The organism is Janthinobacterium sp. GW821-FHT03C08, from assembly GCF_059420905.1.
Genome location: NZ_JBWKUP010000010.1, coordinates 1 through 230,686, shown reverse-complemented (window position 1 = coordinate 230,686; position 230,686 = coordinate 1). Strand labels below are relative to the sequence as shown.

The following is a 230,686-nucleotide window of genomic DNA, read 5'->3' as shown; positions in this document are numbered from 1 at the left end:
CCAGCTGCGCGCCGTCGAACGTGGTCACGTCCAGCGACGATACGGCGTTCAGCTTCGAGGTGCCGGTCAGGGCCAGGCCCGAACCTGCATCCTTGACTTCAAAGCTCTTCGGCGAGTCGAAAATGACGCGGCCGTTGGCAACTGCCGTACCGGCGACGCCAGCGATCGAGAAACCGCCTGCAGCCGTTGGCACGTCTTTCGTCGTTGCCGTATCGGTTTTGTACGTGCCGACGCCCAGGATCGTGTTGGCGGTGGCGGCCGTATTGTTGACCGTGATGTCGTTGCCGGTAGCGTTGGTCAGCTTGATGCCCTTGTTGACGGAATCGTACTGTGCCGTCACGCCGGTATTGGCCGTTTGCGCATTGATGGCGCTGATGCCTGCGGCAAAGTCGCTGGCCGTCGTTGCCGTGCCGCCCACCGAGAAGGAAATGGCCACGGCGTTCGCGTTATCCGATTTCAGGGACAGCGAGTACGATTCCACGCCCAGGGTCAGTGCCACGTCGGTACGGGCTTCCGCCGTCACGCCGGTCTTGGCCGTCTGGCCGTTGATGCCGGCGGCGATTGCCTTGGCGCTGTCGCCGGCGACGGTCGTGTAGGTGCCCGAACCGAGCGAACCGTTGACGACGATGTCCTTGCCGCCCACGATGGTGGTGGCGGCAGCCGCCTGCACGGAATCGTTGGCGGTACGGTTGTTACCGTAGGTGTTGGTCAGGAAGTTCGAGCCGCTGGCCGAAATCAGCTGGTTGGCATCGGCGCCGACCTGGAAGTTGGCCGTGCCCATGGTGCCGTCCAGCAGCGCCTGGCCGTTGAACGAGGTGGTTTGGGCGATACGGTTGAGTTCCGAGCTCAGCTGGCCTACCTCGGTCTGCAGCGCCTGACGGTCGCTCGACGAGTTGGTGGCGTTCGACGATTGCACGGCCAGTTCGCGGATACGTTGCAGGATGTCGCCCGAGCTCGACAGTGCACCCTCGGCCGTCTGGGCCAGCGAGACGCCGTCGTTTGCATTGCGGGTTGCTTGGGTCATGCCGCGGATTTGCGACGTCATGCGGTCGGAAATCGCCAGACCAGCAGCGTCATCCTTGGCGCTGTTAATACGCAGACCGGAGGACAGGCGTTGCAGCGAGGTGCTCAGCGCCGATTGCGAGGTCGACAGGTTGCGTTGCGAGTTCAGGGAAGCGATGTTGGTGTTAATTACTGCAGCCATGTTAATTCTCCAGACAGGTACTACATTGCGCTATGTGCTAGTCACTTTGGCCTGCCCCGCTGTTCCGGGACAATCAAGCCGCTGTTGTTTAGGGTAACGGTTGCTCTGCGGGAAAATTTATGGCGAAAAACGCTTTAAATTTTATTTTTCAGCCCTTCAGTTTGTGGTGCGCCGCGCGCTAGACGACATGTTTTTCGGAAACTTGAGGGAAAAAATAATTTTATTTTCGCCGGGCCGCAACGGGCCGGGAACGATGGCATGCGCAGACAAATTGTGTTTTTGGTATGTTTCGTGCGGCGCGCGCCGGCCTTGCCGGGCAAGGCTGCATGAAAAATGCCGTCCGGCCTGGCGGCGGGACGGCATGCGGGCGGTGCCGGAGGGAGGTCAGTCCGCCACCACCACGCGGTTTTTGCCCGTCTGTTTCGCCTGGTACATGGCGCGGTCGGCGCGCTTGACCAGTTCGGCCTGGTCTTCGTTGGGGTGGCGCAGGGCCACGCCGGCGGAGAAGGTGATCAGCACTTTCTCGTTGTCGTGCAGGAAGAAGTGGCGCGTCAGCTCGCGCTGCAGCCGGGTCATCGTCGAGGCGGCCGCGTCGACCGTCGTTTCCGGCAGCAGGATGAGGAATTCCTCGCCGCCAAAGCGGGCGATGACATCCATCGAGCGCAGGGTTTCCTTGACGATCTTCACCAGATGTTTCAGCGCCGCATCGCCGGCCAGGTGGCCATAGGTGTCGTTCAGGCGCTTGAAGTCGTCCAGGTCCAGCATGGCGATGCACAGGGGCGTGCCGCGGCGGTCCGAGCGGGCCGTTTCGCGCTCGAACACGTCGTCCAGGCCACGGCGGTTCAGGCTGCCTGTCAGCTGGTCTTCCCGCACCAGTTCGCTCATATGCTGCAGCTTGGCTTCCAGGGTGTGGATGCGCTGTTCCGCATCCTGCACTTCCTGGCGCGCCAGCACCATTTTGTCGCGTGCGCGCAACGCTTCGTTCTGCACCATGCGCGTTTCGCGCAGGACTTCGTCGAGCACGCTGTTCAGTTCGCTGATGTTTTCCGCCTGGCTGATCTTTTCCGAATAGCCGCCGATCTTTTCGTGGAAGTCGCCCGTGCTGGCCGCCACCTGGCCCAGGCGGTCGATGAAGGTCATCATCATGTTCTTGACCGTCAGCTTGACGTCGGACAGGCTGTGCTTGAGCTGGCCCTGCTTGTAGATGACTTCCTTCAGGCTGCGCGTGGCGTCTTCCAGCGCGCGCTGGTCCAGCGGGCCGGCGATCAGGTTTTGCACGGCGTCGACCTGGCCGCGCAGCCAGCTGTCGTCGTCCAGCAGCTGGCTGACGTTGTCCAGCAACAACTTGAACAGGCGCAGCAGCAGTTCCTGCTGCTCGGCCGTGTCGCCGCTCTTCAATTCGATCTGGTAGCACAGCTGCTTCAGGCGCAGGGCCGCTTCGTTCAGCGCCTCTTCCGTGTGCGCCTGCTTGATGGCGGCGCCCAGCGATTCGGCCTCTTCCACCAGCGCGGGCGTGCCCGTCAGCAGGGTGGCGACGGCAAAGCCCAGGGTGCGGCTGAGCAATTCGCGCAGGGTGCGCGTCTGTTCGCCGTCCGGCAGGGGCGGTAATTCGATGCCGCCGCCTTTCTTGACTTGCCTTTCCGCCAGCTGCGCCAGAGTGCGCGCATAGCTGTCCCAGTCGCGCGCCTTCAGGGCACGCTGGAAGCGCCGGCCAAAGTCGCCCAGCTCGCCTGCCGATTCGCTCATCTTGGCGGCAAATTGCGTCAGGACATTTTCCGCGCCGCCGTCCAGCGGGGCGCTGGCGGCCAGCACGGCGGCGGGGGCGGCCGGCGTGTCGGCGGCTTCGGTGATGCCGGCGATTTCATTGTAGATGTCGCGGTAGGCGCCCGGCGTGGGGGCGATGCGCCGCGTCGCCAGGCGGCGAAAGGCTTCGCGGGCGATATCGGCCGGATTCATCGGTGCGGCGCCGGTGGTATTCGTGGCGCCAGCGGGTGCGTTTGCTGGCGAAGATGGCAATTTACTGGACATGTAGGCAAAGCCTTTTTAGATATATTCTAATTATCCCCATGATATGCGAGTTGGCAAAGAACTTATTGTGCGAGAAGCACGGAGAAGTGCGCCCAATTCGCCAGATGCCAGCGCGCATGCCGCCTTGGCGCCTGCCGGCGCCCGCCGTGGCGTCAATCCACCAGCTGGTTGCGGATGGCGTAATGCGTCAGTTCGGCGCTGTTCTTGAGCTTCATCTTGACCAGCAGGCGGGCGCGGTATTCGCTCACGGTCTTGACGGACAATTTCAGTTCCTCGGCGATGGCGCCGACGGCCTTGCCCGAGGCAATCATCACCAGGGTCTGGTATTCCCGGTCCGACAAGGTGTCGTGCAGCGCCGTTTCATGGTCTTCGCCCACCGTATTGGCCAGTTCCTGGGCCAGCGAGGCGCTGATGTACTTCAGGCCGCCCGCGACCTGGCGGATGGCCGTGACCAGCTCGCGCGGCGCGCTCTGCTTGGTCAGGTAGCCGGCGGCACCCGCCTTGAGCGAGCGGATGGCGTACTGGTCTTCGCGGTGCATGGACAGCATCAGCACGGCCAGTTCCGGCTTTTCCTTCTTGATCTGCTTGAGTACGTCGATGCCGCTGCGGTCGGGCAGGGAGATGTCGAGCAGCAACACCTGGCATTTCGAGCCACGGAACAGCTTGATGGCGTCGTGGCCGTTTTCTGCCTCGCCGGCCACGATGATGTCTTTCGTGTCGGCGAGGATCTGCTTCAAGCCTTCGCGCACGATCGCATGATCGTCGGCGATGAATACCCGGATGGTGGCTTTTTCTTTCATGACTACGTTGTTTCCTATCTGAATCACTCGCGCCAGCCAGGGTCTTGCGGCGGTTCGCTGTGCGCTGGCGCGCTGGCTGCAGCCGCTATTATCGCCTCTCGCGGCGTGGACAGACGGATTTTTATGCTCAGGACCGTGCCGCCGTCCGGCCCGTCCATCAGGCTCAGGACGCCGCCGAGGGCACTGGCGCGCTCGGCCATGCCGCGGATGCCGAACGATTGCGGCTTGGCGCGGTCGGACAGGCGCATGCCCACGCCATCGTCGGCGATCGTCAGGCGCAGCTGCTGGCGCTGGCGGGCCAGGCGCACGCTCACCTTGCCGGCCCGCGCGTGCTTGGCGATATTCGTCAACGCCTCCTGGGCGATGCGGAACAGGCTGGTGGCCTGGTCCAGTTCCAGCTCGATGTGCTGGCGGTTCGAGATGAACTGGCATTCGATGCCGGCCTGGCGCGCGAATTCCTTCACCTGCCAGTCCAGCGCGGCGACCAGGCCCAGGTCCAGCATGGACGGGCGCAAGTCCAGCGAAATGCGGTGCACGGCGTCGATGCTGCGGTCGACCAGCGCATCGACATAGTCGGCCTTTTCCTGCAGCAGCGGGTCGTCCGGCGGCAGGCGCCGCGTCAGCATGGCCAGGGCCATCTTGATCGCCGTCAGATTGCCGCCCAGGTCATCGTGCAGTTCGCGCGCCAGGCGCGTGCGTTCGTGCTCCTTGACCTTGTCGATATGCGCCGTCAGCTCGGCCAGGCGGGCGCGCGACTGGCGCACCTCGATCTGCTCGAGCCGGCTTTCCGTGATGTTCGTCATGATGCCTTCCCACTGCACCGTGCCGTCGGCCAGCGCGCGCGGCGTGGAGCGCAGGTTGATCCATTTCACGTCTTTCCAGGCATCGACCCAGATGCGGCCTTCCCAGTTCCAGCTCCACAGGGCAGCCTTCGACGCCAGCATCGAGTCCAGGTAGGAGGCGCGGTCATCGGCGAGGATCAGCTGGAAGAACAGTTCCGGGTGGGCATGCAGCTGCGCCGGACCCAGCCCCAGCAGGGCCTGGCAGCCATCGCTCAGGTAGGCAAAGGACGCCCGTCCATCCGCATGCAGGCAGAACTGGTACACGAGGCCGGGCGTATTCGAGACGATGGCGTTGAAGCGCGACTGCACCTGCGCCAGGGCGGCGGCCGTCGCCTGCGGCGTGCGCAAGTCTTCCGCCACGGCCAGGATCAGGGCGCGGCCCTGGCGGCTGGCGCGCGACAGCTGCAGCGACAGCGAATACAGGCCGCCATCGCGGCGCTGCTGCTGCAGGTGCAGCCGGGCTTGCGCACCGATGGCGTCGTCCAGGCCCGCCAGCACGGCGGCCAGCCGGGGCGCTTCCAGTTGCGGCGCCAGGCTGAAAACCGTCATCGCCTGCAATTCGGCGCGCGCGTAGTGCAGGTTGGCGCAGGCGGCATCGTTGGCGTCCAGCAATTGCAGGCTGGCCGCGTCGTACAGGTAGATTTCTGCCGCCGCGGCGCGCATGGCGTCCGCCAGCCGGGGAGTGTCGTGCATGGGTTGGCCTTTCTTCATCAGCGGCGGGCGCGCCAGAAGGCGGCAAAACGGCGCAGCACCCTTGCCGGACGGGAATTATGGCGGCCCGGCGTGCCCTTGCGCAAGCGCTGCCACCAGGCGCGGCGGGCGCGGCCCAGGGCGGCCGACAAGCGGCTGACGCGGCGCCACGGGCGCGTGGCGCGCAGGCGGCCGATCCAGCGGTCCTTGGTTTCCATGAACAGGCCATGCCAATGGGCAAACCAAGGCAGGCTGAGGAGGGTGGGGCGCGTGAGCGAATACAGGCGCGCGACGGCGGCCGCGCCGCCCAGCTTGGCGATGACGATCACGCCGATGCCGGAAAACGCATGGCCGCGCGCGATGGCCAGCAGGGCCAGCAGCTTGACGGGGAACAGCAGCACGGCCGGCAGCACGAAGATGGCCAGCGCCCAGTAGGGCGGCAGGCGCTTGATCCATGCTTCCAGGGCATGCAGGGGCGGGAACTGCGCCACCACCTGCATGATGCGCGCGCCCGTCGCCCACAGCCATTCCTCGACGAGCAGGAAGATGGCGGCCAGGTAGACCAGCGGCGCGAACAGCCAGCGCCTGAATCGGTAGAATTTTTTCATCCGTCTCCGTGCGGCGGCGCGGGATGGCCGCCCTTGCCCCGATGATACGTCAAAAAAGCCCGCTTGCCCCTGCTTGCCGTGTGCCGGCAGGCGCCTGGCAGGGCTACAATAGACGCATGAATAAAGCCTTTGTAAAAGAATCCGACAACGACGACGATGAGGAAGCGGCCGCCCTGGCGCTGGCCATTCCCGCCGGCGCGAAGAACTACATCACGCCGGCCGGCTACCAGCGCATCAAGGAAGAGCTGCTGCAGCTGATCGACGTGGACCGTCCGGAAGTGGTGCGCATCGTCCACTGGGCGGCGTCGAATGGCGACCGCTCGGAAAATGGCGACTATATCTACGGCAAGCGGCGCCTGCGCGAAATCGACCGCCGCATCCGCTTCCTCACCAAGCGCATGGACCTGGCCGCCATCGTCGATCCCAGCGTGCACCATGGCAACGACCAGGTGTTCTTCGGCGCCACGGTTACCTACCGCACCAGCGACGGCGAAACGCACACCATCACCATCGTCGGCATCGACGAATTCGACCCGCTGAACGGCAAGATCAGCTGGATCTCGCCCATGGCCCGCACCATCACCAAGGCGCGCGAAGGCGACGTGATCACCCTCAACACGCCGCAGGGCGAGCAGGAACTGGAGTTGCTGGAAGTGACGTATCCGGCGCCGGGGGAAACTTGAGCTGATGCTCGCGGCATGAAAAAACGGCTGGGCAGAGAATCTGGCCAGCCGTTTTTTTTTAATTGCGCTCCCGGAGTATCCGGTTCACCCCGGCGACCCGGCGCACATTGCGCAGCAGGGCGGCCAGGTGGACGCGGTCCTTCACCTGCACGGTGAAGCGCAGCTGGTCGAGCACGTTGTCCTTGTCTTCGTCCATGCCCACGTAGATGATGTTGGCGTCCGATTCGCCGATTTCGGCTGCCACGCGGGCGAGGATGCCCCGCTCGCTGTTGATCAAGACCTTGATGCGGCAGTCGAAGCGACGGTTCAGTTCGGTTCCCCAGCGCACGGCGATCCAGCGGTCCGGTTCCTTGGCGCGCTGGCGCTTCGCTTGCGAGCAGTCGCTCGTGTGCACGAGCAAGCCCTGGTCGCGGCGCAGCTGGCCGATGATCTGGTCGCCGGGTATCGGCAGGCAGCACGGCGCCAGTTGCACGGAGACGCCTTCGCTGCCGCAGATGGTGACGGGGTCCAGTTCGCTGCCGCTGTTGTGTTCCACGGGCATGCTGGCCGCTTCGCCGCCGATCAGGCCGAAGATGTGGCGCGCCACCAGCGTGGCCATGCGCTTGCCGATGCCGATGTCCGCGTACAGCTCGTCCATGGAATTGGCGCTCGACTCGTTGAGCAGGCGCTCCACCAGCGGCGCCGGCAGGTCGGCGTCGATGTTCAGCGTCTGCAGCGCCTGCGACAGCAGCTGCTGGCCCAGGGCGATCGATTCGGGCAGGTTGATCGTGCGCAAATGGTGGCGGATGGCCGAGCGGGCCTTGCCGGTGCGCACGAAGGACAGCCACGTCGGGCTGGGGCGCGACGAGGAATCGGTGATGATTTCCACGATGTCACCATTGTGCAGCTCGGTGCGCAAGGGCGAGGTTTCGTTGTTGATTTTGACGGCCACGGTCTGGTCGCCGATGCCCGTGTGGATCGAGTAGGCGAAGTCGATGGCCGTGGCGCCGCGCGGCAGGGCGATGATCTTCGACTTCGGCGTAAACACGTAGACGGAATCGGGGAACAGGTCGACCTTGACGTGTTCGAGGAATTCGGCCGAGTCGCCCGTCTGCTGCTGGATGTCGAGCAGCGATTGCAGCCACGCATGCGTGCGCTGCTGCAGGTCGGACGGGTTCGATTCGCCGCTCTTGTACAGCCAGTGCGCCGCCACGCCCGATTCGGCCGTGCGGTGCATTTCCTGCGTGCGGATCTGGAATTCGACGGGCGTGCCGTAGGGACCGATGACGGTCGTGTGCAGCGACTGGTAGCCGTTCAGCTTGCGGATCGCGATGTAATCCTTGAACTTGCCCGGCATGGGCTTGTACAGGCTGTGCAGGGTGCCCAGGGTCACGTAACAGTCGGCAAAGCTGCCCACCACCACGCGGAAGCCGTACACGTCCAGCACTTGCGAGAACGACAAGTGCTTGTTGCGCATCTTTTTGTAGATGTCGTACAGGGTCTTTTCGCGGCCCGTGACTTCGGCCTCGAGCTCGGCCATGGACAGGGTGCTCTTCACCGCTTCCATGATCTTGTTGACCACTTCGCGCCGGTTGCCGCGCGCCGCCTTGACGGCTTTCGCCAGGGTGCGGTAGCGCATGGGGTACAGGTGCGAGAACGACAGGTCCTGCAGCTCGTGGTAGATATTGTTCAGGCCGAGGCGGTGCGCGATCGGCACGTACACTTCCATGGTCTCGCTGGCGATGCGGCGCTTTTTCGCGGCCGTCATGAAGTCCAGGGTGCGCATATTGTGCAGGCGGTCGGCCAGTTTGATCAGGATCACGCGCACGTCGGAGGCCATGGCCAGCAGCATCTTGCGGAAGTTTTCCGCCTGCGCCTCGATCTGGCTCTGGAATTCGATCTTTTCCAGCTTCGACAGGCCATCGACAAGGTGCGCCACGGGCGCGCCGAAGCGCTCGATCAATTCTTCCTTCTTGACGTCCTGGTCTTCCATGACGTCGTGCAGCAGGGCGGCCATGATGGCTTGCGCGTCGAGCTTCCAGTCGGCGCAGATTTCCGCGACGGCGATCGGATGCGAGATGTACGGCTCGCCCGAACGGCGCATCTGGCCCAGGTGCATTTCGTCGGAGAAGCGGTAGGCTTCCTTGACTTTTTTCAGGTCGGCGGGAGACAGGTATTCGGCCAGCTTGTCGGCCAGGTGGCTGACGGAGGCGACGCCGAGGGCGGGCGCTGGCGGTGCTGCGGAGGCGGTCCCAGCGGACGTGCCGGTGCCGGGCGCGCTAGCGCCCTGCGATTTTGCCGCCTGGCGCGGGGCCAGGGGCGGCAGTGCTGCGGAAGTCGTGTCGGCTGGGGTCAGACTCATAAAACGTCGCGTTGCTTCACAGTGTGAATAAAGGATACGGTAGAACCAGGGGTCAGCACTGTTCCGGCACGCGGGCTCCCAATTACATCGGGACCTTTTTCAGCATTTCGATGCCGACTTTACCGGCAGCGATTTCGCGCAGTGCGACAACGGTAGGCTTGTCCTTGGCTTCCACCTTGGGGGTGTGGCCTTGCAGCAACTGACGTGCGCGATAGGTCGCAGCCAGGGTCAGCTGGAAACGGTTAGGGATCTGCTTCAGGCAATCTTCGATTGTGATACGGGCCATAGTAACTCCTAAAATTTTTGCGTGGTGCTGTGTATGAACTGGCGTGCCGTTGCAGCGTTTTTACTCTGCGTGCAGGCCCAGCTGGGCGAATAGCGATGCGTTACGGGCCGCTTGTTGCGCAAACCGGCAACGGGCCGCTCTCACGATCGCGCTCAGTTCGGACAAAGCGACCGTAAACTCTTCATTGATAATAACATACTCGAACTCGGGAGCGTGTGCGATTTCGCCGCCGGCCGCCAGCAGGCGGCGCGTGATCACGTGCGGCTCGTCCTGGCCACGCTTGTTCAGGCGCTCTTCCAGCGCATCGATGGACGGCGGCAGGATGAAGATGCCGGCCGCGCGGGGGAATTGCTTGCGCACCTGGCGCGCGCCCTGCCAGTCGATTTCCAGCAGGATATCGGTGCCGGCGGCCATTTGCTGTTCCACCATGATGCGCGAAGTGCCGTAGTAATTGCCGTGCACTTCCGCCCATTCCAGGAATTCGCCCTGGTCGGCGCGCGCGACAAAGTCTTCCGCCGTCGTGAAATAGTACTCGCGGCCATGCTGCTCGCCCGGACGGGGGGCGCGCGTGGTGGTCGAGATCGACAGCTTGATGCCGGGCTCTTGCGCCAGCAATGCATTGACCAGTGTCGATTTGCCGGCGCCCGATGGCGCGGCAACCACGAACAGGCTGCCGGAGAAGGCGGTAGGGTGGCTCATGCGGATCTTTCCATAATCGTGTTGTCGGCGCGGCTGCCTGCGCAGGCGGCGCCCAATCCGGTATTTTACCAAGAGGCAAGGCACTGGGCCAGCCCCTGCCCGTGGCTTGATCAAAAACAAACCGGCCCGGCGGATTTCAGCGGGGCAGCCGTCCCAGCGCGATTTCGCCCGCATTCAGGACGATGGCGCGCCCGTTCACGTCGGTGCAGTCGCGGTTGTTGATGCGCACGACCGTGCTGTCGACGGACACTTCCGCGCCCAGGCTGCTGCGCGAGCAGATGCGGTAAGAGGCGGCGTCGGCGCCCGTGTAGATGGCGGCGCCCCGTTCCTTGAGCGCGAAGCATCCGGACGCGCAGCCCTCGATCGCGTAGGGCGACGGCAGTTGCGCCGTCTGCGCCTGCGCGCCGGCCGCCAGCAGTGCCAGGGCGGCGCAGGCGCATGTCCATGGGCGCAGGGTGGCCATGGCTTATTCCAGGTTCTGTACTTGTTCGCGCATCTGCTCGATCAGCAGCTTCAGGTCCATCGAGGCGTCGGCCAGTTCCTTGACGGAGGCCTTGGCGCCCAGGGTATTGGCTTCGCGGTTCAGTTCCTGCATCATGAAATCGAGGCGCTTGCCCACCTGTCCGCCCTTGGTCAGGATGTGGCGCGTCTCGCCCAGGTGCGCCGACAGGCGCGCCAGCTCTTCCGAGACGTCGATGCGGATGCCATACAAAATCACTTCCTGGCGGATGCGTTCCATGGCGTCCTGGCGCGACAGGGCCGAATTCGAACCCTGGCTGGCCAGGCCCAGCGCATCCTGCATGCGTTCGATGGCTTTTTGCTGGAAGGCCGCCACCACTTGCGGAATCAGGGGCGTGATGCGCTTGACGATGGCTTCCATCGCTTCGATGCGCGATACCAGCACGGCTTCGAGCGCCGCGCCTTCGCGCTTGCGGCTTTCGACGAAGGCGGCCACGGTGCGGCGGGTCAGCGCGCCCACGTCCGCCTGCAGGGATTCCTGGCCCACTTGCGCCTCTTCGATGACGCCAGGCCAGCGCAGCAGTTCAGCCACCGTCATGACGGGGGCGGAGACGAAATGCTGGCCCACTTCGTTTTGCAGGCGCGCCAGCTCCGTCAGCAGGGGCAGGTTCAGCGCCTGCGTGCCGGCGGTGGCGGCCTTGCGGCCAAAGCTCAGGCGTACCTCGACCTTGCCGCGCGTGATGGCGGACATGACGGCGGCGCGCAAGTCGGGCTCCAGCGCCCGCAGATCGTCGTTGATCCGGAATTGCAGGTCGAGAAAGCGCGAATTGACGCTCTTGATTTCAATTGTCAGTGTGCCTGCAGCACCTTCGCTGGTGGCAACCGCGTAGCCTGTCATGCTTGAAATGCTCAAAGGATTCCCCGATTTGATCTTGTATACAGTCACTTATACACTTAATCAGCCAGCGCAGGCAATACCTGCCCTTGCCGTAAAACAGGCCCGGATCGTCCGATGGCCTGAAAATTGCTGAATAGTGTGCGTTTTACGGCATTGTAAAGAAAATTGTGTATGGCGGGGCAGGATTGTAGGGATCATGTGTGCAGCGCGCGCCCTGGCGGCCTTGCGTTGTTGCATGACTGCAAATATGCGCCGGCGCGGTGGTAGAATCGCTGCCGCCACCCCAATCACACAGGATATTCCATGACATTTGAATCCCGCCCGAGCGGCCGCGCCGTCGACGCGCTGCGCGCCATCCGCATCACCCGCCAGTACACCAAGCATGCCGAAGGCTCGGTGCTGATCGAGTGCGGCGACACCAAGGTCATCTGCACCGCCAGCATCGAAGACAAGGTGCCGGGCTTCCTGAAAGGCAAGGGGCAGGGCTGGTTGACGGCCGAGTACGGCATGCTGCCCCGTTCGACGCACACGCGCATGGACCGCGAAGCGGCGCGCGGCAAGCAGTCGGGCCGCACGCAGGAAATCCAGCGCCTGATCGGCCGCTCGCTGCGCGCCGCCTTCGATTTGCAGGCCTTCGGCGAACGCACGCTGCACCTCGATTGCGACGTCATCCAGGCCGACGGCGGCACGCGCACGGCCTCCATCACGGGCGCCATGGTGGCCGCGTATGACGCGTTTTCCCAGCTGCAGGCGCGCGGCGCCATCGCCGCCATCCCCGTGAAAAGCTTCGTCGCTGCCATCTCCGTGGGTGTCTACCAGGGCATGCCGGTGCTGGACCTGGACTACGTCGAAGACTCGGGCTGCGACACGGACATGAACGTGGTGATGACGGAAGCGGGTCACTTCATCGAAGTGCAGGGCACGGCCGAAGGCGCCGCCTTCGACCGCGCCGGCATGAACCGCCTGCTGGACCTGGCGCAGGGCGGCATCGCCGACCTGATCGCCCTGCAGAAGCAGGCATTGGGCATCTGATCTTTACATAGATTTACATGCTGTCGCCCGCCCGGCGGGCAAAATTCTCCGCCGCTGCCGCTTTTTGTCGCAGCGGCGGGGCGCGGTAAGGGGAGCGCAAAAGGTTTACAATGTCGGCACTTCATACAGCCCCGCAGTTCCGCGCAGGGCTGGCCCAACCCGGATATTGTCACATGACCCAACGCCTCATTCTCGCCTCCAACAACGCCGGCAAGCTCAAGGAATTCAACGAGCTGCTCTCGACCATCGGTTTTTCCGTCCACGCCCAGGGCGAGTACGACGTGCCGGAAAGCGACGAGCCATTCCATACCTTCGTTGAAAACGCGCTGCAAAAGGCGCGCCATGCGGCTCGCCTGACAGGGCTGCCGGCGCTGGCCGACGATTCCGGCGTGTGCGTCAATGCGCTCGGCGGCGCCCCGGGCGTGTATTCGGCCCGCTATGCGGGCGAACCGAAGTCGGACGCGGCCAACAGCGCCAAGCTGATCGCCGACCTGGAGGCGCATGCCGACAAATCCGCGTATTACTATTGCGTGCTGGTCTACGTGCGCCACGCGGACGATCCGCAGCCGGTGATCGCCGACGGCCGCTGGAACGGCGAGATGATTGCCGCGCCGCGCGGCCAGGGCGGCTTCGGCTACGATCCGCATTTCTATATCCCCGCCCTGGGCAAGTGCGCGGCCGAACTGACGTCCGATGAAAAGAACGCGCTGTCGCACCGGGGCCAGGCCCTGCGCGCACTGGTGGAAAAGCTGCGATGATCCCGATCAAACTGGTGGGCGCCGCTGCCAAGTCAGCCGCCAAGCCCGGCGCGTCCCCGGCGCCGCAGGAAGGCATTTCCGGCGCGGCCGGCGCGGCGCTGCGCTATCTGCAGCCGGGCGCCCTGAACCTGGCGGCGCTGCCGCCGCTGTCGCTGTACATCCATTTCCCCTGGTGCGTGAAGAAATGCCCGTACTGCGACTTCAATTCGCACGAAGTGCGCGGCAGCTTCCCGGAAGAGGACTACCTGGCGGCCCTGCGCCTGGACCTGGAAATGGCGCTGCCGCTGATCTGGGGCCGCAAGATCCACACCATCTTCATCGGCGGCGGCACGCCCAGCCTGATGTCGGCGGCGGGGCTGGACCGCCTGATGTCGGACGTGCGCACCCTGCTGCCGCTGGAGCCCGATTGCGAAATCACCATGGAAGCCAATCCGGGCACGTTTGAAACGGAAAAGTTCAAGTCCTACCGCGCCAGCGGCATCAACCGCCTGTCGGTCGGCATCCAGAGCTTCAATGGCCGCCACCTGCAGGCGCTGGGCCGCATCCATGACGACAACGAGGCGCGCCGCGCGGTGGATATCGCGCATGCGCATTTCGACAATTTCAACCTCGACCTGATGTACGCGCTGCCCACGCAAACTCTGGCCGAGGCGCAGCAGGACCTGGAAACGGCGCTGGCGTTCGCGCCGCCGCACCTGTCGCTGTACCACCTGACCCTGGAGCCGAACACCCTGTTCGCCAAGTATCCGCCCGTGCTGCCGGACGACGACGAGAGCGCCGACATCGCCGACATGGTGGCCGCGCGCGCGGCGCAGGCGGGCTATGGCCGCTACGAAGTGTCGGCCTACGCCCAGCCGGGCCGCCAGGCCAGGCACAACCGCAACTACTGGGAATTCGGCGACTACATCGGCATCGGCGCCGGTGCCCATTCCAAAATCTCATTCCCGCACCGGGTACTGCGCCAGGCCCGCTACAAGCAGCCGAAGGCCTACATGGAGGCGGTCGCCGCCGGCCAGCCGGTGCAGGAAGAGCGCGAGCTGGCGCGCGAGGAGATGGGTTTCGAATTCATGCTCAATACGCTGCGCCTGACGCAGGGTTTTTCGCCCAATCTGTTCTCCGAGCGCACGGGCCTGGCCATCAACGCCATCGAACAGCCGCTCAATGCGGCCGAGGCAAAGGGCTTGCTGTACCGCGACCATCAGATCATCCGCCCGACGGAGCGGGGCCTGTGCTTCCTGAACGACCTGCAGCAGATGTTCCTGGAGGATTAATGGATCAATGCGGGGCGACGGCGCGCAGGCGCTGCAGCTTGGCCGCATACAGCGTGTGGTCGCTGTGCGTGGTGCTGTTGTCCATCGCCAGTTCCAGCTGCTTGTCCGCCTGCGCCAGCTGTCCCAGGCGGGCATAGGCCTGCGCCAGCCAGAAGTGGAATTCGTGGTAATAGGGATCGCGCGCGATTTCGCGTGAAAACAGGCGGATCGCCTGCACGTAATCGTTTTGCTGCATGGCCGCCTTGCCCAGGTTGAAATAGTAGAAGGGCGGCTGCGGCTGCAGCGCCAGCAGGCGCCGCCGCAGCGGCAGCGCTTCCTCGCGCAGGCCTGACGCTTCAAGGGCCTGCGCCAGGTTCGACAGCAGCACCGTGTTATCCGGCGTGCGCGCCAGCGCATGGGCCAGCGTGCGCCGCGCTTGCGCCAGGTCGCCATGGCGGAACTGGATCACCCCCAGGGTGTTGTAGGCGCCGCTGAACGAGGGGTCCTGCAGGAGGGCCGCCCTGGCCCACCAGTATGCCTGGTCCAGCCGGCCCTCGCTCATGGTTTCGGCGGCGCGGTTGTTCATGTACATGGCCAGCACCGTCGCTTCGCTGATTTCGCGCGTGCGGTAGCCCGCCACGTCGCCGGACGGCAGGAAGTCGATCACCATCATGCCCCTGGCGTCGTAGTTGTTCGGATTGTCGCCCTGGCGCTGGCCCAGCACCAGGTTGACGTGGCCGGCGACAAAATACATGTCGCCGCTGCGGCTCCAGCTTTCCTCGCCCAGCACATCCTGGTAGCGCACCTGCAAGCCCATTTCATGCGCCAGCGCCGCCGTCATGATCACCAGCGACAGGCAGTTGCCGCTGCGTGCGTCGAACGTTTCGCGCGCATTGCGGGTCATGGCCGCATCGTATTCGAGCTTCAGCCGGGATTTGTCGTACAGGGCCTCGTACAGCGCCACGCGGGGATTGCCGTCGCGCGCCGCGTGCCGCACATCCGTCTGCACGTACTGGCGCATGGCGTCGCTGAGGGCGAAGACCTGGCCGGCATCGATGGCGGCGGCCGGCGCAAAATCGCTGTCGTTGAAGATGGGGGGCAAGCTGGCGGGCGGTGCGGCGGCGCAGGCGGCCAGCGCGGCGCAGAGGAGGACGGCAAGCAGACGCCCGATGTGCCGGGCGCTGGCAACGCATACAAAATAAGGGCGCATGATTTTTCCCCGAGGGGCGTCCGCGTTCTTGGCTGCATGGTGGCGCGCCCGTCCCACCTGAAACCAGTATCGGCGCGCCGGTGGCCGCTGTCAAATACTTTCAGCGGCCCGGGGCAGGGAGGTCAAGGGCCGCGGCCGCGATGCCTAAAACTCTTCCCAGTCCTGGTCGCCGGCGATGTGGGACGGCGTTTTGTGCGCCGCAGCACCGGCCGCCCCGGACGCGGCCGGCTTGCTGGCCGTCGCCTGGGGCGGGCGCTGCGGCGCCAGGCGCGGCGTGGCGGCAGTGGCGGCCCTGGCCGGCCGCGCGGCGCGTGCCGGCGCTGCCGCCGCCGCGTGTTCGAGCTGGAAGCCGGCCGCCACCTGCGCCAGCCGGGCCGCCTGGTCCTGCATGCTTTCGGCGGCGGCCGCCGCTTCCTCCACCAGGGCGGCGTTCTGCTGCGTCACCTGGTCCATCTGCGCGATGGCCTGGTTGACCTGGTCGATGCCCACGCTTTGTTCGGCGCTGGCGGCCGTGATCTCGGCCATGATGTCGGTGACGCGGCGCACGCTGTCGACCACTTCGCCCATGGTGCTGCCGGCCTGCTGCACCAGGCGCGTGCCGTTGTTGACCTGTTCCACCGAGTCGCCGATCAGGGCCTTGATTTCCTTCGCTGCGGCAGCGGACCTTTGGGCCAGACTCCGCACTTCCGTGGCGACGACGGCAAAGCCGCGTCCCTGTTCGCCCGCGCGCGCCGCTTCCACGGCAGCGTTCAGCGCCAGGATGTTGGTCTGGAAGGCGATGCCGTCGATGACGCCGATGATGTCGACGATCTTCGTCGACGCAGTGTCGATGGCGCCCATGGTGTCGACCACCTGGCTGACGATGCTGCCGCCCCGTTCCGCTACGCCCGACGCCGCCACCGCCATCTGGTTGGCCTGGCGCGCATTGTCCGCGTTCTGCTTCACGGTGCTGGTCAATTCCTCCATCGACGATGCCGTCTCTTCCAGCGAACTGGCCTGCTGCTCCGTGCGCGCCGACAGATCCTGATTGCCGGCGGCGATCTCGCCCGACGCCGTGGCGATCGCGTTGGTGCCGCTCTGCACTTCCGACACCACCTTGCGCAGCGCTTCGTTCATGCCGTGCAGCGCGCGCATCAGGTCGCCGATTTCATCGCTGGCGGCAGGACCGAAATGCGTGCGCAAGTCGCCGTCGGCCACCGTTTCGGCCACCTTCACGGCCGACTGCAGCGGCACGGTGATGGAACGGGTGATCAGCCAGGCGCAGACGCTGCCCAGGGCCACCACCAGCGCGCACAGGGTCAGCAGCAGGGTAAAGCTGCGCTCATTGGCCGCCTCGATCGCCTGCGCCGTGGCGTCGATGGCCTTGCGCTGCTGCGCCAGCAGTGCCTTGACGTTGTTCTGGTAATTGGCGGCGGCCGGGGCGAAGCTGTCGCGGTAGGTGCTTTCCGCCTGCGCCGCGTTGCCCGCCTTGCGCGTATTCATCACCAGGGTCTTGGCATCCTGGTACTTGACGCGCTCGGCGATGGAAGCCTTGAAGATGGCTTTTTCTTCCTCGCTGTCGAGCAGGGCCTCGATTTTCTTCAGCAGCTCGCCGCCCTGTCTGGTGCTGTCGGCGATGGTCTCGGCGAAGACGCTCGACAGGGTTTGATCCGTGCTGCGGGCGATCATCGAGGTGCGCGCGATGGCCGAATAGATCAGCACGTACCAGTCCGACACGAGGCGTTCCTTGGCCAGCGGTTTTTCCATCATTTGCCGGGTCGCCTCGGCATTCACATGGGCGCTGTACAGCGCGTACGAGGTGGAAATGACGGACAGCAGCAGCACCAGCGCGAAACCCGCTGCCAGGCGCGTGCCGATACGAAGGTGGGAGAGGGCGTGCATGTCGGACTCCTGTCGCAGAGGGATTTAAATTGCCTGTGCGACATAGTATGCACCGATTAGTGACCGATAGGCGAGGGAAAACCGCGCCTGTTCTGGCCCTGTTGCAGGCGCACCCGTGCTACAGGTCGCCCGCCAGGCGCAGGTCCGGCTGCTCTGCCCAGCGGGCGAAGGCGGCGGCCATGCGCTCGCTTTCGGCGATGGCGCGGCGCCAGTCGCGCATGCGTGCCGCGTGGTCCTGGCCGTAATGGGGAAAGTCGCGCCGGTCCGGCAGTTTGCCGTTCGGCAGGCTGGCGACGAAGGCGGGCGAGGGCGAGACGAGGATCATGTTGTCGAGCGCGCTATCGCCGGCCCGCGCACGGCGCCACGGCATCGCCTTGTCCAGCCAGCCCGGCACGATGTGGTCGGCGAAATGCGGATACAGCACCAGGTCCGGTTCGCGCTGGTAGGGCAGGTGCAGATGGTAGTCGACCAGGCCGCCGTCCCAGTAGCGCCCGGGCGGCGCGCCGGCGATGCCGGTCACGGCGTCGAGCACCAGCGGGATGGAGCCGGAGGCCAGCAGCGCGTCGCGCAGGTTGTCCTGCGCCAGGGGCACGAAGTGGGAGTGAAAGGCGTCGAAGCGCGAACGCAGCCAGCTGGCGCCGTCCGCTCCCGCGTGGAAGACCACGCGTTCGAGCGAGGCGGCCAGGCGTGCCCGCGCCACGGCGTTGCTGGCCGCCGCCAGCAGGAAGCCGCGCCGGTCGCGCCAGGTGCCCGGCTGCGCCAGTGCGCCGATGCCGCGCACGGCCAGCACGCCCAGGCTGTGCTGGCCGTGCTGCAGCAACTGCGCATCCTGGCCATCGAGGACGGCGTCGAGCAGGGCGCGGCAGGTGCGGCTGACGTGCGCCGGCGCGGGCTTGTCCGGGTAGCGCTGGCCCACGTATTCGCGCACCAGGCGGCGCTGCGCGGCGACGGGGTCGGGAAACACGCCGGCGGCCATGCGCCAGGCGCCGATCGAGGCGCCGACGAAGTGGCGCGGGCGTGGCGCCTGCGGCAGGAAGTCGCCGAACAGCCAGCAGTCGAGCTGGTGCAGGATCAGGCCTTTCGGTCCGCCGGCGGCGGCAGGCACGATGGCGATGTCGCTGGCGCGCAGCCCGTGTGCGGCGATGCGGGCGCGGGCGCGGCGGCCCAGGCGGATGGTGATCGGTGATTGCATGGAATATGGCAGCGGGATGCAGTAGGGAAAACGGACTCTGGCTTTGTATTTTACTGCAGCATGGCGCTGCGCCCCAGTGGCGCGCGTCATGGTCACATTGTTACTATTAGTGATTTTCTTTTGAATAAGCATTCTCTTGAGAAATATTGCATAATGCTCCGCGTTAAGTTTTTGGCATGTGCCAAGGCTGCGTGACGCCCTTTTTTTGACTGGAGCCGTATGCAATTGAATCACGCTGTTGTTTTGACCCTCGTCGCCGCTTCGCTCGCTGCCTGCGGCGGTGGCGATGCTTCTTCTCCTGCCGACCCGGCCGTCGCCGTGAACCCGCCCGTGGCGCCTGTCACGCCGCCGGTGACGCCCGTCACACCGCCCGTGACGCCGCCGGTGGCGGTGCCGGATCTTGGCGCCGTCAGCGCGCCTTTCGCCAAGGCCAATGTCGCGCGCTACATGGTCAATTCGGTGGGTGGCCAGAACAGCGGCGTGCTGCGCAGCGTGGTGCAGGACAGTTCGGGCGCGCTCAGCGAAATTTCCGGGATCGCCTTGACGGGCGCCGATGCCGCCACGCGCAACATCAGCGGTGATGCCAGCTTTGCCCAGGGGCGCTGGATCAAGGGCGCGGTCACGTCGTCGTCCGGCAACTACACTTTCGAGGCCGTCAACGCCAGCACCCATTATGTCGTCTACAACGTGCTGGCGGCGCTGCCCGCGAGCGGCACGGTCAGCTGCGACGCGGGCGTCTTCACCGCGCCCAACTACACGGGGGGCTTGAGCGGCTGGCAGACGACCTATTTCGGCACCGCCAGCGGCAGCGGCAGCATGGCTTTCGATGCCTCCGGCGCCAAGGTGAGCGTGACCATCGATACGCAGGCGGGCGGCAGCAGCGGCCAGTTGAAGGGCAGTACCGTGTTCAGCCCGTCCATGCCGGAGGCGATGGCCGTCACCGGCATGTACCTGGCGAGCGGCAATGGCATGCAACTGATGCTGGGCGACGGCGGACCGGGACGCTATCTGCTGGTGGTCGGCTACAAGACCACGCTGGCCAATGGCGCCAATTACCAGGGCGTCGCCACCTTCCGCTGTTCCTGACGGCGCTTGACGGCACCTGCTGCGCGTCGCGATCGGCGGCCGCTCGCAATGGTGCTGCCAGCCGCCGTGAGGTCAACGAGGACGGCTCAAAATAAGAAAAGCGGCGCCGTGCATTGCACGGACGCCGCTTTTTTTTACGCCGGCGGGAATTAACGCAGGGCGGCGATCATCTGTTTCAGCTTGCCGGAATCGACGCAGAAGGCGCGGATGCCCTCGGCCAGCTTTTCCGTCGCCATCGCGTCTTCATTCATCATGAAGCGGAAGGCTTCCTCGTTCAGCGACATCTGCACGATGTTGGCGGACGGCGCCGCTTCGACGCTCAGCTTGCGCTCCACGGGCGCATCGCTGTCGGCCAGCTTTTGCAGCAGGTCGGGGCTGATGGTGAGCAGGTCGCAGCCGGCCAGTTCGAGGATTTGCGAGGTGTTGCGGAAGCTCGCGCCCATGACTTCGGTCTTGTAGCCGAACTTGCGGTAGTAGTTGTAGATGCGCTTGACGGACTGCACGCCCGGGTCTTCCGCGCCCACGTAGTCGATGCCCGTCGATTTCTTGTACCAGTCGTAGATGCGGCCGACGAAGGGCGAAATGAGCTGCGCGCCCGCTTCGGCGCAGGCAATCGCCTGGGCCAGCGAGAACAGCAGGGTCATGTTGCAGCGGATGCCTTCCTTTTCCAGGATCTGGGCGGCGCGGATGCCTTCCCAGGTGGAGGCGATCTTGATCAGCACGCGCTCGCGCGCAATGCCCGCGTTCGAATACAGGGCGATCAGGTCGCGGCCCTTGGCGACGGTCGCTTCCGTGTCGAACGACAGGCGCGCATCGACTTCGGTGGAGACGCGGCCGGGGATGGTTTGCAGGATTTCCACGCCAAAGGCGATCAGCAGGCGGTCGATGATCTCGGCGGTGGAGGCGTTCGGATGGTCGCGCACGGCCTTTTCCAGCAGCGGCTTGTATTCATCCTTCTGCACGGCCTTCAGGATCAGCGAGGGATTCGTCGTCGCGTCGCGCGGCGTATAGGCCTGGATCGATTGGAAGTCGCCGGTGTCGGCCACCACGGTAGTAAATTGCTTCAGTTGTTCGAGTTGGTTCATGGCTGCACGGGAAAGAGTGAATGGGCTTGCCGGGGTATTGTACATAATCCGGCAAGTCCGCCTGTGCTCTTTATTGCCTCAGCCGATGAAGGAATCGAACTGCATGTCGAATTCCTGCAGCGCCTTTTGCGCATTCTGCATCTTCTTGCGGAATTCGGGGCCGCGCTGCAGGGCCAGGCCCACGGCCAGCACGTCGATCACCACCAGGTAGGCCAGGCGCGCCGAAATCGGCGTGTAGGGGTCGGTGTTGAAGACCAGGTCGATCGGGATCAGCACGGTCGCCAGGTCGGCCAGCGGCGTGCCCGATGGGGCCAGCACGATGACGTCGGCGCCGCCGCGGCGCGCCAGCTTCACGGAGCGGACCAGGGCGGGGCTGTTGCCGCGCTGCGAGATGGCCACCAGGCAGTCGCCGCCGCGCAGCAGGGCCGCGGCGATGCTGTGGATGTTCGGGTCGCTGTAGGCTACCGTCGGCACGCCCGAGCGGAAGAACTTGTGCTGCGCGTCGGCCGCCACGATGCCGGACGTGCCCTGGCCATAGAATTCGATCTTGCTGGCGCGCGACAGGATGTCGAGCGCACGCTGGATGGCTTCCGGGTGCAGGTTGTTGCGCAGGTCGAGCAGGGTGTTGATCGAGCGGCTGCAGATTTTATTCACCAGGTCGGCCGCCAGGTCGTCCTGCGCCGGCTGTTCGTTCGCGCCCGGCATGGCCAGGGCCAGGCCCTGCGCCAGTTTCAGCTTGAATTCATGCCAGCCGTCATAGCCCAGGGTGCGGCAAAAGCGCACCACCGTCGGTTCCGACACCTGCGCGCTTTTCGCCAGCGCCGTGATGTTCTGGCTGACCGTCTGGTTCGGCTGGTCAAGCACGGCCAGCGCGACCTTCTTCTCCGACTTGGAGAGCGAATCGAGCTGGGTGCGGATGGAGTCAAGCAGCATTAAATTAGTCTTCTGTCTTCGGGAAGCGGTGAAGCAGGGAATTCGCGGAGCAAAGCTCCGCGCCTGCGTAACGGCCGTGCCTTGCAAGGCACGGCTCCTTGCGTTGCCAAACTAGTTTTCAGGCAGGGGTGAAGCAGGGGTTTCGTGGAGCACCGCTCCACGCCTGCGTAACGGTCTGGCCTTGCAAGGCCAGACTCCTTGCGCTTCCAAACTAGTCTTCAGGAAGCGCCTCTTCACGCCATTGCAAGCCGTCGCGGCCGATCAGGGCGCTGGCCGCGGCCGGGCCCCAGGTGCCGGCCGTGTACGGAATCGGCGCGCTGTCGTTCTGTTCCCAGTTGTCGAGAATCGGCTCGACCCATTCCCAGGCCGCTTCCAGTTCGTCGCCGCGCATGAACAGGGTCAGCTGGCCGCGCAGGACGTCGAGCAGCAGGCGCTCGTAGGCATCCATGCGCGGCGTCTTGAACGATTCGCGGAAATCGAGTTCCAGTTCCGCCGGTTTCAAGCGCATGCCATCGCCCGGGGTTTTCGCCATCAGGTTCATGCGCAGGCCTTCGTCGGGCTGCAAGCGGATCACCAGGCAGTTCGGCTGGAAGCTCGACGTCGGCTGGTTGAAGATCGAGTGCGGGATCTGCTTGAAGCGCACGACGATTTCGGCCAGGCTGTCGGCCATGCGCTTGCCTGTGCGCAGGTAGAACGGCACGCCGGCCCAGCGCCAGGTGTCGATTTCCGCCTTCAGTGCAACAAACGTCTCGGTGCGCGAATGTTCGGGCGCGTCCGGCTCGTCGCGGTAGCTCGGCACGGTGGCGCCGTCCACGTGGCCGGCGCGGTACTGGCCGCGCACGATGTTTTGCGCCAGGGTGGTGGGCGTGAATTTCTTGAGCGAGCGCAGCACTTGCAGCTTTTCATCGCGCACGGCATCCGGCGCGATCGAGGTGGGCGGTTCCATGGCGACGATGCACAGCAGTTGCAGCAAGTGGTTCTGCAGCATGTCGCGCAGCGCGCCCGAGGTGTCGTAGTAACCCATGCGGTTGCCCACGCCCAGTTTCTCGGCGATGGTGATCTGCACGTCGGAAATCCATTCGCGGCGCCACAGCGGCTCGAACAGCACGTTGCCGAAGCGCAGGGCCAGCAGGTTCTGCACGGTTTCCTTGCCCAGGTAATGGTCGATACGGTAGATCTGCGATTCCTGGAAGACCTTGCCCACTTCGGCGTTGATCTGCTTGGCGCTGGCCAGGTCGCGGCCCAGCGGTTTTTCCAGTACCACGCGCGAATTCGGCGTCACCAGGCCATTTTCTTCCAGGTTGTCGCAGATCAAGGCAAACAGGTGCGGCGGCGTCGCCAGGTAGTACACGCGCGTCAGGTCCGCGCCGTCGCGCAGCGCTTCGACGAGCGGGGCGTAGGTCGAGGCGTCGCTGGCGTTGAGCGACACATACACGATGCGCGCGCAGAAGCGGCTCCACGTGGCGGCGTTCAGGGTGCTGGCCTTGATGTGCGGGCGCGAATTGCTTTCCACCATTTTCAGGAAGGCATCCTGGCCGCTGTCCTGGCGGCCGACGCAGATGATGCGTGCCGTCGGCGGCAAGTCGTTCGCGACGTCGCGCGCATACATGGCAGGCAGCAATTTACGCATTGCTAAATCGCCGCTGCCGCCAAACAGGACCAGGTCAAAATCGGTAAGAGCCATAAGTGAGTGTCGTCGCAAAAGTAAAAGAGCCGGAGCGGGGAGGAGGCCGACCGGAAGTGCCAGTCTGTCGCTACTTGAAATCGTGGTGTAAATTTACTACGTAGAAGTGGCAATTGCAAGAAATTTTACTACATTCGTGCCGCTTGCGTGGGGCTTTTGCCATGCCTGCCTGTCAGGCGATCTTGCGCAGCCATTATAAGCGCATCGCCGGCGCGGGAGCGCGGGCATGATTTGCCGCCGGCTTTGCAAAGCAACCATGGTTGCAGGGGAAATTTTCCATGCTTTTCATCACGATTTGCGCTGTAGCAACAAGCAAGTCAAGAAATGCGGCCAGGATGGCCGTTGGCGGCGTAAAGTAGCTTTGTGGAAAGTAAAAAACCGTATAATTCAGACTCGAACCAATAGCAACTATTGGTTGTATGAACTCGCACGATCACACTGCTGCAACGTTAGCGCCGGCCATGCCCCGAATCCGCCTCCCGACGCCCATGCGGCATGCAGTCAGCCTGGTCCGCATCGCGGATAGGCAGACTTAACTTTACAAGACGGCTCAAGGGGACACAATGAATTCAATGCAGCAAGATGTCGATGAACGCACCAGCCTGACAGGCAATAACAAATTCGAACTGTTCCTGTTCAAGCTGGGCACCAGCGATCACTCGACCAGCCGCGAACTGTTCGGCATCAATGTGTTCAAGGTACGTGAAATCATGGAAATGCCGGCCATCACCGCCGTAGCCGGTTCCCACCCCCACATGCTGGGCGTGGTGAATATCCGCGGCCAGATCGTGCCCGTGATCGACTTGCCGATGGCGGTCGGCTGCAAGAGCAATGGCTTGAAGATTTTGATGGTGACGGAATTTGCCCGCTCGACGCAGGCGTTTGCCGTGGAAGAAGTCGATGAAATCGTGCGCCTGGAATGGAACCAGGTGCTGTCGGCCGAATCGAGCGTCGGTGGCGGTCTCGTCACCAGCATCGCGCGCCTCGATGGCGACACGGACAAGACGCGCCTGGCGCAGGTGCTGGACGTGGAGCAGATCCTGCGCAACGTGCTGCCGTCGGGCGACCCGGACGTGGACGAGAACAGCATCGGCCCGCAGGTACGCCTGCCGGCCGGCGCCGTGATCCTGGCGGCCGATGATTCCTCGCTGGCCCGTTCGCTGATCGAAAAGGGCCTGGACGCCATGGGCGTGCCCTTCATCATGACCAAGACGGGCAAGGAAGCGTGGGAGCGCCTGCAAGCCATTTCCAGCCAGGCGGCCGCGGAAGGCAAGACGGCGAAAGACAAGGTCGCGCTGGTGCTGACCGACCTGGAAATGCCGGAAATGGATGGCTTTACCCTGACGCGCAACATCAAGAACGACGGCCGCTTCGCCACCATTCCCGTGGTGATCCACTCGTCCCTGACGGGCTCGACCAACGAAGACCACGTCAAGGGCGTGGGCGCCGATGGCTACGTGGCCAAGTTCGTGGCGGCGGAACTGGCCGAGACGATCCGCAAGGTACTGGCCCGCTGATCTGCGCGGCCGCCTGTGAAAAAGCGCCGGTACCCGCAAGGGCCCGGCGCTTTTTTCATGCTGACAGGCGATTACGCCTGGTAAGGCGTTTCCGGCTGGCCGGCCACGTCCACGCGCACGGACAGCACGTGGCCCGTCAACGGGTAGTCGGCGAGCTCGGCGGCAGAGCGGTTGTGGCTGGCGCTGGTGATGTACAGGGTGCGCAGGTCGGGGCCGCCAAACGTCACCATGGTGGGGCAGCGCACGGGCACGGCGATTTCGCCCAGCAGGTGGCCGTCCGGCGCGAAGCGCAAAATCTTGCCGCCTTCAAACATGGCCGACCAGTAATTGCCTTCGCTGTCGACGGCCGCGCCATCGGGGCGTCCGCCGTAATCCGCCGCCTTCTTGTCCATGGAAAAACGCTGGAACGGTTGCGGTTCAGAAATGGCGCCCGTGGCCGCATCGAAGTCGAAGCGGTCGATGCGGTGCGTGGTGGTATCCGCGTGGTACATGGTGCGCTTGTCCGGGGAAAAGCCCAGGCCGTTCGACACCGTCATGCCGCCTGACCACACCTTGCGCACCTTGCCCTTTTCCAGCACGAACATTTCCGCCGCATCGGCACTGCGCGGCTCGAAAATCGTGCCGACCCAGAAACGGCCGGCCGGATCGACCTTGCCATCGTTGAAGCGCGTGGTGGCCATGTCGAACGGCGCCGGGGCGATTTCCGCCAGGCTGCCCGTCTTCGTGTCGAGGTGGGCAAAGCCGCTGCGCAGGGCCACGATCAGCCCGCCGCCCGCGTTGATGGCCAGCGCCGACGGTTCCGTCGGCATGTCCCATTGTTCATGCCTGCCGCTGGCCGGGTGCAGCTTGTGCACGGCGCGTCCATCGATGTCGACCCAGTACAGGGCCGCTTCCTTGCCATGCCATAGGGGGCATTCGCCCACCTGCATGGGCTTGTCGCTGACGACCTTGATTTCGTAAATATTCATCTATCTCTTTTAGTAAGCTGCCTTGGCCGCGCGTGCCAGCGCGATCAAGCCATTGGTCGAGCTGTCGTGGTGGTCGGGACGGGCTTCGCCCGTCAGTTCGGCCTGGATTTTCTTCGCCAGCACCTTGCCCAGTTCCACGCCCCACTGGTCGAAACTGTTGACGTTCCACAAGACGCCCTGCACGAAGGTCTTGTGTTCGTATAGCGCGATCAGGGCGCCCAGGGTGGTCGGGGTCAGCTGGTCCATCAGGATGGTGTTGCTGGGGCGGTTGCCGGGGAAAGTCTTGTGCGGCACCAGGGCCTCGATTTCGTTCTCCGGCAAGCCTTGCGCCTGCAGGTCCAGGCGCACTTCCTCGCCCGTTTTGCCCGTCATGAAGGCTTCCGACTGGGCAAAGCAGTTGGCCAGCAGGGCGTCGTGGTGGCCCGGCAAGTCATGCGTGGCGCGCAGGGCGGCGATGAAGTCGATGGGCGTGATGTCCGTGCCCTGGTGCAGCAGCTGGAAGTACGCGTGCTGCGCATTCGTGCCGCAGTCGCCCCAGATGACGGGGCCTGTGGGCACGTCGACGGGCACGCCATCCTTGGTGACGCGCTTGCCGTTGCTTTCCATGTCCAGCTGTTGCAGATAGGCGGCAAAGCGGCTCAGGTCCTGGTGATACGGGGCAATGGAAACGGAGCCGCAGTCGAGGAACTGGCGGTTCCAGAAACCCACCATGGCCAGTACCACGGGCATATTGTCTTCCAGCGGGGCCTGGCGGAAATGCTGGTCCATGGCATGCGCGCCGGCGAGGAAGTCGCTGAAGTATTCAAAGCCCACGGACAGGGCCACGGCCAGGCCGATCGAGGACCAGACGGAGTAGCGGCCGCCGACCCAGTCCCAGAACGGGAACATATTGTCCGGGGAAATGCCGAAGTCGACGATGGCTTGCGTATTCGTCGAGACGGCCACAAAATGTTTGGCCAAGTCGGTTTCGTCGCCTTCCAGCAGGAACCAGGCGCGCGCCGTGTTGGCGTTGAGCATGGTTTCAGCCGTCACGAAGGTTTTCGACGCCACGATGAACAGGGTCGTTTCAGGATCGACTTTCGACAGGGTCGCTTCCATGTCATGGCCGTCGACGTTGGAGACGAAGTGCATTTCCAGGCCCGGGTTGGCGTAGGAGCGCAGGGCCAGGCAAGCCATTTTCGGCCCCAGGTCCGAGCCGCCGATGCCGATGTTGACGATGTCGCAAATGGGCTTGCCCGTGTAGCCGAGCCAGCTGCCATTGCGCACCTTGTCCGTGAACGCCTTGACGCGCTGCAGCACATCTTGCACATCGGCATCGATATCCTGGCCGTCGACCACCAGCGGCGTGCCGCGCGGCGCGCGCAGGGCCGTATGCAGAACGGCGCGATGTTCGGTAAGATTGATTTTCTCGCCGGTGAACATGGCTTCGCGCTGCGCTTCCACGCCGCGTTCGCGGGCCAGGTCCATCAGCAGGGCCATGGTGGTGGCGTCGACCCGGTTCTTCGAGTAATCGAGCAGCAGGCCGGCCGCATCGACCGTCATGCTGGCAAAGCGCGCCGGGTCGGCCGCAAACAGCTGGCGCAAATGGACGTCGCGCAGGCTGGCGCTATGCGCCTGCAGGGACTGGAAACTGGCGGTGGCGGTGATGGCGGGAATAGGTGCTGGCTGGCGCATGGCGGTCGGCTTGGGTGCTTGTCTCGGTTGAAGGGAGCGCGGCGCGTTCGGTGTGGCGAACAGGTGTTCCGGCGTTGGTATGAGAATAATACAACAGAAAAACGTAATTTCACTACAGTTTGTGACGCAGAGCTGATTTTGTTGTGCTTTTTTAGCGATTGTGCCAGTGGCATGTAAGAGATGGCTTGGCGGGTGCTGATACGCGATATTGCCCGGGTTTGCCTTGATACGCCGCAATCCGTGGCTTATTTGTGCTGTTGGCCCACGCAAGAGTGCTTCTTCTTCACCATTTTGTAGTAAAATTTCACGAAATACTCATTTTTAAGGAAATTCATATGGCGCTGCATCCAGTAGTCGAATCCGTAACAGCGCGCATCATCGCGCGCAGCCGGCCATCGCGCGGCGCCTATCTGGCGCATCTGGATGCGGCCCGCATCCAGGGCGTGCAGCGCGGCGCCCTGTCGTGCACCAACCTGGCGCACGGTTTTGCCGCCTTTCCCGCCAACGACAAGCTGTCGCTGAAAGAGTACAAGAAGCCATCCGTGGCCATCGTGTCCTCGTACAACGACATGCTGTCGGCGCATCAGCCGTTTGAAGGCTTTCCGCAGATCATCAAGCAAGCCGTGCGCGAAGTGGGCGCCGTCGCCCAGTTCGCCGGCGGCGTGCCTGCCATGTGCGATGGCGTGACGCAAGGCCAGCCGGGCATGGAACTGTCGCTGTTCTCGCGCGACACCATCGCCATGTCGACGGCCGTGGCGCTGTCGCACAATATGTTCGACGCGGCCCTGTACCTGGGCGTGTGCGACAAGATCGTGCCGGGCCTGTTGATCGGCGCGCTGCACTTCGGGCACTTGCCCGCCGTGTTCGTGCCGGCCGGTCCGATGACGTCGGGCCTGTCGAACCAGGAAAAAGCCAAGGTGCGCCAGCTGTACGCGCAAGGCAAGGCCACGCGCGAAGATCTGCTCGAAGGCGAGTCGAAAGCCTACCACGGCGCGGGCACCTGTACTTTTTATGGTACGGCCAACAGCAACCAGATGCTGATGGAAGTGATGGGCCTGCACCTGCCGGGCGCCGCCTTCATCACGCCGAACACGCCGCTGCGCGATGCGCTCACCCGCGCCGCCGCCCAGCGCGCCGCCGCCATCACGGCGCAAAGCAGCAGCTACCTGCCGGTCGGTCACATCGTCGACGAGAAATGTATCGTCAACGCCGTCGTCGGCTTGCTGGCCACGGGCGGCTCCACCAACCACACCCTGCACCTGGTGGCGATCGCCAAGGCGGCCGGCATCGTCATCGACTGGAACGATTTCAACGAACTGTCGGCCATCGTGCCCATGCTCACGCGCATCTACCCGAACGGCGACGCGGACGTGAACCATTTCCACGCGGCCGGCGGCACGGGCTATCTGATCCGCGAACTGCTCGATGCGGGCCTGCTGCATGAGGACGTCAACACCATCCTGGGCCACGGCTTGCGCGCGCACTGCCAGGAACCGTTCCTGGGCGAAGACGGCAAGGTCTTCTGGAAAGATGCGCCGGCCGCCAGCGCCGACGAGAACGTGCTGCGCCCGGCCTCGAACCCGTTCGCCCCGGACGGCGGCATGGTGCTGGTGGCGGGCAACCTGGGCCGCGCCGTCATGAAGGTATCGGCCGTCAAGCCGCAGCACCGCACGGTGGAAGCGCCGGCGCTGGTGTTCAATTCGCAGGAAGATTTCATGGCTGCCTACAAGGCGGGATCGCTGGACCGCGACTTCGTCGCCGTGTTGCGCTTCCAGGGCCCGCGCGCCAACGGCATGCCGGAACTGCATGCGCTGACGCCGGCGCTGGCCAACCTGCAGGATGCGGGCCGCCACGTGGCGCTGGTCACGGATGGCCGCATGTCGGGCGCGTCGGGCAAGGTGCCTGCCGCCATCCACGTGTCGCCGGAAATCCTCGCCGGCGGCCCCCTGGGCCTCGTGCGCGACGGCGACATCATCCGCCTCGACGCGTTTACCGGCGTGCTGGAGGCGCTGGTGCCGGCCGACGTCTGGCACGCCCGTTCGCTGGTCACGGCAGATTTGTCGCCGAATCACATCGGCATGGGCCGCGAGCTGTTCTCCATGTTCCGTTCCACCGTCAGCGCGGCGGAAGAGGGTGCCACCACCTTCGGCCTGCCGTCGCCGATTCCCACCACGGTTGCCTTGCACGATGCCGACAATGTCGGCGATACTGTGCCCGGTTCCGATGAAGACTTTTTGGCAAGGAAATAAGAGATGACCATGACACTACTGGAAATTATGCGCACCTCGAGCGTGATCCCCGTGATCGCGATCGACGACCCTGACCACGCCGTCCCGCTGGCGCGCGCGCTGGTGGCGGGCGGCATCCGCGTGCTGGAGGTAACCTTGCGCACGAAACACGGCCTGGAAGCGATCCGCGCCATGTCGGCCGTGCCGGGCGCGATCGTCGGCGTGGGCACCCTGACGCGTCCCGAGGAATTCGTCCAGGCGCGCGATGCGGGCGCCGTGTTCGGCGTCTCGCCAGGCCTGACCTCGGCCCTCGTGGCGGCGGCGAAAAGCAGCGGCCTGCCCCTGCTGCCGGGCGTGATGACGCCGGGCGAAGTGATGGCGGCGCGTGAAAACGGCTTCCAGCAGTTGAAACTGTTCCCGGCCGTGCCGGCGGGCGGCATCGGCATGCTCAACGCCATCTACGGCCCACTGCCGGACGTGACGTTCTGCCCGACGGGCGGCATCTCGCAGGAAACGGCGTCGCAGTTCCTGGCGTGCAAGAACGTCGCCTGCGTGGGCGGGTCGTGGCTGACGCCGAAAGACGCGATCGCGGCCGGCAACTGGGACCGCATCACGGAAATCGCCAAGGCTGCCAGCGGCCTGCGCTCCGCTTAGCCGTACCTGACATAAGCTACTGCGCGTCGTGCTTTGCGGCCTGCGATGCTCACCGTACCAGAGTACGGTTGCGCTTCTTAGCCACAAATCACTGCCGCTCGTTACGCTTCTGTCAGGTACTTGCAGTTGCAGTATTCGGCAAGCTTGCGTGCTTGCCGCTTCTTTCTTTTGACGGAGTGCCATGCGCGTCTTGCGCCGCCCTCTCACCATCGGCGAAACCGCCATGGCCCGCGGCGTCTTCCAGGACGCCATCGACTATGCGCGCGTGCGCGTCGTGCGCGGCTCCTTTCTGCCGTTTGGCCTGCAGGACCAGAACACGGCCATGACGCCGCGCGGCAGCCTGTACTTCATGCCGGCCCAGTACCGCGACGATTTTTCCCGCGAGGGCAACGGCGGCAAGCTGTTCTTCATCCATGAAATGGTGCACGTGTGGCAGTACCAGCTCGGCTACAGCGTGCTGCTGCATGGCGCGCTGCTGGCCTTGCGCGGCGGCTATATCGCCCAGCGCGCCTACCGCTACGATGCGCAGGCGGGCGGTGTGCTGTCCGACTTCAACATGGAACAGCAGGGCGACATCATCGCCCACTATTTCGGCGCGCGCCAGCTGGGCATCCCCGCCTACGTGGCGCAGCTGCCGCAGCTGCAGGACATCCTGCAGGGCTTCCTGCTCGATCCCGCCGACCGCGGCCTGCTGCCCCGTTGAGCGTCGTTACGGCGCCAGGTTCGACGCCATGAGCGGCGCTGGCGCATGCAGGCCGGCGATCGCCACGGCATCCTTGCCCAGCAGCAAACGCAGGTCGGCGCTGGCGCCGAGGCCCGTGCTGCCGTCCGTCTCTGCCTGTCGTTGCGGCATGCCGCCCAGCGCCTGCGCCAGCGCGGCAGCCTCGGCCGCATGGCCGGGCCGGTAGACGATGCTGCTGGTCTGCTGCCCGTAGGGGCGCTGGTTGCCCAGCCTGAATACGCTGATGCCCATGCCGCCCAGCATGCTGCGCATGCGTGCCGCCAGGCCCGTTTCGCCATTTCCATTGATGACTTCCAGCCTGGCCTTGCCCGTTGCCGCTGGCGTGGGCATGGCCTTCGCTGTGGCTGCCTGCACCGGCGCGCTGGCCACCGCGGGCGCGTCGCGCCAGCTCAGGGCAAAGACGTTCGGCTGCAATTGCGTCAGTTGCAGGCGGCTGGCCGGCGCCGCTGGCGCGGGCGTGGGCGTGGGCGCCAGGTCGGGCGCGACGGCTTCCGTGGCCGCATCGAGCGTGCCCACGCTGCGCGCCAGCGCCGCGATGGCCAGGTCCAGGTTGGCGCGCGCCGGCTGCTGGCCGTTGTCGAGCTGCAGCGACTGGCGCAGCACGCTGGCCGCCTGGGCGTAGTCGCCCTGCAGGTACAGCACGTAGCCGAGATTGTTGTAGGTCCTGGCCGTGGGCGCCTCTTGCGCCAGCGCCTGCAGCATGGTGCGCGCCGTTTCCAGCTGGCCCAGCTGGGCGTGCAGCACGGCGGCGCCATTGCGGGCATCGGACGAGGCCGGGTCGAGCAGCTGGGCGTCGCGGTAGGCGGCCAGCGCCGCGCGCGCGTCGCCCAGTTCCTGCAGGCGCCGGCCCAGCTTGCAGTAAGCGGCAGCGCGGGTGGCGGCGCTGTCCTCGCCGCGCGCCTGCGGCGCGGCATCGCGGAGGCCTTGGCTGGCGGGGCCGGGCAGGTGGCCGCAGGCGGGCAGCAGGCCGGCGCAGGCCAGCATGAGCATCAATGAGGTGTGCTGTGACATGGCGTTTCTCCCATCAGCTGCCGCTGCCCATGCTGGGCAGGAGCACGCGGTAGATTTGCAGGAAGGCTGGCCCCATCAGGACGACCAGCAGCGAGGGAAAGATGAAGAAAATCAGCGGAAACAGCAGCTTTAGGGCGATCTTCGCCGCTTCTTCCTCGGCCCGCTGGCGGCGCTTGGTGCGCAGCTGGTCCGATTGCACGCGCAGCGAGGCGGCGATGCTGGTGCCGAAGCGCTCGGCCTGGATCAGCATGGCCACCAGCGCGTCGACATCCTCGACGCCCGTGCGCAGGGCCAGGTTGCGCAGCGCCCGCTCCTTGGTGTTGCCGGCGCGTAGTTCCAGTATCACCAGGTGCAGTTCCTCGGCCAGCACGGTGCTTTTCAGGGCGATCTCGGAGGCCACCCTGGCCAGGGCCGCATCCATGGCCAGGCCCGCTTCCACGCACACTGTCATCAGGTCCAGCGCGTCGGGAAAGCTTTCGAAGATATCGCGCTGGCGCCGCTTGATCATTTGCTGCAGGACAAAGTTGGGCAGGTAGTAGCCGAGGGCGGCCACGGCCAGCAGCCAGAACAGCAGCGCCTTGCCGGCCATCTGATGGCCGGACGCGCTCAGCCCCAGGAACAGCAGCAGGGGCAGGCCGATGGCCAGCATGGTCTTGGCGGAAAAAAACAGGATGGGCGTGGAGGCCTGGCGCAGGCCGGCATTCATGAAGCGCCGGCGCATCACGGAGTTTTCCCAGCCCTGGTCGGGCAGCGACAATTTGGCCAGCGGTCCCGTCAGGCGCACCATGCGCGCCAGCCAGGGATTCGGCGCCGCGGCGCCCGGCGACGGGCCGGTCTTGCCGGCGGCGCTGTCGATGCGCTGGCGCAGCGGGTCCGGCGAAAAGCTGCGCAGGGCGACCAGCGCCGTGCCGAACACGGCGATGAAGAGCAGGGCGAGAAAGGCGATATTCACGGGGTTCATGACAGTGCTCCTTGCGCTCAGACGCGGATGCGGATGATGTTACGCATGACAAAGACGCCGCAGACCATCAGCAGCAGGGCGCCGACGAGCATCTTGCGGCCGCCCGGGTCGACGAACAGCATTTCCAGGAACTGCGGATTGGTCAGGTGGATCATGGCGGCCGCGCCGAAGGGCAGCAGCGAGAGGATCCAGGCCGACAGCCTGCCTTCGGCCGACAGCACGCGCACCTGGCCCAGCAGCTTGATGCGTTCGCGGATGATGCGGCTGATGCTGTCGAGCAGCTCGGCCAGGTTGCCGCCCGTTTCCCGCTGGATCAGCACGGCGATGACGAAATAGCGCAAGTCCGTGCTGGGCACGCGCGTGGCCAGGTTCATCAGGGCATCCTGCATGGCGATGCCGAAATTGACTTCATCGAAGGTGGCGCGAAATTCCACGGCCAGCGGTGCATTCATTTCATCGCCGACCATTTTCAGGGCCGTGGGGAAGGCGTGGCCGGCGCGCAGGGCACGCGCCATCAGGTCCAGGGCATCGGGCAATTGCTGCTCGATGCGCTGCAGGCGCTTGGCCTTGGCGCGCAGGACCACCAGCAGCGGCAGCAAGGCGGCGCCGGCTACCAGCGGCAGGCGCAGCGCCCACGGCACGCTGAAATAGCTGAGCAGCAGGAACGCGGCGCCGGCGGACGCCAGCATCACGCCGGCGAAGCTGGCCACGCTCCAGGTCAGGCCCGACTGCTCCAGCAGGCGGTCGAGCGCATGCACGCGGGGCACGCTCAGCAGCAGCCGCTGCAGGGCCGGGGTGTCGCTCAGCAGGCGCTTCTTGATCATCGAGCTGCCCGTGTCGCCATGCGCGCCGGCCGACATGATGCGCAGGCGGCGCGCCACCCTTTCCGCTTCCGGGCCGCGCGAGCTGTTCCACACCAGGTACAGTCCCTCGATCAGCAGCACCACGGCGATGAAGGTGAGGATGGCGAAGACATAGTACAGATAGTCCATGATGTTCCCCTTAGTGGTACTGGCGGGCGGGATCGAACAGGGTTTCCGGCAGGTTGATGCCGAAGGCGCGCAGGCGCTCCAGGAAGCGCGGCCGCACGCCGCTGGCATGGAAATGCCCCTGCACCGTGCCATCCTCGCCGATGCCCGTCTGGCGGAAGGTGAAGATCTCCTGCATGGTGATCATCTCGCCTTCCATGCCCGTGATTTCCTGGATCGAGGTGACCTTGCGCTTGCCGTCCGTCAGGCGCGATACCTGCACCACCACGCTGATGGCCGAACTGATCTGCTGGCGCATGGCCTTCACGGGCAGGGCCGCGGAAGCCATGCTGATCATGTTCTCCAGCCGCGTCAGCGCATCGCGCGGCGTGTTGGCATGGATGGTGGCCATCGAGCCTTCGTGGCCCGTGTTCATGGCGCCCAGCATGTCGAGCGCCTCGGCGCCGCGCACCTCGCCCAGGATGATGCGGTCGGGGCGCATGCGCAGGGCATTGCGCACCAGCGCCCGCTGCGTCACTTCGCCCTTGCCTTCGATGTTGGGCGGCCGCGTTTCCAGGCGCACCACGTGCGGCTGCTGCATCTGCAGCTCGGCCGCATCTTCGATGGTGACGATGCGCTCGGCCGTGCTGATGAAGCCGGAAATCGCGTTGAGCATGGTGGTCTTGCCGCTACCCGTGCCGCCCGAAATGAGGATGTTCATCTTGGCCTTGCCCAGCGCCTGCAGGATGGTGCTCATTTCCTCGGTCAGGCTGTGCTTGAGCATCAGGTCGGCCAGGCGCAGGGGCTGGGCCGAGAAGCGGCGGATCGACATCACGGGGCCATCGATGGCCAGCGGCGGGATGATGGCGTTGACGCGCGAACCGTCGGGCAGGCGCGCATCGACCATGGGGCTCGATTCGTCGATGCGCCGGCCCACGCGCGAGACGATCTTGTCGATGATCTTCATGAGGTGCGCGTCGTCCGTGAAGCAGATGTCGCTCAGCTCCAGGCGGCCGTGGCGCTCGACGTACACCTGGCGGTAGGTGTTGACGAGGATGTCGGACACGCTGGGGTCGGCCAGCAGCGGTTCGAGCGGGCCGAAGCCCAGCACTTCGTCCTGGATGTCGCGGATCAGCGAGCGCCGTTCCAGGTCGTTGATCACCACGTTGTCTTCCGTGAGCACGTCGCTGACGAGGATTTTCAGCTCGTCGCGGATTTGCTCGCGCGACAGGCGCTGCATGCCTTCGAGGTCGACGCGGTCGAGCAGCGCCTGGTGGGTGCGGTGCTTCAGTTGCTGGTAGCTCTGGCTGGCTGCGCCCTGGTGCGCGGCAGCGTCATTCAGGCAGGCGTCATCCTGGGCGTAGCCCAGGCGGTCCCGCAGGGTGAGTTTTTCGGCAGTCATGGTCGGTCTCCGGTAAAGGGGGGGATCAGGCACGCGCCAGCAGCCGCGCCACCCAGCCTTGCGCGGCGGGCGGGGTTTCGCCGGCCAGGCTGGCGGCCAGTTCCTGCAGGGCGCGCGAGACGGGATTGTGCGGCGCCAGCTTGAGGATGGGCACGCCCTGGCTGACGGAGGCCGCCACCGCCTCGTAGTGGTTGGGGATGGACTTGTAGACATGCTTGCCATAGGCCGATTCGAGGTCGGCCACGCGGATGCTGTCGCTGCTGGCAAAGCGGTTCAGGACCAGGCGGATCTTGTCTTCGCGGTAGCCCAGGCCGCGGAAGACGTCGAGCAGACGCTTGCCGTCGCGCACGTACGGCAGGGTGGCCTGCAGCACGGGGAAGATCAGGTCGGCCCGGTCCAGCGCGCGCACGCTGACGGCATCGAGGCCGCGCCCCACGTCGAGCACGATGTAGTCGTACTGGCTGCGCGCCAGGGCCAGCAGGCGGTCGATATGCTCGGCCTCGATGTCGGCCGCATGGGCGGGATCGTCGGCGGCGGCCAGCACGCTGTAGCTGGGCGTGACCTGGATCATGCTGGCGTTCAGCAGCGAGGCGTCGAGGCGCACGATCTGCTGCGACAGCTGCGACAAGGTGGTGGCCGGCTTGTGGTCCGAGACGAACAGGGCGGCGTCGCCGAACTGCAGGTTCAGGTCGAGCAGCGCCACCTTGCGCTGTTCGCCGGCGGCCAGCGCGTAGCCGAGGTTGGCGGCGATGAAGGTGGCGCCGCTGCCGCCCTTGCACGAGACGAAGGCCAGCACCTGGCCCTTGCGCGTCACCTGCTTCTGCAGCTTGTCCTCGATGCGGCGCAGCGCCGCGCACAGCGCCCCGTCGTCGTCGGGCGGCAGCACTTCGCGTACGCCGGCGCGCATCGAGCGCAGCAGGAATTGCGGGCTTTGCTGCGGACTTTGCACGATGATGGCCAGGCTAGGATGGCGCCCGCCGAGCAGCTCCAGCCGTTCCAGCTCTTCCTCGCCGATGTGCTCCTGCTCCAGCAGCAGCAGGTCCGGCGTTGCGCCGCTGTCGAACAGGTCCGGCGTGCTCGCCAGCAGCGAGACGCGGTCGGCCGCGCTGCGTTCGCGCAGCAAACGGGTGAGCCGCTTGAGCTGGGCTTCATTCTTTGAAACGATGACGATATTCACTTGGTACTCCCCGTAATGGCGTTCAGTTGATCTGGAAGCCCAGGCTCTCGGCGTGCATCACCACGACCGAGGAGGGCAGGGCGATATTGAGAAAACCGAACAGGCTGACCATCGGCGTGTAGCTGACGTTGTCGATCGAGACGCGCACGCTGTCGATGCAGCTGGCCGTGCGCGTGTTGTCGCCGCAGGCCGACAGGTTGTCGCCGGGGTCGGCCGGCGGCAGGGTCACGACGGAGCCGCTCTTGTTCAGGTAGCTGATGGTGATGTTGGCCGCCGTGACTTCGGGCGCGGCCGGCAGGGCCGTGCCGCCGAACAGGGCCAGCGTCTTGACGGTGTCCGTCTGGTCGATCCAGCGCACCACCGCTTCGCGCGCGGCGCGGCGGCTCACTTCCTGCACCGTGTTGTACAGGAACAGCAGGCGGCCGAATTCCAGGATGCCCAGCAGCAGGGTGAAGAACAGCAGCGCCACCAGGGCAAATTCGACGGCCGCGGCGCCGCGCTGGCGGCCGGCGCGGTTGGCAGGTGAGAGGCGGTGGCGCATGGCGTTCTCCTTACAGCATGTAGCGCATGGTGGTGCGCGGCGCCAGCGGCGTGGCGTAGCTGCTGGCCGCGCCGATCACGAAGGGCAGGTACTGGCCCACGGACAGCGTGTAGTTGACGACTTCGACGCGGATGCCGCCCGGCGCCGTGCCATCGGTGCAGCTGCTGTCGTTGAAGCTGGCGTCCAGGCAGGTGACCGTTACGTTGGCCGTGGTGAGGTCGCTGATGCCGGCGCTGGTGGCCGCATTGACCACCGTCTGCTTGGCCGCCGGCACGCCCTGCGAGGCGATGCTGGCCTTGGCACTGACGGACATGTTGCGCGCCGCGTCGCGCGTCGCCTTGGTCAGCGCGTCGTAGTACCAGAAGGCGCGGCCGAAGCCGAAGATGCCGGCCAGCAGCGTGACCAGCAGGGCCAGCACGATGCCGAATTCGACGGCGGCGCTGCCGCGCTGCCTGGGAGGGGAACGATGGATGCGCATGGCCGCCTCACTTGTAGAGCTTGATTTCGGAATTCGGCACGGGCTCGATCAGGCCCGCGAACTCGACGTCGAGGTGCTTGGTGCCGCCGCTGAAATCGGCTTTCGTCGTCATGAAGAATTTGCCGATGCCGACCGCGTTCATGGTGCCGCACGAGGCCGGACCCACGGGCGCCGTGCGGCAGTCGACCAGCACCACGTTGAGGATGCGGCGGTTGCGCTGGCCAGGATGCGCCACCGACGGCGCCTGGAACGTGGGGCCGCTGGTCTGGTTGTACGGCGATGGCGGCGTGCCGGCCGGGAAGGAGGCGTCGGCGCTGGTCGGATAGCTGGCCGTGTCGAAGTAATTTGCCTTGGTGGTGTTGTACATGGGATTGGCGTTGCCGTCCGTGACGCTGTAGGCCGTACCGGCCTTGGCCGGCGTGGCGCCGTTGCTTTGGTAGGCGGGACCGTATGACCACAGCACGCCGTAGCCGGCAAACTGGGCCTGGGCCGCCGTCACGGGCGTGCTGTAGGTCGGCGGCAGGCGATAGTTCGGCTTGTTGCCGGACAGGCTGACGGACTGCTGGCTCGGCACGGTGCTGGCGCCCGGCTGCATCCAGCCGGTGGGCGGCGAGGTGGCGGCGGTGGCGGCGCACGGCGAGCTGCCCACGCAGGGATATGCCTTGATATTGGTGTCGGGCGGCGCCGACACGGGGTCGCACACGGAGGGCGAGGAGTAGTCGTCGAAGCGCGAATTGAGCGAGGCGGCCAGCGAGGCGGTCATGCCCGTATTCGTGTAGACCTGGCCCGTGCCGCTGGTGATGACGGCGCTGCTGCCCGTGCACATGAACGGCGCGGTGGAACTGGCGCTCGAGTGCGAGGCACTGCAGCTGCCGGGCGGCGCATCGACGGGATTGATCAGGTAGGGATCGGAGGAGCCGCCCAGCGGATTGAGGCCGAACAGGTTGTAGGTGACGCCGCGACGGAAGCCGAATTCCACCAGCTCCGTCAGGCCCGTGCCGGCCGGCGCGGCGGGGTACGTGTACTGCGCCGTCTTGTTGGCCGGATCGACGGCGCACACGCCGATCGGCGTGACGTCGTTGACGAAGCGGCCCGCCACCGCCACGCCCGAGGTGCTAGTGCTGGCGATGCCGGCGATGCCCATCAGGTAGGTGGCGAAGGTCTTGCTGCCCGTGTCGACCTGGATGAAGGTCATTCCCTGCGGGCTGGTGCGGGCGCTGGCGCCGGACGACCAGGGGCCGTCCGGGCTGGGGCCGAAGCTGATGTTGGCGGCCGTGATGGTCAAGGTGGTGGAAAAGTCGTAGCGGTTCTTCTGCGCGATGGCGATGGCCTTCGTCTGCGCATTGTCGATGCCCGCCGCGCTTTGATTGAGTTCCACGGCGCCCGCCAGCGCGGCGCTGTCGGCGCCGTTCTGCAGCTCGGCCTTGGCGATGTACAGGTGACCGAGGTCGAGCACCAGGCCGCCCATGGCAAACAGGACCACCAGGGTCAGTCCCAGCACGATGGCGATCGCGCCCTGCTGCTTGTCGTGCCTGCGAAATGCGGTATGCATGTGCTTCTCCTGGTGGCCTGGGGGGGAGTTCGCCGCGTGGCGGGCGCCTACTGGCGCGCGCCGACCCCGATGGTGAACACGTTGCTTTGTGGTTCAGGCGTGCTGAACGATTTCTGGTAGCGCTGGTAGGCGCTGGCCCCGGCCTTGCCATCCATGCCGCTGATGGGGTCCATATTGCGGTAGGCATCCGGATACATGATCTGCTGCGCCTTGAGCAGGGCCACCGATTCGCCGAAATGGGAATCGAGCACGGGCGTGGTGGTGGCGGCGCAGCCGGCCAGCAGGGACAGCAGCGACAGCAGGGTGGCGCAGGGCAGGCAGTGGGCGGTTTTCATGGTGTTCTCCTATTTGAGGTCGAAGCCGGCGGCGGGCTGGGCAGCGGCTGCCTGCGGCTGCATGGGAGCGGCGGGCGCCGGCGCTGGTGCCGATGTGGCTGCCGGCGCCGGTGCGCTGCCTTCCATTTTTCCCTGCATGAACATGTCGCCGCGCGTTGGCTGGATGTAGTCGTCGGTGGGCAGCTTGTAGTCGGCCGGCAGGGGCTTGACCAGGTGCGGCGTGATGATGAAGACCAGTTCGGTCCGGTCCGTCTGGAAGTCCGTGCTGCGGAACAGGGCGCCCAGCACGGGCACTTCGCCCAGGCCCGGCAGCGCCTTGATATTGCTCGTCACATTGTTCTTGATCAAGCCGCCGATGGCGAAGCTCTGGCCGTCGAACAGCTGCACCGTGGTGGTGGCGCGGCGCGTCGTGAACGACGGCAGGATGGCCGTCGTCGACACCCCGGTGGCGGTGATGCCGATGCCGTCCTTGTTCAGGTCAGACACTTCCGGCGCCACCTTCAGGTTGATGCGTCCGCCGTCGAGCACGGTGGGCGTGAATTTCACGGCCACGCCGAATTCCTTCTCTTCCAGGGTGATCGTGGGCACGCCGCCGTTGTTGGTCTGGCTGACGGGGATGAAGATCTTGCCGCCGGCCAGGAAGCTCGCCTCCTGGCCGCTGATGGCCATGATGTTCGGCTCGGCCAGGACCTTGATCAGGCCATCGCGCTTCTGCGCGTCGAGGTTGAAGAAGTTGTTCTTGCTGGCGCCGCTCAAGCCGCTGGGATTGTTGCTGAGCAGGCTGGACAGCAGCGAATACGACCAGCTGCCGATGGTCTTGTTTATGCCCAGGCTGGCCCCGAGCTGGTCGACGAGCACCTTCGACACTTCGGCCACCTTCACTTCCAGCATGACCTGCTGCGGCGCGGCGATCGACAGCAGGTTGATCACGCGCGGCATGGCGGCATCGGGCGTGGCGGCAGGGGCCGCGGGCGCCGCGCCGGCTGCCGGGGCTGCGCTGGCGCCGGCACCGGCGGCGGAGCTGCTGCGCGCGCTGCGCTGCACGTAGGCGTTGGCCAGCGACAGCGCCTGGTCGGCCTTGACGGCATCGCTGACCACGCCCGACAGGATCAGGGTGTCGCCCGCCACGGTGATGTGGATGTTCTTTTCGTTCGGCAGCAATTCGTTCATGCGCGCCTGCAGGCTGCTGCTGTCGATGCCGACGGCCAGGTCGACGATGGTGGCGTCGTTGTTCTTGTTCCACAGGATCAGGTTGGTGGTGCCGACCGAGCGTCCCAGCAGGTACACCTCGCTGGGATTGAGCAGGATGACGTCGGCGATGCGCGGATCGCCGACGGACATGCGGCTGGCGGCAAACGGCAGGCGCATCAGGGTCGACTTGCCTTCGGCCAGGCTCATTTGCGGCGCCATCTCGGTGCGGCCGGCGCGCGATTCGCTTTGCGGCGGCGTGGCCCGGGGACGGGCCGTCGCGCGGCTGCTCCTGGCGGCGCCCGCGTCGGCGGCAACGGCGGCAACGGCAGTGGTGGCAGTGGCGGCGACGGGTTCGCCGCGCGCCTGGGGCGCCAGGGCGCCGATCATGGCGAGGGCAAGCGCCAGGCTGAGTACCCGGCTTTCGCTTGCTGTGCAATATGTGCTCATGGCGTGACTCCTCTGGTGCAGGTTAGAATTGTTGGGAGCTGCGTTCCAGCCCCTTGATGACATCGACGCGGGGACCGGCCTGCGGCGCAGGCGCCGCGGCAGGACGGCGGCGTGGCGCCGGTTTGGCCTGCACCATGGCGGCCGGGGCGGCGGTGGCGACCTTTTCATCGAGCAGGCTCGATTTGGTGGCGCCGTCCGTGTTGACGGGCTTGTCCTCGACCTGGTTGCGCAGCACCAGCGACAGGGTGCCCACGCTGCGCGCCAGGTCGAGTTTTTCAGCCTGCTCCGGCGTCAGCTCCAGCGTCACCGCATTGACCACCTTGGGCTTGGTGTCGTCGCGGTTCGATTCCTGGGCGATGGCCAGCACGAGGATGCGTTCGAGGACGATCTTGGAAATGTTCGGATCGCGGTCCGGCGTCTTGCGGGCACCCTCGCCCTGGGTGTTGACGAGGATGTCGACGAAGTTGCCGGGCAGGGCGAAGCCGGCCACGCCCACCACGTCGTTGACGCGCACGGTCATGGCGCGCTTGCCCTCGGCGACGACGGCCGACAGGCCGCCCTGGGTGCCCGGTGGCGCCAGCTTGCCTTCCATGATCGGTTCGCCATGCTGGATGCTGGTGCGCGTGACGCGCGTGTCGAGCAGCTTGGGATCGTTGATGGCGCCCGGCGGCAGGGCGTTCGACGGCCAGTCCACCATGCGCACCATGTCGGGCGTGATGCGCGCCCCCAGGCTGATGTCGATCTGGGCCACGGCAACCTTGTTGATGTTGCCCGAAGCCTGGGCATTGATCCAGCGCGCGGCCACGATGACCGCGGCGAACGCCAGGATGACCGCAATGGCCATCATCGTCAGAGCGCGTGCGTTTCTCATTTTGCTTCCCCTTTGTGCTGGACCGCTGCCGGTCCGGTGAGTGTGCTTGCCAGCGTGTCATCGCTGCCGAAATAGTTTTCCCATGCCCAGAACAGCACTTCAGGCGACAGCTGCGCCGGATGGTCTTCATAGCGCGCCTGGTCGCAGACCTGCGCCAGGATGTCGCGCGGATAGCAGGCCAGCAGGGGGCGCCCGTACTGGCTGTGCAGGTGCAGCAGGTAGGTGTACGAGGCTTCGTCGAAATTGATGCCCAGCTGGGCGCAGGTGCTGCGGAACACGGCCAGGTAGTGGTAGGCGCTCAGCGGGCCCACGTGGATCTTGTAGCCGATGCGGCGCAGGAAGGAATCGTCGGCCAGCTGTTGCGGCGCCAGGTTCGAGGAAAACACGACGATGACGTCGAAGGGCACGGGGAATTTGTAGCCCGTGTGCAGGGACAGGTAATCGACGTGGCGCGCCATCGGCACGATCCAGCGGTTCATCAGTTCCACGGGTGAGCAGCGCTGGCGGCCCAGGTCGTCGATGATGAAGATGCCGTTGTTGGCCTTCAGGTGCGGCGGCGCCTGGTACAGCCGCGCGCCCTGGTCGAATTGCAGGTCCAGCATGTCGAGGGTCAGTTCGCCGCCCGTCAGCACGGCGGGGCGCTCGGCGCGCACCCAGCGCGGGTCCGATGGCAGGGAAGCGCTGCCCGACAGGGTATGCAGCATGGGGTCGAGGAAGGGCAGCACTTCGCCGTCGACCATCACGGCATGGGGCAGGGCGATGGCGCCGCTGAGCAGGCCGTTGAGGCGCTCGGCCAGGTAGCTCTTGCCGCTGCCGGCAGGGCCGTGGAAGAACAGGGCGCGCCCGGAATTCATGGCCGCGCCCAACTGGTCGAGCACGGCCGAGCTGGCGACCACGTGGCGGAATTCGCGCATTACGTCGTCGCGGGTGACGTGCATGTGCGCCACGCTCTGTGCCAGCACCTGGTTGCTGTAGTCGGCCAGGGTGACGGGCGCGGGGCCGCTGTAGGCATTGCGGCGCAGGTACTCGGCGGCGCGCAGGCGGCCCTGGTCGCCCAGTTGGTAATACAGGTCGGCGTCGGTGCCGCTGCTGCCGTTGCGGCGCGCTTCGCACAGCTTTTCCGCACGCATGAAGGCGAGCAGCGGTTCGAGCACGCCGGCGCCCAGCTTGACGTGGGTCGACAGTGCGGGCAGGCCGATCTGGCCGCGCAGGAAGAGGATCTTTACCAGCAGCTCGACGAGGAACAGGAAGGGCAGTCCCGTTTCTTCGACCGTGCGCGGCGCGCGCTTGGCCGCCGGTTCGACGCCGCCGCCGTCGCTGCGTTCTGGATAGGTATCAGGCATGATGGGTGCTCCTCTTGCTCGGATGGGCGGGAATCAGAAAATGAAGGGCAGCAGGCGGTACTTCACCTGGCGCATGTAGACGCGGTAGCACACGTCGGTGGACAGGAAGCGCTCTTCGCGCAGCAGGCGCGCCACCAGCATGGAGATCGTCGCGACGTAGGCCACGGTATTGGCAGGCGAGGTATTGGCCAGCAGGTAGCCGCTCAGGGAAATCAGGTAGCTGGCGTACAGGGGATGGCGCACCAGGCGGTAGACGCCGCCCGTCTTGATGTCGCGCTGCGCCGCCACCAGGCCGAAGCTGCGGTTCAGCGACAGCAGGCCGGCGATCTGCAGCAGGCTGCCGACGGCCAGCAGATAGCGCGCGCCGGGCCAGATGGCCATGTCCGATGGCGCGAAGAAGAACGGGGCGAAGGTGGCGCCGATGGCCAGCAGCCAGTCGCCCGCGTCGGTGGAGACGCTGACGGGGGCCGAACGGACGATGAAGAACAGGGCCGCCAGGGTTTCGGCCGCGCAGAACAGCAGGTAGCTCCAGTCGCCGCTGTGCAGGTAGCCCACCACGTGGGCGCTGGCAAAGACGGTCCACAGGCCGGCCATGGTGATGCTGGTGAGCAGGCTGGCGCGGCGGGAGTGGCAGAGGGTGGCGATGGTATCCATGGTCATGTCCTGTCGTGGTGGGTGGCTGGAGCGGCGCGTGTCAGCGCAAGCTCCACAGATGGGTGTAATGCAGGAACACCTGCAGCAAGGTGCCGCTGGCAATGGCAAAGGCGTAGGCCAGCTTGCCGGTGGCCGGTGGCGGCTCGGCGATGGTGGCGGCGCCACCGGCCAGGCTGTGCAGCAGGGCGCCCAGCATCATGTGATAGGTGTTCTTCAGCACCTGGCGCAGGCGCTGCCCGGCCAGCGCGGCGGCCAGGGCCAGCACGCCGCCGGCCAGGAGGGTCAGCAGGGCCGCTTCCAGCACGGCGTCCGGTCCCAGGAAGGCGCCGCACATGGCCATCAGCTTGACGTCGCCGGCGCCCAGGGCGCGCAGCAGGTACATGGGCAGCAGCAGGGCCAGTCCGGCGCCGGCACCGGCCAGCGCCTGCGGCAGGCCCAGGCCGCCGAACGGGGCGTCGAACAGGCCGGCGCCGGGTGGCACGAAGCTGTTCAGGGCCAGGCCGGCCAGGGTGCCCCACAGCACCAGCTGGTTGGGGATGCGGCGCGTGCGCAGGTCGTGCCACAGCGCGGCGCCCAGCAAGGCGGCCAGCATGGCCAGGCACAGCAGCATGGACAGGGGGGCGTTCATGATGTCACTCCTCCCTTGCTCATGCAGGGCACCGGCGCCAGGGCAGCAACGGGGGCCGCCGCCTCGCGGCCCAGCATCCTTCCCACGAGGCGCCACACCAGCACCGCGCCGGCCGCGCCCACATAGCCGTCCACGGCGTAGTGCCAGCCCAGGTGGATGGAGCCGAGCATGATCAGCACGGCGAAGACGGACAGGGCGGTCCCGGCGGCACGGCTGACTCTCCAGCCCATCATGGCCATCAGCACGGCCGTGGCCACATGCATGCTGGGCATGGCGGAAATGCCCAGCTCGCCGTTCGCGCCCTTGCTTTGGTAGCCTCGCCACAGCATGTCCTGCACCTGCAGGGCCCAGACGGGAATGTGCTGGTTGGCTTCATGCAGGTAGGCCATCAGCGGCGCATACGGGTCGCTGGCGTGCAGGTGGCCGTAGTAGCAGGGGCCCACCGAGGCGAACAGCACGGCCAGGACGCTGCCCAGCGCGATCCACGTCAGTGCAAAGCTGAGCAGGAACTGCATGCGCAGCAGGGGGCGGCGCGTATCGAGGATGAGCCAGTACAGGATGGCGTAGAACAGGAAGAACCAGAAGTGGTAGGAAAAGTTCAGCAGGGCCGTCACCAGCGGATGGCCCAGCAGCGGCTGCAGCCTTTCCCACGGTGCCATGCCGCCATGCAGGGCCATGTCCCAGGACGACAGGGTGGCATCCCAGGTATAGGGGTGCAGGCGCGGGATGGCGGACTTGAAGACGGTAAAGCTGGAGGCGAAGATGGGGATCAGCAGTATGGCCGGCAGCGCGTGCAGCAGGCGTTCGTTGCTCAGGTAGCGGCGCAGGTCGTGGTACAGGTAGTGGCACAGGCGGTGCGGACGCTGCACCACCATCACGCGGATGGTGTAGCCGCACAGGATGAAGACGGGACCCGTGAGGATGGCCACGAGGAAGCCGGCCAGCACGTTGAGGATCTCCGAGGGGCTGGGCAGGCTGCCGGCCAGCAGGGTGGCTGCGGCGGCGTACAGCAGCACGATTAGCAGCAGGACGCGGTGGGTGCGCAGCGAGGCGCGCAGGGTGTTCATGACAGGGCCAGGACCACTTGGTCCTTGACGTAGACAAACAGCTGCTTGACCTGGTCGCCGAGCAGGGTGATCGTGAGCACCAGCAGTGCCGCTATCAGGCCCGCCAGCAGCGCGTATTCGATCGCTGTGACGGCCGATTCGTCGGATAAACGGGCGAAGAAAGATTTCACGATGGGCCTCGCTCTGCATCTTCAAGGTGGACGTGCCGGGAAATGCGGTAAAACGTTGTCCGGGCCGGCGCAGGGCCGGTCCGGACGGCGCTGCATCAATTTGCGGCGGTGAGTTTGGTGCCGATGGTGCTGAAGGTCTTTTTCAGCTGGGTACCGACGATGGTGACGGCGGCGATGATCACGACGGCAATCAGGGCAGCGATCAGGCCGTACTCGATTGCAGTAACGCCATCTTCTTCGCGGATAAAGTTTTTGATGAGTTTCATGACAACTCCTAGCGGTGGTTAAGGTACAGCGGTGGGTAAAACGACATGACAATCTTGCTTGCTGCTGCTTCGGGCCGGCCGTCTCATGGGCTTTCCCCCAGTGCCAGCAAACCGATGATGCACACCACGGCCATGAGCGCCGCCACCAGTGCATAGCGGTAGAACGCGGCTTTCTCCTTGCCCTGCAAATAGGTGATCAGGGCCGTCGGAAGAATCTTGTCAAAGCGCATGCTGTGCTCCGTGTCGTGGTGGGCCGCGGCGGTAATCTGCACTCCGGTAACACCACTATAGAAGTCGGCAGCTTGATCTACATCAGAAGAACATCCTTTTGTTGCAAGGAGGAACTGCTTGTTTTTTTCGTGACAATTGTCATGGTTGAGCTCGACGCACAGGGGCGGCGGCCATGCCGCTGGCTGGCGGGGATGGTGGCGGAGAGGGGGGCGGAGAGGGGGGGCGCGGCCCTGTGGCGGCCGCGCGGCGGGATGGGGGCGTCAGGCGCCGGGCGGCAATTCGCCCAGGTGGTGCTTGGTGGCGTAGGCGTACAGTTCCAGGCGGTTGTAGACGCCCAGCTTGCGGTAGATCGAGGTCAGGTGGTTGCGCAAGGTATGTTCGGAGATGAACAGCTGGTCCGCCAGCAGCTTGGCGGGCGTGCCGCTGCCGTGCACCAGGGCGGCGATGATCTTTCTTTCCTTGAGGGTCAGGCTGGCCACGGCGACGGCCTGCGCCGAACCGCCGCCGGGCTGCGTCAGCTGCGTCAGCATGCGTCCCAGCATGGCGTGTTCCAGCCACAGTTCGCCGTGGTAGACCTTTTCGATGGCCTTGAGCACCATCTCCGCCGGCGCATCCTTGCTGACGATGCCGCGCGCGCCCTTGAGCACGGTCTGGTCCAGGATGGCCTGGTCGTGGCTGGCCGTCAGCACCAGCACGCGCGTGCTGCCGCATTGCGCCAGCGCCGGCAGGATGGCCAGCGAGCTGATGCCCCCCAGGTCCAGGTCCAGCACGACCACATCGGGCGACAGCGCTTTCGCCAGCTCCAGCGCCTCGGTGCTGTCGGAGGCCGTGGCGACCACCCGCATGCCCGAATGGTCGCCGCCGATCAGGCGTTCCAGGCCCCACAGCATGGTCTTGTGATCATCCACCAGCAGGACGCTGATGAGATGGCTGGCCGGCGGCATGGCGTGATGGTCGTTCATATGGGAATCTCGATCTGGACGGAGGTGTTGCCCTGCGTGTCCTGCGTGACGCGGGCCGTGCCGCCCAGGGCGGCGGCCCGCTCGGCCAGCGAATCGGGCAGGAAGTCGGGTATATGCGCGGCGGCGCATTCGTTGTCGATGCTGATGTGCAGCGCGCCCTGGGCGCAGGTCAGCTTGACGGCGCCATGGCGGGCCGAGGTGTGCTTGCGGATATTGCTCATGCCTTCGTTGACGATCTGAAACACTTCGGCCGCCAGGCGGTCATTGATGTGCAGGTCGCCCTCGATGTGCAGGGTGATGTCGATGCCATAGAATTCGCGGATCTGCGTGGCCTGGCGGCGCAGTGCGACGAGCAGTTCCGGCTCGCTTTGCACCTGGCCGTTCTTGAAGGTGCGCGCGTAGCTGCGCAGGTCGGTGATCACCTGGCCCGACATGAGGATCAGCTTTTCCAGCTCGGGCAGCAGGGGATTGCCCGGCGTGGCTTCGTTGCGCAGGGCGGCCAGGCCGTGGCGCAGGCCGATATACGGCTGGATGGCCGTGTCGTGCAGGTCGCGCGCGATCTTTTCGCGCTCGCGCGAGGCCGCTTGCGAGGCCAGGCGGTCGAGCAGGTCGATGTTCTCGATGACGGGAAACGCCTGCGCGCCGATATGGCTGAGGAACAGGGCGTCGGTCCTGCTCATGCTGGTGGCGGAGACGATAAAGATGCGGCCTTTGCCATTGCGCAAGGGCAGGGGCGCGCTGATGAAGGCGTGCGCCTCGAGCAGCTCGGCCAGGCGCGCGCCTGCCGCATCGTCATGCCGCAGCCAGCGTCCGCTGTGCGGGTCCTGCATGCGCGCCCCGCCGGACCAGGGCAGCCAGAGTCCCGCGGGCTGGTTGTACAGCGCGATCTTGTCGGGCGCAAAGGCGAGCAGGGGGCTGGCCGCCTCGTCGCTGAGGAGCGAACTGGTGTGCATGATGCCCGATGCCGTATGGATCACGCTGCGCAGCGACCAGACCCGCGTTCCCTTGTCCTGCATGACGAGCAGACAACTGCGGCCGTTGAAGTAGCTGCGCGTCTTTTCCAGCACCGAGGTGATCGTCTGGTCGACGCCGAAGCGGGGGTTGGACAGCTGGCTGACATCGCGCAGCAGGGCCAGGTGGCTGCGCTGCGTGATGGCCGAACCGCCCCAGTAGGCGATCATGTAGCCGAGCGCGAGCAGGAAAGTGCTGCGCAACAGCAAGCGCGACAACTCCGCATCCGATTCGCCGAACAGGGCCGTGGCGGCGAACAGGCCGGCCGAGGCCAGGGTGACGCGGGCGCCTTCCTCGAAGCCGCGCTGGAACGACGATGTCAGGATGGCAAAGAAAAAAAACAGGAAGAATAAATTGTTGTGGCTGCTGGTGGAAAAGACGATGAGTGCATACCAGGCCACGTCCAGCCAGTACAGCAGGATGTCCTGTGGCAGGTTGATGCCCAGCACGGCCAGCACGTAGAGCAGCAGGCTGTGCAGGGTGTAGGCGGAAAAGATCAGCCAGGTGATCCTGCTCAGCTTGCCGGCGCTTTCGGGGTCGATGAACAGGGTCAGCAAGGTCGCGCTGGACAGCAGCAGGCGCATGCCATTGACCATGGTCGTATCCAGGCCAGCGCCCGGCAAACGGGAGGTGAGAGGCAGATCGAGGTTCACAAGCACTCCTGGGCGTATCCGCGCAGGAGCGGCGCATGCGCGTGAATGGATACCGCAGATAAATTCTTGTTGTTTTTGCTGCAATCAGCTATGAGTCTACGCATCCGCCGGAAAGATGTCTACTGGAATTACATGGCGGACGTTGCTTTCCTACAGCGCCTGCACCATGACGCGGTTGCGGCCGGCCCGCTTGGCCAGGTACAGGGCGCGGTCGGCCGCGCCGATCAGGGCGGAGATTTCCAGCGGCTGGTGCGGATGCTGCGTGGCGATGCCGATGCTCACCGTGATGTGCTTGACGTCATTGCCCGTCTTGGCGTGCGGAATGCGCAGGTCGGCCGCGCGCTGGCGGATCGCCTCGGCCATGCGCAAGGCCTGCGCCGCATCCGTATCGGGCAGGATGGCGGCAAATTCCTCGCCGCCATAGCGCGCCAGCAGGTCGGTGGGGCGCTGCAGCATGGCGGCCAGTTCGGCCGCCACGCGGATCAGGCAGCCGTCGCCCTGCTGGTGGCCGTAGTGGTCGTTGTAATCCTTGAAATGGTCGATATCGATCATCAGCAGCGACAGGGGGCTGCCCGTGCGCATGGCGCGCCGCATTTCCTTCTCGATGGCGACGTCGAAGTGGCGGCGGTTGGCGATGCCCGTCAAGCCGTCGGCAAAGGTTTGCGAGCGCAACACCATGGTCTGTTCGCGCAGCAGCTTCTCGCGGCCCACGGCGATGGTGACATCATTGATCTGGATCAGGCAGTGGCGCGGCGCGCCGGGTAAATTGATCGGTGTGACGGCGATCGCCTGCTGCATGCGTTCCTGGCCTTCCGTCGCCCCCGCGGCGGCGCCATGCGTGTACAGGGCAAACGGCGCCTTGTGCAGGGTTTGCGACAGCAGTGACTGGAAATTGTCGCGCAGGGCCTGGGTGATGGCCGAATCGATGCGCCTGTGCCGCAGGTCCGGGAAGATGGCAAAGAAGTCCTGGCCCAGCACGGCCTCGGCCGTCCAGGCGGAATGGCGCGCCATCCAGCGGTTCCACAGCACGATGCGGTGTTGCTCGTCGAGCACGATGGCGCCCAGGTTGACGGCGCCGATGATGCTCTCGAGCAGGGCGAGTCGGTGTAAGGCATCCGGCATGATCTTCACGCCTGTCCCAGGACCTTGGCCAGGTAGCGGCTCACCTGCTGCTTCAGGTCGTGCAGGGCGGACAGGTCGAGCACGAAGGCGACATAGCCGTGGATCTGGTGCTTGGCCAGCACGAAGTCGATGTGCAGCATCAGCACGACGGCCTCGTCGTCCTGGCCGCCGAAGGACGACAGGATTTCCGCGCTGGTACCCACGTGGTACAGGGGCAGCGAGCCATGCAGTTCGCTGTCGAACAGGTTGGCCAGGGTTCCCACGCAGGAATTGAGGATGATGTTGCCGATTTCGCTCATCGCCTCCTGTTCCATCTCCGTCAGTTCCTGCAGCGGCATGGCGTCGCCCACCATCAGGCGCACGATTTCCAGGCTCTTGTCTTCCGGGAACATCAAAATGGCTTCGGTGGCGAAGGCGCCGTCATAATGCTGGCTGACGCCGCAGATGCGTTCGCCATCTTTCTTGCTGCCCAGCAGGGCGGCCGCGTCGGCGCGGTTCAGGAAGGTGATGGAAGGCACCGACATGGTGACTTCTTCATTGACGATCTCGCTCATCGCGGCGGCCGCGTGGCCTACCCCGATATTGAATATCTCCACGAGGGCATCGTTTTCCAGTTCGGAGAGATTGACCATGCTCACAGTCCCAGTGAATCGATCAGCTGGTGGATGCGCGTTTCCGTGATCGGTTTTTCCATGAAGCCGACGCCGAGTTCGCTGGCGCGGTTGCGGATGGCATTCTGTACATTGGCCGTGACGAGGAAGATGGGGGTCTGCGGGCACAGCACGCGCAATTGTTCCGCCGCCGCCACGCCGCCCATGCCGGGCATGTTGACATCCAGTAGTATCAGGACAGGCTTGACGGTCTTGACTTTTTCCAGGGCTTCTTCACCCGTCGCCGCCTCGATGACTTGCCAGTCGGCATGTTTGCTGAGGATGAATTGATGCGACATCAAACGTGAAACCCGGCTGTCATCGACAACAAGTACCTGTTTACTGTGATTCATTTGCTGTTCCTGAAACGTCATATGTGTCAATAGTGGCATTTTCGCATATTTTAACGGGCATACGGAGGAATTGAGCAATCAATTGCTCTTGAGCAAAATTCACGCCGCCAGGGTGGAGCAAAAGCCACGGCAGGCAGGCAAGGGCGGCTGGATGGGCCGGCAATCCGTTAAAATGGCGGCATTCCTCACTTTAGCCTGAATGCCATGACCCAAGACGAATTGAAGCAAGCCGTAGCCCGCGCCGCCATTAACTACGTGGTGGAAGGTGAAATCATCGGCGTCGGTACCGGTTCCACCGCCAATTTCTTCATCGATGAACTGGCCAAGATCAAGGACCGCATCAAGGGGACGGTCGCGTCCTCCGAAGCGACGGCTGCCCGCCTGGCCGGCCATGGCATCCCCGTCTTCGACCTGAACGACGTCGAGTCGATCGCCGTCTACATCGACGGCGCCGATGAAATCACGGCTAGCGGCGCCATGATCAAGGGCGGCGGCGCGGCATTGACGCGTGAAAAGATCGTCGCTTCCGTCGCCAGACAATTTGTCTGCATCGCCGACGGCTCGAAACTGGTGGACACCCTGGGCGCCTTCCCGCTGCCCGTGGAAGTGATCCCGATGGCGCGCGCCGCCGTGGCGCGCCAGCTGGCCGCGCTGGGCGGCACGCCCCGTCTGCGCCTGAAGGCGGGCACTACCGAAGCGTTCATCACGGACAACGGCGGCGAGATCATCGACGTGCTGGGCCTGCAGATCGCCGACCCGGTGGCGCTGGAACAGCAGATCAACCAGATCGTCGGCGTCATCGCCGTTGGCCTGTTCGCCGTGCGCGGCGCGAATGTCTGCCTGCTGGGCATGCCGGAAGGCGTGCGTACCCTGGCGTACTAAGGTGATCGCCGGCGTCCGCCGGCGTTGCTACCTTGCTACCTGTATTACACGGCGGCCCCTTGCGGGCCGCTCGTCATTGCTGCCTGGCGGTAGACGGCCACGGTGCGCAGCAAGCCGCCCAGGAAGAGGCCGCTGAAGCAACCGTAGGCGAGGCAGACGGGCACGATGAAGCCGGCCGCGTGGGCATAGGCGGGCGCGATGGACAGGGTCACGGCGACCGCATATTTCATGCAAAAAATACACATCATCAAGATCAAAGGCAGCCAGCTGCCGGGACGCTGCACGCTGCCCCGCTCGGGATAGGCCGTCAGCTTGCCGGCATCGGTCAGCGACCAGGCCAGCGCCGCGCCGCCCAGTGCGCCGGCTACCCAGGCGTACGGCGCCATGCCGGCAAAACCGAAGCTGCCGTGCACGCCGCTCAGCGACAGGGCCAGCATGACGAGCGGAATGATGCACAGCTTGCGCAAGCTCACTTCGCGGGCCCGGCTGGCCAGCACGCCGCGGTACACGAGGAAGGCCAGGATGGCCCAGACGTAGAGGGGAGTGTGGCTGAAGATTTGCTGCAACATGGTGTCCGCCTTTGGTGTGAGGTTGTCGATGGGCGTACTGTGCCAGCCGGCGGTGCGGGCGGCGAGCGGCTTGCGACGAAACGGAGAGGCGGTGCCGTGAAACGGCGGGGGAAGGCGCGAAACGCAGGTGAAACTGCCCGTGACGCGGTCACGGGCAAGCGATACGGCTTATTCCGTAGGCGGCACGTAGCCCATGGCGGCATCGGCGCCATCGCCGAAGAAATGCTTTTCCATCTGCGTGGCCAGGTATTTGCGGGCGCGCGCGTCGGCCAGGTTCAAACGGTTTTCGTTGACCAGCATGGTCTGGTGCTTGAGCCAGGCGGCCCACGCTTCTTTCGACACCGATTCGTAAATCTTCTTGCCCAGTTCGCCCGGGTACGGCGGGAAGTCCAGTCCTTCGGCTTCCTTGTTGAGTTTGATGCAGTGGATCGTGCGGGCCATCTGTGCTCCTGAATCAGTGTAGAGATAAAGCGTGATTATAAGGCACTTTGCGTGTCTCCTCGCGAGGCCGTCGCGGCCCGGCCACGCGCCGTTTGCCGGGCGCTTGCGCTGGATCAAATTTGATCTGCGCCGCCCTAGCTAGTAAGATGCCTTACCGCGCCAGCCGCTGGCTGCGCCTCTTCCAAGCAAGTAGTAACAATTAACCAATATGGAATCCCTATGACCTCAGTGAAAGTCCATGGCATCGATGTCAGCAATACCGGCAGCTTTGCGCTGTTTGGCGGCATCAACGTGCTCGAATCGCGCGATCTGGCCATGCGCGCGTGCGAAGAATATGTGCGCGTGACGCAAAAACTGGGTATTCCCTATGTGTTCAAGGCTAGTTTCGACAAGGCCAACCGTTCTTCGATCCATTCCTACCGGGGACCGGGCCTGGAAGAAGGCATGCGCATCTTCCAGGACGTCAAGGCGGCGTTCGGCGTGCCCGTGATTACCGACGTGCATGAGCCATGGCAGGCGCAGCAGGTGGCCGAAGTGGTCGACGTGCTGCAATTGCCGGCCTTCCTGGCGCGCCAGACGGACCTCGTCGTGGCCCTGGCGAAAACGGGCAAAGTGATCAACATCAAGAAGCCGCAATTTTTGAGCCCAGGCCAGATGGCCAATATCGTCGAGAAATTCAAGGAAGCGGGCAACGACCAGTTGATCCTGTGCGACCGCGGCACTTGCCTCGGCTATGACAACCTGGTGGTCGACATGCTGGGCTTTGGCGTCATGAAAAAGACCTGCGACGACTTGCCCATCATCTTCGACGTCACGCACGCCCTGCAGCAGCGCGATCCCGGCGGCGCCGCGTCGGGCGGCCGCCGCCAGCAAGTGGCGGACCTGGCCCGCGCCGGCCTGGCCGTCGGCATCGCCGGCCTGTTCCTGGAAGCCCATCCGGACCCGGACAATGCCCGTTGCGACGGCCCCAGCGCCTTGCCGCTGGACCAGCTGGAGCCATTCCTGGCGCAGTTGAAGGCGCTCGACGACCTGGTGAAATCGTTTGCTCCGCTGAATATCAAGTAATGGCAGGTAAGTAAAAAAAAGCCCGGCATGCCGGGCTTTTTCACGTGCTACAGGGTTTTAATTAAGACTTGCGACTTGCGCTGCCAGTTATACATATGCTGGCGGTCCTTCGGCAGATCGTCCACGGTGGCGGGCACGAAGCCCCGTTTCTTGAACCAGTGCGAGGTGCGCGTGGTCAGCACGAACAGTTTGTTCAGGCCGGCGGCGCGCGCGCGGTTTTCCATGTGTTTCAGGATGCGCTCGCCGTCGCCCTGGGCTTGCACTTCCGGGTTGACCGTCAAGCATGCCATTTCCGCCATCTTTTGCGCGGGGAAGGGGTACAGGGCGGCGCAGCCGAAGATGACGCCGTCATGCTCGATGACGGAGAAATAATCGATCTCGCGCTCGATCAGCTCGCGGCCCCGCTTGACCAAGGTGCCGTCCGCTTCCAGCGGCTCGATCAGTTTGATGATGCCGCCCACGTCTTCGATGGTGGCCTGGCGCAGGCTTTCCAGGTTTTCATGGCTGATCATGGTGCCCACGCCATCATGGGTAAACAATTCCAGCAGGGCGGAACCGTCCATCGAGAAGGGCACGATGTGCGAGCGCTCGACGCCGTTGTGGCATGCTTTGACGCAATGTTTCAGGTAGAACGCCGTGGCGTCGGGCAGGAAGCCGGCCATCAGCACGGCTTCGGCCTGGTGCGACGACAGTTCGCGGATTTCCACGCCCGTGGCGTCTTCCATCATCGGTGTTTCCGTGATGAAAATCAGTTTGTCCGCGTGCAGGGCGATGGCGGCGCTGCACGCCACGTCTTCCATGGTGAGGTTGAACGCTTCGCCCGTGGGCGAGAAACCCAGCGGCGACAGCAGCACCAGGCCGTCGGAGCCGAGGATGGAATGGATGGTTTCGGCATCGACCTTGCGCGTGATGCCCGTCAGTTCCAGGTCCACGCCATCGATCACGCCCAGCGGGCGCGCCGTGATGAAGTTGCCGGAAATGATACGGATGGCCGCATGCGACATGGGCGTGTTCGGCAAGCCCTGGCTGAACGCGGCCTCGATGTCGAGGCGCAGCTCGCCGGCCGCTTCCTTCGCGCATTCCAGTGCGGCAATATCCGTGATGCGCACGCCGTTGTGGAAGCGGCCTTCGACGTTACGCAAGGCCAGCTGTTCCGCCACCTGCGGCCGCGAGCCGTAGACGACGGTGACATTGATGTCCAGCGCATGCAGCAGGGACAAATCATGGGCCAGCACCTGCAGCGCCCCGGCGCTGACGAGTTCACCGGGGAAGGCGACCACGAAGGTCTTGCCGCGAAAGGCGTGGATGTAGGGCGCGACTGAGCGCAGCCATTGGACGAATTGGGTAGGGTTTTCCATTAAGCGCATTATAATTCGCTGCGCGATGTGCGCGCTTAAAATACCTGTAAAAAACAATGTCTTCAGCCAGCAATAAGTCTTCCCCTCCTTCCACCGTTGCAAATGTGCCCGCCAGCGGCGATGTTGCCACGCCTGCGCCGGGCCGCCAGCGCCCGCCCGTGAGCCAGCAAAGGCCGCAGCCGCCGCGCGCGGAACAGCAGAAACAGCAACAGCAGCAGCGCGCGCCGCGCGATGGCCAGCCTGCGCGCGACGGGCGTGACAGCCGGGAAAGCCGCGAAAGCCGCGAAGCCCGCGAGGCGGCCCGCGCCGCGCGCGAAGCGGAAAAGGCTTTCCGCAATCCGCTGCCGCCGATCACGTATCCGGAAGACTTGCCCGTCTCGGGCCGGCGCGAGGAGATCGCCAAGGCCTTGACGGAAAACCAGGTGATCATCGTTTCGGGTGAAACAGGCTCGGGCAAGACGACGCAGCTGCCGAAGATCTGCCTGGAACTGGGACGGGGCCAGAAGGGCCTGATCGGCCACACGCAGCCGCGGCGCATCGCCGCCTCGTCGACGGCCAAGCGCATCGCGCAGGAACTGGGCACGCCCCTGGGCGAAACCGTGGGTTTCAAGGTGCGCTTTGCCGACACGTTGACGAAGGGCGCCTCCGTCAAGCTGATGACGGACGGTATCCTGCTGGCCGAGACGCAGACCGACCCCTTGTTGAAAAATTACGACACCATCATCATCGATGAAGCGCACGAACGCAGCCTGAACATCGACTTCCTGCTCGGCTACCTGAAGCAGCTGCTGCCGCGCCGGCCCGACCTGAAGATCATCATCACCTCGGCCACCATCGACGCGGAGCGCTTCGCGCGCCATTTCGGCACGCCGGAAAAACCGGCGCCCGTGATCGAAGTGTCGGGCCGTTTGTACCAGGTGGAAGTGCGCTACCGTCCCGTGGAACGGGAACAGGTGGCCATGCCGGGCGCCGGCAGCAATGCCGACAAGCCAGGGCAAAGGACCGCTGCCGCGCGCGAAAAGCGCGACCTGATGGATGCCGTCGTCGATGGCGTGGAAGAACTGTGCCGCATCGGCTCGGGCGACGTGCTGGTGTTCCTGCCGGGCGAGCGCGAAATCCGCGACTGCGCCGAAGCGCTGCGCAAGCACCATCCGCCGCATGTGGAAATCCTGCCCCTGTTCGCCCGTTTGTCGGCCGAGGAGCAGGAGCGTGTGTTCAAGACCAGCAGTGCGCGCCGCATCGTGCTGGCCACCAACGTGGCGGAAACCTCGCTGACCGTGCCCGGCATCCGCTACGTGGTCGATGCGGGCCTGGCCCGCGTGAAGCGCTACAGCTACCGCAACAAGGTGGAGCAGCTGCAGGTCGAGCCGATCGCCCAGTCGGCCGCCAACCAGCGCGCCGGCCGTTGCGGCCGCGTGGCCGATGGCGTGTGCATCCGTTTGTATGAAGAGCAGGATTATCTGCTGCGGCCGAAATTCACGGAGCCGGAAATCCTGCGCTCCTCGCTGGCGGCCGTCATCCTGCGCATGAAGTCCCTGCACCTGACGGACGTGGAGACCTTCCCCTTCATCGAGCCGCCGCTGGCGCGCGCCATCGCCGACGGCTACCAGCTGCTGCAGGAACTGGGCGCTGTCGACGAAGTCAACAAACTCACGCCGCTGGGCAACAAGCTGGCCAAGCTGCCGCTGGACCCGCGCGTGGGCCGCATGATCCTCGCCGCGCTGGACAACGCCTGCCTGACGGAAGTGCTGATCGTCGCTTCCGCCCTGTCCGTGCAAGACCCGCGCGACCGCCCGATGGAACACCAGCAGGCGGCCGACGAGGCGCACAAGAAGTTCGCCGATGAAAAGTCGGAATTTCTCAGCTACCTGAAGATATGGCGCTGGTTCGAGTCCGCCATCGAGCACAAGAAAACCAACCGCCAGTTGCAGGACAATTGCCGCACGAATTTCCTGTCGCAGATGCGCTTGCGCGAATGGCGCGACGTGCACTCGCAGTTGTTGACCATCGTCAAGGAGCAGGGCTGGCGCCTGAACGAAGCACCGGCCACCTATGATAATCTGCACATGGCCCTGCTGACTGGCTTGCTGGGCAATATCGGCTTCAAGGGCGAGGACGAGCCGGGCGCGGGCTACCTGGGCGCGCGCGGCATCAAGTTCCACATCTGGCCCGGTTCCTCGCTGCTGAAAAAGCCGGGCAAGTGGATCATGGCGGCGGAACTGGTCGACACGACGCGCCTGTACGCGCGCTGCGTGGCGCAGATCCAGCCCGAGTGGCTGGAAAAGGTGGGCGGGCACCTGCTGAAGAAATCGTGGGGCGAGCCGCGCTGGGAAAAACGTTCGGCGCAGGTGACGGCGTCCGAACGCGCAACCCTGTATGGCCTGGTGGTGTACAGCCAGCGCCGTATCAATTACGGCAATTTCAACTTGCCGGAAGCGCGCGAAATCTTCATCCGCGACGCGCTCGTCGGCGGCGACTTCGACACGCGCGCGCCGTTCTTCGCGCACAACCATAAACTGATCAAGGATATCGAAAACCTTGAGCATAAGTCGCGCCGCCTGGACGTGCTGGTCGACGACGAGCTGATCGCCGCCTTCTACGACAAGCTGCTGCCGGCGGACGTGTGCAATGGCGCCGGCTTCGAGAAATGGCATAAAGAGGCCACGCGCGAGAACCCGAAGCTGCTGTACCTGAACCGCGAAGAGCTGATGCGCCACGAGGCGGCCGGCGTGACGACGGACCTGTTCCCGAAAACCATGTCCGTGACGGGCCTGGAAATGGGCCTCACCTACCACTTCGAGCCGGGCAGCGTGCGCGATGGCGTGACGTTATCGGTGCCGCTGTACGCGCTGAACCAGCTGCCGCGCGAGCGTTGCGAATGGCTGGTGCCGGGCATGCTGAAGGAAAAAGTCCATCTGCTATTGAAATCCTTGCCGCAGAAGCTGCGTCGCCATTGCGTGCCGCTGCCCGACTACGCGGCGAAGTTCTGCGAGCGCGTGCACGAGGCGGGCGTGTTTGGCCGTGGTGATTTGATCGACGCCATCATCGCGGACATCCGCGCGCAGATCACCATCAACGTGCTGACGACGGACTTCAAGCCGGAAACCCTGCCTGCCCATCACTTCATGAATTTCAAGGTGATCGACGAGCATGGCCGCCAGCTGGACATGGGCCGCAACCTGGCCACCCTGCAGGCGGAATTCGGCGGCCAGGCGCGCCAGAGTTTCCAGAAGCTGGCCGAAGTGTCGGGCGTATCCGGCACGGGCACGCCGGGTGCCAAGGTGGCGGGCGCGCAAGTGGCGTCGCGGCTGCAGGCGCAGGCGCAGGGCAGCAACGCGGCGCCAGGCAAGGGCGGCGCAGCGACCAAGGGCGCAGCAGCCGCTGCCGCGCCGGCGTCGCCGAATGCCACCGTTTCGCAGCACATGGGCTTGACGGGCTGGACCTTCGGCGAATTGCCGGAATTGCTGGAAATCGTGCAGGGCAAGCTGACCCTGATCGGCTTCCCCGCGCTGGTGGACAAGGGCACGCATTGCGACCTGGAAGTATTTGACGACCCGACCGTGGCTGCCCGCACGCACAAGGTGGGCTTGCGCCGCCTGTTCGCGCTGCAGATGAAGGAGCAGATCAAGTACGTCGAGAAAAGCATCCCCGGCCTGCAGCAGATGGGCATGCAGTTCATGGCCCTGGGGTCGCAGGAAGAGTTGCGCGAGCAAATCATCAACAAGGCGCTCGATATTGCCTGTTTGCAAGATCCGCTGCCGCTGGACGCCGCTTCGTTCGCCAAGCGCCAGGCGGAGGGCAAGTCGCGCCTCGTCTTGCTGGTCAATGAAATCGCCCGGCTGCTGGCGCAAGTGCTGACGGAATTCCACGGCTTGCCCAAGCGCCTGCAGAATATCCCGGCAGCGGCGGCTACCGACATCCAGTCGCAGCTGCAGGGACTCGTGCACAAGCGCTTCCTGACGGAAAACGAGTACACGCAGCTGGCGCATTTCCCCCGCTACCTGAAGGCGATCAATGTACGCCTGGAAAAACTGCGCGCCGATCCCGCGCGCGATACCAAGTTGATGGCCGAATGGCAATCGGCCGCCGCGCCGTATCTGCGCCAGGCCAAGGATCGCCAGGCGGGCAAGAACACGGACCCGAAACTGGTGGACTTCCGCTGGATGCTGGAAGAACTGCGCGTGTCCCTGTTTGCGCAGGAATTGCGCACGCCGATGCCCGTGTCTGCCAAGCGTTTGCAGAAGGTATGGGAGTCGATGCAAAGGTAGGTCGGATTAGCGCGTCCGCAGGGCGCGCGTAATCCGACAACAGCGTTGGCGGGTGGTGGCCAGCGGAGGGTATTGCTGGCATTACTGGTGACGTCGGATTACGCGGTTGCGCCGCTAATCCGCCTTACGCCGCCCTGTGCCGCCCTATCGGCCTCTACCTGTCTTGCCCCTCTTCCTTCTGCTCGGATCACGTGCGCTTGTTCAAATCATCATCATCGCTGAGCGGTGAGCGCGAGCCGCTCTGGCTGCTGGTGCCGGCGCGGCTGCCGCTCATCGAGCTGCCGGACAGGCTGCCTTCGCTGCCCGATTGCAGGCTGGCGCCGCCGCGCAGGTCGCTGCCCGATGGCATGCGGCTGCCGGCCATGCTGCCGTAGCGCGTGCCGCTGCCGTAGAACGCTTCCATCTGCTGGTTCCACGCCTCGCTGCCCATGTCGGGCCAGTTGTTCTTGTCGAAGCCGGGCGCGTCTTTCAGCTGGCCTTTTTCCACGTTGAGCAGAAAACGCTTGTTGACGGTGTCGAGGGTCAGGCGTTCCCAGGGCACGGCAAACAATTTGTCGCCCATGCCCAGGATGCCGCCGAAGGACAGCACGGCATAGGCGATCTGGCCGGTGCGCATGTCGAGCATGATTTCCTTGATGTCGCCCAGTTCCTCGTCGTTGTGGTTGTAGACGTCGTCGCCGATCAGGGTGTCGGCCCCCATCAGGGCCGGCCCCGGGCCGTCGTGGTTGCGGTACATGCCCAGGATGTCGCGGTCCAGATAGCTCATGGTGTTTTCTCCTCAAGTGAAGTGCTGATCGAACACCCAGATTAAGCATACGCGCCACGTCGCGTTTGATCTGCCTCAATGGTGTTAAGTAACCCCCAATAAATTATTATGATTTCTGACTTCCATAACCGGCGCTCTGCGGCGTTGCCCACTGCTAGCAGTGCTCGCACTGCGTCGCAGTGGGCGCCTTGCATAGCATCCGGTTCTGTTCGTCATAAATTCACAATAATTTCCTGAGGATTACTTAGCGGCACTTTTATCGGTGTGCAAACGTACGGTGCCGTGGCCCAATTGCGGTACTCTATGCGTTCTACGGAGGAGGCCGCACATGCTGACGATGCAACGATGCACAGGGATGAACTGGCGGTACGCTCCACAACAGGCCGTCTTCTCGTGCCCATGGTAAAGCCCGCGACCAAGTGGCTGCGTGGACTCCTGCGCGCCGGCAAGGCGCAGCAGCGCACGGCGACCAAACTGGCCAAGGTACTGTTCGGCCCCGCGCCCGCCACGCCGCGCGGCAAGGCCGCGGGCAAGGCCGTGGGCAAAACGGCCGCCAAGCCGCGGGCCAAACCCGTCCGCGACGCGCTGCCCTCGCTGGCGCCTTTTGCCACGCCCCTGGTACCGCCCCGCGCGCGCAAGCGCACGGCGCCCCCGCCGGGCAAATGGCTGGCCGCCCACTATGCGCCCTTGCCGGAACTGGGGCAGTTGCCGGGCCGGCGCCTGCCGTATTTCCTGTACCTGCCCGAGAAGGCGCCGAGCGCCGCCATGCGCAGCCGGGGCCGGCCGCTGCTGGTGATGCTGCATGGCTGCGAGCAGAGCGCCACGCAGTTTGCCGAGGGCACGCGCATGAACCGCCTGGCCGAGCGCAAGGGCTATGCGGTGCTGTATCCGCAGCAATCGTTGCGCGCGCATGCGCGCCGCTGCTGGAAGTGGTATGACAAGCTGACGCAGGACGGCGGCGGCGACGTGCGCCTGATCGTCGGCGCCATCGAGCAGGTGGCGGCCCGCTACGCCATCGACCGGTCGCGCATCTATATCTGCGGCATTTCCGCCGGCGCCGGCATGGCGCATATCGTGGCCCTGAACCATCCCCACCTGTTTGCCGCGCTGGGCCTGCATTCCGGTCCCGTGTTCGGCGCCGGCCACAACCTGATCGGCGCGCTGCACGTGATGCAGCATGGCGCCGGCGCCCGCATGGATGCCGCCATCGATGAAGTGCTGGCGCGCCTGCCCGCGTTTCCGCTCCTGCCCGCCATGCTGATCCAGGGGCAGGCCGACAAGGTGGTGCGGCCCGTCAACCAGACGCAGCTGGTGCGCCAGTGCGTGCGCGTGAACCGCCTGCCGGCAGACACGGTGGTGACGGCGCAGCGCCTGCCCGGCGGCGCGGCGGGCGGACGCAACCCGGCCCATGCGTATGCGCTGCACGATTACCGGGTGGGCAAGCAGGTGCTGCTGCGCGTGGCGCAGGTCGAGCGCCTCGAGCACGCCTGGAGCGGGGGCGATGCCAGCCTGCCGTTCAACGACAAGGCCAAGCCCGACGCCAGCAAGCTGCTGCTCGATTTCTTCGCCAGCCAGCGCCGCCGATAGTTCCCCTGGCCGGCGCCGCCCATGCCGCGCCGCGTGGCCACCACTGGTACGCACGCCTCCCTTCCTGCCGCTGTACCGTTGCCGCTGCCGCGCCCCCGCGCCAGCGCGGCGGCTGGCCGCCTGCGCGCTTTTTGGCTGGCTGGCAGCGTGCGCCAGCCAGGCTGGTTTTTCCCTAAGTGGTATTGCATAGGTATTTAAAAACAACAAAAATAGATGCCAAAAATGCTAAGTGGTATACAATTGGTATATGTTTTCAGTGCCTAGGCGCGCTTGCCGCGTCCTGCGTCGGCAGGGCGCCGGCGCTGACGACAGCCACCCACGTCACGGAATGCGCCATGTCCATCAAGTCGAAACAGTTGCTGTGGTTTTTTGCGTTTTTCCTCGTCTTTGAACTGAATATCTATCTGTCGAACGACATGATCATGCCGGCCATGTTGACCATCGTCGGCGAGTTCCAGGCGGAGGAAAAGTTCATTCCCCTGTCGCTCAGCCTGTATCTGCTGGGCGGCAGTTCCCTGCAGATATTCCTGGGACCGCTGGCGGACCATGTCGGCAAGCGCAAGCTCGTGCTCACCGGCAATACCTTGTTCCTGCTGGCCACCCTGACGGTGCCGCTGTGCGCCACCATCGAGCAATTCCTGCTGGCGCGCTTCGTGCAGGGCATGGGTTGCTGCTTCGTGTTTGTCGGCTATGCCATGATCCACGAACTGTTCGACGACATGGCGGCCGTCAAGCTCAGCAGCATCCTGTCGAGCACCACCATCCTCGCGCCCCTGGCCGGCCCTATCCTCGGCAGCGCCATCATCAGCCGGCTCGACTGGCGCTACGTCTTTTTCTGCTCCGGCCTGCTGGCGCTGCTGTCCTTGCTGGGCCTGTTCAAGACCATGCCGCGCACGGCAGCGCCGCGCGCGCGCCCGGACCTGGCCGCCATCGCGCGCAGCTATGCCGCCATTTTCAGCAACGGACGCTTCATGTTCGGCATGTTTACGGCCGGGCTGGCCACCGTGCCCCTGACGGCCTGGATCGGCTTTTCGCCCATCTTCGTGCTGCAGGAGATGGGCGCGTCCTACGCCACGTATATCGCCCTGCAGTGCGTGATCCTGTCCGGCTTCGTGCTCAGCAGCATCGCCATCCAGCGCCTGCGGCAGGACTTCCCCCTCGTCGCCCTGCTGCGCCTGGGCGGGCTGATCGCGGCTGCCGGCATGCTGGGGGCGGGCCTGGGCCGCCATCACGTCGATGTGTTTGCCGCTTGCATGTTTGTCTATTCCATCGGTTTCGGCCTGTTCAACGGAGCCCTGATCCGCAGCGCGATTACGGCCAGCAAGGAAGCGATGACCTTGACGACGGCCGCCATGAGCTTGCTGTACTGCATCTATTTATCCGCATGGCTGCAGCTGTACAACGTGCTGTGCCAGCGCTTCGGCTATGCGCTGGAAACGTACGCGCTGCTGAATCTCCCCGTCATCGTGGTTATCGTGGCCTGCCTGCTGCTGTTTACGCGGGGCATGGCGGGACGCCGGGAAAGCGAGGTGCGGCTGGCCCGGCATTGATGGCGCCACGGTGCGCGTGTTGTGGATTACCTGGACGAAATTACCTACACTCTCCTGCGGAAGATGGTGCGCTCATGAAAATAGATGACCTGGCTTCGAAACACGATCAAGCAACGATTTTCAACCTGGAATACGAGTTCCGCATCAATAAGCTGAAGCTCGATTTCATCGCCCTGGCCGATGCGGGGCCGGCGGACGCGGACGCCGGCCGCCTGGCGGGGGAGCACCAGGCCGGCCTTGCCGCCCTGCGCAGCTTCATCGCCGCCAATTTCACGCATTTCAATGCGGCCAGCTGTTCCTCGCTGAGCGCCATCCCCACGCGCGCGCTGGGCGACGACGAGCGTTACGTGCACCGCATCTGGATGGGCGGGCCGTTGCCGGCTATCGCGGCCCAGGCCATCGTGCAATGGGGCGCGGCGCTGGACGAGGTGCTGCACAATGGCGGCGCGCCATACGTGTCCATCCTGTGGGTGTGGGATGCGGCCCAGCTGCGCGGCGATGCGCGTTTCAGCCCGACGGGCGGCGCGGGGCGCTACACGATAGGACGCTACGCCATCGGCGGCACGACCCTGCACATCAATTCGCTGCGCGCGCTGGCGCTGGACTTTGTCCCGGCGCGCTTCGGCATACTCGATGCCCTGCATGCGCAGCGCTACTTCGCCACCCTGTCCGATTATTTCCGCATCCTCATCATGTGCGAGTACGGCGGCATGTACATGGATGTCGACACGATCCCGCACAATCCGGCGACGATTTTCCTGATGAAGCCGGAGGTGCCCGATTATTTCCAGCGCCACGCGGACGCCGGGGGAGGGCGCCGCCACGTCAGCTGGATGAACCTGTTTCTTGATGAAACGGGCATGCTGATCGCCAGGAAGAACGACGCGGCGCTGCGTTTGATCCAGCGCAATGTGAACCGTGCTTATGCGGACATCGATGGCGCCATCCCCCGTTCCTGTCCGCAATTCGAGGCGCGGCTGTTCGGCCAGTTCTATGCCCAGTGGAAGCAGCACCTGGGCCGCACCATGCTCAGCCATGCCGAGTTCTACCAGCGCTATTGCGTGCTCTACGACGGCGCGCCGGAAGCGGTGGTGGGCGGCATCCGCGGCATGCGCCTGCTGGTCGACATCATTACCGATACGCATATCCCGCTCAGCGAGGAAGAGGCGCGCGCGTATGCCCGCTGCATCGCGCAGCTCGACGAGATCGGCTGGCAACTGGACGATCCTTTGAGCCTGGTCAACATCGTCGACGTGTTCGACATCGAGGAAGCGCCGCGCATGGCCTATGCGGCCCAGCTGCGCGCGGAAATCGACCATTTCCACTATTACTCGGTGCTGTCGCACGACCCGCAGCTGGACCGCGTGAATGACGTCTTTTGCCGCTACCTGCTGGCGCACCGGTCGCGGCATATTGCTTCCGGCGCCTTCTGGCGTCCCACCGTGGGCCGTCACGGCAGCCGCCTGCCGGCCGTGCATGAGGTGGCCGTGCCCGAAGACGAGGGCTTGCTGTCGCATGCGCCGCTCAGGCTGGTGCCCGGCAGCCTGCTGGGCGAGGAAGCGAAGAACCGCATGGCGAAGCTGCTGTTTGCCACCAGCTACCTGGAATATTGTTCGTTTGGTAATAAACTCAATCTGCAGTTCGTCGAACTGCAGCGGCGGCAGAATATCGACCCGTATCTGCAGCACATCCACGGCCTGCACGACGAGGACGAGCGCTTCATCGGCTTTTTCACGGCCGCCACCATGGACGAGTTCCAGGCTTGCGGGGCCGTCTCGTATTACCGCGACGACATGAAGGCGCTTGACGACGCGTATGACCGGTTCGTGCTGCAACATGCGCGCGCCGGCGACTGCTTCGTCAGCAGCCTGGCCATCGACGAGAAATACCGGGGACAGGGCTTGTTCAAGCAGATGTTCCATGCCATCCGCGACCTGGCCAGGGGCAAGGGCTGCACGCGCATCAGCCTGACGGTATGGGAAAAGAGCGAAGCGCTGCAAGTGTACCTGCACAAGGGATTTCGCAGCGTGGGCACCTTCGACTATGCCTACAGCCTGTTCTACGACCGGCTGCATTTCCTCGTGTATGAGGGAAATTGATTTGGGGAACTGACGGGAGCAGGGGCGGCCGGCAGCCGCCCCGTGTTGAGACTTACAGGGCCAGGAAGGCGAGCGCGGCCACGGCCGTGGGCAGCAGGGCGCCCGCCAGCAGACCGACGGCGCCGATCGATTCATCCTTGAAGCCGCGGCGCAGCAGGGCCACGCCGGCCGGGTTCGGCGCATTGGCGATGACGGTCAGGCCGCCGCCGGCCACGGCGCCCGCCATCAGCATGTATTTCGCTTCGTCCGTCATGCCGACGATCAGCGAACCCAGGTAGGTGAGGGCCGCATTGTCCGTGATCGCCGTCAAGCCCAGGGCGCCGAAGAACAGGGCCAGCGGTTTCAGGCTGGAAACGATGGGCTGCAGCCACCATTGCTGCATGCCGCCCAGCACCACCAGGCCGCCGAGGAAGAAGCCGACCAGCAAGCCTTCCTTCAGGATCAGCGGGCTTTGATAGCGCTCATACGCCTGCACGAAGCCGAGGAAGAACAGGAACAGGCCGATGAACAGCACGGGATGATGTGCCAGGGTAACGACGCCGGCCAGCACGATCATGTGCACGAGGCTGACGGCCAGCGGCACTTTCGGCGCTTCCACCTCGCCGGCCTTCGGCTTGATGTCGGAGGTGTTGCTGTGCAGATATTTACGCAGCAATATGCTCACGCCCGTGGCGTTGACCAGCACGGCGATGGCGGCCTTCCAGCCGAAATGGCTGGCCATGTAGGCGCTGTCCCAGTTCCACGTGGTGGCTACCATCAGCACGGGCGGCGCCGCGTACGAGGTGAGGGTGCCGCCGATGGAAACGTTGACGAACAGCACGCCCAAGGCGCCGTATTTCAGCCATTCGGGGATGCCTGGACGGAAGATTTGCGGCGCCAGCATCAGCGCGGCCAGGGTCATGGCGGCTGGTTCCGTGATCAGGGAGCCCGTCAGGGGCACGAGCGCCAGGCCCAGCCAGACGAGGGCCAGTTCTGTGCGCAGCGGCATCACGCGCGCCACGCCTTTCAACAGGCGCTGCACGGCGTCGAGCACGGGGCGCGAGGCGGCCACCACCATGACGACGAAGACGAACAGCGGTTCCGTGTAATGGCGCGATTCGGCATACTCGATGGCCGCATCGCTGCCCGAGACAAAGGCCATGATGATGATCAGGATGAAGGCCCAGAAACCGAACACGACTTCCACTTCGCCCAGCAGATGCAGCAAGCCCGCATGGCGGGGGTGGCGCCGCGATAATGTCTCAAACGACTTGGCGGCGAAGGTGTGGATGAGCGCAAGGCCGAAGATGATGGCGCTGATGATTTGGATGGTGGTCAAATGCGTTTCCTTATGGACGGAGGAAGCCGCCCGGTGCATTGCCGAGCGGTAAGGAGAGTGCTTATGGTACAGCAATCCCTGCAAAAAACGGGGTTTTTCGGACATGGCGGAGCGGCCCCGGCAGGCATTCAGCCAGATAAGCCTTGCCAAAAGCGGGTGCGGATAGTACTGTATATGCATACAGTATTCATCTTCATATTCAATCATGCAACATTCTCAATTGATGGCGTCGCCGGAAGCCCTGCACCCGTCCTTGTGGCGCGCCTCGCAGCTGGGCCAGGGCGCCACGCGCTGCCTGGATACGGGCTTTGCCGCCTTGTCCGCGCAGCTGCCTGGCGGCGGCTGGCCCAGCGGCAGCCTCATCGACCTGCTGGTGCAGCAGGCGGGCAGCGGCGAATTGCGCCTGCTGGCGCCCGCCCTGGCGCAGCTGGCGGGGCAGCCCATCGTGCTGCTGCAGCCGCCCCATCCGCCGCAGGCGCTGGCGCTGGCCGCGCAGGGGCTGGCGCCGTCGCAGCTGCTGTGGCTCAAGAGCGCCAGCAGCAAGGATGCCCTGTGGGCGGCAGAAAACATCTTGCGCAGCGGCACGTGCGGCGCCCTGCTGTTCTGGCAATCGCACGTACGCGCCGACAGCCTGCGCCGGCTGCATCTGGCGGCGCAGTCGGGCAACACCCTGTTCTGCATGCTGCGCCCCTTGCACGGCGCGCAGGATGCGTCGCCGGCGCCCTTGCGCCTGTCCGTGCGCCCGGCCGCCGGCGGCATCGAGATCGGCTTCATCAAGCGCCGGGGACCGCAGCGCGACGCGCCGTTGTTCCTGCCCCTGCAACCTCCTTCTTTATTGCTGCGCCATGCGACTCTGGATCGGCCTGTACCTGCCCCGGCTCCCGCTCGAAGTATTTTGCCCGCGCTGGTCGGCTGACAGCCTCGGCGTAGTACTGGAGCAGGAGCAAGTGATGGCCGTGTCGCCGCTGGCGCGGGCGGCGGGCATCCGGCCGGGCATGCGCCGCGCGGGCGCACTGATGCTGGCGCCGCAGGCGCGTTTGCACGAGCGTTCGCCCGAACTGGAAGCGCAGGCCCTGCAGGCGGTGGCGCTGGCGCTGCTGCAATACTCGCCGCAGGTGGCGCAGGGCGAGGAAGCGACCCTGCTCGTCGACGCGGGCGCCAGCCTGCGCCTGTTCGGCGGCGTGCGCGCCCTGTGCAGGCAGATTGCGGCCAGCCTGCGCGCATTGGGCTACACGGCCCAGCTGTCGTGCGCCCCCACGGCACGGGGCGCCTGGCTGCTGGCGCGCGCCGGGACGCGCCGGGGCCGCGTGCTGGGCATGGAGAGTCTCGTGCGCCGCCTCGACGGCCTGCCATGCGCCTTGCTGCCGCCCGCGCGCCCCTGGCTCGACTGGTTCGACGGCATCGGCTGCCGCACCCTGGGACAGCTGCGCCACTTGCCCCGGCCCGGCCTGCAGCGCCGCTGCGGCGCCGCCTTGCTGGCCATGCTCGACGATGCGCATGGCCACGGCACGGAACTGTACGTCTGGCTCGAAGCGCCGCCCACGTTCCGCGCCAGCCTGGAACTGTTCGACCGCGTGGAGCACACGGACGCGCTGCTGTTCGGCGCGCGCCGCCTGCTGCAGCAGATGACGGGCTGGCTGTGCGCGCGGCAATTCGCCGTCGAGCGCATCCAGTTGCTGCTGGCCCACGAGCGGGGCAGGGTGGCGCGCCCGCCCACCGTCATCGACCTGGCCTTGGGCGAGGCCGTCTGGCGCGACGAGCACTTGGTGCGATTGCTCAAGGAGCGCCTGGCGCAGCTGGTGCTGGAGGCGCCCGTGATCGGCCTGAGCCTGGAAGCGCTGCAGGTGCAGCCCATGGCGCCGCCCAGCGAGAGCCTGTTTCCCGAGCCGGGCGGCACGCCGCAGGAGCGCCAGCGCCTGATGGAGCTGCTGGTGGCGCGCCTGGGCAGTGACAATGTCCTGCAGGCCGCGCCGCGCGCCGATTACCGCCCTGAGGCGGCCAACCAGTGGCTGCCGCTGCCGGCCAAGCCCGCGGCAAGAAGCGGGCCCCCCGACTTGCCGCCCGGCCTGCCCGGCATGCCCCGTCCCGGCTGGCTGCTGGCCCAGCCCATCGCCCTCCTGATGCGCGAGCACCGGCCCTTCTATGGCTCGCCTTTGAAAATGGTGTCCGTGGCCGAACGCATCGAGGCGGGCTGGTGGGGGCAGTCGCAGGCGCGCGATTATTTCATTGCCGAAGGACTCGACCATGCCCATTACTGGGTCTACCGCGAACGCATCGCCGGCAGCGGCGAAGACGCCGCGCCGCGCTGGTTTTTGCATGGTTTGTTTGGCTGAATGATGGGTGGAAAAACCAGTTTCAGGGCCGCCCAGCAGAAGCGGGCCGGCTTGGCTATACTGGCTTTCCTGCTCCGCGTCCTACACTTGAATGAATAAGGATTTCCATGCATCAACTCTCCGACTTTCCCATTACCCAAAAATGGCCTGCCCGGCATCCCGAGCGCCTGCAGCTGTACTCGCTGCCCACGCCGAACGGCATCAAGGTCTCCATCCTGCTGGAAGAGCTGGGCCTGGCGTACGAGCCGCACCTGGTCAGCTTCGAGCAGAACGACCAGCTGTCGCCCGCCTTCCTGTCCCTTAATCCGAACAACAAGATTCCCGCCATCCTCGACCCGGACGGCCCCGGCGGCAAGCCGCTGGCCCTGTTCGAATCGGGCGCCATCCTGCTGTACCTGGCGGAAAAGACGGGCAAGTTCCTGCCCCAGGACGCGGGCCTGCGCTACGAAACCATCCAGTGGCTGATGTTCCAGATGGGCGGCATCGGCCCCATGTTCGGCCAGGTGGGCTTCTTCCACAAATTCGCCGGCAAGGACTACGAAGACAAGCGTCCGCTCGAACGCTACCTGGGCGAAGCCAAGCGTCTGCTGGGCGTGCTGGAGCAGCGCCTGCAGGGCCGCGACTGGATCATGGGCAGCCAGTACACGATAGCCGACATCGCCATCTTCCCGTGGGTGCGCTGCCTGGTGGGCTTCTATGGCGCGGGCGATCTCGTCGGTTTTGACAACTTTCCGAACGTGCAGCGCGCGCTGGACGCCTTCCTGGCCAGGCCCGCCGTTGCGCGGGGCGTGGATATTCCCAAGCGCGCTTAAAGCCCGAGGCGGCCGGACGGCGCTAGAATACGCCTTCGGCCGCCCTGCGCGGCAGCTTTGATCTGAGACAATGAAATCCACCCGGCAAGATTTTCCCGGCGCGCATGGCCATGTGCTGGCGGCGCGGCTCGATGCGCCCGACGGCGCCATCCGCGCGTACGCGCTGTTCGCCCACTGTTTTACCTGTGGCAAGGACGTGCTGGCGGCGCGGCGCATCGCGCAAGGCCTCACGGAACACGGCATCGCCGTGCTGCGCTTCGATTTTACGGGCCTGGGCGCCAGCGAAGGCGAGTTTGCCGCCACCAATTTCTCGTCGAACGTGGACGACCTGGTCGCCGCCGCCGACTTTTTGCGGGCCAGGCATGGCGCACCGCAATTGCTGATCGGCCACAGCCTGGGCGGCGCCGCCGTGCTGGCTGCCGCCGCGCAGGTGCCGGAAGCGAGCGCCGTGGCGACCCTGGCCGCCCCCAGCACGCCCGCGTATGTCACGCGCATGTTCAGCGCGCACCTGGAGCAAATCGCCGCCGAGGGCGAAGCGCTGGTGCAGCTGGAAGGGCGGCCCTTCCGCATCCGCCAGCAATTCGTCGACGACGCGGGCAGCCACAGCCTGAAGGCCCACATCGCCGGCCTGCGCCGTGCCCTGCTGGTGATGCACGCGCCGAACGACACGACGGTAAGCCTGTCGAACGCGATGGAGATCTTTACGGCTGCCAAGCACCCGAAAAGTTTCGTCTCGCTCGACGATGCCGACCATTTATTGACGGGGCGCGATGATGCGGCCTATGTCGCCAACGTCATCGCCGCCTGGAGCGCGCGTTATATCAACCAAGCGGAACGAAGCGGTCGCCCATAAAAAACGCCGTACCGGCAAGATGCCAGTACGGCGCAGATGGTATTGATAGCTTGAAGGATCAGTCTTCGTCGAATTCTGCCGAAAGATCCTTCCAGCCTTTACTAATTGCAAAGGCGGAAAATTCCTCCGGCGCTTCCAGGACGATCAGTTTCTTGTCCTGCAAGCCCAGGTCGCCGTGGCCGAAGTCGGGGCCCACGTAGCCGAGGCTACGCAAGCGGGCCAGGATGTGGCCGACCAGGGTCTTGTCCTTGTACGCGCCCGCTTCGAGGGGGGCTGCGAAATCGACGTAGACGTCGATGATGCCGTAGCCTTCGTCGAAGATGCGGATGGCCTTGATGTCGTGGGCACGGCCGGAGCCGTCGGTGGCCTTGAAGGGGCCGCTGAGCTGGATGTCGGTATCATTGTTCATGCCGCCAGCATACACCAAAAGCGGCCGCCGCATAGGGTGCGCGGCGCCACATTTCCCGGGAATTTACGCCTCAGCGCGCCTGCAGGATGGCCGACAGGCGGTCGCGCGTGCCGGCGATGCGCTCCAGCTGCGGATAGCGCAAGCCGCCGTGGTAGTCGAGCGCGACCGTCTGGAATTGCTTGCCCTTGCGCACCAGCAAGTTGATCGGCTGCGGGCTGGTCTTGGCCGCCTGGATGGCCGCCTTCAAGAGCTTGGGCGTGTAGGCCGTGCCATTGACGGCGAGCAAGGTCGTGTTGCCCGACAGACCTGCCTGGAAGGCGGGACCGTCCCACAGCACTTTCTCCAGCTTGCCCTCCTTGCTGATCGTCAAGCCCAGCGAGTACGTCAGGTCCGTGCCCTTGCTGCGCTCTTCAGTTGCTTTCATGAACGGTGTGGGCGTGTCGCGGTAGACCAGTTTCCAGCCGGCGCGCGCCAGGCCATCGAGCGGGGCGCCGGGGCCGTGGCTCTCCAGGCGCGTGCGCAGGAAGGTGGCCCAGTCGTGCGGCTGCACGGCATTCAGCGCGGCGACCACGTCCTCGAAGGTATAGGGCAGGGGTGTCGTGCTGCCATCCTGCACGCCAAAGAAACTGCGGGCGAAGTCGTCCAGCGAGCGGCGCTCGTGGGACAGTTCACGGATGGTGGTGTCGACATCGAGCCACACCAGCGCGCCTTCCATATAGTAGTCTTCATCACGCTGCCAGCTGCTCCAGGCGATGGGGCGGCGGCCATTGATGATGGGGTCGTTCGTCGTGTCCTGCATGGCGCGCCAGCTGCGCCCCGGCATCACGTCGTAATGGGCGGCCGTGGACGCGAACAGCTCGCGCATGTGGGCCGGGGCCACGAGGCCGGAGCGGGCCGCCAGCACATTGCCCCAGTATTGCGTCTGGCCTTCGTAGACCCACAGCAGGCTGTTTTGCAGCGGGGTATTGAAGTCCGGCGTGTCCTGGCCGGCGGGGCGGCGGAACTTGCCGTTCCACGAATGCGTCAGCTCGTGCGGCAGCAGCACGCGGCCCGCCTCGTTCTTCTCCCATTCGCTGAAATAGCCGGGCTTGACGCCGTTTTCGCTCGACTGCAGGTGCTCGCGCCCGATGCCGCCGAACTCGTCGCTCAAGGCCAGCAGGAAATCATAGTGGCGGTAGTGGCGCGCGCCGAACAGTTTGTAGGCTTGCTGCAGCATCGCGCGGTGCAGTTCGATCTGCTGCGGCGTCGCTTCCAGGCTGTCGGCGCTGTCGGCCATCACGTTCAGGTGCACGGGCACCCTGGCGCCCGGGTCGAGGTCGATGCGCTCGAAATGGCGCCCGGCAAAGACGGGCGAGTCGACCAGGGTGTCGAGGTCCAGCGCTTCGAAATCGACACGCTGGCTGGCCGGCGTGGCCGCGCGCGCGCGCACTTCCAGGGCGCTGGCAAAGTCCCAGCCGGGCGGCAGTGTCAGGCTGGGCTGCACGAGGATGTCGCGCGCGGGCCGCCCGGCCGGATACAGGGTCATCGCATGCCATTGCACGCCCAGCATGGCGCTCGTCATGGTGATGCGGCCCTGGCTCGTGTCGACGGGCGAGAGGAGCTGGTATTGCGCCTCCACCGTGCTGGCGCCGGCCGGCACGTCGAGGTGGAAGGCGAACATGTTGACGGGGTCGCGCCGCCATTCCAGGGGCGCGCCGTTGGCGGACAGGCGCAGGCCGGCCAGTTGGTTCAACGGGCCGCTGGGCCCGTGGTTGCCCGGTACCCATTGCGGATACAGCAGGGTCAGCTTGCCGGGCGCGGCGGGGATGCTTTCGCGGATGCTGAACAGTTGCTGCGCCACGTTGCTGGCATCGACGTGCAGTACGATGGGGGGCGGCGCGGGCGATGCCGCCTGGACGGCGGCGGAAATCAACAGGGACAAGGACAGGAGAACACGGGACATGTGGCGGGGGGCTGGGGTGGCAAAGGCCGAGTCTAGCATCCTGTAAAAATTTCTTACAAATTTAGCGCCGTCTGGGGCGTTTTGCGCCGATTTCAAGGCCTTGAAAGGGGCGAGGGCGGCCGTATATCGGTAGCAAGCGGATGCTCATGGTGAGGTCCGCGATACTTATCGCTTAACTGAAAGGATATTTAATCATGCGTACTTTTGACCTTGCTCCTCTGTATCGTTCCGCCATCGGCTTCGACCGCCTGGCACAGCTGCTCAACGAACAGCGCGCCGATGCACAGCCCAGCTATCCACCTTACAACATCGAACTGGTGTCGGAAGATAAATACCGCATCGTGATGGCATTGGCGGGCTTCTCGCGCGAAGAGATCGACATCGTCACCGAACGCGATTCGCTGCACGTCACGGGCCGCAAGCAGAAAGATGGCGTCGAGCGTACTTTTTTGCACCGCGGCATCGCTGCCCGCGATTTCGAACAGCGCTTCCAGCTGGCCAACCATGTGAAGGTCACGGGCGCCACGTTTGAAAACGGCATGCTGACCATCGACCTGGTGCGCGAAGTGCCGGAAGCGCTGAAGCCGCGCAAGATCGAGATCGGCACCGGCACCGGCACCGGCAGCCCTGCCGCGTTCAGCGCGCTGGAACAGCGCCAGGCCGCTTAAGCGGCTAGGCCCAGGCTGGTTGCGGCGCCCCTGCGGCGCCCGGCCAGCTCGCGGCAGCTCTCCCCCATGCAGTAAAATACTGGCCGGTTCATCCGGCCAGTGTCACGTCCAGGCTCCGTCCGGCTTGCTTCCGGACTCTCCATCGATCGCCATGCGATGTGCGTGCGGCGGGCAGGATTAAGCGATGCTTAAAGGCGCAAACGCCTGTTTCCAAATGGAAAAATGTTAAGCACCACCTAAGACTCCTGGCCCACTATTGCATACATCAAAATCTCATTGAATGAGGAGCAATTCATGGAACAGCAAACGAATACCGCATCTCTTAAAATCAAACGCACCGTAGCCGCGCTGGCCGCGATCGGTGTGCTGGGCGCCGGCGGCGCCATGGTGGTGCATCAGAACAATGCCGGCGCGAATGCCGCCGCCGCTGGCGCACCCGCCGCCCCCGTGGCCGCCGCCGTTGCGCCTGCCGCTGCCGCGCCGCTGGTGGCCTTGCCCGACTTTAGCGAGATCGCCGCGCGCAACAGCCCGGCCGTCGTCAATATCAGCGTCACGGGCAGCACCAAGGTGGCCTACGACCCATCGGCCCAGGCCGGCAACGACGACTTCGGCAACGATCCCTTCTTCGAGTTCTTCCGCCGCTTCCAGGGTCCGCCGGGCGGGCAGCGGGGCGGCCGCGACGTGCCTACGCACGGCCTCGGTTCCGGCTTCATCGTCAGCCCGGACGGCATCATCATGACCAACGCCCACGTGGTGCGCGATGCGCGCGAAGTGACGGTCAAACTGAACGACCGCCGCGAATTCCGCGCCAAGGTGCTGGGCTCGGATCCGAAGACGGACATCGCCGTGCTGAAGATCGACGCCAACAACCTGCCCGTCGTGCCGCTGGGCCATTCGAGCGACTTGAAAGTGGGCGAGTGGGTCCTGGCCATCGGTTCTCCTTATGGCTTTGACAGCACGGTGACGGCCGGCGTCGTCAGCGCCAAGGGCCGTTCCTTGCCCGACGATAGCAACGTGCCCTTCATCCAGACGGACGTGGCGGTCAATCCCGGCAACTCGGGCGGCCCCCTGTTCAACACGCGCGGCGAAGTGGTCGGCATCAATTCGCAGATCTACAGCCAGACGGGCGGCTTCCAGGGCCTGTCCTTCGCCATCCCCATCGACCTGGCCGGCCGCATCAAGGACCAGATCGTCGCCACGGGCAAGGCCAGCCACGCCAAGCTGGGCGTGACGGTGCAGGAAGTGAACCAGGGCTTTGCCGACTCGTTCAAGCTGGCCACGCCGGAAGGCGCGCTGGTGGCCAACGTGGAGCGGGGCAGTCCGGCCGACAAGGCGGGCCTGAAGTCCGGCGACGTGGTGCGCAAGGTGAATGGCCAGCGCATCATCGGCTCGGCCGACTTGCCGGCGCTGGTGGGCACGTCCTTGCCAGGCGACAAGATCAGCATGGATGTCTGGCGTGACGGCAAGATCGTCAGCCTGACGGCCACCCTGGGCAATGCCGCCGACAAGGTGGCCGAAGTGGCGAAGAGCGATGGCGCCGCGGGCAAGGTAAAGCTGGGCCTGGCCCTGCGTCCGTTACAATCGGATGAAAAACGCGAGGCGGGCATCAGCGCCGGCCTGCTGGTGGAAGACGCCGGCGGTGCCGCCGCGAATGCCGGGGTGCAGCCGGGTGACGTGTTATTGTCGGTCAATGGCCGTCCCGTCAACACCGTCGAGCAGGTGCGCGACGTGGTCGACAAGTCCGCCAAGTCGGTGGCCTTGCTGATCCAGCGGGGACCGGACAAGATTTTCATTCCCGTGCGCCTCGGTTGATCTGGCACAGGATGCCAGGTCGGATAATCAGTAAATATGAAGGAGTAGGGCATGCGGCTGTTGCTGGTAGAAGACGATACGATGATCGGCGAGGTGGTGCTCGACCTGCTGCGCGCCGAGCATTACGCGGTGGACTGGGTCAAGGATGGCGACATGGCCGATACGGCCCTGCAGACGCAGACCTATGACCTGGTGCTGCTGGACCTGGGCTTGCCGCGCAAGGATGGCCTCGACGTGCTGCGCTCAATGCGCTTGCGCAAGCTCGACACGCCGGTGCTCGTCGCCACGGCGCGCGACGCCGTCGAGCAGCGCATCGCCGGCCTGGACGCGGGCGCCGATGATTACGTCCTGAAACCGTACGACCTCGACGAGCTGCTGGCGCGCATCCGCGCCCTGCTGCGGCGCGCCTCGGGCCGCCCGGAACCGGTTTTCGAGCACCAGGGCGTGTCCATCAATCCGCTGACGCGCGAAGTGATCGCCGATGGCCATCCCGTCAACCTGTCGGCGCGCGAGTGGGCCGTGCTGGAAGCGCTGATCGCGCGCCCCGGCATCGTGCTGTCGCGCGCGCAGCTGGAAGAAAAGCTGTACAGCTGGAAGGATGAAGTCAACAGCAATGCCGTCGAAGTGTATATCCACGGCTTGCGCAAGAAACTCGGCAGCGACCTGATCCAGAACGTGCGCGGCCTGGGCTACATGGTGCCCAAGGCATGAGGATGAAGGTCACGGTGACGCACTCGCTGCGCGGCCGCCTGCTGTGGTTCCTGCTGGCGGCCATCATCATGGCGGCCCTGGCGCAAGCGTCGATCGCCTACCGCAGCGCGCTGTACGACGCCGACCAGATCTTTGACTACCACATGCAGCAGATGGCCCTGTCGCTGCGCTCGGGCGCGCCGCTGGCCAACCACGCGGAAGCCTTGCCGGCCGATCCCGTCAACAACGACATGGTGGTGCAGGTGTGGACCCCGGACGGTGTGCAGGTGTTCCGCTCGATCACGCGCGCGGAACTGCCGCAGCGCGCCGTGCTGGGCTTTTCGAATGTGAAGGCCAACGGCACCACCTACCGCATCTTTTCCGTGCAGACCAGTTCCCAGACCGTGCAGATCGCCCAGGACATGGCCGTCAGGAAGCGCATGGCCGGCAGCCTGGCGCTGCGCACGGTCGGTCCCATCGCCCTGATGGCGCCTATCCTGATGCTCGTCGTCTGGTGGGTCGTCAGCGGCTCGCTGGCGCCCGTCTCGCGCGTGCGCAAGCAGGTGGCGGCGCGCCAGGCGGACGACCTGTCGCCCGTCTCGGAAGCGGGCCTGCCCGACGAAGTGCGGCCCCTCGTGCATGAACTCAATCTGCTGTTCGGACGCGTGAAGACGGCGTTCGACGCGCAGCAGCACTTCGTCGCCGACGCCGCGCATGAACTGCGCACGCCGCTGGCGGCGCTGAAGCTGCAGGTATTGAGCCTGGAGCGGGCCGAATCGGAAGAAAAGCGCAGCCTGGCCATCAGCCGCGTCAGCGCCGGCATCGAGCGGGCCACGCGCCTGGTCGAGCAGCTGCTGGTGCTGGCGCGCCAGGAAGCGAGCGCCGCCAGCGGCGACCAGCTGCAGGCGGTGGACTTGAACGACGTCGTCAAGCGCGCGCTGGGCGACATGGCCGGCATCGCGCAGGCGCGCAAGATCGACCTGGGCCTGCACCACATGGACCCGGCGAAGGTGGCCGGCCAGGCCGACGCGCTCAACATCATGCTGCGCAACCTGGTCGACAACGCCATCAAGTACACGCCGCAGGGCGGCACGGTGGACATCGACCTGCGCGCCAGCCCCGTCGGCGTGACGTTATCGGTGGAAGACAGCGGCCCCGGCATCCCGCCCGAGGAGCGCGAGCGCGTCTTCAGCCGCTTCTACCGCGTGCCCGGCACGGACGCCAACGGCAGCGGCCTGGGGCTGGCCATCATCAAGGCCATCGCCGAGCGCCATGGCGCGCGCCTGGTGCTGGACAAGTCCGAGCGCCTGGGCGGCCTGTGCGTGCGCGTGGAATTCCCGCAAGCCGTGAAGAAATAGCGTTTTGATCATGATCTTTGGCATGTTGCATTGACGCGCGCGCCGTGGCCCTATATTGTCTGCGCAATAAGCATTCAAGCAAACGGAGCGCAGCATGCAGAAGATCGGCTTTTCAGGCACCCTCGACCCCATCACCAACGGCCACATGTGGGTGATCGGGGAAGCGCGCTCGCTTGCCGACGAGGTGATCGTCTTCCTGTCGCAAAACCCCGCCAAGAAACCGCAGTTCCCCGCCGAAGACCGCAAGCGCATCATCGAGCAGAGCGCGCGCGAGTGCGGCTGGGACAACGTGCAGGTGGTCATCGTGAAGGGCGACTACACGGCGCGCGCGGCGAAAAAGCACGGCTGCGACTACCTGATACGCGGCATCCGCACGACGGCCGATTTCGACTATGAAAACCTGATCCAGCAAACGAATGTGGACGTGCTGCAGGGCGCCAAGACCATCTTCGTGATGCCGCCGCGCGACCTCGGCTCCGTCAGTTCCAGCTTCGTCAAGGCGCTGGAAGGCCCTGTCGGCTGGAACTGGACCATGAAGAAATTCGTCCCCGGTCCCGCCTACCACGCGTGGATACTCGACTGCCTGCGCAAGGAGTGGGAAGCGCTGTGGAACTACGCCACCGCGTCGCAGGCCGACATCGCGCTGGCGGACCACTGGTTCGCGCACCTGACGGGACCGCAGGCGTATGGCGGCGCGGAGCGCCACTACCACAACCTCGACCACCTGGTGCACGGCCTGTCCGAAATCCGCGTGTGGGCGGACAACACCTATGCGCCCAAGCGCGACAGTGCGTTGGTGAAGAAAGCCTTCTGGTTCCACGACGCCGTCTATGGCCACGACGAGGATGCCCTGTATTCCAGCGAAGAGGCGAGTGCCCAGCTGTGGCTGGGCAGCGGCCTCGACGTGGGCGATAACCTTGACGTAGCGCAATTGATCCGCGCCACGGACCACTTCCAGGGACCGGGCATCGCTCACGAGCTGAAGGATGCCATGCTCAGCGCCGACCTGGCCATCCTGGGCCAGGACGAGGAAGTGTATCAAGCCTATACGCGCGCCATCGGCCGCGAATACGCGCACGTGGACCCCGCGCGCTTCCAGCAGCAGCGGGGCCTGGCCCTGCAGCACCTGTGCGCCAAGGCGCAGGCAGGCCAGCTGTTCGGCGATCCTTATTTTGCCAGCCAGTACAACGAGCGGGCGATCGACAACATGCAGAAAGAGATCGCGGCGCTGGCGGGCGGCTGAACTCAGGCGCGGGCGGCGGCATGCGCCAGCGCATCCTCGAGCCGGTCGTTGCCCCAGAAGAGTTCGCCGCCGCTGATGAAGCTGGGCGCGCCGAACAGGTTCAAGGCCTGTGCCTGCTGCGTCTGGCGGCGCAGGCGCAGCTTGTTGTCCTGCGTCAAAGCCAGCGCGAGGATGGCGCCTGCATCGAGGCCCAGTTCTTGCAACACCTCGCCGACGGCTTCGGGGTTGTCGATATCGCGGTCTTCGGCAAAATTCATCGTCATCATGCGCTGCGCAAATGGCGCGATCCAGCCCTGGTCCGCGCCGACGAGGGCCACGCGCATGGGCAGCAGGGCCGTGCGGGGAAAGGTGGCAGGCTGGCGCCACGGCAAGCCGTATTTGTCGCACTGGCGCGCCATGTCGCGCCACGCGTAGTCTCCCTTGATTTTTTGTAAGACGAACGGCGACGTTTCCCAGCCCAGCGCCTGGAAGACGACGCCCAGCAGGAAGGGCTTCCAGGCCACTGCCACATGGCGCTCGCGCGCCAGCGCCTCGATGCGCATGACGCTCAGGTAGCTGTAGTTGCTGCCGAAATCGAACCAGAATTCCAGTGTAGCCGGGGGCATGATATTTCTTTCCATGTGGTGACGCAGATTGCATCTTACATGGATGGCAAACTGGGGTAACGTATCATAAGGGCCATCAACGGACAGACGAGGCCGTTGACGGCATGACGCCAAATCCTTCCCTTCTGTGCTTTGTGACGCAACGCTGGAGGAAAGCTGCCTGTTCCTGCAGCGTATCCCTTCAAACGATATCTAGCCTGACGACTTATGTATAAAATCGAAATCACCCGTTTTCAACCACACGGCACAAAGCAACGACTCTCCGTGGCTGACGCGGCGCAGGCCGCCGCCGTCATAGCGAATCTGGACGATGGGGCCGCTGTCATATTTGTCGCCGACATCCGCGATCACATCGACCACGGTAACTTTTACGTATGGTGGTCGGCTGGGCAGGCTTATGTGCGCCTCGATGAACACAGGGAACACTATGCTCGGTATCGCGATACGGCGACCATTCGACAGGGGGAAGCCATGTTCCTTGATGAGGATGGGGCCTCATTCAGTGTCCTGCCCGCAGACATTGTCAGTGTCAGCTCGGCTAAAGAAGCCCTGGTGCACTGGCTCCTTACCGGGCGCGCCACCGATGCCCTCATATGGTCATAGCCTGGCGCTGTTGCCGCCGCTACTGGCATCGGGATCGGACGGGCCTGGATGACAGAACAAAAAACAGCGGCTGCCCACTCTGGCGCAGCCGCTGTTTTTATGCCGCTGGCCCGATCAGAACTTCACCCACAGGCGCCCAAAATAGGAGGCGCCGTTCAGGCCGAACTGCACGCTGTCGTACTTGAAGCCGTTGTCCGTTTCGTCCGGATTCTGCGCGGTGGGCTTGACGTTGAAGATGTTGTTGCCGCCAAAGGTCAGCTTGGTGTTCTTGCTGATGCTGTAGGTAAAGCTCAGGTCGGCCGAGGTCTTGGCCGCATAGTGGGCGTTCGGCACGCCGGCGGCCGTGCCGCTGAAGGTGCCCAGGGTTTGCGGGCCAAAATAGATGATGCGCAAGTCTGATTCCAGCTTGCCCGTGAAGTAGTCGAAGCCCAACGTGGCTTTCGAACGGGGACCGCCCTGCTCGATGAACAGGCGTTCGCGCTCGGACAGCAGCACGTCAGCAAAGCCTGCCAGCGAGGCGGGCGTCTTGACTTTCGTCACTTCCGTCTTGCTTAAATTTAAGGCCAGGAAGGTGTTCAGGCGGTTGCCGGCCAGCTCGCCCTTGTGCGAAGCCGTCAGGTCCAGGCCGCGCGTGCGCGTGTCGATGGAATTGACGAAAAATTGCGCCTCGCCCACGCCCAGGAGGGCCAGGCGCGCCGCCAGGTCCGGGTAGTTGTCCGCATTGAAGCGGCCCGACAGCACGATGCGGTCCTTGATCTTGATGTTGTACAAGTCGGCCGTCACGGAGACGGCTGGCGTCGGCGTCCAGGTGGTGCCGAAGGTAAAACTGGTGGATTTTTCTTCCTTCAGTTTCGGGATGCCGGCCGCGTTGGCGACGGCGCCGCCGTTCGGCGCCAGCACCACGTCGGTGGGCACGCCGCCGATGAAGTCCGTGAAGGTGGACGAGAAATACACCTGCTGCAAGGACGGGGCGCGGAAGCCCGTGCTGGCCGAGCCGCGCAGCAGCACGTCCGGCGCCACTTTATAGCTGGCGGCCAGCTTGCCCGTCACGGTGGAGCCGAAATCGCTGAATTTTTCATAGCGCAGGGCGGCCTGGGTCTTCAGGCGTTCTGTCCAGTCCAGTTCCACGTCGCCATATGCGGCGATGCTGTGGCGCTTGGCCTTGGTGGCGTCGCCGGGCTGGAAGCCGGGAAAGCCCTGGCTGCCCGCGTTGCCGCCCACGCCCACGCCGTCTGCGTCGATGTAGGAGCCCGGCTCGCCCGCCATGATCCTGTATTCCTCGCTGCGGTATTCGGCGCCGAAGGCCACGTTCATGCCGCGCATCACCGTGTCGTAGTAGCGGCTGAAATCGGCGTTGCTGGTCAGCTGCTGGAAGGAGAAGCCGCCCGCGTCAAAGCTGCTGGCGCTGACGCCCTTGCCGCCTTTTAGCAGGTCGAGGTTGGCGATGGAGGCGTTCAGGGTATGGCTGATGTCGTAGCGCATCTTGTTGTAGCCATAGGTTTGCGAAAAGTCCGCATGCCATTCGCCGATCTGGCTGCGGTGGCCGATGGTGGCGTACTGGTCGTCGATCTTGCCATTGATGAAAGGCACGAAGCCGTCCGGGTACATGGCGGCCGAATTGCGCGACGGGATGTCGTCGCTGCCGATGCCGCCCCGCCCGAACGCGGCGCTGGATGCGTCGCGCGTCTGCGCGCCGGCCGTGAAGTACAGCTTGCCCGTGGCGCTGGTGGCGTAGTCGCCATTCACGTACAGGGTCTTGTTCTGCGACTTGGTGTCGCCGATGATGCGCATGCTGTCCGCGTCGGCCCGGTTCGACCGGCCCCGGTCCAGGTATTCGCCGGTAATCGCGATGCTGCCCTTGTCGCCCAGCGCGATGCCGCAGTAGGCGGACGTCAGGTAATTCTTGCCGTCGCCGGCCGAATACTGGCTGTAGCCGGCCACCGCTTCGCAGCCCAGGCTTTTCTTCAGTTCGATGTCGATCACGCCGGCGATGGCGTCCGAGCCGTACTGGGCGGCGGCGCCATCGCGCAGCACTTGCACGTTCTTGATCGCCAGCAAAGGAATCGCATTCATGTCCGTGCCCGTGTTGCCGCGGTTGCGCGCGCCGAACAGGTTGACGAGGGCCGTCGTGTGGCGCCGCTTGCCGTTCACCAGCACGAGGGTCTGGTCCGAGCCGAGGCCGCGCAGGGCGGCCGAATCGATCAGGTCGGCCCCGTCCGCGCCCGTCTGGCGCGTGGAGTTGAACGAGGGGGAAATGTATTGCAGGGTTTGCGCCAGGTCAAACTGTCCGCCTTGCTCGGCCACCTTGGAAATGGGGATGATATCGACCGGCACCATGGTGTCCGTGGCGGAACTGGCGACCCGGCGCGAGCCGACCACGCTGACCGTTTGCACGGGGCCGTCCGTGGCCGCCGGATCGTTGCTCTGCGCCATGGCGGCGGGGCTGAAGGCGGCCAGGGCGGCGCTGCCGTACAGGCTGGCGAGGATGGCTTGACGCAAGGTGGTGAGGGTCGGCACGCAGTATCTCCAAGTGGCTGATGAGCAAGATTCGTGACTTGATTCTAGTGCCATCATTTCAGCATTCACCAGCGATACTTTGTTTTTTTGTTACAAATTTGCGGTAACTGTTGTTTCCTGGTTGCTAGTCATTGCCCCGCTTGTTGTCTTGCCTTGCGCTGGTGCATGATGCCCCGTTCAGGTGCCCGCTTGCACCATGCCGCCCACGCGGATTTCCGCCGGACTGTATTGCACTTCGATCAGGCAGGGCTGCTGCGTGACGTGGCCCTGGTGCAGGCGCAGCGACTGTTGCAAATGCAGTGCCAGCGCGCCCGCCGCCACGCCCGTGGCGCTGTCTTCCAGCGCCGGGTCAAGGTGGTTGAAGTTGCGCCCTTCGAAGGTATGTTCGTCCGTGCGGCAATACGCGTAGCAGCCGCTGACCTGGTGCAGGGCGCTCCAGTCGGCGATCAGTTCCAGGTTCGGCCGCAGCGCGCGCAGGGTGGTGCGGTCGGCCACTTCCAGCAGCAGCTTCGGGCTGCCGACGGAGGCGATCACGGGCGGCGACAGCAGATGCATGTGCTGGCCCATGAGTTCCGACGGCACGTGCTTTTCCACCGTGACGGTGGGTGCCGGCTGCGGCGCCAGGCCGATGAATAGTCCTTCCGCGCTGCGCAGCAGCTGCAAGGCTTGCCCGCGCATGGCGGTGGCAACCGTCAGGGTGGCCGGTGCGCCGGGCGCCGCCAGCAGCACATGCGCGGCCGCCAGGGTGGCGTGCAGGCACAGGGGGCTGCGCGTGTGCGGATAAAAATAGTCGAGCACGATGCCGCCGTCCGCCTGGCGGTCGAGGAAGACGCAGGCGCTCACTTGCCGCTCGCGGGCAAAGGCCTGGCGCTCGGCTTCGCTGCCGTGGTGGTTTTCCACCACCAGCGCGGCATTGCCGGCGCCAGGTTCGGCGCCGAAACATTTCAGTAAGTGGACGATCATGGCAGTCGCGGCAAAGGTAAAACATCAGCATAACCGAGAAGGGGGTATCCGGATGAGTATAGTATACTGTGTTTATATACAGTATTGAGGTAGATCATGTGGGGCGCAGTCTTACCCGAGTATGCTGAGTTGTATTGCCTGACCAATTTCAGCTTTTTGCATGGCGCCTCGCATGCGCAGGAGCTGGTGGCGCGCGCCGTCCAGCTGGGCTACCACGCGCTGGCCATCACGGACGAGTGCTCGCTGGCCGGTGTCGTGCGCGCCCATGCGGTGGCCAAGCGGGCCGGTTTTCCCCTGATCATCGGCGCGCATTTTCATTTGACGCAGGCCGACGGCAGCGCGGGACCTTCCCTGCTGGCGCTGGTGCGGGACTCCGAAGGCTATGGCAACCTGTCGGAACTGATCACCATGGCGCGCACGCGGGCGGCCAAGGGGCGCTATCTGCTGACGCCGGACGATTTGGCCGCGCCTGCGGCGGAGTTTGCCCATTTGCGGGGCTTGCCCGGCTGCCTGATGATCTTGCTGCCCGGCTATCCGGCCCAGCCCGGGACGCTGCGCGCGCAGGGCGCGTGGATGGCGTCCACCTTTGGCAGCGAGCGCAGCTGGATCGGCCTGAACCTGCTGCAGCGGGCGCAGGATGACGCCCACCGCAGCGTCGTGCAGGAGGCGGCGCAGGCAATCGGCTTGCCCGTGGTGGCCGTGGGCCACGTATGCATGCACGTGCGCTCGCGCAAGCCCCTGCTCGATACCCTGTGCGCCATCCGCGTGGGCAAACCCGTGGGCGAGTGCGGCTATGCGCTGGCGCAAAACGCGGAGCAGCATCTGCGCGCCCGTTTGCGTCTGGCCAATGTGTATCCGCCGCAAGTACTGGCGGAAACCGTGCGCATCGCGGGTCAGTGCACGTTTTCGCTCGACAGCCTGCACTATGACTATCCTGACGAGCTGGTGCCGCACGGTCACACGCCGGCGACGTATCTGCGCGAGGAAACGTATGCGGGCGCGCGCCTCCGCTTTCCGCTGGGCATCCCGGCCAACGTGCAGGAGCAGATCGAGCAGGAGCTGGAGCTGATCCGGGATCTTTCCTACGAAGCGTATTTTTTGACCGTCTACGATATCGTGCGTTTTGCACGGTCGCAAAACATCCTGTGCCAGGGCCGCGGATCGGCCGCCAATTCAGCCGTCTGCTATTGCCTGCACATCACGGAAGTGGACCCCGCGCGCGGCAATTGCCTGGTCGGGCGCTTCATGTCGCGCGAGCGCAACGAGCCGCCCGACATCGACGTCGATTTCGAGCACCAGCGGCGCGAAGAGGTCATCCAATATATCTACGGCAAATATGGGCGCGAACGGGCTGCGCTGGCCGCCGTGGTGATCAGTTACCGGCCGAAGAGCGCCTTGCGCGACAGCGGCCGGGCGCTGGGCGTGGACCTGGCCATCGTGGAAAAAGTGGCCAAGGCGCACCGCTGGTTCGACGGCAAGCACGATCTGTTGAACCGCCTGGCCGAATGCGGGCTGGACCCGGAAGCGGAACTGTCGCAGCAGTGGGCCAGCCTGGCGCAGCAGCTGCTGGGCTTTCCCCGCCACCTGTCGCAGCATCCGGGCGGCTTCGTCATCGCCCAGGGAAAATTGTCGCGCCTGGTGCCCATCGAAAACGCCAGCATGGCCGGGCGCAGCGTCATCGAGTGGGACAAGGATGACCTGGAAGAGCTGGGCTTGATGAAGGTGGACGTGCTGGCGCTGGGCATGCTGTCGGCCCTGCGCCGCGCCCTGGAGCTGGTCGGCGCGCGGCGCGGCGAAGAGTTCCGTATGCAGGACATTCCCCGCGAAGACCCCGCCACCTACGACATGATGTGCGAGGCCGACACCATCGGCGTGTTCCAGATCGAGTCGCGCGCGCAGATGAGCATGCTGCCCCGGCTGCGCCCGCGCCAATTCTACGACCTCGTCATCGAGGTGGCGCTCGTGCGTCCCGGTCCCATCCAGGGCGGCATGGTGCATCCGTATCTGCAGCGGCGCCAGCAGAAAGAACCGGTCGAGTATCCGAAGGGCCTGGACAAGGCGCTGGGACGCACCCTCGGTATTCCCATCTTCCAGGAACAGGTGATGCAGGTGGCCATCATCGCCGCCGATTTCACGCCCGGCGAGGCCGATGAGCTGCGGCGCGCCATGGCGGCCTGGAAACGCAAGGGCGGCATGAACAATTACAAGGAACGCATCGTCGAAACGATGGTCAAAAATGAGTATGACCGGGAGTTCGCAGAGGCCATCTTCAGCCAGATCGAGGGCTTCGGCGAATACGGCTTTCCCGAGTCGCACGCGGCCAGTTTCGCCCTGTTGACCTACGCCAGTTCCTGGCTGAAATGCCACGAACCGGCCGCCTTTTTGTGCGCCTTGCTCAATAGCCAGCCCATGGGTTTTTACAGCCCCTCGCAATTGGTGCAGGATGCGCGCCGGCATGGCGTGCCCGTGCTGCCCGTCGACGTGGCCGTCAGCGGCTGGGAGGCGGCGCTGGAAGCGCCGGCAGGGCAGGGCGGGCAGCGTGATGCACCGGCCGTGCGCCTGGGCTTGAACAGCCTGTTCGGCATGCGCGCGGAGGCGGCCCGGCGCATCGAGGATGCGCGCGCCATCGCCGCCTTCGCCGACGTGGCCGACCTGGCCCGGCGTGGCGGCCTGGATCGCCATGACTTGCAGGTGCTGGCCGCCGGCAACGCCCTGCACGCGCTGGCCGGCCACCGGCGCGCGGCGCTGTGGCAGGCGGCCGGCGCCGTGCCCGACAGGGATTTATTGCGTGCCACTACGCCGGAGGAAGACGCGCCCATGCTGGCCGCCCCCTCGGAAGGCGAGAGCATCGTCAGCGACTACCGTAGCCAAGGGCTGACCCTGGGGCGCCACCCGCTGGCGCTGCTGCGCAAACAGTTGCTGGCGCAGCGCTTCCTGCCCGCTTCCACGCTGAGCTGTTATACCAACGGGCAGGTGGCGCGCGCCTGCGGCATCGTCACCGTGCGCCAGCGCCCGGGCACGGCCAAGGGCGTCGTCTTCATGACCCTGGAAGACGAGACGGGCACGGTCAACGTCATCGTCTGGCCCGATCTCGTGGCAAGCCAGCGGCGTGAAGTGCTGAGCGCGCCGCTGCTGGGCGTGTACGGCGTGTGGCAGCAGGAAGGCATCGTGCGCAACCTGGTGGCCAGGCGCCTGGTCGACATGTCGCACCTGCTGGGGCGCCTGCGCACGAGCAGCCGCGATTTTTGTTGAGGCTTGTCAATATCGTCCGGACGGTGGCATGATTGTCATATGACTACCTTGCCCGAACCGATACTGCGTCCCGCTCTGGTCGCCGACGCGCCCGCCATCGTCGCCCTGATCGACGACCTGATGCCCTTTCTGACCTTGCACCCCGATGGCGCGGGAGCGGAAAAATTCATCGAGAACTGCCGCCAGCCCGCCATCGAAAACTATCTGTCGCTGCCGAACTACCACTACCAGCTGGCGCATATCGACGGCGCACTGGCGGGCGTGGTGGCCATGCGCGACAACACGCATTTGTTCCACATGTTCGTGCCGCGCGCCCTGCACCGGCGCGGCATGGCGCGCCGCCTGTGGCAGGCGGCCCGCGACGCATCGCTGGCCAGGGGCGAGGTGACGGCGTTTACCGTCAATTCCTCGGCGTATGCCTTGCCCCTGTACGAAAGCCTGGGCTTTGTTGCCACGGGACCGAAGGTGGAGACGGGCGGCATCGCCTTCGTGCCGATGCGCATGGCATTGTCCAAATAAGCCTACGGCAAGGACGGGGAGGCTGCCCCGGCCTGTGCCGTGGGGCTGATTACCACCGCACGATCTTGCCTGGATTCATGATGTTCTTCGGGTCCAGCGCGTGCTTGACGGCGCGCATGGTGTCGATGGCGCCTTCGCCATGTTCTTCCACGAGGAAGGCCATCTTGTGCATGCCCACGCCATGCTCGCCCGTGCACGTGCCATCCATGCCGATGGCGCGCGTGACCATGTCGCTGTTGACCTTTTCCGCGCGGGCGATGTCGGCCGGGTCGTCCGGATCGACCAGCATCTGCACGTGGAAATTGCCGTCGCCCACATGGCCGATGATGGCGTAGACGAGGCCCTGCGCCTTGCAGTCGGCCTGGGTGGCGAGGATGCATTCGGCCAGGCGGGATATGGGCACGCAGCAATCGGTGGAAATGGCGCGGCTGCCGGGGCGCATCTGCAGCAGGGCGAAATAGGCGTTGTGGCGCGCGGCCCACAGGCGCGAGCGCTCCTCGGGGCGGCTGGCCCATGCGAAATCGCTGGCGCCATGCTCCGCCGTGATGGCTTGCACCAGCTGCGCCTGCTCGGCCACGCCGGCCGGCGTGCCGTGGAACTCGAACAGCAGCAAGGGCTGCTCGGGCAGCGCCATCTTGTCGTAGGCATTGATGGCTTTTACGCCGTTCTCGTCGAGAAACTCGACCCGCGCCACAGGAATACCCATCTGGATGGTCTGGATCACGGCATTGACGGCTTCGCCCGTGCCCGGAAACGAACACACGGCGGCCGAGATGGCTTCGGGCAGCGGATACAGTTTCACCGTCACTTCCGTGATGATGCCCAGCGTGCCTTCGCTGCCGACGAACAAACGCGTCAGGTCGTAACCGGCCGAGGATTTTTTCGCCCTGGTCCCCGTCCTGATGATGCGGCCATCGGCCGTCACCACCGTCAGGGCCAGCACGTTGTCGCGCATGGTGCCGTAGCGCACGGCGTTCGTGCCCGAGGCGCGCGTGGCCGCCATGCCGCCCAGCGACGCATTGGCGCCCGGGTCGATGGGGAAGAACAGGCCCGTGTCGCGGATTTCCTCGTTCAGCTGCTTGCGCGTCACGCCCGCCTGCACGGTGGCCGTCAAGTCTTCATCATGCACGGCTACCATGTGATTCATTTGCGACAGGTCTATCGTCACCCCGCCATGCAGGGCCAGCACGTGGCCTTCGAGCGAAGTGCCGCTGCCGTAGGCGATGACGGGCACGTCGTGCGCGCTGCACAGCTTGACGGCGGCCGCCACTTCCTCGGTGGAATGGGCGAAGATGACGGCATCGGGCAGCATGGGAGGATAGCTCGACTCGTCGCGGCCATGGTGGTCGCGCATGGCTTGCGTCATGGAAAAGCGGTCGGCAAAGATCAGGGAAAGTACGGCAGCCAGGGATACGGGCAGCGGTTTTTTCAGCACCGCCAACTAGTCAGTTTGATTCACGCAAGTCCTCCGTTTTTTTTTATTCTACTCCGCGCCCGGCGATTGCGCCGGGGCCGCCACCGTTGATTTTTACCGGTGGCAAAAAAATTACCTGGACAGGCGTACTTTGATTGTAAATGAGAATCATTTCTATTAAAATGCCCGCCAGTAGTTATTTTGCAATGTGTCATCTGACCCGCAACGTTGACCCGAAAGGCCCCGTCATGAACTTCCCCCTGTCCCTTGCCACCGTCCTGCCCGCCTGCGTGCTGGCCCTGAGCGCTTGCAGCAGCGTCGCGCCGGCAGGCGGCGCCGCCACGATGGCCACTGCCGCCGCGCAAGACGTGCGCCAGCTGGGCGAGATCGTCGACCTGCGCAGCGGCCAGCGCGTCAGCGCCGAGCAATTGCTGGCCCGGCTGGCCGCCGCGCCCCGTGTCATCATCGGCGAGCAGCATGACCAGCTCAGCCATCACCAGATCGAGCAGTGGCTGCTGCAGCAACTGCAGGGCCAGCGCCCGCAAGGCAGCGTGCTGCTGGAAATGCTGAATCCTGACCAGCAAGCCAAGGTGGACAAGGTCAAGCCATGGCTGCAGACGGCCCCTGTCGTGCGTCCCGAACACGTGGCCGAGCTGCTGGCCTGGCAGCCGAACTGGAAGTGGGAGCAATATGGCGACCTCGTGATGACCGTGATGCGCGCGCCGTATCCCGTCTGGTCGGCCAATCTGGACCGCAGCGAGATCAAGCAACTGTTTGTCGACCAGCCTGCCGTGCAGGGCAAGCACTCGAACCTGGCCAACGATGGCAAGGTGCATGACAAATTGAAAGACATCATACGCGTCATGCACGACAACCAGATCGACGCGCCGCGCCTGGCCGCCATGCTGTCGGTGCAGCAGCAGCGCGACCGCCGCATGGCCGAGCGCCTGCTGGCCGCGCCCGCGCCGGCCCTGCTGATCGCCGGCGCCTACCATGCGCACAAGGACCTGGGCGTGCCGCTGCACGTGCAGGACTTGACGGGCGGCCCCGCGCCGCTGGTGCTGGTCCTGGCGCAGCAGGGCGCCGCCGTGCAGGCGCCGCAGGCGGACTTCGTGTGGTTCACGCCGGTCGTGCCCGCAGTTGCCAGCGCCAGGTAAGGTCCGGTACCGCCGCGTGACGTCCGGTGCCGCGCCATGAGCAAGGGCGAGCGGCAAATGCTGAAATGCTGGAATTCGGTGCTGCCGCAGTCGGGCGGGAATGCGCCGATGCGTGCGGCGAGAAGGCGGAGGTGGGTGGCGGGGCTGGAGTACCGCTTCTGGTTTTCTGGCAAAGCTGCGACGCCTGACAGAACTGTAGCGAGCGGAGGTGATTTGTGGCCGAGACGCGCGACTGTGCTAGAGCACAGTGAGCATCGCCGGCCGCAAAGCGCGCCGCGCAGGAAGTTTTGTCAGGTGTGATCAGCGCGGCGTGGTGCCGTAGTAGCTGTGGATGGACGTCGCCCAAGCCTGGTCCGCCATGTTCGGCCAGTTATCCGTGTCGAAGCCGGGGGCGTTTTCAATGCGCTCCTTGTCGACGTTGAGGGTGAAGCGCTTGTTGACGGTGTCGAGCAGCAGCGCTTCCCAGGGCACGGCGAACAGCTTTTCGCCGATGGTGAAGACGCCGCCGTGCGACATGACGGCATAGGCGATCTTGCCGCTGCGCATGTCGATCATGATTTCCTTGATTTCGCCCAAGTGTTCATCCTTGGCGTTGTGCACATGGTCGCCGATCAGGGTGTCGGCACCCATCAGTTCAGGGCCGGGGCCTTTGTGGCCGCGGTTGACATACATGCCGTAGGCGTCGCGTTCTTCGTAGCTCATGATAGACCTCCTGTTGAAAAATCCCAGTCTGTGGCCAGGGCGCGGCAGGGTCTGTTCGCTCGCCCACACAAAGTATGGAATTGGAAATATTTCAATTATTGCTATCGGGTAATTTTGTTGTGCGTAGACAGCAGGAGGGGGAGGGATAGTCGGTATTTGGCGCAAATTTCCGCGCGCGGGGAGCGCCGAAGGCGGGCTTTAGTGTATAATTTCAATTTCCCGCACGTGCCGTTCGGCACCATCTGCAATGACCAAATTTGTCTTCGTCACTGGTGGCGTTGTGTCTTCCCTTGGTAAAGGGATTGCCGCCGCCTCCCTCGCCGCGATCCTCGAATCGCGCGGCCTTAAAGTCACCATGCTCAAGCTCGACCCGTATATCAACGTCGATCCTGGCACGATGAGCCCTATGCAACACGGTGAAGTCTTCGTCACCGACGACGGGGCCGAAACCGACCTCGACCTCGGTCACTACGAGCGCTTCATCTCCACCCGCATGAAAAAGGTGAATAACTTCACCACCGGCCAGATCTATGAATCGGTGATCCGCAAGGAACGCCGGGGCGAGTATCTGGGCAAGACCGTGCAGGTGATTCCGCATATCACCAATGAAATCCAGGATTACATCCGCCGTGGCGCCGAAGGCTACGACGTGGCCTTGTGCGAAATCGGCGGCACCGTCGGCGATATCGAATCGCTGCCCTTCCTGGAAGCGGCACGCCAGCTGAGCCTGCGCGCCGGCCGCAAGAACACGGCCTTCGTCCACCTGACCCTGGTGCCTTACATCGCCTCGGCCGGTGAACTGAAGACCAAGCCGACCCAGCACTCGGTGCAAAAGCTGCGCGAAATCGGCATCTTGCCCAACGCCCTGCTGTGCCGCGCCGACCGCGCCATCCCGGAAGACGAGCGCGCGAAAATCTCGCTGTTCTCGAACATCGAGGAAGACGCCGTCATTTCCGTATGGGACGTCGACACCATCTACAAAGTGCCGCAAATGCTGCACGACCAGGGCCTCGACAAGATCATCTGCGACGCGCTGGACCTCGATCCCGCGCCGGCCGACCTGTCGATCTGGAGCAAGCTGATCTACACGATGGAGCATCCGAAGGCGGAAGTGACCGTTGGCATGGTCGGCAAGTATGTCGAGCTGACGGAATCGTACAAGTCGCTGATCGAAGCGCTGCGCCACGCCGGCATCCACACGGAAAGCCGCGTCAACATCGAGTACATCGATTCGGAAGAAATCGAAACGACGGGCTGCGACGGCCTGGGCAAGTACGATGCCATCCTGGTCCCGGGCGGCTTCGGCAAGCGCGGCGTGGAAGGCAAGATCAAGGCGGCCCAGTTCGCCCGTGAAAACAAGATCCCTTACCTGGGCATCTGCCTGGGCATGCAGGTGGCCCTGATCGAATACGCGCGCAACAAGGCAGGCATGCCGAACGCGAATTCGACCGAGTTCGACCTTGATACGGATCAACCTGTCGTTGCACTGATCAATGAGTGGCAAAACCACGATGGTAAAGTCGAGTTGCGCGATGAAAACTCGGACCTGGGCGGTACCATGCGCCTGGGCGCGCAGACCTGCGCCGTCAATCCGGGCACCCTCGCCGCCGAGATCTACGGCAGCGTGGTGACCGAGCGTCACCGTCATCGCTACGAAGCCAATAATCACTACCTGGCCCGTGTCGAAGCGGCTGGCCTGATCGTCTCGGCCCGCACGCCGAGCGAAGATTTGTGCGAGATCATGGAATTGCCGCGCACGGGTGAAAATGCCCACCCATGGTATATGGGCGTGCAATACCATCCCGAGTTCAAGTCGACGCCACGCACCGGCCATCCGTTGTTTACCTCGTTCATCAAGGCAGCGCTGGCGCACAAGGAAGCCAACGCCGCTGCGCAATAACGCGGGTCGACAGCGACAGCATTACCTGAAAGACAGCTCCCGGCCCGTCAGTCTGCGCCGGGAGTTTCTTTACCCACTTTGTGCAATTGCGCATCAGAACGCAGTGTGCAGCCCTGTTACGCTTAACTTTGGAGAATGACATGAGTGCTATTGTTGATATTATCGGTCGCGAGATCCTGGACTCGCGCGGCAACCCGACCGTCGAATGCGACGTGTTGCTGGAATCGGGCGTGATGGGCCGTGCGGCCGTGCCGTCGGGCGCCTCGACCGGTTCGCGCGAAGCCGTGGAATTGCGCGATGGCGATGCCAAGCGCTACTTCGGCAAGGGCGTGCTGCAGGCATGCGAAAACATCAATACCGAAATCTCCGAAGCCATCATGGGCCTGGACGCCAATGAACAGGCTTTCCTGGACCGCACCCTGATCGACCTGGACGGCACGGAAAACAAATCGCGCCTGGGCGCCAACGCCATCCTGGCCGTCTCCATGGCCGTGGCCAAGGCTGCCGCCGAAGAAGCGGGCTTGCCGCTGTACCGCTATTTCGGCGGTTCGGGCGCCATGCAGATGCCAGTGCCGATGATGAACGTCATCAACGGCGGCGCGCACGCCGACAACAACCTGGACATCCAGGAATTCATGATCATTCCCGTGGGCGCGCCGTCGTTCAAGGAAGCCGTCCGCTACGGCGCGGAAGTATTCCACACGCTGAAAAAGATCCTGCACAAGAAGGGCCTGAACACCAACGTGGGCGACGAAGGCGGTTTCGCGCCATCCTTGGCCAACCATGAAGAAGCCATCAAGCTGATCATCCAGGCCATCGAAGAAGCGGGCTACGAGCCAGGCACGCAGATCGCCATCGGCCTCGATTGCGCCGCGTCCGAGTTCTACAAGAACGGCAAGTATGAAATGGAAGGCGAAGGCCTGAGCCTGACGGCCACCGAGTTCACCAACCTGCTGGCGACCTGGTGCGACAAGTACCCGATCATCTCGATCGAAGACGCGATGCACGAAGGCGACTGGGACGGCTGGGCGATCCTCACCCAGGAACTGGGCAAGAAAGTGCAACTGGTCGGCGACGACCTGTACGTCACCAACACCAAGATCCTGAAAGAAGGCATCGCAAAAGGCATCGCCAACTCGATCCTGATCAAGATCAACCAGATCGGTACCCTGACGGAAACCTTCGCCGCCATCGAAATGGCCAAGCGCGCCGGCTACACGGCCGTCATTTCGCACCGCTCGGGCGAAACGGAAGACTCGACCATCGCCGATATCGCCGTGGCTACCAACGCCCTGCAGATCAAGACGGGCTCGATGTCGCGTTCGGACCGCATGGCCAAGTACAACCAGCTGCTGCGCATCGAGGAAGACCTGGGCGACATCGCCAGCTATCCAGGCCGCGATGCGTTCTATAATCTGAAGTAAGCTGTTGTAAAACCCACTGGCCGGCCGGAGATGTTCCGGCCGGTTTTTTAACTGACTACTCCATGCGCCTGATTACGCTCGCCCTGGCAGCCCTGCTGCTGTTGATTCAATTTCCCCTCTGGCTGGGCAAAGGCGGCTGGCTGCGTGTTGCCGACATGGAAGCCCAGGTGGCGGTGGCCAACAAGAAGAATGTGGAATTGAAGGCGCGCAACGCCAAGCTCGAGTCCGAAGTGCGCGACCTGAAGGATGGCACGGGCGCCGTCGAGGAGCGTGCCCGCTATGAGCTGGGCATGGTCAAGCAGAATGAGATTTTCGTGCAGATCGTGCGCAAGGGCCAGACCCCGCCATTGCTGGAAACGCCGGTGGACGCTGCTGCGCCGCACTAAACAAAGCATTTCCCCTTGCCAGTCTGGACCGATTGCCAGGCTGACCTGTCATTCCCGGACGCGCGCCGCACGGCTGCGCTGCTGGCCAAGTCTGTTCCTTCTACTGCCGTATGACTGTTGCGTTGTACTGCGTGACTGCCTAGCGTTCGCCCTTGCCCGTCGTGATCAGGTAAAAGCGGATGGCGGTAACGGCGACGGCGACGACCACCAGGCCGGATTCGAGTAACATCATAGGATTTCCTTGTAAGTATAAAAATATTGCTGTTTATTTATTAAAAAACATCCAGGGCCAGGCGCCAGGCCGAAGACAGTACGCGAGTACGGCGAGGCGCAGGCAACGCCGCCCTGGGCGCTTTTTAACCGCGCGAAGCCAGGAAGCGCAGTTCCGAAGCCAGGTTCGGCATCAGGTGCTCGTAGCGTGCCGCTTCCGAGTTCAGCAGGGCGATATCGCGCTGGCTGGGGCGCACATAGCGCGCGTCGCTGTTGCCGGTGCTGCCGGCGATGACTTCCTTCTGTGCCAGGTCGCTGTACGGCTTGGAAGCGAGCAGGGCGCCCAGGAAGGCGCGCGTGGCGCGGCCCAGGTTGCTGAAATAGTTATCGTCGTTGTGGTAAGTGTTGGTAAAAGTGGACATATGCCCTCCATGTATGGTCTGTTGTTGCATTGCACAATAATGGAGTTGGCGATATATGTCTAATTCCAAATTCCAATTTCAGAAATTCAAGAAACGCATAATAAGGGCGTAGCTGCAGGCCACGCCCTGAAATTAAAGTTGTTACGAAATGTTTATCCTGCGGCGATGCGTCCCAGGCCCGGATCGTCGCTGAAAAAACCGTCCAGTCCCGTCTCGATGTAGCGGCGCATTTCCGCCACGGAACCGGCCTCGTTGCGCGCATTGTCCCCATTGCCATCGCGGAAGTCCGCCGCCAGGAAACGGTTTTCCGGGCGGAAGGTCCACGTGTGCAGCAGCAAGCCCGCCTGGTGCGCATCGTCGACGATGGAAGAGGGCGCGGCCAGGCGCTGGTCGGCGCCCAAGGGGATGACGCCCCGCGTGGGCGGCGCCACCACGTCCGCGTAGGCGGCGATGTCGCGCAGGCCGGCCGGCGTGGTCATCTGTCCAAACGTCAGCTTGCCGCCGGCCTTGACCACGTCCATCGGGCGCACATCGCCGCCCACCACCAGCTGCATCAGGCGCACGTTGGCGCGCCGTCCCAGCTTCTCGCGCAGGTATTTCAGGTTCGCCACTTCGAAGGACTGGATCTCGATGGGCGCGCGGCGCGTGTACTCGTGCGCCAGCATGGTCGACAGGAAACGGTCTTCCAGCGCCAGGCCCGCATCGCGGAAATACGTGGAGCTTTTCAGCTCCGGCACGAGGCCGATGACGCGGCCGCAGGCGGCTGATTGCGCTGCAACAAAATCGATGATTTCTTCCCACGTGGGGATCTGGAATTGTCCATCGTACAAGGTGTTGCCGGTACGCACTTTCGGCAGCCGTTCGATGGCGCGCAGGGTCTTCAGTTCCGCCAGGGTGAAATCGTCGACGAACCAGCCTTCGTGCCATTCGCCGTCGACCATCTTCCTGCCGCGCCGGCTGGCGAACTCGGGACGACGGGCCACGTCGGTGGTGTCGACCAGGTTGCTTTCATGGCGCGCCACGAGAATGCCGTCGCGCGTGGCGACCAGGTCCGGTTCCACGTAGTCGGCGCCGTCCAGTATCGCCTTGGCGTAGGACGCCAAGGTATGCTCGGGGCGCAGGGCGCTGGCGCCCCGGTGGGCGAAGACGAGCGGGCGCGAAGGGGGCGTGGCCAGCAGGCCGGCGGCAAAGCCGGGCGCGGCGGCCAGGGCCAGGCCGCCCACGGCCGCCTGGACGAAGCTGCGGCGCGAGAAGTGCCGTTGCGGCAGCACAGGGGCGAGATGCGGCGCGCGCATCAGAAGTCCGCCGTCAGGGTCAGGAAGCCCTGGCGCGGGGCGATCGGGAAGGTATTGTACGTCTTGTCGGCCGCGCCCACGACCACGTTCAGGGCGCCTTCGCGGTTGGCCAGGTTGCTGACGTTGAGTCTCCAGCGCGGGTTCTTCAGCCAGCTGGCCATGGCCGGCAGCTTGCCCGACACGCCCAGGCCCATGAGGAAATAGCTGGGCACGGACAGGTCGTTGGTGTACGTCGCGTAGCGCTTGCCCACATAGTCTCCGATCAGCTGGAATTCCACATCGCCAAAAGTTGCCGAGGCCACGAACTTGTTCAGCCATTCCGGCGAACCGGGCACGTTCTTGCCCGCCGTCAATACCAACGCGGCGCCGTTGCTGTAATTGTCCGCGTACTGCGAGCGGTTGTACGACAAGGCATTGTAGAACGAGAAGTTATTGCCGAAGTGCACGGTACCGGCGATGTCGATGCCGTCCGTGCGCACGCTGCCCACGTTGGCCAGCACGGGGTTGCCGCCAATGATGGAGGAAATCACGGGCGTCGGGCTGATCTGCAGCAAGCGGTTGCTGAAATCGACGTGGTAGACGTTGACCTGGCCATCGATGGCCGTGATGGCGCCCAGGCTCAAGGGATGGCTGCCGCGCACGCCCGCTTCATAGGTGAGCGCCGTTTCCGGCTTGGCGTCGCGCTTGAACAAATCAAACGCGGCCTGGCTCGACAGGCTCCACGGCGAGGCGCCGCCGCCGCCGTAGGTGACGAACTGGCGCATGTTCTTCTGGATGTTGAAGTACAGCTGGTCCTGTGGCGTAACATCCCAGCGCGCGCCCACTTGCGGCAAGAACCATTTTTTCGTGTTGATGGTGCCGACCGGCAAGGCCGTCGAACCGCCCGCGATGGCGCCCAGGGCCGGCTGCACGGGGAATTGGCCGTCGGCAAACTGCAGGCTGGACTTGAAACCGGCCTGCAGGGCGATATCGGGACGGATGCGCCACTCGTCCTGCAGGTGCAGCTGCACCACCTTGTTGTCGATCTCGCTGCCATACTGCGTGATCAGAGGATTGCTGGGGCGGTCATACGGCGACGTGGGGTTGTTCACGTCCAGCGCATACCAGCGGCGGTAGGCGGACGAGCGGTTCTGTTCCAGCCACAGGCCCGCTTCCAGTTGGTGCTCGCCGAACTCCTTGCGCAAGGTGGAAAGGAGGCCGCCGCGCTTGATGTCGTATTCCGTCGTGCGCACGGCGTAGCCGGAATTGCCGAACACCTGTTTCAGGTTCTGTTTCGGGTAGTACACGCTGAACAGGCCCGGCAAGCCGGCCACGCCGATGGGGCCGGCCACCACGCCCGCGCCGTCATCCTTGTGGTAATACACCTGGTTGGACCACGTCGCGCCTTCGCCCAGGTTGGCGTCGAACTTGGCGTAGGCCAGGTAATCCGTGCGCTGCGCATCGCTGTAGTAATTGCGGTAATTGTTGCCATCCGCGGCGGGCGTGGCGCCCGTCGGCGACAGGTAGTTCAGGGCCGCCTTGAAGTCCGGGTACAGGAAGGGGCGCGTGTACGGCGCGCTCGTTTCGCCCGCCACATGCACGGTGCTGTCTTCGTTCGGCTCGATCTTGTCCGAGTAATTGAAGAACAGGGTCAGCTTGCCCGCCTCGCTGCGGTTGACGTACTTGGCGTTGAACTGGTCGCCGCCCTGGCGCGCATCGAAGTCCCAGGCGCGCGCTTCGTGGTGCAGGATGGAAACATAGGCGCTGCTGCCATCGCCGAAGGCGCCCGTGTCGTAGCGTGCAAACGTGCGCGAGGTGCGGTGGCTGCCCACCGTTTGCTGCACGCTGGCGCCCTGCGTGGCCAGCGGGTCGCTGGAATAGGTTTCGATGGTGCCGCCCAGGTTGCTCGTCGAGGCCGTCGCCAGGTCGCCCGCGCCCGAGGACAGCACGACGCTGCGCACGTTTTCGCTGATGACGGCGCGCTGCGGCGACAGGCCGTTGTAGTTGCCGTACTGCTGGTCGCCCAGCGGCACGCCATCCATGGTGTAGCCGAGTTGCTGGCCGGAAAAACCGTGCACGAACAGCGACAGGTTCTGCTCATTGTTGCCCCATGGGTCGGCCGTCTGGAAGCTGACGCCGGGCAAGGTTTGCAGGGCTTTCAGGGGATTCGTGCCGGGCAGGATTTTCTGGATTTCATTCTTGCTCAGCGCGACGGAAGAACGCGTCTTGCGCGAGGAAATCTCCACGGTGACCATGGGTGCATTGTCGTCGGCGGCAGGAGCGGGCGCGGCCATGTCGGTGGCGGCGGACGCCACGGCGGCGGCCACGGCCGTTTGCGCCAGCGCGGGCAGCGACAGGCCCGCGGCGCAGGCGCCCAGCAGCACGTGGAAGGAATGGCGGCGCAGGGCCAGCGTCAAGTGGGGTGTCATCATCAGCCTGTGGAAAGTGGGAAGTAATACAAGCTGCGCAGCGTAACGGCGCGCCGTGACGGGCTGATGACGAACTGATGACGGAACGATGACAGTGGAAACAATTGCGCCGCCTCAGGGGCGGCGCGGACGATTCATTGCGAAAGTGTAATGATCAGTTGATGCTGGCGGCCGGCGGAATCAGCACCTCGGCCGGCGCGTCCGTGACGAACAGCTGCGCGCAATCGACCTTGTCGAAATCATAGTGCTGGCCGCAGAAATCGCAGTTCACGCCCACGTGGCCGATCTCTTCCAGGGTGCTGTTGACTTCTTCCTCGCCCAGCATCTTGAGCATATTGCCCACTTTTTCACGCGTGCAGGTGCAATGGAAGCTCGGGTGCAGGGGATCGAAGACGCGGATCGTTTCTTCCCAGAACAAACGCTGCATCAGGGTGTCGATGTCCGTGGCGAGGATTTCTTCCTCTTTCAGGGTCGATGCCAGCATCACGGCACGGTTCCACGTGTCGAGCGCATCTTCTTCCGAGACGGGCGTCGCTTCGGCCTTGCCGCCATGGTGGGGCAGCTTTTGCAGCAGCAGGCCGCGCGAGACGGTGTCGTCCGTGGCCAGCCACAAACGCGTGTCCAGCTGTTCCGAGCGCAGCATGTAGTTTTCGATGACGGTTGCCATGTCGTCGCCGTCCAGCGGCACGATGCCCTGGTACGGCTGCTGGCCCGGCACCTTGTCGGCAGGGTCCAGGGTGATGATGAAGCGGCCCTTGCCCGTGGCGTTGAGCAATTGCGGCACGGTGGCGCCGTCGGCGATGGCGGCGTCCGGGTCCAGCTTGGCCGTGGCGCGCAGGCGCAGGTCCGAATCGCACTCGACGACCATCAGGCGCACGGGACCGTCACCGTGGATCTGCATGATGATGGAGCCGTTGAATTTCAGGTTGGCCGACAGCAGGGCGGCGGCCGCCACCATTTCGCCCAGGACTTTTTTCACGGCCAGCGGGTAGGCGTGGCGCGATACCACTTCCTGCCACGTGTGGGAAACGTCGATGAACTGGCCGCGCACGGCGGCGTTGTCGAAAATAAATTTTTGCAGGGTGTCCTGGGCCGGGGTGGCGGCGCTGACGGCGCCCGTCGTTTCAGTCGTCATTCTCTTATCCAATCTTCTTGAGTTGCGTATTAAATAGCTGGCCGCGCTGTACATAGTTCACGGCGTTGCCTTGTAGCCTGGTGATATCGTCTGCCGTCAGGGCCCGCACGGCTTTTGCCGGCGAGCCGAGGATCAGCATATTGTCGGGAAATTCCTTGCCTTCCGTGACCAGCGCGCCCGCGCCGACGAGGCAGCCCTTGCCGATCTTCGCGCCATTCAGGATCACGGCCTGGATGCCGACCAGGGCGCCATCGCCGATTGTGCATCCGTGCAACATTGCCTGGTGGCCAATGGTCACGTTTTCGCCGATGTCCAGCGGGTAGCCCGGGTCCGTGTGCAGTACGGCGCCTTCCTGCACATTGCTGTTGGCGCCCACGGTGATGCGTTCATTGTCGCCGCGGATGGTGGCGCCGAACCATACGGAACTGTTGGCGCCCAGGGTCACCTTGCCGATCACGTTGGCCGTGTCGGCAACAAAAGCGGAAGCATCAATCTGCGGCGCATAGTCGCCCAATTGGTAGAGTGTCATCGTCAGCCCGTGGCGGTGGTGGAAGCGCCGGGCAGGGCCGGACGCGGAAGTTTTACGGTGTTGCGTACGCTATTTTACGCTGTTGCAGGACAAGTCCTGCCGCCGACCGCCAATCCGGTATAATTATCGAACGGTCGTACTTTTATATGCGCACTATCTACAGACACAGCATGTGGCGCCATCGGCGCCACTTTCAAGGCAGGCAATGAGATGAAACCCATGAAACTTTCCCGTTCCGAATTCATCACCATCCGCGGCGCCCGCACGCACGTGCGCCACTGGGGCCGAGAAGGAGCACCCATGCTGTTCATGGTGCACGGCTGGATGGACGTGGCCGCCTCGTTCCAGTTCGTCGTCGACGAGCTGGCGGGCGACTGGCACGTGATCGCGCCCGACTGGCGCGGCTTTGGCCTGAGCGACTACACGCAGTCCGACACCTACTGGTTCCCCGACTACCTGGCCGACCTCGATGCCATGCTGCTGCACTATTCGCCGCACGCTCCCGTCAACCTGCTGGGCCACAGCATGGGCGCCAACGTGGCGGGCCTGTATGCGGGCGTGCGCCCGGAGCGCATCAGCCGCTTCATCAACCTGGAAGGCTTCGGCATGATGGCAACGCAGCCGGAGCAAGCGCCGGGGCGCTACGCCAAGTGGCTGGACGAATTGCGCGAGCCGCCCGTCATGCGCAGCTATCCCTCGCAGCGGGCCGTGGCCGAGCGCCTGCAAAAGACCAATCCCCGCCTGCCGGACGACCGCGCGGCCTTTCTCGCCGAACACTGGTCGGCGCAGAACGAGGCGGGCGAGTGGGATATCCTCGGCGACCCGCAGCACAAGCGCGTCAATCCCATCCTGTACCAGGTGGAAGAAGTGATGGCTTGCGGGCGCCGCATCACGGCGCCCGTGCTGTGGGTGGAAGCCGATGGGACGAATATGTGGCAGTGGATGGGGCCAAAGGAAGAGGCGCGCATCGAGATCGACCGGCGTTTGGCCTGCATCAAGGATGTGCGCTGCGAAATGATGGCGGACGCGGGCCACATGCTGCACCACGATCAGCCGGCCGCGCTGGCGCGCCTGGTGGAAGCCTTCCTGCTGGCCTGACTGCGCGAGCGCAACTGTGTCGCTAACGCGACTTCCTTATTTGACAGGCAGCGTACAATGAAAACTTCTTCCATGCTGAGCCCGTGCAGGGTATTGTTTTCACATGCTTAAAGTCGACCTGCATTGTCATTCGAATATCTCCGACGGCGTGCTGTCCCCCGCCGCCGTGGCCGCGCACGCACGCAAGGCGGGCGTGGACGTGTGGGCGCTGACGGACCACGATGAAGTGTCCGGCGTCGCCGCCGCGCGCACGGCCGCGCTGGACCTGGGCATGCGCTTCGTGGCCGGCGTGGAAATTTCCATCACGTGGGCCGGTGAAACCGTGCACATCGTCGGCCTGCAGGTCGATGAAGCCAATCCTGGCCTGGTGCAGGGCTTGCACCGCACGCGTTCCGGGCGCGACGCGCGCGGTCGCGAAATCGCCCGCCAGCTGGACCTCGCTGGCATTCCCGACGCCTATGAGGGCGCGCTGAAATTCGTCGGCAACCCGGACCTGATGTCGCGCACGCACTTCGCCCGCTACATCGTGGAAACGGGCAAATGCGCGAACATTCCCGACGTGTTCAAGAAATATTTGTCGGAAGGCAAGCCTGGCTACGTCGAGCACCGCTGGGCCACCCTGGCCGAAGCCGTGGGCTGGATACGCGGCGCGGGCGGCGTGGCCGTCATCGCCCACCCGGGCCGCTACCGCTTCAGCGACATGGCGCAAGGCGTGCTGTTCGATGAATTCAAGCAATTGGGTGGCGTGGCCATCGAAGTCGTCACGGGCAGCCACAGTCCTGACCAGTATCCGGAATATGCGCAACTGGCCAACGCCTACGGCTTCCTCGCTTCGCGCGGCACGGACTTCCATGCGCCGGGCGAGTCGCGCGTGGACTTTGCCATGCTGCCGCCATTGCCAGCCAACGTCACGCCCATCTGGCACGACTGGTTCTAATGCCGTTGAAAATCTGCTGCGCGGCGCGCTTTGCGGCCGGCGATGCTCGCTGTACTAAAGTACAGCTGCGCTTCTCGGCCACAAATCACTGCCGCTCGCGACGATTTTCTTAGGCATTCAGTGCAGGATGTGCTCGGGCTTGAAAAGTCGCGACAGCACACTTATCTTTTCGTTATTCTTGTCATATATAGTCACCTGGAGCCATCGCCCATGAAACGTATCGTCCTCTTTATTGTTACCAACCTGGCCGTGATGCTGGTGCTGTCCATCGTCCTCAGCTTGCTGGGCGTGGGCAATCCGGCGCGCGGCAGCACCCTGAACCTGGGCAGCCTGATGGTGTTTTCACTCGTGGTCGGGTTCACGGGGTCGATCTTCTCGCTGCTGATCAGCAAACCGATGGCCAAGTGGAGCACGGGCGCGCGCGTCATCGACAACCCGACCTCGTCGACGGAGCTGTGGCTGGTCAATACCGTGCGGGCCCTGTCCGAGCGGGCCGGCATCGGCATGCCGGAAGTGGCCGTCTACGAGGGCGACGCGAATGCGTTTGCCACGGGTGCCTTCAAGAATTCGGCGCTGGTGGCCGTCTCCACCGGCTTGCTGCAAAGCATGAACCGCGATGAAGTGGAAGCCGTGCTGGGCCACGAGATCGCCCACGTCGCCAATGGCGACATGGTGACATTGACCCTGATCCAGGGCGTGGTGAATACCTTCGTCGTCTTCATGGCCCGCGTGGTAGGTTTCTTTGTGGATAACGTGTTGCTGAAAAATAACAACCGCGAAGGCGGCGGGCGCGGCATCGGCTACTTCGTGACCGTGATGGTGTGCGAAGTGATCTTCGGCCTGCTCGCCTCCATCATCGTGGCCTGGTTCTCGCGCCAGCGCGAATTCCGCGCCGATGCCGGCTCCGCCAAGCTGCTGGGCAGCCCGACGCCGATGATGCATGCGCTGGCCCGCCTGGGCGGCGTGCCGCCGGGCGAACTGCCGCAATCGATGCAGGCGCTGGGCATCAGCGGCGGCAATGGCGGCTGGGGCGCCCTGTTCGCCACCCATCCGCCCATCGAGCAGCGCATCGCGGCCCTGCGCGGCGTGCAATAATGACAATCAATGCCCATCATTCAGAACGCATAAAATGAGTCAATTTTTCCAGATCCATCCCGACAATCCGCAATTGCGCCTGATCAAGCAGGCGGCGCAGATCATCCAGTCCGGCGGCGTCGTGGCCTTGCCCACCGACTCTTGCTACGCGCTCGTGTGCCAGCTCGACGACAAGGGCGCCGTCGAGCGCCTGCGCCGCATCCGTGGCGTGGATGAAAAGCATCATCTGACCCTGCTGTGCCGCGACTTGAGCGAGCTGGGCGTGTACGCGCGCGTCGACAACCGCCAGTTCCGCCTGCTCAAGGCGGCCACGCCGGGCGCCTACACCTTCATCCTGGAAGCGACCAAGGAAGTGCCGCGCCGCCTCAGCCACCCCTCGCGCAAGACCATCGGCCTGCGCGTGCCGCAGCACCGCATCGTGCAATGCCTGCTGGAAGAGCTGGGCCAGCCCCTGCTGGGCGCCACCCTGACCCTGCCCGGCGACGAAGAGAGCCTGACGGACGCCGACACCATCCGCGAACGGCTGGAAAAGCTCGTCGACCTGATCATCGACGGCGGCGTCTGCGCGCACGGCCCCAGCACCGTGATCGACCTGACGGGGCCGGAGCCGGAAGTGGTGCGTGTGGGACGTGGCGACCCGGCCGCGCTGGGCTTGTAGAGGTTGGCGCAGGGCGCAGGATTTACCTGTCTTTAATGGCAACATAAGAAAGGCCGAGTGGGCGCTCTGGTAGAATCGCATGCATGAGCGATTTCAATACGATAGTCCAGACCGTTGCGGTGTACCTGGTACCGGTGCTGTTTGCCATTTCCCTGCACGAGGCGGCGCATGGCTATGCCGCCCGTTATTTCGGCGATCCGACCGCCTCCGACGCGGGCCGCCTGAGCCTCAATCCCATCCGACATATCGATCCTTTCGGCACGATATTGCTGCCCTTGATGCTGTATTTCACGATCCAGGTGCCGTTCGGCTATGCCAAGCCCGTGCCCGTCGATTTCAGCCGGTTGCGCAATCCGAAGAAGCAGATGGCCTGGGTGGCGTTTGCCGGTCCCGGCGCCAATTTCGTCATGGGGTTGGGCTGGATGATTGCCTTCGTCGTCCTCAGCGTCCTGCCGCCGACGGAAATGGGCATGTTTTTCCGCAAGATGGCCGGCGCCGGCGTCAGCGTCAATGCGGCCATGTTTGTCTTCAACCTGATTCCCGTGCCACCGCTCGATGGCGGGCGCATCATGACAGGCCTGCTGCCGATGCAGCTGGCGCGTCCCTACGCCAGCATCGAACGCTACAGCCTGTATGTCTTCGGCGCCCTGGTGCTGCTGATGTACACGGGCATCTTGAACCGCGTCTTGCTGGCGGCAATCGAATTTGTCATTGGCATTTTTGTCACGCTGGTCACTCCCCTGACCGCCATATTGACCTGATGCACGTAAATAACTGATGGAAGTACCGATGCAAGCAACTGAACAAGCAGTAGAGATGGATACGATTTCCGGCTGGGTGCGCCGCTGGGCGCCCCTGATCCCCGGCGGCGAAGTGCTGGACCTGGCCTGCGGCGCAGGCCGCCATGCGCGCCACCTGGTGACCCTGGGCCACCCCGTGATCGCGCTGGACCATGATCCGGAAATGCTGGAAAAGGCGGCCGGCACGGGCATCACCACCTCGCTGGTGGATCTGGAGGCGCCGGGCGCCGTCTGGCCGTTCGCCCCCGGGCGCTTTGCCGGCATCGTCGTCACCAATTACCTGCACCGGCCCCTGCTGGAAGCGATGATCGCCAGCCTGGCACCCGATGGCGTGCTGCTGTATGAAACCTTTGCCGAAGGCAATGAACAATTCGGCAAGCCGTCGAATCCGAAATTCCTGCTGAAGGAAGGCGAACTGCTGGCCTGGGCGCTGGAGCAGGGCTTGCGCGTGGTAGCGTATGAGGATGGAAGGGTGGAACAGCCAAAAGCTGCTCTGGTGCAACGAATTTGCGCCGTCCGGCCAGATTTTCCACGGTTGGCAGCCCTGCTGCCGACGTTTTGAACGGGCTTTCTAAGTCAGAATGCACCACAGGCGCGGGCTATCCGCTACAATCGTTGTTTTATTTATCGGCGCTATAAACTTACTATGATCAAGGGCAGCATTGTAGCAATCGTCACCCCGATGCACGCGGACGGCAGTCTGGACTTTCCAGGTCTGCGCAAGCTGATCGACTGGCATATCGCCGAGGGGACGGACGGCATCGTCATCGTTGGCACCACGGGCGAATCGGCAACAGTGAGCGTGGAAGAACACTGCGAACTGATCCAGTTGACCGTCGAGCACGCCAAGGGACGCATTCCTATCATCGCCGGCGCCGGTGGCAATTCCACGGCCGAGGCCATCAAACTGACGCGCTACGCGAAAGAAGCGGGCGCCGATGCTGTCTTGCAAGTGGTGCCGTACTACAACCGTCCTACCCAGGAAGGCATGTACCAGCACTTCAAGGCCATCGCCGAAGCTGTCGACATTCCCGTGATCCTGTACAACGTGCCGGGCCGCACGGTTGCCGACATGAGCAACGAGACCATCGTGCGCCTGTCGGCCATCCCGAATATCGTCGGCGTGAAAGATGCGACGGGCAATATCGGCCGCGGCGTCGATTTGCTGCGCCTGGTGCCGGCCGACTTCGCCGTGTACTCGGGCGATGACCCGACGGCCATGGCGCTGATGTTCTGCGGCGGCCACGGCAACATTTCCGTGACGGCCAACGTCGCCCCGCGCGCCATGCACGAACTGTGCGTGGCAGCCATGGCAGGCGAGCGCGCCACGGCCATTGCCATCAATAACAAAGTTTTCCCCCTGCACCAGAAATTGTTTGTCGAGCCCAATCCGGTGCCCGTCAAATGGGCGCTGGCCGAAATGGGCATGATGCCTGCGGGCATACGCTTGCCACTGGTGCCGCTGGCGGAGAATTGCCATGCCACCGTGCGCGACGCCTTGCGCGACGCGGGTGTCCTGTCTTAAGCCCGGACTTTATGCCCGGACTCGACCAGTCCGGACCTTCCCTGATTTCAGCTGCTACTTAGCTTCTTATCCAGTTACGACATGACTAATTGCAAGAAAACCAAACCGGCGCCCGCCACCATCGCCGTCCGCGGCATCGTCATCGGCGCCGTCGCAGCCAGCCTCGCGGGCTGCGGCATGATCAGTTCGGTGGTTGGTGGCGACAAGGTCGACTACAAGTCGGTCAAGAAAGCCAGCACCCTGGACGTGCCGCCTGACCTGACGCAATTGCAACAGGACAACCGCTATTCCCTGCCGGATTCGAAAAACGGCGTGGCCACGGCTTCCGGCTACAATGCCCAGCGCAACGCCGTGGCGGGTACGCCCGTCGTCGTGGGTGCCGATGGCGCGGTCGGCGTGGTGCCCGTCACGGCGGGTGGCGTCAAGGTCGAGCGCGCGGGCAACCAGCGCTGGCTGGTGGTCAAGCAGTCGCCTGAAGTGCTGTGGCCGCAACTGAAGCAGTTCTGGGAAGATTCGGGCTTCACCATCGCCGTGGACCAGCCGACGGCGGGCATCATGGAAACCGAGTGGAACGAAAACCGCGCCAAGGTGCCGCAGGACTTTATCCGCAGCACCATCGGCAAGGCCTTCGATTCGCTGTACTCGACGGGTGAAAAAGACAAGTTCCGCACCCGCGTGGAACGCCTGGCCGACGGCTCGACGGAAATCTACATCAGCCACCGCGGTGTGGAAGAGGTCGTCACTGGCCGCGACAAGGAAACCACCACCTGGACGGCGCGTCCCAACGATCCAGGCCTGGAAGCGCAATTCCTGGCCAAGCTGATGACGCGCCTGGGCGCGGCCAGCGACGACGCGCAGGCGAAGACGGCCGTCGATGCCGCCATCGTGCAGCCGCAGCACGCCAAGCTGGTGGGCGACGCCGCCACGCCGGCGCGCGCCATCGAAGTCGACGAAGGTTTCGACCGCGCCTGGCGCCGTGTCGGCCTGGCGCTGGACCGCGTCGGCTTCACCGTGGAAGACCGCGACCGCACGCAGGGCACGTATTTCGTGCGCTACGTCGATCCGGACGTCACCAAGAAAGACGGTTTCTTCTCGAAACTGTTCAGCTGGGGCTCGTCGTCCGACAAGGACAAGGAAGCGCAGCGCTACCGCGTCCTCGTCAAGGCCGGCAATGGCTCGACCAGCCTGGTCAGCATCCTCAGCAACGAAGGCAAGCCGGACGTCTCGCCCGTGGCCGAGAAGATCCTGGGCTTGCTGAACGACCAGTTGAAATAAGCGCTACATTTGCGGCAGGCATCAGAACCTGCCGCGCATTAAAAAGGCTGGCCCGGGAAACCGGGTCAGCCTTTTTTATTGCCAGCGTCCGGCGTTTTATCCTGCGGATAAACCGCCGGACGCAAAAAAGCCGGCCCGAAGGCCGGCTTTCTCTAGTGCTGGGTGCTAATTACTTAGCAGCCGATGCAGCAGCCGAAGCGGCAGCAGCAGCGTCCGAAGCGGCCGAAGCAGCGCTCGAAGCAGCAGCAGCAGCGTCGGTAGCGGCCGAAGCAGCAGCGTCAGCAGCAGCAGCTGGAGCAGCTTCAACTGCTGGTGCTGGTGCTGGGGTTTCAACTACTGGTGCTGGTGCAGGAGCTTCTTCTTTTTTGCTGCAAGCAGCCAGAGCAACAACCATCAGGGAGGCGATCAGCAGGGATTTTTTCATTTGTTTTCCTTAATTATTTCAAAAAATAAATCAACATTGTTGCGATGAATAATTACCGGTAATTATCGCTCGTTAGGTCGTCTTCGAAGGCTTTTCGTACCAGGTGGTGCCTGCCAGACAACGGAAACTTCCTAACCGAATATTATAGCGATTTTTGGTGCGTCGCAATAGGAGCAAGAGGCAAAATCGCAACTATTTTGTGATATCGCAATAATTGCCGAAGCAAATTGCAAGCAAGTGTAAGTGTTTTGCGAAAGCGCGACAAAACGATATAAAAATATTATGTTTTATTGCGCTAGCGCAGAAGCGCTTATCCTGGTTGCGGTAATGCCAATGCGGCTATGCGGCGCACATTCAGGCCAGTTCGATCCAGCCATCCTGATACCACGTATATAACGCATCCATCACGTCATCGGAAGCCAGGGCCACGGCGGCGCCGTCGAGCGCGCGTTCGTTTGCCAGGGTTTCCAGGGCCGCTTTATCGGCCCTGCCAATGGCAAACGATTCGCCATTGATAAAGACATTCTTGCCACGATACAGCATCAACGTCTTGCGCGACAACACGACACCCTTCTTTCGCGCGGCATCCGTGAAGCGGCCCACCGTCAGGGGCTTCGACAGTGGCGTAAAGAACACATTGTGCTTCGGTTCCGACAGGTGCTCGCCCAGGAAGATGGTCACGTCTTCTTCCGTGAAGCGTACCTTGTTCATCTCTTCCGTGATGGTGGCGAGCATGTCGCGGGGGATTTCGGCCGGCTTGGCGGACGCTTTCAAGTCAGGATCGCTGTAAATGCCCGGCAAGTCGATCGAGTCGGCCATGAACTGCAAAAAGGCTTCGCCCAGTTCCTGGAACGATGGCGAGCGGAAACCGATCGAATACGTCTGGCAATCGCCGATGGCCACGCCGTCGTGCGCGTAGTGGGGCGGCAGGTACAGCATGTCGCCCGGTTCCAGGGTGAATTCCTCGTCCGGCGTGAAATTGCTGAGGATTTTCAGCGGCAGGCCGTCGATCAGGCTCAGATCCTTCTGCGCGCCGATGCGCCAGTGGCGCTTGCCCTGGCCCTGCAGCAGGAACACGTCGTAGGAATCGAAATGGGGACCCACGCCGCCGCCATCGGTGGCGAAGCTGACCATCAGGTCGTCCAGGCGCGCGTCTGGCAGGAAGCGGAACTGGCGCAGCAGGGCGTTGGCCTTGGCGCTGTGCAGGTTGGCGCCCTGCACCAGCAGGGTCCATTCCTTCTGTTTCAGCGAAGGCAGGCTGGTCAGCGGGCCTTGCTGCATGTTCCAGTGGCCGTCGGCATGGCTGACGAGGCGCGATTCGACGTGGTCCAGGGTGGCCAGCTCGGCCAGGGCCTTGAAATCGAAGAGGGCCTTGAAGCCTGGCACGGCTTGCCGGATCAGCAAGGGTTTTTTATGCCAGTAGTCGCGCAGGAATTGCGCAGGCGTGATATCGCCGAGGAGAGTTAATGTTTTCATGCGCCCATTATAACAACCGGAAATGCAGGAATGCGCCTGCCGTTGGCGGCGTGAAGGTATAATTTGCCAGCTTATACAATGAAAGGAAGCATAATGAAGATTGCCAAGAATACGGTCGTGACTGTCAACTACAAACTGTCAGACGCGCAAGACAATCTGATCGAAGATGGCCGCCAGCCTATGGTCTACCTGCACGGTGATTATGAAAACACCCTGCCGAAGATCGAAGAAGAGCTCGACGGCAAGGAAGTTGGCTATTCCAACACGATCCAGATCGAACCGGATGATGCTTTCGGTGAATACGATCCCGCCCTGGTCAAGGTCGAGCCGCGCAATCGCCTGCCGGAACCGCTGGAAGTGGGCATGCAGTTCGAAGGCATGCCGGAAAGCGATTCGACGGACGAAGAAGCGATGATCTTCACCGTGACCGATATCGCCGACGACAAAGTCGTGCTGGACGGCAACCATCCGCTGGCTGGCATCGCGCTGCGCTTCTCGCTGACCGTCGCTGACGTGCGCGCAGCCACCGACGAAGAAATCGCCCATGGCCACGTGCATGGCGCGCATGGCCACGACCATGGCGATGAAGATGATGAAGGCGAAGAGGGCGATCACTTCCGCACCCATCCTATTCATTAATACCTGAGCAAACCTGCTGCGCGGCGCGCTTTGCGGCCGGTGATGCTCACCGGCTCGGCGCCCCCAGCTCGGCGCTCCCGGCTCGGCGCCCCCGTACTCAAGTACGGTTGCGTTTCTTGGCCGCGCAGCTGCCCGCGACGGTTTTGTCAGGCATCGTGACGCTTGTCGGGCGTAACGCTGCTTGAATGAAGACAGGCCGGCCATATGCCGGCCTGTTTGCTTATGCGCTAGCGGCGCACGGTTGACGTTTTGGCGCGCGCCTGCGCCGCGGGCCGGCTGGCCCGTTGACGCACCTCAAATAGCGGCGTCTTTCCGGGGCGCACGGCGATGGCGGACCAGTCGCTGTCGATGTTGACGTGGCCCAGGTTGCCTTTCCAGCGGATTTTCGGCCCCTCGCTCCTGGCGGCGGCTTTCTTGCCCTTGCCGTCCTTGCCCTCCGTTTCGCTGCCGCCCGTATCGACCAGCAATACCTTGCCGCTGAATTTCTTCGCCAGGGTGCGGATCTGCTTGCGCGGTCCGGCAAAGCCATCCTGTTTCGAACTGAAGCTGGGCAGCAGCGAACTGTCGTCGTCGTCCAGCACGCCCACGTCGCCATCGGAAAACAGCACGATGCCGTCGAGCTGTTTGCGCTGCGCCATGGCGAACAAGCGCTGCAGCCATGAGCGGTTGGCCACCAGGCGGTCTTCGAATTCACTGTTGCGTCCCGCTTCCGGCAGGAAGTGGTTGTTGTTCGCGGGCAGGTTGACGGTGGCAAACAGCACGCCGCCGTATTCCCAGTGGGCATTTTCCGCATAGCTGCGGAATTTTGCCGTCGACGATAATCGCGACAGGGTCAGCTTGCGCTGGCCCAGGCTCTGGTCATCCGCAAAATACACGTCGCGCAGGCGGTTCAGGCGTTCGATGGCGTTGATGCGGCCGCGCGAATTGCGGCAGCTGGCCCAGTCGCTGGCCGACAGCGAGACGATCAGCGGCGGGGCGCTGGCATCCAGCAAATCCTTGCGCTGGCTATACAGTTTGTCGCTGCACGACTCGCTGGCGGCCTTGATGCCCGTCGCCACGACGAAGGCGGCATTGAAGGCGCTCGTCTCGGCGATGGCTTTTTTCAGGGGCGCGTCGTCCGGCCCCGTTTTGAAGGAGTGGCCCAGCACGGCAAACTCGAAGCCGGCCTGGTCGCCAGGGCCGGCCAGCGCCCCGGACCACGCCAGGCTGGCGGCCAGCAGGCCGGCTGCCAGCAGGGGCAGGCGAGCGATGCTGCGCCGGAGCGTCATGCGGCGGCCAGCCGTTTCAACTGGTACAGCTGTTCCAGCGCGTCGCGCGGCGTGAGCGCATCGGGATCGAGGTCGGCGATGGCGTCGAGCAAGGCCTGCTGCGCCGCGTTCAGCGCGGCCAGCGGCGCCGCCGCCTCTTCTTCCTCCTGCGCGTACGGATCGGCGGCCGGCATGGCGAACAGGTCGCGCTGCGGCGTGGCGTCGAGCGCCTGCGCTTCCAGGCGCGCCAGGTGCTTGCGCGCCGCCTTGATCACGGGCTGCGGCACGCCGGCCAGCTGCGCCACCTGCAAGCCGTAGCTTTGCGAGGCGGGACCGGCCTGCACGGCGTGCAGGAAGACGATGCTGTCCTTATGCTCGACGGCGGACAAATGCACGTTGGCGGCGCTCGGATGACTGTCCGGCAGTTGCGTCAGCTCAAAGTAGTGCGTGGCAAACAGGGTGAAACTACGACTGGTATCGATCAGATGGCGCGCGATGGCCCACGCCAGGGCCAGGCCGTCGAAGGTCGAGGTGCCGCGGCCCACTTCATCCATCAGCACCAGCGAGTGCTCGGTGGCACCGTTCAGGATCGCTGCCGATTCCGTCATTTCCACCATGAAGGTCGAGCGTCCGCCCGCCAGGTCGTCGGTGGCGCCGATGCGCGTGAAGATGCGGTCGATGGGACCGATCGTCGCGGACGCGGCCGGCACGTAGCTGCCCACGTAGGCCAGCAGGGTAATCAATGCCACCTGGCGCATGAAGGTCGATTTACCGCCCATGTTCGGGCCGGTAATCAAGAGCAGGCGGCGTTCGTTGACGAGGCGGCAATCGTTGGCGATGAAGCGCTCGATCTGCTTTTCCACCACCGGGTGGCGGCCTTCGACGATGTTGATGCACGGCTCGTCGACCAGTTGCGGCGCGGTCCAGTTGTGCTGCTGCGCGTGTTCCGTCAGTGCATTCAGGGTATCGAGCTGGGCCAGGCCTTGCGCAATGGTCTGCAAGGTGCCGATGTGCGGCGCCAGCTCGGCCAGCAGCAGGTCGTACAGCAGTTTTTCGCGCACGAGGGCCTTGTCTTGCGCCGACAGGGCCTTGTCTTCGAATACCTTCAGTTCAGGCGTGATGTAGCGCTCGGCGTTTTTCAGGGTCTGGCGGCGGCGGTAGTCGTCCGGCACCTTGTCCGTCTGGCCGTGCGTCACTTCAATATAGAAGCCGTGCACCTTGTTGTATTCGACGCGCAGGTTGGCGATGCCCGTGCGCGCCCGTTCGCGCGTTTCCAGGTCGAGCAGGAACTGGCCCGCGTTTTCCGACAGGGCGCGCAGTTCATCGAGTTCCGCGTCGAAGCCGGTGGCAAACACGCCGCCGTCGCGCACCATGGCGGCCGGTTCCTGCGCCACGGCGCGCACCAGCAGTTCCAGGCAGGCCGTCGGCGTCGCCAGCGCCGCGTGGATGGCGGCCAGCAAACCCGTTTCGCCGCCCTGGCCAGGGCCATAACAACGGACCACGTCGCCGCGCAGGGCCGGCAGTTGCAGCAAGCCGTCGCGCAGGGCGGCCAGGTCGCGCGGACGCGCCGACAGCAGCGCGATGCGCGTGGTGATGCGTTCGATGTCGGGCACTTGCGCCAAGGTGGCGGCCAGCGGTCCCGCCGCTTCGCTCTGCGCCAGCGCGGCGATCGCTTCATGGCGCGCGCGGGCCACGTTCTGGTCGCGCCGCGCATGGTGCAGCCAGTGGCGCAGCATGCGCGAACCCATGGCCGTGCGGCAATGATCCAGCAGGGAAAACAGTGTCGGCGATTCCTGGCCGCGGATGGTTTCCGTCAATTCCAGGTTGCGCCGCGTGGCCGCGTCCAGACCGATGAATTCGCTTTCCGTTTCCGTCGTCAGCGAGCGCACGTGCTGCAGGCCGCGTCCCTGCGTCGATTGGGCATAGCGCAGCAGCGCGCCGGCCGCGCCGAACGCGGCGCCCAAGCCATCGGCGCCAAAGCCCGTCAAGGTCGCCACGCCCAATTGATCCAGCAGGGCCTTGTGGCCGCCCACCACGTCGAAATGCCAGTCCGGCACGCGGTTAATGTGGGTGCCCGCGTAATCGTCGAACAGGCTGCCATTGTCGCCGCTGAGGATTTCCGCCGGCACGATGCGCTCCAGTTCCTGCTGCAATCGCGCGGCCACGGTGGCGCTGTCGCCGGAAAACTCCATCAGTTTCAGTGCGCCGCTGGCCAGCGACAGCCAGGCCAGGCCCGTCGTCACCGTCTTGCGCTGCGTGATGCTGCACATGGCCAGCAGCGGGCGCTCGGCCTTTTCAGGCAGCAAGTCCGCATCCGTCAGGGTGCCGGGCGTGACGACACGCATGACCTTGCGCTCCACCGGTCCCTTGCTGGTGGCCGGATCGCCGATCTGTTCGCAAATGGCGACCGACTCGCCCAGCTTGACCAGCTTGGCCAGGTAGCCATCGAGCGAATGAAACGGCACGCCGCACATTTTAATCGGGTTGCCACTGGCCACGCCGCGCGCCGTCAGGGTAATGCCCAGCAGGCGCGCCGCTTTTTCCGCATCCTCGAAAAACAGCTCATAGAAATCGCCCATGCGGTAAAACACCAGCATCGTCGGGTGGTTTTCCTTGATGCCCAGATATTGTTGCATCATCGGCGTGAGCTTTTCAGCGGAATTTTTCTTTGCCGCGGCGGCGTTGATTTCTTTTGGGACGGTGGTCATGTGTTCTTTGTCGTTGGTCCGGCGGCAGGGAAAGGCATGCCAGCCGGGCTGTGGGTGGTGCTGTGTGCGTGCCAGGCCGCGCTGCTAGGCGGTGCCTGAGTCCAAGGCCGTCATTTTACCGCTTTCGGCGGGCGGGGCGGGGTATTGCGTGCGGATGTGAAAAAGCCGCATCGACGAATGTCGATACGGCCGCGGATATATGCAGACATCAGTGCACCAATGAGTGATAATGCCCTGTGCCGCTTACTTTATAAGGTGCTTTCGCCACCCACCGAGCTTTCCGGATCGAAGGAAAATACGCGCAATTCTGGTTGGACGTCTTCGCCTCGCATAATGCGTACCGTCATGATGAAAGATAACTCCCAGCGGCCTGTCGCATAGCCTACATCCAGATTGTGTTTCCATTCCTGCCGGATGCGGTGTAGGGGGAGCTGGTCTGGCTCTCCCAGCAGTTGCTGGATTTCGAAGTCCAGCGGGAAATGATAGCTAGCCCCGACGGCTTGCAGAAATGGCGATGGCGGGGAATAAATAGTAGGTACTTTCGGGCCGATTTGTGTCAGTTGCGGCACGGTGATGATACAGCAATCGACAATCTGGAACGAGGTGAAACCGCTGTCCTTTGAGCCACAGCAGGTAACGTCGAGATAGACATGTTGGCCTTTCTGGAAATGCACTCCGCCCATGTAAGGGCCGTGGCGGGGATCGGCCGTGCCGTCGCAGGAGGTGAAGCTGTAGTCGAGCTGGTTGGTGATCTGGTCTGCATCAAAGTGTACTGATAACTTCATCCAAGGGCTTACAGGCGTCATTTTTTACTGTCTCTTTCCAGGTTGATGAGAAATTTTTGGTAGCGGGCATCTCGCCGCAGGTTCAACAGATCGGGTGCTGATTCGATCAGATTGAGGGGGTAGCCAAGCTTGCTGGCTAGGGACAACGCAGCCAAGGCCGCGCTGCGGTCACCAATCAATTCATGTGTCAAGGCGGCGCGAAACTGCACGTCGGCTACCTGTGGTGCCAAGTTAAGAGCATGTTGTACGTTTGCCAGAGCAGCTTCTTTCTCTCCTGCGTAGGCTCTGTATAGGGCTATGCGTGAGTTTAAAGTTACATCATTGGGCATGCGCAATAACATGGGCTGTAACAGAGAGATTGCGCGTAGATATGATTGTTTTGATGCTTGCGCCAATGCTGGCACCCAGCGCTGAGCATCAGCTAAGTTGGCCCAGAGTAGATAGGTGCCGGGGCTGCCTTTTTTCTCCGAGACGGCATTTTCAAATGCCTGAACGGCTCCCAGGTAGTCACCCTTGGCAAACAAAGATGTACCCAAATTAGTGTATAGCTCCCAGTGTGGTCGTATCAGCAAACCTTGCTGGAGAACCTCAAGCGCCTCGTCTGCGCGATTTTGCCGCAGTAAAGTCGCATTTAAATAGGCATAGGCACTGGGTGATTGGGGGTCCATGCGTATGCTTTTGCGAAATATTTGTTCGGCAGTCGCATAATCATTTTTTCTGTAATACATCTGCCCCAACAAAGTATTGAACATACGCTCGTTTGGGTGCGTCGCAATTGCTTGCGTCAGTATGGATTGCGCCAGATCAAAATTGTGAACGGAGAGATACAGGCGTGCCTTGCCATATAAACCAAATATGTTGTTAGGTTCCAGGTTCAATGAGGTGTTTGCTTCACGCAAAGCTTCGTCGCTCTTGCCTTCGAATTCCAATACCCACGCTTGCGCAACATGGGCAAGTGCTAGTTGATTATCCGCTGTCAAAGCCTGTTTTGCGTTGACATTGGCTCTTTGCAGCCAAGTGTCGTCGCGCCCATTTCCCGCGTAGCGGAAACTTGATGCCAGTGACAGTCCAGCCGCCGCCGCCGCATTGCTTGGATTATGCTGTAACACTGTCATGAAGTGGCCGATTGCCTGTGCCTGGCTGATATCACGGTCAAATACACGCAAAGCTTCCATGCCGGCTTGCATCGAAGCCATTTCGGAATAGGGCATTTTACCGTATTGACTGCTCAGCTCAGTCCATAGTTTTGGCCCTTGCCAGACACCCAGGCCGAGCAAGACGACGGCGCCAGCCGCCAGGATGGCGCGCTTGACGGGCACTTGAAATCGGATGGCAATTGAGGCCGGCGGCGTGGCGGGCTTGGCGGGCACTTGAAATCGGATGGCAATTGAGGCCGGCGGCGTGGCGGGCTTGGCGGGCGCGGTGTCGGCGGCCAGTGCCGGCGCCGCTAACGCGCGCTGCCCACTCATTGCCTCGCGCACATCGCGCATGGTGCGTGGCCGTTCGGCAGGGTCGTGCGCCGTCATCGCGCGCACGAGGGCGTTGATGGCGGGCGGCACCGTTTCCGGCAGGTCGGGCCACGGTTCCGTCGCCTGCATGTGGGCGGCGGCCAGGGCCAGGCCGTTCAGGTGGGCGAAGTGGCGCTGGCCGGCCAGCATTTCGTACAGCATGGCGCCCAAGGCGTACACGTCGCCGCGCGTGTCGGGCAGGCGGCCCATCAGGCGCTCGGGCGCCATGTAGGCGATGGTGCCCTGCAAGTCGCACAGGGTCGTCGTTTGCGTGGCTTGCGGGTCCATGTGGCGTGCCAGGCCGAAATCGAGGATGCGCACCTTGCCGTTCGCCTCCAGCATCAGGTTCGACGGTTTCAGGTCGCCGTGCACGAGGTCCATGGCGTGCGCCTCGTCCATTGCGTCGGCGATCTGGTAGGCGATGTCGAGCGCGGCCTGCAGCTCGGCCTTGCCGCCGTGCATGTATTGCCCCAGGGTCTGGCCTTCCACCAGTTCCATGACGATGGACTGGCCCGTGCCCTGGCCCTCGATGGCGAAGATGCGCACGAAGGCGGCATGCCTGAGCGAGGCGGCCAGGCGCGCTTCATTGATGAGTTTTTCCGGATGCAGCACGTCGGCCTGCGGCTTCAGGCGCTTGAGCGCCACGCTGCGGCACAGCTTGGCATCCCAGGCCTCGAACACATGGCCGAAACCGCCTTCACCCAGCAAGCGGCGCACTTCATAGTGACCGCTGATAGTGCCGTCTTGCAACGAGGGCTGACGCAGGGAGTCGAGCAGTTCCATATACCTTGGCTTCAGAGTGCATCAACGTGGACGTCAAGCATCGAGAGGGTCAATGCGATGTTTGAATGCCCAAGATGATTGATTTTGAGTAACTTCCTGATTTAAAACGATTGTTTCGAATAAGTCAATTAATATTGGCAAGGAGTGAACAAAAGTTGCTGCGGCGCTGTTCGGGCGGCACCCGTTACTGATTCATGCTTGCAATCTTGTTTTAACTCACATTCCTCTTTCCCGCTTCCCCAATAATGCAGATGGGGCCGTACCGGCATGTGCGGGTCGGGCGATGGGGGAGGCTGACATGGATGAGCTGCTGCAGTATTACGAACACGAACTGGGGACCTTGCATGCGCACAATCAGGCGTTTGCACGGCGCTATCCAGCCATCGCCGGGGCGCTGGGCATCGTGGGCGGCGACATGGGAGATCCGCACCTGGCGCGCATGCTGCAGGCGTTTGCCATGTTCAATGCACGCACGGCCAAGCGGCTGGCCGACGGCTTCGGCGCCTTCAGCGAAACGTTGCTGGAAGTTAATTTTCCTCATTATTTGCGCCCGTTTCCTGCCTGCGCCATCGCCCGTGTCGATAACGACCTTGCCACGGTGACGGAGCTGGCGACCATTCCGCGCGGCACGGTCATGCTTGCTGCGGAGCATCAGGGCGTCACCTGCAAGTTCACCACCGCGTATGACGTCGCCGTGGCCCCCCTGCGCCTGTCCGACGTGCGTTTCCAGTCCGTCATTGCGGCGCCGCCCGCGTTGCGTCTCGCACCGGACTTGGGGGCGGCGATCAGCATCACGCTCGAAGCGACGGGCGCCACGTCCACGCTCGACGCGCTGCCGCTGCCGGCGCTGCGCCTGTTCCTCGACGGCGAGTCGGCGTTTTGCGCAAGCTTGCGCGATAGCCTGTTCCAGCAGGTGCGGTGCGCCTGCGTGGAGGTGGACGGCGTCTGGCAGGCGCTGGAGGCGGTGCCCTTGCATCCGGTCGGCTTTGCCGCCGAGGAGGCATTGATGCCGGCCATGGCCGCCTCGCATCCGGCCTCGCATCCCGCCTACTTTCTGCTGGGCGAATGGTTTGCCTTTCCGGATAAATTCAATTTCGTCGACCTGGACCTGGCTGCGCTGCGCCCGCTGTTGCCCCCGGCCTGCCGGCGTTGCACCGTGCACCTGTTGCTGGCCAACGTGCAGGCCGATGCGGATATCGCGCGCATCTTGCGGCCCCTGTCCGCCAGGCATCTGCTGACGGGATGCACGCCCGTCGTCAACCTGTTCCGCCAGGCGGCCAACCCCATCCGCCTGACGCACACGAGCGCCGAGCATGTGCTGCTGCCTTCGGTCAGGCAGGCGCATTGCTACGAGGTCCATAGCGTCGACAGTGTGCAAGTCCTCGGGGAAACGGCACAGGGCAGCACGCTGGACGCGTTTCACCCGTTCTATTCGATGCGCCACGGCGAGGCGGGCGGGCGCCAGGGGCGCTACTGGGTGACGCGGCGCGACGAAGACATGGCGCTGAGCAATCCCGGCTACGACATGCGCATCGCCTTTGTCGACGGCGCCATGCAGCCGCTGCATGACGCGACGCAAACGGTGTCCATCATGCTCACTTGCAGCAACCGCGACTTGCCGAGCCGCCTGGTGTGCGGCAATGCCGCGGGCGATCTGCATCATGACGGCGTGGCCAGCGCCTTGCCGGTGCGCCTGCTGCGCAAGCCCAGCGCGCCGTGCCGCTACCCGGCGGGGGCGTCATCGCACTGGCGGCTGATCGCGCAATTGTCCCTGAACCATCAGTCACTGAATGAACAGGGTTTGCCGCTCTTTAAGCAAATACTCGAGCTGTACAACTTGCCCGGTTCGGCCAGCGCCGCGCGCCAGATCGAGGGCTTGACGGGACTGCGCCAGCGCGCCGCCAGTACCTGGCTGCACGACGAGGCGGGCGGCAGCCTCGTCTTCGGCATCGACGTCCTGCTGTCCGTCGATGAGGAAGCCTTTGTCGGCAGCGGCTTGCACGCTTTTGCCCAGGTGATCGAACGCTTTCTCGGGCTGTATGTACACCTGGGCTCGTTTACCCGCCTGATCGTCTTGTCGCAGAAGACAGGAAAGGAGTTGCTGTGTTGCCTGCCACGCAATGGAAGCCAGACACTGGTGTAGTCGCGCGCCTGCTGGCCGACCCGTCCGGCACCGGTTTCTTTCAGGCAGTGCGCCTGCTGTCTGCCTGGCTGATGCAGCAGGGTATCTCACGGGAGCAGGTGTTTGATGATTGCCTGCGCCTGCATGGCAGCGCATCGCTGTCGTTTGCGCCGGGTGAAATCGAACAACTGTGGCTGGAGCCGCAGGCCAACGGCGATATGCAGGTGCATGTGCGGGCAGCGATGCTGGGTTTTCTGGGCGTGCATGGCAGCTTGCCGCTGCATTACACGGAAACGCTGGCCCGCCACGAGCGGCAAACGGGCGATGACGGTCCCCGTGATTGGCTCGATACGCTGTCGCAGCGCGCGCTGGTTCTTTTTTACCAGGCCTGGGCCCGTTACCGCATCGAATGCCAGATGGACGCCGATGGCGGCGATTTCCTGCCCCTGCAACTGGCGCTGGCGGGTGCCTGGCCTGCCGAGGTGGCCCGCCATGCGGATGGCTTGCCGGCGCATGCGCTGGCCCATTACGCGGCCTTGCTGCGGCATCGGCCCGTGGCGGCCGAGGCGATGCAGGCGGTCCTGGCCGGGTATTTCGGCGTGCCCGTGCGCTTGCAGCGGTTTATTGGCGCCTGGATCCGGCGCGCGCCGCAGGAGCGCACCTTGCTGGCGAGCGCCAACGCGCGGCTGGGACAAGGCGCCATGCTGGGCGAGCGCTGCCGGCGCGCCGACTTGCGCGTGCGCCTGGTGCTGGGGCCGCTTGAGCGCCGCGCCTACGAGGACTTCTTGCCCGGACGCCCCGGCGCGCTGGCCCTGCGCCAGATGCTGGCGCTGTTCGGCTTGCCCGGCATGAGCTTTGAAATACGCCTGGTGCTGCGCCGGGAAGACGTGCGCACCTGCGTGCTGGGCATGGGCGCGTGCCTGGCGGAGGATGCTTTTCTGGCCGGCAAGCTACCGGGCCGCGACCGTGACGACATGCATTATGACGTTCGATTCGACGGTTCCGCCTGAGACTGCCGTGAACGATGTGCTCCGCTGACCGCAGGAAGAAAGGAAACCATGGAAGACTTCGCGCAATGGATGGCCGTGGACAAGGCCTTGAGCGCCGGCAACCGGGCCTTGCGGCTGCGCCTCGCTTACCCGGAAGGCATGAATGAGGATGTCCTGCTGCCGCAGCGCGTCAGCGGCAGCGAGGCCATCTGTGGCGGGCTGGAATACCGCATCCTGTGCGTCGCCACCGAGGCGCAGCTGCCGCTGAAACAGTTCATCGCCGTGCCGGCCGAATTGCAGATCGTCACGGACCGGGGGCAGCTGCGCAGGGTCTGCGGCATCGTCGCCGAAGCGTGTGCCGGGCAGAGCGATGGCGGCCTTGCCACGTATCAGCTGGTACTGCGCGACGGCCTCGCCCTGATGGAAAAGCGCGTCAACACGCGCGTGTTTCGCAACAAGCACGAATTGCAGATCGTCCAGCTTCTGGTTGAGGAATGGCGGCAGGGTAATAGTGTGCTCGCCGCCAGCCTGGATCTGTCCATCGATGCGGCGCTGGCGGCGCGTAGCCTGCCCGTGCGCGAATTCACGATGCAGCACAATGAATCCGATGCCGCCTTTATCCGCCGCCTGCTCAGCCGCCGCGGCATCGCCTGGTGCTTCCAGGCGGGGGCGCCATCCGGTCCGAACGCCGCCACCACGCCCGTGCATGCCCTGCTGCTGTTCGACGACGCCAGCCGCCTGGCACAAAACGCGGCCGGCACGGTGCGCTATCACCGCGATGACGCCACCGAGGAAAGGGATGCCGTGACGGCCTGGAGCGCCGTGCGCCGCTTGCAACCGGGAAAGTCCGAACGTTACAGCTGGGACGATGGCCATCCGCACAGTCCGCAGTTCATGGCCACGCAGTCGCACGGCGGCGTGGACCAGGGCAACAATGGCAATCGCCTGGCGGCCAGTCTCGACGACTATATCGTGGAGCCGCCGCTGGCCGCCGGCAGCAATGACGCATTGCGGCAACTGGGCCAGCTGGCGATGGCGCGTCACGATCTGGACAGCAAGTGTTTCCAGGGAGAAGGCTGCGTGCGCGACTTTTGCGCGGGCCAATGGTTCAGCCTGGAAGGGCATGCCGATATCGACAGCCACCCGGCGGCCGAGCGCAGTTTCGTCATCACGGCCTTGAGCGTGGCGGCCAGCAATAACTTGCCGACCGGCCTGGATGCGCGGGTCGGGCGCCTGTTTGCGCAGAGCGGCTGGCAGGGCGACGCCGGCGCGGCGCAAGGCACGGGCACCGATGGCCAGCCGGCCTTGCGCTACCGCAACCGTTTTACCTGCGTGCGGCGCGGCATCGCCATCGTGCCCGCTTTTGACCCGCGCAGCGATTTCCCCGTCGTCCGCCTGCAAAGCGCGCTGGTCGTCGGGCCTGCCGGGGAAGAAGTGCATTGCGATGCGCTGGGGCGCGTCAAGGTGCGTTTTGGCGCCACGCGGGAGCCGGACCACGCGCATGCCAACGGCTCCGGCGCCTCCGATACGGAGCGCGATTCGGCCTGGGTGCGCGTGGCATCGAGCTGGACCGGCAATGGCCCGGGCAGCGGCAGTCAATGCGGCACCTTGAGCTTGCCGCGCATCGGCACGGAAGTGCTGATCGATTTTCTCGGCGGCGACCCGGACCGGCCCATTATCGTCGGGCAGCTGTACAACGCCGTGGGCGCGCCGCCGGGCTTGAGCGCGCGCGGCGCCTTGCCGGGCAACCGTTATCTGTCCGGCATGCGCAGCCGCGAAGTGCGGGGCGGGCGCGGCAACCAGCTGTGCTTTGACGACACGCCGTCGCAGATCAGCGCGCAGCTGGCCAGCGACCAGGCGGCGACGCAATTGAATCTCGGCTATCTGACCGAACCGCGCAGCGACGGCGCAGGGCGGCAGCGCGGCGACGGCTTCGAGTTGCGCAGCGACGCCAGCGGCAGCGTGCGCACTGCCCGCTCGCTGCTGATTTCTGCCTGGAAACAGCTGGGCGCCAGCGGCAAGCAGCTCGACGGCAGCGAGCATGCCGCCGTGATGAAAGAATGCCTGGAATTGTCTAGCTCCCTGGGCGAGTTTGCCGCCCAGCACCAGGCGCTGGCGCTGGACGCGGCCGGCAGCAAGGCGCTGGGCGCCGCGATTGCCGCCGACCAGCCCGCCGTCAGCATCACGGCGCCCGAGGGCGTGGCGCTGAGCACGCCCCGGACCATTGCCGGCAACGCGGGCGCGAATATCGACCTGGTGGCCCAGCAGCATCTGCAACTGAGCGCGGCCCAGCGCTGCAACGTCAACGCGGGCAAGGGCATTTCCCTGTTCGCGCACCAGGATGGCATCGTGCAGGTGGCCCACTTCGGCAAGTTTTTGCTGCAAAGCCAGCACGACCTGCTGCAGGCGGACGCCGCCAAGGACATCCGCCTGACGGCTGGCACGCGCCTGGTTGGCGTGGCGCAGGACGAAATCACCTTCATGACGGCGGGCGGCGCCTACCTGAAACTGTCCGGCGGTGCGGTGGAACTGGGCGGCCCCGGCGCGCTGACGGTCAAAACCGATGGCCATCACTGGAACGGCCCGGGCAGCATGAAAGGCGAGCTGCCCACCTTCGGCGAAGGCGAGCTGGGCCGCGTGCCGCGATTGCTGCGTCCAACCGACGGCTTGCCCGTCGAAGGCGTGGAAGTGCACATCGAGCGCGAAGGCGGCAGTCCCTTGACTGGCGTCAGCGGAGCTGACGGGCGCGGGCCGAAGGTGGCGACCGATCACTTGCAGCGGCTGAAGGGATTTTTCTTCCGCCGCCGTTCCTGAAGCCCCGTCACTGGAGAGCACACCATGCAGTTCGATCCCCATCCGCCGCTGTGCGACGATCCCGACATCGACATCCTCGGCCAGTTTTCCTGCAACGCCAATTTCCAGAGCAGCGACCATGAAGTGCTACAGCAGTTGCCGCTGCCCGGCATCGTGATCTTCGTGCACGGGGTCAATTCCGATGGCGAGTGGTACGCGGCCGCCGAAGAAGGCCTGTGCAAGGGCCTCAACGAGCGCCTCAAGCGTTCCTGCCATCACCTGCAGCACCGTGGCGTGGAGGGCGGCGAACTGAAACCGGTCAATTATGGCGCCGAAATCACGGCCGAAGGCTTTCTCCACCCGGAGATGTCGGCCGATACCCTGATCCGCGATGCCGGCACGTTTTCTCCCGTGATCCGCTTTCGCTGGGGCTACAAGGCTTCCGGCGAGGAACTGCAGAAGTATGGCAAGGGCATCTACCTGAACGAACAGGATTACTGGGGTGGCGGGCCGTTTGCCAATGGCTGCAGCGCGCTGGCCGACCTGTGGAAGGAGGGGCTGAGTGAGGATTTATTCTTGTGGAACAAGATTCAGCACATGAATCCCTTCCCGGAACGGCAAGTGTACAGCTGCCCGCCGCGCCCGTATTTCGTGCTGGCCGCCTATCGTCTGGCCCGGCTGGTCGAAGCCATCCGCCAGCAGCAGGCCGACGTGCCCGTCACCATCGTGTGCCACAGCCAGGGTACGATGGTGGCGATGGCGGCCGCCTTCCTGGGGGAAAAACTGCCCAAGGTGAAGGACAGTTTTCCCTGCGTGGCCGACAATTATGTCATTTGCAACTCGCCGTACAGCCTGGCGAAACGCAATAGCGCCGAGAACTGGGTGGCCGGCAAGCTGCGTGCGGCGGACGGCAGCACGGGCAGGGTGACGGTGCAGGCGCGCATAGACACCCTGAAAAACTTCTTTGCCATCATCCGCCAGCGCGCCAGCCTGGCAGAGGCGCAGACGGACGAGGAAATCGACCGCTGCATGGCCAACCTGGAGCACGGCTTTTCCGCCGCGACGGACCGCGAGCGATACGGGATTGCCGGCGCCGCCCGGGGCGGCAGGAAATCATCGTATGGCAGGGTGACCCTCTATTGCAATCCGCATGACGTGGTGGTGTCGTCCGTCGCCATCGAGGGCATCGGCTGGCGCGGCCTGTCGGGTTCGCTGGCCAAGGATAGCAAGGATGGCGGCGAACTGGCTGCCACCGAGGCCGCAGGCGTGTGCGTGCAGCGCGTGTTTGCCCAGGGGTTTGAGGTGGGCAAGCAGGGCAGCTATCACTACTGGAGCGATCACTGGCGCAAGCCTGCGCCGGGAGGCAAGGACTTCTGGTTTCCGGCGCAGAAATATGCGTCGTATTCCATCAAGCACGGTGTCGAGGCCAGCCAGAGCGCCTTTTCCACCATCCTGACGGTTGGGTTTGCACCTCTGTTCATCGTGGCAACGGGCCTGGCCCGCAGCCCCTGCAATGCCTCGCCCCACAAAGACTGGAAAATCGAACTGAACGCGCCCGACCTGCTGCCGCCCTTCAAGCCGCAGTCCTTGCGCTTTGGCCAGACCAGCGAGGAATTCGACGAAGGCTACCAGCCGCTCGGCGAATCGCGCCAGGTGGGCAAGCAGCGCGCGCCCGGCGACGATCTCCTTGCCGATCATGAAATTCCGCCCGGCGGCCTGCAGGGGCAGGCGGGGAAAAACGCAGCCAAACGCATGGACAGCGCCAGGGGCACGGCCGATGACGAGGCGCGCCTGCGATTCGAGCAGCGCGCCGTGATACGCGCCCTGGCCATACGGGAAGGGAAAAGTCCCGAGGGTCAAAAAGTGCAGCAGGAAATGCCCAACGCCACGCCCGACGCCGAGTATCTGCAATGGCGCAGCACGCGGGTAGAGGAAATGATGGCCAGCCAGGCCGGCGCCTATGCCACCGACCACTCCACCATCCTGACCAACCCCATGCACTCAGAGCGGGCGCTCGCGTATGACGTGGCGGTGGGCGTGTGCCGCATCAAGCCGGACCAGCAGCGCAGGTTGAGGGTGGCGGCGGATTGGCGGTTGTTGGGGGCACTGAATAAAACTGATCCGGCGAAGAGCTTTGAAGAGTATTTTGACAAGGCGACACGTCGCAAGATGACTGCCTCGGTGTGGATAAATGAAGCAGAGGAAGCCCGTCTCCCTGAAAAAATAGTCGACGTACGTGAAAACCCTGCGCGGGATTCTCGGCCTACGTCCGGCGAACTCGCTCACGATTAATGCTATGGAAATTGGTGGCTTGTATAGACCGGCCCCTCCTGCAACAGCCTTTTTATAGATGGAGCATTGAGCATGTTCAAAACTATTTTTATTTATGTGTCCCTCGGATTTCTGGTCGTATTCCTGCTGGCCGCCTGTTCACATTTGCGATCGTCGCCTGCTACCTTGAGCAGTACGGCCAGCGCTACACCTGAGGTTAATCAGCAGCCATACATGGCTCAAGTAGTTGGCTTGCAATGGTTGAATCCCTTGCAGCGTAAGGATTATCCGACACAGTGGCAATTATTGTGGGCCTTGGGGCTGGTGCAGCCGAACCCAGGCGACGATATGGTCAGGGAAAAGCCCGAGAAATATACCCGGCTGCAAAGTATTGCCTCTGTCGCGGTTGGAAATGATGGTTCTGAAACGTTCGATGGTTACCATGAAAAATACATAGCGAAGACTTTCAATTTAATTCATGACGTGTACTACTCCGACCCAGAATATTTCTACAATGTCCATTCAACTAAAAATAAGTCGCGCTGGCGCGAGCTGGCCGGCATCCATATTGAATATGCTTTGCCCGAAGGTAAGCTCGACCCAGTGGAAGCGGCCAACTTCGTCCGGGAATATGTTGCTGATACTTTTAGTATCGGCAACATCCACTCTCCCACCCTCTGGACCCGTTCCACCCCGCCCGACGTCCGCCTCACCATGGGCGGCCCCAACGCCGGTTTTACGTCACTTTCCGCCGCCCTGGACTATCTGCAAACCCATCCCAAGGAAACCGTCTGGGTCATGAACTGGGATGCGCCCAGCCGGCCGCTGGACCGGCAGATCAACGAAAACCTGGTGCTGCTGGTGCTGGCCGGTCCCGACTACAAGACGGAGCGGGCGCCGCTGGCGTGGCTCGGGTATCCGAGCACGAAACAGGTGGCGGATTTTGACGTCAAAAAGGGCGAACCGCCGCGCCTGGTGCAGGCGTGGACGGTGGCCATCGAAGAGGCTGCAAGCAAAGCCAATCAAGCGGAGACCGGGATCGGTTACGTCATCCACGACGCCGGCAATACACATCAGGATTCTTCCGCACGGCTGGGTGCGCTGGCGCAGACGCTTACCGTGCAATTGCCGGAATTCGATCTGCTGAAGCAAAGCTTCAATCTGACGGCCGTGCTGGGCGAGACGGGCGCGGGCACGGCGCTGACGAACGTGGCGCTGGGCATCGCTTACGCGCACCATTTCGGTAAACCCGTGCTGGTGGCCGGCACCAGTGATCTGTCCGCCCCCGTGGCGCTGGTGGTGGCGCCGCCCGCCGTCGTGCGGCCGATCCAGCCCGGCAAGCCGTGGTTCCGCGCGCGCAGCGGCAACCATGCGTATCTGCCCTGGTGGGGCTTGCGCCACGATGCGCCCGAGTATTACCAGGGGTTTTCGCAATGAGGGCGCTGATCGCGGTTCTCATGTCGCTTTTGCTTGGTGCGTGCGCGACGCCGCCATTGCCGGAGGCAACGGTGCCACGCAGCGGTCCGTTTATGGCGCAGGTGGTGGGATTGCAATGGCTGAATCCCTTGCAACGGCGGGATTACCCCACGCAATGGCAATTGCTGTGGACATTAGGACTGGTACGACCGAATCCCGAGGATGATATGGTCAAAGAAAATCCCAAAAAATATTCCAAACTGCAAAGCATTGCGTCTATTGCGGTTGGAAATAATGGCTCTGAAACCTTTCGCGGCTACCACCATAAATATATCGAAGATATGTTTGATCGCTTTCATGGGGTGTATTACTCCGACCCAGAGTACTTCTACAACGTTCACTCTGCTGAAAACAAATCGCGCTGGCGCGAACTGGCCGGTATCCGTATCGAATATGCGCTGCCTGAAAATAAGCTTGATCCGGTGGAGTCCGCCGCCTTCGTACAGAACTATGTCCGTCGCATTTTTACCATCGGAAACCCAAACTTCCCCACCCTTTGGACCCGCTCCACCCCGCCCGACGTCCGTATCACCATGGGTGGCCCCAACGCCGGTTTTACTTCACTTTCCGCCGCGCTCGACTATCTGCAAAGCCATCCCAAGGAAACCGTCTGGGCCATGAACTGGGATGCGCCCAGTCGTCCTCTGGACAGGCAGATCAACGAGAACCTGGTGCTGCTGGTGCTAGCCGGTCCCGACTACAAGACGGAGCGGGCGCCGCTGGCGTGGCTCGGGTATCCGAGCACGAAACAGGTGGCGGATTTTGACGTCAAAAGGGGCGAACCGCCGCGCCTGGTGCAGGCGTGGACGGCGGCCATCGAAGAGGCTGCAAGCAAAGCCAATCAAGCGGAGACCGGGATCGGTTACGTCATCCACGATGCCGGCAATACGCACCAGGATTCGTCCGCGCGGCTCGGTGCGCTGGCGCAGACGCTTACCTTGCAATTGCCGGAATTCGATCTGCTGAAGCAAAGCTTCAATCTGACGGCCGTGCTGGGCGAGACGGGCGCGGGTACGGCCCTGACGAACGTGGCGCTGGGCATCGCCTACGCGCACCATTTCGGCAAGTCCGTGCTGGTGGCCGGCACCAGTGATCTGTCCGCCCCCGTGGCGCTGGTGGTGGCGCCGCCCGCCGTCGTGCGGCCGATCCAGCCCGGCAAGCCGTGGTTCCGCGCGCGCAGCGGCAACCATGCCTACCTACCTTGGTGGGGCTTGCGCCACGATGCGCCCGAGTATTACCAGGGGTTTTCGCAATGAGGGCGCTGCTCGCGGTTCTCATGTCGCTTTTGCTTGGTGCGTGCGCGACGCCGCCATTTCCGGAGGCAACGGTGCCACGCAGCGGTCCGTTTATGGCGCAGGTGGTGGGGCTGCAATGGCTGAATCCCTTGCAGCGGCGGGATTACCCCACGCAATGGCAATTGCTGTGGACCTTGGGGCTGGTGCATCCAAATCCGAACGATGATATGGTCAGGGAAAAACCCGAAAAATATACCCGGCTGCAAAGTATTGCTTCAATTGCTGTTGGAAATAATGGATCAGAGACATTTGATGGTTATTATGAGAAGTATGTCGAGAAGCTGTTTGACTTAATGCACAGCGTGTATTATGCCGACCCTGAATATTTCTACAACGTCCACTCAGCTGAAAACAGATCACGTTGGCGCGAACTGGCCGGTATCCATATTGAATGTGCCTTGCCAGAGGGAAAGCTCGATCCTGTGGAGTCTGCCACGTTTTTACAAAATTATGTCCGCCGTACTTTTACCATCGGCAACCCAAACTTCCCCACCCTCTGGACCCGCTCCACCCCGCCCGACGTCCGCCTCACCATGGGTGGCCCCAACGCCGGTTTTACGTCACTTTCCGCCGCGCTCGACTATCTGCAAACCCACCCCGAGGAAACCGTCTGGGCCATGAACTGGGATGCGCCCAGTCGTCCTCTGGACCGGCAGATCAACGAGAATCTGGTGCTGCTGGTGCTGGCCGGTCCCGACTACAAGACGGAGCGGGCGCCGCTGGCGTGGCTCGGGTATCCGAGCACGAAACAGGTGGCGGATTTTGACGTCAAAAAGGGCGAACCGCCGCGCCTGGTGCAGGCGTGGACGGCGGCCATCGAAGAGGCTGCAAGCAAAGCCAATCAAGCGGAGACCGGGATCGGTTACGTCATCCACGACGCCGGCAATACGCACCAGGATTCGTCGGCACGGCTCGGCGCGCTGGCGCAGACGCTCACCGTGCAATTGCCGGAATTCGATCTGCTGAAGCAAAGTTTCAATCTGACAGCCGTGCTAGGCGAGACGGGCGCGGGTACGGCGTTGACGAACGTGGCGCTGGGCATCGCCTACGCACACCATTTCGGCAAGCCCGTGCTGGTGGCCGGCACCAGCGACCTGTCCGCCCCCGTGGCGCTGGTGGTGGCGCCGCCCGCCGTCGTGCGGCCGATCCAGCCCGGCAAGCCGTGGTTCCGCGCGCGCAGCGGCAACCATGCGTATCTGCCCTGGTGGGGTTTGCGCCACGATGCGCCCGAGTATTACCAGGGGTTTTCACAGTGAAACGCGATCAGGAGGCGATATGCGCGGCGTAATCCGCTTGAACGATCCTACCAGCCACGGCGGCAAGGTGGTGGGCGCGTCGCCGGACAGCACGGTGCTGGGCGTGGCCGTGGCGCGCAAGGGCGATCCTTGCACCTGCCCCATCAAGGGGCACGTGCGCTGCGTGATCGCCGAGGGCGATCCGCAAGTGCTGATCGATGGCGTGCCCGTGGCTTTCGACGGGCACAAGACCAGCTGCGGCGCCAGCCTGATGTCCACCGTGGGCAACAGCGGGCGCGGCTAGAGACGGTCAGCCCACGCAGGCGTCGATGGCCGTGCCCAGCTGGTCGACGATTTCATCGACGTGGCTGGCGTCGATGATGTAGGGCGGCGCCAGCAGGATGTGGTCGCCGTGCAAGCCGTCGATGGTGCCGCCCATGGGGTAGCACATCAGTCCGTTTTGCATGGCTTGCGCCTTGATGCGCGCGTGCAGGCGGCGGGCCGGGTCGAACGGCTGCTTGCCGGCGCGATCCTGCACCAGTTCCAGGCCCAGGAACAGGCCGCGGCCGCGGATGTCGCCCACATGCGCATGGCCATCGAAGCGCTGCTGCAGCCTCTCTTTTAGCAAGCCGCCCATGGCGCGCACGTTGGCCAATAAATCGCGCTCCTCGATCTGCCGCTGCACGGCCAGGGCGGCGGCGCAGGCCGTGGCGTGGCCGATGTACGTGTGGCCATGCTGGAAGAAGCCCGTGCCGGCGCGGATGGTCTCGCGGATGTCCTTGGACACCATCACGGCGCCGATGGGCTGGTAGCCGGCGCCCAGGCCCTTGGCGATGCAGATGAGGTCGGCCGTGACGCCTTCCTGCTCGCAGGCGAACAGGCTGCCCGTGCGGCCCATGCCGCACATGACTTCGTCGAGGATCAACAGGATGCCGTGGCGCTGACAGATGGCGCGCATGCGCGCAAAATATCCGGCGACGGCGGGCAGGGCGCCGGCCGTGGCGCCGACGACGGGTTCGGCGATGAAGGCCATGACGTTCTCCGCACCCAGTGCGACGATATTGTCTTCCAGTTCCTGGCCCAGGCGCGCCACGTAGTCGCCATCCGTTTCATGGGGCGCCTGGTCGCGCCAGGCGTAGCAGGGCGACACGTGGGTCACGCCGATCAGCAGCGGTTCGAACTGCTGGCGGCGCCAGGCGTTGCCGCCCGTCGCCAGCGCGCCCAGGGTGTTGCCGTGATAGCTCTGGCGGCGGGCGATGACGTGGCGGCGCTGCGGCTGGCCCCGCTCGACGAAATACTGGCGCGCCATCTTCAAGGCGCTTTCCACGGCTTCCGAGCCGCCCGAGACGAAATACACGCTGTCGATGCCGGCAGGCGCCCGGGCGACGAGAAAGTCGGCCAGTTCTTCCATCGGTGCGCTGGTAAAGAAGGAGCTGTGCGCGTAGGCCATCGTGGCAATCTGCCGCTGCACGGCGGCGATCACGGCCGCATCCGAATGGCCGAGGCAGGAGACGGCGGCACCGCCGCAGGCGTCCAGGTAGCGCTTGCCGTCGGCATCGACCAGGTAGGGCCCGTCGCCACCGGCGGCGACAGGGTAGCTGGCGGTCAGGCTGCGGTGGAAGACATGGCTCATGGCATCGCTTTCATATCGGCAAAGGGGAAAGCCGATTATAGGACGCGCCGCGTCACGAGTGCAACACTCGATGTATTTATTTTTAATTTACATCATTTGATGTTTTTGCGTAGGCGCCCAGTGCCCGCAACTGGCTTTCCGCTGCGCCGATGGCCTGCACGGCGTCCGGCCCCGCGCGCGCCACCAGCAATTCCGCCAGGCTTTCCACGGCCGCGATGCCGGCCACGATGGAGGGGAAGAAGGAGGGGCTGTCGACGGCGATGACGATGCTGGCGTCGGCCTGCAGTGCCAGCGGCGAGATGGCGCTGTCGCTGATGGCGACCACCTGGCAGCCGGCCTGGCGCGCCGCCTGCGCCACCAGCAGTGCTTCGCTGGAATACGGCGCGAAGCTGACGACGACGACGGCCTCTCCGGCCTGCAGGGCGCGCAAGTCCATTTCCAGCGTGCCGCCCTGGCCGCTCAGCAGCTGCACGCTGGGGCGCAGCAGCCTGTACAGGTAATGCAGGGTGTAGGCGATGGGGTGGGCGGCGCGAAAGCCGGCCACGTGCACGCGCGGCGCCGCCTGCAGCAGGCTGGCGGCCGCGTCCAGGGCGGCGTGGCTGGCGCTTTCCGTGGCGGCCAGGTTGCGCTGCTGCGCCGTGAAGACGTCGGCGATGAGGTCGCGCTCCTGCCCTTCCTTGCCGGCCAGCGCATCGGCCTTGGCCGCGTAGCCGGCCGGCCCTGCGCGCAGGCGTTCGACGAAGAGGGCTTTCAGCTCGGGCCAGCCGGCAAAGCCCAGCTGCTGCGCCAGGCGCACGAGGGCGGCCGATTGCACCCGGGCCCGCGTGGCGATGCTGCGCATCGAGGACACGGCCACGTCGTCCGGATGGTCGGCGAGGTAGCGCGCGCCGGCCTGGAATTGCGGGCTCAGTTCGGCAAAGCGCGCCTTGATCAGGGCCATCAATGCCGCATGGTTATCGGGGGGTGTCGCTGCCTGCATCGCCGTGCCTCATTCAATACGTTGCGGCGATGGTACAGGATTCGTCAGCGCACCGGTAGCGGCAAGCCTGGCGCCAGGGCCGCCGTGCGCGGACGCAGGCGGGCAAACAGGTGCGGCCCGGCCGACTGGCGGCGCGGTCCCGTCGTCAGCACGCGCAAGGCGGTGGCCAGCGGCACGTCGTGGCAGTGCAGGAACAGGGCGGCGGCGCCCGTGCCGGCCATTTCCTGCAGGGCCAGCGCATGTTCGACCAGCGCCGCCGTGCGCATGTCCAGCCGCATGGGAATGTCGGGCTGGAATAATTGGGCATCGATGGGCCGTGCATCGCGCATGTGCTGTCGCCGGTTTGGATGGTCGAGCTGACAGCATAAAAGGCGCGCGGTTTCCCATCTTGCGCTAAATCAATTCCCATGGCGAAGAGATGCCACAAGGCAAAAAAACGCCAACCGTTGCCGGCTGGCGCTGAAAACCCTCGCAAGGAAGAAAAAACGCTGATTGGCAGTGCTGTTTCTATGCCTGAGCAAACCATCGCCGGCGCGCGGCGCGCCGCGCGGCCGGTTTGCTCAGGTCACTGTCACAAGCTCCAACGTAATGACAAACCGACGACCTTGTCATACCGGCGCACGTCGCGCACATACTCCGGCGTGTCGTGGTAGTCGTGGTAGGTCGAATCGAGCAGGTTGTTGGCGTCCAGCGTGACCGTCATGGTCGGGTTGATCTTGTACGAGATCGACGCGTCCAGGGTTTTCGTCGGCGCCACGGTCAGGTGGATGCCCTTGCCGCGGTAGTTGTAGTCGTCGACGAACTTGTCGCGCCAGCTGTAGGCCAGGCGTGCCGACCACGGGCCTTGCTCGTACAGGCCGACGACGTTGGCCGACCATTTCGACATGCCCGTGAATGGATGCGAGTTGCCATCCACCTCTTCCAGCTCGCCCGTCATGTAGGTGGCGTTGGCCTGCAGGCCCAGCCCTTTCATCCAGCCAGGCAGCTTGTCATAGAACTGCTGGTAGGCCATCTCCATGCCCTGCAAGTGGCCCTTCGAGGTATTGCGCGGACGCGTGATGTCGTATTCGATGCCGTTGTAGGTTTCCTTGGCCGAGCCGGACAGGATGTAGTTCTTGAAGTTGTGGCGGAACACGGTGGCCGTGACGGAACCCGTCGGCGCGAAATACCATTCCAAAGCCAGGTCCAGGTTCTTGCCTTCCACCGGTTTCAGGTCCGGGTTGCCGCCGCCGCCCGTCGGGCGCACCATGTCCAGGCTCTGGCTCAGGGTCACGCCGGGATTGAAGTCGGCGAAGTTGGCGCGCTGGATCGCCTTGCCGGCCGTCATGCGGCCGATCAGGTCCTGGCGCAGCATGGCTTTCAAGGTCATGCTGGGCAGGACATCCGTGTCGGAAGTATTCACGCGCACGGGCGAGATGACACCGTTTTGCGAGGAATTGCCCTGCAGGTCCTGCTTGGTCTGCACCACGCGCACGCCCAGCGTGCCGTCGAACGGCACCTGGCCCAGGTCGAAGCCGATGCGCGCCTTGCCGTACACGGCATTGGTTTTTTCCACGTCCTGGAAGTGCGTCAGCGGATCTTCCGGGCTGCGTTCGCTGCTGCCCGTAAACAGCTGGCGCAGCAGGGCCGTGTTGTTGAGCATGAAATCGCGGCATGGCGTGATCCAGCTTTGCAGGCCGAAGTTGCCCGTGTTCTGGTGCGAGGTGCAGGCCAGGCCGGGAATGCTGTCGGCCGTGATGGGCGAGGACAGGCCGCCCTGCACGTTCTTTTCGCGGATCGATTCGGCCTTGCGCTTGGCGATGCGCACGCCCGTGGAGAATTCACGGAAGAAGCCCGTGCTGTCCATGTCGTAGGTGGCGTCCGCGCGCCAGTCGGTGGAGCTGCCTTCGTCGTGGCTGTGGTTATCGTAGAAGCCGAGCAGGGTGTAGTTCTTCGGATCGGCCATGTTGTAGCCAGGGTAGCTGATCTGCGCGCCGCCGTTCACATTCGTGCTGCCGATGACGCTGGTCGGATGGGCGAGGAAGTCGAGGATGGGGAATTCGCGCTCGAAGTTGCTGACCGTGCGCGCCAGTTCCGTCGTCACGCGCAATTGCGGCGTGACGTCCCAGCGCGCGCCGATGGCGCCCTGCGAGCCGATCGAGCGGTCGCGCCGCGCCTGGGTCGAACCGAGCGTGAACGGCGACCACGGGCCGTCGATCTTGCCCACCGTGCCGGCCTGGTTGGTGCCGGGGATCAGGGTGATGTCCGGGTCCTGGCCCCAAGGCAGCGAGCCGACGAAGAACTGGCTGTCGAAGGCGTGCTTGATCAGGGTCGACATGCCTTCCGCGTAGACTTCCACCTGCGAATTCGGGCGCCACTGGAAGGCGGCGTTGGCGGCGTAGCGCTTGCGGTCGCCCACGGTGGGAATCATGCCGACGGAATCGGGCCCCGTGATGTTGCCCGCTTCCGGACGCACCACCGGTTCGGCATTCCAGATCGTCTCGTCATAGTATTTGCTGCGCTGGTAGGACAGGCCGACCAGGGCGCCGATTTCGCCGTACTGCGTCTTCCAGCGGTTCGAGACCATGCCGCTGACGTTCGGATCGGTGGAGCCGGACTTGTCGCGGTGCTCGACGCGCGTGTTTACCGACGAGGTGAAACCCTTGAAGTCGAACGGGCGGTTGGTGCGCACGTCGATCACGCCGGCCGTGCCGCCTTCGACCATGTCCGCGCCCTGCGATTTATACACGTCCACGCGCTGCAGCATGGCCGTCGGGATGTCGGCCAGGTACAGGCTGCGGCCCACCGAGGTAAACATCTCGCGGCCGTTGAGCAGGGTCACCACGCCGGGCAAGCCGCGGATGATGACGCCGCCCGCTTCGCCGCCTTCGCGGCGCACCTGCACGCCCGTCACGCGGCCGAGGATTTCGGCGACGTTCTTGTCGGGGAATTTGCCGATTTCATCGGCGACGATGGAGTCGACCACCTGGTCGTTGTTCTTCTTGATTTGCTGAGCGCTCTGTGCCGCCCGGCGCACGCCCGTGACGGCCACCACGTTCATGCCCGTGGTGTCAGCCGTCGCTTCGGCCGGCGCTTCCGGCGCTGGCGTGGCTTGCGTGCTTTCCACCGTGGCGGGTTCGACGGCCGGAGCCTGCTGCGCCCAGACGGATGCGCTGCTCAGCAGGCCGGCACCGGCCAGTGCCGCCACCGTGGCCTTCAAGGTCAAGCGCGTGTTGTGCCGGGACGTGGGGGTGCCCGTTGCTATCGATTGGTTCATCTTGTCTCCACCTGTATTTTAGTTATGTTGAGAACGCTGCGGCAGTGGCCGCCAGAGCTGAAACTTGCTCAAGAATCATGGTATGGGGAATGACTTTGCCCCACAAATCACTTCTTTTGCGATGTCAATATCAATTCCGGTATCCCTGCTGCATTCATGCGCCCTGGCGGCGCGGGCGCCTCCGCCGCGCTGTTGCGTACCCCGTTGCAGGTGCTCCACATGCGATGAAAAATAGTTTTGTATTTTGCGCGGCTTGCCGCGTTGAGACAGGGATGCAGCGGCGCCAGCGCGGCGCGCCGCCATCCCACTCACTGAAAGGAAATCGCATGTCCACACTCACTACCACCACAAGCACCAGCACCGCCACCGCCTTCCTGCTGCAGCACCTGCAGGCCGAGGGCTACCAGGCCAGCACCGACAGCGACGGCGACATCGTCTTCCGCTTTGAAGGCATGGGCTATGTGCTGTGCTTTGACGCGGACGATGCCGCATTTGGCAAGCTGCTGCTGCCGAATGTCTGGCCGATCGAGTCGCCCGGGGAGCAGCAGCGCGTGCTGGCGGCACTCGATGAAGTCAACCGCCGCATCAAGCTGGTGAAGGGCCACCTGCTGCGCGGCCAGGTGTGGTTCTGCATCGAGATGCTGCTGCTCGAGCAGCAGCACTGGGCGCATTTCCTGGCGCGCGCCACGCGCTCGATGGCGCATGCGGCCTCGCTGTTCGCCAGTGAAATGCGCGCCAGCGCGCAGTAAGGCGTCAGGCGGGGCAGGGTGCTGCCGTTTGCGCCAGCCAGGCGGCCAGCTGCGCCTGCGGCATGGGACGGGCAAAGTAATAGCCCTGCAGCTCGTCGCAGCCGGCGTGGCGCAGCACCTCGGCGTCGGCCGCGCTTTCCACGCCCTCGGCGGTGACCGTCAGGCCCAGGGTGTGACCGAGGCCGATGATGGCTTTCGTCACCGCCAGGTTCTGCGGCGACTTGTGGATGTTCTGCACGAAGCTCATGTCGATTTTCAGCTTGTCGAGCGGGAAGCGGCACAGGTAGTTCAGGCTCGAATAGCCGGTGCCGAAATCGTCGATCGACAGGGCAAAGCCCAGCGCCTTGATGGCTTGCAGGGTGGCGATGGTGTCGTCCACGTTCTCCATCAGTATCGATTCCGTCAGCTCGAATTCGACCAGGCCCGGCGCGATGGGGAAGTCGCGCAGCACCTCGCGCAGGGTGGCCACCAGGCCGCCGTGTTTCAGCTGGATGGCCGACAGGTTGACCGACACGCCGATGTCGCCCGCGCCGGCTTCGCGCCAGGCCACGTGCTGGCGGCACGCTTCGCGGATGACCCAGGCGCCGATGGGCACGATCAGCCCCGATTCCTCGGCGGCGGGGATGAAGCTGTCCGGCGCGATCAGCCCCCGCTGCGGATGCTGCCAGCGGATCAGGCTTTCCACGCCATTCAGCCGGCCGCCGTGCGCATCGATGCGCGGCTGGTAGTACAGCACCAGTTCATGGCGTTCGATGGCGTGGCGCAAATCGGTTTCCAGGTGCAGCTGCTGCAGCTGCTGCTCTTCCATCTGCGGCGTGAACATGCGCGCATGGTCGCGGCCCCCGCTCTTGGCCTGGTACATGGCCGCGTCGGCGTGGCGCATCAGGGTATCCATGTCGGTGCCGTGGTCCGGGTAGATGGCCACGCCCACGCTGCATGAAACGTACAATTCGCTGCCCTCCACCTGGTGCGGTTCGCGCATGGCGGGGATCAGGCGGGCATCGAGCAGGTCGCCGATGGCGGTGGCGTCGCCGATGCCGTTCAGGATGACGACGAATTCATCGCCGCCCAGGCGGCTGACGGTGTCGCCCTCGCGCACCAGCTGCAGCAGGCGTGCCGACACCGATTGCAGCAGCGCGTCGCCCACGTGGTGGCCCAGCGCGTCGTTGACGTGCTTGAAGCGGTCCAGGTCGACGAACAGCACGCCCACCTTTTCGCCGCTGCGGCGCGCCTGCGCGATGGCGGCGGCCAGGCGCAGCTTCGACACGTGGCGGTTCGCCAGGCCCGTGAGCGCATCGTGGTGGGCCATGTGCTCGATCTGCCGTTCGCTGGCCTTGCGCTCGCTGATGTCGAGCGAGCTGGCGATGAAGTGCGTGGTGACGCCGTCGAGGTCGCGCACGGCGTTCATCACCAGCCAGGCGGGATACGCTTCGAGCGACTTGCGCTGTATCCAGATCTCGCCCTGCCAGTAGCCGCGCCGCGCCAGGGTCTGGCGCAGGCTGTCGAGCTGTTCGTGGCTGTTGTGCGGCGACAGCAGGAAGGCCGGGCGCTTGCCGATCAGCTCCACCATGTCGTACAGCGAATGGCGGCGGAAGGCCTGGTTGACGGTGATGATGCGCATGTCGGCATCCATCACGATCAGGCTTTCTGCCGACGCTTCGAAGACCTTGGCCCACAGTTCCAGGCGCGATTCCATCAGCTTGGTCTTGTTGATCGGCGTGAAGGTCGACAGCACGGCGCGCTGGCCCTGGTAGTCGATCAGGCGCGCGGAAATCAGGGCCCAGGTGGGCGTGCCGCCGCCGCTCCAGGACACCTCGAATTCATCCACGGCGCCCAGATCGCTCAGGCGCTGGAAGAAGCGCGAACGGGCGTACGCGCTCATGCCGCCCACCCACGGGTCCAGCTCCAGGCCGCCCTGCCATGCGTGTGCCGCCTGGTTGGCGTGCAGCACGCGGTGGTGCGGGATGGACGTGACCATCAGCGGGATGGGAATGGCGTCGACCAGCTGGCGCTGCGCGTCGGCCGCGCTGGCGCGCGCCACCAGGTCCTGCTGCTCCATGCGCTGGAAGTCGAGCTGCTGCAGCATGGTGTTGAAGGCGCTGACCAGGCGCCCCGTTTCATCCTCGCTGTCCCAGACGGCGCGCAGGCTATGGTCGCCCGTTGCGCGCACCTCCTGCGCCACGCGCGCCAGGCGCCGGATGGGCAGGGCGATCTGCCGCGCGACGAAAAACACCAGGCCCAGGATCATCGCCAGCAGCAGCACGGCCGTGCCCAGGTGCAGCCACATGCGCGTGAAAAAGCCGTCCACGCGCAGCTGGATCAGGCGCTGCAATTCGCCTTCCGCCTCGCGCCAGGCACGCTGCAGGGCTGCGATGGCTGCCGCGTCGTGGCGCAGCAGTTCCGGCGTGCCGGCGGGGGCGGCTTGCGCGCCGGCCAGCGCCTGGGTGCTGGCGCGGAACTGCGCCACGGCCTGCTGCAGCGTCGCGCGCGAGCCATCCAGATGCTGGCGCAGCAGCGGCGTGCTTGCGGCAAATGCTTCCGTGTAGTCGCTGCGGATGCCGCCCATGGTGGCGTCCATGCGGCCTTCGAGGATGAGGAACTGGGTCTGCAGGCGCTGGCGCTGGGCGCCTTCGCTTGTCGCCAGCTGCAGCGCCAGGTCGCGCGTGCTGTTGATCACTTCCAGCAGTTCGGGAAAGCGCAGGATGACCAGCGACATGGTGTAGTAGCTGTCCAGGTCAGGGTCGAGGATCAGGTTGGACTGGTTGCCCACCCGCGTGAGCAGCTCGCGCCCGGCGGCAAAGGCGGACGAGGGGGCGATGCCGTCATGCGCCGCAGGCGGAGCGCCGGCCTGGCGCAGCAGGGCGGAAAATTCCCCGCTCAATTCGGCGCTGCGCATGCCGGGGCCATACTGGCGCTGCGCCTGTTCGACGGCGGCTGCCGACGCGCCTGCATCGGCCGGTGCACGGGTCAGGGGCAGCAGCGCGTCGCGGATCACGGCGATGTAGGCGTTGCCCGCCATTTCCTTGCGCGAGAAATCGATGGCGAGGTATTTTTCGTTGATGAGAATGCCGGAAATGAAGATCACGGCGGACAGGTCGAGCAAATAGATCAGCGCCAGTTTGCGCCCCACCGTCAATTTCCCGATCATGCGCGAGATTCTGCCCACCATGCGTGCCCCACCTTCTCGTCAGCCCAGTATGTTTTCTAATGAGCAATTTTCATGCCCGAATTTACAAGCTTGCCAGGGGATTTCTGCACCATGCCGGTGCGCGGCGGCAGATGGCGCGCGCCAACAAAAAGGGCGGCCCGCAGGCCGCCCTCGTGCGCAATGCTACGACGCTCAGGCTTCGGCGACGCGCTTGGCGATGTGCGCCAGCGCTTCTTCCACCTGGTCGATCAGGATCAGGCACAGGTCGCCGTCGCCCAGGCGAGCCAGGGCCTTGTCGATGGCGACGAATTCGCCGTTGATTTCATCGATATGGCTGGTGCGCTTGGCACCGTCGAGGCCCTGGCGCAGCAGCGCCACCACTTCGCCGTCGGCGCGGCCGCGCTGGCACTGGTCCTGGTACAGCAGCACGTCGTCGAAGGCGGCGCCGAGGATTTCGGTCTGCTGGCGGATGTCTTCGTCGCGGCGGTCGCCGGCGCCGCTGATGACCACCGAACGGCGCTTGGCCGGCATGCTTTCCACGGCCTGCACCAGAGCCAGAATGGCGTCCGGATTGTGGCCGTAGTCGGCGATCAGGGTGGCTCCACGATAGTCGAACACGTTGAAGCGGCCCGGCGCGTTGTCGGCTTCATTGGCAAAGGTTTTCAGGCCCAGCGCGATGGTCTTCCAGTCCAGGCCCACGGCCCAGGCGGCGGCCAGCGATGCCATGACGTTGTCGACCTGGAAGCCGATGGCGCCATTGCGCGTGATCGGCACCTGCGACAGGGCGATCTCGTGGCGTTCCTGGCCCTGCGCCGCGACCAGCTTGCCGTCTTCCACGAAGACCACGCGGTTGCCCTGCGCGCGGTGCGTGGCCATCACGGGGTGCGTCTTGTCGGCGGCGAAGAAGGTCACCGTGCCGTTGCAGTTCTTGGCCATGCGGGCGACGGCGGGGTCGGTGGCGTTCAGGACGGCCACGCCGCTGTCGGCCACGTTCTGCACGATCACGCGTTTCAGGACCGCCAGGTCTTCCACGGTGGTGATGTAGTTCAGGCCCAGGTGGTCGCCGGCGCCGATGTTGGTGACGACGGCAACCTGGCAGCGGTCGAAAGCCAGGCCTTCGCGCAGCATGCCGCCGCGCGCCGTCTCGAACACGGCCGCGTCCACGTCCGGGTGCAGCAGCACGTTGCGCGCGCTGCGCGGGCCGCTGCAGTCGCCGCTGTCGATCTGGCGGCCTTCGATGTACACGCCATCGGTGTTCGTCATGCCCGTGCGCAGGCCGGAAGCCGTCAGCAGGTGGGCGATCAGGCGCACGGTGGTGGTCTTGCCGTTGGTGCCCGTGACGGCGACGACGGGGATGCGGCCATCGTCGCCTTCGGCGAACATGGCGGCGATGATGGCTTCGCCCACGGGGCGCGGCTTGCCGAACGAGGGCGCCAGGTGCATGCGCAGGCCCGGCGCGGCGTTCACTTCAACGATGCCGCCGTTCTGTTCTTCCAGCGGTTTCAATACGCTGTCGGAGACCACGTCCACGCCGCAGATGTCGAGGCCTACCATGTGCGCGGCGGCGACGGCGCGCGCCGCCACTTCCGGGTGCACGTCGACGGTGACGTCGGTGGCCGAGCCGCCTGTCGACAGGTTAGCGTTATTGCGCAGGATGACGCGCTGGCCCACGGGCGGCACCGAGTCGGCCACATAGCCCTGCTTGGCCAGGCTGGCCAGGGCGATGTCGTCGAAGCGGATTTTCGTCAGCGAGGTGGCGTGGCCGCTGCCGCGGCGCGGGTCGAGGTTGACCTGGTCGACCAGTTCGCGCACCGTGTGCTGGCCGTCGCCCACCACTTGCGGCGGGTCGCGGCGGGCCGCTGCCACCATCTTGTTGCCGATGACGAGCAGGCGGAAATCGTGGCCCGGCAGGTAGCGCTCGACGAGGATATCGTCGCGGAATTCCTGCGCCGCGATGAAGCCGGCCGTCAATTGTTCGCGCGTGGTGATGTTGACGGTGACGCCCTTGCCCTGGTTGCCGTCCTTCGGCTTGACGACGACGGGCAGGCCGATCTCGCAGGCGGCCGCCCACGCGTCGTCCGCATCGACGACGACGCGGCCTTGCGGCACGGGCACGCCGGCCGAATCGAGCAGTTTTTTCGTCAGTTCCTTGTCCTGCGCGATGGCTTCGGCAATCGCGCTGGTGCCGTCCATTTCGGCGGCCTGGATCTTGCGCTGCTTGCTGCCCCAGCCGAACGTCACCAGGCTGCCTTCGGTCAGGCGGCGGAACGGGATGTTGCGCGCCACGGCGGCGTTGACGATGGCGCCCGTCGATGGACCGAGGCGCACGTCTTCATCGAGCTCCTGCAGCTGGTGCAGGGCGCCGGCCAGGTCGAACGGCGCATCGTCGAGTGCTGCGCGGCATAGCTGCTGTGCCAGTTCCAGGGCCAGGCGGCCGACGGCTTCTTCCGAGTACTCGACGACGACCTGGAAGATACCCGTTTCCAGGGTCGGCGTGGTGCGGCTGAAGGTGACGGGGCAGCCGGCTTGCGCCTGCAGTCCCAGCGCCGCCAGTTCCAGCACCTGCGCCATCGGCGCGGCGTTGTAATTGCCCAGCGGTTGCAGCGGGCTCAGTTGCGGAAAGAGTGCGCGCAGGCGGGCTTCGAAGCCGGGCAGCTGGGCGATGTCGAGTTCCTGCGTGGTGCAGGAAACAATGGCTTCCACGGCGGTGTCGTGGCTCCAGAGGTTAGGGCCCCGCAGGGCCCGTACGCGAGATACTTCCATAATTAAACCGTAATCCTGTTGTGTTCTTGTGGGCCCGGCCGTAGCCGGGCTTTTACGTCAAATTAAACCGTAGCGAGCGGATGGGATTTGTGGCCGAGAAGCGGAGCTGTGCGGATGCACAGTGAGCATCGGAGGCCGCAAATCGCGACGCGCAGTAGGTTTGGTTTGACGTCTCTGGTTTTCAGTTCCCGATGCAGCCGGGGGCCGCGTCGAAGGTGCGCAGGCCGGCGCAAATCAGGTCGACGGGCAGGTTCAGGGCCCAGGCGGCGGCGGCCACGGCCAGCACGCTGTCGACATTGCCGGCCGTGGCCGGTTTCAGCAGGTCCAGGCACAGCAGGACCGTTTCGATGCCGCCTTCGGCCAGCACGATGTGGTTGCCGCGCACGAAGGCGGCGCGCTGGCCTTTCGCCAGCTGCGCCGCGATGGCGGGCAGGCTGCCATCCTGGGCGTACAGGGTCACCGTGCCGTCGCACAGCTCGGCCAGTTCCAGCACTTGCGGGTGGGCGGCATTGAGCACGGCCACGCCGCTCGGCACGACCACGTCGACCTGGCTGCGCACGACCTTGTACAGGCCGGCGTCGTCGAGCACGTCGAAATCCTTCACGCTCTCTACACTGCCCATGTCCGTGACGATGCCGACCTGGCATTTGTCGTAGGCCAGGCCTTCGGCCAGGATCATGCGCGGGTTGCTCTCGAACAGCGCCGTCTGCACGGTGCGGTTGAGCAGCAAACGCTGGCCCGCGTCCCAGTTCACGCAGTCGCTGCTGACGACGCGGCGCTGGTCCAGGTACATGCCTTCGCTGCAGACGGCGCCCGTGTGCAGGCCGGACAGGTTCAGGAGTTTGCACAGCATGCGCACGATCAGGCTGGTGCCGCGCGTGCCCGTCACGCCGATTAGCGGGATGCGGCCTGTTTCCTCGGCCGCGAACAGGTGGTCGACGATGGCCGCGCCGACAGGGCGGGGCTGGCCCACGCCCGGCTTGATGTGCGCCAGCAGGCCAGGGCTGGCATTGACTTCGATGATGGCGCCGCGCTGTTCTTCCAGCGGACGGGTAATATCCTTCGTCACCAGGTCGATGCCGGCGATATCGAGGCCCACGACGCGGGCGGCCAGCAGGGCCGCGTGCACGACGGACGGGTGCACCTCGTCCGTGACGTCGATGGCCACGTTGCCGTTCGGCTGGATCAGCACTTTCTGGCCCGCCTGCGGCACGGACAGGGCGGTCATGCCCTGGCGCTGCAGTTCGAGGATGATCTCGCCCGATTCGTGCGGCTTGACGGTACCCAAGGGGAAGTCTTCGCCTTCGCCGCGGCGCGGGTCGGTATTGATCTGCGTGTTCACCAGTTCCAGCACGCTGGAGGTGCCGTCGCCATCGACCCACAGGGATTCGCCCTTGGCGGCCGCGATCAGCTTGTTGCCGACGACGAGCAGGCGGTGTTCGTCGCCCGTGATGAAGCTTTCCACCAGCACGGCCGAGCTGTCGCCCTTGCGCGCGGCCAGTTCGTAGGCCGCCTTCACGTCGCTTTCGGTCATCAGGTTCAGCGAGACGCCGCGGCCATGGTTGCCGTCATATGGCTTGACGACGACGGGCACGCCGATGTCCTGCGCTTCTTCCCAGGCCGCTTCGGCGCTGCGCACCAGGCTGCCCTCGGGCACGCGCACGCCGCAGGACTTGAGCAGGAATTTGGTGAGGTCCTTGTCGCTGGCGATGCCTTCGGCAATGGCGCTGGTGCGGTCCGTTTCGGCCGTCCAGATGCGGCGCTGCGCGGCGCCGTGGCCCAGTTGCACCAGGTTGCCGTCGTTCAGGCGCAGGGAAGGGATGCGGCGCTCGGTGGCGGCATCGACGATGCTGGCCGTGCTCGGACCCAGGCAGCGCGAATCGACCATGTCGCGCAGCGGCGCCAGGGCCGCTTCCAGGTCGTATGCTTCATCGTTGATGGCGGCCATCAGCAGTTCGCGCGCAGCGGCCAGGGCGGCGCGGCCCACGTGCTCTTCGCGCGTGCGGAAGGCCATCTTGTAGACGCCGCGCTGGCTGGTCGAGCGCGTCTGGCCGAAGCCCGTGCGCATGCCGGCCAGGTTTTGCAGCTCCAGCACCACGTGCTCGAGGATGTGGGCAGACCACGTGCCTTCGCGCAGGCGCTCGAAAAAGCCGCCCCGTTCGCCCACGCCGCAGCGGTGCTCGATCATGCCGGGCAGCCACGCCACCAGGCGCTCGTACAGGCCGGGCAGGGTGTTCGATGGGTAATCTTCCAGTTCGCCGATGTCGACCCAGGCTTCAATCACCGGGCGGTAAGTCCAGATGTTGGGGCCGCGCAAGTGGGTGACGCGGACGAATTCGATGTTCTTCTTCTTGATCATGTAAGTGGTTTCTTGATAACAAGCCAGGCGTCTGGGCGCCAGATACTTTATGTTGGCTTTACAGAGTCTTTTCAGGCTCGTGCTTGGTTCTTTATCCCGGGTATGCGCAGTGTGCCACTTTTAGCGGCCTCTTGTCGCGTTTGCTTCTCGTATTCTGCTGGTGTTGTCATCCCAATTGTTACTAAATGTTGCCATTCTTACTAAAAAAACACCATCTCCGTGGCTGGGGAGAGACATTTGCGTTACGGCGAGCTGTTGTATACTCCAGCGCTTGCGCCGCGTTGCAAAAGCGCCGCGCCTGCCTGGCACTTGCTGCGACTATCGGGCGTTTTTTTGCGCCGTTTTGCCATCCATTCCTTACCGGGATGCATCCATTCGATACAATACAGGAAATTGCCAGTGGTGCATCCACCCCGCCATCGCGCAGTACACAAACCTTGATCGGGCACTTGCCCCATCCCCCAAATCCCGCCCTTTGAAGGGCTTGGCCTCGAGCCGGAGTATGCTTTACGATGACAACTGAACTGAGTGTTCCTGCAACAACTATCCCCCTCGCTTCCCTGCCGGCGACCGTGCCAGAAACCTGGCTGGCGGAAGTGGAAAAGAACCTTTCTCCAGGGGAGAACGTTTTAAGTAGCGTTGAGGTTGACCTCGATGCGCGATTACGTTTCACAAAAGGCATAATAGTTGTCACCGAGAAGCGTTTGCTGGCCCGTTCGCCGGGCGAAAGCGCGTGGAAAAGCTGGTCCTTCCGCCCCGGACTGCGCCTCACGCACCACGACCACGCCGGCGTGGGCCACCTGGAACTGTTCGATGACCACGGCCGCCTGGCCTCATGGCGCTTCACCCTGGGCCAGAATCTGCATGCCATCCGCGTGCTGGAGCAGTTCGTCGAGCGCCTCGACAGCCACCTGACGGGCCAGCCCGTGCTGGAAGCGGAGCAGGAAGTGTGCCCCAGCTGCAAGGCGCCACTGGAGCCGGAGCAGGAAGAATGCCCGATCTGCGCCAAGGTGCTGCATACGCCGCCATCGACCTGGACCCTGTTCCGCCTGTGGCGCTTCGCCCACCCCTACCGCGGCCAGCTGGCCCTGGGCTTCCTGCTGATGCTGCTGAGCACCGCCGCGCACATGATTCCCCCGTACCTGACGGCGCCGCTGATGGACAATGTGCTGATTCCGTATCAAAACGGCAAGCATATCGACCCGTGGCTGGTGGTGTATTACATGAGCGGCCTGCTCGGTTCGGCCCTGCTGGCCTGGCTGCTGGGCTGGGGCAAGACCTATGTGCTGGCCCTGGTGTCCGAGCGCATGGGCGCCGACCTGCGTTCGGCCACGTATGAACACCTGATGAAACTGTCGCTGGAATTTTTCGGCGGCAAGCGCACGGGCGACCTGATGGCGCGCATCGGCAGCGGCAGCGACCGCATCTGCGTCTTCCTCTCGCTGCATTTGCTCGATTTCGCCTCCGACGTGCTGATGATCATCATGACGGGCGTCATTTTGTGGTCGATGAACCCGTGGCTGGCCATCATGACCCTGGCGCCGCTGCCCTTCATCGCCTGGATGATCCACCTGGTGCGCGACCGTTTGCGCACGGGCTTTGAAAAGATCGACCGCGTGTGGAGCGAAGTGACCAACGTGCTGGCCGATACCATTCCCGGCATCCGCGTGGTCAAGGCGTTTGCGCAGGAAAAACGCGAAGCGGCCCGCTTCCGCGACGCCAACGCGCACAACCTGGCCGTCAACGACAAGTTGAACAAGGTCTGGTCGCTGTTCTCGCCCACCGTGTCGTTCCTGACGGAGATGGGTTTATTGGTCATCTGGTGCTTCGGCATCTGGCAACTGTCGCGCGGCGAAATCACCGTCGGCGTGCTGACCGCCTTCATCGCCTACAGCACGCGTTTCTATGGCCGTCTCGATTCGATGAGCCGCATCGTCTCCGTGACGCAGAAGTCGGCCTCCGCCGCCAAGCGCATTTTCGATATCCTCGATCACGTGTCGAGCGTGCCGGAGCCGGCGCAACCCGTCAAACTGGAGAAGGTCGAAGGCCGCATCGACCTGCGCGAAGTCGGTTTCCGCTATGGCAACCGGGCCGTCAACCGCGGCATTACCCTGAACATCAAGGCGGGCGAGATGATCGGCCTGGTGGGCCACAGCGGTTCGGGCAAGAGCACGCTGGTCAACCTGATCTGCCGTTTCTACGACGTCTCGGAAGGGGCGATCCTGCTCGATGGCGTCGACATCCGCTCGTTCGCCGTGTCCGACTACCGCCGCAACATCGGCCTGGTGCTGCAGGAGCCGTTCCTGTTCTTCGGCACCATCGCGGAAAATATCGCCTACGGCAAGCCGCACGCGACGCGCCAGGAAATCATCGCCGCCGCGCGCGCCGCGCATGCGCATGAATTCATCCTGCGCCTGCCGCAAGGCTACGATTCGATGGTGGGCGAGCGTGGCCAGGGCTTGTCCGGCGGCGAACGCCAGCGCATCTCGATCGCCCGCGCCCTGCTGATCGACCCGCGCATCCTGATCATGGATGAAGCGACATCGTCGGTGGACTCGGAAACGGAAAAAGAGATCCAGAAGGCGCTCGACAACCTGGTGCAGGGCCGCACGACGATCGCCATCGCGCACCGGCTGTCGACCCTGCACCGCGCCGACCGGCTGGTGGTGCTGGACCGCGGCCAGGTCGTCGAAGTGGGCAGCCACGATGAACTGATGGCGAAAGAGGGCGCCTATTTCCGCCTCTACGAAGCACAGGCGCGCAACAACGAACTCGCCCTGGATGACAAGGAATAAGCATGGCCAGCACAACTTTTACTTTACACCGCGACCCCTTCGGCAAGCTGGTGATGACGGACGTGGACGGCCAGGTGTTTGAAGGCGTTGCGCCCGTGCGCGCCTTTCCCATCCAGTCGCCCAACGAAGGCATTTCGCTGGTGCTGGGCAATGGCAAGGAAGTGGCGTGGATCGACCACGTCGACGCCTTGCCGGAGCCGGCGCGCAGCCTGCTGCAGGAAGAGCTGGAAGGGCGCGAATTCATGCCCGAAATCGCGCGCGTGAAAAGCGTTTCCAGCTTCGCCACGCCATGCACCTGGTACGTTGATACGGACCGCGGCGAAACGCAGTTCGTGCTGAAGGGCGAGGAAGACATCCGCCGCATCGGCGCAGCGTCGCTCTTGATCGCCGACAACCACGGCATCCATTTCCTGATCCGCGACATGTTCAATATCGACAAGACGACGAGGAAGATACTCGACCGCTTCCTGTAAGCGATGCAACAATGAAGAACGGCGCCTTCACGGCGCCGTTTTTCATTGTTGCAGCATATCTGTGTGTTTTTCGCGCATCGTCTCAAGTTGCCCTTGCAAGCATGCTAATAAATCGGTGCGTGCAGGCAGCGGCAGCTTGTCCGAAAAACTGATGGCATACTGGGGCTGGTCGGCCGCATATTCGATGCCGAATTGCATTTTTTTACCGGCGACAAAGTGCTCCAGTTGCTCGATGGCGGCAGGCAGGGGTACGGCGCCGGTCAGGTAGCCAGGCTCGTCGGTCTGCGTTGCCTGCGTGCGCATGGCCTTGCCCTGGTCGGTGGCAGCCAGCCAGAATCCCGTGGGGCCCGGCAGTTTCGGCTGGAGTTGTATTGGCCGCACATCGAGCTGGCTGATTGGTAGGCTGTTCCTTCCCGCCTTGACACTGCCCCGCAATGTCGACGTTGAAGTGAGCAGCAGGAACTCGTGTCTTTCCAGATTTTCCCCGGTCATCACCGTCGCGGTCAGCTTGATGCCGCATACGTCAAAGCCCGCTTCGGCGCGCTCGATGATCGGGTGCATGCTGACCTGCCTGGGTGTGACGAGCATTGCCGACAGCGCGGGCGCCGACAGGAAAAGTGGCGCGGCAAGCGCGCACCATCGAACAAAATGCATGGATGTCCTTTTTTTGAGTGCCGGGTGGATGGGCTGATCCACCCAGCGATAACGTCGGCTTACTGAAACGCTACTTCCGCAAAGCTGCGCAATTTCCGGCTGTGCAAGCGGTCCACGCCCTGGCGACGCAGCAGTTCCACGGCGCGGATGCCGATGCGCAGGTGCTGGTCGACTCTTTCGCGGTAGAAGTGGTTGGCCATGCCGGGCAGCTTGATCTCGCCGTGCAGCGGCTTGTCGCTGACGCACAGCAGGGTGCCGTACGGCACGCGGAAGCGGAAGCCGTTGGCGGCGATCGTCGCGCTTTCCATGTCCAGGGCGATGGCGCGGCTCTGGCTGAAGCGGCGCTCCGGCGTGCGCTGCGGCAGCAGTTCCCAGTTGCGGTTGTCCGTGCTGGCCACCGTCCCCGTGCGCATGATGTGTTTCAAATCATGCCCCGTCAGCTGGGTGATTTCCGCCACCGCCGTTTGCAGCGCCTGCTGGATTTCCGCCAGCGGCGGGATCGGCACCCACAGGGGCAAGTCTTCGTCGAGCACGTGGTCTTCGCGCACATAGGCATGCGCCAGCACGTAGTCGCCCAGGCTTTGCGTGGTGCGCAGGCCCGCGCAGTGGCCCAGCATCAGCCAGGCGTGCGGGCGCAGCACGGCGATATGGTCGGTGATGGTCTTGGCGTTGGCCGGTCCCACGCCGATATTGACCATGGTGATGCCGCTGCCGTCGGCGCGCAGCAGGTGGTAGGCGGGCATCTGCGGCAGGCGCGGCGGCGCGGCGCCCAGCGCATCCTCGCTTTCCACCGTCTGGCCAACCCGGCGCGTGACGACGTTGCCCGGTTCGACAAAGGCGACGTAGCCGTCGTCGTCTGATGGCGCGGCGGCGTCGGGCGCGCGGTCCATCATGGCGTGGCCCAGGCGGATGAATTCGTCGATGTAGAACTGGTAATTGGTAAACAGGACGAAGTTCTGGAAGTGTTGCGGCGAGGTGCCGCTGTAGTGGCGCAGGCGCTGCAGCGAGTAGTCCACGCGCGGGCCCGTGAACAGGGCCAGCGGCTGCGCTTCGCCGTGCGCCGGTTCGTGCGTGCCGTTGGCGATGCCGTCGTCCATGGCCGACAGGTCGGGCAGGTCGAACAGGTCGCGCATGGCCAGGCGGCGGCCCGCGTCCATATTGCCTTCGATATGGTCATGCTCGGCGAACGAGAAATGCACGGGAATCGGCTGCGCGCTGACGCCCACTTCCAGCAGCACCTTCTGGCCCCGGTTATGGTTTTTCAGCAGCAGGGTGAACTGGTCGAGGTAGTAGTCGCCAAACAGGTCGGGGCGCGTCAGCGTGGTTTCGAACACGCCGGGGCCGGCGACGAAGCCGTAGGCCAGCGGCGAGTCGGCGCGCGCCACGGTGTCCGTCTGGATGCGCACGAAGGGGTAGCAGGCGCGCACGCGCTCGTGCATGTCTTCGCCGGCGACAAAGCGCTGTAGCGCATCGCGCAAGTGTTCGATGCTGCTGCGGTAGATGGCTTGCACCTGTTCCAACGCCAGGCGTGGATCGTCGAAGCGGGAGGAGGCGATGAAGGGGGGCGTAAGCAAGCGGATTCTCCTTGTAGCGGTTCGTGCATACCATTGTAAGGCAGCGGGGCAACTCTTGTCGGCGCATCTGGGGGCGCTTGACGGATTCAAATAGAATCTGTATTCTATTTGAATGGTCAGACTTGCTAAATTCAACGAAAACAACTTCATCGACAGCGCGATCGCCGTCGCCGCCCAGTGCGGCGTGGCTGCAGTGTCGATGGCCGCCATCGCCGTCAAGGCCGGGGCGCCCATCGGTTCCGTGTATCACCGCTTCGATTCGCGCAATGCCATCCTGGCGCGCGCCTGGCTGCGCGTGAAAAGCGACTTCCGCGAGGAAGTGGCCAGCCGCTGGCTGGGCGGCGACACCTGGGCCGGCGTGCACGGCTTGCTGGACTGGTGCCGGCGCAAGCCCGTGTACGCGCGCTTCCTGCTGCAATGCGCGGACAGTCCTGACTTCAACGGTGGCATCAGCGAGGAGCTGGCCGCCGCCGTGGAAGAGGAACAGGCGGCGCTCGATGCCTGCTTCGCCCGCTGCGCCGAAGCCATGCCGTCCACCACGGAGCTGGGCCTGGATCACATGCTGCTCAAATTCGTGCTGATCGACGCTCCCGTGGCCGTCGTCAAGCCTTACCTGACGCAGGAGCGGCCGATACCGGCCAGCGTCGACGCCATGCTGCGCGCCTCGCACGATGCCGTGCGCGGCTGGGCCGCCCATACCACCCCACATTGACAAAGAAAAGAATCCCCATGCGCTATTCCACCCAGCTTGAACACGGCAAGAAAATCCCCCTGCACGATGAAGAAGGCTTCATCGGCATGCGCGCGGCCGGCCGCATCGCCGCCGACACGCTCGACTACATCACGCCTTTCGTCAAGCCGGGCGTCTCGACGGCCAAGCTCGACGCCCTGTGCGAAGAATTCATGCGCGCCGCCGGCGCCATCCCAGGCACCATCGACTACCACGGCTACAAGCACGCCAGCTGCATCTCCGTCAACCACGTGGTCACGCACGGCATCCCGTCGGACACCAAGATCCTGAAGGTGGGCGACATCCTGAACATCGACGTGACGCCGAAGTTCAACGGCTGGTTCGGCGACACCAGCCGCACCTTCAAGGTGGGCGCCGTCTCCATCCTGGCCAACCGCCTCGTCAACACGGCGTACGACGCCATGATGGCCGGCATCCACACCGTGCGTCCGGGCGCGACCCTGGGCGACGTGGGTGCCGCCATCGAGGCGGTGGCCAAGGCGCAGGGCTTTTCGTCCGTGCGCGACTTCTGCGGCCATGGCGTGGGCCAGGTCTTCCACGACACACCGCAAGTGCTGCACTATGGCCGCGCCGGCACGGGCATCGTGCTCGAACCGGGCATGATCTTCACGATTGAGCCGATGCTCAACGTGGGCAGCTACCAGGTTAAGGTCTTGCCGGACAAATGGACGACGGTGACGAAGGACCGTTCGCTGTCGGCGCAGTTCGAGCACTCGCTGGCCGTGACGGAAACGGGCTTTGAAATCTTCACCCTGAGCGGCTTGCCGGACCCGCTGGTCTGACCATGGAGGCGGCCAGTGCCAGCCTGACGCGGCGCCTGCTGGACAGGCACCGCCACGCGCCGGAGGACGCGCTGCAGCAGGTGGCGCTGGCCGTCCTGCAGCAGGAAGGCATCCGCGACGACAGCGTGCTGCGCGCGGAGCGCATCGCGGCCCTGTCGCCGCCCGTCGCCGCCATGGTGATGCTGGCCGAGTGGCTGGCCTACGTGGAGTGGGAGGGCTTCGACAGTGCCCTGTACGCGAATATCGATGCGGTGGCGGCGCTGATCGCCGGCCAGCTGAACCTGCCGGAAGTGGCGGGCAATTTGCTGCAGGCGCGCGACGCGGCGCAGTTCGCCGCGCAGCGCCCCGCGCTGGCCCGGGCATCGGTCGTGTTCATCGAACGCCATATCGCGCTCTTTCCACGGTAGCGGCCTGGGTCTTACAATGGCGGCAAGCACTGTTGCCCCATTTTGAAGACTTCCGCATGAGCGATTTTCCCGAAGATATCTACACCGAGCCGTCCGCCGACGTGCACACCCTGAACAACCTGGGCCCCTTGACCGGCATGGCCGGCGTCTGGACGGGCACGCGCGGCCTGGACGTCAAGCCGAAGGCGGACGGCCCGCGCAAGCAGGCCTTCGTCGAGCGCATCGAACTGCAGCCGATCGACCCCGTCACCAACGGCCCGCAGCTGTTCTACGGCCTGCGCTATTACATCCACATCACCAAGCCGGACCAGGTCAAAACGTATCATGAACAGGTGGGCTACTGGCTGTGGGAGCCGGCCACGGGCGCCGTGATCCAGACCCTGGCTATCCCGCGCGGCCAGATCGCCATGGCCTCGGGCACGACGACGGCGGACGCCACCAGCTTCGAACTGGTGGCCAGGCGCGAGTCGACGGCCTACGGCATCTGCTCGAACCCCTTCCTCGAACACGCGTTCACCACCGTCGAATACCGCATCAAGGTCGACATCCACGCGGACGGCACCTGGGGCTACGACGAGGACACGGTCATGCTCATTCGGGGCAAGGACGAGCCGTTCCACCACACGGACCGCAACCTGCTGACGAAAATCGGCGAGCCGACGCCGAACCCGATGGCCTTGCAGGCACTGGCCGCCGCCGCAGCAGCTTAAGGCTTGCCCTGGGCCACGGCCTTGATCGCGCGCTCCTCGCCCATGGCGGCGGCGATCTTCCAGCGCTGCATGGCGCTGGCGCGGTCCGGGCGTTTTAATCCCGCGCCTTCCCAGTCCATCAGTCCCAGGTTGTAGATGTCGCCCGCGCTGCCCTTGTCGGCGGCCAGGGTGAACCATTTGCGCGCTTCCTTGTGGTTGACGGGCATCTGGTAGCCGCGCACGTTGTACAGGCCCAGCAGATGCATGGCCTGTGCATTGCCCTTGCCGGCCGCCTGTTTCAGCAGGTCCAGGCCGCGCGCCATGTTGCGCGGCTCCTGCCAGCCTTCGGCCAGCATCACGCCCTTCGCCGCCAGCGCGTAGCTGTCGCCCTTGACGAGCCCCTTGCCGATCAGGGGCTTGGCCGCCACCTGGCGCGCTTCGCGCTGCTGCGCCGTCGGCGCCGTGACGGGGCCGCCCTGGCCTTCGCCCATCAGCAGCATCCAGCCATACAGGCCATATGCGCCCGCGTCGCCCTTGCCGACCAGGCTTTCCAGCATGGCCAGCGCCTGCACCTTGTCGCCGTTTTCATACAGCTTGACGGCGTTGGCGCTGCTCGCATCCTGCGGCACGGCGGCCGGCGCATGGGGCGCCACCGGCACCGAGGCCATGGCCGCCTGCTGTGGCGGGGCAGGGGCGCGCACGCGCATGGGCAAGGCATAGCTGGCGGCCAGCACGGCCAGGCTGGCCGGGGCGAGTATCAGCACCTGGGCCAGCTGGTTGCGGCGGCCCTTGCCGGCGATCTGCATGGCGCGCAGCGCCTGCTGCTCGCCGCCCAGCGCTTCACTGAGCACGGCTTTCACCCTGCGGTTGAACAGCCAGTAGCCGGCACCCGTGACGAGCAGGCCGGCCAGCGCCGCCATGCCGCGCCCGGCGAAGAACCAGGTGACGATGGCGGCGGCCAGGGCCGCCAGTGCGCCCTTCCACCAGAATTGCTTGGCCAGCCGCGTGTAGACCTGGCGCAGGGCGCCCAGCACGCAGGTGCGTACATTCTGGGCATAGTCGGCGGAGACGACGTCGACGTGGGCGTGGTCCGCTTCGCCGCTGAGCACCGCTTCGATCACGTCCGCATTCAGTTCCGAGGCGGCCACGTCGCGCAGCGGCGTGAGCAAGCCTTGCACGTGGGCCGAGAACAGGCCGTCGTCGGCGCTGCCGGCCAGCGCGTCGCTGAGGGCCTTGAGGTCGCCGCGCAGCAGCTTTTCCACGATGTCGTCCAGGGTCAGCCAGCGCAGGTCCGTGCCGTACGCCACCAGCTGGTGCTTTTCGCCGTTGCACGCGGCGTCCAGGCGCACGATGCGTAGCTTGGCCGCATACAGGGCGTCGACTTCCTGCGGCTGGTCCTCATTGTAAATGCTCACTTTCGCCAGGGCGAGGCTGCTGGCAATCGCCGCCAGTGAGTGCACGCTCTCCTTGTCGCGGATGCGGCGCGCGTCGTCGGGCGCCTGCTTGGGCAAGCTGACGCTGTAGCCGGGCGCCACGTGCACGTCGATCCACGCCGCCTTGCCCACCTTGCCGGAACCGTCGCAGGGGTTGCAGAGCAGATCGCCGACGCCGCTGCAGGTGCGGCACGTGATGCTGCCGCTGGCGCGGCAGGTGCCGCAATTGATGTTGCCGGAGCCGTGGCAGGTGTTGCACGTGACCTTGCCGAAACTGCAATGGTAGCAATTGCGGTGTTCGGTGCGGTATTGCGTGCGCGTCTCGCTGTGGTAGCTGGTGTGCGAGCTGCCGTTGCTGTAGGTGGTAGTGGGCACTTGCACCGTCACGTAATCGGTGACTTGCTCGGCCACCGTGCCGCTGCCGCTGCAATACGAACACGACACCTTGCCGCTGCCGTAGCAGCCATAGGCGTCGCAGCTGACGGTGCGCCCGCCGTGGCAGCTCCAGCACGTTTCCGTCGTCGCGCCGTGGCAGGTATGGCAGCCGATGCGGCCCTTGCCATGGCAGTTGCTGCAGGTGTCCAGGTGCCAGTGCTTGACGGTGTGCGGCAGGTAGACGCCCGCCGCGACGCCGTTGTAGGCCTGGCCCGGCTGGCGCAAGGTATTGTCCAGCTTGGCCGCCGCGCGGCGCAGGCGCTCCTTTTCCTGCGCGTGAGCGAGCGCTCCCACTTCATGCGCGCCGCAGCGGCAGTCGCCGCCCGACGGGGTGAAGTAGCCGTTGATGACGCGCTGCTCGAAGCGCGCTTCCAGCGCGTAGTTGGCTTGCAGCGAGAATTCCTGCAGTACGTCTTCCTCGGCCAGCGGCGTGATGTCGTGCGGCTCGAAGCGTGTCTTGTCCTGCACCAGGGTGCGCAGCTTGCCCAGCACCGTGGGCGCGTCCGCTTTCTCCAGGCGGATGGGCGCCGGCGCCGCCACGGCCGTCTCTGCTACCGGAGGCGCATCCTCGCTGCCTGGGGTTTCACGGGCCGTTTCAGTGCTGGCATTCATGCGCGTCCTTTTGCTCTCTGGAAAGATGTTTGAATTTTAGCATCCCCATATGACAAGGCGGCTACCCCTGGGCCCCTTTTTCAGCGCATGCCGCGGCGGAACTGGTCGGGCGTGCCGCCGCCCTGGCGGCGGAACATGGCGATGAAGGCGGAGGCCGTGCTGTAGCCCAGTTCCAGCGCGATCGCCTGCACCGTGTCGCCCCGTTCCAGCAGCGGCAGGGCGGCCAGGAAACGCTGGCGCTGGCGCCATTCGCCGAAGGGCATGCCCAGTTCGCGCTGGCAGCGGCGCGCCAGGGTGCGCTCGGTCACATGCAATTGTGCGGCCCAGTCCGCCAGTGAGCGGTTACTGCCCGGCTCGGCCTGCAGGGCGGCCAGCAGGGCCGCGATGACGGGCTCGTCGCTGCCGGGCAGGTAGTTGCGGCTGCACGGCGCCAGCTCCAGTTGGTCGACCAGCACCTGCGCCAGGTGCCGGTCGGCGGCGCTGGCGGGCGTGGTGACGTTTCTTTCGGCGAAGTCGCCGAGGATGGCTTTCAGCAAGGGACTGAGCACCAGCGCGCACGGCCGGGCCGGCAGCCGGGCGCACAGGCTGGCGTCGATATACGCCGAGTGGAAGGTCACGTCCTGGCGGATGTAGCCGTCATGCAAGGTCTCGGGCGGTATCCACACGGCATACTGGGGCGGCGACAGGTAGCGCTGGCCCGCCACCATGATTTCCATCACGCCCGTGGAGCAATACGTGAGCTGGCCCCAGGGATGGCTCTGGTAATCGAACTGCTGGTGCGCGTGATAATCGTCGAGGCGAAAGTACACGGGATAGGGCAGGGCGTCGGAAACGGCGGGGAAATGCTGGTTGCTGGCCATGGTGCCTCCTGTTTTGTCCGGTTCTTCGCATCGTTTGTCCGGTATTCATTATATCCATGGAATCGGACCATGCGAAAATGGCGCTCATTGAATCGTGGAGTCCTTGCATGAAAGCCAAGCATTATCTGTTTCCCGTGATCGCCGTGCTGATCTGGGCCATCAACACCATCGTCAGCAAGCTGGCCGTGGGCGTGATCGACCCGGCCGCCATCTCCTTCTACCGCTGGCTGCTGGCCGGCGTGCTGCTGGCGCTCGTGTTTGCCCGCCCCGTGTGGAAGCAGCGGGCCGTGGTGAAACCGTATATGGGGAAACTGTTTGTGCTGGGCATGCTGGGCATGGTCATGTACCAGTGCCTTGCCTATATCGCCGCGCAGACGACGACGGCCACCAACATGGGCATCCTCGCTTCCCTGATGCCGTTGCTGGCCGTCGGCCTGTCCGTGCTGCTGCTGGGCGAGGCGGCCACCGTGGGCGGCGTCTTCGGCGGCCTCGTGTCGCTGCTGGGACTCGGCTACCTGCTCAGCCATGGCGAGCCCGCCGCCCTGATCGCCCATGGGGCGGCCGTCGGCGATGGCCTCATGCTGCTGGCCTGCCTGTCGTATGCGGGCTACGGCGTGCTGCTCAAGCGCTGGAAGATTCCCCTGGATAACTGGCACTCCCTGCTGATCCAGGTCTGGTGCGCCGTGCCCGTGCTGTTCGTGTATTACCTGAGCCAGTCCGCGCCGCCCGTCACCAGCGCCGGCCTGCCGCTGGTGCTGTTTGCCGGCATCCCCGCCTCCGTCATCGCGCCGTTCCTGTGGATGCACGGCCTGGCCAAGCTGGGCCCCAGCCGCGCGACGACCCTGATGAATTTATTGCCCGTGTTCACCGTCATCATCGCCATGCTCTTCCTCGGCGAAACCCTGCATGGCTATGACGTGATCGGCGGCGGCGTGACCCTGCTGGGCGTGGTGATGGTGCAAACCCTGAAGCGCCCCCTGCGCCGCCGTGCCGCAGCCTGAGTTCAGGCCGTAGGTTTGCGTGGTATCAATGTTTGCAAGGCATGCGCCAGCTCCTCGCGCCGCACGGGCTTGAGCAGGACGTGCGACACGCCGGCCGTGACGGCCTTGGCCGCCATCAGCGGGCCGCCGTAACCGCTCAGCAGTATTAGCGGCAGGCCGGGGTGCCGGCTTGACAGGGTCTGCGCCAGCATGGTGCCGCTCATGCCGGGCATGACTTCGTCCGTTATGACCAGCGCATACTGTTGCGGCGCCGCCAGCAGCGCCTGCAGGGCCGCTTGCGGGTCCGTGTAGCCGACGGGGGCATAGCCCAGGTCGGCCAGCATTTCCAACAGCATGGCCACCAGGTCGGCATCGTCGTCGATGACCATGACGGCCTGGCCGGCACCGGGCGGCGCTTCCGCCGCGGAAGGCTGCGCGGCGGCGCCCGCGTATTCCGGGAAATACAGGGTAAACAGCGCGCCGCGCCCGGGCTGGCTGGTGACATCGATGGCGCCGCCAAATTCCGTCACCACGCCATGCACGACCGCCAGTCCCAGGCCAGTGCCCGACTGCGCCGCGCGGGTGGTAAAGAATGGTTCGAACAGATGCTCCATGACGCCGGGCGACATGCCCGCGCCTTCGTCGGCCACGCCCAGCGCCAGGTAGCTGCCCGCGTCGAGCCGGCTGTGCGACAGGATGCGCGCCTGCACCATGTGCACCTTGCGCAAGTCCACCGTCAGGGTGCCACCGCCCGGCATGGCCTGGATGGCGTTCGTGCACAGGTTCATGACGGCCTCGAACGCTTGCGTGGGATCGCCGTTGAGCTGCGCGCCGGCCGCCTGCAGCTGGCGTTTTACCTCGATGCCGGCCGGCAGCGCGCCTGGCAGCATGGCCAGCACTTCCTCGACGATGGGTTCCAGCGCGAACGGGGTGGAGGCGCGCGCGCCGCCGCCGCTGAAGCTGAGGATGCGCTCGACCAGCGTCTTGCCGCGCAGGGCCGCCTTGATCACCATGTCCAGGTGGCGCCGCTGCGCGCTGCCCGGCACGGCCGCATCCTGCGCCATCTCGCCATAGCCGACGATGGAGGCGAGCACGTTGTTGAAATCGTGGGCGACGGCGCCGGCCAGCACGCCCAGCGAATTGAACTTGCTGCTGCGTGCCTGCTGCGCCTGCAGCGCCTGCTGGGCCAGGGCGCGGCGGCCGTTGGCGCGCACGATCAGCCACGCCGCGCCCGTGATCACCAGCAGCAGGAACACCACCACCAGCAGGACGATGCGCACGGCCTGGCGCCAGCCCACGAGCATCACGCCCAGGTCGCGCGTGAGCACCACGTCCAGGCCGAACTGCTGCAGGCTGTGCATGGCCACCAGGCGTTCGCTGTCGTCGCGGAAATGGCGCACGGCGGCGCTGCGCATGGCGGCCAGGCGCCGCGCCAGGTCCGCCTCGGTGGCGTGCGGCGTGGCCACGATGGCGCCCGCCAGGCGCACGCCGTCCTTGCGGAAGACGGCCATGCGCGCATCGGGCGCCGGCGTGGCGACGGAAAAGGCGCCCAGCAGCATGTCGGCCGGCAGGGCGGCGACGATCCAGCCGCCGTCCTGCTGCGCCTGGGCCGGATAGCGCATGGCCAGCGCCACCATCGACGGGGCGTGCGCCGGCGCGGGCGCGGCAAACGGGCGGCTGACGGCGACCTGCCCGGGCTGCAGGCTGTCCGTGGCGGGCGCAAACGTGGCCAGGGGCGGCGGCGCGGCCGCTTCGGAGGCGGCCAGCACCTTGCCCTGTGCGTCGAGCAGCCACAGGGTCTGCACCAGCGGCAGCAGGTCCGCGTGCGTCTTCAGGATGCGGCCGGCCAGGGGACCCGAGGTGGGCAGGCGGCCTTCGCGCAGTTCGACCTGCATGGCGCGCAAGCCTTCGTCGATGCCCTGCAAGCCCCGCCCGACCTCGGCGGTCAGGGCCAGCGACAGCAGGCGCAGCTCGCGGCCCTGCGTGTCGATGGCTTCGCGGCGCAGGTGCAGCAGCGACAGCGCGGCGACAAGCACCACCACGGCGCCAAGGATGGCTACCAGCACCACGGGACGGCGCAGCAAGGGCACCGGTTCTGCTACGATATCACTCATAATAGGCATGCATTCCCCGTCCCTACCCTTGCAGTCAACCACGATGGCCACCCATGAACCACACTGTCGCTCCCCATATCCTGATGCTCGACGACGACGCCGCCATCTGCGAACTGGTGGCCGAATACCTGGGCAATAACGATATGCGCGTCAGCTGCGTCCATGCGGGGCGCCAGATGTTTGCCGCCTTGCAAGAGCATGCGGTGGATCTGGTGCTGCTGGACTTGAAGCTGCCCGGCGAGGACGGCTTGCAGCTGGCGCGCCAGCTGCGCGAGCAGGCCGCCGTTCCCATCATACTGCTGACGGGGCGCAATGAGGAAGCGGACCGCGTCATGGGCCTGGAACTGGGCGCCGACGACTATGTGACGAAGCCGTTCAGCCCGCGCGAATTGCTGGCGCGCGTGCGCGCCGTGCTGCGCCGCTACCAGGTGCAAGCCACCTTGCCCGAGCGCGACGGCAGCCGCCGCGCCTTCCGCTTCGCGGGCTGGGAGCTGAACCTGCGCACGCGGCGCCTGACGGCGCCCGGCGGCACGGTGGTGGAACTGTCGAACGGCGAATTCAGCCTGTTGAACGCCCTGTGCCGCGCGCCGCAGCGCGTGCTGAGCCGCGACCAGCTGCTGTCGCTGTCGCGCCTGCACGAGGGTGAAGTCTACGACCGCTCCATCGACGTGCAGATCCGCCGCCTGCGGCTCAAGCTGGAAGACGATGCGACGGCGCCCCGGCTGATCCTCACGGAGCGGGGCGCCGGCTACCGCCTTGCCAGCGACGTCGATACCCTGTACTGAGTACCTCAATGGGCGCCCGCCGGCGCCGTGGCGCGGCGCGCCTGCAGCCGCCGCAGCAGGACGCGCACCAGCATGGCCGCCGCCGCGGAACCGGCCAGCGCGGGCGAGGAGCACAGGCTGCCGGCCACGCCTTCGATGGTTTCCGCGCTGACTTGCTGCACGAATTCGACGAGGGTCACGATGTCGCTCGAAGGCAAGTCATGCGCGTCTTCCAGCCGGATGTGGCCGCTATCGTGTTCACCCCGGTACCACAGCCGGGCAAAGGTGCCGTTGGCCACGGCCGCCAGCGACAGCAGTCCCAGCGGCTTGAGCATGCGCGCCAGCAGGCGGCTCTGTTCCGAAGCGGGCATCTCCGCATACAGGGCGCCGACCAGCTGGGCCACCTGCTGCTCGTCTTCGCCTGAGGCGGGCGGCAATGTTGTCGGCTGCACATCAGTATGCTTGGGCTGCATCGTGTTCTCCTGTGGATGGCGCGAAAAGGGGCGCGCTGCCAGCATTCTTGCGCGCAAGCCCGTCCATGCCATGTCAACGGCGGCGCACCAATATGTCATCTGTAACATGGCGCCCCCCGCCGTCAGTGCGCGCGGCTGGCGCCGGCGTCAGGCCGAGGCGCCGCATCGTGGCCGGCCGGCGGCTGGACGCTGGCCTGGGCGGCCTGCTGGACCAGTTCATCGGCGGCGTAGTAATCGCCCGCCACGGTGAAGACCAGCCACAGCACGATGGCCGTGGCGGTGAGGGCGACGAGCGCAGACAGGGCGTGCGAGCCGGTGCTGCTGATGTGAAAGTCTTGGTTCATGGTAATTCTCCTATGCTTGCATGCGTTCCAGCCACGGTGAGGTCACGCGAGGCCGCGGCAGCGTCAGAAGCGGCGTCCGTGATGGAAGCCGCCGCCGAAATGGGGCGCGAAGGCGATGGCCGGCCGGCCGAAGCCCGCATAGCCGTAGTAGCCGTACGGCGCGTACCAGCCGAAGTCGGGCGCCAGCACGGGCGTGGTGACATACACGGTGCTGGTCGCGGGAACGGCCACGGGCAGGGCGGGCAGCAGCGGCTGGTCTTGCGGCGCAGCCTGCGCCGGCATGGCGTCGGCGGCCGAGACATTCACGGCGATGCGCGTGCCCGGGTCCTGCGGTACGCGGGCCTGGTAGCGCTGGCCCTGGTATTCATAGGTGACGTCGTAGCCGATCACGCGGTTCTCGCTGCGGCTGGCGTTCTGGCAGAGGACGCCGCTGATCAGGCGCGGCGGCGTATTGGCCGCCTCGATGTTGTTGCCGGTGATGGCGCCGGCCACCACGCCCAGGCCCGTGGCCAGGGCGCGTCCCGCGCCGCCGCCGATGGCATTGCCGGCCAGGCCGCCGATCAGCGCGCCCGCGACGGCGCCGCCGCCGCTGGTTTCCGGCGGGCTGACCTGCGTCACGTTCTGGCACGCTTGTTGTGGTACGAGCACCTGGGCCATGACGGGTGTCGAAGCAATGACGTTGCCGTACTCGCCGGCCAGCGCGGCACCGCACGCGCCGGCCAGACAGACGGCAAGCAATGGGATCCTGGTTTTCATGATGAGCCCCTTTCGAAGATGGCGGATGCCATGACGACAGCATGCGCCGCCATGGCGGCGGCCATGTGTCGCCTGGCCCGCCGCAGATGTCAAATGACATCTTGCACAGGGGCTGGCCGGCGCGCCGGGGCGGCGTTGTTTGCTATGCTGCGCCTATCGTTGAACTACCTGCCTGGAGCGCGCCATGCCTGCTACACCCTCGATCGACACCCTGCTGGACGAACTGGAAGCGTTCGGCCTGGCCAATGATGCGGCGCATGCGGAGCGCGCCAGCCGCATGCTCAATATCACGCGCGACACGGGCGAGCTGCTGGCCGTGCTGGTGCAGGCGCGCGGCGCCCGCCGCGTGCTGGAAATCGGCACCTCGAACGGCTATTCCACCCTGTGGCTGGCGCGCGCGGCGCGGGCGCTGGGCGGCAGCGTCGTGACGGTGGAAAAGGCGCAGGACAAGTTCGACATGGCGCATGCCAACTTTGCGCGGGCGCAATTGCAAGGGGTGGTGGGCCAGTTGCTGGCCGACGCGGGCGACGTGCTGCGCGATGCGGCTGACGGCGCCTACGATTTCATCTTTCTCGATTCGGCGCGCCAGCAATATGCAGCGTGGTGGCCGCAGCTGGACCGGGCGCTGGCGCCCGGCGGCGTGCTGGTGGTGGACAACGCCAGTTCGCACTACGCGGACATGGCGGGTTTCCTTGACGCCATCCGCGCCGACGACCGCTACACGGCCTGTTTGGCGACGGTCGGCAAGGGCGAATTCATCGCCGTCAAGGCGGGCAGCCAGTTAATTATTCAGCAATGATCGCCGCTTCCAGCACGCGCACCAGCGATTCCACGCCTTGCGCGTCGACATCGTCGAAGCGGCCCGTCAATGGGCTGTCGAGGTCGAACACGCCGATGATCTGGCCGCCTGCAAACACGGGCACCACCAGTTCCGAGCGCGAGTTGACGTCGCAGGCGATATGGCCGGGAAACGCATGCACGTCCTGCACGACGATGGACTTGCCTTCGACCACGGTGGTGCCGCACACGCCGCGGCCCTTCTTGATGCGAATGCAGGCGGGCTTGCCCTGGAACGGGCCCAGCACCAGTTCCTCGCCCTTGAGGAAATAGAAGCCGGCCCAGTTCAGGCCCGGCATGGTGTTGAACACGAGTGAACTGAAATTGGCCGTGTTGGCGATGAAATCGCTCTCGCCCGCGAGCAGGCCCTGCAGCTGCGAGCGCAGGTCCGCGTACATGGCTTGCTTGGCTGCGGGAGTGTCGGTGGCGTAGGCGGCGTCGCTGATGGTAAACGTCATGGTCATGGCGGTAAGGGTGGGGAAGCCGCTATGGTAGCGCGTCTGGCGCGCGCGCGTGCGGCGTCAACGTTCCAGCTGCTGCGCCGCCAGCCGGCGCAGCAGGGGCAGGGCCGCGTGGGCGTGGCCGGGCTGCCAGGCCAGGCCGATGCCGGCCGCCAGTTCCTCGCCTTCGGCCAGTTGCCGGTAAGCCACACCCGCCAGGCGCAGGGCGCGGAAGGAGTCGGCCAGCAGGGCCATGCCCTTGCCGGCCGCCACGTCGCCGAGCAGCACATGGTGGTCCACGGCTTCGCGCAGGAAGACGGGCGCGAAGCCGTGGCGGCGGAATACTTGCTGGCAATGGTCGAAAAAGGCGGGCTGGCGCGCCCGCTCGAACCAGTACACCGGTTCCTGCGCGATATCAAACAGGCTCAGCTTGCGCTTCCGTGCCAGGCGGTGTCCGGCGGGCAGGGCCAGCATCATGGGCTGGCGCGCCAGCGGCTGCACGGCAAGCTCGAAGGTGGCGCTGGGCAGGGCGAGCAGGGCCGCGTCGAGCTGGCCCTTGCGCAGGGCCGCGACCAGGCGCGGCGAGGGCGCCGACGTCAGTTCCAGGCGCGTATCGTGCAACGCTCCCTCCAGTGCCGCCAGCAGGGGGCGGAACAGGCCCGCTTCCACGGAACTGGTCAGGCCCAGGCGCAGGCGCGCCGGGGCCGCATCGCGCGGCAGCGACGCTTGCGCCGTCTCCAGCAGGTCGAGGATGTGCAAGGCTTGCGGCAGCAGGGTGCGGCCGGCGGGCGTCAGGGCCACGCCCTGCGTGTCGCGCTCGAACAGGCGCGCGCCCAGCCTGTCTTCGAGCAGCCGGATGGCGCGCGACAGGGGCGGCTGGGTCATGTGCAGCTGCTCCGCCGCCTGGCGGAAGTTCAGGCAGCGGGCGACGGCGCAAAACAGCTGCAAGGCATGGGTGTCGAGGGTTCTCATACCAGAAAGGTATCACGAAATCGCACCTTCCCTTGCCGGCCGGCGCGGCCCAGACTGGCGGCATTGCCACTTGAGGGAGATCTACATGCAACTGCAACAACGACGCATCGGCAACAGCGGTTTGACCAGCTCGGCACTGGGCCTGGGCTGCATGGGCATGTCGGAATTCTATGGCGTGACGGACGAGACGCAATCGCTGGCCACGCTGGAGGCGGCCCTGGCGGCGGGCGTGACCCTGTTCGACACGGCCGACGCCTACGGTTTCGGCCACAACGAGCAATTGCTGGGACGCTTTTTACGAGGTCATCGCGGCCAGGCCCTGGTCGCCACCAAATGCGGCCTGGCCCGCGAGGCGGGCAGCTATGCGCGCCGCGTCGACAATTCCCCCGCCTACATCCGCCAGGCTTGCGAAGCATCGCTGGCGCGCCTGGGCGTGGAGGCCATCGACCTGTTCTACCTGCACCGCCTGAACCTGGACACGCCGCTGGAAGAATCGATGGGGGCGCTGGCGCAACTGCGGCAGGAAGGGAAAATTCGCGCCGTGGGCCTGTGCGAAGTGAGCGCGGCCACCTTGCTGCGGGCGGCGGCCATCTGCCCGGTGGCGGCCGTGCAGAGCGAGTATTCGCTGTGGACGCGCGAGCCGGAGCAGGGCGTGCTGGCCGCCTGCCGCGCCGTGGGCGCCAGTTTCTTTGCCTACAGCCCCCTGGGCCGGGGCTTCCTGACGGGCGCCATCACCGACCTTGCCAGCCTGGAGGCGGGCGACTTCCGCCAGTTCAATCCCCGTTTCGCGCCGGACAACCTGGCGCGCAACCAGGCCATCGCCGGGCTGGTGCGGCAGATGGCGCGCGACAGGGGCTGCACCCCGGCGCAGCTGGCGCTGGCCTGGCTGCTGGCGCAGGGCGACGACATCATCCCCATTCCCGGCACCCGGCGCATCGCTTACCTGCATGACAACCTTGGCGCGCTGGACGTGCGGCTCGATGCCGCGGAGCTGGCGGCGATCAGCGCCGCCTTTCCGTTGGGCATGGCGGCAGGCGCGCGCTACACGGAGGAGGGCATGAAGGGCGTGGATGCCTGAAAAAAGCTGTCCCAGTGTACGCCAGCGTACCTACATGGCACTTTTCCTGCGGGAGAATTCCCCGCGATCTGCTAGCATTCTGGCTGGCTCTCCTTGCCCGCGGCAGGGCGGGGGCCGGCCAGCACAGCAGAGGGAAGGGTGGATGTCAAATTGCTAGATGATGATATTTTCGATATCGAATTGAAGTTGTTGCTTGAAGGAATCCTGCTGCGGTACCAGCATGATTTCCGCGATTATTCGGTCGCTTCCCTGCGCCGGCGCATGCGCCAGGCCATGGAGCGCTTCGGTTGCGCCAGCCTGTCGCAGTTGCAGGACCGCATCTTGCATGAACCCGCGGTGTTTGCGCAGATGCTGCAGTTTTTCACGGTGCAGGTCAGCGAGATGTTCCGCGATCCCGCGTACTTCCGCGCCCTGCGCGAAAAAGTCGTGCCCATCCTGCACACCTACCCCTCCATCAAGATCTGGGTGGCGGGCTGCAGCAGCGGGGAAGAAGTGTGGTCGCTGGCCATCTTGCTGGACGAGGAAGGCTTGCTCGAACGCAGCATGATTTATGCGACCGACATCAATGTCGAGGCGCTGGCCGCCGCCGAAGCGGGCATCTATCCGGTCGAGCGCATCGCCCAGTTCAGCGAGAATTACCAGTTGGCGGGCGGCAAGCGTTCGCTGTCCGACTATTACACGGCCGCCTACAAGGGCGCCATCTTTGACCGGCGCCTGCGGCGCCAGTTCGTTTTCGCCGACCACAGCCTGGCGACCGATAGCGTGTTTTCGGAGGTGCACATGGTTTCCTGCCGTAACGTGATGATTTATTTCAATAAAGACTTGCAGGACCGCGCCCTGGGCCTGTTCCACGACGCGCTGGTAAACCGGGGTTTCCTGGGCCTGGGCATGAAGGAAAGCCTGCATTTCAGCCGCCATGTGGCCAGCTTCCGCGAGCTGTGTCCGGCTGAAAGAATCTACCAGCGTGCCTGACGCCATGCTGCCCGACGCGCTGCGCACCCTGCCGGCCTGCGAGGTGATGCCGCCGCCCGCCGGCCTGCGCCTGGTCGCCATCGGCGCCTCGGCCGGCGGCGTGGAGGCGCTGGGCGTGCTGTTGCGCGCCTTGCCGGCCGGCTGCCGCGCGGCCGTCGTGGTGGTGCTGCACCTGGCGCCGGGCCGCTCCAGCCAGTTGCCGCAGTTGTACGCGGAGCGCTGCCAGCTGCCCCTGCGCGAGGCGCAGGACAAGGAGCCGCTGCAGGGGGGCACCGTGTATTTCGCGCCGCCCGACTATCACCTGCAAGTCGAGCCGGACGGCTGCTTTTCGCTGTCGCAGGAAGCGCCCGTGTATTTTTCGCGCCCGTCCATCGACGTGCTGCTGGAAACGGCGGCGCTGGCCTACCGGCGCGCCATGCTGGCCATCATCCTGACGGGCGCGTCGGCCGACGGCGCGGCGGGCCTGGCGCGCGTGCGCCAGCTGGGCGGCAGCGCCTGGGTGCAGGACCCGCAGGGCGCCAGTTGTGGCATCATGCCGGCCGCCGCCCTGCGGCGCGCGGGCGCGGACCGCGTGCTGGATCTGGCGCAGATGGCAGCCAGCCTGGCGCTGCTGGACAATGGCGGGCACAAGTGAATGGGAGCACGGCAGTGCGTGTAATATAGATGCAAAAATCGATGCAAAGCCTGAAACAAACTTATCCATATCGAAACACGATGGCATTCTGCCGTTGCGATGCCTGAAGATGACCCCGTGACCGCTCCTATCCATATTCTCGTCGTTGACGACATCGCGCAAAACCTCATCGCCGCCGAAGCCGTGCTGGCGCGGCCCGGTATTGTCATCCTCAAGGCCAGCTCGGGCGCCGAAGCGCTGGAACTGCTGCTGACGCATGAAGTGGCCCTGGCCCTGATCGACGTGCAAATGCCGCAGATGGACGGGTTCGAACTGGCCGAGCTGATACGCGGCAGCGAACGCACGCGCAGCATTCCCCTGATCTTCCTCACGGCCGCGTCGCGCGAGCCCAGCTACAGCTTCCGCGGCTACGAGGCGGGCGCCGTCGATTTCCTGTACAAGCCCATCGACGTGAAGGCCCTGCAAAGCAAGGTGGCGGTGCTGGTGCAGCTGTACCAGCAGAAGCGCGAACTGTCGGCCCAGCTCGACGAACTCAAGCATGCGCTGCACCTGAATGAACTGTTCACGGCCGTTCTGGGCCACGACTTGCGCACGCCGCTGTCGGTGGTGATGAATGGCGCCATGCTGCTGCCGATGATGAGCGACCATCCGAAAGTGGTGGTCACGGCGCAGCGCATCGAAAGCAGCGCCAAGCGCATGGCGCGCATGGTCGATCAGCTGCTGGACCTGGCCCGCATCCGCTCGGGCACGATGGAATTGCGCAGCAGCATGCACGATTACCTGGCGCTGGCGCGCGCCATCGTCGACGAGTTCGACACGGGGGCGCAGGCTGCGCCCGTCGAAGTGAGCAGCATCGGCGAGCTGCACGGGCAATGCGACGCGGGCCTGCTGTCGCAAGTCATCTCGAATCTGCTGTGCAATGCCATCACGCATGGCGAGCCGGGCGCGCCCGTGCAACTGGCGCTCGATGGCCGCGCCGCCGACAGCATCGAGTTGCGCATTGTCAATCGCGGCGTCATTCCCGCCGCCCTGCTGCCGACCCTGTTCGAACCCTTCCAGCAGGCGGGCGAGAAGCGCCGGACGGGCCAGGGCCTGGGACTGGGCCTGTACACGGCCAACATGTTCGTCAAGGCGCATGGCGGCACGGTCGAACTCAGTTCGACGGCCACGCAGGGCACGGTGGCGACGGTGCGCATTCCGCGCCAGTGCCAGGTCCGCGTGCAAGCCGGCGTGGCGGCGCCATGAGCCAGGCGTCGTGGCCGCGCGGCGGCGGCATCATGGGCGACCTGGTGCGCCAGCACGACTGGTCCGCCACCGCGCTCGGCCCGCTCGAGGGCTGGCCCGCCAACCTGCGCACCAGCGTCGACATCGTGCTCAATTCGCCCATGGCGATGGTGCTGATGTGGGGGCCGCAGCACGTGATGGTCTACAACGACGACTACGTCAAGATCGCTGGCGCGCGCCACCCGCAGGCGCTGGGCGGCACGGTGCCGGCCGTGTGGCCCGAGATCTGGGACTGGAACGCGCGCATCCTGGAAGCGGGCCTGCGCGGCGAGACGCAGGTGCACCGCGAAAGCTGTCTGCCGCTGTTGCGCAATGGACAACCGACGGACGTCTGCTTCGACCTGTTCTATACCCCCGTGCATGGCGCGGACGGCCGCGTCGACGGCGTGCTGTGCACGGCGCTGGAGTTGACGGCGCGCATGGAGGAGGGACGCCAGCTGAAGCTGGCCACGGCGGAACTGGGCGAACTCAACGCCAGCCTGCAGGCGGAAGGCGAGGCCGTGCGCGCCGCCAACCGGCGCCTGGGCGAGGAGCGGGCCCTGCTGCGCGCCCTGTTCCAGCAGGCGCCCAGCTTCATGGCCATGCTGCGCGGACCGCGGCACGTGTTTGAACTGGCCAACGAGCACTATCTGCGCCTGGTGGGACGCCCCGAACTCGAGCTGCTGGGCAAGCCTGTCGCCGTCGCCTTGCCGGAAGTCAAGGCGCAAGGCTTCATCGACCTGCTCGACGAGGTCTACCGCACAGGCGTCGCCTACGAGGGACGCCAGGTGAAGGTGGACCTGCAGACGGCCGATGGCCGGACGGGCGAGCGCCAGGTCGACTTCGTGTACCAGCCCATCAAGGATGACGAGGGCAAGGTCACGGGCATCCTCGTCGAAGGCATCGACGTCACCGAGCGCATGGAAGGCGAGGAGCGGCTGCGCCTGGCGCAGCAGGCGGGCGGCATCGGCACCTTCGAATGGTTCCCGGAAACGGGCGCGATGGTGGTGTCGCCCACCTTCCGCCGCCAGTGGGGCATTGCTGACGGGCAGGAAATCACGCAGCAGTTGCTGGTGAGCCTGGTCGACGAGCGCGACTGGAAGAAGGTCGGTCCCAGCAAGCTTGATCTGGCACAAAATCCGCTCGAATACGTGGAGTACCGCGTGCGCCGGCCCGTCGATGGCGCGGTGCGCTGGATCGCGCGCCAGGGCGAAGTGGTGCCCGGTCGCGTGCCGGGGCAGCGCCGCTACGTGGGTGTCTCGTTCGATGTCACGGAACGGCGCCGGATCGAGGATGAACTGATGGCCAGCCAGGAGCGCATGGCCGCCATCTTCGGCCAGGCGTCCGTGGGCTTGTCGGAACTGGGCCTCGATGGCCGCTTCCAGCGCGTGAATGGCGCCCTGTGCCGCATGCTGGGCCGGTCGGCCGAAGAGCTGCTGAGCCTGAACATGAACGAGATCCTGCATCCCGATGACGTGCCGGGCAACACGGTGCTGTTCCAGCGCCTGGTGGAAACGGGCGAGTCGTTTTCGCTGGAGAAACGCTACCTGAAGCCTGACGGCTCGCAAGTGTGGGTGTCGAGCAATGTCAGCCGCCTCGTGGACGAGCAGGGCCACACGCGTTCCTTGATCGCCGTCAAGACGGACATCACGGACCGGCGCCGCGTGGAAAAGGCGCTGCATGAATTGAACGAAACCCTGGAACACCGGGTCGAACAGGAAGTGAGCGAGCGCACCAAGGCGGAAGATGCCTTGCGCCAGGCGCAGAAGATGGAAGCGGTGGGCCAGCTGACGGGCGGCATCGCGCACGACTTCAACAATGTGCTGCAAATTATTTCCGGCAACCTGCATTTACTGCAGCACCTGGCCGGGGGCGATGGCCTCATGCGCCAGCGCCTCGACACGGCCATTGCCGCCGTCGAACGGGGGGCCAAGCTGTCTTCGCATCTGCTGGCGTTTGCGCGGCGTCAACCGCTCAAGCCCGTCGTCGCCGACCTGGCCCGCGTCGTGCGCAACATGGATGCGCTGCTGCGGCGCGCCTTGGGCGAGGCCATCGATATCGTGCACGTGGGCGGCGGCGGGCTGTGGAATACCCTCGTCGACCGCAGCCAGATCGAGAACGTCATCCTCAACCTGGCCATCAATGCGCGCGATGCCATGGATGGCGTGGGCAAGCTGACCATCGAGCTGGGCAACGTCGTGCTCGATGAACATTATGTGCACAACCTGGTCGACGTGCCGGCCGGCCAGTACGTGATGCTGTCCGTCACCGATACGGGCCACGGCATGAGCGGCCCCGTGCTGCAGCGCGCCTTCGAGCCCTTCTTCACCACCAAGCCCGAAGGGGCGGGCACGGGCCTGGGACTGTCGATGGCCTACGGCTTCGTCACGCAAAGCCGCGGGCATATCCGTATTTACAGTGAACCTGGCGTGGGCACGGGAGTCAAAATCTATTTGCCCCGCTCCCTGATGGCCGAAGCGGACGAGGAAGTGGAATTGAGCGGCGTCGTCACGGGCGGCACGGAAACCGTGCTGGTGGTGGAGGACGACGTGGGCGTGCGCACCACCGTCGTCGACATGCTGGGCGCGCTGGGCTACAAGGTGCTCAAGGCCGAGGATGGCGAAAGCGCCCTGGCCGTGCTGCACAGCGGCGCGCAGATCGACCTGCTGTTTACGGACGTGATCATGCCCGGACCCGTCAGCAGCACGGACATGGCGCGCCAGGCACGCGAGTTGCAGCCCGATATCGCCGTGCTGTTTACGTCGGGCTATGCGCAGGATGTCATCGTGCACGAGGGACGGCTCGATGCGGGCGTAGAATTGCTCAGCAAACCGTACCGGCGCGAAGAGCTGGCGCGCAAGCTGCGCCATGTGCTGGCCAACCGCCAGCAGCAGTTGCGCGCGCGCCAGTTCGAGCTGGCGGGCACGCCAGGGCTGGACTTGACGGGCCATGCACCGGAACCGCAGGGCGACATGCCGACATCCATGAAGATACTCGTGGTGGAAGACAACCTCGATTCGCAGCTGATGGTCTGCGAACTGGTGGGCATGCTCGGGCATACGGTGAGTGGCGTGTCCGACGGCGAGTCCGCGTGGCAGTTGCTAAGCGAGCAAGACTTCGATATCCTGTTTACGGATGTCAGCCTGCCCGGCATGTCCGGCATCGCGCTGGCGCGCATGGTGCTGCGCGACAAGCCGGGCATGCGCATCATCTTTTCCACCGGCTATGGCAAGGAATCGATGGATGAACTGGGCTTTTCCGCCAGCGTCCTGCGCAAACCGTATGACTTGATGGAGCTGCAAGCGGCACTCGACCAATCCTGACACGGCGCGCGCCATCCCGGGCCTGCCTGTCTCACCCTGCAGAGGCAAGCATGACCCCTGAACTGACGATGCTCGGCTGTACCCTCGTGCTGGCGCTGGTGCAAATCCTCCTGCCGGCCCTGTTCCGCACGCGCGAAACGGGGCCTGAATACAATATGGGCGCGCGCGACAGCGCCGGTCCGCCCGTGGGCAAGATCACGGGCCGCTTGCAGCGGGCCCAGGCCAACCTGTTCGAGACGCTGCCGCTGTTCGCCGCCGCCGTGCTCATCGCCCACGTCACGGCGCAGGAAAGCGCGCTCACGCTGTATGGCGCCGCCCTGTACCTGGCCGCCCGCGTGCTCTACCTGCCCCTGTACGCGTTCGGCGTGCCCGTCGTGCGCACGCTCGTCTGGTGCGTGTCGATCGCCGGCCTGCTGATGCTGTTCTGGGCCATCCTCTTCGCTTCCTGAAGTCCTACGCGGGCTGTAGCGGACGTCCTATGGCGGGGCGCCAGGCCCGGCCGTAAAGTAGCTGCACCCTGGCGCCCTGGCGCCGGGAACGCGGTTGACCTTTCGGACTTTATCAGGATGGCAATGATGAATGGTGCAACAAAGCAATCCGGCCAGGCCGGCCAGCCGGGCAAATCCGGCAAACACATACAGCGCCTGCTGCGCGCCGTCTTTGGCGTTGCCCGCCTGCGCGACGGCCAGCAGGAAGTCATCGACAGCGTGCTGGCCGGCCAGGATACCTTGGCCATCATGCCTACCGGCAGCGGCAAGTCGCTGTGCTACCAGCTGCCCGCCGCGCTCCTGCCCGGCGCCACCCTCGTGATATCGCCGCTGATCTCGCTGATGAAGGACCAGCTGGAAAAGCTGCATGCGCTGGGCATCACGGCCGTGCAGCTCAACAGCAGCCTGTCGCGCGCGGACGAGGACGCGGCCCTGGCCAGCATCGCGCGCGGCGGCAAGATCATTATCTTTTGCACGCCGGAAAGGCTGGCGATGCCGGAGTTTCTCGCCCTGCTGGCGCAGGCGCCGCCCGTGCTGGCCGTCATCGACGAAGCCCATTGCATTTCCCAGTGGGGCCATGATTTCCGCCCCGCCTACCTGGAAGTGTCCGCCGCCCTGCGCGCGCTGGGGCGCCCGCCCGTGCTGGCGCTGACGGCCACGGCCACGGAAGAAGTCATCGACGATATCCGCGCGCAGCTCGACGCGCCCCGGCTGCACGTCGTCAACACGGGGATCTACCGGGCCAACCTGCGCTACCGCGTGATCCAGGTCACCAATGCCGCTGAGAAACAGGATGCAGTGCTGCGCCTGTTGCGCGAGACGCCGGGCGTGGGCATCGTGTATGCGGCCACGGTGAAGGCCGTCGAGGACCTGACGGCACGCCTGGAAGAGCTGGGCGAGAGCGTCACCTGCTACCACGGCAAGCTGGCGGCGCGCGAGCGCCGGCTCCACCAGGAACTGTTCATGGGCGGCGAGCGCCGCATCATGGTGGCGACGAATGCGTTCGGCATGGGCATCGACAAGCCCGACACGCGTTTCGTGATCCATCTGCAGGTGCCCGCCAACCTGGAAGCGTATTACCAGGAATCGGGTCGGGCGGGGCGCGATGGCTTGCCCGCCGACTGCACCTTGCTGTATTTCCAGGAAGACAAGCGGGTGCAGCAGTATTTTCTTGCCAAGCACTATCCCACGGCCGCGGAACTGGCCGCCATCGTGGCGGCGGCGCAGGACTTGCCGGCCACCTTCCGCGCCGACGCCCTGCAATCGGCCTTGCCGGCGTTGTCGGCGGGCCATTTGAAAGTCTGTTTGAAACTGTTGAAAGACGGCAAGCTGCTGCGCCAGGACCGCAAGCTGGGCTACAGCCTCAAGCCGCCATCGTCCAGGGCCGCCAAGGCGCCCACGTATGCGCAGCTGGCGCAGGTCTATGTCGACAAGCAGGAGCGCGACAAGGAGGCGCTCGAGCAGATGGTGGCGTATGCGCAAAGCGGCTTTTGCCGCTGGAAATTGCTGCTGGAGTATTTTGGCGATGCGGGGGACTTTGAACGTTGTTGCACCTGTGATAATTGTCTGTCGCCGCCGGCACTGGCCACGCCCATCGTCCTCGACGATGCCGCCGAGGCGCAGGCGCCAGCCGTGCCCGCCGAGCCCCTGATCGCCGTCGGCAGCCGCGTGCGCGTGCCGCGTTTCGACATCGGCACCGTGCTGTCCGTGGCGGGCGACCAGGTGACGATCGCCTTTCCGGAAAACACCACGCGCACCTTCATGGCGGAATTCGTCGCGCCTGCCTGACCTTGACGCCAACGTGCGCTGTCGAACAAATGATCTGGCGCAAGCCTGCCACACTGCAAGCATTCCAACGCGATTTCAAGTTCGGGGGTGGGGCATGGCCGACATGGTGGTGGTGCGCAAGGAAGGCTTGTACTGCGTGCCGGGGCAGTTCTACATCGACCCGTGGCGTCCCGTCGAGCGGGCCGTCATCACGCATGCGCATGCGGATCACGCGCGCGTGGGGCACCGGCACTACCTGTGTGCGGCGCCCGGCGCGCAGGTGCTGCGCGCGCGCCTGGGCCCCGTTTCCCTCCAGGGCCTCGCGTACGGCGAGACGGTCGAGCACCATGGCGTGCGCGTGTCGCTGCACCCGGCCGGCCACGTGCTCGGTTCGGCCCAGGTGCGCATGGAGCACGGCGGCGACGTGTGGGTGGCCTCGGGCGACTACAAGCTGCAGCCGGACCCCACCTGCGCGCCATTCGAACCCGTGCGCTGTGATACGTTTATCACGGAATCGACGTTCGGCCTGCCCATCTACCGCTGGCAGGCGCCGCAGGAAATCAATGACGAGATCAACCAGTGGTGGCGCAGGAATGCGGCAGAAGGGCGCACCAGCGTGCTGTTCTGCTATGCCTTCGGCAAGGCGCAGCGCATCCTGGCGGGCCTCGACGCCGCCATCGGTCCCATTATCTGCCATGGCGCGGCGCAGGCCTTGACGCAGGTCTACCGCGAATCGGGCGTGGCCTTGCCCGCCACCGTCATGGTGGACGAGGTGACGGACAAGGCGGTCCTGAAGACGGCCATGGTGATCGCGCCGCCGTCGGCGGCCGCTTCGCCATGGATGAAGCGCTTCGGCGACTACAGCGATGCGTTCGCCAGCGGCTGGATGCTGCTGCGGGGCGCGCGCCGGCGGCGCGGCGTGGACCGCGGTTTCGTCCTGTCCGACCATGCCGACTGGCCCGGCCTGATGCAAGCCATCACGGCCACGCAGGCCGAACGCGTCATCGTCACGCATGGCGCGATCCCCGTGATGGTGCGCTGGCTGCAGCAGAACGGCTGGCAGGCGGGCGGCTTCGCGACGGAATATGGCGACGAGGAGGCCGATGACGGCGTGCCCGTGGCATCCACGGCGCAGGCGGAGGAAGGTCCCCATGCGTGACTTTGCCCGGCTGTATGCGGAACTCGACGAGACCACGTCCACCAGCCGCAAGCTGGCGGCCCTGCAGGCGTATTTCCAGCGCGCCGCGCCGCAGGACGCGGCCTGGGCCGTGTATTTCCTGGCCGGCGGCAAGCCGCGCCAGGCCGTGCCCACCAAGTTGCTGCGCGAGTACGCGACCGAACGGGCGGGCCTGGACGCCTGGCTGTTCGACGAGGCCTATCACGCCGTGGGCGACCTGGCCGAAACCATCGCCCTGATCCTGCCCGCGCCTGGCAAGCGCAGCGACATCGGTCTGGCCGAGTGGATCGAGCAGCGCATCGCGCCCCTGCGCGGCGCGCCGCCGGACGCCATCCGCGCGGCCCTGCTGGCCTACTGGGACGAGCTGGAAACGCGCGAACGCTTTCTACTCATCAAGCTGATCGGCGGCGGCTTTCGCGTGGGCGTGTCGAAACTGCTGGTGACGCGGGCGCTGGCGTCCATCGCCGCCATCGACAGCAAGCTCGTCGCCCAGCGCCTGATGGGCTGGACGGATGGCAAGGTCAGCCCCACGGGCGCCGGATTTCTCAAGCTGATCGGCGCGCAGTCCGATGGCGAGCACGCGCTGCGCGGCGGCCAGCCCTATCCTTTCTTCCTCGCCCATCCCCTGCAGGCGGGACCGGAAATCCTGGGCGACATCGGCGACTGGCTGGTGGAATGGAAATACGATGGCATGCGCGCCCAACTGCTGCGCCGCGACGGCGCCAGCTGGCTGTGGTCGCGCGGCGAGGAACTGATCACGGAGCGCTTTCCCGAGCTGGCGCAGCTGCCCCTGCCGGAAGGCACCGTGCTCGATGGCGAAATCCTCGTCTGGCAGCCGGGCGAGGTGCCGTCCGCGTTTGCCGACCTGCAAAAGCGCATGGGCCGCAAGACGCTGCCTGTCAAACTGCTGCCCAGGCTGCTGGCCGAACTGCCGGCCGTGCTGGTGGCCTACGACGTGCTGGAATGCGACGGCGTGGATGTGCGCCACCTGCCGCAGCACGAACGGCGCGCCCTGCTGGAAACCTTGGTGGCTGCCGTGGACGCTCCCGCGCTGCGCCTGTCGCCGCGCATCGAAGCGGCAAGCTGGGACGCGCTGGCCGCCATCCGCGAGGAATCGCGGGCGCGCGGCGTGGAAGGCATGATGCTCAAGGCCGTGTCGGCCGCGTATGGCGTGGGCCGCACGAAGGACGTGGGCACGTGGTGGAAATGGAAGATCGACCCCTACGCCGTCGATGCCGTGCTGATCTACGCGCAGGCGGGCCATGGCCGCCGCGCCTCGCTGTACACGGACTACACCTTCGCCGTCTGGGATGAGGAAGGGGAGGGCGAACGCAAGCTGGTGCCGTTCGCCAAGGCGTATTCGGGCCTGACGGACGCAGAGATCGGCCAGGTCGATGCCGCCATCCGCAAGACCACCATCGAAAAATTCGGCCCCGTGCGCAGCGTCAAGCCGACCATGGTGTTCGAGATCGGCTTCGAGGGCATCGCCGCGTCCGGCCGCCACAAGGCGGGCATCGCCGTGCGCTTCCCCCGCATCCTGCGCCGGCGCGAGGACAAGGCCATCGGCGAGGCCGACACCCTGGCCACACTGAAGGCCATGCTGGCCGGCGCCCCGTGAAAGGCGTCCCATGAGCAAAAGCGCGCTGGCGCAGCGCATCGACGCCTGGTTCCTCGGGCGCGGCTGGAAGGTGTTTCCGTTTCAGCGCGGCGTCTGGCGCGCGGCCGCACAGGGGCGATCCGGCTTGCTGCATGCGAGCACGGGTTCCGGCAAGACGTATGCGGTCTGGTTCGGCGCCCTGCTGCGCGCCGAGCGCCTGGCGGGCAAGGGCCGCAAGCAGGGCTTGCGTGTGCTGTGGATCACGCCCATGCGCGCGCTGGCGGCCGACACGGTGCGCGCCCTGCAGGCCTCCGGCGCGGATCTCGCGCCCGGCTGGCGCATCGAGGCGCGCACGGGCGACACCAGCGCGGCGCAGCGGGCAAGGCAAGCCAGGGCCTGGCCCGACGTGCTCGTCACGACGCCGGAAAGCCTGTCCCTGATGCTGAGCCAGGCCGATGCACGGGAACGCTTCGCCTTGCTGGAAACGGTGATCGTCGACGAATGGCACGAATTGATGGGCAGCAAGCGCGGCGTGCAGGTGCAGCTGGCGCTGGCCCGCCTGCGTAGCTGGCAGGAAACCCTGATGACGTGGGGCCTGTCGGCCACCCTGGGCAACCTGGTGCAGGCGCAGGACGTGCTGCTGGGCGAAGACAATGACGGCGTGCTGGTCGAAGGCAAAGTCAGGAAGCGCATCCTCGTCGACAGTTTGATCCCCGTCAATCCCACGCGCTTCCCCTGGGGCGGCCACCTGGGCATCCAGATGCTGCAGCCGCTGATCGCGGAAATCGAGGGCAGCGCCACCACCCTGGTGTTCACCAACACGCGCTCGCAGGCGGAGCTGTGGTACCAGCATTTGCTCGATGCGCGGCCCGACTGGGCGGGCTTGATCGCCCTGCACCACGGTTCGCTGGACCGCGAAGTGCGCGAGTGGGTCGAGCAGCATGTGAAGACGGGCGAACTGAAAGCCGTCGTGTGCACGTCCAGCCTGGACCTGGGCGTGGATTTCCTGCCCGTCGAACGGGTGCTGCAGGTGGGCAGCGCGAAGGGCATCGCCCGCCTGGTGCAGCGGGCCGGGCGCAGCGGCCACGCGCCGGGACGCATGTCGCGCGTCACCCTGGTGCCCACCAACAGCCTGGAATTGCTGGAAGCGGCCGGTGCCCGCGCCGCCCTGGCGCTGGGCCACCTGGAAGCGCGGCCCGTGCCGGACAAGCCGCTCGACGTGCTGGTGCAGCACCTGGTGACGGTAGCCCTGGGCGGCGGTTTTACGTCGCCGGCGCTGTACGGGGAAGTGCGCATGGCGTGGTCCTACCGCCACCTGACGCCCGGCGAGTGGCAATGGGCGCTTGACTTCGTCGCGCGCGGCGGCCAAAGCCTGACCGTGTATCCCGAATACCGCAGGGTGCTGCCGGACGATGCCGGCGTCTACCGCGTGCCGGACGCGGCGCTGGCGCGGCGCCACCGCATGAGCATCGGCACCATCGTGTCGGAGGCGGCGATCCAGGTCAAGTTCATGAGCGGCGGCAGGATAGGCAGCATCGAGGAATCGTTCATTTCGCGCCTGCGGCAGGGCGACCATTTTTTGTTTGGCGGGCGCATCCTGGAATTCGTGCGCGTGCACGAGATGACGGCGTATGTACGGCGCGCAACGGGCAGCCGGGGCGCCGTGCCGCGCTGGCAGGGTGGCAAGATGCCGCTGTCGTCGGAACTGGCGCATGCCGTGCTGGACCAGCTGCAGCTGGCGCAGGAGGGGCGGGCCAGCGGGCCGGAAATGCGCGCGCTGGCGCCCCTGCTGGCCATCCAGGCGCGCTGGTCCGCCTTGCCCACGCGCACGGCCCTGCTGGTGGAAACCCTGTCCAGCCGGGAAGGGCGGCACCTGTTCGTGTACCCGTTCGCGGGCCGCTCCGTGCACCTGGGCCTGGCCTCGCTGCTGGCCTACCGCATCGCCCGCTTGCAGCCGGCCACCTTGTCCATCGCCGTCAACGACTACGGCTTTGAATTGCTGGGCGCCAGCGAACTTGACTACGGCCCCCTGTTCGATGGGGCCACGGGCGCCGGGCTGGCACTGTTCAGCACGCAGCACTTGCTGGAAGACGTGCTGGCCAGCCTGAACGCGACGGAACTGTCGCAGCGGCGCTTTCGCGAAATCGCCCGCATCGCCGGCCTCGTGTTCCAGGGCTATCCGGGCCAGCCGAAGAGCGCGCGCCAGCTGCAGGCGTCGTCCTCGCTGTTCTTCGAAGTGTTCCGCAAGCATGATGCGGCCAACTTGCTGCTGAGCCAGGCGCAGCGCGAAGTGCTGGAGCAGGAACTGGAACTGACGCGCCTGCGCGCCACCCTGCACGAGCTGCATGGCCGCACGATTGCCCTGCAGCCCCTGGAGCGCGCTTCACCCTTCGCCTTCGGCCTGATGGTCGAGCGCTTCCGCGAACAGTTGACGACGGAAAAGCTGTCGGACCGGGTGGCGCGCCTCGTCAGTGCGCTGGAAAAGGCGGCCGCATGAACGGCCAGCGCCCAGCGCATTGCGTCGTGGAACTGGCGGGAGAGCAGCTGTGGCTGCTGGCGCACAAGGCCGTGTACTGGCCGGCGCGCAGGATGCTGGTCGTGGCCGACATCCATTTCGGCAAGGCGGCCGCCTTCCGCGCGCTGGGCGTGCCCGTGCCACGCGGCACCACCACGCAAAACCTGCTGGCGCTGGACGCCTTGCTGGCCACCTACGCCAGCGAGGAGATCGTCTTCCTGGGCGACTTCCTGCACGCGCGCGCCGCCCACGCGCCCGCCACCGTGGCGGCCATGCTGGCCTGGCGCGCGCGCCATCCCGGCCTGCGCCTGACGGTGGTGCGCGGCAACCATGACCAGCATGCGGGCGACCCGGCGGCGGCGCTGGGCATCCGCATGGCCGACGAGCCGCACACGGTGGGAAATGTGTCGTTCTGCCATCATCCGGACACCGCGGCAGCCGGCCATGTGCTGGCGGGCCACGTGCATCCCGTGTTTCACCTGCGCGCCGCACGCGGCGGCCTGCGCCTGCCATGCTTCCTGCTGGGACAGGAACGCACCATCCTGCCCTCGTTCGGCGCCTTCACGGGCGGCCACGCGGTGCGGCCGGCCGCAGGTGAGCGCGTGTACGTGACGGCCGATGCGGCCATCTTTCCCGTCCCCCTGTAACTGCTGAGTGTCTGGTACTTTTGGTAAAAAACTGAAAGTAACTTCGCCACCAAGGGCGGGACTCTTCCTACATCAGCGCTTGCCATCCTCCTATTTCTTGCACCCCATGCGCGCACTAATATGACGTCTCCCTTGCCATGCGCGGGGAAGAATTGCATGCACTGTTTTCTGATTCTATCGATCAAGGAGATCATCATGGCCACATCGAGCGACAATAAACAGCAGGGTAGTAAAACCAGTAGCAGCGCCGGTAGCGGCGGCGGCAGCAAGCAGAGCGATACCAGCAAGCGTGGCTTCGCGTCCATGGACCCGGCGCAGCAGCGCGAAATCGCCAGCGAAGGGGGGCGCGCTGCCCATGAAAAGGGCACGGCGCATGAGTTCACGTCCGAGGAAGCACGCCGCGCAGGCAGCCAAAGCCACAAGAACGATGCCAACCGGCAAAGTGCCGCCAGTTCCGGCGGCACGCGCGACAATGCCAGCATGAACCAGGACGGCAATCGCGACAGTGGCAACAAGCAAAGCGGCGGACAAGGTTCCGGCTCGGGCTCTGCTTCGCGCAACAAGTAAGGCAGGCCGCACGGCGCACGTGGCCGGTGGATGGCCGACGCATGCCTGCCCGGCATCGGTCGGTCACGTGCAGCGCATTTCGCAGTTGCAGCCGTCAAAATTTTGATGCAATGCAGCAGGCATGGACTATGATGAATGAGCGGCGCCGGCAAGGCGGCGGTTATCGGCCCCTTGCTTGTGCGCACGCACTCCGCACGCAATCCGCAGTCAATGATCAGGGAGAAGATGATGGGCAACTTCACCACGCCACAGCCAGGCAATAGCCAGGGCGGCGCGCCGTCCACGGCAGGCAGCAAGCAAAGCACGGCCGACGCGGCCGAGAGCTTTGTGCTGGTCGATAGCGAGCAAGGGATCGATATCGGCGACGATCTGTTTTCCATCGGCGAAGTGCGGCGTGCCGACCGCCTGCCGCATCACCAGTCCGGCTCGGCCGGCCAGAGCCGCCAGAGCGCCGACGATGCGCCCGACACGACGGGCAGCACGGGCGTCTGATCCGCGCTGACCCGTCAAGCGTCGCCTGACCATCCTCCTTGGGCCAGTTGCAGGACGTGCGCCCGCACGTCCGCTGGCCAATCCTGCACGCACGCCAGAAATGCCTGCTGCCGCCCGGCGAACAGGGCGCGGCAGGCTTCCTCGAAGCCGGGCGCATCGCCGGCGAGCGCGCTCATGACTTTATAGGCCGCTTCGCGCGCCTGGCGCTGCTCGTCCTGCGCCTTGTTACCCCGCTGCGCATGTTCCACCAGTTTGCGCAAGGCGACGGAGGCGCCGCCCGGCTGCGTGGCCAGCCATTCCCAGTGACGGGGCAGCAAGGTGATCTCGCGCGCCACCACGCCCAGTTTCGGCCGCCCCGCCGTGCGGGCAGGAGCGGGCGCATCCGGCGCCTGCGGTGCCGGCGCGCGCGGCAGGCGCTGCAGCACCTCGTCCAGGCTGCCATGCAGGTTGAGGTCCACCTGGCTGCCGCTGGCGTCGTCAAAGATGAGGATTTGTGCTGCGGGGTCGCGCATCACCAGTTCCTTCAGCGACTGCGCCACGTCGTGCAAGGGGCCTGCGGCGACTTTCCGTTGGCCGGCAAAGGCGGTGTAGCGGGGTGCGGCGGGGATAGCGGTCTGCATGTGGGCCTCCATGGATAAGGCAGGCAATTTTACCCGGGTTAAAATGAAAGTCAATAACACCCGGGTAAAATAGTGCGATCCTGCTACAGGTCGACCCGGCCGTGTTCCCCCACGTCCTTCGGCGGCTCGCCCGTGATGGCGGCCTTGGCCATTTCATAGAATTGCATCATCTTGCTGGCGCTGCTGTCCCAGTATTCGGCCGACTGTATCGTCACCTTGATCAGCGACAGCTTTGGATCGTCGAGCCCGCCGGGGAACCAGGCTTTCACGAGCGGGCTCCACAGTTCTTCCGCCTTGGCGCGGTCTTTCAGCAGCTGCGCATGGCCGCAGACGGACACGTACAGGCTGTCGCCCGTGTCGACGAAGCTGACATTGACTTGCGGGTTATTCAGCAAATCGCGCGCATAGCTGGCGTCGTCCGACACAAAAAACCAGATCTGCCCGTCATTGTCGATTTGCTGCTGGGTCAAGGGCCGGCTGGTCAGCGTGCGCATGTCGTCGCTGGTGGTGAGCATGCCGAATTTGACGCTCTTGATCCTGGCCGCGATGCCGGCCAGTTGTTCGCTGGAATACTGTTGCATGGTGTGCTCCCCCGTTGATTGTCCTGAACAAAGCATAGGCGGGCACGGCATGCGGCTCTGTACGCCAGCTTACGTAACGGGCTTGCCGGCCTGCGCCGCGCCATGTTTCAAAGTTGTTACAAAACGCCGCCCTCGCGGACGGTCCCATGTATTGACTTAATAAATGATAATCATTATCATTTGTTTGAAACTATGGGCATGGAGCGGGATGGAAGGATGGGAATGAAGCACACTGACTTGTCGCGCCACGTGGCGCGCTGCCTGCCGGGAGCGGTCCATGGCTAAGGCGGACACTGCAGACAAGGCGAAGAACAACGCCAGCCGCGCCGTCTGGCTGAAGAATTTGCACCAATGGCATTGGATCAGCTCGGCGCTTTGCCTGCTGGGCATGTTTCTGTTCGCCATTACCGGCATCACCCTGAACCACGCCAGCCAGATCGAGGCCAAGCCCTCCATCACGCGCCAGCAGGCGACCCTGCCGGGCCCTTTGGTCACGCAACTGGCCGCCTTTGCCGCCCAGCATGACGGCGCCAACGCGCCCCTGCCGGCCGCCGCCGAGCGCTGGCTTACGCAGCAATGGTCGCTCAATGCGGGCGGCCGTGCCGCCGAATGGAGCGCCGACGAAGTGTATCTGCCGCTGCCCAAGGCGGGCGGCGACGCCTGGGTGCGCATCGGCCTGGAAGACGGGGCCGCCGAATATGAATTGACGGACCGGGGCTGGGTGTCCTGGCTCAACGATGTCCACAAGGGCCGCAACACGGGCGTGGCCTGGAACTGGTTCATCGACATCTTTGCCGGCGCCTGCCTCGTGTTTTGCCTGACTGGCCTGCTGATTTTGAAGTTCCACGCGGCCAACCGGCCATTTACCTGGCCGATGGTTGGCCTCGGTATCTTGATACCCTGCGCGATCGCCTTGCTGTTTATTCATTGATCGTTTTTATTCTCCTTTTTACAGGCACACCATGAAATTACGCTACTCCCTGGCGCTTGGCCTTCCCCTGATCGGCACGTCGGCGATGGCAGCCGACCTGTCCCTCAAGATTGAAATTCCGCAACTGAACGTGGCGGAGTACCACCGTCCGTACGTGGCGGCATGGCTGGAAACGGCAGACCAGAAGGTAGTGGGCAACCTGGCCGTGCTGTACGACGTGAAGAAGAAGGACAAGGCGGGCGAAAAATGGCTGAAGGACATGCGCCAGTGGTGGCGCAAGAGCGGCCGCGACCTGGCCATGCCCGTCGATGGCGTCAGCGGCGCCACGCGCGCGCCCGGTGAACACACGCTGACCTTCCCCGGCGCCAAGGCCTTGCTCGACAAGCTGCCGGCCGGCGAATACCAGGTCGTGGTGGAAGCGGCGCGCGAAGCGGGCGGCCGCGAACTGGTGCGCGTGCCGTTCCAGTGGCCGCTGAAGTCGGCCCAGTCCGTGCCTGGCAAGGGCAAGGAAGAACTCGGCAATGTCGTCGTCCAACTCAAACCTTAAGGCGCCCCCATCATGTTCAAGCAACTGAATAAACCGCTGATCGCCCTGGCCCTGGCCGGCCTGGCCATGAACGCCCACGCCCACCGCGGCTGGATGGTGCCATCGAGCACGATGGTGGAAAGCAAGGACGCCTGGGTCACGGTGGACGCCGCCGTGTCCGACGGCCTGTTCGAGATCGACCACCAGCCGCTGCGCCTGGACGCGCTGCAGGTAACGGGCCCGGATGGCGCGCCAGTCGCGCCGGCGAATACCCTGACGGGCCGGCTGCGCAGCGTGTTTGACGTCAAGATGGAAAAGCCGGGCACCTACAAGGCGGCCATCGTGTCGCAAAACGTGATGGGCAGCTACACGGTGAACGGCGAGCAGAAGCGTTTCCGCGGCAATGAGGAAAGCTTCAAGAAGGACGTGCCGGCCGACGCGAAGGATGTGAAAGTGACGCGCACGGCAGCGCGCCTGGAAACCTTCTTCAGCAATGGCGAGACGAGCACGGAAGTGTTCAAGCCGACGGGCGTGGGCCTGGAATTCGTGCCCGTCACCCATCCGAACGACTTGCGCGCGGGCGAGAAAGCCACGTGGCGTTTCCTCATCGACGGCAAGCCGGCCGCCAACCAGGCCTTCAGCCTCGTGCCAGGTGGCGTGCGCTACCGTGGCGTGCTCGGTGAAATCCGCCAGAGCACGGATGCCAAGGGCGAGATCACGTTTACCTTGCCGGCCGCCGGCATGTATTACCTGAGCAGCACCTGGCCTGCGGCCGCCCCCGCCGTGGCCGGCCAGCCGCCCGTGATGCCGGAGCGCCGTGCCACCTACGCGGCTTCCGTGGAAGTGCTGCCGCAGTAAGCGGCGGTCCGTTCGCCAGCTTGCCGATGCGCCGGGTCCTGCTGCCCCAGCATATTTCCGATGAGGTCGCGCCGCCCGGCGCCGCGATCCGGGATTTGCGCGGCCTGTCCATGGGCACCAGCTGGTCCGTGCGCCTGCTGGAGTCCGCCATGCCGGGACGGGCCGGCAGCGCCGACCTGCAGCAGGGCTTGCAGCAGCAGCTCGACCTGGTCGTGGCGCAAATGAGCCACTGGGACGAGGACTCGGACCTGGGCCGCTTCAACCGGGCCGGGGCGGGCAGCTGGCACAGCCTGCCCGCGGCGTTTTGCGAAGTGCTGGGTTTTGCCATGCACGTGGCGCAGGCGTCCGGCGGCGCGTATGACCCGTGCGCGGGCGCCCTCGTCAATCTGTGGGGCTTCGGCCCCCGCAACCGCTACGACCAGCCCGGCTTCCTGCCGCCGAAAGACGATACGGTGGCCCTGCTGCTGTCGCAGCGCCAGCGCCGCCGCCTGGAACTGGACTTGCCGGCCCGCCGCGCGCGCCAGCCCGGCGGCTTGCAGCTGGACCTGTCCGCCATCGCCAAGGGCTATGGCGTGGACCGCCTGGCCCGCTACCTGGACAGCCAGGGCATCCATCACTACCTGGTCGAAGTGGGCGGCGAGCTGCGCGGCGCCGGCAGCAAGCCCGACGGCCAGCCCTGGTGGGTCATGCTGGAACAGGTCGATGGCGCCGCCGATAGTGCCGATAAGGCACGGCATCCGGCGGAAATGCTGCTGGCGCTGCATGGCCTGTCCGTGGCGACGTCGGGCGACTACAGGCGTTTCTATGACGACGGCACGGTGCGTTTCTCCCATACGATCGATCCCCGCAGCGGCATGCCGATCGCCAATCAACTCGCGTCCGTCACCGTCGTGCATGCCGAGTGCATGGCGGCCGACGCCTGGTCGACGGCCCTGACGGTGCTGGGCGTTGATGCCGGCATGGCGCTGGCCGAAGAGCAGGGCCTGGCCGCGCGCTTCCTGCAGCGCGACGGCGAAGGCTACCGCGAATTTCTGAGCAGCCAGCTGCTGGCCATGCTCGACGAATGAAGATTTATTTCCCATGATTTTTACGCACGATACGACGCGGCTGGCCATGCTGGCCGCCCTGTCCCTCAGCTATGCAGGCGTGTGCCTGGCACCGTGGCTGCGCGCGCGCAGCAAGCGCCGCGCGTCCGATGCCGCCAGGGCGGCCCTGGCCCATAGCCGTCCCTGGCTGGTGGCGTATGCGAGCCAGACGGGCAATGCCGAAGAACTGGCCACGCAAACGGCGCAGAGCCTGCAACTGGCCGGCATTGCCGTGCGCCTGTGCCCGCTCGCCGAGCTGACGGCCGTGGATCTGCAGCAAGCGGAGCGCGCCTTGTTCCTGGTCAGCACCTATGGCGAAGGCGACGCGCCCGACAATGCGGCCGCCTTCATGGGCCGGCTGATGACGGGCGGGCTGGCGCTGCCGCAACTGCATTACGCCGTGCTGGCCCTGGGCGACCGCAGCTATGGCCAGTATTGCGGCTTTGGCCGCGCGCTCGACGCCTGGCTGGCGGCCCAGGGCGCTTCGCGCCTGTTCGAGCGCATCGAGGTCGACCGCAGCGCCAGCGCCGCCATCGAGCAATGGTTCCAGCACCTGAGCCACCTGGCCGGCACCAGCGACGCGCCCGACTGGAGCGCGCCCGCCTTTGGCGAGTGGCGCCTGACGCGCAGGCAGCTGCTGAATCCCGGCAGCGCGGGCGGCGCCATCTATCACGTGGAACTGGCGCCCGTGGCCGGCAGCCTGCCTGACTGGCAGTCGGGCGACCTGGTGCAGGTGGCCGCGCCGCTTGATCCTGCGCAACCGCGCGAATATTCCATCGCCTCGATCCCGCGCGATGGCAGCGTGCACTTGCTGGTGCGCCAGCATGCGCATCCCGACGGCAGCCTGGGCCTGGCCTCGGGCTGGCTGACGGCGCAGGCGGCCGTCGGCGACGTGGTACAGCTGCGCCTGCGCCAGCACCGGCGTTTCCGCCTGGAAGACAATGCCCGGCGTCCCTTGATTCTGATCGGCAACGGCAGCGGCATCGCGGGCTTGCGCGGCCACCTGAAAAGCCGCGTGCTGGCGGGACAGCGGCGCAACTGGCTGATCTTTGGCGAACGCAACCTTGCCCATGATTTCCACTATCGGGAAGAAATCGAAGGCTGGCATGCGAGCGGCGACCTGCCGCGCCTGGACCTGGCGTTTTCGCGCGACCAGGCGGAGCGCACCTACGTGCAGGACCGCCTGCGCGGCAATGCCGACGAAGTCAGGCTGTGGCTGGAACAGGGCGCCGCCATCTACATCTGCGGCAGCCTGGCCGGTATGGCGGGCGGCGTCGACCAGGCCCTGCAGGAGATGCTGGGCCGCCCCGCGCTCGACGCGCTGGCCGCGGAAGGGCGCTACCGCCGCGACGTCTACTGAGTTTTTTCGCGCCGCCAGCGCGTTCGCGCGCGGGCGGCTATGATGGTTGTTTCTTCCAGGGAGAACCATCATGAGCGACAGTATCTACGACATTCCCTTGCGCCGCATCAATGGCGACTCCAGCAGCCTGGACGCGTATCGCGGCAAGGTGGTGCTGGTGGTCAACGTGGCATCCGCCTGCGGCCTGACGCCCCAGTACGCAGGGCTGGAAAAACTCTACGCCGACAAGCAGGCCGAGGGCCTGGTAGTGGCCGGCTTTCCCGCCAATGAATTCGGCGCGCAGGAACCGGGCAGCAATGCCGAGATCGCGGACTTTTGCCGCGGCACCTTTGGCGTGCAATTTCCCATGTTTGAAAAGATCGTCGTCAAGGGCCCGGGCCAGCATCCGCTGTACCAGCGCCTCGTGCAGGAGCAGCCGCGGGCGCAGGAAAAGCCGGGCAGCGATTTCCGCGCCAAGCTGGCCGGCTACGGCATCACGCAGGAACACCCCGGCGACGTGCTGTGGAATTTCGAGAAATTTTTGATCAGCAAGGAGGGCAAGGTGGTGGGACGCTTTGCGCCCGACACGACGGTGGACGACGCGATTCTGCGCGATGCCATCGCGCGCGAACTGGTGGCCTGAACGGGAAGGCATCGGCGGGCGGCGCCGACGTTGCGGCGCTGTCCGCGCCGCCCTTGTCCGTGCCTAGTCTGCCGTGTTCAGCATGGCAGGTTCCATTTCTCCGCTGACTTCCTGCAAGCCGCGCGCCAGGCTGGAAATGCTGGGATTGTCGATGAAGACGCAGCGCTTGCCCGTGCGCTTGCAGTAATCCTTCACGCGCCAGTAGGCGCTGTGGCTGATGCAGCCCGTCTGGCAAATCACCAGGTCGGCTGCTGCCAGGCTCGAATCGAGCAGGTTGGCATTGTCTTCCAGGCCGCCGTCGTGGTGGGCGAATTGCGCGCCCACCCGTTCGATCAGGGCGCGGTAGGTGGCGACATTGCCGCTGCGCCCGCCCACGCACAGCACGCTCTGATCGACGAGGCGGATGGGCATTTTCAGCTTGCCGCCCGTAGGTACTTCCAGTTTCGGCGCCGGCGGCGGCACGGCCGTGGCTTGGCGCGGTTGGGCCTGCTTCAATTCCGCGATTTGCTGGCGCAGTTCCTTTTCCCGCTCATCCATCTGCGCCAGGCGCTCGACCAGGCGCGTGCGCGATTCCAGCGCCGGGATGGCTGCCTGCAGCTGCGCCAGCTCCCCGCGCAAGTCCTCGATGATGCTGTCCTTGCCGATCGAGTCAAACCGCGTGCGCTGCAGCACGGCCTCCTGGCGCTCCAGTTCGCCCGTCTTTTCCTGCAGCATGGCCTGGCTGCGCTGCTGCAGCCTGGCCAGTTCGTGCGCCAGGCGCGCATTTTCCTCCTGCAGGGCCGTGAACTTGCCCATGTCGGCGCGCACGCATGCGCCTGCCTGATGCTGGATCATGTGCAGGTCGCGGCACATCTGCTCTTCCAGTTCCGCGTCGCAGCGCGGGTGCGTCAGGCCGGCCCAGAAGGCGCCCGACACGTCGCCGTTGGCGACGGCCGTGCGCCACAGTTCGGCCACTTGCTGCGTCGTCTTGGCGCCGCGAAAGCGCAGGATGACGGGCGCGTAGCGGCGTTCCAGTTCCTTCTGCAGCGCTTCGGACAGGCGGTTGCGCGCGCCGCATTCCGTCACGGCGCCCACGTGCACTTCGTAGTCGTCGGCCAGGACCCTGCCGCCCGTCATCTTGCCCACCAGCTTGCGCAAGTATCCCAGCGGCAAACCCACGCCCACCAGGGGGCAATGGCAGGTATGCGACAGTTCCCACAGGCGCCGGCGGCGCGAGGCAAGGGCGGTCGTGTCGGCCGCGCCGCTGGAACAATTGCTGATGACGGGCAGGGACTTGTCTTTGTCACACATGGCGATATCCTGGTGGGCGGTGAAAGGGAGTGGGGGCGGGGCAATTACTGGGGCTGGGGGACGGCGGGACGCCGGGGACCGAGCAGGCGGGTCAGGCGTTCGATAACTGTGGTCCTGGCAGGCGCAGGGCGGTGCAGGGCCGCCAGCGCGGCCCACTGCTGCGACAGCTGCTGGCAGGTGGCCTGCAGCACGGGACCGAGGTCGGGCAGGCCGGACAGCGCCTGCAGGTGGCGTTCGATGACGCCGACCAGTTTCGGGCAGGCGCCGTCCGCATGGTAGTGCGACATCAGGTGCAGCACGGCCGACAGCATCAACTCAGGCTGTTGCCCTTGCATGGACGAAAACTTCGAAGCAGGTTGGTCGGTCGCCATCAAACGCTCCTGTGCGGTGGTTTGGCTGGCTGGCGCGCACGCGGGGCGCGACTGGCTGGCGAGTGGGGTGGCTGGCTGCCGTGCGGTGTCAGGCAGTCAGGATCAGCTTGTTCAACTGGGTCACGCGCAGGCGATAGATCTTGCCGCTGTGTTCAATCTCCACTTCGCGGCCCTGCTGCAGCAGCGCTTCGCTGGTGATGCGGCGCGCCGGTTGCGCCACGCTGACGGGCGGACGGACGTGGGCGGTGGCGGCATCCTGGATCAAGGCTGGTTTTGAGCTTTGCATGTTGGGCTTTCTTTGTCTCAGTTGAGAATGATTCGTATTTGCATTATTCTTGAATGTGGCCCGAAAAGCAAGGCTTATTTTCGGGGAGTGCGGGGTGCGCGCGCAGACGGGGGCGGAAGGGGCTGGCAATGCGGCGCGCGCGGGGAGGGGACGCAAAAAAGACCCGGCGAGGCGTTTGCGCGCCTCGGCCGGGCCAAGCCTGTGCCAAGCTTGAATCTGGGATGGGGTTAAATGGTGGCCAGCAGTTGCGCGGAGGCCGTGGTGGCTGCTGCCGTATCGGCTTTCAGCTTGGCGGCGGCCAGCTGCTTGGCGCGCGAGCGCGATGGCGGCAGGCGGCGCAGGGTCTTCAGGGCATCCGGGTCCTTGATACCGATGGTGCGCTGGTCGACCGTGATGAGGCCGATTTCATTGAAGGCGGACAGGGTGCGGCTGACGGTTTCCAGGGTCAGGCCCAAATAGCTGCCGATTTCATGGCGCGTCATGCGCAGGTTGAACAGCTTGCTCGAGTAGCCCATCTGCGCGAAGCGGTCGGCCAGCGAGACGAGGAAGCGCGCCACGCGGGCTTCGGCGCTGAGGGCGCCCAGCATGCCGATCATGGCTTGCTCGCGCACCAGTTCGCGACTCATCACGCCGTACATGACGTTTTCCAGTTCCAGGTGGACCCGGCCCAGGGCCGTGAGCTTCTTGAACGGCAGCAGGATCAGGTCGCAGTCGGACAGGGCCACGGCTTCCGACGAATAATGGCGCGAGTGGATGCCGTCCACGCCCAGCATGTCGCCCTTCATGGGGAAGCTGAGCACCTGTTCATTGCCGAATTCGTCGATGAGCACGGTTTTCAGGAAGCCCGAGTTGACGATGTACAGGGTGTCGAAGGGCTGGCCGATGGTATGCACGCGCTGCCCCGTCTTGAATTGCACGTGCTGGAACAGCAGCTCGTCGGCGGCGATGGTGCAGGCGCTGGAGATATGCAGCAGTTCGCATACTTCCTTCAGGTTCGACCACAGCCGTCCCTGGCGCTGGCGTCCCGCTTCCATCGGGGCGGCAGGAGGCAGCGATGCTGGGGCAGGGCGGGTTTCAGGCGTTTGCGTGGACAGCATGTTCATCTCCTGGTGACAGGTAGTTCAGAGTTGAATGACGGAGTGCACACGGGCGGCGGGCACGGCGCAAGGGCTGGCGGCGCGCGTCCTGGCAGGTAGTGCTCAATTCGCTGAAGACTTGCTGTGTGATGAAATAACTTCCCAGCAACTTGATGACTGGTTTCAGTATGCCAACAACCTTGGGGAATTAATATCAGCAGTGGCTGAATATGGCAGTAGGAGCTGCGGTAGCTGATGTAGGATTGTTCCTACGCCTGGCAGCGCAGGAATGGGTGCTCATGTCTTGAAGGGGGACAGCAGCCGGTGGGCCACCGCGTACTGCACCATTTCCGATAGTGAACTCATGCCCATCTTTTGCATGATGCGCGTCTTGTGCGTGCTGACCGTCTTCACGCTCAGGTGCAAATTGTTGGCGATCTCCGTGATCGACTTGCCCGCCACCAGCAGCGAGAAGACTTCGAATTCGCGGTCCGACAGCTGTTTGTGCAGCAGGCTTTCATTCGGCATCATGATGTTGAGCACGAGCTGTTCCGCCACTTCGGCACTGATGTAGGGGCGTCCCGAGGCTACCTTGTGGATGGCGCCCACCAACTGCGTGCCCGCGCTCTCCTTGGTCAGGTAGCCTTGCGCCCCGGCGCGGATGGCGCGCACGGCATATTGCTCTTCCTCGTGCATGGTGAGGATGAGGATGGCCAGCTTGGGCGCTTCGCTGCGGATCTGCCGGATCAGGTCGACGCCGCTGCGCCCCGGCATCGACAGGTCCAGCAGCAGCAGGTCGAAGCCGCCCTGGCGCACGTGGTTGAGCACTTCGAAGCCGTCGATGGCTTCGCCGACGATGTCGATGTCCGGCGCGCCGTCGAGGATGCGCTTCAGGCCCTCGCGCATGATGGTGTGGTCGTCGGCAATCACAATGCGTATCATAGGCGGGCGATCTGGCGGGGCCTTGGCGGCCCCCGATGTTAGGAAACGGGTAAGATTGTCATATTAACTGAAAACGGCGCCAGCTTTGCCTTTTTCTTAACAGTTGCAGGCTGGCGGCATCCTGTTGCCATGTGACCCGCTACTGCGGCGCGGGTTCCTTGATCAGCCTGTGCACCAGCACCGGCAGCTTGGAATGCGACAGCACCTTGTTCGTCACGCTGCCCAGCAGCAGCTGGCCCCAGCCGCTGCGGCCGTGCGAGCCCATGAAGATCAGGTCGCAATGCTGGAGCTGGGCCACTTCCACGATCTTCAGGGCGGGGCTGTCGGAAAAGGCGGTCAGGCCCGTCGCCTCCAGGCCCCGCCTGGCAGCCGCATCGAGGATCGGCTGCCAGTGGTCGGCGCCCGCCTTGCGCATGGCGATGCGGTACTCCTCCTCGCTGGGATAGCTGGGCGGGATGATCTCGATGTACACCGGGTACTGGTATTCGGGCGCCACGTACAGGGCGAGGATGTCGGCGTGCATCTGTTCGGCAAAGGCGACACCGGCGCAGGCGGTCAGGTTGGAGACGGTGGAACCGTCCGTGGCGATCAGAATTTTCTTATACATGGCAGCTCCTTCGGCGGTGGACCAGCGCGCGCAACGCCCTTATTGTAGACGTGGCGGCAGCATTGTATTCATGTAAAGACTTGATAATTATCAATACTACTGCACCTTCAGTATAGACAACATTGGCAGAAAGACCGTGTGTTTGCCCACCATGGCCGCCACGGGCCGGCGTTGCGCGTGCCGCACAGGGGCAGGATTTCTTGCGTCAGGCGTGGTCTTGCCTGCACGCCAATGGTAGTATTTCAAAATACAACAGTGGGAACACTTATTTCCTGGTGGAAAAGCTCTTGCAAGCCCGCTTTGCAGCGGGAAGCGCGTTTTGAGATTTACCAACAGGGCGGCGCCCTGCTACACTCGCACCATCGCAGCGGTATTGCCTCAAATCATCTTAATCGAGAAATTGCGGGTATCAGTCTGTAAAACGCACAGTTCAGGCGGAATTTTGACAAATTATGGAGAAGCAGGGATATGACCAACGCCGCTGATGATTTCGATGCATTATTCGATGAAGTATCTGCGCAAAGCGCGGCCGCGGCCAAGCCCGCGCCTGCCGCCGCGCCCGCTCCCGCCGTGATCGCGGACGACGATTTCGACGCGCTGTTCGATGCCGTGTCGGCCAGCGCCGCCGTGCCAGCTCCCGCGCCTGCCGCCCCCGAGCCTGCCGCTGCCGCTCCGGCCCTGGTGGAAGCGGCCGCACCCGGCGACGCAGCCGACCCCGTCGACCAGTCCGACAAGCCGATGTTCGAACGCCTGGGCGGCATCGTGCGCCTGCTGCACGACTCGCTGCGCGAACTGGGCTACGACAAGGCGCTGACGGAAGCGTCGTCGCAGATCGTCGACGCCCAGGACCGCCTGGAATACGTCGCCACTCTGACGGAACAGGCTGCCAACAAGGTCTTGAACACGCTCGACGAAGGCATGCCGGCACAGGATGTGCTGTCGAAAAAGGCGAAGGACATGGACAGCCGCTGGACGGCCCTGTTCGATGGCAAGCTGAGCCTGGAAGAATTCAAGGCCCTGGCCGGCGACTCGCGCCAGTTCGCGCAAGCCGTGGCCGAGGCCACGGAAGCGGAAAAGGCGCGCCTGCTGGAAATCATGATGGCGCAGGACTTCCAGGACATCACGGGCCAGCTGATCAAAAAAGTGGTCAACATCACCAAGACGGTGGAAAACGAACTGGCGCAGTTGCTGCGCGATAACGCGCCGGCCGAAGTGCGCGAAAAGCTGGCGCAAAAACCGGTGCCGCTGATGCAGGGCCCGTCCGTGCCGTCGGTGGCGCTGGACCAGGACAATGTTGACGACCTTCTTGCGGATTTGGGATTCTAATGGACGATATGCTCAAGGATTTCGTCGTCGAGGCGATGGATCTTGCGGTTAATGTTGAAGAGCACTTATTGCGTCTCGAACGCGATCCGGACAACAAGGAAACACTGAATGCCGTGTTTCGTTCTTTTCACACCATCAAGGGCGGCGCCGGCTTCATGGGCTTGCCCGCGCTGGTGGCCGCCTGCCATCTGACGGAAAACCTGTTCGATGCCTTGCGCACGGGTGCCGCGCCCGTGACCCCCATCGCCATCGAGGCGGCGCTGCAGGCGTCCGGCTTCGTGGCCGACCAGCTGACGGAACTGGCCAACGGTTCCGCGCCGGAAAGCCTGCCGGCCATGCCGGAAGAGCTGGAACATATCCTGACGAACGCCATCGAAGGCAAGGGCATGGATGCGCCGGCCCCGGCTGCTGCTGCCGTGGCGCCCGCCGCCGTGGCCGAAGTCGCCGTGGCCGCGCCGGCCGCGCCGCTTGCCACGGCCAGCGCCGATGGCCTGGACTGGGAAGGCATGTACAACGCCGTCGTGCCGGCAGGCAGCCAGCTGGCCGTCGTGGCCGCGCCTGCCCCGGCGGCCGCATCTGCCGCCGCGCCTGTGGCAGCCGCCAAGCCCGCCCCCAAGGCCTGGGATGGCACGGAACGCCGCGAGGAGCGTCCCGACGTGCGCCATGCCGCGCCCGTCAAGGAAGACAGCATCCGCGTCGACGCCGTCAAGCTCGACGCCTTGCTGGAAGTGGCCGGCGAATCCGTGCAGGCCGCCAACCAGGCTGCCGTGCTGCTCGAGCGCCTGCTGCAATTCAAATTCGAAGGCCAGGCCGCCACCCTGATGGCGACCCTGGCGGAAACCCTGGAACGGGCCTCGCGCTATTCGACGGAACTGCAGCGGGCCACCCTGGCCACGCGCATGCAGCCCGTGGGACGTCTGTTCCAGAAATTCCCGCGCCTCGTGCGCGAGCTGGCGAAAGACCTGGGCAAGGATGTCGAACTGACCATCGAGGGCGCGGAGACGGAAGTGGACCGCGTCGTGGTCGACAGCCTGTACGATCCGCTCGTGCACATGCTGCGCAACTCGCTCGACCATGGCGTCGAATCGCCGGAAGCGCGCCTGGCCGCCGGCAAGCCCGCCAAGTCGTATATTTCGCTGAAAGCCTGGCAGGAAGCCAACAGCGTCATGATCGTGCTGCAGGATGACGGCAAGGGCATGGACCCGGTCTTCCTGCGCAGCAAGGCACAGCAAAAGGGCCTGATCAGCGAAAACGCGCAATTGAGCAACGACGAGTGCTTCCAGCTGGTGTTCCTGCCGGGCTTCTCGACCAAGGAAGTGGCCTCCAGCGTCTCCGGGCGCGGCGTCGGCATGGACGTGGTGAAGACGGCCGTGGAGAAAAACCGCGGCGCCATCCACATCGAATCCATGCTGGGCAAGGGCACGAAGTTCGCCATCCGCCTGCCGATCGAGCTGTCCATCGTGCCGACCATGCTGGTGTCGACCTCGGGCGCCGCGCTGGCGCTGCCGATGGCGGTGGTGCAGCGCGTCGTCGAATTGCCGGAAACCTTCATGGAAGTGGGCGGCGCGCCCGTGCTGAAGGACCAGGGCCGTCCGTTGCCCGTGCGCTCGCTGGCCGGCGCCCTGGGCTACGAATCGTGCAGCGAGCGCGTGGGCATTGTTGTCGCCGCGCCACAGCCGTACATTCTGGCCGTGGAAGCCGTCGATGGCACGGCCGACCTGGTGATCAAGCCGATGACGGCCATCACCGTGGAAGGCATTACCGGTACCGCCCGCTCCGCCGAAGGCGAGCTGGTGCTAGTCGTGGGCCTATCTTTCCTGATGGATGGTTGCAGGGGAAGTGTGCGCATGGCTGCCTAGAAACACCGGCACCCACGCCAAGCCCGCTGCAGACCCCTGCAGCGGGCTTTTTTTTCGGTTTTTTTCGATTTTTATTCGCCCCGCCGGCAATTTGGCGGATTTTCGTATCAGCAATTTTTTAGCCATATCCGCAATGCGGGCCGAATTTTGTATCGCCCATCCCACGCTGGGGCGGCTTTTGCTTCTGCATTGCACAATATATGGCATAATCATTGCCGATCCCTTCGATCAGTACGACAGATCACTTAAACAGGCTGTGGCAACGCTGCATAAATCATGATGAAGACGCTTTACGACAAACTTTGGGAATCCCACGTTGTTCGGGCCGACGATGATGGCACGACAATTCTGTATATCGACCGGCACCTGCTGCATGAAGTGACCAGCCCGCAGGCCTTTGACGGCTTGAGCGTGGCGGGCCGCCAGCCGTGGCGCGTTTCCGCCAACCTGGCCGTGGCCGACCACAACGTGCCCACCACCAGCCGCGTCGACGGCATTCTTGATCCCGTGTCGCGCCTGCAGGTGGAAACCCTGGACAAGAACGCCAAGCACTATGGCTTGACCTACTTCAACATGAACGACAAGCGCCAGGGTATCGTGCATGTGATCGGCCCCGAGCAGGGCGCGACCCTGCCCGGCATGACGGTCGTCTGCGGCGACTCGCACACGTCCACGCACGGCGCCTTCGGCGCGCTGGCGCACGGCATCGGCACGTCCGAAGTCGAGCACGTGCTGGCCACGCAGACCTTGCTGCAAAAGAAATCCAAGTCCATGCTGGTGCAAGTCGACGGCGCTCTGCCGGCCGGCGTGACGGCGAAAGATATCGTGCTGGCCATCATCGGCAAGATCGGCACGGCTGGCGGCACGGGTTACTGTATCGAGTTCGGCGGCTCGGCCATCCGCGCCCTGTCGATGGAAGGACGCATGACGGTGTGCAACATGGCCATCGAGGCGGGTGCGCGCGCCGGCATCATCGGCGTGGACGACACCACCATCAATTACGTCAAGGGCCGTCCGTTTTCGCCCGCCGGTCCGCACTGGGAACGCGCCGTGGCCTACTGGCGCACCCTGCATTCGGACCCGGGCGCCCGCTTCGACCTCGTCGTCACGCTCAACGCGGCCGAGATCGAGCCGCAGGTGACGTGGGGCACTTCGCCCGAGATGGTGGTCGGCATCGACGGCCGCGTGCCGGACCCGGACAACGAGAAAGACAGCGTCAAGCGCGACGCCATCGAAAAAGCCCTCGTCTACATGGCCCTGAAACCGAATACGCCGATTGCCGACATCCGCATCGACAAGGTCTTTATCGGTTCCTGCACCAATTCGCGCATCGAGGATTTGCGGGCTGCTGCCGCCGTGGTGCGCGGCAAGTACCGCGCCTCCAACGTCACCCTGGCGCTGGTGGTGCCCGGCTCCGGCCTCGTGAAAGACCAGGCGGAACGGGAAGGCCTGGACCGCATCTTCAAGGATGCCGGTTTCGAGTGGCGCGAGCCGGGCTGCTCCATGTGTCTGGCCATGAATGCGGACCGCCTGGAACCGGGCGAACGCTGCGCCTCGACCTCGAACCGCAACTTCGAGGGCCGGCAGGGGCAGGGCGGACGCACGCACCTGGTGTCGCCCGCGATGGCGGCGGCGGCGGGCATCGCCGGCCATTTTGTCGACGTGCGGGCTTTGCGATGACGGCAGGGACCGGTGCGACTGGTTTACACTAGCGTTCCCGGTCCCTTATTTACTATCAAGAAATCATCATGAAAAAACTCTTCGCCCTCCTCATCGCCACCGTCATCCTGTCTGGCTGCAATACCGTCTCCGGTATCGGCCGCGATGTGCAGAAAGTCGGCCAGGTTGTCACTGGCGCCGGCGGAAAATAAACCGTGACGGGCCGGTGCAGCGCGCCGCCCGTCCTACCGAGTAGAAACAGCATGGATAAATTTACGATTTACGAAGGCCTGGTCGCCCCGCTGGACCGCGCCAACGTCGACACCGACGCGATTATCCCGAAGCAATTCCTGAAATCGATCCACCGCAGCGGTTTCGGCCCCAACCTGTTCGACGAATGGCGCTATCTCGACCATGGCGAACCGGGCCAGGACAACAGCCGCCGCCCGCTGAATCCCGATTTCGTGCTCAACGAGCCGCGCTACCAGGGCGCGTCGATCTTGCTCACACGCAAGAATTTCGGCTGCGGCTCCTCGCGCGAACACGCGCCGTGGGCGCTGGACCAGTATGGCTTCCGCGCCATCATCGCCCCCTCGTTTGCCGACATCTTCTTCAATAACTGCTACAAGAACGGCCTGCTGCCCATCGTGCTGTCGGAAAGCCAGGTCGAGCACCTGTTCAATGAAGTCAAGGCTTTCCCCGGCTACAAGCTGGTGGTGGACCTGGAGCAGCAGTGCGTGCGCACCAGCAACGGTTCCGTGTCCTATCCGTTCGAGATCGACACCTTCCGTAAATATTGCCTGATGAATGGGCTCGACGATATCGGCCTGACCCTGCGCCACGCGGACGACATCCGCGCCTTCGAAGAGCGCCATTTGAACAATCAGCCCTGGTTGGCCAACGTTATTTAAAGATCACCCCATGAAAATTGCAATCTTACCCGGCGACGGCATCGGTCCTGAAATCGTCGCGCAAGCCGTCAAGGTCTTGAATGTGCTGGGCGAATCGTTCGAGCTGGAAACAGCGCCCGTGGGCGGCGCCGGCTATGCGGCCCATGGCCATCCTTTGCCGGAAGCCACCCTGGCGCTGGCGAAGGCGGCCGATGCCGTGTTGTTCGGCGCCGTCGGCGACTATCAATACGATAGCTTGGAGCGCCAGTTCCGTCCGGAGCAGGCCATTTTGGGCTTGCGCAAGAACCTGGGCCTGTTCGCCAACCTGCGTCCGGCCATTTTGTACCCGGAACTGGCGGGCGCCTCGACCCTGAAGCCGGAAGTGGTGTCCGGCCTGGACATTTTGATCATCCGCGAATTGACGGGCGACATTTATTTCGGCCAGCCACGCGGCGTGCGCGAGTGCCCGGACGGTCCGTTCAAGGGCCAGCGCGAAGGCTTTGACACCATGCGCTATGCGGAAGGCGAAATCCGCCGCATCGCCCACGTGGCTTTCCAGGCCGCGCAAAAGCGCGACAAGCGCCTGACCAGCGTGGACAAGGCCAACGTGCTGGAAACCTTCCAGTTCTGGAAAGACATCGTCATCGACGTGCACAAGGAATACCCGGATGTGGCGCTCGATCATATGTACGTCGATAACGCGGCCATGCAACTGGTGCGGGCGCCGAAGAAATTCGACGTCATGGTCACTGGCAACATGTTCGGCGATATCCTGTCGGACGCGGCCGCCATGCTGACGGGCTCGATCGGCATGCTGCCGTCCGCTTCGCTCGACGCCAACAACAAGGGCCTGTACGAGCCATCGCACGGTTCGGCGCCCGATATCGCGGGCAAGGGCATCGCCAATCCGCTGGCGACGATCCTGTCGGCGGCCATGATGCTGCGCTATTCGCTGAACCGCGAAGAGCAGGCAAACCGCATCGAAGGTGCTGTGAAGAAAGTATTGGCGCAGGGCTTGCGCACGGCCGACATCCACGAAACGGGCACGACTTTGGTCGGCACCGAGGCGATGGGGGATGCAGTTGTAAAAGCGCTGGGATAAAATAGTCTAATGACGGCAGTCGCCGTCTCATCTTGAGGAATGGTAATGAAATTAGTTGGCTTGGTAGGTTGGCGCGGTATGGTCGGTTCGGTCCTGATGCAGCGCATGCAGGAAGAGGGCGATTTCGCCCACATCGAACCGGTGTTTTTCACGACGTCGAACACGGGCGGCGCGGCGCCGGCCATGGCGAAGAATGAAACCATCCTCAAGGATGCCAACAACATCGCCGAACTGTCCAAGTGCGACATCATCATTTCCTGCCAGGGCGGCGACTACACGAGCGCCGTCTTCCCGCAGTTGCGCGCGAGCGGCTGGAACGGCTACTGGATCGATGCGGCTTCGACCCTGCGCATGGAAAAAGACGCCGTCATCGTGCTCGACCCCGTCAACCTGCACGTCATCAAGGATGCGCTGGGCAAGGGCGTCAAGAACTACATCGGCGGCAACTGCACCGTTTCGTGCATGATGATGGGCCTGGGCGGCCTGTTCCAGCACGACCTGATCGACTGGATGACGTCGATGACCTACCAGGCGGCATCGGGCGGCGGCGCGCAGCACATGCGCGAGCTGCTGACGCAATTTGGCACCATCAACGCTTCCGTCAAGGCGCTGCTGGACAACCCAGCGTCCGCCATCCTGGAAATCGACCGCCAAGTGCTGGCCACCCAGCACGGCTATTCCCCGGACGAGATCAAGCAGTTCGGCGCGCCGCTGGCCGGCAACCTGATTCCGTGGATCGACAAGGACCTGGGCAACGGCCAGTCGAAGGAAGAGTGGAAGGCGGGCGCGGAAACGAACAAGATCCTGGGCCGCGGCATCGACTTTGGCACCAAGGAAATTCCCGTCGATGGCCTGTGCGTGCGCATCGGCGCCATGCGCTGCCATTCGCAGGCGCTGACCATCAAGCTGAAGAAGGACGTGCCGCTCGATGAAATCAACGACATCATCGCCAGCAACAACCAATGGGTGAAATTCGTGCCGAACACGCGCGAAGCATCCGTGCGCGACCTGTCGCCGGCCGCCGTCACGGGCAGCCTGACGATTCCCGTCGGCCGCGTGCGCAAGATGAGCATGGGCGGCGAATACCTGTCCGCCTTCACCGTGGGCGATCAATTGCTGTGGGGCGCGGCCGAGCCGCTGCGCCGCATGCTGCGCATCCTGCTGGACGCGTAACAGCAATAAATCAGCAATAATTTGCTGATCCAGATCAAGCCGGGGCTGTTTTCCCGGCTTTTTTTTCGTCCTGAGCCCGTCAAGGCTCAACCATGCGGAGCTTGCATAGCTCTGGGCATGATGATATGTTGATACCTCTGGAAAAGTAACAGTTTTCCCATGTCAACTAAGATGCCGCCAACTATGCCTGTACACACTCGTCCCCGGGTCGCCTCCCTTGCCATCAAAACACTGAGCAGCGCTGTCGCCTGTGCGGTGTTATTGTCACCGGCGGCATCCGCAGCCGAGCTGGGCAAGATCACGGTGCTGTCCGCCGCCGGCCAGCCGCTGCGCGCCGAGGTCGAATTGTCGGCCATCAAGCCTGGCGAAGCGGCCAGCCTGCTGGCCAAGCTGGCGCCGCCGGACGCCTACCGCCAGGCCAACGTGGAATTCAATCCCGCGCTGAACGCCTTGACGTTCGCCGTGGAAAACCGCAACGGCAAGCCCTTCATCCGCATCAGTTCGGCACAGCCGGTGGCCGAACCCATGGTCGACCTGCTGCTGGAACTGAGCAGCAAGAGCGGGCGCCAGGTGCGCGAATATGCCTTCGTGCTCGATACGCCGGAAGCGCGCCAGACGCGCGGCGCGCAAGTGACGGCGCCAGTCGAGCCGGGCAAGGCCAAGCCGGCAGCCGCCGCTGCCGATGGCGCGCCGGCGAAAAAGGCGGCGGGCGAGTACAAGGTCAGGGCGGGCGATACCCTGAGCCGCATCGCCAGCGAGCTCAAGCCGTCGGGCGTGTCGCTCGACATGATGCTCGTCGCCCTGTACCGCGCCAATCCCGACGCCTTCAAGGGCGAGAACATGAACCGCATGCAGGCCGGGCGCATCCTGGCCGTGCCCGGCGCGGAGGCCATCCGCGCGACGGATGCGGCCGAGGCGAAGGGCGTGGTGACGGCGCATGCCATCGATTTCGAAGCCTACCGCAACAAGCTGGCGGGCCAGGTGGCGCAAAGCAAGCCCGCCAAGGCGGCGCAAGCGACGCAAAGCACGGCCGGCAAGATCGGCGCCACGAAAGTGCAGGAAAAGCCCACGGCCGTGAGCGAAGCGCAGGACAAGCTGAAACTGTCGAAGGCGGAACCGGCCGCCAAGTCGGCCGGCAAGAGCGCCGTGGCCAGCGAGGAAGACAAGATCGCCAAGGCGAAACAGGTCGATGAAGCGGCAGCCCGCGTCAAGGAGCTGGAAAAGAACGTCAGCGACCTGGAAAAGTTGATGGCGGTCAAGAGCAAGGCCATGGCCGACAAGAGCGCGCCGGCACCTGCCAAGCCGGCCGAGGCTGCTACCAGCGCAGCGGCAAGTGCGGCGGCCAGCGCCATCGCCAGCGTGCCGGCCGAGGCGCAGCCGCCCGTTCCGAAGGCCAAACCGGTGCCGCTGGTGAAAAAACCGTCGCCGCTGGAGCCGACCATTACCGACAAGATCAATGACCACCTGGGCGCCATCGGCATCGGCATCGCCGCGCTGCTGGCCGCCGTGGCCGCGCTGGTGGTCGCGCGCCGCCGCAAGGACGCGCCGCCCCCGCCCGAAGCCGTGGCCCCTGTCTTCGAGCCGGAAGCGCCCGTCGCGCCGCCGGCCGGCCCGGCGCCGGAAGACCAGCAGTCCGAAGCGAGCAATCATTTGTTCGGTGCGGCCGCTGCCGCCGCCGGCATCGGCGCCGTGGCGGGCGCAAGTGTGCTGGAAGGCAATGAAACGGACCCCGTGGCCGAAGCGGACGTGTATATCGCCTATGGCCGCGATGGCCAGGCGGAAGATATCCTCAAGGAAGCCCTGCGCCTGCACCCGGAACGCCATGCTGCACGCCTGAAGCTGCTGGAAATCTATTCGGCGCGCAATGACGTGCGTGCCTTCGAAGACCAGGCAAGCGAGCTGTACAGCATGACGCGGGGCCAGGGCGAGGAGTGGCCGCAGGCAGCCGCGCTGGGCCTGGCGCTCGACCCCACCAACCCCCTGTATGGCGATACGGAAGACGACGCCGTCGTCAGCCTGAGCAAGGGTGCCGGCGGCGACGTGCGTGGCCACAGCATGGACTTGCCCGATGATTTGTCGACGCCTGCGCCATTGGCCGACCTGGCGCCGGCCGAGCCGGTCTCCTCCGTGACGGCCCGCGATACGCGCGAGCCGCTCGACTTTGACCTCGACAGCCTCGATTTCGAACCCGTCTCGACGAGCGACCCCATCGTCATGCCGGGGCCTGACGCCCAGCCTGCGTCCGTGGTGCGCGAAGCCCACGATGCGCAGTATGACGCCAGCATGGATTTCGGCCTTGACCTGGAGCCGCCAGCCGGTCCCGTGAATGGACTGGGGGCGGGCCTGACGCCGCTGCCCGATCCCCTGAAGGATGTGGACCTGGCCCATTTCGACCTCGACGAGCCCGTGGCGCCAGCGGCCGCAGCGCCGGCACCGGCGGCGCCCGTCGCGGCGGCCGAGCCGTCGATCGACAGCCTGTTTGACGACGCGCAAGCGCCGGCCACCTTGCCGGAAGCCATCCCGCCCGCGCAGGAATTCGACCTGTCCGGCATCGACCTGGACTTGCACGACGGCAAGACGGCCAGCGCCGGCGTGGACGACCCGCTGTCGGCCATTCACATGGAAATGGATACCAAGCTGGACCTGGCGATCGCTTACCAGGAAATCGGCGACAAGGAAGGCGCGCGCGAGCTGATCGATGAGGTCATCAAGGGCGGCAGCGAAGAGCAGGTTGCCAAGGCCAATACAATGAAGGCACTTCTGAGCTAAGCACCAGATACGACGTCCATGGCTGCGTTGCACGGTCTCGCCGTACTATTCGTACTGTCTTCGACCGCGCGCCTGGCCCTGAACGCCGTCTCAGGCGCTGGTGTCGTCGGGAGGCGGGGCCGCCTTTGCGCCGGTATAATGCTTCGATGCAAAATATTACGACAGCAACGCCATTGAAGCGTATCGCCCTGGGCCTGCAGTATGACGGCACGGCCTGGCATGGGTACCAGAAGCAGGAAGACGGGCAGACGGTGCAGGACCAGCTGGAAAACGCGCTGGAACAGTTTGCCCGCGTGCGCCTGGCCACCACCTGCGCCGGCCGCACGGATACGGGCGTGCATGCGCTCGAGCAAGTCGTGCACTTCGATACGGCGCTGAACCGCGACGTGCACTCGTGGGTGCGCGGCGTCAACGCCTTCTTGCCGAAATCCATCGCCGTGCGCTGGGCCAAGGAACTGCCCGGCGACCCCACCGTCAACGATTTCTTCCACGCCCGCTTCAGCGCCCGCGCGCGCACCTACCATTATGTGTTGTACAACAATGCCACCCGTTCGCCGCTGGTGGAAGGGCGCGCCGGCTTCTTTTTCCGTCCGCTCGACGTGGACCTGATGCGCCAGGCCGTGGCGCCACTGCTGGGCTGGCACGATTTCACGGCCTTCCGCGCCGCCCAGTGCCAGGCCAAGTCGCCCGTCAAGCTCATGCATGACATCCGGATCGAGCGGCGCGGCGATTGCGTGATTTTTACGATTACGGCCAATGCCTTCCTGCATCACATGGTGCGCAACCTTGTCGGCTCGCTCGTCTACATCGGCACGGGGCGGGAAAAGCCGGAATGGCTGGGGCATTTGTTGGAAAGCCGTGACCGCCATGCGGCCGCGCCCACCTTCATGCCCGATGGCCTGTACCTGGCGAAGATCGATTACGATCCGAAATGGGACTTGCCGCAAGACAGTAGTAGCGCCTTGCCTTGGTTTTGATCTGCATCAATAAAGGAATCGCATGCCACGCACACGCATCAAGATCTGCGGCCTGACCCGCGTCGAAGACATCGCCGCCGTCGTGGCGGCGGGCGCCGACGCCATCGGCTTCGTGTTTTATCCGAAAAGCCCCCGCTACGTGACGCCCGCGCAGGCCGCCAGCCTGATCGCCGCCATCCCGCCCTACGTGACGACGGTGGGCCTGTTCGTCAATGCCACGGTGGAAGAAGTACGGGCAACCAGGGCCGTGGCGCCTTTATCTCTGCTGCAATTTCATGGCGACGAGACGCCCGAGCACAGCGCCGCGCTGGCCGGCGCCGTGAATACGCCGTTTACGCAAGTGTTCCGCGTCAAACCCGACACCTCCTTTGAAGATTTGCTAGAATACGAACAGCGCTATCGCGCCGCCAGTCCCTTGTTCTCGAGCCTCTTGCTCGATACCTATGTGGATGCGTATGGCGGTGCAGGAAAGGTATTTGATTGGTCCCTCATTCCAGAAGAACTCGCGCCTCGGGTCGTTTTAAGTGGTGGCTTGAGCGTACAAAACGCGACTGACGCAGTGGTGCGCGTGCGCCCTTACGCCGTCGACATCAGCAGTGGTGTCGAAGCGTCCAAGGGCATCAAGGACGCGTCCCGTGTCCGCGCGTTTATCGCCGCGGTGCAGGATGCCGATGCCATCATTGCCAGAGGAAATCACCATGAATGACCACACCACAGCGCCCGGCGCAGCCGCCGCATTGTTCCACGCCACCGACTACCCGTTTCCCGACCCGCGCGGCCACTTCGGCCCCTATGGCGGCTCCTTCGTGGCCGAAACGCTTACGCATGCGCTGGCCGAGCTGAAGGACGCCTATGCACGCTACAGTGCCGACCCGGAATTCCTCGAAGAGTTCCGCTACGAGCTGAAACACTTCGTCGGCCGCCCGTCGCCCATCTACCACGCCAAGCGCTGGTCCGAGATGGCGGGCGGCGCGCAGATCTATTTCAAGCGCGAAGACTTGAACCACACGGGCGCGCACAAGATCAACAACGTGATCGGCCAGGCCCTGCTGGCCAAGCGCATGGGCAAGCCGCGCATCATCGCCGAAACAGGCGCCGGCCAGCATGGCGTGGCCACGGCCACCATCTGCGCCCGCTTCGGCCTCGAATGCGTGGTCTACATGGGCAGCGAAGACGTCAAGCGCCAGGCGCAGAACGTGTACCGCATGAAGTTGCTGGGCGCGACCGTCGTGCCCGTTGAATCCGGTTCCAAGACCCTCAAGGATGCGCTGAACGAAGCCATGCGCGACTGGGTCACGAATATCGAAAACACCTTTTACATCATCGGCACCGTCGCCGGCCCCCATCCGTACCCGATGATGGTGCGCGATTTCCAGTCCGTCATCGGCGAGGAATGCCTCGTGCAGATGCCGGAAATGACGGGCCGCCAGCCCGACTACGTGCTGGCCTGCATCGGCGGCGGCTCGAACGCCATGGGCATCTTTTACCCGTACATCGACCAGAAGGATGTCAAGCTGATCGGCGTGGAAGCGGCTGGCGAAGGGCTGGACACGGGCAAGCACTCGGCCTCGCTGACGGCCGGCTTCCCGGGCGTGCTGCACGGCAACCGCACCTATCTGTTGCAGGACGAGAACGGCCAGATCATCGAGACGCATTCCGTCTCCGCGGGCCTGGACTACCCGGGCGTGGGACCGGAACATGCCTGGTTGAAAGATTCTGGCCGCGCGCAATACGTCTCCATTACGGACGACGAAGCGCTGCAAGCCTTCCACGACTGCTGCCATATCGAAGGCATCATCCCGGCCCTGGAATCGTCGCACGCACTGGCCTATGCGGCCAAGCTGGCGGCCACCTTGCCGAAAGATCAAATTGTACTGGCCAACCTGTCGGGCCGTGGCGACAAGGACATGCATACCGTGGCGGAACGCATGGGACTCAATTTCTCCTGAGACCCCAATAACGGCCGGGGTCGGACCCTCAGGGGCCGACCCCGGTCTTTGCTCCTGGGTTGAAATTATTTCCTATATCCATCACCAAGAAAGCTCACCATGTCCCGTATCGCCCCCACCTTTGCCAATCTCAAATCGAACAACAAGACCGGCCTGGTCACCTTCATTACCGCCGGCGACCCCGGCCCCGACGCCACCGTGCCCCTGATGCACGCGCTTGTCGAGGGCGGCGCCGACGTGCTGGAACTGGGCGTGCCGTTTTCCGACCCCATGGCCGAAGGCCCCGTCATCCAGCGCGCCTGCGAGCGGGCGCTGGCATTCAATGTCGGCATCCACGACGTCTTCGGCTACGTGCGCCAGTTCCGCGAAACGAACCAGACGACGCCCGTGGTGCTGATGGGCTATGCAAACCCGATCGAGCGCATCGGCAGCGCCGCGTTTATTGATGCAGCGCAAGCGGCCGGCGCCGACGGCGCCATCGTCGTCGATTATCCGCCGGAAGAGTGTGAGGAATTCGCCATCGCCATGCGCGAGGCCGGTCTCGACCTGATTTTCCTGCTGGCGCCCACCTCGACCGAAGAGCGTATCGCGCAAGTGGCCAAGGTTGGCGGCGGCTTCAGCTATTACGTATCGCTGAAAGGCGTCACGGGAGCGGGTAACATTGATACGGAACAGGTGGCCGAACGCCTCGCGGCCATCCGCCAGCATGTAAAATTACCCATCGGCGTGGGCTTCGGCATCCGCGATGGCGCCACGGCCAAGGCCGTTGCCAAGGTGGCCGATGCCGTCGTCATCGGCAGCCGCATCATCCAGGAAATTGAAAACGCCCCGGAAGGGGGCGCCGTCGATGCCGTGCGTAGCTTTACGGCAGGCATCCGCGCCGCACTGGACGCCTGAGCAAGCTTGCCGTTTACGCAAGATGCGTTGGCGGCAAAGTTCGACAGCCCGGCGATAAACGGCTACACTTCGGCCACTGATTTGCCTGTTATTGTGCAATAGATAAAATTTTTGGTGGCGTCCCGCGGGGCGTCGCCGTTGACCGTCTGCCGGGGGCGTCCACCGACGCTACCCCTACAAGGGCCCAAGGAGAAAATATGAGTTGGTTGGAAAAACTGCTGCCACCGCGCATACAGCGTTCGGATGCTGCCGCGCGCAAGACCATGCCGGAAGGCCTGTGGGTCAAGTGCCCCTCGTGCGAAGCCGTGCTGTACCGTACGGACCTGGAATCGAATTTGCACGTGTGTCCGAAATGCGACCATCACATGCGCATCCGCGCGCGTGAGCGCCTCGACAGCCTGCTCGACGCGGGCGGCCGCTATGAAATTGGCCAGGAAATCCTGCCCGTCGATACCCTGAAGTTCAAGGACAGCAAGAAATACCCGGACCGCCTGAAATCCGCCATGGAAGCGACGGGCGAGACGGATGCGATGGTCGTCATGGGCGGCGCCATCATGAGCCTGCCAGTGGTCGTGGCGTGCTTCGAATTCGAATTCATGGGCGGCTCCATGGGCTCCGTCGTCGGCGAGCGATTCGTGCGCGGCGCGCAGATCGCGCTGGAACAGAAAGTGCCGTTCATTTGCATCACCGCCACCGGCGGCGCGCGCATGCAGGAAGGCTTGCTGTCGCTGATGCAGATGGCGAAGACCACGGCCATGCTGACCAAGTTGTCGGAAAAGAAATTGCCGTTCATCAGCGTGCTGACTGACCCGACCATGGGCGGCGTGTCCGCCTCGTTCGCCTTCATGGGCGACGTCGTCATCGCCGAACCGAAGGCGCTGATCGGCTTTGCCGGTCCCCGCGTTATTGAAAACACCGTGCGCGAAAAACTGCCGGAAGGCTTCCAGCGTGCCGAGTTCCTCGTCACCAAGGGCGCCGTCGACATGATCGTCGACCGCCGCAAGATGCGCGAAGAAATCGCCCGCTTGCTGGCCTTGCTGCAGAACCAGGCCGTCGAAGTCTTGGCGTAACGCCAAAGTAACAGGCCGGGCGGTGTCCTGCGGACCCGCCTGGTTGCCACGCAACACCGTCTGCGCGCCTCGCGCACTGTCTCCTCATCAAGAAGTCTCCCATGCAAAACCTCCCCACCACCTTGCCGGACTGGCTCGCCCTGCTGGAAACCCGCCATTCGGAAACCCAGATCAACATGGGCCTGGACCGCGTGCAAGCCGTCAAGGCGCGCATGCAGCTGGCTTTTACCTGCCCCGTGATCATGGTGGCGGGCACGAATGGCAAGGGGTCCACCTGCGCCATGCTGGAATCCGTACTGTTGCGCGCCGGATACAAAGTGGGGCTGTACATCAAGCCGCACTTCCTTGATTTTAATGAGCGCGCGCGCGTGCTGGGCGAGATGGCCAGCGACGAGCAGCTCGTCGCCAGCTTCCATGCCGTCGAAGCCGTGCGGGGCGAAACGCCGCTCACGTATTTCGAATTCACCACCCTGGCCATCCTGCATCTGCTGTCGCAGGCCAACCTCGATGTGGCCATCCTGGAAGTGGGCCTGGGCGGGCGCCTGGACGCCGTCAACGTGATCGACGCGGACGTGGCCATCGTCACCAGCGTCGACATCGACCACACGGATTACCTGGGCGACACGCGCGAAGCCATCGGCTTTGAAAAGGCGGGCATCTTCCGTCCGGGCAAGGCGGCCATCTGCAGCGACCCCGTGCCGCCCCAGTCGCTGATCGACCATGCCGAGGCCATCGGTGCCGACCTGTGGCTGATGGGCCGCGATTTCAATTATTCGGGCGACAAGCAGCAGTGGAACTACGGCGGGCGCGAGCAGCGCCGCAATTCGCTGGCGTATCCAAGCTTGCGTGGCGCCAACCAGATCCTCAACGCGACGGCCGTGCTGGCCGCGCTGGAAGTGCTGAAGCTGAAACTGCCCGTGGGCGCGCAGGAAGTGCGCACGGGCCTTGTGACGGTGGAACTGCCGGGCCGCTTCCAGGTCCTGCCAGGCCGCCCCAGCGTGATCCTCGACGTGGCGCACAACCCCCATGCGGCGTCGGCACTGAACCAGAACCTGGGCAATATGGGTTTCCACCCGTACACCTACGCCGTCTTCGGCTCCATGCAGGACAAGGATATCGATGGCGTCCTCGCCGCGATGGGCGAGCACGTCGACCACTGGTGCCTGACGGGCCTGCCCTCGCCCCGCGCGGCCACGGCCTCCGAACTGGCCGCCAAGGTGCAGATCATGCTGGAAGGCAAGCCTGACAGCAGCGAGCATACCGTATCTATTTTCGATGATCCGGCACAAGCTTTTGCAAATGCAATGAGCCGGGCCGGTGAGAATGATAGAATTGTGGTCTTTGGTTCTTTCCTCACCGTCGCTGGTGTGATGAAGGCCCGGAAATCCTCTCTTCACTGAAACGCACTCGACTGAAAATCACGCATGGGCTTGTTCTCGAAACTGTTTAAAAACAAGCAAGAATCCTCTGGCGAAGACAGCGGCTTTTATGTCCCTGGCGAAGCACAGTCGCCGACCCGCAAACGGGCCGCCAACACGGCCGGTGGCGGCGGCTCCCGCCGTGGCGGCAAGGAAGCGCCGGACCCGGTCTTGCCAGAGAAAAAACGCGCACGCCGCCGCCTCGTCGGGGCTGTCGCCCTGGCCCTGGGCGTGGCCGTCGGCTTGCCGATGCTGCTCGATTCCGAGCCGAAAGCACCGTTCAACGATATCGCCATCGATATTCCGTCAAAGGAAAAGGCTGCACCGGCGCCCGTGCCGGCCGTCCCGGCCCGGGCCGCATCGAATGGCCTGGACCAGTCCGAGGAAATCGTCGACGCGCCGCTGCCGCCTGCGGCCAAGCCGATGCCGGCACCCGTGCTGGCTGCCGCCGAGCCTGCGCCGCTCAAGCCGGCCTATGTCGAGCCGAAACCCGAGCCCAAGCCTGAGCCCAAGCCGGTCAAGGTGGAACCGAAACCGGAACCGAAACCCGAACCGAAACCCGAGCCGAAGCACGAAACCAAGCCGGAGCCGAAACACGAGCCCAAGCCTGAACCGAAGCATGAGGTCAAGCCGGAAGCCAAGCCTGAACCGAAGCCTGCCAAGCCGGCGCAGTCGGCCGACGATGCTGCGCGCGCGCTGGCGATTCTGGAAGGCAAGCCGCAAGACAAGCAGCAGGAGAAAGCCCATGACGCCGGCTCCGGCAAGTTCGTGGTGCAGGTGGCGGCACTGGCAACGCAGGACAAGGTCGACGAATTGCAGGAAAAACTGCGCGAAGCGGGCATCAAGTCGTACACGCAGAAGGTCTCCAGCCCCGCTGGCGAACGCATCCGCGTGCGCGTGGGGCCATTCGGCAGCCGCGAAGACGCGGAAAAGACGCGCGCCAAGCTGCAAAAGCTGGGCCTGGGCGGCAGCCTGGTGCCGGCGTGATGTTGCAAGGCTGAACGGGCGTGACGATTTTCGATTATCTGGTGCTGTTCGTGCTGGTGACGTCCGTGCTGATCAGCATGATGCGCGGCCTGGTCAAGGAAATACTGTCCTTGGTCAGCTGGATCGTGGCTTTCGTCATTGCCAACGCGTATGGCGCCACCCTGGCGAAATTCCTGCCGGAAGCCGTGCCGGGCGAAGCCGTCCGCCTGTTGCTGGCCTTCGTGGTGCTGTTCATCGGCGTGCGCATTTTGATGGGATTGCTGTCCATGACGGTCGACGCACTGGTCAAGGTGACGGGCCTGAGCCTGGCCGACCGCACCCTGGGCAGCCTGTTCGGCGTGGCGCGGGGCCTTGTGATCGTGCTGACCGCCGTCATCTTGTGTGGCATGACGTCCATCCCGCAGCAGCCATTCTGGAAGAACGCGCTGCTCAGCCCGCTTGCAGAGCAGGGCGCGCGCGCCATCAAGCCTTATCTGCCTGCCGCTTACGCGCAGCATGTGAAATTTTGAATTTTTTTTAAAATCAGTAGCACAGTTTAGGAGCACACCATGTGTGGCATCGTCGGCGTCGTTTCCCATCAACCTGTCAATCAATTGCTCTATGATGCATTGTTGCTCTTGCAACATCGCGGTCAGGATGCGGCAGGGATTGCGACCAATCACAGCAGTATGTTTTCCATGCACAAGGCCAATGGCCTCGTGCGTGACGTCTTCCGTACGCGCAACATGCGTTCGCTGCAAGGCAATTCGGGCATCGGTCACTGTCGCTATCCGACGGCCGGTTCGTCGAGCGAAGAGGAAGCACAGCCGTTTTATGTGAATGCGCCGTTCGGCATCACCCTGGCGCACAATGGCAACCTGACCAACTGGGAACAGTTGAAGCAGGAAATGTTCAAGAACGACCGCCGCCACATCAATACCGATTCCGACTCGGAAGTGCTGCTCAACGTGCTGGCGCATGAAATCCAGGAAGCGACGACGGGCCTGAACCTGGACCCGGACGCCATCTTCAAGGCCGTTACCGTGCTGAACCGTCGCGTCAAGGGTGGCTATGCTGCCGTGGCGCAAATTGCCGGCGTGGGCTTGCTGGCCTTCCGCGACCCGCACGGCATCCGTCCGCTGTGCCTGGGCATCAATGAAAGCGAGCAGGGCACCGAGTACCTGATCGCCTCCGAATCCGTGGCCCTGGAAGGCATGGGCTTCCGTTTCGTGCGCGACATCGGCCCCGGTGAAGCCGTCTTCATCGATGCCGACAAGCAATTGCACAGCCGCCAATGCGCGGACAATGCCAGCCTGAATCCCTGCGTCTTCGAATTCGTCTACCTGGCCCGTCCCGACTCCGTCATCGACGGCGCTTCCGTGTACGCCACGCGCCTGAAAATGGGCGAATACCTGGCCGAAAAGATCCGCACCGAGCTGCCAGGCGTGCATATCGACGTGGTCATGCCGATTCCCGACTCCTCGCGTCCGGCCGCCATCCAGCTGGCCATGGCGCTGAACATCGAGTACCGCGAAGGCTTCATCAAGAACCGCTACATCGGCCGCACCTTCATCATGCCGGGCCAGGCGGCGCGCAAGAAGTCCGTGCGCCAGAAGCTCAACGCCATCCCGTCCGAATTCAAGGATAAAGTGGTGCTGCTGGTCGACGATTCCATCGTGCGCGGCACCACCAGCCGCGAAATCGTGCAGATGGCGCGCGAAGCGGGCGCAACGAAGGTCATCTTCGCCTCGGCCGCGCCGCCGGTCATCTTCCCGAACGTGTACGGCATCGACATGCCGACACGCGACGAGCTGATCGCCTACGGCCGCACGACGGAAGAAGTGTGCCGCGAAATCACGGCCGATTACCTGGTGTACCAGGATATCGGCGCGCTGAAGCAGGCCATCGCCGACGTCAACCCGGCCCTGACCAGCTTCGAGGCCTCGTGCTTCGACGGCGTGTACGTGACGGGCGACGTGTCGCAGGAATACCTGGACCGCCTGGAATATGCGCGCCACCATCCGAAGGCGGCAGCGCCGGAAGACACGCCACGTTCCCAGCTGAACCTGAACCTGGCAACGACAGAAGCGTAATTATCTTGCCCGGCTAGCGCCGGGCTTTTTTTGCTCCGCGATCATGAACGATAAAAAAAACTACGGCTTTACCACTACCATCCTGCATAACGACCGCCGCAAGGGCATCGAGCATGGCTCGCTGCACAAGCCCGTGCACACCTCCGTCGCGTTTGGTTACGCCGATGCGCGCCAGCTCGCGTCCGTGTTCCAGGGCAAGGAGCCGGGCTTCCGCTACGGCCGCCAGGGCAACCCGACCGTTTCCGCGCTGGAAGACAAGGTCAACAAGATGGAAGACGGCGTGGCGACCCTGTGCTTCGCCACCGGCATGGGCGCCATCGGCGCCGTGGTGCAGTCGCTGCTGCGCGCGGGCGACCACGTCGTGTCGTCGGCATTCCTGTTTGGCAACACCAACAGCCTGTGGCAAACGGTGACGGGGCAGGGCATAGGCGTGTCCTTCGTCGATGCCACCGATGTCGCCAACGTGGCGGCCGCCATCACGCCGACGACGCGGATTGTTTTCGTGGAAACCATCGCCAACCCGCGCACGCAGATCGCCGACCTGCAAAAAATCGGCGACCTGTGCCGCGAGAAGGGCATCCTGTATATCGTCGACAATACGATGACGACGCCCTACCTGTTCCGTCCGAAGGCCGTGGGCGCGGGCCTGGTGGTCAACGCTCTGACGAAATCCATCGGCGGCCACGGCAATGCGCTGGGCGGCAGCTTGACGGACACGGGCGTGTTCGACTGGACGCAGTATCCGAATATTTTCGAGAATTACAAGAAGGCGGCGCCCGCGCAATGGGGCATTGCGCAAATCCGCGCCAAGGCCTTGCGCGACTTCGGCGCCTCCTTGGGGCCGGAAGCGGCGCACCATATCGCCGTCGGCGCGGAAACCATGGCCTTGCGCATGGACCGCACCTGCTCGAATGCCCTGGCGCTGGCCACCATACTGGCCGCCGACCCGCGCGTGGCCGCCGTGCATTATCCCGGCTTGCCGTCGCACCCGCAGCATGCGCTGGCCAGCGAGCTGTTCCGCAGCTATGGCTCGCTGTTCAGCTTTGAGTTGATGGATGGCATCGACTGCTTCGATTTCCTCAACCGCCTGAATCTGGCCATTCCCGCAAGCAACCTGGGCGACACGCGCACCCTGGTCATTCCCGTCGCCCACACGATTTTCTATGAGATGGGGGCCGAGCGCCGCGCCAGCATGGGCATCGCCGAATCGCTGATCCGCGTCTCCGTCGGCATCGAGGACGAGGTGGATCTGCTCGAGGATTTCCGCCAGGCACTTGATGTCTAAGTTGCCGGACAAATGAAAAGGGCCGCAACAGTCATGCTGTTGCGGCCCTTTGTTTTTCGCCGTTCAATGGTAATGTCTTCGTGCCTTCAGAAACCGTAGCGGGCAAGCCCAATATCGGGTTGAGTAGCGGAGCTGTACATTGTACGGGGGGCGCCCAGCTAGCGAGCAACGGATGCCCGAGAGTGGGCTGCGCAGTAGGTTTATGAGGGCGCGTTCAATCAATGCCAGCTGCGCATCAAGCCCACGGCCAGGCCTTCCAGGGCAAATTCATCTTCCGGTGACACGGTGATGACCTTGAAGTCGGGGTTTTCCGGCAGCAGTTCGATGACGGAGCCCGTCTTCTTGTAGCGCTTGACGGTGACTTCGTCGCCGATGCGGGCGACGACGATCTGGCCGTTCTTGGCGCTGTCGACCTTCTTCACGGCCAGCAAGTCGCCATCCATGATGCCGGCGTCGCGCATGGACCAGCCGCGCACCTTCAGCAGGAAGTCGGGCTTGGCCGAAAACAGGGCCGGGTCGACGTTGTAGCTCGCTTCCAGGTTTTCCTGCGCCAGGATGGGTGAACCGGCTGCCACGCGGCCGATCAGGGGCAGCGACATCAGCAGCGCTGCCGGCACCTTCGCCGGCAGCGTTTCGGCCGCCGCGCCGATCAGGCGGATGCCGCGCGAGGTGCCGGGCGAAATCTCGATCGCGCCCTTGCGGGCCAGGGCCTGCAAATGCTCTTCGGCCGCGTTGGCCGATTTGAAGCCCAATTCATTGGCGATCTCGGCACGGGTGGGAGGAAAGCCCGTATTTTCAATCGCGTCCTTGATCAGGTTCAGGATTTGTTCTTGTCGTGCTGTCAGCTTGATCATGAGCGGTGGGTGCATACTAAAATGCTGTCTATATGAACAGTCTGTATTTTTGTACAGTATCGCCCACTATGCAAGGGGATTTCGGGCTTTTTCGCCGATTTTCAAAGAAAACCTGCTATCGGGGCAAGAAAGGTGGCGGCCGGCAGGCGCGGCGCAAGCAATCATTGAATAGTTCGCAAAAGGCGGTTATAATCTTCGGCTGACCTTCCCACACCCGTCTTGACGCCGGGGTGGGCGATTATCAATCCGACCTGAAGGAGTTTGCATGCGTCATTATGAAATAGTCTTTATCGTCCATCCGGACCAAAGCGAGCAAGTGCCCGCGATGATCGAACGCTACAAAGCCAGCGTAACCACCCGCGGCGGTTCGGTTCACCGCGTGGAAGATTGGGGCCGCCGTCAAATGGCTTACTCGATCCAAAAGCTGCCTAAAGCACACTACATCTGCCTGAACATCGAATGCGACAACGAGACCCTGGTCGAGTTGGAAACAGCATTCAAATTCAATGATGCCGTGTTGCGTCACCTGACCGTTAAAATGAAGAAAGCTGAAACAGCTCCTTCGCCGATGATGAAATCGGTACAACGCGAAGACGCGGCCAAAAGCCACCGCACCGAAGCACCAGCAGCCGCTCCAGCCGCAGCCGCTTAATTTTTGACCAGGATCGTGCGCTGAACCAGCTACAAGTAACCGCCATCATTGCCGAGCGCGAAATATTGCGCTATACCCCGGCAGGGCTGCCGATTGTGAATGCAGTATTGCAACACAGTTCGCAGCAGATGGAAGCAGGAATTGCCCGTTTGACCGAGTTTGATGTTGCCGCGCTAGCCGCTGGCGAAATCTCAGGCCGGTTCAGCCAGGCAAGCTTGGGTGGGGTGTATCAGTTCACGGGTTTCCTGGCCAGAAAGAGCCGCAACAGCAAGAGTTTGGTGTTTCACATCATTGATTTTAGTGCAGTCATTCCCGACTAGCGCATTTTAGATACAGGAGCCTGACATGGCATTCGGTAAAAAGTTCGACAAAAATAAGCTCAAGCTTAAAGAAAAACGCAAACAGCAAAACCCTTTGTTCAAACGTAAGAAGTTCTGCCGCTTCACGGCAGCTCACGTTGAGCAAGTCGACTACAAAGACGTCGACACGCTGAAAGACTTCGTCCAGGAAAACGGCAAGATCATGCCAGCACGCCTGACCGGTACCAAAGCGCACTACCAGCGCCAAGTCGACACCGCAATCAAGCGCGCTCGCTTCCTCGCGCTGCTGCCATACACCGATCTGCACCACGCTTAATCGGTCAGATATTCCTGGAGAAGAACTATGCAAATCATTCTGTTAGAAAAAGTTGTAAACGTCGGTAACCTCGGCGAAGTCGTCAAAGTCAAAGACGGTTACGCACGTAACTTCCTGATCCCGCAACGCCTGGCACGTCGTGCTACGGCAACCGCCGTGGCTGAATTCGAAGTCAAGCGCGCCGAACTGGAAAAAGCTGCAGCTGCCAAACTGGCCGCATCGCAAGCCCAAGGCGAAAAACTGAGCGGTCTGACCGTTCAAGTTGCTCAAAAAGCTGGCGTCGATGGCCGTCTGTTCGGTTCCGTCACCAACTTCGACATCGCTGAAGCGCTGACCAAGCAAGGTTTTGCTGTTGAAAAAGCACAAATCCGCATGCCTACCGGCCCGTTGAAGATCGTTGGCGAGCACAACGTTTCGGTTGCTCTGCACACCGACGTGGTTGTGGAAGTTGTTATCGCTGTCGTACCAGACGCGAACGCGTAATCGTCTGCGGGCCTGGCCCGCACGCGCTGCCGCACTATGAAAAGCCGGGTTCGCCCGGCTTTTTTGTGGCCTTTTTTTCGCTCAATTTCAGCCCTTTATTTTTGCCAGCACGCCGAAGCGGGTATAATTCGCGCCATGAACGCCCCCTCTGATCCGCAACTGGATTCCCTCCGTATTCCGCCGCATTCGATCGAAGCAGAACAATCCGTCATCGGTGGTCTGCTGCGCGACAATGCCGCGTATGACCGCATCGCCGATTTCATGCATGCGGAGGATTTCTATCGCTATGACCATCGCATCATCTTCGAGCAAATCGTCAAGATGGTTAACGCTTCCAAGCCAGCCGATGTCATTACTGTTTTTGAAACCCTGACCCAGCTCGGCAAGGCCGAGGATGTGGGCGGACTCGCTTACCTGAACGCCATGGCGCAAAACACGCCATCGGCCGCGAATATCCGGCGCTATGCCGAGATCGTGCGCGACCGCGGCGTGCTGCGCAAACTCATCACCGTCGCCGACGATATCTCCGGCACGGCCTTCAGCCCGCAGGGCAAGGAAGTCAAGCAGATGCTTGACGAGGCCGAGTCAAAGATTTTCGCCATCGCCGAAGAGGGCGCGCGCGGCGCCCAGGGCTGGACCGCCATCCAGCCTTTGCTGACGCAGGTGGTCGAGCGCATCGACGAACTGTACAGCCGCGACAACCAGAGTGAAATCACGGGCGTGCCCACCGGTTTCATCGACCTGGACCGCATGACCTCCGGTCTGCAGCCGGGCGACCTGGTGATCGTGGCGGGACGTCCGTCGATGGGCAAGACGGCGTTTTCCGTCAACATCGGCGAGAACGTGGCCATCGACAGCGGCTTGCCCGTGGCCGTGTTCTCGATGGAGATGGGCGGCGCCCAGCTGGCCATGCGTATGCTCGGCTCCGTCGGGCAGCTGGACCAGCACCGCCTGCGCACGGGCCGCCTGAACGACGAAGACTGGCCACGCCTGACGAATGCCATCCAGAAGATGAACGATGCGCAGCTGTACATCGATGAAACGCCGGCGCTGAACTCCATCGAATTGCGCGCCCGCTCGCGCCGTTTGTCGCGCCAATGCGGCAAGCTGGGCCTGATCATCGTCGATTACTTGCAGCTGATGTCGGCCAATACCCCTGGCGACAACCGCGCCACGGAGATTTCCGAGATTTCGCGGGGCTTGAAAGGCCTGGCAAAAGAACTCGGCTGCCCCGTGATCGCGCTGTCCCAGCTGAACCGCTCGCTGGAACAACGCCCGAATAAACGTCCCGTGATGTCCGACTTGCGCGAATCGGGCGCTATCGAGCAGGATGCCGACGTGATCCTGTTCATTTACCGCGACGAGGTGTATAACCCCGACTCGCCAGACAAGGGAACGGCCGAAATCATCATCGGTAAACAACGTAACGGTCCAATCGGCAGCATCCGCCTCACCTTCATGGGGCAGTACACCAAATTTGGCAATTACAGTGGTGGCCTGGCGCTTTACCAAGGCGACTAAGACTCAGCAGCACTGGCAATTCCATCGGCCGCCCCCTCATACGGGGCGGCTTTCTGTAGTAAATAACACGACTCAATGCTTAACGGAGAATGACATGTTTGGACGCTTGATGCCCACTGAGGGCAAGTTTTTTGAATTGTTTAACCAGCACGCGGAATTGTGCGTCAAGGGCGCCAAAGAGATGCTCGGCCTGATGACCAATTTCGATGACCTGGAAAACCGCGTACATGCGATCGAAAGCATCGAGAAACAGGCGGACAAAGTCACCTACGCCACCGTGGAAATGCTGCACAAGACCTTCATCACGCCGATCGACCGCGACGACATCCATCAGCTGATCACGCGCCAGGACGACATCCTCGACCTGCTGGAAGACGCGGCGCAAACCGTGTCGCTGTACGACCTGAAGGCCGTCACGCCGGAAGCCAAGCGCCTGGCCGAACTGGTGCTGGCCTGTACCGAGAAAGTGCGCGACGCCGTCGCCATGCTGCACAACATGGACAACTCGCGCAAGATCGTCGCCATCTGCGAAGAGATCGACCGCCTGGAATCGGATGCCGACCATGTGATGCGCGCCGCCATGTCCAAGCTGTTCCGCGACGAACCGGATGTGCGCAACCTGATCAAGCTGAAAGCGATCTACGAAATTCTGGAAACCGTGACCGACCGTTGCGAAGATGTGTCCAATATTATCGAAGGCATCATCGTCGAAAACGCGTAAGCGTTGGGCCTGTCCTGAACCAGAATCAGAAAAGAACATATAATGACCATACAAATCAGCATCTACGTGCTAGGCCTGTTGATCGTCCTCGCGCTGCTGTTTGACTTCATGAACGGCTTCCACGATGCCGCCAACGCGATCGCCACGGTGGTCTCGACGGGCGTGTTGAAGCCGCAGACCGCGGTCGCCATGGCCGCCACGTTCAACTTCGTCGCCATTTTCGTCTTCCACCAGCTGACCGTGGCCGCCACGGTGGGCAAGGGCACCATCGACCCCACGGTGGTGGACCAGTACGTGATCTTCGGCGCGCTGATGGGCGCCATCTTCTGGAACCTGTTTACCTGGTACTACGGCATTCCCTCGTCATCCTCGCACGCCCTGATCGGCGGCCTGGTGGGCGCCGCCGTCGCCAAGTCCGGCACCGGCGCGCTGGTATCGGCCGGCCTGTGGAAGACCGTTGCCTTCATCGTCATCTCGCCGTTGCTGGGCTTTATCTTCGGCTCCATCATGATGCTGCTGGTGTCGTGGATTTTTGTGCGCTCGACGCCGCGCAAGGTCGACAAGTGGTTCCGTCGCCTGCAGCTGCTGTCGGCCGCGGCATACAGCCTGGGCCACGGCGGCAACGATGCGCAAAAAACCATCGGCATCATCTGGATGCTGTTGATCGCCGCTGGCTATTCCAGCGCGGCCGATGCCATGCCGCCGCTGTGGGTCATCATCTCGTGCTACACGGCGATCAGCTTCGGCACCCTGTTCGGTGGCTGGCGCATCGTCAAGACCATGGGGCAGAAGATCACCAAGCTCAAACCCGTCGGCGGCTTCTGCGCCGAAACGGGCGGTGCCATCACCCTGTTCGTGTCGACGGCGCTGGGCATTCCCGTGTCGACGACGCACACCATCACGGGCGCCATCGTCGGCGTCGGCTCGTCGCAGAAGATGTCGGCCGTGCGCTGGGGCGTGGCGGGCAATATCGTCTGGGCCTGGATTTTCACGATTCCCGCTTCGGCCTTCGTCGCGGCCATCGCCTGGTGGATTGGCCACCACATCATGTGATGGATAGCCAACGCCAGTAAAAAGGGAGCCTTGCGGCTCCCTTTTTTCATGCGCCGGCCAGTTCCACCGTCAGCCCCTCGCAGGCGAGGAAGACCTGCAGGCCGGCGAGGCGGTCCGCGTAGCGGCCCATCACGTCGGCAAACACGGTTTCGAGCTGCTCGTCGCTGCGCGTCGGCTCGTGGTGGGTGCAGTACAGGCGCCGGGCGCCGCAGCGCAGGGCCAGGTCGAAGGCGGCGTCGAACGTGCCATGGCCCCAGCCCTGCTTGCCCGGGTACTCCTCGCGCGTGTAGGAGCAATCCATGATCAGCGCATCGACGCCATCGACCAGCGCATCGATGCCGGCCTGGCGCTGCGCGTTGCGCGCTTCGCACGCCGCGTGCTCGGCGTGGCCGGGCGCATGCAGGTTGTAGAACGGTTCGTGGTCGCCGCTGAAAAACAGCGCGGCGCCGGCGCAGTCGATGCGGTAGCCCAGGTTGATGACGGGATGGTTCATCTCCGCGCTGCGCACGCTGGCGCCGCCCACCTCGACGGTGTCGCCGGGCGACAGGGTGCGGTACTCGATGCTGGCCGCCATCGCCGCTTCGCTGACGGGAAAATAGCTGTTTTGCAGCTGGACCGCCATCACGTGCTCGATGCCGCGTCCGGCCACGGCATCGTAGGCGCCATGCAGGCGCATGCGGTTGCCCGCCACGAACAGGGGCGAGAACATGGGCAGGCCGTGGATATGGTCCCAGTGGCTGTGCGTGATGAAGACGTGCGCATGTACCGGCTGGCCGGCCGGCAGCTGCTGCGCCAGTGAAAAGATGCCGCTGCCTGCATCGAGAATGATCAGGCTGTCGTCGTCGGTGCGCACTTCGATGCACGTGGTGTTGCCGCCATAGCGGGCCGTGCGCGGGCCCGGGGAGGGGATGGAGCCGCGCACCCCCCTGAACGTGAATTTCATTCAGTACCTTGTTACTGTGTAATTATTGTTGATTCTATTCTAATTAATGAGATTGGCGCCAACATTTATGTGTGTTGCAACAGGGAAAGTTATTTCATTTTGTTGTAACTAAGTAATGTACAGTGCGCGGGGTGGCCGTTACACTGGCGCTTGCCCACTTCCTGTTCCCTTACCTGATCGCCATTCACATGCCTCAGCTGCACCCTGAGAAAATCGCCCACCGGCTCGAGCAATTGACCGAACTCAGTGTCGCATTGGGGCACGGCCAGGGTGGACAGGGGCGCGATATCGGGCCGCTGCTGCAGCGTATCGTGCTGCTCGCAAAAAGCATGAGCGGCGCCGACGGCGCCACCCTGTACCGGCCGGCAGCCGATGGCCGCCAGCTCGATTTCCACATCAGCGTCAACGACAGCCTGGGCATCGTGCAGGGCGCGGACGTCGGCTTGCCCGGCGTGCCGCTGTTCGACGATGCCGCCCAGCCCAACCTGGCGTCCGTGGCCGCGTATGCGGCCAACCTGCGCCGCTGCGTGAACATCGCCGACGTGTATCGCGACGAGGCCTTCAATTTTTCCGGCATGCGCGATTTCGACCGCCATCACGGCTACCACACGCAATCGATCCTGACGGTGCCCATGAGCGACCACGAAGGGGACTTGATCGGCGTGCTGCAGCTGGTCAATGCCAAGGACGGCGAGACAGGCCAGGTGCGCGCATTTTCGCCCACCGACCAGCGTTTCATCGAGGCGCTGGCGGCGCAGGCCGGGGTGGCGCTGACGAATCAGTTGCTGATCTCGCAGCTGGAAGAGCTGCTCGAATCGCTCGTCACCCTGATTAATATCGGCATCGATGAAAAGTCGCCGTACACGGGGCGCCATTGCCAGTTCGTGCCCGAGCTGACGATGCTGCTGGCCGACGCCGCGCACGCCACGCAAACGGGGCCGCTGGCCGATTTCCGGCTCAGCGACAACGAACGCAAGCAGCTGTGGCTGGCTGGACTGCTGCACGACTGCGGCAAGATCACCACGCCCGTGCACGTGGTCGACAAGGCGACCAAGCTGGAAACCATTTTCGACCGCATCGCGCTGATCGACACGCGCTACGAAGTGCTGCTGCGCGACGCCGAGATCGCGGCCCTGCGCCAGCAGGTGGCGCTGCCGCAGCAAGCGGTGGCCATCGCCAGCGCGCTGGCGCAGGAGCAGGCCGCGCTGCGCGAGGAGCGCGACTTCATCCGCAGCGTCAACATCGGCGGCGAAAGCATGGCGCCGGCCGACCAGGAGCGCGTGCGGCAAATCGCCAAACGCCGCTGGCGCGCGGCCGACGGCCAGCTGCGCGACTTCCTCGACGCCGACGAGACGGAAAATCTGACCATCCGCGCCGGCACCCTGACGGCGGCCGAGCGGGCCATCGTCAACAACCATATCAGCGTGTCGATCCGCATGCTCGAAGCGCTGCCGTGGCCCAAGCACCTGCAGAAGGTGCCGGAGTATGCGGGCGGCCACCATGAACGCATGGATGGCAAGGGCTATCCGCGCGGATTGACCAAGGAGCAGATGTCGGTGCCGGCGCGGCTGATGGCCATCGCCGACATTTTCGAGGCGCTGACGGCGCGCGACCGGCCGTATAAGAAGGGCAAGCCGCTGTCGGAATCCCTGCGCATCCTGGGCAATTTCAGCCTGAACGGGCATATCGACCCGGAGCTGTTCGATGTCTTCATCCGCAGCAAGGTGTATTTGACCTTCGCTGAAAAACATCTGCACCCGAGCCAGATCGATACCGTCGACGAGGCGGCCATTCCGGGCTACACGCCGTGAAGCGGGGCAGGCGCGCGGCGCTGGCCCCCCTCATGCGCAAGCACGGCGCGCGCTGGCTGCTGGGCATGCTGCTGACCATGGCTGCCGCCATCCTGTGCCTGGCCGGCAATGAGAACATCGCGCGGCTGGACGCCATGCTGGGCGACTGGCGCATGCGTGCCGAGGCGCCGCAGCTCGATCCCCGTATCGTCATCGTCGACATCGACGAAAAGAGCCTGGCGCAGGTAGGGCGTTTCCCGTGGAGCCGCGATATTCAGGCCCGGCTGGTGCGCCAGCTCACCGGCCATTACGCCGTCGCCGCGCTGGGCTTCGACATCTCCTTTCCCGAGGCGGACACCAGTTCCGGCTACGCCGTGCTGCAAGGCCTGGCGCATGGCGAGCTGGCCGGCGTGGCGGGCTTGCCGGCGCAGCTGGAAAAACTGCGCCCGGCCATGGATTACGATGGCCTGTTCGCCGACGCCATGCGCGGCCAGCCCGTGGTGCTGGGCTACAGCGTCTCCGGGCGCCAGACCAAGGGAACGCTGCCCCGGCCTGCCTTTACCGTGGCCGACCTGAATGGACGCGCCGTCACCGCCTACGTGGCGCGCGGCTACGAAGCCAATATCGCGCCGTTGCAGGCGGCCGCGCAAGGCGCCGGCATCTTTACGGCGCTGACCGATGCCGATGGCGTGGTGCGTTCCTCGACCCTGCTTACGCGCATCGGTGAAGGCTACTATCCCTCGCTGTCGCTGGCCACGGCTGCCGTCTACCTGCAGGCGCGCGCCATCGCCCCCCGTTTCACGGCCACGGCCGACAGCTTGTCGGCGCGCCAGCTGGAAAACGCGGGTCTTGAACACATCGTGCTGTTTTCGCCGCGCGGCGCCACGGCGATTCCCGTGGGCGAGGCCCTGACCACCACGGTGCAGTACCGCGGCACGGGCGGTCCCGATGGCGGTGCGTTCCGCTATGTATCGGCGTCCGACGTGCTGGCCGGCAGCGTTGCGCCTGCGCTGCTGAAGGGCGCCATCGTGCTGGTGGGCACCACGGCGCCGGGCCTGAACGACATCCGCGCCACCCCCGTCAATGCCGAATTTCCCGGCGTGGAGGTGCACGCCAACCTGATCAAGTCCATCCTCGACGGGCGCTTCAAGGCACGCCCCGACTATGCGCTGGCGCTCGAGCTGGTGCAGATCCTGCTGTTCGGCGTGCTGCTGGCCGGCGCTCTGGCCGTGCTGCCGCCGGCCGGCGTGATGCTGGTCACGCTGGGGGCGCTGACCCTGACCATCGCACTCAATCTGTACCTGTACGCCGTGCGCGACGTGGTGCTGGGGGGCGCCGTGGTGGTGCTGCTGATCGTTGCCCTCTTCATCGTCAACCTGGCCTGGGGCTATTTTTTCGAGGTGCGCAAGGGCCGCGCGCTGGTGGCGCGCTTCGGCGAATACGTGGCGCCCGAACTGGTGGCCGAGATGGCGGACAATCCGCAGCGCTACACCATGGATGGCGAAAACCGCGAACTGACGGTGCTGTTTGCCGATGTGCGCGGCTTCACGGCCATCTCCGAGCAGCTGTCGCCGGCGGCGCTGCGCGAATACATCAACGAATACCTGACGGCGATGTCGCACGATATCCGCGACAGCCATGGCGGCACCCTCGACAAATACATTGGCGACGCCGTGATGGCCTTCTGGGGCGCGCCCGTTGCCTTCCCCGACCATGCCAGCCGCGCCGTGGCCAGCGCGCTGCTGATGCAGCAAAGCGCGGCGCGCCTGAACGGCGAGTTCGCCGCGCGGGGCTGGCCGCCGCTGCGCATCGGCATCGGCCTCAATACGGGGCCCATGCACGTGGGCGACATGGGTTCGCGCATCCGCCGCGCCTACACGGTGATGGGCGACAGCGTGAACCTGGCGGCGCGCCTGGAAGGCGCCAGCAAGCGCTATGGCGTGGGCATCGTCGCGGGACCGGCCACGCGCGCGGCGGCGCCCGAATTCCTGTACCGCGAACTGGACATGGTCAGGGTGCTGGGCAAGCAGGAAGCGGTGGCCATCTTCGAACCGCGCTGTCTGCTGTCCGACGCCACTGCAGCCGAACTGGCACAGCTCGGGCGCTGGCACGAGGCACTGGCCCGGCTGCGCGCACGCGACTGGCATGCTGCCGCCGCGCTGATAGGGCAATTGCAGGCGGATTTCCCCGACGACGGCCTGTATCGCCTGTATGCGGCGCGCGTGGAAGCCTACTGCCGCACGCCGCCTGCGGCCGACTGGGATGGCGTGACGGCACTGGATAGCAAATAGGTAGCTGGCGACGGAGAAAATGTTGTTGATTAAATTATCTTTCATCCTTGTATGCACGATGTATGCTGCGCTGCGACGAAAATGGGGAAAAAACGTCAGAAATTTCTGACTGGAAACTAAAAGCCGTCTAAAATTTGCCTTCAATCCATTGCTGGACACGCTGCCGCTGGCGCCTGCTGGGCCGCGCACGGGTCCGGTTAGACAAGAAATCCTTCACATGACATATCGTTTGGTGCACCTGCTTGCGGGTTCCGCGCTGCTGTTCGCCGTCGGCGCCGCCGGCGCTGCCATTTCCCTGGACCAGGCCGCAGCGCCGGCGGCCGAAGACAGCGTGCCGCGCTTCGACATCAGCCGTTTTGACGTTCAGGGCAACACCCTGCTCGACGCCTCCCAGGTGCAGGCCCTACTGGCGCCGTTCACGGGCCGCCAGCGTGACTTTTCCGACATCGCCCGCGCCGTCGAGGCGCTGGAAAACGCCTACCGCGCGCGCGGCTACAGCGCCGTGCAGGTGCAGTTGCCCGAGCAGGAGCTGGATCGGGGCGTGGTGCGCCTGAGCGTGCTGCAAACGCCGCTGGGCAAGGTGGTCATCGGCGGCAACGTCCATGTCGACGACGCCAACGTGCGGCGCGCCTTGCCGTCTCTTCGCGAAGGCGAGACGCCGAATCTGTCCGCCCTGTCGCAAAGCCTGAAACTGGCCAATGAAAATCCGGCGCGCAAGATCGAAGTGCGCCTGCAGGCCGACGAGCAGGCGGACGCCAAGGCGGATGCCATCGACGCCATCGTCACGGTGGCCGACGAAGCGGCGTGGAAGGCCATGCTCAACGTGGACAATACGGGCGCGGCGCAGACGGGCAAGACGCACGTGGGCGTGGTGCTGCAGCATGCGAATCTGTGGGGGCGCGACCATGTGGCCAGCCTGCAATATACGAGCAGCCTCGAAAAGCCGGACAAGGTCGGCGTGTATGGCGCCGGCTACCACGTGCCGCTGTACGCGCTGGGCGACTCGATGGATTTCTTCGCCAGCTATTCGAACGTCGATTCGGGCAGTGTCTCGGCCGGCATTTTTGCCCTGGCCGTCAGCGGCCAGGGCAGCATGGCCGGCATCCGCTACAACCAGAACTTTGCCCGCCGCGACGATTTCGAACCCAAGCTCGTGTATGGCATCGATTACAAGGCTTACCGCAACAGCGTGCAGCTGTTCGGCATGGAACTGGGCGCCGACGTCACCGTGCACCCGCTCAGCGTCAGCTACATTGGCGCCTGGACCCTGCCCACGGGCGAAACCAGCGTGGCGCTGACGTTCGCACACAATATTGCCGGCGGCAAGCATGGTGCGCAAGCCGATTTCGATCGCGTGCGCGCGCATGCCAAGGCCGCCTATAACACCTTGCGCCTGAGCGTCACCTCGGGCCGCGTGCTGGCCGATGACTGGCAATGGCGCGGGCTGTTCAACGCCCAGGTCACGCCCGACGCGCTGGTGCCAGGCGAGCAGTTCGGCGCCGGTGGCGCATCCTCGGTGCGCGGTTTTGACGAGCGCGAAGTGGCGAACGATTCCGGTGCCAGCCTGAACCTGGAACTGTACACGCCGAACTGGTGCGCGCAGGCGTCCGGCTATCAGTGCCGTGCGCTGGCTTTCTATGACACGGCCTGGCTGCGCCGCAACCATGCGCTGCCCGGCGAAAGCGCTTCGCAAGGCATCAGCAGCGGGGGACTCGGCATGCGCCTGCTGTTGAGCCGCTACGCCAATCTGCAACTCGATTACGCGCATGTCGTCAATGGCGGCGACACGGGCCGGCGCGGTGCCAGCCGCCTGCACTTCCGACTCGCCTTGGCTTACTAGTATCAGGATGAACACCATGCATAACCATGTCCACCACGCTTCCGCCTTCGTCCTGACGCCGCCCTACGGCCCGCCCCTGCGCCGCACGGCGCTGGCGCTCCTGCTGGCCAGCTGCTTCGGCGCGGCGCAGGCCAACCCCGCCTTGCCGCAGGTGGTCAATGGCCAGGCGACGTTCAACCAGCAAGGCAATATCTTTTCGATCACGAACACGCCCAACACCATCATCAACTGGCAGAGTTTTTCCATCCATGCGGGCGAAATCACGCGCTTCATCCAGCAAAACGGCAATAGCGCCGTGCTCAACCGCATTACGGGACAAGACCCCAGCAAGATCCTGGGCAGCCTGGAATCGAACGGCAAGGTGTTCCTGATCAATCCGAACGGCATCGTTTTCGGCCAGGGCGCGAAAGTGGACGTGAATGGCCTGGTGGCGTCCAGCCTGGGCATGTCGAATGAAGATTTTTTGTCCGGCAAGCGCCAATTCACGGCCGGTGGCGTGGCCGGCGGCGTCAGCAATGCTGGCGTGATCAATGCGGGCAAGGGCGGGCAAGTGCTGCTGATCGCGCCGAACGTGGAAAACACGGGCATCATCACGGCGCCGAACGGGGAAGTGATCCTGGCGGCCGGACGCAGCGTGCAGCTGGCCGATCCCGGCAACCCGGACTTGCGCGTGCTGGTCTCGGCGCCACAGGACCAGGCGCTGAACCTGGGCCAGATCATCGCCCAGGGCGGCAGCATCGGCCTGGCCGGCGCGCTGGTCAGCCAGCGCGGCGTGCTCAATGCCAACAGCGCCGTCGTCGGCGAGAATGGCCGGATCGTGCTCAAGGCCAGCGGCAAGGCCGTGCTTGAAGCGGGCAGCGTCACCAGCGCCACGGGAGCCGCCGGCAAGGGCGGCGAAATCGCCGTGCTGGGCGACCAGGTGGGCTTGTTCGGCGATGCGAAGGTCGACGCCAGCGGTGCCACGGGCGGCGGCACGGTCTTGCTGGGCGGCGACTTCCAGGGCAAGAACGCGGCCGTGCAGAATGCGCGCCAGGTAGTGGTGAACAAGGATGCCGGCATCGCTGCCGATGCGACCGACAGGGGCCAGGGCGGCAAGGTCATCGTTTGGGGCACCGAGTCGGCGCAGGTGCACGGCAGCATTTCCGCGCGTGGCGGTGTCCATGGCGGCGATGGCGGTTTCGTCGAAACGTCGGGCCACTCCCTGGCCGTCGACGGCATCCGGGTCGATACGGGCACGCGCGCAGGCAGCGGCAAGCGCGGCACCTGGCTGCTCGACCCCTATGATATCGAGGTGGTGGCGGGCTCGGGTGGCAGCCTGGGCAATGTCGACGATTTTACCCATGGTTCGCCAACCGGCAGCACCAGTATCGGCGCCAGCGTCATTTCCAACGCAAACAGCAATGTGATCCTGCAGGCGACGCACCATATCAACTTCAGCAGTGCCGTGGACATGGTCAACACCGGCATCGGCCTGACCGCCATGGCGGGCGAGACGATCAACGTGTTTGCCCCCATCACGACCAAGGGCGGCGCCGTGATGCTGTCGGCCAACGATGCCAGCAGTACCGGCGGCGCCTACGGCCTGGGAGCGAACGTCAATCTGGATGCGGCCATCACCAGCAATGGCGGCAACGTTTCTCTTTCCGGCGCCAGCGTGACGGGCAGCGGCGTGGTCAATGTCGGCAATGGCAATCTGAGCCTGCTCGCGAATATGGCAGCCGGCGGCATCAGCCTGTCGGGCAGTGGCAGCCAGCTGATCGGCAGCGGCATCGCCGGCCAGACGGTGACGTTGCAGGCAGACAATGTCAGCCTCGCCGGCGGCATCAATTTCGGCGCCACGGCGGGCGGCGCAAGTGTGCTCATCAAGCCTTTGAACAGTGCGCGCGGCATCGACCTGGGCACCAAGTCGGGCACGGCCCTGAGCTTGAGCGCGGCGGAACTGGCCGGCATCTCGGCGTCGTCGCTGACCATCGGCGACGGCACGAACACGGGCGGCATGCAGATATCGGGCGCGCTCGCCAGAACCGGCGACCTGCACATCAATTCAGGTTCCACCATCACGGCCACCGCTGCCGTGACCGTGGACGGCATGTTTGCCCTGGACGGCGGCAACTGGGTACAAAACGGGGCCACCTTGCCAGGATTTGGCGCCAGGAACTTTGTCATCGGCAGCGGCGCCAGTTTCCTGCGCGTGGCTGGCGGCGATGGCGGCACGTCCGCGCCATACCTGATCGCCGATATCTATGGCTTGCAAGGCATCGGCAGTCTCGGTCTCGGCAACAGTTATCGCCTGGCGGGCAATATCGATGCCAGCGGCACGGCAAACTGGAATGGCGGCAAGGGATTCATCCCCATCGCCGGCGGCGGCGCGGCCTATTCCGGCGTCTTTGACGGCGCCGGCTTTGCCATCGGCAACCTGGCCATCGATGGCCGCAGCTACGATTCGTCCGTGGGCTTGTTTGGCACCCTGCAGGGCGGCACCTTGCGCAACCTGACGCTTACCGGCGGCAGCGTCGCGGGCAACGCGAACGTGGGCGCGCTGGTGGGCAATGTGCTTGGCGGCACGATCGACAACGTCAGCAGCAGTGCCGCCGTCAGCGGCCAGCGCAATGTGGGGGGGCTGGTCGGCAGTAACGGCGGGACGATCTCGGCCTCCGGTGCCAGCGGCGCGGTCAGCGGCCTCAACTCCGATGCGGCGGGCAGCATCGGCGGCCTGGTGGGATTGAACCAGGCGGGCGCCAGCATCACGGCGTCGATGGCGAGCGGCGCGGTGACGGGCACGCGCGCCATGGTGGGTGGCCTGGTGGGCAATAACGAGGGAGCGGTGGCCCAGTCGTATGCCACGGGCGCCGTCAGCGGCGCGGCCAATATCGGCGGCCTGGTGGGGCGCAATGGCGGCACCATCAGCAATGCCTACGCCACCGGCGCCGTCGGCGCAGCGGCCAATAGCGACCCGGCGCTAAGCCATGAAAACCTGGGCGGGTTGATCGGCTGGAGCGTGGCGGGCAGCAGTGCCAGCAATGTCTACAGCAGCGGTGCCGTGTCTGGCAACGGTTTTGCCGCCAACACGGCGGGCGGCGTGGTGGGCCGCGCCGACCCGGGCGCGGTTGTGTCATTTGCCTTCTGGAATTACGAGACGGCCGGCATCCAGATGGACCAGGGCGGCGCCAGCGGCCGCACGACAGCCCAGATGCAGCAGCAGGGCAGCTTCAACGGCTACGATTTCAGCAGCGTCTGGCGCATCTACGACGGCTACACGACGCCGATGCTGAAGGCTTTCTTGAAGCCGCTGCAGGTGAACGTCACGGACAATGCCAGCGGCAAGGTCTACGATGGCCAGCTGGCCGCCTTCCTGGGCACCATCGGCTACGTGGGCTTGCTCGATGGCGACACGGGTGTCAATGGCAGCCTCGGCTACGGCAATGCGCTCAACGTGGGCAATTACAACTTGACGGGGCTATGGTCGGCCAAGTACGACATCACCTTGGGCGGCACGACCACCTTCGCCATCACGCCGCGCATCCTGACAGTGAGCATGGCGGGCAATGGCAAGGTCTATGACGGCACGCTGGGCTATGACGGCGCCAGCTTTACGCTGGGCAATGTGGTGACGGGCGATAACGTCAGCATCAGCGGCAGTGCCGCTTTCCTTGACAAGAATGCAGGCAGCGGCAAGGCCGTGCATGCAAGCGGATTGGTGCTGGGCGGCAATGAACTCGGCAACTACAGCCTGGCCAGCAGCACGCTGGACGGCACGGCGGACATCTCCGCGCGCCTGTTGAACTATGGCGTTTCGGGTGCCCAGAGCCGCGTCTACGACGGCACGACCAACGCCACCCTGAATGGCTATTTCGAAGGCCTGGTATCAGGCGACCAGGTCGCCATGGCCGGCTTGCTGGGCAGCTTCCGCGACAAGAACGCCGGCAATGGCAAGGTTGTGGATTACCAGGTCTCCACCGGGCATCTGACAGGACAGGACGCAGGCAACTATGTGCTGAACGCCAATAGTGGCAGCACGACAGCCGACATCGCCGCGCGCACACTGAATGTCAGCTTGAGCGGCGTCAACAAGACCTATGACGGCACCGTTGCTGCCGGCGTGACGTTCGGCGACGACCGGATCGCTGGCGACACCCTGACGGTGGCGGGCAGTGCGGTATTTGGCGACAAGAATGCGGGCGCTGGCAAGACCGTCAATGTATCGAATGTTGCGCTGGGTGGCCTCGATGCGGGCAACTACGTGCTGAACGCGAATGCCGGCAGCACGACGGCCGATATCGCCGCGCGCACGCTGAACGTGAGTATGAGCGGCGTCAACAAGACCTATGACGGCACTGTTGCTGCCGGCGTGACGTTTGGCGACGACCGGGTCGCCGGCGATACGCTGACGGTGGCGGGCAATGCGGTATTTGGCGACAAGAATGCGGGGGCTGGCAAGACCGTCAATGTATCGAATGTTGCGTTGGCTGGCCTCGATGCGGGCAACTACGTGCTGAGCGCCAGCTCTGGCAGCACCACGGCCGACATCGGCGCGCGCACGCTGAACGTGAGTATGAGCGGCGTCAACAAGACTTATGACGGCACGACGGGGGCCGTCATCCACTTCGGCGACGACCGGATCGCCGGCGATACGCTGACGGTGGCGGGCAACGCGGCGTTTGGCGACAAGAACGCGGGCGCTGG

General features: G+C 64.6%; 197 protein-coding genes (1 of these 197 cut by a window edge). 106 read left to right on the top strand and 91 right to left on the bottom strand.

The genetic code is table 11. The features are described from left to right. From AC07VL_RS16425 to AC07VL_RS16405, 5 genes are all read right to left on the bottom strand, one after another. Positions 1-1,204, bottom strand: partial view of a flagellin N-terminal helical domain-containing protein gene (locus AC07VL_RS16425; protein WP_494806798.1) — the 5' portion only. 269 nt of this gene lie to the left of the window's left edge; the window shows 1,204 of its 1,473 coding nt (coding positions 1-1,204); it begins with the start codon at positions 1,202-1,204; its stop codon lies beyond the left edge, outside the window. A 384-nt stretch (positions 1,205-1,588) separates the two neighbouring features. After that, positions 1,589-3,160, bottom strand: coding sequence for a GGDEF domain-containing protein (locus AC07VL_RS16420; RefSeq protein WP_494806841.1), 1,572 nt, complete (start codon positions 3,158-3,160; stop codon positions 1,589-1,591). A 224-nt stretch (positions 3,161-3,384) separates the two neighbouring features. Further along, positions 3,385-4,032, bottom strand: coding sequence for a response regulator (locus tag AC07VL_RS16415; protein WP_290604428.1), 648 nt, complete (start codon positions 4,030-4,032; stop codon positions 3,385-3,387). A gap of 23 nt (positions 4,033-4,055) precedes the next feature. Next, positions 4,056-5,567 carry a sensor histidine kinase gene (locus AC07VL_RS16410; RefSeq protein ID WP_494806797.1) on the bottom strand — a complete coding sequence of 504 codons (1,512 nt, stop codon included), beginning with the start codon at positions 5,565-5,567 and terminating at the stop codon, positions 4,056-4,058. A gap of 17 nt (positions 5,568-5,584) precedes the next feature. Further along, the gene (locus AC07VL_RS16405; protein WP_494806796.1) at positions 5,585-6,172 is read right to left on the bottom strand and encodes a hypothetical protein; all 588 of its coding nucleotides are present in this window, start codon (positions 6,170-6,172) and stop codon (positions 5,585-5,587) included. Positions 6,173-6,288: 116 nt separating this feature from the next. Between AC07VL_RS16405 and greB the strand changes: the two genes are divergently transcribed. Continuing rightward, positions 6,289-6,855, top strand: a complete 567-nt coding sequence (gene greB / locus AC07VL_RS16400; protein ID WP_494806795.1) for a transcription elongation factor GreB — start codon at positions 6,289-6,291, stop codon at positions 6,853-6,855. 58 nt (positions 6,856-6,913) lie between these two features. Here the strand turns inward: greB and AC07VL_RS16395 are convergent, their stop codons facing one another. From AC07VL_RS16395 to AC07VL_RS16375, 5 genes are all read right to left on the bottom strand, one after another. After that, positions 6,914-9,196, bottom strand: a complete 2,283-nt coding sequence (locus tag AC07VL_RS16395; RefSeq protein ID WP_494806794.1) for a RelA/SpoT family protein — start codon at positions 9,194-9,196, stop codon at positions 6,914-6,916. An 82-nt stretch (positions 9,197-9,278) separates the two neighbouring features. After that, positions 9,279-9,482 (bottom strand): DNA-directed RNA polymerase subunit omega, encoded by a 204-nt coding sequence (gene rpoZ / locus AC07VL_RS16390; RefSeq protein ID WP_010400723.1) that lies wholly within the window; start codon positions 9,480-9,482, stop codon positions 9,279-9,281. A 60-nt stretch (positions 9,483-9,542) separates the two neighbouring features. Beyond that, a complete protein-coding gene (gene gmk / locus AC07VL_RS16385; protein ID WP_080753685.1) occupies positions 9,543-10,181 on the bottom strand; it encodes a guanylate kinase in 639 nt (212 codons plus the stop codon). Between the two features lie 136 nt (positions 10,182-10,317). Next, the gene (locus AC07VL_RS16380) at positions 10,318-10,644 is read right to left on the bottom strand and encodes a hypothetical protein (protein WP_494806793.1); all 327 of its coding nucleotides are present in this window, start codon (positions 10,642-10,644) and stop codon (positions 10,318-10,320) included. Between the two features lie 3 nt (positions 10,645-10,647). Beyond that, positions 10,648-11,538, bottom strand: coding sequence for a YicC/YloC family endoribonuclease (locus AC07VL_RS16375; RefSeq protein WP_494806792.1), 891 nt, complete (start codon positions 11,536-11,538; stop codon positions 10,648-10,650). A gap of 303 nt (positions 11,539-11,841) precedes the next feature. On the opposite strand from AC07VL_RS16375, the gene rph reads away from it, so the two are divergent. From rph to hemW, 3 genes are all read left to right on the top strand, one after another. Continuing rightward, positions 11,842-12,570, top strand: coding sequence for a ribonuclease PH (gene rph, locus AC07VL_RS16370; protein WP_034787067.1), 729 nt, complete (start codon positions 11,842-11,844; stop codon positions 12,568-12,570). 173 nt (positions 12,571-12,743) lie between these two features. Then, positions 12,744-13,328 (top strand): RdgB/HAM1 family non-canonical purine NTP pyrophosphatase, encoded by a 585-nt coding sequence (rdgB, locus tag AC07VL_RS16365; protein WP_494806791.1) that lies wholly within the window; start codon positions 12,744-12,746, stop codon positions 13,326-13,328. Further along, positions 13,325-14,599: a radical SAM family heme chaperone HemW gene (gene hemW, locus AC07VL_RS16360; protein WP_494806790.1), complete on the top strand. Its 1,275-nt coding sequence runs from the start codon at positions 13,325-13,327 to the stop codon at positions 14,597-14,599. The genes rdgB and hemW overlap by 4 nt, the downstream gene beginning before the upstream one ends. Positions 14,600-14,603: 4 nt before the next feature. Here hemW and AC07VL_RS16355 read toward each other — a convergent pair whose 3' ends face one another. The 3 genes from AC07VL_RS16355 to AC07VL_RS16345 all read right to left on the bottom strand — a co-directional run bounded on the left by AC07VL_RS16355 (position 14,604) and on the right by AC07VL_RS16345 (position 18,861). After that, positions 14,604-15,788: a tetratricopeptide repeat protein gene (locus AC07VL_RS16355; protein WP_494806789.1), complete on the bottom strand. Its 1,185-nt coding sequence runs from the start codon at positions 15,786-15,788 to the stop codon at positions 14,604-14,606. A 144-nt stretch (positions 15,789-15,932) separates the two neighbouring features. Further along, the gene (locus tag AC07VL_RS16350; RefSeq protein ID WP_494806788.1) at positions 15,933-17,669 is read right to left on the bottom strand and encodes a methyl-accepting chemotaxis protein; all 1,737 of its coding nucleotides are present in this window, start codon (positions 17,667-17,669) and stop codon (positions 15,933-15,935) included. A gap of 118 nt (positions 17,670-17,787) precedes the next feature. Beyond that, entirely contained in the window at positions 17,788-18,861 is a 1,074-nt protein-coding gene (locus tag AC07VL_RS16345; RefSeq protein WP_494806787.1) for a patatin-like phospholipase family protein, read from the bottom strand. Between the two features lie 219 nt (positions 18,862-19,080). Here AC07VL_RS16345 and AC07VL_RS16340 point away from each other — a divergent pair, with 219 nt between their 5' ends. Beyond that, complete coding sequence (locus tag AC07VL_RS16340) at positions 19,081-19,947, top strand: hypothetical protein (RefSeq protein ID WP_494806786.1); 867 nt, start codon at positions 19,081-19,083, stop codon at positions 19,945-19,947. A 149-nt stretch (positions 19,948-20,096) separates the two neighbouring features. Here AC07VL_RS16340 and tal read toward each other — a convergent pair whose 3' ends face one another. The 3 genes from tal to zwf all read right to left on the bottom strand — a co-directional run bounded on the left by tal (position 20,097) and on the right by zwf (position 23,649). Continuing rightward, positions 20,097-21,032 (bottom strand): transaldolase, encoded by a 936-nt coding sequence (tal, locus tag AC07VL_RS16335; RefSeq protein WP_494806785.1) that lies wholly within the window; start codon positions 21,030-21,032, stop codon positions 20,097-20,099. A gap of 78 nt (positions 21,033-21,110) precedes the next feature. Beyond that, on the bottom strand, positions 21,111-21,965 hold the full coding sequence (locus AC07VL_RS16330) for an SIS domain-containing protein (RefSeq protein WP_494806784.1): 855 nt from the start codon (positions 21,963-21,965) through the stop codon (positions 21,111-21,113). Positions 21,966-22,176: 211 nt separating this feature from the next. Then, complete coding sequence (zwf, locus tag AC07VL_RS16325) at positions 22,177-23,649, bottom strand: glucose-6-phosphate dehydrogenase (protein ID WP_290607563.1); 1,473 nt, start codon at positions 23,647-23,649, stop codon at positions 22,177-22,179. 563 nt (positions 23,650-24,212) lie between these two features. Here zwf and AC07VL_RS16320 point away from each other — a divergent pair. After that, positions 24,213-25,166: a chemotaxis protein gene (locus AC07VL_RS16320; RefSeq protein WP_290607565.1), complete on the top strand. Its 954-nt coding sequence runs from the start codon at positions 24,213-24,215 to the stop codon at positions 25,164-25,166. Positions 25,167-25,237: 71 nt separating this feature from the next. Here AC07VL_RS16320 and AC07VL_RS16315 read toward each other — a convergent pair whose 3' ends face one another. Further along, positions 25,238-26,134 carry an SMP-30/gluconolactonase/LRE family protein gene (locus AC07VL_RS16315; RefSeq protein ID WP_494806783.1) on the bottom strand — a complete coding sequence of 299 codons (897 nt, stop codon included), beginning with the start codon at positions 26,132-26,134 and terminating at the stop codon, positions 25,238-25,240. Positions 26,135-26,143: 9 nt separating this feature from the next. Beyond that, positions 26,144-27,808: a glucose-6-phosphate isomerase gene (pgi, locus tag AC07VL_RS16310; protein ID WP_494806782.1), complete on the bottom strand. Its 1,665-nt coding sequence runs from the start codon at positions 27,806-27,808 to the stop codon at positions 26,144-26,146. Positions 27,809-28,143: 335 nt separating this feature from the next. On the opposite strand from pgi, the gene edd reads away from it, so the two are divergent. From edd to AC07VL_RS16295, 3 genes are all read left to right on the top strand, one after another. Then, complete coding sequence (gene edd / locus AC07VL_RS16305; protein WP_494806781.1) at positions 28,144-30,057, top strand: phosphogluconate dehydratase; 1,914 nt, start codon at positions 28,144-28,146, stop codon at positions 30,055-30,057. A 3-nt stretch (positions 30,058-30,060) separates the two neighbouring features. Further along, entirely contained in the window at positions 30,061-30,690 is a 630-nt protein-coding gene (gene eda / locus AC07VL_RS16300; protein WP_071322430.1) for a bifunctional 4-hydroxy-2-oxoglutarate aldolase/2-dehydro-3-deoxy-phosphogluconate aldolase, read from the top strand. A 181-nt stretch (positions 30,691-30,871) separates the two neighbouring features. After that, entirely contained in the window at positions 30,872-31,393 is a 522-nt protein-coding gene (locus tag AC07VL_RS16295; RefSeq protein ID WP_494806780.1) for a Rhs element Vgr protein, read from the top strand. Positions 31,394-31,399: 6 nt separating this feature from the next. Here the strand turns inward: AC07VL_RS16295 and AC07VL_RS16290 are convergent, their stop codons facing one another. The 23 genes from AC07VL_RS16290 to AC07VL_RS16180 all read right to left on the bottom strand — a co-directional run bounded on the left by AC07VL_RS16290 (position 31,400) and on the right by AC07VL_RS16180 (position 51,476). Beyond that, positions 31,400-32,443 (bottom strand): LytR C-terminal domain-containing protein, encoded by a 1,044-nt coding sequence (locus tag AC07VL_RS16290; RefSeq protein ID WP_494806779.1) that lies wholly within the window; start codon positions 32,441-32,443, stop codon positions 31,400-31,402. Between the two features lie 13 nt (positions 32,444-32,456). After that, positions 32,457-33,404: a type II secretion system F family protein gene (locus AC07VL_RS16285; RefSeq protein WP_290607579.1), complete on the bottom strand. Its 948-nt coding sequence runs from the start codon at positions 33,402-33,404 to the stop codon at positions 32,457-32,459. 17 nt (positions 33,405-33,421) lie between these two features. Further along, positions 33,422-34,396 (bottom strand): type II secretion system F family protein, encoded by a 975-nt coding sequence (locus AC07VL_RS16280; RefSeq protein ID WP_494806778.1) that lies wholly within the window; start codon positions 34,394-34,396, stop codon positions 33,422-33,424. Positions 34,397-34,406: 10 nt separating this feature from the next. Beyond that, positions 34,407-35,774 (bottom strand): TadA family conjugal transfer-associated ATPase, encoded by a 1,368-nt coding sequence (locus AC07VL_RS16275; RefSeq protein ID WP_494806777.1) that lies wholly within the window; start codon positions 35,772-35,774, stop codon positions 34,407-34,409. 25 nt (positions 35,775-35,799) lie between these two features. After that, on the bottom strand, positions 35,800-36,951 hold the full coding sequence (locus tag AC07VL_RS16270) for a CpaE/TadZ family protein (RefSeq protein WP_494806776.1): 1,152 nt from the start codon (positions 36,949-36,951) through the stop codon (positions 35,800-35,802). Between the two features lie 22 nt (positions 36,952-36,973). After that, the gene (locus AC07VL_RS16265) at positions 36,974-37,492 is read right to left on the bottom strand and encodes a TadE/TadG family type IV pilus assembly protein (RefSeq protein WP_494806775.1); all 519 of its coding nucleotides are present in this window, start codon (positions 37,490-37,492) and stop codon (positions 36,974-36,976) included. 10 nt (positions 37,493-37,502) lie between these two features. Continuing rightward, the gene (locus AC07VL_RS16260) at positions 37,503-37,970 is read right to left on the bottom strand and encodes a TadE/TadG family type IV pilus assembly protein (protein ID WP_494806774.1); all 468 of its coding nucleotides are present in this window, start codon (positions 37,968-37,970) and stop codon (positions 37,503-37,505) included. Positions 37,971-37,977: 7 nt separating this feature from the next. After that, positions 37,978-39,522 carry a pilus assembly protein TadG-related protein gene (locus AC07VL_RS16255; protein WP_494806773.1) on the bottom strand — a complete coding sequence of 515 codons (1,545 nt, stop codon included), beginning with the start codon at positions 39,520-39,522 and terminating at the stop codon, positions 37,978-37,980. Between the two features lie 47 nt (positions 39,523-39,569). Then, on the bottom strand, positions 39,570-39,857 hold the full coding sequence (locus AC07VL_RS16250; protein ID WP_494806772.1) for a pilus assembly protein: 288 nt from the start codon (positions 39,855-39,857) through the stop codon (positions 39,570-39,572). 9 nt (positions 39,858-39,866) lie between these two features. Continuing rightward, positions 39,867-41,495, bottom strand: a complete 1,629-nt coding sequence (locus AC07VL_RS16245) for a type II and III secretion system protein family protein (protein ID WP_494806771.1) — start codon at positions 41,493-41,495, stop codon at positions 39,867-39,869. Between the two features lie 22 nt (positions 41,496-41,517). Continuing rightward, positions 41,518-42,366, bottom strand: a complete 849-nt coding sequence (cpaB, locus tag AC07VL_RS16240) for a Flp pilus assembly protein CpaB (RefSeq protein WP_494806770.1) — start codon at positions 42,364-42,366, stop codon at positions 41,518-41,520. Continuing rightward, positions 42,363-43,709 carry a DUF8689 domain-containing protein gene (locus AC07VL_RS16235; RefSeq protein ID WP_494806769.1) on the bottom strand — a complete coding sequence of 449 codons (1,347 nt, stop codon included), beginning with the start codon at positions 43,707-43,709 and terminating at the stop codon, positions 42,363-42,365. The genes cpaB and AC07VL_RS16235 overlap by 4 nt, the downstream gene beginning before the upstream one ends. 33 nt (positions 43,710-43,742) lie before the next feature. Beyond that, the gene (locus tag AC07VL_RS16230) at positions 43,743-44,363 is read right to left on the bottom strand and encodes a methyltransferase family protein (protein WP_494806768.1); all 621 of its coding nucleotides are present in this window, start codon (positions 44,361-44,363) and stop codon (positions 43,743-43,745) included. Between the two features lie 40 nt (positions 44,364-44,403). Then, positions 44,404-44,991 (bottom strand): prepilin peptidase, encoded by a 588-nt coding sequence (locus tag AC07VL_RS16225; RefSeq protein WP_494806767.1) that lies wholly within the window; start codon positions 44,989-44,991, stop codon positions 44,404-44,406. Further along, entirely contained in the window at positions 44,988-46,058 is a 1,071-nt protein-coding gene (locus AC07VL_RS16220; RefSeq protein WP_494806766.1) for a phosphatase PAP2 family protein, read from the bottom strand. Before AC07VL_RS16220 ends, AC07VL_RS16225 begins: the two co-directional genes overlap by 4 nt. Beyond that, a complete protein-coding gene (locus tag AC07VL_RS16215) occupies positions 46,055-46,228 on the bottom strand; it encodes a Flp family type IVb pilin (protein WP_494806765.1) in 174 nt (57 codons plus the stop codon). Before AC07VL_RS16215 ends, AC07VL_RS16220 begins: the two co-directional genes overlap by 4 nt. A 95-nt stretch (positions 46,229-46,323) precedes the next feature. After that, complete coding sequence (locus tag AC07VL_RS16210) at positions 46,324-46,494, bottom strand: Flp family type IVb pilin (protein WP_290607606.1); 171 nt, start codon at positions 46,492-46,494, stop codon at positions 46,324-46,326. 83 nt (positions 46,495-46,577) lie between these two features. Continuing rightward, complete coding sequence (locus AC07VL_RS16205; RefSeq protein WP_494806764.1) at positions 46,578-46,766, bottom strand: hypothetical protein; 189 nt, start codon at positions 46,764-46,766, stop codon at positions 46,578-46,580. Positions 46,767-46,985: 219 nt separating this feature from the next. Continuing rightward, positions 46,986-47,687, bottom strand: a complete 702-nt coding sequence (locus AC07VL_RS16200) for a response regulator (RefSeq protein WP_494806763.1) — start codon at positions 47,685-47,687, stop codon at positions 46,986-46,988. Next, entirely contained in the window at positions 47,684-49,351 is a 1,668-nt protein-coding gene (locus AC07VL_RS16195) for a sensor histidine kinase (protein WP_494806762.1), read from the bottom strand. The genes AC07VL_RS16200 and AC07VL_RS16195 overlap by 4 nt, the downstream gene beginning before the upstream one ends. A gap of 150 nt (positions 49,352-49,501) precedes the next feature. Then, the gene (locus tag AC07VL_RS16190) at positions 49,502-50,473 is read right to left on the bottom strand and encodes a diguanylate cyclase (protein WP_494806761.1); all 972 of its coding nucleotides are present in this window, start codon (positions 50,471-50,473) and stop codon (positions 49,502-49,504) included. Between the two features lie 5 nt (positions 50,474-50,478). Continuing rightward, positions 50,479-51,105, bottom strand: a complete 627-nt coding sequence (locus AC07VL_RS16185; protein ID WP_131371220.1) for a chemotaxis protein CheC — start codon at positions 51,103-51,105, stop codon at positions 50,479-50,481. A 2-nt stretch (positions 51,106-51,107) separates the two neighbouring features. After that, a complete protein-coding gene (locus AC07VL_RS16180; protein ID WP_494806760.1) occupies positions 51,108-51,476 on the bottom strand; it encodes a response regulator in 369 nt (122 codons plus the stop codon). Between the two features lie 204 nt (positions 51,477-51,680). Between AC07VL_RS16180 and rpiA the strand changes: the two genes are divergently transcribed. Then, on the top strand, positions 51,681-52,358 hold the full coding sequence (gene rpiA / locus AC07VL_RS16175; RefSeq protein WP_494806759.1) for a ribose-5-phosphate isomerase RpiA: 678 nt from the start codon (positions 51,681-51,683) through the stop codon (positions 52,356-52,358). A gap of 44 nt (positions 52,359-52,402) precedes the next feature. Here rpiA and AC07VL_RS16170 read toward each other — a convergent pair whose 3' ends face one another. Together AC07VL_RS16170 and AC07VL_RS16165 are read right to left on the bottom strand one after the other, a co-directional pair. Continuing rightward, positions 52,403-52,927 carry a DUF6622 family protein gene (locus AC07VL_RS16170; RefSeq protein ID WP_494806758.1) on the bottom strand — a complete coding sequence of 175 codons (525 nt, stop codon included), beginning with the start codon at positions 52,925-52,927 and terminating at the stop codon, positions 52,403-52,405. A 168-nt stretch (positions 52,928-53,095) separates the two neighbouring features. Next, the gene (locus AC07VL_RS16165; RefSeq protein WP_034750797.1) at positions 53,096-53,368 is read right to left on the bottom strand and encodes an oxidative damage protection protein; all 273 of its coding nucleotides are present in this window, start codon (positions 53,366-53,368) and stop codon (positions 53,096-53,098) included. A 219-nt stretch (positions 53,369-53,587) separates the two neighbouring features. Between AC07VL_RS16165 and kdsA the strand changes: the two genes are divergently transcribed. Further along, a complete protein-coding gene (gene kdsA, locus AC07VL_RS16160; protein ID WP_034750794.1) occupies positions 53,588-54,433 on the top strand; it encodes a 3-deoxy-8-phosphooctulonate synthase in 846 nt (281 codons plus the stop codon). A 47-nt stretch (positions 54,434-54,480) separates the two neighbouring features. Here kdsA and argA read toward each other — a convergent pair whose 3' ends face one another. Further along, complete coding sequence (argA, locus tag AC07VL_RS16155) at positions 54,481-55,791, bottom strand: amino-acid N-acetyltransferase (protein WP_046685875.1); 1,311 nt, start codon at positions 55,789-55,791, stop codon at positions 54,481-54,483. Between the two features lie 56 nt (positions 55,792-55,847). On the opposite strand from argA, the gene hrpA reads away from it, so the two are divergent. Continuing rightward, positions 55,848-60,059, top strand: coding sequence for an ATP-dependent RNA helicase HrpA (gene hrpA, locus AC07VL_RS16150; protein ID WP_494806757.1), 4,212 nt, complete (start codon positions 55,848-55,850; stop codon positions 60,057-60,059). A gap of 187 nt (positions 60,060-60,246) precedes the next feature. On the opposite strand, the gene AC07VL_RS16145 is transcribed toward hrpA, so the two are convergent. After that, positions 60,247-60,825 (bottom strand): PRC-barrel domain-containing protein, encoded by a 579-nt coding sequence (locus AC07VL_RS16145; RefSeq protein WP_494806756.1) that lies wholly within the window; start codon positions 60,823-60,825, stop codon positions 60,247-60,249. Between the two features lie 399 nt (positions 60,826-61,224). Here AC07VL_RS16145 and AC07VL_RS16140 point away from each other — a divergent pair, with 399 nt between their 5' ends. The 3 genes from AC07VL_RS16140 (at position 61,225) to AC07VL_RS16130 (ending at position 66,061) form a co-directional block, all read left to right on the top strand. Next, entirely contained in the window at positions 61,225-62,412 is a 1,188-nt protein-coding gene (locus AC07VL_RS16140) for an extracellular catalytic domain type 1 short-chain-length polyhydroxyalkanoate depolymerase (protein ID WP_494806755.1), read from the top strand. 335 nt (positions 62,413-62,747) lie between these two features. Then, positions 62,748-63,962, top strand: coding sequence for an MFS transporter (locus tag AC07VL_RS16135; RefSeq protein ID WP_494806754.1), 1,215 nt, complete (start codon positions 62,748-62,750; stop codon positions 63,960-63,962). 74 nt (positions 63,963-64,036) lie between these two features. After that, entirely contained in the window at positions 64,037-66,061 is a 2,025-nt protein-coding gene (locus AC07VL_RS16130) for a GNAT family N-acetyltransferase (protein ID WP_494806753.1), read from the top strand. A gap of 52 nt (positions 66,062-66,113) precedes the next feature. On the opposite strand, the gene AC07VL_RS16125 is transcribed toward AC07VL_RS16130, so the two are convergent. After that, the gene (locus AC07VL_RS16125) at positions 66,114-67,379 is read right to left on the bottom strand and encodes a putative Na+/H+ antiporter (protein WP_494806752.1); all 1,266 of its coding nucleotides are present in this window, start codon (positions 67,377-67,379) and stop codon (positions 66,114-66,116) included. A 205-nt stretch (positions 67,380-67,584) separates the two neighbouring features. On the opposite strand from AC07VL_RS16125, the gene imuA reads away from it, so the two are divergent. From imuA to AC07VL_RS16105, 4 genes are all read left to right on the top strand, one after another. Beyond that, complete coding sequence (gene imuA / locus AC07VL_RS16120) at positions 67,585-68,295, top strand: translesion DNA synthesis-associated protein ImuA (RefSeq protein WP_494806751.1); 711 nt, start codon at positions 67,585-67,587, stop codon at positions 68,293-68,295. Continuing rightward, positions 68,225-69,712, top strand: a complete 1,488-nt coding sequence (locus AC07VL_RS16115; protein ID WP_494806750.1) for a Y-family DNA polymerase — start codon at positions 68,225-68,227, stop codon at positions 69,710-69,712. The genes imuA and AC07VL_RS16115 overlap by 71 nt, the downstream gene beginning before the upstream one ends. Before the next feature lie 107 nt (positions 69,713-69,819). Next, positions 69,820-70,524, top strand: a complete 705-nt coding sequence (locus AC07VL_RS16110) for a glutathione S-transferase N-terminal domain-containing protein (RefSeq protein WP_494806749.1) — start codon at positions 69,820-69,822, stop codon at positions 70,522-70,524. Positions 70,525-70,594: 70 nt separating this feature from the next. Beyond that, positions 70,595-71,377 carry an alpha/beta hydrolase family protein gene (locus AC07VL_RS16105; RefSeq protein ID WP_494806748.1) on the top strand — a complete coding sequence of 261 codons (783 nt, stop codon included), beginning with the start codon at positions 70,595-70,597 and terminating at the stop codon, positions 71,375-71,377. A 58-nt stretch (positions 71,378-71,435) separates the two neighbouring features. Here the strand turns inward: AC07VL_RS16105 and AC07VL_RS16100 are convergent, their stop codons facing one another. Next, complete coding sequence (locus AC07VL_RS16100; protein ID WP_035827997.1) at positions 71,436-71,786, bottom strand: hypothetical protein; 351 nt, start codon at positions 71,784-71,786, stop codon at positions 71,436-71,438. Positions 71,787-71,856: 70 nt separating this feature from the next. Continuing rightward, positions 71,857-73,728, bottom strand: a complete 1,872-nt coding sequence (locus AC07VL_RS16095) for a M61 family metallopeptidase (protein ID WP_494806747.1) — start codon at positions 73,726-73,728, stop codon at positions 71,857-71,859. A gap of 194 nt (positions 73,729-73,922) precedes the next feature. On the opposite strand from AC07VL_RS16095, the gene AC07VL_RS16090 reads away from it, so the two are divergent. From AC07VL_RS16090 to coaD, 5 genes are all read left to right on the top strand, one after another. Beyond that, positions 73,923-74,396: an Hsp20 family protein gene (locus AC07VL_RS16090; protein WP_494806746.1), complete on the top strand. Its 474-nt coding sequence runs from the start codon at positions 73,923-73,925 to the stop codon at positions 74,394-74,396. Positions 74,397-74,690: 294 nt separating this feature from the next. Then, on the top strand, positions 74,691-76,208 hold the full coding sequence (locus AC07VL_RS16085) for a Do family serine endopeptidase (protein ID WP_494806745.1): 1,518 nt from the start codon (positions 74,691-74,693) through the stop codon (positions 76,206-76,208). 51 nt (positions 76,209-76,259) lie between these two features. Further along, positions 76,260-76,919 (top strand): response regulator, encoded by a 660-nt coding sequence (locus tag AC07VL_RS16080; RefSeq protein WP_076568048.1) that lies wholly within the window; start codon positions 76,260-76,262, stop codon positions 76,917-76,919. Positions 76,920-76,921: 2 nt separating this feature from the next. After that, the gene (locus AC07VL_RS16075) at positions 76,922-78,256 is read left to right on the top strand and encodes an ATP-binding protein (protein ID WP_290604172.1); all 1,335 of its coding nucleotides are present in this window, start codon (positions 76,922-76,924) and stop codon (positions 78,254-78,256) included. 94 nt (positions 78,257-78,350) lie between these two features. After that, positions 78,351-79,499, top strand: a complete 1,149-nt coding sequence (coaD, locus tag AC07VL_RS16070; protein WP_494806744.1) for a pantetheine-phosphate adenylyltransferase — start codon at positions 78,351-78,353, stop codon at positions 79,497-79,499. Between the two features lie 2 nt (positions 79,500-79,501). Here the strand turns inward: coaD and AC07VL_RS16065 are convergent, their stop codons facing one another. Beyond that, a complete protein-coding gene (locus AC07VL_RS16065; RefSeq protein ID WP_494806743.1) occupies positions 79,502-80,104 on the bottom strand; it encodes a 2-hydroxychromene-2-carboxylate isomerase in 603 nt (200 codons plus the stop codon). Between the two features lie 207 nt (positions 80,105-80,311). Between AC07VL_RS16065 and AC07VL_RS16060 the strand changes: the two genes are divergently transcribed. Beyond that, entirely contained in the window at positions 80,312-80,707 is a 396-nt protein-coding gene (locus AC07VL_RS16060) for a hypothetical protein (RefSeq protein ID WP_494806742.1), read from the top strand. A gap of 114 nt (positions 80,708-80,821) precedes the next feature. Here AC07VL_RS16060 and AC07VL_RS16055 read toward each other — a convergent pair whose 3' ends face one another. Continuing rightward, positions 80,822-83,224, bottom strand: coding sequence for a TonB-dependent receptor plug domain-containing protein (locus AC07VL_RS16055; RefSeq protein ID WP_494806741.1), 2,403 nt, complete (start codon positions 83,222-83,224; stop codon positions 80,822-80,824). Between the two features lie 177 nt (positions 83,225-83,401). Further along, the gene (locus AC07VL_RS16050) at positions 83,402-84,187 is read right to left on the bottom strand and encodes a PhzF family phenazine biosynthesis protein (RefSeq protein WP_494806740.1); all 786 of its coding nucleotides are present in this window, start codon (positions 84,185-84,187) and stop codon (positions 83,402-83,404) included. A gap of 96 nt (positions 84,188-84,283) precedes the next feature. On the opposite strand from AC07VL_RS16050, the gene AC07VL_RS16045 reads away from it, so the two are divergent. Together AC07VL_RS16045 and AC07VL_RS16040 are read left to right on the top strand one after the other, a co-directional pair. After that, complete coding sequence (locus AC07VL_RS16045) at positions 84,284-87,439, top strand: error-prone DNA polymerase (protein WP_494806739.1); 3,156 nt, start codon at positions 84,284-84,286, stop codon at positions 87,437-87,439. Between the two features lie 39 nt (positions 87,440-87,478). Then, entirely contained in the window at positions 87,479-87,958 is a 480-nt protein-coding gene (locus AC07VL_RS16040) for a GNAT family N-acetyltransferase (protein ID WP_494806738.1), read from the top strand. 49 nt (positions 87,959-88,007) lie between these two features. Here the strand turns inward: AC07VL_RS16040 and AC07VL_RS16035 are convergent, their stop codons facing one another. Next, positions 88,008-89,324 (bottom strand): FAD-binding oxidoreductase, encoded by a 1,317-nt coding sequence (locus AC07VL_RS16035; RefSeq protein ID WP_494806840.1) that lies wholly within the window; start codon positions 89,322-89,324, stop codon positions 88,008-88,010. A 254-nt stretch (positions 89,325-89,578) separates the two neighbouring features. Here AC07VL_RS16035 and AC07VL_RS16030 point away from each other — a divergent pair, with 254 nt between their 5' ends. After that, positions 89,579-90,529, top strand: a complete 951-nt coding sequence (locus AC07VL_RS16030) for a ChaN family lipoprotein (RefSeq protein ID WP_494806737.1) — start codon at positions 89,579-89,581, stop codon at positions 90,527-90,529. 300 nt (positions 90,530-90,829) lie between these two features. Here the strand turns inward: AC07VL_RS16030 and AC07VL_RS16025 are convergent, their stop codons facing one another. Then, on the bottom strand, positions 90,830-91,231 hold the full coding sequence (locus tag AC07VL_RS16025) for a PRC-barrel domain-containing protein (RefSeq protein ID WP_086136183.1): 402 nt from the start codon (positions 91,229-91,231) through the stop codon (positions 90,830-90,832). Between the two features lie 247 nt (positions 91,232-91,478). Between AC07VL_RS16025 and pyrG the strand changes: the two genes are divergently transcribed. The 3 genes from pyrG to ftsB all read left to right on the top strand — a co-directional run bounded on the left by pyrG (position 91,479) and on the right by ftsB (position 94,941). Next, positions 91,479-93,131 carry a CTP synthase gene (gene pyrG, locus AC07VL_RS16020; RefSeq protein ID WP_494806736.1) on the top strand — a complete coding sequence of 551 codons (1,653 nt, stop codon included), beginning with the start codon at positions 91,479-91,481 and terminating at the stop codon, positions 93,129-93,131. A 140-nt stretch (positions 93,132-93,271) separates the two neighbouring features. Further along, positions 93,272-94,555, top strand: a complete 1,284-nt coding sequence (gene eno / locus AC07VL_RS16015; RefSeq protein ID WP_099375039.1) for a phosphopyruvate hydratase — start codon at positions 93,272-93,274, stop codon at positions 94,553-94,555. A gap of 62 nt (positions 94,556-94,617) precedes the next feature. Beyond that, positions 94,618-94,941, top strand: coding sequence for a cell division protein FtsB (ftsB, locus tag AC07VL_RS16010; protein WP_010400534.1), 324 nt, complete (start codon positions 94,618-94,620; stop codon positions 94,939-94,941). A 356-nt stretch (positions 94,942-95,297) separates the two neighbouring features. Here the strand turns inward: ftsB and AC07VL_RS16005 are convergent, their stop codons facing one another. From AC07VL_RS16005 to AC07VL_RS15985, 5 genes are all read right to left on the bottom strand, one after another. Next, on the bottom strand, positions 95,298-95,573 hold the full coding sequence (locus AC07VL_RS16005; RefSeq protein WP_494806735.1) for a hypothetical protein: 276 nt from the start codon (positions 95,571-95,573) through the stop codon (positions 95,298-95,300). Between the two features lie 152 nt (positions 95,574-95,725). After that, positions 95,726-96,868 carry a glycerophosphodiester phosphodiesterase gene (locus tag AC07VL_RS16000; protein ID WP_494806734.1) on the bottom strand — a complete coding sequence of 381 codons (1,143 nt, stop codon included), beginning with the start codon at positions 96,866-96,868 and terminating at the stop codon, positions 95,726-95,728. Next, the gene (locus tag AC07VL_RS15995; protein ID WP_494806733.1) at positions 96,868-99,279 is read right to left on the bottom strand and encodes a TonB-dependent receptor; all 2,412 of its coding nucleotides are present in this window, start codon (positions 99,277-99,279) and stop codon (positions 96,868-96,870) included. The genes AC07VL_RS16000 and AC07VL_RS15995 overlap by 1 nt, the downstream gene beginning before the upstream one ends. Positions 99,280-99,430: 151 nt before the next feature. Beyond that, positions 99,431-100,411 carry an Hsp33 family molecular chaperone HslO gene (gene hslO, locus AC07VL_RS15990; RefSeq protein WP_494806732.1) on the bottom strand — a complete coding sequence of 327 codons (981 nt, stop codon included), beginning with the start codon at positions 100,409-100,411 and terminating at the stop codon, positions 99,431-99,433. A gap of 4 nt (positions 100,412-100,415) precedes the next feature. Further along, positions 100,416-100,940 carry a gamma carbonic anhydrase family protein gene (locus tag AC07VL_RS15985; protein WP_492961100.1) on the bottom strand — a complete coding sequence of 175 codons (525 nt, stop codon included), beginning with the start codon at positions 100,938-100,940 and terminating at the stop codon, positions 100,416-100,418. A gap of 219 nt (positions 100,941-101,159) precedes the next feature. Here AC07VL_RS15985 and AC07VL_RS15980 point away from each other — a divergent pair, with 219 nt between their 5' ends. The 8 genes from AC07VL_RS15980 (at position 101,160) to bamC (ending at position 108,328) form a co-directional block, all read left to right on the top strand. Then, positions 101,160-102,038, top strand: a complete 879-nt coding sequence (locus AC07VL_RS15980; protein WP_494806731.1) for an alpha/beta fold hydrolase — start codon at positions 101,160-101,162, stop codon at positions 102,036-102,038. 103 nt (positions 102,039-102,141) lie between these two features. Beyond that, positions 102,142-102,975 carry a 3',5'-nucleoside bisphosphate phosphatase gene (locus AC07VL_RS15975; protein ID WP_494806730.1) on the top strand — a complete coding sequence of 278 codons (834 nt, stop codon included), beginning with the start codon at positions 102,142-102,144 and terminating at the stop codon, positions 102,973-102,975. Positions 102,976-103,185: 210 nt separating this feature from the next. Next, on the top strand, positions 103,186-104,070 hold the full coding sequence (gene htpX, locus AC07VL_RS15970) for a protease HtpX (protein ID WP_494806729.1): 885 nt from the start codon (positions 103,186-103,188) through the stop codon (positions 104,068-104,070). A 34-nt stretch (positions 104,071-104,104) separates the two neighbouring features. Continuing rightward, entirely contained in the window at positions 104,105-104,728 is a 624-nt protein-coding gene (locus AC07VL_RS15965; RefSeq protein WP_290604116.1) for an L-threonylcarbamoyladenylate synthase, read from the top strand. Positions 104,729-104,811: 83 nt separating this feature from the next. Next, the gene (locus AC07VL_RS15960) at positions 104,812-105,489 is read left to right on the top strand and encodes a site-2 protease family protein (RefSeq protein ID WP_494806728.1); all 678 of its coding nucleotides are present in this window, start codon (positions 104,812-104,814) and stop codon (positions 105,487-105,489) included. A 55-nt stretch (positions 105,490-105,544) separates the two neighbouring features. Next, positions 105,545-106,090 carry a class I SAM-dependent methyltransferase gene (locus AC07VL_RS15955; RefSeq protein ID WP_494806727.1) on the top strand — a complete coding sequence of 182 codons (546 nt, stop codon included), beginning with the start codon at positions 105,545-105,547 and terminating at the stop codon, positions 106,088-106,090. 84 nt (positions 106,091-106,174) lie between these two features. After that, on the top strand, positions 106,175-107,053 hold the full coding sequence (gene dapA / locus AC07VL_RS15950; protein ID WP_494806726.1) for a 4-hydroxy-tetrahydrodipicolinate synthase: 879 nt from the start codon (positions 106,175-106,177) through the stop codon (positions 107,051-107,053). A gap of 81 nt (positions 107,054-107,134) precedes the next feature. Further along, entirely contained in the window at positions 107,135-108,328 is a 1,194-nt protein-coding gene (gene bamC / locus AC07VL_RS15945; RefSeq protein WP_290604124.1) for an NlpB/DapX family lipoprotein, read from the top strand. Between the two features lie 169 nt (positions 108,329-108,497). On the opposite strand, the gene AC07VL_RS15940 is transcribed toward bamC, so the two are convergent. Then, on the bottom strand, positions 108,498-108,752 hold the full coding sequence (locus AC07VL_RS15940; protein ID WP_071650198.1) for a hypothetical protein: 255 nt from the start codon (positions 108,750-108,752) through the stop codon (positions 108,498-108,500). A gap of 354 nt (positions 108,753-109,106) precedes the next feature. Further along, complete coding sequence (locus tag AC07VL_RS15935; RefSeq protein WP_494806725.1) at positions 109,107-110,228, bottom strand: JmjC domain-containing protein; 1,122 nt, start codon at positions 110,226-110,228, stop codon at positions 109,107-109,109. Positions 110,229-110,321: 93 nt separating this feature from the next. Here AC07VL_RS15935 and AC07VL_RS15930 point away from each other — a divergent pair, with 93 nt between their 5' ends. Continuing rightward, positions 110,322-110,867 carry an FKBP-type peptidyl-prolyl cis-trans isomerase gene (locus AC07VL_RS15930; RefSeq protein ID WP_290604129.1) on the top strand — a complete coding sequence of 182 codons (546 nt, stop codon included), beginning with the start codon at positions 110,322-110,324 and terminating at the stop codon, positions 110,865-110,867. A gap of 227 nt (positions 110,868-111,094) precedes the next feature. Here the strand turns inward: AC07VL_RS15930 and AC07VL_RS15925 are convergent, their stop codons facing one another. The 4 genes from AC07VL_RS15925 to AC07VL_RS15910 all read right to left on the bottom strand — a co-directional run bounded on the left by AC07VL_RS15925 (position 111,095) and on the right by AC07VL_RS15910 (position 117,898). Further along, on the bottom strand, positions 111,095-112,135 hold the full coding sequence (locus AC07VL_RS15925; protein ID WP_494806724.1) for a hypothetical protein: 1,041 nt from the start codon (positions 112,133-112,135) through the stop codon (positions 111,095-111,097). Further along, positions 112,132-114,822, bottom strand: a complete 2,691-nt coding sequence (gene mutS / locus AC07VL_RS15920) for a DNA mismatch repair protein MutS (protein WP_494806723.1) — start codon at positions 114,820-114,822, stop codon at positions 112,132-112,134. Before mutS ends, AC07VL_RS15925 begins: the two co-directional genes overlap by 4 nt. Positions 114,823-115,070: 248 nt before the next feature. Further along, a complete protein-coding gene (locus AC07VL_RS15915; RefSeq protein ID WP_494806722.1) occupies positions 115,071-115,628 on the bottom strand; it encodes a hypothetical protein in 558 nt (185 codons plus the stop codon). After that, positions 115,625-117,898, bottom strand: coding sequence for a protein kinase domain-containing protein (locus AC07VL_RS15910; protein WP_494806721.1), 2,274 nt, complete (start codon positions 117,896-117,898; stop codon positions 115,625-115,627). Before AC07VL_RS15910 ends, AC07VL_RS15915 begins: the two co-directional genes overlap by 4 nt. A gap of 298 nt (positions 117,899-118,196) precedes the next feature. On the opposite strand from AC07VL_RS15910, the gene tssF reads away from it, so the two are divergent. The 8 genes from tssF (at position 118,197) to AC07VL_RS15870 (ending at position 130,383) form a co-directional block, all read left to right on the top strand. Then, on the top strand, positions 118,197-120,041 hold the full coding sequence (gene tssF / locus AC07VL_RS15905) for a type VI secretion system baseplate subunit TssF (protein ID WP_494806720.1): 1,845 nt from the start codon (positions 118,197-118,199) through the stop codon (positions 120,039-120,041). Next, on the top strand, positions 120,005-121,030 hold the full coding sequence (tssG, locus tag AC07VL_RS15900) for a type VI secretion system baseplate subunit TssG (protein WP_494806719.1): 1,026 nt from the start codon (positions 120,005-120,007) through the stop codon (positions 121,028-121,030). Before tssF ends, tssG begins: the two co-directional genes overlap by 37 nt. 48 nt (positions 121,031-121,078) lie before the next feature. Further along, entirely contained in the window at positions 121,079-123,823 is a 2,745-nt protein-coding gene (locus tag AC07VL_RS15895; RefSeq protein WP_494806718.1) for a type VI secretion system Vgr family protein, read from the top strand. Positions 123,824-123,847: 24 nt separating this feature from the next. After that, a complete protein-coding gene (locus AC07VL_RS15890; RefSeq protein ID WP_494806717.1) occupies positions 123,848-126,094 on the top strand; it encodes a T6SS effector phospholipase Tle3 domain-containing protein in 2,247 nt (748 codons plus the stop codon). Between the two features lie 72 nt (positions 126,095-126,166). After that, on the top strand, positions 126,167-127,510 hold the full coding sequence (locus AC07VL_RS15885) for a hypothetical protein (protein WP_494806716.1): 1,344 nt from the start codon (positions 126,167-126,169) through the stop codon (positions 127,508-127,510). Next, positions 127,507-128,805 carry a hypothetical protein gene (locus AC07VL_RS15880; protein WP_494806715.1) on the top strand — a complete coding sequence of 433 codons (1,299 nt, stop codon included), beginning with the start codon at positions 127,507-127,509 and terminating at the stop codon, positions 128,803-128,805. The genes AC07VL_RS15885 and AC07VL_RS15880 overlap by 4 nt, the downstream gene beginning before the upstream one ends. Continuing rightward, a complete protein-coding gene (locus tag AC07VL_RS15875; protein ID WP_494806714.1) occupies positions 128,802-130,100 on the top strand; it encodes a hypothetical protein in 1,299 nt (432 codons plus the stop codon). The genes AC07VL_RS15880 and AC07VL_RS15875 overlap by 4 nt, the downstream gene beginning before the upstream one ends. A gap of 19 nt (positions 130,101-130,119) precedes the next feature. Then, complete coding sequence (locus AC07VL_RS15870; RefSeq protein WP_494806713.1) at positions 130,120-130,383, top strand: PAAR domain-containing protein; 264 nt, start codon at positions 130,120-130,122, stop codon at positions 130,381-130,383. Positions 130,384-130,389: 6 nt separating this feature from the next. Here AC07VL_RS15870 and AC07VL_RS15865 read toward each other — a convergent pair whose 3' ends face one another. The 4 genes from AC07VL_RS15865 to AC07VL_RS15850 all read right to left on the bottom strand — a co-directional run bounded on the left by AC07VL_RS15865 (position 130,390) and on the right by AC07VL_RS15850 (position 135,947). Continuing rightward, positions 130,390-131,712, bottom strand: a complete 1,323-nt coding sequence (locus AC07VL_RS15865) for an aspartate aminotransferase family protein (protein WP_494806712.1) — start codon at positions 131,710-131,712, stop codon at positions 130,390-130,392. Between the two features lie 82 nt (positions 131,713-131,794). Beyond that, the gene (locus AC07VL_RS15860) at positions 131,795-132,691 is read right to left on the bottom strand and encodes a MurR/RpiR family transcriptional regulator (protein ID WP_494806711.1); all 897 of its coding nucleotides are present in this window, start codon (positions 132,689-132,691) and stop codon (positions 131,795-131,797) included. A gap of 44 nt (positions 132,692-132,735) precedes the next feature. Then, positions 132,736-133,020, bottom strand: a complete 285-nt coding sequence (locus AC07VL_RS15855) for a hypothetical protein (protein ID WP_494806710.1) — start codon at positions 133,018-133,020, stop codon at positions 132,736-132,738. Positions 133,021-133,262: 242 nt separating this feature from the next. Beyond that, positions 133,263-135,947 carry a TonB-dependent receptor gene (locus AC07VL_RS15850; RefSeq protein ID WP_494806709.1) on the bottom strand — a complete coding sequence of 895 codons (2,685 nt, stop codon included), beginning with the start codon at positions 135,945-135,947 and terminating at the stop codon, positions 133,263-133,265. Positions 135,948-136,273: 326 nt separating this feature from the next. Here AC07VL_RS15850 and AC07VL_RS15845 point away from each other — a divergent pair, with 326 nt between their 5' ends. Further along, positions 136,274-136,696, top strand: a complete 423-nt coding sequence (locus AC07VL_RS15845) for a hypothetical protein (protein WP_494806708.1) — start codon at positions 136,274-136,276, stop codon at positions 136,694-136,696. A gap of 4 nt (positions 136,697-136,700) precedes the next feature. On the opposite strand, the gene AC07VL_RS15840 is transcribed toward AC07VL_RS15845, so the two are convergent. The 3 genes from AC07VL_RS15840 to AC07VL_RS15830 all read right to left on the bottom strand — a co-directional run bounded on the left by AC07VL_RS15840 (position 136,701) and on the right by AC07VL_RS15830 (position 144,966). Beyond that, positions 136,701-139,844, bottom strand: a complete 3,144-nt coding sequence (locus tag AC07VL_RS15840; RefSeq protein WP_494806707.1) for an EAL domain-containing protein — start codon at positions 139,842-139,844, stop codon at positions 136,701-136,703. A 192-nt stretch (positions 139,845-140,036) separates the two neighbouring features. Next, positions 140,037-142,607 carry a cyanophycin synthetase gene (cphA, locus tag AC07VL_RS15835; protein WP_494806706.1) on the bottom strand — a complete coding sequence of 857 codons (2,571 nt, stop codon included), beginning with the start codon at positions 142,605-142,607 and terminating at the stop codon, positions 140,037-140,039. Positions 142,608-142,788: 181 nt separating this feature from the next. Further along, positions 142,789-144,966 (bottom strand): cyanophycin synthetase, encoded by a 2,178-nt coding sequence (locus AC07VL_RS15830; protein WP_494806705.1) that lies wholly within the window; start codon positions 144,964-144,966, stop codon positions 142,789-142,791. A 512-nt stretch (positions 144,967-145,478) separates the two neighbouring features. Between AC07VL_RS15830 and AC07VL_RS15825 the strand changes: the two genes are divergently transcribed. Then, the gene (locus AC07VL_RS15825; RefSeq protein ID WP_494806704.1) at positions 145,479-147,761 is read left to right on the top strand and encodes a cyanophycin metabolism-associated ABC transporter; all 2,283 of its coding nucleotides are present in this window, start codon (positions 145,479-145,481) and stop codon (positions 147,759-147,761) included. Between the two features lie 2 nt (positions 147,762-147,763). Further along, on the top strand, positions 147,764-148,234 hold the full coding sequence (locus AC07VL_RS15820) for a cyanophycin metabolism-associated DUF1854 family protein (protein WP_494806703.1): 471 nt from the start codon (positions 147,764-147,766) through the stop codon (positions 148,232-148,234). Between the two features lie 42 nt (positions 148,235-148,276). On the opposite strand, the gene AC07VL_RS15815 is transcribed toward AC07VL_RS15820, so the two are convergent. Further along, positions 148,277-148,888 carry a hypothetical protein gene (locus tag AC07VL_RS15815; protein WP_494806702.1) on the bottom strand — a complete coding sequence of 204 codons (612 nt, stop codon included), beginning with the start codon at positions 148,886-148,888 and terminating at the stop codon, positions 148,277-148,279. A 59-nt stretch (positions 148,889-148,947) separates the two neighbouring features. Further along, entirely contained in the window at positions 148,948-150,462 is a 1,515-nt protein-coding gene (locus AC07VL_RS15810) for an AMP nucleosidase (protein ID WP_494806701.1), read from the bottom strand. A gap of 112 nt (positions 150,463-150,574) precedes the next feature. Between AC07VL_RS15810 and AC07VL_RS15805 the strand changes: the two genes are divergently transcribed. Genes AC07VL_RS15805 through AC07VL_RS15790 form a run of 4 tightly spaced genes read left to right on the top strand, consistent with a single transcriptional unit; the run spans position 150,575 to position 153,112 of the window. Continuing rightward, a complete protein-coding gene (locus AC07VL_RS15805; RefSeq protein WP_494806700.1) occupies positions 150,575-151,174 on the top strand; it encodes a TetR/AcrR family transcriptional regulator in 600 nt (199 codons plus the stop codon). 17 nt (positions 151,175-151,191) lie between these two features. Next, positions 151,192-151,995 (top strand): type I methionyl aminopeptidase, encoded by an 804-nt coding sequence (map, locus tag AC07VL_RS15800; RefSeq protein ID WP_494806699.1) that lies wholly within the window; start codon positions 151,192-151,194, stop codon positions 151,993-151,995. A gap of 2 nt (positions 151,996-151,997) precedes the next feature. Then, complete coding sequence (locus AC07VL_RS15795; RefSeq protein WP_494806698.1) at positions 151,998-152,402, top strand: hypothetical protein; 405 nt, start codon at positions 151,998-152,000, stop codon at positions 152,400-152,402. A gap of 56 nt (positions 152,403-152,458) precedes the next feature. Next, positions 152,459-153,112 carry an FABP family protein gene (locus AC07VL_RS15790; protein ID WP_494806697.1) on the top strand — a complete coding sequence of 218 codons (654 nt, stop codon included), beginning with the start codon at positions 152,459-152,461 and terminating at the stop codon, positions 153,110-153,112. Here the strand turns inward: AC07VL_RS15790 and AC07VL_RS15785 are convergent. Next, a complete protein-coding gene (locus AC07VL_RS15785) occupies positions 153,109-155,571 on the bottom strand; it encodes a tetratricopeptide repeat protein (protein ID WP_494806696.1) in 2,463 nt (820 codons plus the stop codon). The genes AC07VL_RS15790 and AC07VL_RS15785 overlap by 4 nt on opposite strands. 80 nt (positions 155,572-155,651) lie before the next feature. Continuing rightward, on the bottom strand, positions 155,652-156,431 hold the full coding sequence (locus AC07VL_RS15780; protein ID WP_494806695.1) for an AraC family transcriptional regulator: 780 nt from the start codon (positions 156,429-156,431) through the stop codon (positions 155,652-155,654). 107 nt (positions 156,432-156,538) lie between these two features. Here AC07VL_RS15780 and AC07VL_RS15775 point away from each other — a divergent pair, with 107 nt between their 5' ends. Further along, positions 156,539-157,432, top strand: a complete 894-nt coding sequence (locus tag AC07VL_RS15775; RefSeq protein ID WP_494806694.1) for a DMT family transporter — start codon at positions 156,539-156,541, stop codon at positions 157,430-157,432. A gap of 2 nt (positions 157,433-157,434) precedes the next feature. Here the strand turns inward: AC07VL_RS15775 and AC07VL_RS15770 are convergent, their stop codons facing one another. Then, positions 157,435-159,525, bottom strand: coding sequence for an ATP-binding protein (locus AC07VL_RS15770; RefSeq protein ID WP_494806693.1), 2,091 nt, complete (start codon positions 159,523-159,525; stop codon positions 157,435-157,437). Between the two features lie 53 nt (positions 159,526-159,578). Here AC07VL_RS15770 and AC07VL_RS15765 point away from each other — a divergent pair, with 53 nt between their 5' ends. Beyond that, positions 159,579-160,310, top strand: a complete 732-nt coding sequence (locus AC07VL_RS15765) for a response regulator (RefSeq protein ID WP_494806692.1) — start codon at positions 159,579-159,581, stop codon at positions 160,308-160,310. A 5-nt stretch (positions 160,311-160,315) separates the two neighbouring features. Here the strand turns inward: AC07VL_RS15765 and AC07VL_RS15760 are convergent, their stop codons facing one another. The 3 genes from AC07VL_RS15760 to AC07VL_RS15750 all read right to left on the bottom strand — a co-directional run bounded on the left by AC07VL_RS15760 (position 160,316) and on the right by AC07VL_RS15750 (position 161,862). Next, a complete protein-coding gene (locus tag AC07VL_RS15760) occupies positions 160,316-160,762 on the bottom strand; it encodes a hypothetical protein (protein ID WP_290603370.1) in 447 nt (148 codons plus the stop codon). A gap of 122 nt (positions 160,763-160,884) precedes the next feature. After that, positions 160,885-161,106, bottom strand: a complete 222-nt coding sequence (locus AC07VL_RS15755; protein WP_494806691.1) for a hypothetical protein — start codon at positions 161,104-161,106, stop codon at positions 160,885-160,887. Between the two features lie 63 nt (positions 161,107-161,169). Continuing rightward, complete coding sequence (locus AC07VL_RS15750) at positions 161,170-161,862, bottom strand: glycine zipper 2TM domain-containing protein (RefSeq protein ID WP_494806690.1); 693 nt, start codon at positions 161,860-161,862, stop codon at positions 161,170-161,172. Between the two features lie 184 nt (positions 161,863-162,046). Here AC07VL_RS15750 and AC07VL_RS15745 point away from each other — a divergent pair, with 184 nt between their 5' ends. Then, positions 162,047-162,661, top strand: coding sequence for an O-methyltransferase (locus AC07VL_RS15745; protein WP_494806689.1), 615 nt, complete (start codon positions 162,047-162,049; stop codon positions 162,659-162,661). Here AC07VL_RS15745 and AC07VL_RS15740 read toward each other — a convergent pair. Together AC07VL_RS15740 and AC07VL_RS15735 are read right to left on the bottom strand one after the other, a co-directional pair. Next, positions 162,648-163,157 (bottom strand): GAF domain-containing protein, encoded by a 510-nt coding sequence (locus AC07VL_RS15740; protein WP_494806688.1) that lies wholly within the window; start codon positions 163,155-163,157, stop codon positions 162,648-162,650. The genes AC07VL_RS15745 and AC07VL_RS15740 overlap by 14 nt on opposite strands. 63 nt (positions 163,158-163,220) lie before the next feature. Beyond that, a complete protein-coding gene (locus AC07VL_RS15735; protein ID WP_494806687.1) occupies positions 163,221-164,111 on the bottom strand; it encodes a LysR family transcriptional regulator in 891 nt (296 codons plus the stop codon). An 85-nt stretch (positions 164,112-164,196) separates the two neighbouring features. Between AC07VL_RS15735 and AC07VL_RS15730 the strand changes: the two genes are divergently transcribed. The 13 genes from AC07VL_RS15730 (at position 164,197) to AC07VL_RS15670 (ending at position 180,631) form a co-directional block, all read left to right on the top strand. Then, positions 164,197-165,189 carry an aldo/keto reductase gene (locus AC07VL_RS15730; RefSeq protein WP_494806686.1) on the top strand — a complete coding sequence of 331 codons (993 nt, stop codon included), beginning with the start codon at positions 164,197-164,199 and terminating at the stop codon, positions 165,187-165,189. Positions 165,190-165,339: 150 nt separating this feature from the next. Then, a complete protein-coding gene (locus AC07VL_RS15725) occupies positions 165,340-166,161 on the top strand; it encodes a CheR family methyltransferase (protein ID WP_494806685.1) in 822 nt (273 codons plus the stop codon). A 4-nt stretch (positions 166,162-166,165) separates the two neighbouring features. Beyond that, complete coding sequence (locus AC07VL_RS15720) at positions 166,166-166,795, top strand: chemotaxis protein CheB (protein ID WP_494806839.1); 630 nt, start codon at positions 166,166-166,168, stop codon at positions 166,793-166,795. Positions 166,796-166,912: 117 nt separating this feature from the next. Next, positions 166,913-168,040 carry a hybrid sensor histidine kinase/response regulator gene (locus AC07VL_RS15715; protein WP_494806684.1) on the top strand — a complete coding sequence of 376 codons (1,128 nt, stop codon included), beginning with the start codon at positions 166,913-166,915 and terminating at the stop codon, positions 168,038-168,040. Further along, the gene (locus AC07VL_RS15710; RefSeq protein ID WP_494806683.1) at positions 168,037-171,381 is read left to right on the top strand and encodes a hybrid sensor histidine kinase/response regulator; all 3,345 of its coding nucleotides are present in this window, start codon (positions 168,037-168,039) and stop codon (positions 171,379-171,381) included. Before AC07VL_RS15715 ends, AC07VL_RS15710 begins: the two co-directional genes overlap by 4 nt. A 50-nt stretch (positions 171,382-171,431) precedes the next feature. Next, positions 171,432-171,830 carry an MAPEG family protein gene (locus AC07VL_RS15705; RefSeq protein WP_494806682.1) on the top strand — a complete coding sequence of 133 codons (399 nt, stop codon included), beginning with the start codon at positions 171,432-171,434 and terminating at the stop codon, positions 171,828-171,830. Between the two features lie 126 nt (positions 171,831-171,956). After that, positions 171,957-173,657, top strand: coding sequence for a RecQ family ATP-dependent DNA helicase (locus tag AC07VL_RS15700; protein WP_494806681.1), 1,701 nt, complete (start codon positions 171,957-171,959; stop codon positions 173,655-173,657). Between the two features lie 94 nt (positions 173,658-173,751). Continuing rightward, positions 173,752-174,795: a ligase-associated DNA damage response exonuclease gene (locus AC07VL_RS15695; protein ID WP_494806680.1), complete on the top strand. Its 1,044-nt coding sequence runs from the start codon at positions 173,752-173,754 to the stop codon at positions 174,793-174,795. Continuing rightward, positions 174,788-176,431 (top strand): ATP-dependent DNA ligase, encoded by a 1,644-nt coding sequence (locus tag AC07VL_RS15690; RefSeq protein WP_494806679.1) that lies wholly within the window; start codon positions 174,788-174,790, stop codon positions 176,429-176,431. Before AC07VL_RS15695 ends, AC07VL_RS15690 begins: the two co-directional genes overlap by 8 nt. A 10-nt stretch (positions 176,432-176,441) precedes the next feature. Next, positions 176,442-178,907, top strand: a complete 2,466-nt coding sequence (locus tag AC07VL_RS15685) for a ligase-associated DNA damage response DEXH box helicase (RefSeq protein WP_494806678.1) — start codon at positions 176,442-176,444, stop codon at positions 178,905-178,907. Then, positions 178,904-179,572 carry a ligase-associated DNA damage response endonuclease PdeM gene (pdeM, locus tag AC07VL_RS15680; protein ID WP_494806677.1) on the top strand — a complete coding sequence of 223 codons (669 nt, stop codon included), beginning with the start codon at positions 178,904-178,906 and terminating at the stop codon, positions 179,570-179,572. The genes AC07VL_RS15685 and pdeM overlap by 4 nt, the downstream gene beginning before the upstream one ends. 195 nt (positions 179,573-179,767) lie before the next feature. Next, positions 179,768-180,139: a KGG domain-containing protein gene (locus AC07VL_RS15675; RefSeq protein WP_290603354.1), complete on the top strand. Its 372-nt coding sequence runs from the start codon at positions 179,768-179,770 to the stop codon at positions 180,137-180,139. A gap of 225 nt (positions 180,140-180,364) precedes the next feature. After that, positions 180,365-180,631, top strand: coding sequence for a hypothetical protein (locus AC07VL_RS15670; RefSeq protein ID WP_494806676.1), 267 nt, complete (start codon positions 180,365-180,367; stop codon positions 180,629-180,631). A gap of 14 nt (positions 180,632-180,645) precedes the next feature. Here the strand turns inward: AC07VL_RS15670 and AC07VL_RS15665 are convergent, their stop codons facing one another. Together AC07VL_RS15665 and AC07VL_RS15660 are read right to left on the bottom strand one after the other, a co-directional pair. After that, positions 180,646-181,251, bottom strand: coding sequence for a DUF2239 family protein (locus AC07VL_RS15665; protein ID WP_494806675.1), 606 nt, complete (start codon positions 181,249-181,251; stop codon positions 180,646-180,648). 83 nt (positions 181,252-181,334) lie between these two features. Then, on the bottom strand, positions 181,335-181,832 hold the full coding sequence (locus AC07VL_RS15660; RefSeq protein ID WP_494806674.1) for a pyridoxamine 5'-phosphate oxidase family protein: 498 nt from the start codon (positions 181,830-181,832) through the stop codon (positions 181,335-181,337). A 277-nt stretch (positions 181,833-182,109) separates the two neighbouring features. Between AC07VL_RS15660 and AC07VL_RS15655 the strand changes: the two genes are divergently transcribed. From AC07VL_RS15655 to AC07VL_RS15630, 6 genes are all read left to right on the top strand, one after another. Beyond that, positions 182,110-182,763 carry a PepSY-associated TM helix domain-containing protein gene (locus AC07VL_RS15655; protein WP_494806673.1) on the top strand — a complete coding sequence of 218 codons (654 nt, stop codon included), beginning with the start codon at positions 182,110-182,112 and terminating at the stop codon, positions 182,761-182,763. 31 nt (positions 182,764-182,794) lie between these two features. Further along, a complete protein-coding gene (locus AC07VL_RS15650; protein ID WP_290603349.1) occupies positions 182,795-183,310 on the top strand; it encodes a DUF2271 domain-containing protein in 516 nt (171 codons plus the stop codon). 12 nt (positions 183,311-183,322) lie between these two features. Further along, a complete protein-coding gene (locus AC07VL_RS15645; RefSeq protein ID WP_494806672.1) occupies positions 183,323-184,147 on the top strand; it encodes a DUF4198 domain-containing protein in 825 nt (274 codons plus the stop codon). A gap of 26 nt (positions 184,148-184,173) precedes the next feature. Beyond that, on the top strand, positions 184,174-185,214 hold the full coding sequence (locus AC07VL_RS15640; protein ID WP_494806671.1) for an FAD:protein FMN transferase: 1,041 nt from the start codon (positions 184,174-184,176) through the stop codon (positions 185,212-185,214). 13 nt (positions 185,215-185,227) lie between these two features. Then, positions 185,228-186,592, top strand: a complete 1,365-nt coding sequence (locus AC07VL_RS15635; RefSeq protein WP_494806670.1) for a sulfite reductase subunit alpha — start codon at positions 185,228-185,230, stop codon at positions 186,590-186,592. Positions 186,593-186,662: 70 nt separating this feature from the next. Then, complete coding sequence (locus AC07VL_RS15630; protein WP_494806669.1) at positions 186,663-187,214, top strand: glutathione peroxidase; 552 nt, start codon at positions 186,663-186,665, stop codon at positions 187,212-187,214. A gap of 63 nt (positions 187,215-187,277) precedes the next feature. On the opposite strand, the gene AC07VL_RS15625 is transcribed toward AC07VL_RS15630, so the two are convergent. The 6 genes from AC07VL_RS15625 to AC07VL_RS15600 all read right to left on the bottom strand — a co-directional run bounded on the left by AC07VL_RS15625 (position 187,278) and on the right by AC07VL_RS15600 (position 191,786). Then, positions 187,278-188,504 carry a DUF2325 domain-containing protein gene (locus AC07VL_RS15625; protein WP_494806668.1) on the bottom strand — a complete coding sequence of 409 codons (1,227 nt, stop codon included), beginning with the start codon at positions 188,502-188,504 and terminating at the stop codon, positions 187,278-187,280. Between the two features lie 44 nt (positions 188,505-188,548). Continuing rightward, entirely contained in the window at positions 188,549-188,875 is a 327-nt protein-coding gene (locus AC07VL_RS15620) for a hypothetical protein (protein WP_494806667.1), read from the bottom strand. An 88-nt stretch (positions 188,876-188,963) separates the two neighbouring features. Beyond that, positions 188,964-189,161 carry a hemin uptake protein HemP gene (hemP, locus tag AC07VL_RS15615; protein WP_166449765.1) on the bottom strand — a complete coding sequence of 66 codons (198 nt, stop codon included), beginning with the start codon at positions 189,159-189,161 and terminating at the stop codon, positions 188,964-188,966. 227 nt (positions 189,162-189,388) lie between these two features. Further along, the gene (locus AC07VL_RS15610; RefSeq protein ID WP_494806838.1) at positions 189,389-190,195 is read right to left on the bottom strand and encodes a Crp/Fnr family transcriptional regulator; all 807 of its coding nucleotides are present in this window, start codon (positions 190,193-190,195) and stop codon (positions 189,389-189,391) included. Positions 190,196-190,534: 339 nt separating this feature from the next. Next, entirely contained in the window at positions 190,535-191,179 is a 645-nt protein-coding gene (locus AC07VL_RS15605; RefSeq protein ID WP_034750556.1) for a response regulator, read from the bottom strand. A 139-nt stretch (positions 191,180-191,318) separates the two neighbouring features. Continuing rightward, positions 191,319-191,786, bottom strand: coding sequence for a universal stress protein (locus tag AC07VL_RS15600; RefSeq protein ID WP_290603343.1), 468 nt, complete (start codon positions 191,784-191,786; stop codon positions 191,319-191,321). 468 nt (positions 191,787-192,254) lie between these two features. Between AC07VL_RS15600 and AC07VL_RS15595 the strand changes: the two genes are divergently transcribed. The 18 genes from AC07VL_RS15595 (at position 192,255) to AC07VL_RS15510 (ending at position 213,219) form a co-directional block, all read left to right on the top strand. Next, on the top strand, positions 192,255-193,112 hold the full coding sequence (locus AC07VL_RS15595) for a protein phosphatase CheZ (protein WP_494806666.1): 858 nt from the start codon (positions 192,255-192,257) through the stop codon (positions 193,110-193,112). Next, complete coding sequence (locus AC07VL_RS15590; protein WP_494806665.1) at positions 193,112-194,971, top strand: chemotaxis protein CheA; 1,860 nt, start codon at positions 193,112-193,114, stop codon at positions 194,969-194,971. The genes AC07VL_RS15595 and AC07VL_RS15590 overlap by 1 nt, the downstream gene beginning before the upstream one ends. 276 nt (positions 194,972-195,247) lie before the next feature. After that, positions 195,248-196,651, top strand: coding sequence for a 3-isopropylmalate dehydratase large subunit (gene leuC, locus AC07VL_RS15585; protein WP_494806664.1), 1,404 nt, complete (start codon positions 195,248-195,250; stop codon positions 196,649-196,651). A 68-nt stretch (positions 196,652-196,719) separates the two neighbouring features. After that, complete coding sequence (locus AC07VL_RS15580; RefSeq protein WP_010400408.1) at positions 196,720-196,842, top strand: entericidin A/B family lipoprotein; 123 nt, start codon at positions 196,720-196,722, stop codon at positions 196,840-196,842. A 51-nt stretch (positions 196,843-196,893) separates the two neighbouring features. Continuing rightward, a complete protein-coding gene (gene leuD / locus AC07VL_RS15575) occupies positions 196,894-197,541 on the top strand; it encodes a 3-isopropylmalate dehydratase small subunit (RefSeq protein ID WP_290603339.1) in 648 nt (215 codons plus the stop codon). Positions 197,542-197,551: 10 nt separating this feature from the next. Beyond that, positions 197,552-198,622, top strand: coding sequence for a 3-isopropylmalate dehydrogenase (gene leuB, locus AC07VL_RS15570; protein WP_494806663.1), 1,071 nt, complete (start codon positions 197,552-197,554; stop codon positions 198,620-198,622). A gap of 45 nt (positions 198,623-198,667) precedes the next feature. Further along, the gene (gene asd / locus AC07VL_RS15565) at positions 198,668-199,795 is read left to right on the top strand and encodes an aspartate-semialdehyde dehydrogenase (RefSeq protein ID WP_494806662.1); all 1,128 of its coding nucleotides are present in this window, start codon (positions 198,668-198,670) and stop codon (positions 199,793-199,795) included. 255 nt (positions 199,796-200,050) lie between these two features. Further along, positions 200,051-202,564, top strand: a complete 2,514-nt coding sequence (locus tag AC07VL_RS15560) for a motility hub landmark protein FimV (RefSeq protein ID WP_494806661.1) — start codon at positions 200,051-200,053, stop codon at positions 202,562-202,564. Positions 202,565-202,710: 146 nt separating this feature from the next. Further along, the gene (gene truA / locus AC07VL_RS15555; RefSeq protein WP_494806660.1) at positions 202,711-203,541 is read left to right on the top strand and encodes a tRNA pseudouridine(38-40) synthase TruA; all 831 of its coding nucleotides are present in this window, start codon (positions 202,711-202,713) and stop codon (positions 203,539-203,541) included. Positions 203,542-203,563: 22 nt separating this feature from the next. After that, the gene (locus tag AC07VL_RS15550; protein WP_494806659.1) at positions 203,564-204,247 is read left to right on the top strand and encodes a phosphoribosylanthranilate isomerase; all 684 of its coding nucleotides are present in this window, start codon (positions 203,564-203,566) and stop codon (positions 204,245-204,247) included. After that, positions 204,240-205,490, top strand: a complete 1,251-nt coding sequence (gene trpB, locus AC07VL_RS15545) for a tryptophan synthase subunit beta (protein ID WP_494806658.1) — start codon at positions 204,240-204,242, stop codon at positions 205,488-205,490. The genes AC07VL_RS15550 and trpB overlap by 8 nt, the downstream gene beginning before the upstream one ends. Positions 205,491-205,589: 99 nt before the next feature. Further along, a complete protein-coding gene (gene trpA, locus AC07VL_RS15540) occupies positions 205,590-206,387 on the top strand; it encodes a tryptophan synthase subunit alpha (protein ID WP_494806657.1) in 798 nt (265 codons plus the stop codon). A gap of 197 nt (positions 206,388-206,584) precedes the next feature. Then, on the top strand, positions 206,585-207,457 hold the full coding sequence (gene accD / locus AC07VL_RS15535; RefSeq protein ID WP_010400390.1) for an acetyl-CoA carboxylase, carboxyltransferase subunit beta: 873 nt from the start codon (positions 206,585-206,587) through the stop codon (positions 207,455-207,457). A gap of 101 nt (positions 207,458-207,558) precedes the next feature. Then, entirely contained in the window at positions 207,559-208,857 is a 1,299-nt protein-coding gene (gene folC, locus AC07VL_RS15530; protein ID WP_494806656.1) for a bifunctional tetrahydrofolate synthase/dihydrofolate synthase, read from the top strand. Between the two features lie 24 nt (positions 208,858-208,881). Continuing rightward, positions 208,882-209,862 (top strand): SPOR domain-containing protein, encoded by a 981-nt coding sequence (locus AC07VL_RS15525; protein ID WP_494806655.1) that lies wholly within the window; start codon positions 208,882-208,884, stop codon positions 209,860-209,862. Positions 209,863-209,882: 20 nt separating this feature from the next. Then, a complete protein-coding gene (locus AC07VL_RS15520; RefSeq protein WP_092795381.1) occupies positions 209,883-210,371 on the top strand; it encodes a CvpA family protein in 489 nt (162 codons plus the stop codon). A gap of 39 nt (positions 210,372-210,410) precedes the next feature. Further along, entirely contained in the window at positions 210,411-211,934 is a 1,524-nt protein-coding gene (purF, locus tag AC07VL_RS15515; protein WP_494806654.1) for an amidophosphoribosyltransferase, read from the top strand. 43 nt (positions 211,935-211,977) lie between these two features. Next, a complete protein-coding gene (locus AC07VL_RS15510) occupies positions 211,978-213,219 on the top strand; it encodes a cystathionine gamma-synthase family protein (protein WP_494806653.1) in 1,242 nt (413 codons plus the stop codon). Positions 213,220-213,437: 218 nt separating this feature from the next. Here the strand turns inward: AC07VL_RS15510 and lexA are convergent, their stop codons facing one another. Continuing rightward, on the bottom strand, positions 213,438-214,073 hold the full coding sequence (gene lexA, locus AC07VL_RS15505) for a transcriptional repressor LexA (protein ID WP_131372306.1): 636 nt from the start codon (positions 214,071-214,073) through the stop codon (positions 213,438-213,440). A gap of 265 nt (positions 214,074-214,338) precedes the next feature. On the opposite strand from lexA, the gene rpsF reads away from it, so the two are divergent. From rpsF to AC07VL_RS15470, 7 genes are all read left to right on the top strand, one after another. Continuing rightward, positions 214,339-214,725, top strand: a complete 387-nt coding sequence (gene rpsF, locus AC07VL_RS15500; protein WP_010400028.1) for a 30S ribosomal protein S6 — start codon at positions 214,339-214,341, stop codon at positions 214,723-214,725. A 20-nt stretch (positions 214,726-214,745) separates the two neighbouring features. Beyond that, entirely contained in the window at positions 214,746-215,045 is a 300-nt protein-coding gene (priB, locus tag AC07VL_RS15495; protein WP_086144118.1) for a primosomal replication protein N, read from the top strand. Positions 215,046-215,070: 25 nt separating this feature from the next. After that, positions 215,071-215,361, top strand: a complete 291-nt coding sequence (gene rpsR / locus AC07VL_RS15490) for a 30S ribosomal protein S18 (RefSeq protein ID WP_010400024.1) — start codon at positions 215,071-215,073, stop codon at positions 215,359-215,361. 27 nt (positions 215,362-215,388) lie between these two features. Further along, complete coding sequence (gene rplI, locus AC07VL_RS15485; RefSeq protein ID WP_034783456.1) at positions 215,389-215,844, top strand: 50S ribosomal protein L9; 456 nt, start codon at positions 215,389-215,391, stop codon at positions 215,842-215,844. 135 nt (positions 215,845-215,979) lie between these two features. Next, positions 215,980-217,365, top strand: coding sequence for a replicative DNA helicase (locus tag AC07VL_RS15480; protein ID WP_071322553.1), 1,386 nt, complete (start codon positions 215,980-215,982; stop codon positions 217,363-217,365). Between the two features lie 94 nt (positions 217,366-217,459). Continuing rightward, on the top strand, positions 217,460-218,086 hold the full coding sequence (locus tag AC07VL_RS15475) for a DUF47 domain-containing protein (protein ID WP_010400015.1): 627 nt from the start codon (positions 217,460-217,462) through the stop codon (positions 218,084-218,086). Positions 218,087-218,125: 39 nt separating this feature from the next. Then, positions 218,126-219,139 carry an inorganic phosphate transporter gene (locus AC07VL_RS15470; protein WP_290603382.1) on the top strand — a complete coding sequence of 338 codons (1,014 nt, stop codon included), beginning with the start codon at positions 218,126-218,128 and terminating at the stop codon, positions 219,137-219,139. Between the two features lie 46 nt (positions 219,140-219,185). On the opposite strand, the gene AC07VL_RS15465 is transcribed toward AC07VL_RS15470, so the two are convergent. Further along, entirely contained in the window at positions 219,186-220,082 is an 897-nt protein-coding gene (locus AC07VL_RS15465; RefSeq protein ID WP_494806652.1) for an MBL fold metallo-hydrolase, read from the bottom strand. Between the two features lie 188 nt (positions 220,083-220,270). Between AC07VL_RS15465 and AC07VL_RS15460 the strand changes: the two genes are divergently transcribed. From AC07VL_RS15460 to AC07VL_RS15445, 4 genes are all read left to right on the top strand, one after another. Next, a complete protein-coding gene (locus AC07VL_RS15460; RefSeq protein WP_494806651.1) occupies positions 220,271-221,893 on the top strand; it encodes a GAF and HD-GYP domain-containing protein in 1,623 nt (540 codons plus the stop codon). A gap of 32 nt (positions 221,894-221,925) precedes the next feature. Continuing rightward, positions 221,926-224,163 (top strand): CHASE2 domain-containing protein, encoded by a 2,238-nt coding sequence (locus AC07VL_RS15455; RefSeq protein WP_494806650.1) that lies wholly within the window; start codon positions 221,926-221,928, stop codon positions 224,161-224,163. Between the two features lie 217 nt (positions 224,164-224,380). Further along, the gene (locus AC07VL_RS15450) at positions 224,381-226,003 is read left to right on the top strand and encodes a ShlB/FhaC/HecB family hemolysin secretion/activation protein (protein ID WP_494806649.1); all 1,623 of its coding nucleotides are present in this window, start codon (positions 224,381-224,383) and stop codon (positions 226,001-226,003) included. A gap of 16 nt (positions 226,004-226,019) precedes the next feature. Beyond that, positions 226,020-230,686, top strand: a 4,667-nt coding sequence (locus AC07VL_RS15445) for a beta strand repeat-containing protein (protein WP_494806648.1), incomplete at its 3' end; no start/stop codon positions are given.

Coding starts and splice junctions, on each gene's coding strand:
- AC07VL_RS16420 (WP_494806841.1), bottom strand. CDS start 3,160: ATGAATCCGGCCGATATCGCCCGCGAAGCCTTTCGCCGCCTGGCGACG.
- AC07VL_RS16415 (WP_290604428.1), bottom strand. CDS start 4,032: ATGAAAGAAAAAGCCACCATCCGGGTATTCATCGCCGACGATCATGCG.
- AC07VL_RS16410 (WP_494806797.1), bottom strand. CDS start 5,567: ATGCACGACACTCCCCGGCTGGCGGACGCCATGCGCGCCGCGGCGGCA.
- AC07VL_RS16405 (WP_494806796.1), bottom strand. CDS start 6,172: ATGAAAAAATTCTACCGATTCAGGCGCTGGCTGTTCGCGCCGCTGGTC.
- greB (WP_494806795.1), top strand. CDS start 6,289: ATGAATAAAGCCTTTGTAAAAGAATCCGACAACGACGACGATGAGGAA.
- AC07VL_RS16395 (WP_494806794.1), bottom strand. CDS start 9,196: ATGAGTCTGACCCCAGCCGACACGACTTCCGCAGCACTGCCGCCCCTG.
- rpoZ (WP_010400723.1), bottom strand. CDS start 9,482: ATGGCCCGTATCACAATCGAAGATTGCCTGAAGCAGATCCCTAACCGT.
- gmk (WP_080753685.1), bottom strand. CDS start 10,181: ATGAGCCACCCTACCGCCTTCTCCGGCAGCCTGTTCGTGGTTGCCGCG.
- AC07VL_RS16380 (WP_494806793.1), bottom strand. CDS start 10,644: ATGGCCACCCTGCGCCCATGGACATGCGCCTGCGCCGCCCTGGCACTG.
- AC07VL_RS16375 (WP_494806792.1), bottom strand. CDS start 11,538: ATGACAGGCTACGCGGTTGCCACCAGCGAAGGTGCTGCAGGCACACTG.
- rph (WP_034787067.1), top strand. CDS start 11,842: ATGACATTTGAATCCCGCCCGAGCGGCCGCGCCGTCGACGCGCTGCGC.
- rdgB (WP_494806791.1), top strand. CDS start 12,744: ATGACCCAACGCCTCATTCTCGCCTCCAACAACGCCGGCAAGCTCAAG.
- hemW (WP_494806790.1), top strand. CDS start 13,325: ATGATCCCGATCAAACTGGTGGGCGCCGCTGCCAAGTCAGCCGCCAAG.
- AC07VL_RS16355 (WP_494806789.1), bottom strand. CDS start 15,788: ATGCGCCCTTATTTTGTATGCGTTGCCAGCGCCCGGCACATCGGGCGT.
- AC07VL_RS16350 (WP_494806788.1), bottom strand. CDS start 17,669: ATGCACGCCCTCTCCCACCTTCGTATCGGCACGCGCCTGGCAGCGGGT.
- AC07VL_RS16345 (WP_494806787.1), bottom strand. CDS start 18,861: ATGCAATCACCGATCACCATCCGCCTGGGCCGCCGCGCCCGCGCCCGC.
- AC07VL_RS16340 (WP_494806786.1), top strand. CDS start 19,081: ATGCAATTGAATCACGCTGTTGTTTTGACCCTCGTCGCCGCTTCGCTC.
- tal (WP_494806785.1), bottom strand. CDS start 21,032: ATGAACCAACTCGAACAACTGAAGCAATTTACTACCGTGGTGGCCGAC.
- AC07VL_RS16330 (WP_494806784.1), bottom strand. CDS start 21,965: ATGCTGCTTGACTCCATCCGCACCCAGCTCGATTCGCTCTCCAAGTCG.
- zwf (WP_290607563.1), bottom strand. CDS start 23,649: ATGGCTCTTACCGATTTTGACCTGGTCCTGTTTGGCGGCAGCGGCGAT.
- AC07VL_RS16320 (WP_290607565.1), top strand. CDS start 24,213: ATGAATTCAATGCAGCAAGATGTCGATGAACGCACCAGCCTGACAGGC.
- AC07VL_RS16315 (WP_494806783.1), bottom strand. CDS start 26,134: ATGAATATTTACGAAATCAAGGTCGTCAGCGACAAGCCCATGCAGGTG.
- pgi (WP_494806782.1), bottom strand. CDS start 27,808: ATGCGCCAGCCAGCACCTATTCCCGCCATCACCGCCACCGCCAGTTTC.
- edd (WP_494806781.1), top strand. CDS start 28,144: ATGGCGCTGCATCCAGTAGTCGAATCCGTAACAGCGCGCATCATCGCG.
- eda (WP_071322430.1), top strand. CDS start 30,061: ATGACCATGACACTACTGGAAATTATGCGCACCTCGAGCGTGATCCCC.
- AC07VL_RS16295 (WP_494806780.1), top strand. CDS start 30,872: ATGCGCGTCTTGCGCCGCCCTCTCACCATCGGCGAAACCGCCATGGCC.
- AC07VL_RS16290 (WP_494806779.1), bottom strand. CDS start 32,443: ATGTCACAGCACACCTCATTGATGCTCATGCTGGCCTGCGCCGGCCTG.
- AC07VL_RS16285 (WP_290607579.1), bottom strand. CDS start 33,404: ATGAACCCCGTGAATATCGCCTTTCTCGCCCTGCTCTTCATCGCCGTG.
- AC07VL_RS16280 (WP_494806778.1), bottom strand. CDS start 34,396: ATGGACTATCTGTACTATGTCTTCGCCATCCTCACCTTCATCGCCGTG.
- AC07VL_RS16275 (WP_494806777.1), bottom strand. CDS start 35,774: ATGACTGCCGAAAAACTCACCCTGCGGGACCGCCTGGGCTACGCCCAG.
- AC07VL_RS16265 (WP_494806775.1), bottom strand. CDS start 37,492: ATGCGCCACCGCCTCTCACCTGCCAACCGCGCCGGCCGCCAGCGCGGC.
- AC07VL_RS16260 (WP_494806774.1), bottom strand. CDS start 37,970: ATGCGCATCCATCGTTCCCCTCCCAGGCAGCGCGGCAGCGCCGCCGTC.
- AC07VL_RS16255 (WP_494806773.1), bottom strand. CDS start 39,522: ATGCATACCGCATTTCGCAGGCACGACAAGCAGCAGGGCGCGATCGCC.
- AC07VL_RS16250 (WP_494806772.1), bottom strand. CDS start 39,857: ATGAAAACCGCCCACTGCCTGCCCTGCGCCACCCTGCTGTCGCTGCTG.
- AC07VL_RS16245 (WP_494806771.1), bottom strand. CDS start 41,495: ATGAGCACATATTGCACAGCAAGCGAAAGCCGGGTACTCAGCCTGGCG.
- cpaB (WP_494806770.1), bottom strand. CDS start 42,366: ATGAGAAACGCACGCGCTCTGACGATGATGGCCATTGCGGTCATCCTG.
- AC07VL_RS16235 (WP_494806769.1), bottom strand. CDS start 43,709: ATGCCTGATACCTATCCAGAACGCAGCGACGGCGGCGGCGTCGAACCG.
- AC07VL_RS16230 (WP_494806768.1), bottom strand. CDS start 44,363: ATGGATACCATCGCCACCCTCTGCCACTCCCGCCGCGCCAGCCTGCTC.
- AC07VL_RS16225 (WP_494806767.1), bottom strand. CDS start 44,991: ATGAACGCCCCCCTGTCCATGCTGCTGTGCCTGGCCATGCTGGCCGCC.
- AC07VL_RS16220 (WP_494806766.1), bottom strand. CDS start 46,058: ATGAACACCCTGCGCGCCTCGCTGCGCACCCACCGCGTCCTGCTGCTA.
- AC07VL_RS16210 (WP_290607606.1), bottom strand. CDS start 46,494: ATGAAACTCATCAAAAACTTTATCCGCGAAGAAGATGGCGTTACTGCA.
- AC07VL_RS16200 (WP_494806763.1), bottom strand. CDS start 47,687: ATGAACGACCATCACGCCATGCCGCCGGCCAGCCATCTCATCAGCGTC.
- AC07VL_RS16190 (WP_494806761.1), bottom strand. CDS start 50,473: ATGCCGGATGCCTTACACCGACTCGCCCTGCTCGAGAGCATCATCGGC.
- AC07VL_RS16185 (WP_131371220.1), bottom strand. CDS start 51,105: ATGGTCAATCTCTCCGAACTGGAAAACGATGCCCTCGTGGAGATATTC.
- AC07VL_RS16180 (WP_494806760.1), bottom strand. CDS start 51,476: ATGAATCACAGTAAACAGGTACTTGTTGTCGATGACAGCCGGGTTTCA.
- rpiA (WP_494806759.1), top strand. CDS start 51,681: ATGACCCAAGACGAATTGAAGCAAGCCGTAGCCCGCGCCGCCATTAAC.
- AC07VL_RS16170 (WP_494806758.1), bottom strand. CDS start 52,927: ATGTTGCAGCAAATCTTCAGCCACACTCCCCTCTACGTCTGGGCCATC.
- AC07VL_RS16165 (WP_034750797.1), bottom strand. CDS start 53,368: ATGGCCCGCACGATCCACTGCATCAAACTCAACAAGGAAGCCGAAGGA.
- kdsA (WP_034750794.1), top strand. CDS start 53,588: ATGACCTCAGTGAAAGTCCATGGCATCGATGTCAGCAATACCGGCAGC.
- argA (WP_046685875.1), bottom strand. CDS start 55,791: ATGGAAAACCCTACCCAATTCGTCCAATGGCTGCGCTCAGTCGCGCCC.
- hrpA (WP_494806757.1), top strand. CDS start 55,848: ATGTCTTCAGCCAGCAATAAGTCTTCCCCTCCTTCCACCGTTGCAAAT.
- AC07VL_RS16145 (WP_494806756.1), bottom strand. CDS start 60,825: ATGAGCTATCTGGACCGCGACATCCTGGGCATGTACCGCAACCACGAC.
- AC07VL_RS16140 (WP_494806755.1), top strand. CDS start 61,225: ATGGTAAAGCCCGCGACCAAGTGGCTGCGTGGACTCCTGCGCGCCGGC.
- AC07VL_RS16135 (WP_494806754.1), top strand. CDS start 62,748: ATGTCCATCAAGTCGAAACAGTTGCTGTGGTTTTTTGCGTTTTTCCTC.
- AC07VL_RS16130 (WP_494806753.1), top strand. CDS start 64,037: ATGAAAATAGATGACCTGGCTTCGAAACACGATCAAGCAACGATTTTC.
- imuA (WP_494806751.1), top strand. CDS start 67,585: ATGCAACATTCTCAATTGATGGCGTCGCCGGAAGCCCTGCACCCGTCC.
- AC07VL_RS16115 (WP_494806750.1), top strand. CDS start 68,225: ATGCGACTCTGGATCGGCCTGTACCTGCCCCGGCTCCCGCTCGAAGTA.
- AC07VL_RS16110 (WP_494806749.1), top strand. CDS start 69,820: ATGCATCAACTCTCCGACTTTCCCATTACCCAAAAATGGCCTGCCCGG.
- AC07VL_RS16105 (WP_494806748.1), top strand. CDS start 70,595: ATGAAATCCACCCGGCAAGATTTTCCCGGCGCGCATGGCCATGTGCTG.
- AC07VL_RS16100 (WP_035827997.1), bottom strand. CDS start 71,786: ATGAACAATGATACCGACATCCAGCTCAGCGGCCCCTTCAAGGCCACC.
- AC07VL_RS16095 (WP_494806747.1), bottom strand. CDS start 73,728: ATGTCCCGTGTTCTCCTGTCCTTGTCCCTGTTGATTTCCGCCGCCGTC.
- AC07VL_RS16090 (WP_494806746.1), top strand. CDS start 73,923: ATGCGTACTTTTGACCTTGCTCCTCTGTATCGTTCCGCCATCGGCTTC.
- AC07VL_RS16085 (WP_494806745.1), top strand. CDS start 74,691: ATGGAACAGCAAACGAATACCGCATCTCTTAAAATCAAACGCACCGTA.
- AC07VL_RS16080 (WP_076568048.1), top strand. CDS start 76,260: ATGCGGCTGTTGCTGGTAGAAGACGATACGATGATCGGCGAGGTGGTG.
- AC07VL_RS16075 (WP_290604172.1), top strand. CDS start 76,922: ATGAAGGTCACGGTGACGCACTCGCTGCGCGGCCGCCTGCTGTGGTTC.
- coaD (WP_494806744.1), top strand. CDS start 78,351: ATGCAGAAGATCGGCTTTTCAGGCACCCTCGACCCCATCACCAACGGC.
- AC07VL_RS16065 (WP_494806743.1), bottom strand. CDS start 80,104: ATGCCCCCGGCTACACTGGAATTCTGGTTCGATTTCGGCAGCAACTAC.
- AC07VL_RS16060 (WP_494806742.1), top strand. CDS start 80,312: ATGTATAAAATCGAAATCACCCGTTTTCAACCACACGGCACAAAGCAA.
- AC07VL_RS16050 (WP_494806740.1), bottom strand. CDS start 84,187: ATGATCGTCCACTTACTGAAATGTTTCGGCGCCGAACCTGGCGCCGGC.
- AC07VL_RS16045 (WP_494806739.1), top strand. CDS start 84,284: ATGTGGGGCGCAGTCTTACCCGAGTATGCTGAGTTGTATTGCCTGACC.
- AC07VL_RS16040 (WP_494806738.1), top strand. CDS start 87,479: ATGACTACCTTGCCCGAACCGATACTGCGTCCCGCTCTGGTCGCCGAC.
- AC07VL_RS16035 (WP_494806840.1), bottom strand. CDS start 89,324: ATGACGCAAGCCATGCGCGACCACCATGGCCGCGACGAGTCGAGCTAT.
- AC07VL_RS16030 (WP_494806737.1), top strand. CDS start 89,579: ATGTGTCATCTGACCCGCAACGTTGACCCGAAAGGCCCCGTCATGAAC.
- AC07VL_RS16025 (WP_086136183.1), bottom strand. CDS start 91,231: ATGAGCTACGAAGAACGCGACGCCTACGGCATGTATGTCAACCGCGGC.
- pyrG (WP_494806736.1), top strand. CDS start 91,479: ATGACCAAATTTGTCTTCGTCACTGGTGGCGTTGTGTCTTCCCTTGGT.
- eno (WP_099375039.1), top strand. CDS start 93,272: ATGAGTGCTATTGTTGATATTATCGGTCGCGAGATCCTGGACTCGCGC.
- ftsB (WP_010400534.1), top strand. CDS start 94,618: ATGCGCCTGATTACGCTCGCCCTGGCAGCCCTGCTGCTGTTGATTCAA.
- AC07VL_RS16005 (WP_494806735.1), bottom strand. CDS start 95,573: ATGTCCACTTTTACCAACACTTACCACAACGACGATAACTATTTCAGC.
- AC07VL_RS16000 (WP_494806734.1), bottom strand. CDS start 96,868: ATGCGCGCGCCGCATCTCGCCCCTGTGCTGCCGCAACGGCACTTCTCG.
- AC07VL_RS15995 (WP_494806733.1), bottom strand. CDS start 99,279: ATGATGACACCCCACTTGACGCTGGCCCTGCGCCGCCATTCCTTCCAC.
- hslO (WP_494806732.1), bottom strand. CDS start 100,411: ATGACGACTGAAACGACGGGCGCCGTCAGCGCCGCCACCCCGGCCCAG.
- AC07VL_RS15985 (WP_492961100.1), bottom strand. CDS start 100,940: ATGACACTCTACCAATTGGGCGACTATGCGCCGCAGATTGATGCTTCC.
- AC07VL_RS15980 (WP_494806731.1), top strand. CDS start 101,160: ATGAAACTTTCCCGTTCCGAATTCATCACCATCCGCGGCGCCCGCACG.
- AC07VL_RS15975 (WP_494806730.1), top strand. CDS start 102,142: ATGCTTAAAGTCGACCTGCATTGTCATTCGAATATCTCCGACGGCGTG.
- htpX (WP_494806729.1), top strand. CDS start 103,186: ATGAAACGTATCGTCCTCTTTATTGTTACCAACCTGGCCGTGATGCTG.
- AC07VL_RS15965 (WP_290604116.1), top strand. CDS start 104,105: ATGAGTCAATTTTTCCAGATCCATCCCGACAATCCGCAATTGCGCCTG.
- AC07VL_RS15960 (WP_494806728.1), top strand. CDS start 104,812: ATGAGCGATTTCAATACGATAGTCCAGACCGTTGCGGTGTACCTGGTA.
- AC07VL_RS15955 (WP_494806727.1), top strand. CDS start 105,545: ATGGATACGATTTCCGGCTGGGTGCGCCGCTGGGCGCCCCTGATCCCC.
- dapA (WP_494806726.1), top strand. CDS start 106,175: ATGATCAAGGGCAGCATTGTAGCAATCGTCACCCCGATGCACGCGGAC.
- bamC (WP_290604124.1), top strand. CDS start 107,135: ATGACTAATTGCAAGAAAACCAAACCGGCGCCCGCCACCATCGCCGTC.
- AC07VL_RS15940 (WP_071650198.1), bottom strand. CDS start 108,752: ATGAAAAAATCCCTGCTGATCGCCTCCCTGATGGTTGTTGCTCTGGCT.
- AC07VL_RS15935 (WP_494806725.1), bottom strand. CDS start 110,228: ATGAAAACATTAACTCTCCTCGGCGATATCACGCCTGCGCAATTCCTG.
- AC07VL_RS15930 (WP_290604129.1), top strand. CDS start 110,322: ATGAAGATTGCCAAGAATACGGTCGTGACTGTCAACTACAAACTGTCA.
- AC07VL_RS15925 (WP_494806724.1), bottom strand. CDS start 112,135: ATGACGCTCCGGCGCAGCATCGCTCGCCTGCCCCTGCTGGCAGCCGGC.
- mutS (WP_494806723.1), bottom strand. CDS start 114,822: ATGACCACCGTCCCAAAAGAAATCAACGCCGCCGCGGCAAAGAAAAAT.
- AC07VL_RS15915 (WP_494806722.1), bottom strand. CDS start 115,628: ATGACGCCTGTAAGCCCTTGGATGAAGTTATCAGTACACTTTGATGCA.
- AC07VL_RS15910 (WP_494806721.1), bottom strand. CDS start 117,898: ATGGAACTGCTCGACTCCCTGCGTCAGCCCTCGTTGCAAGACGGCACT.
- tssF (WP_494806720.1), top strand. CDS start 118,197: ATGGATGAGCTGCTGCAGTATTACGAACACGAACTGGGGACCTTGCAT.
- AC07VL_RS15895 (WP_494806718.1), top strand. CDS start 121,079: ATGGAAGACTTCGCGCAATGGATGGCCGTGGACAAGGCCTTGAGCGCC.
- AC07VL_RS15890 (WP_494806717.1), top strand. CDS start 123,848: ATGCAGTTCGATCCCCATCCGCCGCTGTGCGACGATCCCGACATCGAC.
- AC07VL_RS15885 (WP_494806716.1), top strand. CDS start 126,167: ATGTTCAAAACTATTTTTATTTATGTGTCCCTCGGATTTCTGGTCGTA.
- AC07VL_RS15880 (WP_494806715.1), top strand. CDS start 127,507: ATGAGGGCGCTGATCGCGGTTCTCATGTCGCTTTTGCTTGGTGCGTGC.
- AC07VL_RS15875 (WP_494806714.1), top strand. CDS start 128,802: ATGAGGGCGCTGCTCGCGGTTCTCATGTCGCTTTTGCTTGGTGCGTGC.
- AC07VL_RS15870 (WP_494806713.1), top strand. CDS start 130,120: ATGCGCGGCGTAATCCGCTTGAACGATCCTACCAGCCACGGCGGCAAG.
- AC07VL_RS15865 (WP_494806712.1), bottom strand. CDS start 131,712: ATGAGCCATGTCTTCCACCGCAGCCTGACCGCCAGCTACCCTGTCGCC.
- AC07VL_RS15860 (WP_494806711.1), bottom strand. CDS start 132,691: ATGCAGGCAGCGACACCCCCCGATAACCATGCGGCATTGATGGCCCTG.
- AC07VL_RS15855 (WP_494806710.1), bottom strand. CDS start 133,020: ATGCGCGATGCACGGCCCATCGATGCCCAATTATTCCAGCCCGACATT.
- AC07VL_RS15850 (WP_494806709.1), bottom strand. CDS start 135,947: ATGAACCAATCGATAGCAACGGGCACCCCCACGTCCCGGCACAACACG.
- AC07VL_RS15845 (WP_494806708.1), top strand. CDS start 136,274: ATGTCCACACTCACTACCACCACAAGCACCAGCACCGCCACCGCCTTC.
- AC07VL_RS15840 (WP_494806707.1), bottom strand. CDS start 139,844: ATGATCGGGAAATTGACGGTGGGGCGCAAACTGGCGCTGATCTATTTG.
- cphA (WP_494806706.1), bottom strand. CDS start 142,607: ATGGAAGTATCTCGCGTACGGGCCCTGCGGGGCCCTAACCTCTGGAGC.
- AC07VL_RS15830 (WP_494806705.1), bottom strand. CDS start 144,966: ATGATCAAGAAGAAGAACATCGAATTCGTCCGCGTCACCCACTTGCGC.
- AC07VL_RS15825 (WP_494806704.1), top strand. CDS start 145,479: ATGACAACTGAACTGAGTGTTCCTGCAACAACTATCCCCCTCGCTTCC.
- AC07VL_RS15820 (WP_494806703.1), top strand. CDS start 147,764: ATGGCCAGCACAACTTTTACTTTACACCGCGACCCCTTCGGCAAGCTG.
- AC07VL_RS15815 (WP_494806702.1), bottom strand. CDS start 148,888: ATGCATTTTGTTCGATGGTGCGCGCTTGCCGCGCCACTTTTCCTGTCG.
- AC07VL_RS15805 (WP_494806700.1), top strand. CDS start 150,575: ATGGTCAGACTTGCTAAATTCAACGAAAACAACTTCATCGACAGCGCG.
- map (WP_494806699.1), top strand. CDS start 151,192: ATGCGCTATTCCACCCAGCTTGAACACGGCAAGAAAATCCCCCTGCAC.
- AC07VL_RS15795 (WP_494806698.1), top strand. CDS start 151,998: ATGGAGGCGGCCAGTGCCAGCCTGACGCGGCGCCTGCTGGACAGGCAC.
- AC07VL_RS15790 (WP_494806697.1), top strand. CDS start 152,459: ATGAGCGATTTTCCCGAAGATATCTACACCGAGCCGTCCGCCGACGTG.
- AC07VL_RS15785 (WP_494806696.1), bottom strand. CDS start 155,571: ATGAATGCCAGCACTGAAACGGCCCGTGAAACCCCAGGCAGCGAGGAT.
- AC07VL_RS15780 (WP_494806695.1), bottom strand. CDS start 156,431: ATGGCCAGCAACCAGCATTTCCCCGCCGTTTCCGACGCCCTGCCCTAT.
- AC07VL_RS15775 (WP_494806694.1), top strand. CDS start 156,539: ATGAAAGCCAAGCATTATCTGTTTCCCGTGATCGCCGTGCTGATCTGG.
- AC07VL_RS15770 (WP_494806693.1), bottom strand. CDS start 159,525: ATGAGTGATATCGTAGCAGAACCGGTGCCCTTGCTGCGCCGTCCCGTG.
- AC07VL_RS15765 (WP_494806692.1), top strand. CDS start 159,579: ATGAACCACACTGTCGCTCCCCATATCCTGATGCTCGACGACGACGCC.
- AC07VL_RS15760 (WP_290603370.1), bottom strand. CDS start 160,762: ATGCAGCCCAAGCATACTGATGTGCAGCCGACAACATTGCCGCCCGCC.
- AC07VL_RS15755 (WP_494806691.1), bottom strand. CDS start 161,106: ATGAACCAAGACTTTCACATCAGCAGCACCGGCTCGCACGCCCTGTCT.
- AC07VL_RS15750 (WP_494806690.1), bottom strand. CDS start 161,862: ATGAAAACCAGGATCCCATTGCTTGCCGTCTGTCTGGCCGGCGCGTGC.
- AC07VL_RS15745 (WP_494806689.1), top strand. CDS start 162,047: ATGCCTGCTACACCCTCGATCGACACCCTGCTGGACGAACTGGAAGCG.
- AC07VL_RS15740 (WP_494806688.1), bottom strand. CDS start 163,157: ATGACGTTTACCATCAGCGACGCCGCCTACGCCACCGACACTCCCGCA.
- AC07VL_RS15735 (WP_494806687.1), bottom strand. CDS start 164,111: ATGAGAACCCTCGACACCCATGCCTTGCAGCTGTTTTGCGCCGTCGCC.
- AC07VL_RS15730 (WP_494806686.1), top strand. CDS start 164,197: ATGCAACTGCAACAACGACGCATCGGCAACAGCGGTTTGACCAGCTCG.
- AC07VL_RS15720 (WP_494806839.1), top strand. CDS start 166,166: ATGCTGCCCGACGCGCTGCGCACCCTGCCGGCCTGCGAGGTGATGCCG.
- AC07VL_RS15710 (WP_494806683.1), top strand. CDS start 168,037: ATGAGCCAGGCGTCGTGGCCGCGCGGCGGCGGCATCATGGGCGACCTG.
- AC07VL_RS15705 (WP_494806682.1), top strand. CDS start 171,432: ATGACCCCTGAACTGACGATGCTCGGCTGTACCCTCGTGCTGGCGCTG.
- AC07VL_RS15700 (WP_494806681.1), top strand. CDS start 171,957: ATGAATGGTGCAACAAAGCAATCCGGCCAGGCCGGCCAGCCGGGCAAA.
- AC07VL_RS15695 (WP_494806680.1), top strand. CDS start 173,752: ATGGCCGACATGGTGGTGGTGCGCAAGGAAGGCTTGTACTGCGTGCCG.
- AC07VL_RS15690 (WP_494806679.1), top strand. CDS start 174,788: ATGCGTGACTTTGCCCGGCTGTATGCGGAACTCGACGAGACCACGTCC.
- AC07VL_RS15685 (WP_494806678.1), top strand. CDS start 176,442: ATGAGCAAAAGCGCGCTGGCGCAGCGCATCGACGCCTGGTTCCTCGGG.
- pdeM (WP_494806677.1), top strand. CDS start 178,904: ATGAACGGCCAGCGCCCAGCGCATTGCGTCGTGGAACTGGCGGGAGAG.
- AC07VL_RS15675 (WP_290603354.1), top strand. CDS start 179,768: ATGGCCACATCGAGCGACAATAAACAGCAGGGTAGTAAAACCAGTAGC.
- AC07VL_RS15670 (WP_494806676.1), top strand. CDS start 180,365: ATGATGGGCAACTTCACCACGCCACAGCCAGGCAATAGCCAGGGCGGC.
- AC07VL_RS15665 (WP_494806675.1), bottom strand. CDS start 181,251: ATGCAGACCGCTATCCCCGCCGCACCCCGCTACACCGCCTTTGCCGGC.
- AC07VL_RS15660 (WP_494806674.1), bottom strand. CDS start 181,832: ATGCAACAGTATTCCAGCGAACAACTGGCCGGCATCGCGGCCAGGATC.
- AC07VL_RS15655 (WP_494806673.1), top strand. CDS start 182,110: ATGGCTAAGGCGGACACTGCAGACAAGGCGAAGAACAACGCCAGCCGC.
- AC07VL_RS15650 (WP_290603349.1), top strand. CDS start 182,795: ATGAAATTACGCTACTCCCTGGCGCTTGGCCTTCCCCTGATCGGCACG.
- AC07VL_RS15645 (WP_494806672.1), top strand. CDS start 183,323: ATGTTCAAGCAACTGAATAAACCGCTGATCGCCCTGGCCCTGGCCGGC.
- AC07VL_RS15640 (WP_494806671.1), top strand. CDS start 184,174: ATGCGCCGGGTCCTGCTGCCCCAGCATATTTCCGATGAGGTCGCGCCG.
- AC07VL_RS15635 (WP_494806670.1), top strand. CDS start 185,228: ATGATTTTTACGCACGATACGACGCGGCTGGCCATGCTGGCCGCCCTG.
- AC07VL_RS15630 (WP_494806669.1), top strand. CDS start 186,663: ATGAGCGACAGTATCTACGACATTCCCTTGCGCCGCATCAATGGCGAC.
- AC07VL_RS15625 (WP_494806668.1), bottom strand. CDS start 188,504: ATGTGTGACAAAGACAAGTCCCTGCCCGTCATCAGCAATTGTTCCAGC.
- AC07VL_RS15620 (WP_494806667.1), bottom strand. CDS start 188,875: ATGGCGACCGACCAACCTGCTTCGAAGTTTTCGTCCATGCAAGGGCAA.
- hemP (WP_166449765.1), bottom strand. CDS start 189,161: ATGCAAAGCTCAAAACCAGCCTTGATCCAGGATGCCGCCACCGCCCAC.
- AC07VL_RS15610 (WP_494806838.1), bottom strand. CDS start 190,195: ATGGAAGCGGGACGCCAGCGCCAGGGACGGCTGTGGTCGAACCTGAAG.
- AC07VL_RS15605 (WP_034750556.1), bottom strand. CDS start 191,179: ATGATACGCATTGTGATTGCCGACGACCACACCATCATGCGCGAGGGC.
- AC07VL_RS15600 (WP_290603343.1), bottom strand. CDS start 191,786: ATGTATAAGAAAATTCTGATCGCCACGGACGGTTCCACCGTCTCCAAC.
- AC07VL_RS15595 (WP_494806666.1), top strand. CDS start 192,255: ATGACCAACGCCGCTGATGATTTCGATGCATTATTCGATGAAGTATCT.
- AC07VL_RS15590 (WP_494806665.1), top strand. CDS start 193,112: ATGGACGATATGCTCAAGGATTTCGTCGTCGAGGCGATGGATCTTGCG.
- leuC (WP_494806664.1), top strand. CDS start 195,248: ATGATGAAGACGCTTTACGACAAACTTTGGGAATCCCACGTTGTTCGG.
- AC07VL_RS15580 (WP_010400408.1), top strand. CDS start 196,720: ATGAAAAAACTCTTCGCCCTCCTCATCGCCACCGTCATCCTGTCTGGC.
- leuD (WP_290603339.1), top strand. CDS start 196,894: ATGGATAAATTTACGATTTACGAAGGCCTGGTCGCCCCGCTGGACCGC.
- leuB (WP_494806663.1), top strand. CDS start 197,552: ATGAAAATTGCAATCTTACCCGGCGACGGCATCGGTCCTGAAATCGTC.
- asd (WP_494806662.1), top strand. CDS start 198,668: ATGAAATTAGTTGGCTTGGTAGGTTGGCGCGGTATGGTCGGTTCGGTC.
- truA (WP_494806660.1), top strand. CDS start 202,711: ATGCAAAATATTACGACAGCAACGCCATTGAAGCGTATCGCCCTGGGC.
- AC07VL_RS15550 (WP_494806659.1), top strand. CDS start 203,564: ATGCCACGCACACGCATCAAGATCTGCGGCCTGACCCGCGTCGAAGAC.
- trpB (WP_494806658.1), top strand. CDS start 204,240: ATGAATGACCACACCACAGCGCCCGGCGCAGCCGCCGCATTGTTCCAC.
- trpA (WP_494806657.1), top strand. CDS start 205,590: ATGTCCCGTATCGCCCCCACCTTTGCCAATCTCAAATCGAACAACAAG.
- accD (WP_010400390.1), top strand. CDS start 206,585: ATGAGTTGGTTGGAAAAACTGCTGCCACCGCGCATACAGCGTTCGGAT.
- folC (WP_494806656.1), top strand. CDS start 207,559: ATGCAAAACCTCCCCACCACCTTGCCGGACTGGCTCGCCCTGCTGGAA.
- AC07VL_RS15525 (WP_494806655.1), top strand. CDS start 208,882: ATGGGCTTGTTCTCGAAACTGTTTAAAAACAAGCAAGAATCCTCTGGC.
- purF (WP_494806654.1), top strand. CDS start 210,411: ATGTGTGGCATCGTCGGCGTCGTTTCCCATCAACCTGTCAATCAATTG.
- AC07VL_RS15510 (WP_494806653.1), top strand. CDS start 211,978: ATGAACGATAAAAAAAACTACGGCTTTACCACTACCATCCTGCATAAC.
- lexA (WP_131372306.1), bottom strand. CDS start 214,073: ATGATCAAGCTGACAGCACGACAAGAACAAATCCTGAACCTGATCAAG.
- rpsF (WP_010400028.1), top strand. CDS start 214,339: ATGCGTCATTATGAAATAGTCTTTATCGTCCATCCGGACCAAAGCGAG.
- rpsR (WP_010400024.1), top strand. CDS start 215,071: ATGGCATTCGGTAAAAAGTTCGACAAAAATAAGCTCAAGCTTAAAGAA.
- rplI (WP_034783456.1), top strand. CDS start 215,389: ATGCAAATCATTCTGTTAGAAAAAGTTGTAAACGTCGGTAACCTCGGC.
- AC07VL_RS15480 (WP_071322553.1), top strand. CDS start 215,980: ATGAACGCCCCCTCTGATCCGCAACTGGATTCCCTCCGTATTCCGCCG.
- AC07VL_RS15475 (WP_010400015.1), top strand. CDS start 217,460: ATGTTTGGACGCTTGATGCCCACTGAGGGCAAGTTTTTTGAATTGTTT.
- AC07VL_RS15465 (WP_494806652.1), bottom strand. CDS start 220,082: ATGAAATTCACGTTCAGGGGGGTGCGCGGCTCCATCCCCTCCCCGGGC.
- AC07VL_RS15460 (WP_494806651.1), top strand. CDS start 220,271: ATGCCTCAGCTGCACCCTGAGAAAATCGCCCACCGGCTCGAGCAATTG.
- AC07VL_RS15455 (WP_494806650.1), top strand. CDS start 221,926: ATGCGCAAGCACGGCGCGCGCTGGCTGCTGGGCATGCTGCTGACCATG.
- AC07VL_RS15450 (WP_494806649.1), top strand. CDS start 224,381: ATGACATATCGTTTGGTGCACCTGCTTGCGGGTTCCGCGCTGCTGTTC.